Origin of the sequence: Candidatus Chlorobium masyuteum, from assembly GCF_011601315.1 — a bacterium.
In the GTDB taxonomy this organism is placed as follows: Bacteria; Bacteroidota; Chlorobiia; order Chlorobiales; family Chlorobiaceae; genus Chlorobium; species Chlorobium masyuteum.
This window is the reverse complement of record NZ_JAAORA010000001.1, coordinates 287,527-500,000: the sequence shown is the minus strand read 5'-3', so window position 1 is coordinate 500,000 and position 212,474 is coordinate 287,527. Positions and strand designations below refer to the sequence as shown.

Here is a 212,474-nt window from a genome sequence, read left to right as displayed (position 1 = left end):
GATGAGGTGAATATGCTCTATACCGGAGTGGAAAATGTTGACCTGCTTACCACAACTTCGAAGCGTTATGCCGAAGAGATTGTGCATGATGGTGTGCAGACCTACGGGCTCGGCCGGGTACTTGAGGAGCATCAGGACAATTTTCACGGAATTGTCAACGGTATAGATACCCGCCAGTGGAATCCCTCGACCGACAAGCTGATCAAAAAACGTTTCGGTCTGGAGAATATGGAGGGCAAGCTGGACAATAAAAAAACGCTGCTCGAAGAGGCCGGACTACCCTATCGTGAAGGCGTGCCGGTCGTTGGTGTTATCGCTAACTTTGACGAGTTCCAGGGCGCCGAGCTCCTCCAGGCAAGTCTTGAACAGCTTGTTGCGCTTGATATTCAGCTGGTGATCTACGGTTCGGGTGACAAGAAATATGAAAAAGTATTTCAGGATTTTGCGGCGGAGCATCCCGAACAGGTGAGTGTTCAGACGGAGTACTCCGACACCTTCTTCCATCTTGCGATTGCCGGACTCGACATCCTGCTTATGCCCGGAATGATTGAGGCGTGCGGAATGATCCAGATGTTTGCCATGAACTATGGAACAATTCCCGTTGTCTATGCAGGAGGCGGTATTGTTGAAACAATTGATGAACTTTCAGGCAGCAACGGTTCCGGATTTATTTTTCATGAGTATACCCCAGAGGCTCTGACCCTGAAGCTTCAGGAGGCCATTGAGTGCTATCAGAACGGGGAGTTCTGGCAGCAGATTGTCAGTGAAGCTATGAACCGTGATTTTGCCTGGAAAAACTCGGCTGAAGAGTATGGCGAGTTGTATCGCAAACTTCTTGAAAAGCCGTAAAAGATGTCGGAGACCATAAAGGTTCTTTTTCTTGACCGGGATGGAACCATCAATCGCGATACCGGTTCATACGTTTATCTGAAAGAGCAGCTGATTCTGATTGAGCGCGCCGATGAGGCTATTGCTCTGGCAAAGGCGGCCGGTTTCAGGATCGTTATTATCAGCAACCAGGCGGGTATTGCCCGGGGGATTGCGACGGTTGAACAGGTTGAAGAGGTGAACCGGTATCTCAATGAGCTGCTCTCCCGGCGGAGTGCAGCGTTCGATCGATGCTACTACTGCCCCTCCCATCCGGACTACCCCCATCCACTCTACGACCGTTACAGCGCGTGCCGGAAACCGGAAACAGGAATGGTTGAGCATGCCATACGGGACTATCAGGCAGAAGGACTTGTAGTCGACAGGAGTGCCTCTTTTTTTGTCGGAGATAAAACCATTGATGTCGAGTGCGGCCAGCGGGCCGGACTGAGGCCTGTGCTTGTGCGTACCGGTCATAATGAGGAAGATCTCTGCTTGAAGAAAAATATCATTCCTGAATTTGTTGCTGATGATCTCTATCAGGCCGTTACGGAGTATATCCTTGCCCCTGTCTGAAGCTCCCGCTGAACAGCCCGACGGCTCTTCTTCTTCCATGCTTACACTTTATGTCCATATTCCATTCTGCCGGAGCCGGTGCAGCTATTGTGATTTTTATCTTGTAACCGCAACAAAACATATTGAAGCGTTTTTCAGGGCTCTCGCTCTTGAGACGGCTTTTCGTGCCCCGATGCTGCAAGGCCGAACCATCAGCGCGATTCATTTCGGGGGAGGTACGCCATCCATGGTACCGGTACACTACCTTGCCGGATGGCTTGAGCAGGTTGCCTCCCTGTGCACGTTTTCTCCCGATATCGAAATAGCTCTTGAGGCAAATCCGGAAGATCTTGCGGCAGGGGCAATGGAGGAGATTCGTGCGGCAGGGATAACAAGGCTGAGTATCGGCCTTCAATCCTTTACCAATGAAAAGCTTCGTGCACTTGGTCGTGCCCATACAGCCCTTGAGTCGATGCAGGTAACAGAAAGGGCTCTGAAGCAGTTTGATTCGGTCAGTGTTGATCTCATCTGTGGAGTTCCGGGTGAGCAGATGCCGCTCTGGAAGGCCGATATGGAGCAGGCGGTTATGCTGCGGCCTCAGCACATCTCAGTCTATATGCTCTCTGTGGAGCCGAAGACCCTGCTTCACCGCAATCTGATGAACGGATCGATTACTGTTCCGGATGAGAGCGTGCAGGCTGACCTCTATGAATATGCAGGGCGGAAACTGGGTGAGGAGGGGTACCATCATTACGAGGTTTCCAACTTCTGTTTCGGTAATCATCACTCCCGCTATAATCTGGCAAGCTGGAAACGTCAGCCATACATCGGTTTCGGTCCCTCGGCACACAGTTTTTATTGCTCAGGGGGACGTGAAATCCGCACGGCAAATGTTTCAGCTTTGAGCCGCTATATCGCGAACCCGGAGGCAGTGGACTCTTTTCGTGAGGAGCTGACGGATGAGGAGATCTTTACCGAAAAGGTTTTTCTTGCGCTGAGAATAAACAGTGGTCTATGTGTTGAGTTTTTGAGAAAAGACAATAAATTAGGGCTTCGCCTTTCAGAACGCATTGAACGATTCGAAGCGAAAGGGTGGATACGACTTGCAGAGGAGAGGCTCTATCTGACAGAAAAAGGTTTTTTGTTTGCCGATCTCATTGCCGGGGATCTTATTTTCGGACAGGCTTATTGACAACGTTTCAGATCTATGACACACCGGACGATTAATCGTACTCTTGCGGCAGTTCTCTTTATTGCAGCGGAAATTTTATACCTCGCCACCATGGCTCCCACCTTCTCGTTCTGGGATTGCGGGGAATTTATCGCTACAGCCTATACCCTCGGTATTCCGCACCCTCCGGGATCACCGCTTTTTCTTCTGCTCGGGCGCCTCTTTACCATGATTCCCCTGTTCACTGATATCGGAGCCAGAGTCAACCTGATCAGTACGCTGGCAAGCGCAGCATCCGTCAGTCTGACCTATCTCATCATTGTCCGGCTTATTATGCTCTATCGAAAGAGCGATCCGGCTGGCTGGAGCATGGCTGAAAAGGTATCGGCTTATGGCAGTGCCGTTATCGGAGCGCTGGCCCTTGCCTTTTCCGACAGTTTCTGGTTCAATGCCGTTGAAGCCGAAGTCTATGCCGCCTCATCGTTGTTTACTGCCCTTATTGTCTGGATTATCCTCCGCTGGTATGATGAAGAGCCCAGGCCGGGCAATGAACGGTGGCTGCTGCTGGTCATGTATATGATCGGTCTCTCTATCGGTGTTCACCTGCTCAGTCTGCTGGCGGTTTTCCCTGTTGCCCTTCTCTACTATTTCAAAAAACATAAGGTTACGGTTAAATCGTTTGCTTTGCTCTGCCTGGCCTCATCGGGGCTTTTTTTCCTGATCTATATCGGTATTATCAAAGGGCTGCCCATAATTTTTCAGCTTACCTCGTGGCCCGGTTTTTTCCTCTTTCTCGCGCTGCTCATCTATGGCACCTGGTATAGCCATAAACACCGGATGCCGCTTTTGAACACGCTTCTGGTGTCGCTCTTTCTTATTATTATCGGATACACCTCCTACGCGCTGATCTTTGTGCGGGCACAGGCCGGTCCGCCGATCAATGAAAATAACCCGTCGACTCCGACAGTCTTTTTCTCCTACCTGAACCGTGACCAGTATGGAGATATGCCCCTCTGGCCGCGGAGGTGGTCACCCGAGCCGGTGCATCAGTATTTCTACGAGCAGTACTCGAGCGATCTCGACTATTTTCTCACCTATCAGATGCAGAAGATGTACTTCCGCTATTTCGGCTGGCAGTTTATCGGTCGTGAGCATGATATGGAGGGAGCCGGAGTTGACTGGTCGGTGCTGTGGGGCATTCCATTTCTTGTCGGGCTTGTCGGTGCAGTCACTCATTTCAGGCGTCAGTGGAAGATGGGGCTTGTCGTTACGGCGCTCTTTGTCTTTACCGGCGCAGCTCTTGTTATCTATCTCAACCAGACTGAACCTCAGCCGCGCGAGCGGGATTACAGTTATGTCGGCAGCTTTTTTGCTTTTGCCCTCTGGATAGGCATCGGGGTGGAGAGCATCTGGCAGATGGCCAGCGATCGGCTGAAAGGAAAAGGCAGAAACACGCAGTTGATTCTCGCCTCGCTGACGGTTACCGCAGCGTTTCTTTTGATCAACGGCCGGATGCTGCAGGCAAACTACCGGGTGCATGACCGCTCCGGCAACTATGTGCCATGGGACTGGGCCTGGAATATGCTGCAGAGCTGTGAAAAGGATGCCATTCTTTTTACCAATGGCGACAATGACACCTTTCCTCTCTGGTACCTTCAGGAGGTCGAGGGAATCCGTACCGATGTGCGGGTGGTCAATCTCAGTCTGGCCAATACCGGCTGGTACCTCGATCAGTTGAAAAACAGCCGTCCAAGAGGAGCCAAGCCGGTTGCATTGAGTCTGAGTGATGGGGAGATTGCCGATATCACCTACGTTCCGATTGATTCGGTGGATGCTGTTCTTCCTTCGTTTCCGGCCCGCCAGCAGCTTGTCCGTGACATCTCTCAACGCGGGGTTTCGCTGCCCGCAGAACCGCAGGATACCATGACCTGGCTGCTGAAACCCGGACTGACCTATGACGGTCAGGGTTATCTCCGGCCCCAGGATATAGCGGTCTATGAGATTCTGATGAACAACTTCTCCACCCGGCCAATCTATTTTGCTCTGACGGTAGATACTGAAAGCATGATTGGCATAGAAAACTATCTCCGTCTTGACGGACTTGCCTACAGGGTGGTTCCGGTTAAAAGCGCTGACCCGATGAGCTTTGTTGATCCGGTGCTGCTCTACCGCAATCTTGTTGGTGTTTACCGCTATCGGAATCTTAATAACCCTAAGGTATTTCTTGAAGAGACCGCAAGACGGCTTTGCGGCAACTACACCCCGCTCTTTGTACGGCTTGCCCTTGAGCTCGCTGCAGATCCTGCGGGAGAGATCACCATCCATGAAGCAAACGGTTCCATGCGCACGCTGCGCAGGGGTGCACTTGCCCTTGAGGTTCTGGACAAATCGTCCCAGCTTCTGCCGCTCGCCCAGTACCCGTTAAATCCTGAACTTGCCGGTTCGGTCATTGCGCTCTATGTTCGTCTTGGTGAAAAGCAGAAAGCCTCTTCGTATATTAAATATCTTGAAAAACTGCGCAGCCAGTCATCTCTGGAGTCCGATCCCCGACTTTTTTATGTGCTTGCACGGGCATATCGCGATTTCGGAAGGGAGGATGAAGCCAATCGCATCATCGCCCGGCTTGCTACCGAGCTTCGTCAGCCGGGACTTATGGAGAAATTTAAAACAATGAAGCAATAAGCCTATGCAGAGCACTGTTCATGCAACTGCCGTGATCGGCCAGAATGTCGTTCTCGGAGAAGGGGTCACCATTGGGCCCTACACTGTTATTGATGATGATGTTGAAATCGGTGACGGTACCACGATAGCGCCACACGTTTACATTGCATCCGGCGCACGCATTGGCCGTGATTGCCGCATCCATTCCGGTGCAGTGCTTGCTACCGCTCCCCAGGACCTCAAGTTTGCCGGAGAGCAGACCTATCTCTATATCGGCGACCGGACGGTTATCAGGGAGTGTGTGACCCTTAACCGCGGGACAAAGGCGAGCGGTAAAACCGTTGTCGGCTCTGATAATCTTATCATGGCCTATGTGCATGCCGGTCACGACTGTGTGATTGGCAACAACGTTGTTATCGCAAACTCTGTTCAGTTCGGCGGTCATTGTGAAGTTGGCGACTATGCGGTGATCGGAGGCCTTGCCGGAGTTCACCAGTTTGTACGTATTGGCCGCTTCGCCATGGTAGGCGGTATCGCAAGAGCTTCGCTTGATGTTCCCCCTTTTGTGATGGCAGGCGGGCATGACTCTTTTCGCTATGAGGGTCTGAACGCTATCGGTCTGAAACGGCGGGGTTTTACGCCGGAGAAGATAACGCTGGTTAAAAATGCATACCGGATTCTTTTTCAGTCGGGGCTTCTTCTGGGTAACGCCCTTGAAAAGGTGAAGAGTGAACTGCCTCAGGAGCCGGAGATCAGAGAGATTCTTGACTTTTTTGCCTCGGGGCAATACGGCCGGAAATTCATCAGGCCATACAACAACTAATTTTGAGGGTGCTGCATTATGTCCCGTTGGGCAATCGGTATTGACCTTGGAGGTACGGCGATCAAGGCTGCGGTCGTCATGGAGGAGCGTGGAATCCTCACCGAGAGGAGTATTCCAACTGAAACCGCATCCGGTCCTGCGGGGGTTGTGGTACAGCTTGCATCCATTATTTCTGATCTCTACCGGAGTGCACTGCTGACTCTTGATCCCGAACGGTTTGCCGGTACCGGACTTGGCGCACCGGGTGCGGTTGATGCTGAAAAAGGGGTGTTGAGCTATCCTCCGAATCTGCCGGGCTGGACCATCTTCGCGTTGCGGGATGAATTGCAGAACTGCCTGAAGAGAGAGGAAAATCTTGAGATGCCGGTGATTCTGGAAAATGATGCCAATGCGGCGGCATTGGGGGAGGCAGTGTTTGGCGCCGGCCACAGCTTCCGGGATTTTCTGCTGGTTACACTCGGTACCGGTGTTGGCGGAGGGATAATTTTGAACAGGAAACTCTATCGCGGCCCGAATGGGACCGCCGGCGAACTCGGGTTCATGATTATCGATTTCGAAGGGGAAGCCGTTCATGCCGGGATTCGGGGCACCATTGAAGGACTCATCGGCAAAGAGCAGATTGTGGCACTTGCACGCCGGATGATTGAAGCGAGCGCCACCGGCTCCTCGGTCGGCCTGCTCTGTAATCATGACTATACCAGGCTTTCGCCCCGCCATCTTGAAAAAGCAGCACTTGAAGGTGACGAACTCTCCCTTGCAGTCTGGAACCGGGTAGGCTCAATTCTTGGTGTGGGGCTTGCCAGTGTCGTGGCGCTTATGGATATCCGGAAATTTGTCATCGGCGGAGGTATTTCGGCTGCCGGAAACCTTGTGTTTACTCCTGCCCTTGAGCAGATCAGGCGCTCCACGCTTCCTCCCATGCATGAGGGGCTTGAGCTGGTTCCAGCCCGTCTTGGCAACAAGGCAGGAGTGTATGGTGCCGCAGCGCTCTGCTTCGGCGGAACATAACCGGTGAGATCATGCTTGAAGAGCTGCTTCATCTTCTCTGCCCCAATGTCTGCATTGTCTGCAGAAAAGGACTTGTTCCCGGCGAAAAGTATTGCTGCAGCTCCTGCATGGAGGAGTTCGACTCGTTTTCAACGCCATCGTCATCAGAAGCGATGCTTCGTCATACCATAGCTTCGCGTTTTGGCGGAAAATTCCCCTTTGAAAAGGGGTGGTGCCGTTACCTCTTTCACAAAGAGAGTTCGCTGCAGCAGGCGCTTCATGCCATGAAATATGAAGGGCTCTTCAATCTCGCAAACAGTTTTGGCCGGCAGTTGGGAGAGTGGATGCTTGAGGGGTGTAACACCCCTGATATTGACTGTATTGTTCCGGTTCCGCTTCATTCGCTGAAAAAAATCGAACGCTCCTATAACCAGTCCGATAAAATTGCAGAAGGGATCGCCGCGGTATTGCACAAGCCTGTTCGCCGGGATCTGCTGAAGAGAAAACGCAATACACGCTCTCAGACCGGACTTTCGGCAGCGGCACGGAAAAAGAATGTAGATGGAGCGTTTCAGACTTTACCGGCCCTCACCGTGCGCCACCTGCTTCTTGTCGATGATGTGGTCACAACAGGGGCGACCATGGCTGCCGCCGCCGCCGCACTCCGTGACGGCGGTGCCGAACGTATTTCAATTGCTGCAGTTGCTTTGGCTGCAAAGGAGTAAAGAGGCTATGGAACTGTTTTATACAACACGTGAGCATATCGATATTGATGCCGGGCGCATCGTGATTGACAGCGATGAGTTTCATCATCTTGCGCGTGTTTTGAGAAAACAGAAGGGAGAGTTGATTCTTGTAACCGATGGCAACGGCATTCGCTGTGAGGCCAGGATTTCAGAGGTCGGCAAATCGTCGCTTGAAGCGGAGATTCTTGACCATCGTCTTGTCGGTGAGCCGAAAACCGGCGTTACAGTCGCGCTCTCCATGCTCAAGAATCCGCAGCGGTTCGAGTGGTTTCTCGAAAAGTCTACCGAACTCGGCGTCTCGTCCATCATTCCCATGATCACGGCGCGCACACTCGCCCAGCCATCAAAAGAGAGGGTCCAGGGGCGGCTTAAACGGTGGAAAACCATTGTGCTCTCAGCGGCACGTCAGTCAAAACGCTGCTATCTGCCCGCGCTCAGTGAGCCGCTCACCTTTGCCCAGGTCTCAGCGCTTCAGGGCTATGATCTCAAGCTGATTCCCTACGAAGCCTCGGAGGAGGCCCCGAAAGTAGAGTGTGCCGGCAAAAAGACGCTTTTCATGATCGGCGGTGAAGGCGGATTTACAGATATTGAAGTGGAGAAAGCCAAAACCGCCGGTTTTTGTGAGATTTCGCTGGGAAGAACCATTCTCAGGGCTGAAACCGCCGGCATATTTGCGGTTGCACTGGTTCGAACCCGGTTGCTTGGGGAGGAGCGCTCCGAGTGGTTTTAGGGTTCGGGGTGGTCAGCAGAGAGAGAATGAAATCAAACAACCATAATTATGAACAGCATCAAAGCCAATCAGGTCATACTTCTTCTTGTATTACTGTTCATGTCGGCCCTGTTTTTTGCCATGATCCGCTATTTTCTCATGGCTATTTTTCTTGCGGCCATCTTTTCTGCGCTTGCCATGCCGCTTTTCAACCGCTACAAGAGATGGTTCAGAGGGCGCCAGAGTCTTAGTGCGGCCATGACCATTGTCACGCTTCTTCTTGTTGTTTTTCTCCCTCTCGCGGCGCTCCTTGGTGTTGTCGCTTCCCAGGCAGTCCGCTTGAGCAGTATCGCGCTGCCCCTGATACAGCAGCAGATCAAGGAACCTGCAGCTTTTGATCAGCAGCTGCGTACGCTGCCCTTTTATGATGAACTTGCGCTCTATCGTGAGGAGATTCTCAAAAAAGCAGGGGAGCTCGCTTCACAGGCAGGGTCACTGCTTTTCAGCTCGATCTCCTCATTTACCGTTTCCGCGGTCAATGACCTGTTTCTGCTCTTTATCTTTCTCTACACCATGTTCTTCTTTTTAAAGGACGGGCAGCTTTTTCTGGACAGGATTCTCGCCTGTCTTCCCCTTACCAAGAGCGATGAATTCAGGCTTCTTGACCGCTTTCTTTCGGTGACGAGGGCTACGCTCAAAGGGACTCTCGTCGTGGGAGTTGTCCAGGGCTCTCTTGCCGGCCTTGCGCTGCATTTTGCCGGAATCGAGAGTGCCATTTTCTGGGGAACCGTAATGTCGGTCATTTCGGTTGTGCCGGTTCTCGGTCCTCCGATCGTATGGGTTCCTGCCGTCATCTATCTTGCCGCAACCGGGCAGTATCCTCAAGCTATAGGCGTTGCGCTCTTTTGCAGCATTGTTGTCGGTCAGATTGACAATATCATCCGTCCTATCCTGATCGGGCGCGATACACGGATGCATGAACTGATGATATTTTTCAGCACGCTTGGTGGCATCGGGCTTTTCGGACTTTTCGGTTTTATTCTCGGTCCCATTATCGCAGCGCTATTTGTTACGCTGTGGGAGATGTATGCCGAGAGCTTCAGCGAATTTCTTACAGAGATTAAAGGCGAAAAGCCAGCCGGGGAGTGATGAACGGCTATGAGCAAAAGAGCGGAGCTGTAAACACAGCAACAAAAAAAGCGACCCGGTGGTCGCTTTTTTGTTGTATTTGCAGGTGATGCGCTCAGTTGCTTCTGACAACCTCTTCGGCTGCGAAGAAGAACGATGCCTCGATAGCGGCGTTTTCGACAGAGTCAGAACCGTGGATGATGTTCTCACCCTTGCTGTCGGCATAGAGCTTGCGGATCGTGCCTTCATCAGCCTGGGCTGGATCGGTTGCACCGATTACGGTACGGAAATCAGCGACGGCATTTGCTTTCTCAAGAATCATCGGTACGCAGGGGCCTGACGACATGAACTCAACCAGTTCGCCGTAAAAAGGGCGTTCACGGTGTACGGCATAAAATTCTCCGGCGGTCTCTTTGGTGAGTCTGGTCTTTTTCATGGCTACAACCCGGAAGCCTGCGCGTTCAATTTTGTCGATAACTGCACCGATAAGCTGCTTGCGGACACAGTCCGGCTTGAGGATGGTAAGCGTTCTTTCCATGGTGTGTGTATGCGTTTGCGTTACTGAAGAAAAAAGTTTGAGCGAAGATACATAAACTTGCAGGATTATTGAAAAGTATGTGCGGATTTCCCGCTCTTGAGTCGCTGAAACGCTCGGGGAGCACCACACTCAGGCAAGTGGTAAAATTTGATGATCATGAATTTTACCTTTATCTTTAAGAAACCTCTTCAGGCAGTTTTTTCTGCCGGGGATTCCTTTTCTGTAATGACAAGGTCATCTTTATTAACCCCCAATGAAATCCATCATGAAATTCATTGCACCAAAACAGATCGTCCGTCTCTGGATCGTGTTACTGCTTAGTGGACTGAGTATGGTTACGTTTTCTACGCTATCGAATGCGGCAGCTCTCGGTGATGCGACAGGTGGAGGTATTGTCTTTTTTGTCGATAAAACAGGTGAGCATGGCCTGATTGCCGCCAGGCAGGATCTGCCGGGTCACTCAGCCGGTATTAACTATGACGGCTTTTTTACCTGGAAAGATGCCAAAAAAGGTTGTGAAAATCTTGAACTGAACGGCTTCAGCGACTGGTTCCTGCCAAACAAGGAGCAGTTGAACCAGCTCTTTGCCGCCCGGGTTCTGGTCGGTGGTTTTGGCGGAAGCGACTACTGGAGCTCCACCGAGAATGGATCAAAAGCAGCCTGGGGTCAGTACTTCCTGAGCGGCGTTCAGTACTCCGGCACCAAAACCCACGTTGACCGTGTCCGGGCAATCCGGTCGTTCTGATTCACCTGCTATTTATTGTGTAGAGGGCGGGCCACCGCCCTCTGACAATTTCACGGTTCCCCTTTTTCTGTAAAAAGAACCAAAAGGAGTTCAGGGAGAGCAAAGACCAGGAGCAATCCCAGGGCACTTTTTTCTCAACATTCATTTTTCTTCAATACTGTCCCCGGCGTCCACTTAAGTCCACCATTTCTTTGTCCACTTGAGTCCACTTCTCTTTTCCTGTAACTCTTGTGCATCATCATGAGCTCTCAGCGTATCAAAACATTTCTTGAAGCTCTCTGTATTCATGGAGAGGAACGCTACGACCTTGTGCAGGCATTGCGCGAAGTTGTGCTTGCTCTGGACGACTCGATCACCGAGGAGATTAAATATGGCGGGCTCCTCTTCTCTGCAGGTAAACCATTCTGCGGTATTTTCTCCTACGCAAAGCACGTTTCGCTTGAGTTCAGCGAAGGCGCGGTTCTACCTGACCCGCACAGGGTGCTTGAAGGTGAAGGGAAATTCCGCCGTCATATCAAGCTTCTTTCTCAGGAAGAGATCCATTCAAAGCACATCCCTGAATATCTTGCGCTGGCGTTCAAAGCTGCCGGGACGAATTGATTACCACTAACTGATGGAGCGAGTAAAAAAATGGAAATAGAGCCGATTGGAATTATACATACGCCCTTCGAGTCAAAGAAGGAGTGCCCAATGCAAACGGTTTATGCATCGGATTCGCCTGGTCGCATCGAGATATTCATGAACTTTGAAGCCGGCCTGAAGGATATCGAGACCTTCTCTCATATTTATCTACTCTATCTCTTTGACCGGGCCGGAAGCATGGAGCTGGTACGTCCGACATTTCTTGATGATGAGCCGCACGGCATCTACGCGTCAAGACATCCATGCCGCCCAAATAGCATAGGGCTCTCTGTCGTAAAGTTACTACGCCGGGAAAACAATATTCTGTTCGTTGAGGGTGTTGATATCCTGAACAAGACACCGCTATTGGACATTAAACCATACATACCAAAGTTCGACGCTGTTGTTTCAGCATCAGAAGGGTGGACTGCCGGAAAGCCATGGCGTCCAAAACCGGAAGGCAGAGAGTGATATCCGTATTGTTTGTCTACCAATATCGCGCTCCTCTGGCGCTTGGAGATGTAATCTTGCGATTTTTTGTTTTTTTTCAAATCCCGTAGGGATGACATATTGGTAAAAGAGGAGATGTTGATGGCTTATTAATCAATCATTGGTGATTCGGATGGCAAACAGCTATACGCAGATTCACATTCAGGCGGTATTTGCTGTAAAACGTCGTGAGCATTTATTGCATGATGTTTTAAGAGATGAACTGTGCCGATATCTGACTGGAATTATTCAGCAAAATGGTCACAAGGTGCTTGCCATCAATGGCATGCCCGATCATCTGCATGTTTTGTTTGGAATGAGACCAAATCAGTCTCTTTCTGAGCTGATGAAAGAGGTTAAAGCACATTCAGCAAAATGGATCAATGAAAATCAGAAAGTTCACGGCCATTTTGAGTGGCAGGAAGGGTATGGTGCTTTTTCGTATGAAAGATCAGCGTTGCCGAATGTCATTTCATACATCATGAATCAGAAAGATCATCATAACGTTAAAACCTTTATGGAGGAGTACCGGGAGCTGCTGAAGGATTTTGAGGTGTCGTTTGATGAGAAATACCTGTTTCATGTTCCGCAATAATCCCTGAAGGGTGCGGTGGGGATATGATTTATGGGTCGCCGCATTTTCGCTCTCTACCAATATTTCGCTCCTCCGGAGCTTGAAGATGGAATAACGATTTTCGTTTTTTTTAAATCCCGTAGGGATGACATATTGGTAGAAGATGAGCTATTGGTAGAGAAGATGGACGGATAAACCCACCTTTTATTTCCCCCCCTCCGCGAAATGGTGAGATGTTCGGTGTGGTGCGCTGCTTCGCTTTCTACCAATATTGCGCTCCTCCGGAGCTTGAAGATGGAATCACGAATTTCGTTTTTTTTTAAATCCCGTAGGGATGACATATTGGTAGAAGATGAGATATTGGTAGAGAAGATGAATGGATAAACCCACCCCTTTTTTCCCCCCTTCCGGGAAATGGTGACATGTTCGGGATGGGTCGCCGCTTCGCTTTCTACCAATATTGCGCTCCTCCGGAGCTTAAGGAGGGAATAAAGCGGATCGTTTTTTCTTCAAATCCCGTAGGGATGAGATATTGGTAGAAGATGAGATATTGGTAGAGAAGATGAATGGATAAACCCACCCCTTTTTTCCCCCCTTCCGGGAAATGGTGAGATGTTCGGGATGGGTCGCCGCATTTTCGCTTTCTACCAATATTTCGCTCCTCCGGAGCTTGAAGATGGAATAACGATTTTCGTTTTTTTTTTAAATCCCGTAGGGATGACATATTGGTAGAAGATGAGATATTGGTGGAGAAGAAGGCCGGATAAACCCACCCCTTGTTTTCTCCCCTTCCGGGAAATGGTGAGATGTTCGGGATGGGGCGCTGCTTCGCTGTCTACCAATATTGCGCTCCTCCGGAGCTTGAAGATGGAATAACGTGATTCGTTCTTTTCTTCAAATCCCGTGGGGATGAGATATTGGTAGAGAAGATGGACGGATAAACCCACCTTTTGTTTCCCCCCCTCCGCGAAATGGTGAGATGTTCGGTGTGGGGCGCTGCTTCGCTTTCTACCAATATTGCGCTCCTCCGGAGCTTAAGGAGGGAATAAAGCGGATCGTTTTTTCTTCAAATCCCGTAGGGATGAGATATTGGTAGAAGATGAGATATTGGTAGAGAAGATGAATGGATAAACCCACCCCTTTTTTCCCCCCTTCCGGGAAATGGTGAGATGTTCGGGATGGGTCGCCGCATTTTCGCTTTCTACCAATATTGCGCTCCTCCGGAGCTTGAAGATGGAATAACGTGATTCGTTCTTTTCTTCAAATCCCGTGGGGATGAGATATTGGTAGAGAAGATGGACGGATAAACCAACCTTTTGTTTCCCCCCCTCCGCGAAATGGTGACATGTTCGGTGTGGTGCGCTGCTTCGCTGTCTACCAATATTGCGCTCCTCCGGAGCTTGGAGACGGAATATCACAGTTCTGTCTTTTCTTCAAATCCCGTAGGGATGAGATATTGGTAGAAGATGAGATATTGGTAGAGAAGATGGACGGATAAACCCACCCCTTTTTTCCCCCCTTCCGGGAAATGGTGAGCTGTTCGGTGTTGGGCGCTGCTTCGCTTTCTACCAATATTGCGCTCCTCCGGAGCTTGGAGGCGGAATAACGCGGATCGTTTTCTTCAAATCCCGTAGGGATGTAATATTGGTAGAAGATGAGATATTGGTAGAGAAGATGGACGGATAAACCCACCCCTTTTTTCCCCCCTTCCGGGAAATGGTGAGATGTTCGGTGTTGGGCGCTGCTTCGCTTTCTACCAATATTGCGCTCCTCCGGAGCTTGAAGATGGAATATCACAGTTCTGTCTTTTCTTCAAATCCCGTAGGGATGACATATTGGTAGAAGATGAGATATTGGTAGAGAAGAAGGCCGGATAAACCCACCCCTTGTTTTCTCCCCTTCCGGGAAATGGTGAGATGTTCGGGATGGGGCGCTGCTTCGCTGTCTACCAATATTGCGCTCCTCCGGAGCTTGGAGACGGAATATCACAGTTCTGTCTTTTCTTCAAATCCCGTAGGGATGACATATTGGTAGAAGATGAGATATTGGTAGAGAAGATGAATGGATAAACCCACCCCTTTTTTCCCCCCTTCCGGGAAATGGTGACATGTTCGGGATGGGTCGCCGCATTTTCGCTTTCTACCAATATTGCGCTCCTCTGGAGCTTGGAGGCGGAATATCACAGTTCTGTCTTTTCTTCAAATCCCGTAGGGATGAGATATTGGTAGAAGATGAGATATTGGTAGAGAAGATGAATGGATAAACCCACCCCTTTTTTCCCCCCTTCCGGGAAATGGTGAGATGTTCGGTGTGGTGCGCTGCTTCGCTTTCTACCAATATTGCGCTTCTCCTGAGCTCGAAGATGGAATAACGCGATTCGTTCTTTTCTTTAAATCCCGTAGGGATGTAATATTGGTAGAAGATGAAACCGGCGATCCCCCTTTTTTTTCTGATTTTACAATCTGTCGGGACAACGCAGTAATCAAACTGCGTAACAGATTTTTAGCGGCGCCCCTATGCGGCGTCTATTTTCGCTAACAGATCCCTCATCGGCTGATAGGTAATCGGCAAGAGATCGCTGTAGGAGAGTACTACCTCTCCGAGTTCGTCAATAAGCACATAGGCGCGCTGCGACATGCCGAGGAATCCGAGGGCGTCGTAGGCTTTTGCGGTTGATTTTTTCGTGTCGCTGAGCAGGGTGAAGGGGAGCTGATGTTTCTCTCCGAACTTCTTATGTGACTCTACACTGTCAGAGCTGATGCCGAGCACGACAATGCCCCGTTTGGTGAACTCCGTCACGTTGTTCCGGTAATCGCACAACTGGGCGGTACAGACCGGTGTGTCATCACCCGGATAGAAGATAAGCAGCACTTTTTTGCCGATGAACTCCGACAGTGAAACCATTTTTCCGTCACTGTCCGGTAGGGTGAAAGCCGGTGCTTTTGTGTTTTCAGCTATCATGGTGGTGTATGGTTTAACTATTTATGTCTGGAGCGAGATAATAGAACACTTCTTACAACACGGGAGTTGCAGGTTTCAGATATAAAGGTATTTTTTCCTCCATTGCAGTAAAATAAGCAGTTCTGTATTTCACCCGTCCCGTTTGATTTGTCATTGCAAGGAACGGTTCAACACCGTTACGGTGTTACGTCAGAGTGAAGTAACAATACAGGAGAGCAATTATTATAGTCAGATTTCAAAATGCGTTACCGGTTACACAACTACATTGGTTTTTTTTATGGGAGCCGGAGGCTCCGTGGTATGCATATTCGCCTCTTGCCGATCTTCTCGGGACTTCTTCTTCTCGGGTTTTCTTTTTTTTCTCTCTCATGCAGTTCGGGCAACAGTGCAGAGGAAAACCCGACCAAACTATACGAGCAGGCATCGGCATATAAAAACAAGGGGGAGTATCTCAAAGCGATCGACTGTTACAATAAAGGGATCGCTCTTGACAGTCTGAACATTACCTCGCCGAAAGTTGTTGCTGCATTGCATGAGAAGAGAGCGCTTGAGGGAGTGACCGGTTCCTACTACGACGCACTGAGAACAACACTGCGTCTTGAGCAGCTTCCTGAAGGAGTGCTCTCCGATTCACTTCGTAACGCAATGCTTGCGGAGAAGGCGGCCTGGCTTCGGGAGCTTGGAAGTTTTCGGGGGGCAGCTGCGGCACTTGAAAAACTCTCTTCTCCGACACCGCAAAACCGTTTCGAGCTGGCATCGCTCTACCGGGAGATTGGTGAGTGCCGAAAGGCGGCGGAGATCTATAGTGAGTTTACCGGTATGGAGCGTGACCCGGTCATTCGGATAACGGCCTTGGCCGGGCTGCTTCAGTGCAAGGTTGCTGAGCCGGAGCTCAATATCGATAGTGCTGATGCCATTGCCGGAAAGATTGCTGCGGAGTCCGGACGGGTGTTTGGCATGCAGGAGGCCTTGATTGAAAGGATTCAGGCGCTCCGTACCGCATCAAAAAGTTTGCAGCTCCTTCCGAACCATAAGCGTAATGCCAGCTACCTTCTCTTCAGGGCGCTTACGCTTGCCGAAGAGTCCAAAAATCAGCTGCTCGTGCAGATTCTCCGCTTTGAATCCAATGCGGTTATCGTGCGCAAGCCTGACTCTTTTCGTGAGGCCGCCGAATATTTTCGGTTGAAAAACTTGCCCTATGCCCGCTCAGCAGCACTCTTTATGCTGGCTGAAAGCGACGGGATTGATGATGCAGAGAGAGTCTCATCCCTGCAGCAGGGCTTTTCTGTCAGCCGTAACAGTGCCCCCCCCTGGCCCGGAGAGGCCTTTCTTCAGCTTGAAAAAAATGCCGGGAAACGGCTTGTCGGCCTTCTGCTTGAAAAATCAAGGATTTTTGAGCTCTTTGATGCTTCCGAACAGACCGGTTTTCTTGCACTTCAGCGATCAATACAGCAGGATCGGCGAAGTTTACTGCCGGGGAAAGAGCATGCGGCACTTAATGCCGAGATATGCCGGTTACAACACGAGCTTTCAGGATTGCTGCAGCGCAAAGCCGATATTTTTTTCCGTGGTGAAGGTTATGAAAAAAACAGAGCTGCCGATCAGGCAATAAATATAAAGAGAGGCCGCTTGCTGGAGCTCGTTTCGAGGGTGCGCAGTATAAATCCGCGTGCGGCTGAAATCATGCGGTTTTCCCCTGAAGCACTTCAATCTGTTCAGGGAAGGCTTAAGGATGATCAGGCGATCATAAAGCCATTGATTTCCGACTCACTATGCGGAGTTATGCTTATCGGGAAGCGACAGTTGCAGATTGCCGTAAGCAGCAGCTTTGATTCTCTGCATACCGCCGATTCATCCATACGTGCGTTCAGGCGTGAATTGGCTCACGGAAATATACACCAGACAGTCGAAAAGGAGTGGTTTAGAAAAGCGTTCAGTGAATCACTCCAGGGCTCAATTGAGGGTTATCGGCATCTGGTTATCATTTCCGCGGATCTATTTCCATTCCATATTTTGGCAGAAGGGAATCATTCCATGGATGAAAAAAGGTATTCATATCTGCAATCCATAACAGAGTTTTCTCTGTTATCACAGCCGTTGAAGCCGGAGATCGGGGCTTCAAAAATATATTTTTATCCGGTTGATAATGTTTCAGGAGCAAGGATACATAAACTTTTTGCCCCCCGGGACAGGATTTTTCTGCTCTGGAAAGCGTACCGGAATTCAGAGCTTGATGCACTTCGCCAACAGATAGCCCTTGCAATGCAGGGTACCGTATCTGCTTCTGAAGCAATGGTTTCTATTGCTGAAACATCTGCAGGAGGTCGTGAAATATGGCGATATGTTTCTTTATACGGTGATGATTAAGCCAAAGGGATTGTTATATGCTCTCTATAGTGTTTTTTTAAGCTTTTGTTAATGCTTCTTATGGATTGCGATATATACTTTGTGGATAAAAACAGGTAAAACAATTTTTATAAAGGGAATAAATACTATTTGTTTATTGAAAGGCGTTCAGGTTTTTTTTAAATTTACAAATATTATTGTTTGTACTTATTCTTATGTTACTCGTAATCCGGACTCATCTCTATGACGGACAAGGTATCAAGCAGTAGTGCGCTGGAGCTTATGGCAAGGGAGCTGAAGAGAGCCAGAATGGAGAGTAATCTCCCCCTTGAGGATATCAGCCGACAGATCACCATTCAGAAAAGCTATCTCGAAAATATAGAGGAGGGGGATTTCACTTTCCTCTCCAGAGCCTATATTTTTGCCTATATCAAGTCCTATGCCAGGTTTTTAGGTGTCGGCAATGATGAGATACTTGAGCAGTGCAGAAAAGATCTGCAGGTCTCCGGAGCAACTACTCGAGCTGCGACGGATGAAGGCGCTTCAGCAGAGAAACAGAGAAGAATCACTGACGAATATCCTTCGGAAGTCCGGATTCAGAAATCATTGGTTTCATGGAAAACGCTTACGGCATTGATTGTTCTCATTGCTGTGGCTGTTCTTGCCGCTCTTTATTTCTCCGGTAATTTCCAGTTGTCCGTAACTCCGGCTCCGACTCCGGTTGCTATGCCATCGCCAGCGGTGGAGGATACCGTTGCGGTTGCCGAGCAGATCGTTGATTCTCTTGCGGTCAAAAGTGACGATAAATCAAACCCCTCTGTGGATCGCGAGCATCCTGCTCCTCCGGAAATCCAGACTCCGCCGGCTACGCCTGCATCTCCGGAACGTCCGGCTCCTCCGCAGCCTCCCGCCCGTCGGGAAGCCCCTGCTGCCGAGGAACCCGCTGTTTCCCGTTAGACTGTCAGGGAATAGTGAAGCCAGTGGACATTAGTGGTCAATGTAATGGTGGACAGTAGTGGACAGGGAAAATTGAACCTTGTTCATCGCCTCTTTTTTCTTTTATAAGTCCCATTTGTCCTGTACCTCCTATTCCCCTCTCCCTGAACTCCTTTTGGTCTTTTTTTGTGGACAAAAACCCCGTTTTTTCCACTCCTCCTGTTTTTTCTCCCGGCAGCTATTCCTGCTCTTTTTTGAAATAAGATAAAAAAAGTCTAATTATTGGAATTAATAGTACCGATTTACCATTTCTTAATGCATATTCATGACTGGGCATAAAATAGTAATGCAGGATGCAGTGCTCAGGGGTATAATGTAATGGATGGCGGGCGGTAGTGTGATCTTGTGCTTATTTTCTGTGCCGCTCGATGTTGTGCTTTTCATGATGAGATTTTTCGCCTTTGCCGGTTGCACTCCTTGTTGTAATAAAGAGCGTATATTGGCTATTATTAGCATCAATCAACCACGGCCAAGGCCGTAACCACGAATATTGAAGTATTATGGCAGACATGAAGGTTTATTTTGATCACAATGCCACCACTCCACTGCATCCGGAGGTGAAAAAAGAGATGATTGCGGCCATGGAGATGTTCGGCAACCCTTCGAGCATGCACGCATACGGACGTGAAGCACGTGCAAATGTTGAGGCGTCACGCAGGAAAGTAGCTGAATTTATCGGGGCGCACGATGAGGAGATTATTTTTGTCGGCAGCGGGTCCGAGGCAAACAATACCGTGCTATCACTCTTTGTCTGTGCGACGAATCAGTGTGTCGGCGGTTGCGGGATGCGCAGTACGATTATTACCACGAGAATCGAACACCCCTGTGTGCTTGAAACGGCTGAATGTCTTGCACACCGCGGGGCAAATGTCAAATATCTTGATGTTGACCGTTACGGCAAAATCGATCTCGATCAGCTTCAGGGTATGCTTGGTGATGATGTCGGTCTGGTTTCGGTTATGATGGCAAACAATGAGATCGGTACCCTTCAGGATATTGAAGCCATTACAAAAATGGTTCATGCAAGCGGTGCCTATATGCATACTGACGCCGTTCAGGCAGTAGGGAAAGTGCCTGTTGATGTCCGCAGGCTCGGTGTGGATTTTCTGACTATTTCAGGTCACAAGATATATGGTCCTAAAGGTGTCGGTGCTCTTTTTGTGAAAAAAGGAGTCTCCTACTGCCCGCTGATCCGGGGCGGTCACCAGGAGAGGGGACGGAGGGCCGGAACGGAAAATACGCTCGGCATTCTCGGCCTCGGCCGTGCTGTAGAGATGAGAGCGCTTGAAATGCCTGAGGAGCACAATCGGATGGTTCAGCTTAAAACGGCCCTTAAAGAGGGGATAGAAGCGCGTATTGACGATATCTCTATCAATGGTCACCCGACAGACTCTCTTGCTGGAACGCTTAATGTCTCTTTTGAAGGCGTGGAGGGCGAAGCAGTTCTGCTCTATCTGGATCTGGAAGGCATAGCCGTCTCAACAGGATCAGCCTGTGCATCGGGTTCTCTTGACCCTTCCCATGTTCTTCTTGCTACCGGTGTGGATGCCGAGCGTGCGCACGGCTCAATACGGTTCAGTATGGGACGGGAGAGTACAATGCAGGAGGTGGATTATCTTCTTGACGTATTACCAAGAACAATTAACAAAATAAGAAACATGTCAACGGCATATATAAAAGGAGGAGTACATGCTGCAAGCAGGTGAGTGGGCATATAGCGATACGCTGAAGGAACATTTCATGAACCCTAAGAATATTCTGCAGGGTGAGAATACCGATGATTTCGATGGAGTAGGTATGGAAGGCAACCTGCAGTGCGGGGATCAGATGATGGTGGTCATAAAGGTAGACCGCGAAAAAGATGTGATCACCGACTGTCAGTGGAAAACATACGGTTGTGCAAGTGCAATTGCCAGCACTTCGGTTCTTTCCGAGATGGTCAAGGGTCGGACGCTTGACCAGGCATTCAATATCTCCCCGAAAGAGGTTGCCCTGGAGCTTGGAGGTCTTCCGGATAACAAGATTCACTGCTCGGTGCTTGGTGACAAGGCTCTGCGGGCAGCCATCAACGACTACTATACCCGTAACGGCATGACCGACAAGGTCAAGAAAGCGGATGTTAAGGTGATATGCCAGTGCATGAATGTTACCGATCACGATATTGAGGATGCTGTGCTTGAAGGTGCCCGTACCTATCTGGAGCTGCAGGAACACACCAAACTTGGAACGGTATGCGGCCAGTGCAAGGATGAAGCTGAAGTGCTGCTTGAAAAGTTCAAGCATATCCATTTTGGTGTCTGAATGAAAGGAGCGTATCTTCCGCAAAGATTGAGCTGGAGAACAAGAGGTAAAAACAGGGAAGCAAAGTGCCATCTCCTGTTTTTGCCTCTCTTCGCTTGTATTGCCAGGCCATTCCATGATGATACCGGAACAGAGAAGCCATGACGCAACGATGGAGAAAAACGCTCTCATTTTCCGCAGCCCTCCCGTTAACAGCATTTCTTCTCAATTTCTGCTGGGAGTCCCTGCACGGACTGCTGTTTGAGGCACACCCCGGAATGCCGGCAGACGAGTATGTTCCGATGATGCTCTTTATGGCGTTGATGGATACACTCGGCATCGTCGCACTCTATCTGTTTACCGCTCTTATTGTCCGTCGATGGAGCTGGGTGTGCAGTTGGCGCAACAACTCCATTTTTTTTCTTTCCGCTCTTGCTGCGGCATTCACTATTGAGTATATCAGTATCAATGTGCTGCATCTCTGGCATTACCGAACGGCAATGCCTGTGGTGTTCGGGGTTGGTTTGCTGCCCCTTGTTCAGCTTGCCCTTACCGGACTCTTGTCTGTTTTTGTTGCCGGACGGTTTGCATCAAACAGCTGAGGGCCTTTTCCGGATGGCGAGAAGGGCATGTTGTTGTTCTGACAGAACATTTATCAATGAGAAATACGAATCATGAGCACTGAACGGAGTAACCGTTTCTATATCCACACTTTCGGGTGTCAAATGAATCAGGCTGACTCTGCAATCATGGCTGCGCTGCTGGTGGAGGATGGCTACGTTCCGGCAGAGAGCGAGGGTGAGGCGGGGATTATACTGCTCAATACCTGTGCGGTTCGGGAAAATGCGGTCGAGCGTATTGAGCACTATCTCCAGCATCTTCTGGGAATGAAACGAAAACAGAAGGATCTCATTCTCGGTGTTGCCGGATGTATTCCCCAGTATCAGCGTGAGGAGATGTTTTCAATGTCTCCGGCGATTGATTTTCTTGCCGGTCCGGATACCTATCGTTCACTCCCCCTGCTTATCAGTCAGGCTCGATCGGGAAAGAGAGCTTCATCGCTGGAGTTCAACCCGGCTGAGACCTATGAGGGTATTGATCCGCGCAGGCAGGGATTGATTACGGCCTTTGTGCCGGTAATGAGAGGATGCAATAACATGTGTGCTTACTGCGTTGTACCCTTTACCCGTGGCCGTGAACGCAGTCACACCATGAGTTCGGTTCTCGATGAGGTACGCAAGGTTGCTGCTTCAGGATACCGGGAGATCACGCTGCTCGGGCAGAATGTCAACTCCTACTCTGCCCCTGACAGGGATATGGATTTTGCGGGATTACTTGAGGCCGTCAGTCGCCAGGCCCCTGAGCTCAGGATTCGCTTTACCACCTCCCATCCGAAAGATATCTCCGAATCGCTTGTTCGCATCATAGCCCGGCGACCGAACATATGCAATCACATCCATCTGCCGGTTCAGTCCGGTTCGTCAAGGGTTCTGGGTCTTATGAACCGGGGGCACACCATAGAACAGTACCGCGAAAAAATAGCCCTTATCCGTTCGGTCATTCCCGATGTTTCCCTTTCAACAGATCTCATTGCAGGATTCTGCGGTGAAGATGAGGCCGATCACCAGTTGACACTCAAACTGCTTTCAGATATACGGTTTGATGCGGCCTATATGTTTTTCTATTCCACACGGCCCGGCACCCTCGCCGCCCGCACTTTGGAGGACGATGTTCCCGAAGCGGTCAAAAAGCGGAGGTTGCAGGAGATCATTGATCTGCAGAACGATATTTCCGGTGAACTGCTTCAGCAATCCATCGGTTCGGTGGTTGAAGTCCTTGCCGAATCTGAAAGCCGGCGCTCTGCGGCGCAGCTTATGGGCCGGACGGATACAAACCGGGCGGTTGTTTTTGATCGAAAAGGCTATCAGCCGGGTGATCTTGTCAGCGTGCTGATCACGTCGGCCACATCAGCAACAATGACCGGGACTCCCGCCGCTGAGAGGGGGTAGGAGTCAGGAGGATTGAAGAGATTATGGATTTTGGATGTTGAATTCCGGATTGAAAGCCGAGGACAAGATAGAAGAAAGTGGACGGAGTGGACGAAGAGATGGTGGACAGAAGTGGACTCAGTGGACAGGAGAGAAGCGATTATGGTTTCCGGATTGAAGCCTTGTAGGGGCGGAATGTTGGTAGGCCCCGACGGGAGTCGGGGTTTCCGTCGGAATAGGGCTTTTTTATCTTGAGCCGTATTTGTAAATTGTCCCTTTGATCTCAATCATTTAACAGTCCCCCGTCGGGGCTCCGGAGAGAAGTATAGTATGCCAGTTCCCGCAAGACTCGGTTTTACCGATAAAGTTAGAGCACACCTTGAACTCCTTGATCCTGTTACCTGGATCAGTGTATTTCCCTGTCTTGCTGCAGGTGTCATGGCTTCAGGAGCCATGAAGCCGACTCTTCACGACTATCTTCTCCTTTTTGCCATCTTTCTCATGTTCGGTCCTCTTGGTACCGGTTTCAGTCAGTCGGTCAACGACTGTTTTGATCTTGAGCTTGACAGGGTCAATGAACCAACGCGCCCGATTCCCTCTGGCCGTTTAAGTGAAAAAGAGGGGTTGTGGAACAGCATTATTGCTCTTCTCTCAGCCATCGGTCTTGGCTTGTTTCTCGGTCTGCATATTGGCGGGGTTCGTGGTATCGTGATTATCGCGTCCATTTTATCGGCACTTTTTGTAGCCTATATCTATTCAGCCCCTCCGCTTAAGCTGAAAAAAAATATTCTTACCTCAGCACCCGCCGTCGGTTTTTCCTATGGCTTTGTCTCTTTTTTATCGGCAAATGCCCTCTTCGGTGATATCCGTCCTGAAGCTGTTCTGCTCGCCAGCCTGAACTTTTTTATGGCAGTAGCATTGATTATTCTCAACGACTTCAAGTCGGCCGAAGGAGATAAGGATGGCGGTCTCAAGTCGCTTACGGTCATGATTGGTGCAAAAAAAACCTTTCTGGTCTCCTTTATCATTATTGATCTTGTCTTCTCTGTCCTTGCCTACTTCTCTTTTTCAGAGGGGTTTATGATCCCTACGGTTTTTGTTTTTATCGGTCTTGTGCTCAATCTCTATCTTCAGGTGCAGCTTCTGCGTGATCCCAAGGGAGGAATCTCATTCCTGCAGGGGGCTGTTGATGACGGTTTCGGTAATGCAATCGGCAAGAGTGATGTTCAGGAACACAATGCGTTTCTCCGCTTTCAGGTGGCAAACAACATTCTGTTTTTAATCAATAATCTTCTTGTTGCCGGTATGGTCGGCATGAAATACCTGTAAGGTTGGATTGTGTTTTTTACAAAGCGTGCAGGATACTCTTCAGTGATGATCGGGCTGTCTGTTTTCAATAGTAATAGTTAAAAATAATAGTGCTATGGATACTCTTCAGTCTACTTTTTTTTCGCTGCCGGTGGTATGGCACAATGCACTGGTTACCCTTATGACCTTTGTCTATGTATTCAGTGTTCCGCCGCTGATGGACTATTTCGTAACCAACCACGCTCTTCCGCGCGATATCAGCCGAAAAATCACCCACATCTGTGCCGGATCAGTTATTGTGTTTCTTCCCCTTTTTATTGACACGGACTGGTCACACTATCTGAATATTACCGTTTTTGCTGTCTGGACCCTGCTTTTGATCCAGAAAGGGCTCTTTGCTGCCGATGATGACCAGGCGGTAAAAACCATGACACGAACCGGTGACAAGCGTGAGCTGCTCAAGGGAACGCTCTATTTTGTGGTTGTTGCCATGATCTGCGGAACGGTTTACTACAAACAGCCGGCCGGGGTTCTTGCCATGGCCGTTCTCGGTTGGGGAGATGGTCTCGCTCCGATTATCGGCACCCGCTTCGGCAGGTTGAAATATCGGGTACTCAGCGATAAAAGTGTTGAAGGGAGTCTTGCTTTTCTTGTAGGAAGTATTGCCGCAGGCCTTTTCTTTGTGCAGCTTATCGTGCCAGGATCCATAGCAACGGACAAAATTATACTGATTGCAGTTATCGCAACTATTGTTGAAGGTGTCAGTCCCAAAGAGGTCGATAACCTGACTATTCCGGTTGCAGTTATTGCTGCTGCCCGTTTTTTGTAAAAGCAGGATTAACGCATGACGACAGGACCGGCGAGCTATTTTATCAGCGACTTTCATGCCGGGCTGCAGGATGAAAAAACCGAGCAGCTCAAGCTTGACAACCTCGAACGACTTTTTGCCATCATCAAGGCAGAAGGTCGTTCGCTTTATATGCTTGGCGATATTTTTGATTACTGGCTGGAGTTCCGCCATGTCATTCCAAAGGGATTTACCAGATTATTTTGTTTATTGTCTGATCTTGTTCGCAGCAACATAGAGGTCGTTTATGTTGCCGGCAATCACGACTTTTTTCTCGGGCGGTACTTTGATGATGAGCTTGGCATCCGGACGCTCTATGGTATGCATGAGCTTCAGATTGACGGGAGCAGATTTGTTATAGCCCATGGTGACGGACTGGGAAAAGGGGATCTCGGTTACAAACTGTTTGCCCGTCTTGTCAGGAACCGCTTCAATCTTGCGCTGCTTTCCGGTTTTCAGCCCGATCTGGCAATCGGTCTGATGAAAAGGCTCTCACAGCTCAGCCGGAAGCATAAGCCTGATAACCGTGTTTTTGAAAATGACCGGTTACTGAACTTTGCCGAACTGCTGGCCACTGAAAAAGAGTTTGACTACTTTTTATGCGGTCACAACCATGTAAAGGGGATTACGGAACTGGCCGGAGGCCGGAAAATATATGTCAATCTCGGATCGTGGATTGAGGGCGGTACTCCCTATGGAGTTTTCATGGATGGTGTATTTCATCTTAAAGAGTTACAGAACATTAACAGTTAATATCATAGACAGTATCTACCATGAGTAATACAGACAAGGTGCTCAAGCTTGGTTTGCCGAAGGGAAGTCTCCAGGATTCGACAATCGATCTTTTTGCACATGCAGGGTTTCATTTTTCAGTCCAAAGCCGATCCTATTTCCCCTCTATAGATGATGATGAGCTGGAAGCCATTCTTATAAGGGCGCAGGAGATGGCCCACTATGTTGAACTCGGCGCCTTTGATGTAGGGCTTACCGGCAGGGACTGGATCATTGAAACGGATGCCGATGTTGTTGAGGTGGCAGATCTTGTCTATTCAAAAGCCTCCATGCGTCCGGTCCGCTGGGTGCTTGCTGTGCCTGAAAACTCGCCGATCAAGTCGGTCAAAGACCTTGAAGGCAAGCATATCGCTACTGAAGTGGTCAATATCACCAAAAAATATCTTGCAAGTAACGGTGTCACGGCCTCGGTGGAGTTCAGCTGGGGAGCTACCGAAGTCAAGCCTCCCGATCTTGCCGATGCTATTGTTGAAGTGACCGAAACAGGCTCTTCACTCAGGGCCAACAAGCTGAGGATTGTCGACACGATTCTTGAATCCAATACCAAACTGATCGCCAACAAGAGCTCATGGAACGATCCGTGGAAGCGCGAAAAGATTGAGAGTATGGCGCTGATGCTTCAGGGAGCAATTAATGCACAGGGCAAGGTCGGCCTGAAAATGAATGCGCCGAAATCAGCGCTCGACAAGATTATAGCCATTATTCCTGCCCTGCGCCAGCCGACTGTATCGCATCTTGCTGAAGAGCAGTGGGTTGCACTTGAAGTTATTGTAACTGATAAAATCGTCCGCAAGCTTATTCCTGAGCTGAAAAGAGCCGGTGCCGAGGGTATTTTTGAGTACAATATCAATAAACTGATCGATTGAAAGGCTTTGAACGCATCATGAACTTTCAGGCTGCCCGTAAGGGCGGCCTTTTTTAACGCCCATGCTCATCTATCAGATTGCAGTACTCTTGTCACTGCTGGCTTTTTTTTCGATCCTGCTGAGGAACCTGATCGATCTCCGGGCAATGCCCGCAAATCCCTCTTGTAAAGGCCCGCTTGTCTCGGTACTTGTGCCGGCAAGGAATGAGGCACTTAATATAGAACGCTGTGTGCGCTCCCTGTTGATGCAGGACTACGCTGCCTTTGAAATTCTGGTGCTCGATGACAGTTCAACTGATGCGACTCCTCAACTGTTGCAAACGCTTCTCGATGAGTCCGGCGGACGGCTGAGGGTGCTGAAAGGTGAGCTGCTTCCGGATGGATGGCATGGCAAAGCCTGGGCCTGCCTTCAGCTCAGCCGTCAGGCAAAAGGTGAACTGCTGCTCTTTACCGATGCCGATACAAAGCATGAACCGGATGCTCTCCGCCGCTCGGTTGCAGCATTGAACTCGGCAAAGGGTGATATGCTCTCTCTTACACCCTGCCAGGAGCTCGGCTCGTTCTGGGAAGAGCTTGTTGTGCCTCTGGTTTATGTCATTCTCCTGTGTTATCTGCCGCTTCGCCTTGTCCGGACCAGCAGGAATCCCGCTTTTTGTTTTGCAAACGGCCAGTTTATTCTTGTCCGCAGGGAGTTCTATGAAAGGATCAACGGTCATACCGCTGTCCGGCAGGCTCTGGCAGAAGATATCGGGCTCTGCCGGGAGGTGAAGAGAGCAGGCGGCAGGGTTGTGGCATTCAATGGTTTCGATGCGGTAAGCTGCAGGATGTACCGTTCATTCGGGGATATCTGGGAAGGTTTTTCAAAAAACCTCTATGCATCGCTCGGTTACAGTACCCCCGGGCTGTTTCTGCTTATGACGCTGACTGCGGCATTCTACATTGCACCCTATCTGTTTTTCTTTTATGCACTGATTACCGGAAAGTTCACGGCGCTTTTGTTCTGGCTGCCTCTGACACAGATTGTTGTCGCCCTTCTCTCCCGGGTTATCATTGCAAGGCTGTTCGGTCAGTCAATAGCCATGGTTTTTCTTAACCTCTTATCGCAGCTTATCCTTATTGCTATAGCCTGGAACTCTTTCTGGATCATACAATCCGGCAGAGGAGCCAGATGGAAGGGGCGGAACTACAATTTTTCATGAGGGCTTGCAAGATTTCGGTGAAGGCGATTAATTTTTGTAAATTGCACGATTAATGTAATATGGCAATCCCTTATTCCGGGGAGAGTCTTTCAATTCAAACGAGAGCAGTACTATGGGTTTCTTATCGAAGATATTCGGAAAAAAAGAGGTTGAACTGAAACTTCCCGGTATTAAAGAGGACATCAATGTCATAAAGACTATGGAAGGTCATCTCGACCGGGTTCTGGGTGTCAAGTTCAGCACGGATGGTAAAAAGCTTGTCAGTGGAAGCTTCGATGAGAGCGTAATGCTGTGGGATGTAGAGTCAGGAAAATCGCTTTTCACCATGAAAGGCCATGAAACATGGGTTGAGTGCATTGACTACAGCCGTGACGGAAAACGTCTGGCGAGTGGCAGTACTGACAGTACGGCAAGAATATGGGATGCCGCAACCGGCAAGTGTCTCCATGTCTGCAAAGGTCATGATACGGCAGTCCGTATGGTGGCATTCAGCCCCGACAGCAAGGTTCTTGCAAGCTGTTCACGTGATACGACCATCCGGCTCTGGGATGTTGAAACAGGTAATGAGCTCTCCGTGTGGCGGGGTCATAAATCGTATATCGAATCGCTTGCCTACAGCCATGACGGCAAGAAAATAGTCAGTTGCGGAGAGGAGCCGGTACTTAAAATCTGGGATGTGGAGAGCGGAAGAAATATCGCTAACTACCGAACCAATGATACACTTTCGCACGCGGTTGTTTTCAGTCCTGACGACAAATTGATCGCTTTTTGCGGTCGTGATGCCAAAGTCAAGATTGTTGATGCAGCAACAGGAGAGATTCTCAAGGTACTTGAAGGTCATGAAGACGCGGTGCGCAGTGTCTGTTTCAATCCGGAGGGAACGAAGGTCGCAAGTGCGGCAAATGACGAGTCGATTCGCTTGTGGGATGTAGCGACAGGCAAACAGCTGCACTCCTATCGTGGTCATACGCTCGAAGTACAGTCAGTAGATATCTCGCCTGACGGAAAAATCATCGCAAGCGGAAGTGATGATCGCAGAATAAAGCTCTGGGCTGTAGTATAATTGAGCGGTTTCTTCGGTGTTTTTGCAAGGGGGTGCTCTTCAGCAGGGCATCAGGGATTTTTTTTGATTGATTCTAAAAAAGTGGGTTAAACTGCACAACTTTCTTTTTGAATTAGCTTAAAGTGAGTAAATTAATTTTCACGAAAAATAAATTCGTTTTTGAGCGCTTCATGTAGAAGTTCGCTCATTGTAACGCCAAGTTTAACTGGCAAAAATAAAAAAGAGGTAGATATGGGTACTCAGGTTGAAGGAACTGTCAAATGGTTCAACGAAGAAAAAGGTTACGGTTTTATTGAGCAGAAGGGTGGAAAAGACGTTTTTGTGCATCACAGTGCAATCAACGGCACCGGACGCAAAACGCTTGTTGAAGGTCAGAAAGTTTTGATGGAAGTCACACAGGGCGCAAAAGGCCTCCAGGCTGAAAATGTAACCCCTCTCTAAAGTAGTTCTGAATCACAGGGCGGTTCTTCACATCATTTTGTTCGGGCGGTTTCGACGGTTGGTCATTTATCGGCACTCTTTGCTTGTTTTATGATGGCGGTTGTTATGCTTAACCGCATCCGGTTTTTTTACTGAAACCGGAGCTCCCGGGTTTTTGATTAAAAACACAGGGCGTAATTTATGCGCCTTGTGTTTTTTTTGTTTCCGGCACATCGGGTTCATCAATTACCCTGAAATCAAGTCAAGGATAAAAAAGAGTTCAGGGACGGCAACGACGAAGAGAACCATTTGCCAAAGGGCGATCACGCAGGATCGCTTTTACAGCAATTCAACACCCGGAATATTTGCACTTCGCTTTTAACCTGAACGCTTATGAGTACTATTTTACTTGATATCGGCAATGTTCTTGTTTCGGTTGATTTTCTCTCTTTCTGCCGGGGAGTTCTTCCCGACGGGAGCGCTGACGAGCAGTCAATCTGTCAAAAATATTGTCAGGGAGAGCTTAAAAGCCGGTTTGATCGCGGAATGATTGCCCCTTATGACTACATGGCAATGATTGAAGCTGATCCGGCGACAAAGAGCAGCAGCAGCCTTGAGATTCGTGTGAAGTGGCAGAATATCTTTACCCCCATGCTCGGAGCGGAGTATGGCGTTGAGATTCTCGGAAGAGAGCACCGGCTCTGGATTATGAGTGATACCGATCCGCTCCACTTTCTCTTTCTTTTGAATAACTTTCCTCTTTTGAAAGGACGGGAACGCTACTATCTCTCTTATGAGCACGGAGTTCTTAAAAACTCCCCCGAGGCATTCCGCAATCTGCTTTCCGATTCAGGAGTTCCGGCAGAGGAGTTTCTGCTTATTGACGACAGGCCTGAAAACTGCAAAGCGGCTTCGGAAGCCGGTATACGAAGCATCCGGTTTACATCCTGGCCGGAAACCCTTGCGGCAATTACTTGAATACGGCATTGCAATATGATATTGGATGAGGAGAACCGTTATGCAGAAGATTACAGTCAGGGAAGAGGAGCTTGAACTGCACTCCATGCGTTCACAGGGCGCCGGTGGTCAGAATGTCAACAAGGTCGAGAGTGCAGTTCATCTCCGTTTTGATATCAGGGCATCATCGCTCTCTGATGAGCTCAAGGAGCGCCTGCTTGCCCTGAAGGACCGGCGTATTTCAAAAGAGGGTATCCTTGTTATTAAAGCGCAGCGTTATCGGACAAAGGAAAAAAATCGTGAAGATGCGCTCCAGCGGTTGCAGTCCATTCTTGAGAGTGCAGCGGTTATACAGAAAAAGCGCAGGGAGACCAAACCAACCGGCAGTTCACGGCAAAAAAGACTTGAAAGCAAGGAGAAACGCTCGGCAGTCAAGCTGCTGCGAGGGCGAATCGACTGGTAGGGTAATAAAAAAGCAGGGCTCCGGAACTGGAGCCCTGCTTTTTTATATATACTCCCGATCCTGTCAGTTGAAGCGGGAGGTACTACGATGGGGTATGTCAGATAGTCTGTGCGGTAATCGTGAACGATCCTGCATGGGCACCGGACTCTGTCGTGTTCGAGAAGTTGAGAGTCATCTTGACATCTCCAACGGTCTGGGTCTGGCCGGTAACACCGCGAAGCAGTGTTGTAACCGTTGCGCCTGTAACCGCGCCGCTTACACCATTGGTTGAAGCAAGTCCGTATCCGGTTACACCGATCTTGGAGGTTGAGCCGACCCTCGTTGCCGAGAAATCAGTTCCGGTAATCGATACGGTTGCGGTTCCGCTGCTTGACAGACCGGCAATCGCCCAGGCATTCTTCAGCGTGATGTTGGCGGATGTCGGGCCGACCTCTGATGCCGATGCAGCAAGAGTTGTTGAGGTATCACCGAGGGTTGTCCAGGTTGCCGATAACGGTGAACCGGTCTGCGATGCGCTTGACGAGGTGGCCGAGAAGTTCAGGGCAACCGCGCTGTAGTAGTGCAGAACAAGGTACTCAGGCATCGTAACGGTCGTGGTGGTCGTTCCTGACTGGGAGACCGGTGCTGCCATAACGGATGACGGCATAACCGAAAGACCGAGAAGTGCTGCTCCGAGAGCAAGGGTGCGAAGAGATTTGTTGTTTTTCATGATCGTATCCTGTTTGGTCGTAGTTGATAATTTCGTGTTTCTGATTCTGTATGTAATGCATCAACTACCGTGCCAAATGGCTGAAAATGGTTCATAACCGGTTCGCATGAACGTTCTTTCATTGACGATATCTCTTAATATTGTATGGTTTTGCGGATAAATATGCTCCTGTTTGCAGGTGAGACATAGACCCGGCGAAAACGAGCCTGCTATAACGGTATTCGGAGGTGATACGTCTCGTTTTTGATGCTGATACCCGTTTAACGAGACATATTGTGAGACGATTTGTGGTTCCCGTGAGGTGTTGATACGCTTTGCCCGGGCAGTAAAATCTGTCGGGATATACTTGTTACTCCGTAACGCTGCTGTAATGGATGACTGCTTGAAAGGAGTCGATAAAGAGCTTTGCAACCGCTCGTTTGATTGGAGGGTTTCGGGTTTTTTGTATTTTCCTGAACCCCTGTTTTACTTTCAGGCACTCTTTCCAACTGACGGAATCTTCTGTTTGATCGCTCAGTAATAGTATGCATGACTAAACTGTATGACCATGGCCGGTGAAGCTGACCTGATTCCGGATATTTTTAGTTATTGTGACCGCTGGTGTGAGCGTTGTGCATTTACCGCTCGCTGTCTTCAGTTTCAGGTTGAATCCGGGGAGCAGCAGAGCGGCAGCGCTCTGCAGGAGTTTGATGCACTCAATGCCGGGTTTTGGCAGGAGATGGGTGAAGCTCTTGTCAATGCTATGCGTTACATTCGGGAAATGGCCACCAGGCAGGGTCTCGGTGTTGATGATCTGCAAAAAGAGACCGTGCTCTCAGAACCGCCAGACAGTAAGTATCGTAATGCCCGTGAACATCCCTGCTCTGCAGCAGCTCTTCTCTATGCCGGTATGGTCAATGAATGGTTTGCTGTGGTTGATGATGTTTTCGAGCAGGAGTCTCTGCTCATGAACCCTGATCAGCCCTCTTTCAGCGAACCGGTTGAGATTATAAAGCACTATCAGTATTTTATTTATCCGAAAATTGTCCGTGCTGTTGAAGGCAGAATGAACGATATCGCTTCCGGGATCAATGAACCGGATAATGATGCCAACGGCACGGCCAAAATTGCTCTTATTACTATTGATCGCTCACTTGCCGCATGGAGTCTGCTTTATACCGGATTACCCTCACAGGCGGATAGTACGCTCTCTCTTCTTGTTCATCTTGATCGGCTTCGCCGTTCCGTTGAAGTTGTTTTTCCTGCAGCAAGGTCATTTATACGACCGGGACTTGATGCATAACTGTATGTGCCTAATAACCATTATCAAGAAGTCATGCTTAAAACAAACGAACCGCATTTAGTGGAGTTTTTACTGCAGTGTCAGCCGGGGCAGCCGAGAACCAGAGGTAACTGGGAGGTTGACCACCACGGCACGCCGTTCATTCTTCCTTCAATCGGAGGTATTACCCTGAATGTTCAGGCGGGAGATCCGGCATTCGGATGGCAGGGGGATCATATAGAGCCGGGAGTAAGCTGTACTGCCGATACCCAGAAACCTTTCGAGCATCCCAACGTAGGCGTGCAGATCTACTCCTGTGCAGGCAATGTTGCCACCGTTGTCACCGGTGAGGCCAAAGGAGCTGAAGGTCGTGTTCTCGGCCATCATGGAGGGTCAGAGCATGTGATTGTCGATTTCACGCGTGAAGTAAAGGAGAAGCTGCTTTACAGCGATACCATTATTATCCGGGGGAAAGGTCAGGGGCTTAAGCTCACGGATTATCCGGCTGTTACCCTGTTCAATCTTGATCCCGACCTGCTTCAGGCCCTGAAGATCCGTGAACTTGAGGGTGGTGTGCTTGAAGTTCCGGTTACCACCGTTGTTCCTGCTGTCTGTATGGGTTCAGGTATCGGTTCCGCACACGTTGCAAAAGGTGATTATGATATTATGACGAGTGACGGTGAAACGGTCAGGGAGTATGGTATTGACAAAATCCGTTTCGGTGATTTTGTTGCGTTGCTGGATCATGATAATCGTTATGGAAGAGCATACCGCAAGGGCGCAATCTCTATCGGTATTGTCGTACACAGCGACTGCATGGAAGCCGGTCATGGACCGGGGGTTACTACGCTCATGACCTGTGCTTCGCCGCTTATCAGGCCGTTTATCGATCCTGAAGCCAATATTGCCGACCGACTTGGCTTTGGAACCACCCTGAAAAAGCTTGCCTGAGGATTACTCTGAAACGTAAGGGCGGATGCTTTTACGATGTTTGATGCATCAGGCATCCCGCCCTGTGACACGACGTTCAGAGATTTGAAGAGTGCTGTGACGGAGCTCTCTGCCGGTCGAAAGAAGCAATGATTATCGCCTGCCCTTTCCTCTTTTTATAAGCGAAATTTAAGTATTTCTTAAGAGCGGTTTAATGATGCAATGGTTATCATAAAATCGTTGTAGTTGTTAACTTAAACGATAAAAAGAGATGAGCGAAAAATATCTTGCGGCAACGGACCAGAATTTCACAACCGAGATTCTTGAGTCGGATAAAGTGGCTCTGGTTGATTTCTGGGCAACATGGTGCGGTCCTTGCATGATGCTTGGTCCGGTTATTGAAGAACTTGCCGGAGAGTATGCCGGCAGAGCAGTAGTAGCAAAAGTCAATGTTGATGAGAATCCTGCCACAGCAGCCCGGTATGGCATCCGAAGTATACCGAGCCTGCTTATTTTCAAGAACGGCCAGGTCGTAGATCAGTTGCTCGGCGCCATACCGAAAAACCAGATTTCGAGGAAAATGGATCTGCATATCGCATGATTATGCAGAAGCAGGCAAGTGGGTAAAGAGTTTTATTAATTACATCATCATGATCAATATGGAAAGAGAAGTGCGTGATATCGTTATCATGGGCACCGGGCCTGCGGGATATACGGCGGCAATCTACACCGGAAGATCCAATCTCAAGCCGCTTATTATTGAAGGTATGCAGCCGGGCGGTCAGCTCATGATCACCACCGAAATCGAGAATTTCCCCGGTTTTCCCGAAGGGATCCGCGGACCTGAACTGATGTCGAAAATGCGTGAGCAGGCAGCAAAGTTCGGCGCGGAATTTCTTGCAGGGAGCGTGACCGAGGTTGATCTTTCCAGAAGCCCCTTCTCTCTTCAGCTTGAAGACGGTCGTGAACTCTTTACCCACGCACTCATTGTTGCAACCGGGGCCTGTGCCAAATGGCTCGGTATCGAGTCGGAAGACCGCTATCGCGGCAAGGGTGTTTCTGCCTGCGCAACCTGTGACGGATTTTTTTTCCGTGACAGCAAGGTTTTTGTGATCGGTGGCGGTGATACGGCCATGGAAGAGGCGCTCTACCTTACAAAATTTGCCTCGGAAGTCGTGCTTGTTCATCGTCGGGAAGAGTTCCGGTCATCAAAAATCATGAGTCTGAGAGTTCAAAAGAATCCAAAAATCAGGATGCTGCTCAATGAGGTCGTTGATGAAATTCTCGGAGATGGCATGCAGGTAACCGGGATCCGTCTGAAAAACGTCAAGACCGGCGAACTTGTTGAGCACTCATGTGACGGGGTGTTTCTGGCTATCGGTCACTCTCCGAATACCGCTTTGTTCAAGGGGCAGCTTGATCTTGATGACTACGGATATATCATGACCAAAAAATCATCATCGGAAACCAGTGTGGCCGGTGTTTTTGCCTGCGGTGATGTTCAGGACTTTAACTACCGCCAGGCTGTTACAGCCGTAGGAACCGGCTGCATGGCAGCGGTTGATACCGAGCGCTTTCTTGAAACCATACGCTGAGCCGCAAAGAAGGTGGGCAATGATGTCATTCCGGACATCCCCATTGTCATCCCGAACTGAAAGGAGGGATCTATCTTTTGTTCAGGGAGATCTCTCTCTGCGTTCGAGATGACAGATGACAAGGTCTTCGGTGCTATCTCTTATGCCTCACCCCTGACACCTGACATCTTCTTCCTCATCCGCCGGGAATTTTTTTCATGGTGGATGTGTTCTTGTTCTTCCTGTTGTGATAGATTCAAATTCGACTTTTAAAACCTTTAAAAGATGGAGATGCAGTCATGTCACTCAAACTGTATGGACGGGATCCGCTGAGAATGTTTGAGGATGTTTTCAACGACAAGGTGTCACCTTTTTTCTCTTCTATGGTTGCCCCCTCCTTCAAGGTTGATATCAGTGAGGATGAGAATGCCATCAATATTGAGGCTGATCTTCCGGGTGTGAAAAAAGAGGATGTAAAGGTCTCAATGGATGATGATGTGCTTTGCATCACTGCTGAAAGAACCCAGAATGAAGAGGAGAAGAAAAAGGGATATCATCGCATTGAACGTTCGTGGGGAAGCCTGAGCAGGAGTTTTACCGTAGGAGAGAACATCAATGCTGACAAAATCGAGGCATCCTATGATAATGGTGTGCTGAAGATCGTTCTCCCCAAGTCGGAACCGAAGCCCAAAACCGGCAAGGAGATTTCCATCAAATAGGAAACAGCATGTGTAACAAAAAAACCCTCCGGAGTGGAGGGTTTTTTTGTTGTAACCGGTCAGGAATGAATCAGCAGTTGCGCACGGTTGATGAGGTGCGGTCCTTGATGGTGGTTTCATCGAACTCATCCCAGTTATGCTCGTCATGCTCACGCTGATAGCCAGCCTCCTTGAGACCGAAGCTCATGTCGGCAACCATCTCCGGACGCAGTTCCTTGAGGTTTTTGACCTCATTCTGTGTCAGGATTCTTGACTTGTCAAATCCAAGATCGATTTCAATCTTGTTGTTCTTGGTCTTGACGCGGTCGATATCGTAGAAACGCTTGGTAATGGTGGTTTGCGCAAAAGCCTTCAGGCATCCGAGCATGTACTTGCGCACATAGGGGTCCTTGATCCAGGGGTAGCTGAAGAAGGTTTTGCGGGCATAGAACCGTGCATACGATTTCAGAACGCCCTTGAGCACATCTTCACGCTCCATGTTATCCGGCTTGATGATCGGCGTAACGAAGTTATACTTGGAGTAGTCGCGAACCTCAACCCTGTCGCCAAGTTCCTTGAACAGATCGGAGAATGGCCATGGAGTGTAGATGGTCCAGTTTGCCATATCGGGATCCCAGTCCTTGCAGAGCTGGTAGGTCTCCTCAATGGTCTCGGGAGTTTCATGCTCAAGTCCCATCACAAACTGCGCTTCGGCTACAATACCGTTTTTCTGAAGCAGTTTGATGGCATACTTGTTCTCCTCAATGGTTGTCTCTTTACGGAACCGGTTCAGGTTCATCTGGCTTGCAGCCTCGGTTCCAAGCGAGACGTGCACAAGGCCCGCCTTGCGGAAGAAGGGAAGCAGGTCGGCATCACGCATGATGTCGGTCACGCGGGTGTTGATACCCCAGGAGACGTTGAGTTTGCGGTCGATCAACTCCTGACAGAGTGAAACGAACTTCTGCTTGTTGATGGTCGGCTCTTCGTCGGCAAGGATAAAAAATCCAACGTTATATTTTTTGACCAGCACCTCGATTTCGTCAACAAAAAGTTTCGGGCTGCGTGCACGGTACCGGCGCCAGAACTGCCACTGTGAGCAGAAGGTACAGGTAAAGGGACATCCTCTTGCGAAGTTCGGTACAGCAAGACGGCAGTTGAGCGGGGTGTAGATATATTTATCCCAGTCGTAGAGACTCCAGTCGGGGGTAAGGGTATCGAGGTCCTCGATTACCGGATGTGCTGCGGTTGCAAACACCTTGCCCTCGTCATCAAGATAGGCGATACCGGTGATGTTTGCACGGTTCTCTCTGTCGGTACCGGCGGCAATCTCTCTGATGAGGTTGACGGTTACCTCTTCGCCTTCACCTCGTACCACGTAGTCGGTTTCCGGTGCCTCGCTCAGTACCTGCGGGTACATGAAGGTGGAATGAATACCACCCATGATGGTTCTGATCTTCGGGTCGACCTTTTTGGCGACCTTCATGATATCCTGTGCCTTGAAGATAGATGGGGTAATATTGGTGGCCATCACAACATCAGGCTTGTTTTTTCTGATGATCTCTTCAATCTGATCGTCTTCAAGATTGTCGGCCATGGCGTCAACGAAGCGCACCTGGTCAAATCCTGCCTGTTTCAGGGCGCCGCCGATATAGGCGACCCAGCTTGGCGTCCAGTTACCTGCAATTTCAGCTCCACCTGAATGATAATTTGGCTGAACCATCAGTATTTTCATCAGTCTTCACCCTCCAGATATGTTTTTTACAAAATAGGAATCTCTTTACGCGGTAACGGGAACGCCGATCTGCCAGAAAAAAATCCCTTGACTTTTAATTTACAATTTATTTGGAAAAATCTCTTATGGTTTTAACATAAACCTCTTCTACTTGTGAGATGCATTCATCAGCATGGTGTGATAAAAACCAAAACTGATCTTTTCGCGACTTTTCACCTGCATGCCGGCTTTTTCCATTGCCCGTTGCATCTCCTCATCGCGGATCATCTGGATGGTTGTTCTCCTTTCCTTTTTTGGGAAGTAGCCTCCGATCCAGTGCTGGAAAGCAAGAATATTGTTATAGGGAGCGTAGGTGAAAATAACCGACCCTTTTGTCAGGCTGCTCAGATTCCGGAAGGCCTCGGCAAATCCTTCTGCAGGGTAATGGATCAGCACGTCAAAACAGACCACAGCATCATAGGTGCCGCTGACCGATTCAATGGTATTGACTTCAAACTCGATGTTTCTGTCGACACCCTGCTTTATGGCCTCCTCTTTTGCCTTTCCTACCATCTGCGAGGCTATATCTACCGACTTTACCTTATAACCGGCTTTTGCAAGTCTGATGCTGAAAAGTCCTGTACCGCATCCTGCATCAAGCACGGTTGCTCCTTTCGGCAGTCCAAGTTTCTGCAACCAGTCAAATGCCTTGTCCATCATGACCGCATGCCCCTGACGGACGGTATTGCGTACGGAGGAGAGTTTGTCATCTCCGTATATGGAGGCCCAGCGCTGGAAGCCCTGCCCATTGAAATACGAACGGAGCATTTTTTTGTGCTCTTCAGCATTGAAAGAGGAACTGCTCATGGTAAAAGTTTTGATGTTTCGTGATGTAGTTAATAAAAGTTGCAGGCACTCACTGATGAGCCCCTTCGATTCTTGTTTCAAGGTCTGCATAGAGCTCCTGCAGCTCCTCGATCGTTCCCTCGTCTGCTTCCCAGAATCCACGAGAGTGCGCCTCAAGCAGCCTCCGGGTCATCGATATGGTGGCATGCGGATTAAGAGCTGTAAGGCGTTCCAGCATGGCTTTATCCTGGAGGAATGTTTCACTGAACTGATCGTAAGTCCAGTTTTTTACTGCTGACGCCGTAGCACTCCATCCATAGGTGTTGCTGAGATGGGACTCAATCTCACGAACTCCCTCATAACCGTGTTCCAGCATGGCATCGTACCATTTCGGGTTGAGCAGCTTGGTGCGGGCTTCAAGCGAGACCATTTTTTCAAGCGAACAGATTCTCTGCTTTTTACCCGTACCGTTGATATCGCCCACCATCACCTTCGGTTTTGCCTTACTCAGCTGCTCCACGGTTTTTGAAACTCCGCCAAGATACTCATAATAATGATCAATATCAGAAATACCGATTTCATAGCTGTCAATATTCTGGAAAGTGAGGGTCACATGTTTCAGTGCGGCGCGAAGGGCCTGAGGGCACTCCTGCCACTCTCCGGCCGGGGTTACGGCAAAACTTTTGCGACTGACGAAGGCATCGGCAAGCTGGTTCTCCTCCTCCCAGCTGCTGCTCTCCACCAGGTGATTGACATTTGCACCGTAGCTTCCGGGAGCGTTCGAATAGACCCTGTTCGAGGCCTCCTCAAAGGAGCATGCACTCTCCTGCATCTCCGCCAGCACATGCTTGCGTATGAAGTTCATCTCTTCCGGCTCATCTGCTGCCGCGGCCATCCGTGCCGCCCTGTCGAGCAATCGAACCTGCAAGGAGAGCAGATCGCGGAAAATACCGCTGATGGTTATGACGACATCAATGCGCGGGCGACCAAGTTCGCTGAGGGGAATGAGTTCGACATCGCTGATCTTGCCCAGTTCATCGGTTTTGGTTTTTACTCCCATGAGTGAGAGTGCCTGGGCAATACCCTCGCCATCACTTTTGAGGTTATCCGTTCCCCAGAGGATCAGGGCGATGGATTCCGGCAGCTCGCCACTCTCCTCCCGGTAGTGAAGAAGGAGTTCTTCAGCAAGCCGTTTCCCGCTCTGCTGTGCAAACGAGGAGGGGATCGTGTATGGGTCGAGACTGTGAATGTTACGGCCTGTCGGAACGATCTCCGGATTGCGAACCAGATCATTGCCGGGAGATGGAGGGGTGAATTTTCCCTCAAGGGCGTGCAGCACAGCCTTGAGTTCCCGGTTGTCGGCAAGATGTATCAGTACTGTGTTCAGGAAGTGCCACAGGCGATGGAGTTCTGCGGGCTTGATACCGGTTTCACGACGAAGATAGTTATCAGCGTCCGTGATTCTGACAGCAAGGCTTCCTTCAAGCAGCCTTGCTATAGGCAGATCGGGGTGGTTTTCAGGATCAAGATGTCCTATAAAGAGCCTGACTGCTTCACGGGCGATTGCTGATACTTCCTGCCATTTTACCTGTGCATCCCGGTCACTTCCCATAAGATCCTGCAGTTGATGGAAGTCATAGTGCAGGTGACGGCAGATCAGTTCGTTGAGTGAAATCCCGTCAAGTTCGGGGCGGCTGTGTGCCGAGAGAAGCGTGAGATGATCAATGAGGCTGTTTGGTGCCTGCGCTTCACCCATGATGTGCAATCCGAGCGGAATCATCCGTTCCTCTATGGTGTAGAGTTCACTTTGCAGCCGCGTGATATACTCCCCGGTCTCTGACTCATTCACGGCGGTGTCGAGCTCAAGAGCGGCAGCCAGCTCCCTGATCTCAAGAAGCAGCTCATCGGAAGATGCCGTGCGGAAAGCAGCAGCCAGATCCTTCAGCTTTCGCAAATCCTTGTAGAGACCGGCATGTTCAAGCGGAGGGGAGAGGTAACTCAATAGGGTGGCAAATCCCCGGCGTTTGGCAATTGCACCTTCGCTTGGATTATTGACAGAGTAGCAGTAGAAGTTCGGCAGAGAGCCGATCAGTTGTTTTGGCCAGCATGCGGCTGAAAGACCGGTCTGCTTGCCGGGCATGAACTCAAGAGCTCCATGGGTACCGAAGTGAAGAACCGCATCAGCATTGAAAACGTGTTCAAGCCAGGTGTAGAAGGCGGAAAAGGCATGGTTCGGAGCTGCGTCTTTGGCCATGAGAAGACGCATCGGGTCGCGTTCGTAACCGAAACTTGGCTGCTGACCGATAAAGATATTGCCGAGTGAGCAGCCGAGAATATGGAAACGGACTTTGTCGTTAAGAATTTCGCCCGGAGCGTCGCCCCAGAAGGGCTCAATACGCTCATAGGCCGGAAAGAGCCTTCGGTACTCTTCCAGGGGGAGATGGGCTTCCACATTTCCGTCAGTGCCGTAGATGAGCCGGTTCCCCTCAAGCAGCAGATCTTTAAGCGCTTCAGCGCTTTCCGGTACCTCTACGGTATATCCTGCCGCGTTCATTTCGAGGAGCAGGCGGTGCAGGCTTTCGAAAACATTGAGATAGGCAGCCGTTCCTGCATTGCCGAGATTTGGCGGAAAATTGAAGAGAACGACAGCAATTTTTTTGTCGGCCAGCGGTGACTGCTGAAGTTTAAGCAGTCGCTGGACTCTGCGGGAAATGATCTCTATCTCCTGCACAAGCGGAACGGTCTGCTCACTTCCGGTTTCTGTACCGGCATAGACCTGTGGCTCTATGGTGCCGTCCAGTTCAGGCACAGCTACACTCAGTGCGGTCTGCAGTGGGGTCAGGCCAAGCATGCTTTCACGCCACTGCTCGATGGGCTGAAAAGAGAGCGGTATGAGATTGAAGCAGGGGATATCAAGTTTTTTCAGCACGGCAACCGCCTCAGCAGCCTTTGTTTCAGCAGGCCCCCCTACAAGAGAAAATCCTGTGGCGTTTACCAGCAGTGAGGGTTTCAGTGAACCGGGTGTTTCAGGATTGAAAAACTGTTCGAGTGCCGGGCGAAAATCCAGCCCGCCGCTGTAGGCGATAAAGCTGTTGATCCCTTTCCTCTCAAACGATCGAACCAGAGCATCGAGGTGCGCCGTGTTTTTACTCAGTACGGTTGATCGCATGGCAAGGATTGCTACAGGACCGAGCTTGAGCTCCGGTCTCTTTTTTTGCTGCCAGTCGAGAAATTTGGAAGCCGTAAAAAATGGTTCGGGCGCTTCGGGATGGCAGATGGCAGCATCGGGATAAAAGAGCGGATCCTCCTGCGGCAGTTTCCCTTTCCATCCGGGAGCATACCGGTCAACCAGAAGAGAGAGAAAGCGTTCCAGATTCTCCTGTGAACCATTCAGCCAGAACTGATGTGCAGCAATAAAGGTATGGATATCACGAGCCTTCCCAGGGATGTGCTTCATGATTTTGCTCACGCTTCTTACGAGTGCCAGCTGGCGCTGGCTCTCACCGTGGCTCTGTTTTGGTTTCAGCTTAGCCGCCCATTGCTGGAATATCCCGGTTTCCTTCGACTCATCCTTTTTTTGTTTGCGAAGCGAAAAACGACCGAGCCTGGTCTGGGAAACCAGGGCGGGATTGCTTGTTATCATGCACACCGGGCATGAGAGTGTGTTCAGCATCTTTTCGAGGGGTCGAACAATATCCTCGCTGAAGAGCATTGAACCAAACACGAAATCGGCATTTGGCAAGGCTGTTTCAAGCGTTTCCCAGAGTTTAACGCTGTTATGGAGTCCGAGACTGAAGACTGAAACCTCCAGATCGAGTTGGAACTTCCTGTTAAGCTCACCGGCAGCCGCTTTGAGGGTGCTGTTATTGGTGGCTTCCATGGTCAGAAATACAAAACGCATAGGGTAAACCTCTTTATAGAACGTGATTGCCAAACGCTTCCACCCTCTTTTGAGGTGTCCGGCATCGTGAAGCGTTACTCTTTTCAGATAGCTGCAATGGCAGCTGAAGAGCTGGGAGCGTAAAGAGGTATCAGATCAGCAGGATTCGATTCTGCTGGAAGAGGTTGGAGGGTTTACCGAGATATGAAGGTGTTGAAACTATCCGGTTATTCAGGATATGGATGCAGCTCTGAAGGGTATGATAAGGGATATGCAGTATGGAAGTGAATCCGGGAAACGAAGGATGGGATCTCTCTGAACCGAGAGAAACGTTTAATAACCCGCTCAGACGATCAATTCCAAAACCAGGGGGCAGTGAAATACCGGGAAGTGAACGATCTCCGGAAGCTACAATACCCTCAGAGAGAGAGTTCGTTTTTGACTTGGAGTTTAGTGACGAAGTCTTGACAAGCAGGTTAAAGCCGACAACGGAGACTACGAAGAAGAGGAACACCTCAATTGAACGCCAGATGTTGCGTGCTATATTGCAGTGCCTTTTGTTCATAGGGGTTGTTTTAGAAGTAATATACCAAAAGGCCTGATAATAAAGAAACAGGCTTTCTCAGGAGTGCCGGGTGCTGAGAAGATTTGTCTAAAAAGACAAGGATTGTAAAGGACAGCAGTGACTTCAACGACGAAGAGAATTATCAGTGCAACCAATCAATTCAAGCTAAACCTTCTTTCAGGATCTTCAATCTCCCATAAGTCCTGTAAGTCATAGAGGTGCTGTAATTCCCGGCCTCCGCCGCTATGCAAAATCTTTTTACTCTTGTCCACTCTGTCCATTAGAGTCTACCATTTCTTCGTCCACTTCTCTTTCATTAAAACAAAAAAGCACGGGGTAAACCGTGCTTTTTTGTTTTAATGATCTTTGTGTAATGCGGCTTACACCTCGATACCTTCCAGACGGTCTTCGAGATCGGAGTAGATCTCCTGAAGTTTTTCGATCATCTCCGGATCGGCACTCCACATTCCTCGGCCGCTTGCTTCAAGCATACGGCCAACAATGTTCTTGAAGGCTTTTGGATTGACCTTCATCAGGCGTTCACGCATTTTCGGGTCCATTGCGTAGGTTTCAGCAGCCTCCTTGTAGACCCAGTCGTCTACGCCCTTGGTGACGGCGTCCCACCCCAGCATGTAGGTAAACCGGTTGCTGATTTCGGTAGCTCCGCTGTGTCCCTGCTCCAGCATCGTCTCAAACCATTTCGGGTTGAGCAGCTTGCTGCGGAACTCCACCTTGAGCGCCTTGTCGGCATCGTCGATTTTAACATCGGCCGTAAAGGTCTCTACGTAGTTCAGTTTCACATTGTCGCCTTTCGGGTTGCGGCGTCGGGCAGAGAGCTGAAGTGCTCCCGATGAGGAGAAGTAGCGGTCAATATCGGTAATGCCGAACTCTGCCGAGTCAACCTGCTGGACAACCCGGTCAACCGTACTGAGCAGACCTTTGAGAATATCGGTCTGCTGGTCACCGTAACGGTTGCCGCCGTAGGCAAAACCGGTGCGCTTGATGAACATATTGTCAAGATCCTCTTCGGACTCCCATGCGGAATCTTCAACAAGCTCCTCAACCTGTGAACCGTAAGCTCCGGGTGCCTGGGTGAAGAGACGCGAGGTTGCACTCTCGAAATCACTTCCCGCTTTGAGTGCTGCATCCACATGCTTTTTGATATGGTTCATCTCATGCGGCTCTATGGCTTTTGCGGCATCCTTTACCAGTTTGTCGAGGTGATCGACAAGGACTCCGAAGGTGTCGCGGAAGATTGAGCTGATCTGGATCAGGACATCGATTCTCGGACGGCCGAGCTTTTCGAGAGGCACGAGGCTGTAGTGGCTGATTTTGCCCTGTGCATCGTATGCCGGTTCAGCTCCCATGAGATGAATGATGACGGCTACAGCTTCACCCTTGCTCTTTATGGTGTCAAGTCCCCAGAGCACCTGTGCAATAGTTTCCGGGTACTCGCCGTTGTTCTCTTCGACGTGGCGGTTGATAATGGAGTCGGCAATCTGCCTTCCGCGCTTGAATGCCAGTTCCGAAGGAATGCGCCAGGGGTCAATGGCGTGGATGTTGCGTCCGGTCGGCAGAATCCCTGCTCCATCACGCACCAGATCACCACCTGAGCCCGACGGGATATACTGGCCGCAAAGGGCGCGGAGGAATCCCTTCATCTCATTGCTGTTGTCCTCCAGCGCGCGCTTGAGAGCAACTCCTTCCTGGAGTGCGGTTTTTATGGCTTCACCCATCTCCTGCGAAATTTTTGCTCCGCCGGTAAGCACGTTAAAGACAGTTGCCGGATTGCTCTGGCCGAAAATGGTCTGCTGGATAAACTCGCGTGTATGATCGTCCACCTGTTCACGGGCCTTCATGGCCTGCGGTTCTCCCTTGCGGGCGCGGGTTGCGAGCGAGGCATAATCGCCAAAGAGTTTGTCTTCACCGATAGCCTGCATGATGATGGATGGCAGCGATTTTTCATTGCCGCGTACTTTCAGGTATTCGGTAATCGTTGTTACCTGGGTTTCAAGCTTCGGTGTTTCGCCAAAGACGTGCAGCGAGTTGGAGATCAGGCGTCCTTCAAGCTCCATCATGTAGGTGTAGAGACGGCTGATATAGTCCTGGAAGCTTTCGCCCTCGATGCGCGGGCAGTCATCAGTCAGATTGAGCTGCTGCGCCTTGGTGAGAATGACCTCTTCGGTTTCGACATCCACAATCTTTTCAAGTCCGCGCTCGCGGTAGTCATTGAGCATCTCTTTGAAAGCAGGCAACTCCTTGTAGAGGCCGGCTCTGGCAAGCGGAGGAATGTTGTGCGAAATCATGGTGGCATAGCCGCGACGCTTGGCGATGTTGGCTTCGCTCGGGTTATTGATCGGGTAGATATAGAAGTGCGGTACCTCACCGAGCAGGGCGTCAGACCAGCAGTCACCGGTTACACCGAGCTGAAGGCCGGGCATCCACTCAGCCGTGCCGTGCATGCCGATATGCACCATGGCACTGGCGCCGAAGACGCGGCTGATCCAGCGATAGAAGGCTATATACTGATGGTGCGGCGTGTTCTCCTTGTCGAAGAGCAGGCGCATGGGGTCACCCTGGATACCAAGGCGCGGCTGAACACCGATAAAGATGTTACCGAGCGTGAGTCCGCCGATAAAGAGTTTGTCGGGCTTGATCGGTCCGATCTCTCCGGGGAAACCGCTCCAGCGTCCTTCAATGCGTTCGCGCTCTCTTGAGCTGGTGATGCTGTTGAAGGTATCTCGGTCAATAGCAAAGCAATCCTGCTCATGTGCCTGAATTTCGTAATCGGTTGCTTTGTCGAGCATCGCAAGCAGAGCTTCCGGTGATTCCGGCAGTTCGCCGACATTGTACCCTTCAGCACGTAGCGTCAACAGAATATTGTAGATACTTTTCGGTACATCAAGCAGTGCAGCGCTGGCCTTTTTACCCATGCCGGGCGGATAGTCGTAGACTACAAGAGCAACTTTTTTCGCCTTGTTTGGAAGTTGACGCAGTTCGGAAAACTTTTTGGCGATTCCTGCAAGCCGTTCAAGGCGGTCAGGAACAGTCTGAAGACGGCCATCCTTGATGGCGCCGAGCACAACCGGGCATACGGCACCGTCCATTTCCGGCAGTGAGTAGGTCATGGCTGACTGAAGCGGTACAACACCCTGCGATTTCCATGAAGCCACATCCTGTATGAAGAGCGGCTGTGAAACAACGTATGGCGCATTGATTTTACCCAGAATTTCGTCACGTGCGGCTGATGATGCGCCAGGTGTTGTTGCGCCTGCCGGGCCACCCACAAAGCCGAAACCCATCATGTTGACGAGCATGTCGATGTTGTTGTGGGTAAACCACTCCCTTGCGGCAACGTGACCCTCAACACCCATAACAAAGACCGGCAGGGGGTTGAGCCCTTTTGCTTCAATAGCCCGGATTGTATTGTCGATATACTCCTTCTCCTGCAACAGATGCTTGCGGAAAAAAAGGAGGCCGATGTTTCTGTTTTTGTCAGAACCTTTCTTATGCTTGTGCAGCCATTTTTCGTAGTGGTGGAGATCCTTCTGGTATTCCGGTGCATCCGGGTGATAGAAGCCCATTGTTGGTACTTCAACCACCTTTTCAACCTTGACTCCCGCCTCAAAGTACTCTGCCATGATGTAGTTGAACATCGATGCCAGATTATCAGTGGTCGGGTTCATCCAGTAGGTGTAAACCTGCATCCAGTTCTTGAAATCCTTTGCCTTTTTCGGGATGAGGGGCAGCATGGTGCGCATGATTTTCAGCAGCTTCATGTAGCCGTAAAGTGCATCCTCATCGCGTCCCTTTACCAGCATCTTGGCAACCTTCTTGACGATATCGGGCATGCCGCTTCCGTCTCCGGAGACGACATAACTGCCTATTTTTGTCATCTGCATCACTTCAGGCATAGACTCATAGGCAAAGATGGTTTTCACCTTTGACTGTTCGATCTGCTCCTGAAGCCAGTCAGCCTGTCCCTTGAACTGTATCAGTGTGGTGAAAATGCAGTCGGCATTGCGGATGGCTTCAGCTGTTTCAGGATTCTGATGCTCAAGGTCCTGATCGGTCCATTGGGTCAATTCGGCATGTGCGGAAATTTTAGCCGTGACCTCGCGCCATACCCGCTGATTGCATTGCTCCATCCCGACAATAGCGGCAATTCTGATTTTATCGTGCATAGAATTACAAAAGATGTGCGTTTGATGTGGTTGTAACAGGATTGAAAATGTAATAAAATCCCTTGATGAATGCTAACGATTAAAAAAGCCAGCCCCTCTCGGGGAGGGGCTGGCGTCACAAGTGATAGCTAAAGTGCCTGCGGATCTCTCAGAAGGTGAAATCTACACCGGCAACATAACTGCGTCCCGGAGCACGGAACCATTCGGCCTCTTCGTACTGTGTGTTGTTGATGTTTTTGCAAAGCAGGCTCACCGAAGCGGCTTCGCCAGCCTGATACTTCAGACCGGTATTGAATATCACAAAATCACCAGGATAGTTGGCTCTGGTCGAGTTTGGATGTGAACTGACTGATTTGTACTGCGAGACATAGCGACCGTTCACATTAAGCGAAAGCTTGCCGGTTGGTTTCCATGTTGCTCCGGCTGAAGCGGTATGCTCAGGCCGGTAGGGGAGCCAGAATGGATCAGGATTGAGATGCTGCATATCATTCAGGTTTGTAACATAGGAACGGTTTTTGGCAACCATGTAGGTGTATGCAACGTTAAATGCCCAGTCACTTGCCGGTCTGTAGTTCAGGCCGGTTTCGATTCCATAGATACGTGCTTTTGTGATGTTCTGGTATTCAAACTTGTTACCGGGTGATATGACAGACTCGATAAGGTTATCATAGTTGTTCAGGAATCCGGCTATATCCAGAGAGAGCTGGTCTCCGAACTCTTTGAACATGCCAACCTCATAAGCGGTCATGGTCTCCTTGTCCAGCGCGGCATTCGGGGAGCCGGTGTAAGGCCCGGCACTGCGAACAAAACGTTCGTAGAGGGATGGAGCACGGAAGCTCTTGCCCCAGGAAGCGCGCAGGGACATATCATCCATTGCCTTGAAGTTGAGTGCGACACGGGGACTGAACGCATCGACCGACTTGTGCTGAATGGCAACCCATGGACCTGTAGCTGAAGTCACTTGTGCAATATCTGCATTGATGCCGCTCCAGTCATAACGGAGTGAGAGCAGCGATGTCAGTTTCTCTGTCAGTTTCAACTCATCCTGAACAAAGAGAGCACGGTTATTCTCCTTGATATTGCCGAAAGTATTGGCTGTTGGCCACTGGGCGAGAAGCTGTGTTGTCGTTACATCTACCACACTCCCCTCAGCTCCGAAAAGCACACGGTTGTTGTCGTTTGCTCTCCAGTCGAGTTTTGCTCCAACACCGATACGATCGGAATAGGTTTCGTTAAAGTCGCCCGCTGCCTTGTTGTAATAGGGAATTGGCACAGAGAGCTGTCTTGCACTTGTTGTATTGTATTCGTAACGGGTTGCGTTATGAGTATAGAATACTTTGGTATCAAGACTGAGATTGTCACCGAGTAGGTTGACATAGTTCAGGCCGACCAGCGCATTCTTGCGCTTGATCATGTCATCGTAATAGTATGAGCTGTTATTGATATCATAAGCGCGTTCAGGATGGGCGGTGAATACCGTGAAGCTGTCTCCGGTATACCACTCATAGGCGTAGCCGCCTTTCGTCTGATTGTAAAAGGCACTGAGCAGAAGATACTGGCTGGCATCGATGTCGTAACGCGCTTTCAGTTTTATATCATCCAGCAGCGTATTGGCATTCTGGCGGTAGCCGTCATCAGTGCTGCTTGTGTAGAGGATGTTGTAGTTCAGTTTTCCGCTCTTGTTGCCGAAACCGACATAGGTGTTCCAGAACCACGGGGTATGCTTGTCATTGTAAAACACACTCTGGTCGGTTGACGGGGGCTGAGCGTAGAAGCCGCCATTCAAACCGGCTTTTACTTCGAGTTTGTCCGGAAGATGACCGAAAACGTTTACAACACCACCCATGGCACTTGAACCGTACAGGGTAGCTGCGGCACCTTTAAGAATTTCGACCTTGTCGGCGGCATTCATGTTGACCGAAGACCATGCGACTTCACCGGATTCCGGTGCATTGATGGGGAAGCCATCGTAGAGTGCGCTTACACGGGTGCCGATACCGCCACCCTGATAGGTGTTTGAGCCGCGGACCTGAACGCCGGAGGAGGTCTGTCCGCCTGCGCGTGTTACCACAACACCCGGAACATCCTCAATTATTCTGTCAAGAGTCGGGTTGGCCTGCTGCTTGATCTTTTCCTGTGAGACCACGTTGGCGGTTACCGGAACATCAAGGCGGTTCTGCTTGTAAAGTGAAGCGCCGACCACGACTTCGGAAGCCATAATGGTGGTCTGACCGATCTGCAGGTTGATCTGGTAGGTCTGGCCGTTAGCAACGGTAACAACCTGGCTTGCCGGAGCGTAACCTACAATGGAGATGGAGATTTTCTGCTGTTTTGCGGGAACACTGGAAAGTGTAAAGTTGCCGTTCATGTCAGTAGTGGTGCCTATAGAGGTGCCGGCAATACTGACCGAAGCTCCGTAAACGCCTTCACCGTCTGCTTTGTCGGTGATTTTACCTTTTACTATGCCGTAGTCAGCTCCGAGGGCAGGGAGCGGCATCAGTGTAGCCGTCAGGCAAAATGCCGACAGAACAAAACGGGCAACGCGATACTTCTGCGCATGTTTTGTTTTCATGGTTGTGTGTTGTCTGGTTGCAATGATACGAACGAAAAAAAACAGGATAAAACTTTGTTAATCTTTGTCAGCTTTGCAATAATCATCAACACGCTATATCGGCAATCACTACTGATACAATAACCTGAACATCATTCGTCATATGGCCATAGTACTTCCAATTTATTAAAAAAAAAGGGAATTGTGCAAAAGTGCAGGTGAAAGTGTCGTAAATCAGGGTGAGGGGAGGAAAAAAGAATCCCCGGTTTTGGCCGGGGATAATTCAAATAAACCATGTAATTGCAGCTCAGATGACCCCGAGTTCTTTGCCTATGGTGGAGAATTCGGTGATAACCTTGTCGAGGTGCTCCTTGCGGTGGGTTGCCATAAAGCTTGTGCGCAGCGCTTCGTGACCGGGCATAACCCCGGGGCGGATAAAGGCATTGACATAAACTCCGGCATCAAACAGCTTTTTCCAGAAAAGCAATGTTTTCATCTGGTCACTGATCAGAACGGTCACAATGGCTGTCCGTGAGGGCATGAGCGTGAAGCCGGCTTTAAGCAGCCCCTGGCGAACGTAATCGGTATTCGCTATCAGTCGCTCGGTGAGCTCGGGCTCATTGCGGATTATTTCAAGTGTTGCCAATACGGCAGCTACGCTTGCCGGTGTGGGCGAAGCGCTGAAGATCAGCGATGATGCGTTGTGTTTGATATAGTTGATGACGGAGCGGTCGCCTGCGACATATCCTCCGAGTGAGCCAAAGGTTTTTGAGAAGGTGCCCATGATGAGATCAACCTCGTTTACCAGGCCGAACTCCGATGGAGTGCCCCGGCCACCTTTGCCGATAACTCCCACAGCATGGGCGTCATCAATAAGAATGCGGGCGTTGTATTTTTTCGCCAAAGCTACAAGTTCGGGAAGATCTACAATTTCACCGGATACCGAAAAGACGCCATCGGAGACAATCAGCCGTCCGGCAGTTTCAGGGATTTTCTGAAGCACCCGCTCCAGATCCTCCATATTATTATGGTTGTATCGGACAAGGTTTGCTCCTGCACCCTGCGCCATGATGGAGGCAGCGACAAGGCTTGCATGGTTGTCGCGGTCGGAAACAATATATTCGCCACGCTGCACGAGGGTAGGGATGATGCCCTGGCCTGTCTGGTAACCGGTACTGAAGAGCAGGCAGCGCTCCTTCTCGAAAAAGTCGGCAAGCTTCTCTTCAAGTTCAATGTGAAGATTGACGGTTCCGGTCATGTATCGTGATCCGCTGCAGCTTGTTCCGTATTTGTTGATCGCCTTGATTGATGCCGCTTTGACCCTGGGGTCTGCAGTCAGGCCGAGATAGTTGTTGGAGCCCGCCATAACGAGCTTTCGTCCTGCAAAGGATACTACCGGCCCTTCATTTTCGTCTATCGGATGAAAAAATGGATATACACCCTGAGCCTTAACTTCATCGGCAAGGGTAAACTCAATACATTTTTTAAATAAATCTTTTGTTTTATCCACAGGAATGCAAATTTATCTCAGCTTTACAAAAAAAGCTGGAATTTCTTGTTCTTACGGTCGTACTGTTTTGTTTTTCTGTCGGTGACCGGGTTTCATCAGGGCGCTTTTAGCCTTGAACCGAAATGTATCAAATTTTTTATTTTTTTTGTCAAAACACGATCCGGTTTTTTTCCTTTCAGACCGGAAAGAGCCGTGTAATGGGCGTAACTGTTTTATAAAAATGAACAAAAGCGAATATGGGTGAAACAATATTAGTGACGGGTTCAACGGGCTTTATTGGTTCGAGGCTGTTGAGTCTGCTTGAAAAGGAAGGGGTAGAGATAAAAGTTTTTCTTCGTCCCGAAAGTGCCGGAGCACCCGTATCCGGGAAGATCGAGATTATCCGGGGCAGTTTCACTGATGATGAAGCGCTTGCCGGTGCAGTGAGGGGTGCTGACCGGATTGTACATCTTGCCGGGGTTACCAAAGCAGCAGATGAAGCTGGTTTTGAAGCCGGTAATGTTATGCCGGTCCGGAAACTGCTTACGGCAGTAAGGAGGCATAATCCCGGGCTCAAGCGCTTTCTGCTTGTATCCTCCCTTACGGCTGCCGGCCCTGCCTCGGATGGGCTTTCAGGTGTCAGGGAGTCAGAGCAATGCCACCCTGTGAGTGCCTACGGGCGAAGCAAGTTAAGGGCGGAAAAGCTCTGTATGGAGTATGCAAACGATATTCCTGTTACCATTATTCGTCCTCCCGCTGTATACGGACCGGGTGATCGTGATATTCTGCAGGTATTCCAGATGCTTGCAAAAGGGGTGCTCATATCAGCAGGCAGAACCGGGAGGCAGCGTTTCAGCATGATCTATGTTGACGATCTTCTTGAAGGTATTTTGCTGGCAGCCCGCGCTGAAAAAGCTGTTGGAGAGCTCTATTATCTTACCTCTCCCTGTTCGTTCAGCTGGGATGATGTTATTGCTGCTGCCCGACCGGTTCTTGGTTTCAGCAGGCTTTATAACGTCTCCCTTCCGGTTCCTCTTGTTTTTCTTGCCGGAACCCTTTTTGGTGCTGCCGGAGCATTGACCGGCAAATCGCCACTTATCAATCGCGATAAGGCCAATGAACTTGTCCAGGACTACTGGGTCTGCTCACCGGAAAAGGCTGAACGCGATCTTGGTTTTATTGCCGGTACCCCCCTTGACAAAGGCGTTGCCATAACCATTGACTGGTACCGGAGAAAGGGCTGGATGTAATGCAGGGCAAAGCTATTCTGCTTCTTTTATAAGTCCTGTAGGACTTATGGAAGATATAAGAGCAGAAAGAGGGTGCAGCGGGAGTTGAAAAGGTTGCCATTCACCCCAGCAGTTTCTGCATGAGCTTCAGGAGGAGGAATTTTTCATCCGGGAAGGGGAGCAGTCCTTTGAGTGCGGCATCGGTTTCCTTCAGGGCGGCTATTGCCCGCTCGGTATCGGAGAGTGAAAACGACCTGGTGTAGGTCAGGTAGTTTTTTACGAAGTACTCCTGCTTGCCGTACATGCCGAGAATTTTGGCGATTTCAGCCTGGGGCAACTGTCGGACTTCGGGCAGAGAGAGTTTCCAGAGACGAATATAAAACGTGGCGAGATACCGGACGATGTTTCCGAGTCCCTCCTTCTGCCCCTCCTGATCCATAATCATCAGAGAGATACCGCTGCATAGCCTGAGATTGCGTGCTGCAAGAGCTTTTTCCAGTTCAAAGACATTGTAGGTACGTGATATGCCCACGCAGTCAAGCACATCGGCAGCGGTGATAAGCTTCAGGCCGGTTCGTGCGGAAGCATACATAATGATTTTATCAATCTCATGGCAGATCTCCCGAGCGGAGGGCTGGATATAGGCCGTGAAGGCCTTGAGCGCATCAGGTTCGAACTCCCAACCGGAGGATTTGGCCCTGTCGGAAGCAAAGAGATCCGGATTTTTAATGACCGGAAACTCTTTGCGGTACATTTTCAGCGTGCTGAACGGTGGTTTTTCCTGCTCCTTTTTCTCGATCTGGTCGGCATCGATAACAAGCACAGTGAAATCTGCCGGATTCTGCATGTACCGGCTGAATTTCTCTTCATGCTGTTTTTGCAGCTCTTTTGTCGGGGGCTTTTTGATTTTTTCAAACTGCCGGATAATAATAAGCTGTTTTTGGGTGAACATCGGGTACTCGGATGCTTTCGATACAAGCTCTCCCGGAGTGAGGTCCGGGCCGTAAAGGATATGCGTATTGGCAGCAGCATCGCTCTCCGAAGGAAAGAGAGCCGTTTTTATCATCTCCGCAACCTCTTCCTTCAGGTAGCTTTCCGGGCCGTAAAGGAAATAAACCGGAGCGATCGTTCCGGCCCGAATACTCTTTTTCAGTGCATCCATTTATTTAAAGATGAGATTATGGATTTTGAATTCTGAATTTTTGATTGGAAAGAGGTTTGTCCCTGGATTACAAGAATTACGACCGGATCGGGGAGGCCTTGCTCTTTCTCTTCGTCGTTGCTCTCCCTGAACTCCTTCTTGTCACTTTACTCGATTTTAGGGGTGCCCTGTTGGGAGGTGTTGAGCACCGGGCGCAGAGAACCCGGTACTCAGCACTTTCTCTTTAAAACGGAAGGTCATCCTTGTCGTTCTCAAGCAGGGGTGCAGATGGAGGAGCAGATGGGGAAGGATAGTCAGAGTCGCTCTGCGAATAATCGCGTTGCGGAGTTTTGTCTGGCTGACGTTCGTAATTCGATGCACCGCCTTCATTGTATCCGCCCATACCGGCACCCTGATCCCTCTGTCCGCCGAGCATCTGCATATCAGTGCAGATAATGTCGGTAGCATATTTCTTTTCGCCGCTTTTCGGGTCATCCCAGCTTCGTGTCTGCAGTTTCCCCTCGATATAGACTTCGCGTCCTTTCGTCAGGTATTGCTGGCATACCTCCCCAAGTCGTCCCCATACGGCAATGTTGTGCCACTCGGTCCGTTCCTGTTTCGAGCCCTGGGCATCCTTGAATGTTTCGCTTGTGGCTATGGTGAAGTTGCATACGGTGTTGCTGCCAGCCTGACGGCTAACCGGATCTTTGCCAAGGCGGCCTATGAGCATTACTTTATTGAGTCCTCTTGCCATGGTGTTTCAGGGTTCATTGAAAAAAGCTTTCGGGAATGCCTTTCCCATGTTTTTTGAAGATATATCTCTGTGTTCTATAGTACAAAAAGTTCAGCATCGATGACGGGGCCTTCTTTGCAGAGCAGGAGAGTGCGTGTGCTTCCGTCAGGAGTATTGATTTCAACACTGCAGCCGTAGCAGATGCCGATGCCGCAGCCCATAACCGATTCAAGAGAAAGTTCGCAGGGGATATGATGCTGCCGGCAGCATCCTGCAAGTGCTTTCAGCATCGGATTGGGCCCGCAGGCAAACACTTTGAGTCCTCCTTTTGTTTCAAGAGTGGGCAGTACACGCTCAAGCAGCTCAACCACATTTCCGCGGAAGCCGGCTGAACCGTCATCTGTCGCGAACATCAGGTTGGTAAGTCCGGGGGCTATCAGATCCTCTTTTGTTCGACCTCCTACCAGATTGATTACCGTTTTTTGGTCAAGGGCAAGTGCTCTCTCCAGAAAGAGCATCGGTGCAGTGCCTACTCCTCCCGACAGCAGGATAGCGGTATCAAAGTTCTGACCGGAAGTATTGAAGCTGTTTCCGAGCGGTCCGAGTACCATCATGGAAGTTCCCGCAACGCAGTTGCTGAAGATGGCGGTACCGCTCCCGATTGATTTGACCATGATATCAATTGAGCTGCCCCTCACATTGTGGATGGAGAAGGGTCTTCTGAGCAGTGGCTGTGTGCTGTCACTGACCTTGATATTGACAAAGTTTCCCGGTTTTGCCGTGGCGGCAATTTCCGGGCACTCCAGCGTAATGATGCTGATATCGCTGCTGATTCGCCGGTTTTCTGTGATTGTTGCGCGGATATCGGCAATGGCGTTCGTTTCGATCATAACGGGACTCATTTCATAAGATGGTGAAAAGAGGATAGACGTTGAGAGATCAATAAAGAGAGTTGCCCTGTCATTTGCAAGCTGTTTGCCAACCCCTTCTCTTTTTCATAATGCACCATAAGTACTCTGTACCAGCAGACCTCGATAAAACGGGTATAAAACAGTCGGAATAATATTTTTTAAACATCGATTGAACTGTGTATGTTTGATCTTTTGCAGAATAAGCTCAGAGTTATATCTTGAACTCTCTGCCCGTATTCTTTAAATATTCCAAACTTCGGTTCATGCGTATTTTAACATTTACAGGTAAAGGCGGGGTAGGAAAAACCAGTGTATCTGCAGCTACGGCGGTCCGTTTGTCAGACATGGGTTATCGAACCCTGATTCTTTCGACCGATCCGGCGCACAGTCTGTCGGACTCCTTCAACCTTCCTCTTGGACCTGAACCGACAAAGATCCGGGAGAACCTTCATGCCATCGAGGTCAACCCCTATGTGGATCTCAAGCAGAACTGGCAGTCTGTTCAGAAGTACTATGCAAAGGTATTTATGGCCCAGGGTGTTTCAGGGGTGATGACCGATGAGATGACCATTCTTCCGGGTATGGAAGAGCTTTTTTCCCTTTTGAGAATAAAGCGCTATAAAGCTTCCGGCCTTTATGATGTACTGGTGCTCGATACGGCTCCAACCGGAGAGACTCTCCGGCTGCTCTCATTGCCTGATACCCTTGCATGGGGAATGAAAGCTATCAAAAATGTCAATAAATATATAATCCGCCCGCTCAGCAAGCCGCTTTCAAAAATGTCTGACAAGATTGCGCATTTTGTGCCTCCTGAAGATGCCATAGAGTCGGTTGACCAGGTTTTTGATGAACTTGAGGATATTCGCGACATCCTTACCGATAATGTGAAATCAACGGTGCGTCTGGTCATGAATGCGGAGAAGATGTCCATCAAGGAGACCATGAGGGCTCTGACCTATCTGAATCTTTACGGATTCAAGGTTGATATGGTGCTTGTCAACAGGTTGCTTGACACCGAGGAGGATAGCGGCTATCTTGAAAAGTGGAAAACTATTCAGCAGAAGTATCTTGGCGAGATTGAGGAGGGTTTTGCTCCGCTACCGGTTAAAAAACTCAGGATGTATGAGCGGGAAATTGTCGGTCTGGAGGCGCTCGACCGTTTTGCCAAGGATATGTATGGTGATACTGATCCTTCTGACATGATGTATGATGAACCGCCGATCAAGTTTGTCAGAATCAAGGATGTCTATGAGGTGCAGCTGAAGCTGATGTTTGCCAATCCTGTTGATATTGATGTCTGGGTTACCGGTGATGAGCTCTATGTCCAGATCGGTAATCAGCGGAAAATCATCACGCTTCCAATCAGTCTTACCGGGCTTGAACCGGGCAATGCTGTTTTCAAGGATAAATGGCTCCATATTCCTTTTGATCTTGACCGGAATGAGCAGAGCCGTCTGCAAAATGAGTCTAAAAGTCATCACAATCAGCGAGCTTGACGGGGTAGTGCGAGAGTGCTTGCTTCGGATGATTTTTATGTTTAACTTGTTTTCATATAATCTTGTTAGCTATATATCATAACAGGGGCTCAGCTTTGCGGCCTCATTTCCAAGGAGGGAAATATGTCGGAATCGTACCAGAAACTGCGTAAGGATTTCAAGGAACTTGAATTTACTGATCGCCTGACTTTTCTTGCCGAAAGTGTTCTCTTGACCGGACAGAGCGCAGTGGTGGGGGGATTGAATCTTGCCGGAAGCCTTTTTGACACCGTAACCGGTACCGTTGGTGCTGTTATTGATGCTTCGGGAATTGGTAATCTGCTTGGCAACACCGGTGGAGTTGTCGGGGAGACTATTGACCGTGTGGCAATTACCGTCAAGGATGCCTCAAGAACAGCCAATGAGCTTTACGCTAACGCCGTTGAAACGGTGGAGAATGCTACGAGCAATGCAGCAACTGCAGTTGGTGATGTAGGGGTTTCAGCCTCGACTGCTGTCAAGAATTTTACCGGCTCATTTCAGAAAGGACCGGTAAGAAAATAGAATCGTTTGATTGCTGATCAGTTGATTGTGTTTTGGTCCCTGTAATTTTTTTTGTGTTTTTTCGTTTATTACTGTAAATTGATTACAGAATACTGTTTTAAATATCTGATAACTTTCCAATAATTTAATTCCAAGGAGGAATTATGAGTGGTGGTGGCGTTTTTACTGATATCCTGGCTGCAGCCGGCCGCATTTTTGAAGTAATGGTTGAAGGCCATTGGGAAACTGTTGGTATGCTGTTTGATTCACTGGGCAAAGGCACCATGAGAATCAACCGCAATGCATATGGCAGCATGGGCGGAGGCACAAGCCTTCGTGGCGGATCACCTGAGGTTACAGGTTATGCTGTTCCTTCAAAAGAAGTTGCTTCAAAGTTTGCGAAGTAAGCAGATAGAGATCCTCTTTCTTCAAGGCAGTGAAAAGTTTAATGTTTCACTGCCTTTTTTTATTTGTGTCAAGCCGTAGCAGAAGCTGAAAGCAAAGTCAGCTCGTTCCATGAGTGTTTTCCTGGCAGCTTTCCGGCCGTAAATCTCTTTTGAGTTCCATTACTGATCACGAGGGCTTACAGGCTCTGTGGATCAGTAATTTCTGTTTATTCTAAAATTTTAATAGATTTCGCTTCAACGTCCCATTAAGAGTTAAGTGAACGGGTAGAGGGGTTAATGGCTAATATATCTTTGTATGTTTCAGGGCAGACCGAGCAGAGTGATATAACCGAGTTTTTTCAGAAAGGCCTTATGAATGCAGGGGAGAATCCCATAGCATTTTTTGACGGGGTCTTTTATGAATCACATCAGGAACGTGTCGGCAATATTGCATTTCAGGACTACCTGATCTATACCGACAAGGCGGTTTATCTTTGGGCACGGGGTTCTGCAAAAGACTTCCTCGACAGATTTGATCTTGGTACGGTTTCAGTCAACAGCCGCAATAAAGATCATGATTTTGCAACGCTCAATCTGAAAATCCGCAGGGAGGACAAAGATCCTGTCTATGTGATTTTTGACATGGTTGAACTGCGTGAAGCCGAACAGATTTCAAGACTGCATACCGTGATCGAGTCGATCATAGAAGAGCATCTCGGCCTTAATTTCCGTAAAAACCTGCCGGACGAAGTTGCTGATGAAGTCCTCAGAGCAGCTCGCAGTGTTTGTATTCCCCAGATTATTACGCTTCGATTAGCAGCACCGGATCCGGCCCAGCAGGAGAGTCATATTGGCTATGGTCAGGATCTGCTTGAACAGTACAAGGCAAATATGGGTTATCCGCCTTCCGAGCGCGCTCAGCAGCCAGGAATGCCCCCTTCAGGTGCTTCGCATGGACAGGAGCATGGGCAGGGTGGATTTTCTCCGGCTGACGCACTCAAGGGGCTCGAAAACATTCTTCCCACCGATCCGGCTTCATTGAAAAGAGTTGTTGAATCGCTGAAGGATCTGGTTGGAGATGCACCCTTCAAACTTCGTGATCAGCTGCGCAGTGACCTGCAGCATGTGCCGGGAATGCTTTCGGCTATCACTGAACTGCTTACCAGTATATCGGATAATCCCCAGGCCGAGCGTTTCATCATGAATATCGTCAAGACGGCTGTCCGCAATGACGGCATGATTGGTTCGGTAAGCAAGCTTATGAAGCTCTCTTCCAGTTTTGGCGGTTCACCGAAAAAAAATTCTCAAAAGAGCAGTTCCAATTCAGGATCTTCCAGAGACTCTTCACGCTCAGATCGTCGCGATCCTTTTGATGATGATGAGGCGACCGGTCAAAGAAAGAAGATCAAGATCAGCAGTGAAGATGGTGCTACCCGGAATGATGACTGTTTCGGTCGTGAAGCTTCATCGGGAAAAGTTACCACCGTTTCATCCGCATCCGGCATGAAGAGCGCCCGCTCTTTTGCCGATCTCGATGATGATGATGATATGCCGAAACGCAAGAGCATATCCATTCAAACTCTTGACGAAAACCAGCCGGCTATTGTCAAGCATATGCTGCATACCGATGACTCTGTTCAGGAAAACGCCGCGCCTGATCGTGTTGCTCCAAAGCTTTCAGGAGAGAATGGTGCCGGTACGGCAAGAAAAAAAATCAGTATTGTTCCCGAGGAGGGGAAAAAAGAGGGGAAATCTCCGGAACAACCAGGCGCGAAAGATATGCCGGATCCTGATGAGATAGCTGCAGCTTTTGCTGCCATTCGCCTCCCTGATGAGGATGACGGGTAAGAAGGGTCTGAACATCGATAACAAGCATTCAATCAAGATCAACTCCACTCAATAGTTTTATTACCAACATGAGAATTATTCTTTACTTGGGTAAAGGAGGGGTAGGGAAAACCACCGTTTCAGCCTCAACTGCAACTGCAATTGCCCGAAGAGGACAACGGGTTTTGATTATGAGCACCGATGTTGCTCACAGCCTTGCCGATGCTTTCAGTGTTGAGCTCTCCTCTACACCATTGGAAGTTGAAAAGAACCTCTTTGCCATGGAGGTTAATGTTCTTGCCGAAATCAGGGAGAACTGGAATGAACTCTACTCTTATTTCTCTTCTATTTTAATGCATGACGGCGCCAATGAGGTGGTCGCTGAAGAGCTTGCTATCATGCCGGGAATGGAGGAGATGATCAGTCTTCGTTATATCTGGAAGGCGGCCAAGTCAGGAGATTATGATGTTGTTGTTGTTGATGCTGCGCCGACAGGCGAGACCATGAGACTGCTTGGCATGCCGGAATCCTATGGCTGGTATTCCGACAAGATCGGCGGCTGGCACTCGAAGGCGATTGGTTTTGCGGCACCGCTTCTGAGCAAGTTCATGCCGAAGAAAAATATCTTCAAACTCATGCCTGAGGTAAACGAGCACATGAAAGAGCTTCATGCCATGCTTCAGGATAAGTCCATAACCACTTTCCGGGTTGTGCTTAATCCTGAAAATATGGTTATCAAGGAGGCCTTGCGTGTACAGACATACCTCAATCTTTTCGGTTACAAGCTTGATGCTGCTGTAGTCAACAAGATTCTTCCGTCAAGCTCCACAGACTCATACCTTCAGAGCCTGATTGACATCCAGACCAAATATCTCGGTGTGATCGATAACTGTTTCTATCCGGTCCCGATTTTCAAGGTGAAACAGTCTACGGCCGAAATCATCAATACCGACCGTCTTCATGTGCTGAGTCAGGAGATGTTCGGTGATAAAAATCCGGCGGATATTCTCTACTCCAATGAGAGAACCCAGGTTCTGGAGAAAGTCAATGGTAAATATGTGCTGAGTCTCTATCTGCCCAACGTGGAGGTAACGAAGCTCAATGTCAATATCAAGGGCGATGAGCTGCTGGTCGATATCAACAACTTCCGCAAGAGCATTATTCTTCCGAATGTTCTGGTCGGGCGCAAGACCGAAGGCGCTGATTTTGCAGAAGGTAACCTCAACATCACCTTTGCCAACTGAGAGCAGTTTCAACTCTGTTCTCTGAAAAAGAGCGTTCTATAAGGACGGACGGCTTCTCGGCGGTCCGTCCTTTTTTTTACACTCTGATGGACTCTCTTACCCTTATCAGAACCGACCGGTCGCTGCATCGGTCGAGAAGCTGCAGGGCGCACTCACCGGTTGCCGGATAGAGGGGATTGGCGATATCGAGCATAGGCAGAAGTACGAACTTCCTGCAATGCAGTTCGGGGTGAGGAATGGTTAGTGCAGGTGTGCTGATCACCAGATCATCATAGAGCAGAATATCAAGGTCTATAACCCTTGGGCTCCAGCGTGGATAGGTTTCAGGCCGGCCGAGTTCCTGCTCGATAATTTTGCACTGCCGGCGAAGCTCTTCAGGTGCAAGTGAGGTGTCAAGAAGAACAACCCCGTTGTAAAACCGTTTCTGGCCGGCCTCTCCTACCGGTTCAGTCATATATACATGCGAGACTCGCACCACGGCTGTTTTCTCAAGAAGGCTCAACCGGTCAACTGCTTCCTGAAGATGGTGGAGACGATCTCCGATATTGGATCCGATTCCGATAAATACCTTGTGCGGCGTCATAGTATCAGTGACGGGATGTCGTGTAATCAGCCTCGGCATAGTCGCAGATACCGTCAACAGGCGGGTTCCTCTTGCGTACCCTTATGGAGAGACGTTCAATCACCGGAAAGTCGAGCAGGAGCTCGTGAGCGATCTCATAGGCTACCGCCTCGATGAGAAAGAATTTTCTGAGGGTCAGCGCTGCCCTGATTTTGCGGTAGACCGCACCGTAATCGATGGTTTTGGTGATATCGTCGTGTTTGGCTGCATCGGTATAGTCAAAAAAGAGTTCCGCATCGACTTCATATTTCGCACCGACCGTATGCTCTTCCCTGAGGACTCCGTGGTGAGCATAGAAGACCATGTTTACCAGCCGGACGCATGAGAGGGAGTGCTGTGTCATAAATAAGGTTCAGATGATCAATGTCATGCAAGCTAATAATGTTAATGACAAAACCCGTAAATCAAAACCTGAAAAAGTAAATTCTCCGCTCTTCCTCTCCGGAGTGTAAAGGGCGGGAAAATACCGGACGGAGATGACCGGAGTGCGGGTGAGAGGGTCGTGGGCTCTCTGGTAAAAAAGTGTTACCTTTAAATCGCCCGGAGAGTCAGCCGGGGAGAGAACAATTATTTAATAATGTATCAAGTGCGGCAATTATGATGAAGGCGCGGAACGATTTTTATGAGGGGTGCCGCTCAAGGGCCATTATGCTTGCCCTTGAGGAAGATCGCTATACCGGTGATATTACAACGCTTGCCACCATTGAGCCCGGCCAGGTGGGTAGTGCACAGATAAAAGCGAAAGAGGATGGTATTATAGGTGGTGTTGACGTTGCCCAGCAGGTTTTTAACGCCTGTGATCCGGAACTGTCGGTTGTGCTGCATCGAAATGATGGTGAAGAGGTTCACCGTGGTGATCTGATATTTGAAATCAATGGGAAGGTTGCGCCATTGATGGTCGGTGAACGGACCGCGCTTAATTTTATGCAGCGCATGTCGGGTATTGCGACCAGAACGAGAGCCTATGTTGACCGGATCAGCCATACTGCCGCCAGGATTCTCGACACACGAAAAACGGTGCCGGGTTTGCGCTATTTTGACAAGGAGGCGGTAAGGATCGGTGGCGGAGTTAACCACCGTTTCGGCCTTTTTGACATGATTCTTATCAAGGATAACCATATTGATGCTTCAGGAGGGATTGCCCAGGCAATTCGCCGGGCCCAGAAATACCGTGAAAAACAGAACCTTGAGGTAAAGATCGAAACCGAAGTGCGTAGCATGGATGAGTTGAGCCGGGCGCTGGTCTGTATGCCGGATATTATCCTGCTTGATAACTTTACTGCGGATCTTATGAAAGAGGCGGTTGATTATGTCAGGAGCGCATGCAGCACGGTTCAGCTTGAAGCATCGGGCAATATCGGTATGCTCAATGTTCTCGAGGTTGCCGAAACAGGTGTTGATTATATCTCTATCGGTGAACTGACCCACAGCGTGAGGGCTCTTGATCTTTCAATGACGATCAATCTGGCTTGAATGGAAGGGAACATGGAGATTGGAGTGGACATTGTCGATCTTGAGCGGATCGAAAAGGTATACAGCCGGTATGGTATGAAGTTTCTCAGAAAGTTTCTTTCCGAAGAGGAGATCAATCTTTGCCTCCATAAACCGCAGGTCATTGCAAGCCTTGCCGGAAGATTTGCAGCTAAAGAGGCTGTTGTCAAAGCACTTGGTACAGGATTTTCAGGAAAAGTGCACTGGAAGAGCTTTGAAATTCTCAATGACAGTCGCGGCCGTCCATTTGTGCGGCCTCTTCGTGCCGATATTTTTCCTGCCGGGTGTTCAATCAAAATCTCAATTGCGCATGATCGTCATGCTGCGGTAGCTACGGCGCTGCTGGAGCTCGCATAAGGGTTGTTCGGCGCCAGAGGTGAAGAAAAACAGTGAACGGAGAGCAGAAACAGAAAAAGGCAGGAGTTCCGGGAGGGACTCCTGCCTTTTTTAACTGTAGTTGGTGCTGATCAGGCGTGGTGAACCGGAATTGGTGTTACTTCCTCGGTAATCGTTATTTTCGACTTGATGATCTCATAGATCTTCTCTTTGAGAATGGTGTCGGTGATGTAATCCCTGAACTCTGCCGAGAGGTAGGTGCTCAGAAGATCTTCAGCATTCATCGATGCATTTTTGCCTGCCTCTTTTTCTGCATAGGCCTTTATGTCATCGTCCGTCACGGTAAGCTTATCAAGTTCGGCGATTTTCTGGCTGATAAGAAGCCATTGGGCATGTTTTTCTGCATTCGGCTTCATGGCCAGACGGAACTGGGCATCATCAAAGGATTTCGGGAAGTTTCCGCCCATCTGTCGTTTGGCGTTTTCAACCAGCATATTTGAAAACGATTCGACCATAGATTTGGGTGCAGGTACCGGATTCTCCTCAATCAGCTTTGCCGAGATTGATTCAAGCAGCTCCTCTTCGGATTTTGCTTCAAAGTGCTGCGTGAGCTGTATGCGGACATCGCTGGTAAAGTCGGTAACTGACTCAAACCGTCCGCCGGTGATCTCTTTGACCAGTTCATCGGTCAGTTCAGGAAGTTCGAGGCGCTTGATTTCACTGATGGTTACCCGGAACCTGGTTGGCTCTATATCGGCATCCTTCTGATCGGCAGTAACCTCAATGACATCACCTGCCTTTTTCCCTGTCAGCTCTTTGCGGAAGGGGTTATCCTCGGGTAGATACTCAAGGTTGAAGTGATGGTTGTCGGTTTTCTGCTCTTCGTCGGGTTCGCCTGCTGCGTTGATATGGATGACATCACCGATTACGGTGTCAGTCGCAGCTGCGGGTTTATCCACGGTGATCATGGTGCCGTGACCCTTGAGAATGAGATTTATTTCACGCTGTACATCCTCATCGGTAATCGAGTAGCTTTTCCGGGTGAAGGGGTAGGCGCTGTAATCCTTGAGCTCAAATTCAGGATGGATATCATAGGAGAGCCGGATGGTCAGAAGATCAGGCGTAAAGGTGAAATCAATCAGCTGGGCGCGGCTTGCCGGCTTGATGTTTTCGGCTTCGACAATCTCACCGAAATGTTTTGAAGCCAGTTTTTCAGCTATGTTTGCCTCAATCGACGGACCTGCGAGTTTTTTGATCAGGCTTGCAGGAGCATGTCCTTTTCTGAATCCCTTGATCTGGATGGTTCTTTTAGCTTCTTCCAGTTCCTGGTTATAATCGGCACCGAACTCTTCTGCGGAAAGGATTATTTCCACTTCCTGTTCGGTTTCGCTGACGTTCTTGATATTCTTTTGCAAGGCTCTCTGTGGTTAATTGGAATTGTGCAAAATGTAAAGTTCAGAAGATACGAATTATTCCTCTTTAATAAAAGACAACCGCCGGTAGAGGCCTGCTTACCGTTTCGGTTTATAGACCAGTGTCGACAAGGGCGGTCCAAGCAGTATTGCCGAGGCGGCATTTGCTATATCGTCAGCGGTTACCGCCTTGATCGATGCGGTTTTTTCTTCCGGACCAATAAATCGGCCAAAATAGGCAATGTCTGAAGATGTTTGCGACATTCTTCGTGTCATCTTTTCCTGCCCCATGATATGGGCGCCAAGCAGTTTTGTTTTTGCCGCATCGACCTCTTCCGGGTCAGGATGCTTCAGCGCATCGCTTTGGAGCAGCTCCCTGATGAGCTCAATGGTGAGTTTTGTTTTGTTGCTCTCAGTACCGGCATAGATGTTCAGAGCGGTCAGATCATCAAAAAAAGTCAGGGATGAGTAGACATTGTAGGCCAACCCCCGTTTTTCACGAAGCTCCAGGTTGAGCAGGGAGCTCATGCCATTACCAAGCATGGAGTTAAGCACCATAAGGCTGTGAAAGATCGGGTCGTGTCGGGCGATGGCTGTGCCAAGTACGATCTGTGACTGGAACAGCTGTTTTTTAAGGGTCACCTCAAACGGAGTATAGTGCTCGGCAAGAAAGGGCTGGCGACGGTACGGCTCGCCCTTTCTCTCTTCAAGCTTGCCGAGAAAGCGTTCGGAGAGTCTGACGACTTCGTTATGCGGCACGTTGCCGGTTGCGGTGATCATCATATTTCCGGGGACATAGTGCTGGCGCATGAACTGCTTCAGGTCACTATCCGAAAATTCACTGACGCTTTTTTCGCTGCCGAGAATTGGTCTGCCGAGCGGATGCAGGGGAAAGGAGCGCAAATCAAACTCTTCGAAAATCAGCTCTTCCGGTGTATCGTTGACACTGCTTATCTCCTCAATGACCACCTCTTTTTCCTTCTCTATCTCTTCGGGTGGGAAGGTAGGGTCACAGACCAGATCGGCAAGCAGTTCAAAGGAGGGTTCAAGGTGTTCGCACAGGCATCGCAGGTAGAGGCAGGTCTGTTCCTTTGTCGTATAAGCATCAAGGTAACCGCCATGCTTTTCAATATTTCTTGCGATATCAAGATAGCTTCGCTTTTTTGTTCCCTTGAAGAGTGCATGTTCAATGAAGTGGGCCAGACCGGGAGCACTCTCCGGGTCATCGCGCGAGCCTGCATTGATCTGTATGCCGAGTGTAATGCTTTCAACGTGGGAAACTGAATCAGTAACAACCCGTAATCCGTTCGTCAGAAGCTCCTGCTGAACCGGTGCTGTCTGATACAGCCTGTTTTCTTTTGTCATTACCGAAATTTTTTCTGATGCTTATGAGCGGAATTGAATGCAATGTAGTTTTAATTCTTATTTTTATAAACAGTGAAGCTTTGCTGTCAAACTTACCCTGCCGGTCTGGGCGCATTTCTCAGGCAGTGAAAATCGAGCAGATCGGACATTTTGCCCCGCTATCAGTAAAGAGGGTTGTTCCCGGAGTTTCACCGGGGGTGGGTAAGGGAGCAGAAAGAGGGAAATATTCAGCATTTCATGCCCAACTCATCAATTGTCATAACCGGGGCTACCGGCTATATCGGCTCCCAGATTCTTCTTGCGCTTCTCTCCCGGTTCTCCGGGCAGTTCAGCATCAGGGTGATAGCCCGCCAAAGCTCGGACTGCTCCTTTCTTGAATCACTTCCGGTTGACGTTGTCCGGGCGGATATTCTTGATCCTCTCGCGCTCAATGAAGCGTTCAGGGGTGCTGACACCGTTTTTCACTGCGCCGGACTGATCTCCTACACCGGTAATTTCCGTAACGCGCTTTATGAAAACAATGTCGTAGGAACCAGAAACGTCGTTAATGCCTGCATTTTGAACAATGTCCGGAGGCTTGTACTGACCAGCTCCATCGCTGCTGTCGGTTCCACAGAGGACGGTTCGCCTGCCAGCGAGTTGACAACGTTTCAGGAGTGGCAGCGCAGGAATGGTTACATGGAGGCAAAGCATCTGGCAGAGCTTGAGGGACTTCGCGGTGTGGCCGAAGGGCTTGATGTTGTGCTGGTCAATCCCGGAGTTGTTATTGGTGTTGATCATAACAATTCGGCTTCTCTCAGCTCTTCCAACGACGTGCTTCGTCTGATATACCAGGGCCGGTTGCCGCTCTGTCCTTCAGGAGGTACCGGTTTTGTTGACGTTCGCGATGTGGCTGAAGCGCATATTGCTGCATGGCAGAAAGGACGGACAGGTGAGCGATATCTGGTTGTCGGTCATAACCTGCTCTTCCGGGAGCTTTTCGATCGCATCGGCAGCCTTGCCGGTAGCAGTATGGGCCCGGTTTTCATGGTTCCCGACACCTTCGGGTTTCTGGCCGGTCTCGGAGGGGAGATCTGGTCGATTGTTACCAATTCGCCCTCATTTATCAGTCTGGAAAGCATACGTATTTCATCACGACCGCTCTCATACAGCAACAGCCGTTCAGTGCAGGAGTTGAACCTGCGTTACCGGGAACTTTCGGAAACGCTTATGACTATTGTAATCTGAAGGAGCCGCTCTTCTCCAATTTTCTAACACTTGTACCATGGATACCCAAAAAATAGAACAGAGTGTGCCGCCGGTTGTCGATCCGGCAAAACTCAAACAACTCAATCTCGCTGTTGATGCTCTTGAAAAACAGTTCGGCAAGGGCTCTATCATGCGCCTTGGTGACAGTTCGGCGGTTATGCAGGTACTCTCCATTTCAACCGGATCGATGACCCTTGATTTTGCTCTCGGTGTCGGAGGCCTTCCCCGCGGCAGGGTTACAGAAATATATGGTCCTGAATCTTCAGGAAAAACCACCCTTGCCCTTCATGTGATTGCCGAGGCCCAGAAAGAGGGTGGCATTGCCGCACTTGTTGATGCTGAACATGCGTTTGATCCCACCTATGCCCGCCGGCTTGGTGTTGATATCAACTCCATGCTCATCAGTCAGCCGGAGTCCGGTGAACAGGCCCTCTCCATTGTGGAGACACTCGTCAGAAGCGGTGCGGTTGATGTTGTCGTCGTTGATTCCGTTGCAGCGCTTGTTCCCCAGGCTGAACTTGAAGGCGAGATGGGTGACAGTGTTGTAGGTCTTCAGGCCCGGCTTATGAGCCAGGCCCTGCGCAAGCTGACCGGTGCCATTTCGAAATCAAGCTGTGTCTGTATCTTCATCAACCAGCTTCGGGATAAAATCGGTGTCATGTACGGCAGTCCGGAGACAACGACCGGCGGCAAGGCGCTGAAATTCTATTCCTCCATTCGTCTCGATATCCGCCGCATTGCCCAGCTCAAGGATGGCGATGAGATTATCGGCAACCGGACCAAGGTCAAGGTGGTTAAAAACAAGGTCGCTCCTCCCTTCAGGACGGCAGAGTTCGATATTCTTTACGGAGAGGGTATCTCGGTCATCGGTGAACTGATCGATCTGGCTGTTGAGTTCGGTGTGGTTAAAAAATCCGGATCATGGTTCAGTTATGGTCCTGACAAGCTCGGCCAGGGACGTGAAACCGTCAAGAAAGCGCTTCGTGAAGATCCGGTGCTGTTCAAAAAAATTCATGCACAGGTAAAAGAGTTGATGAAGGTGCCTGCGGAGATCGTCAAAGATAAAGAGTAGGCATGAAGATCGGACCGATAGATATTGACCGTCCTGTTATTCTTGCACCGATGGAAGATGTTACCGACAGGGCATTCAGGCAGCTCTGCAAGCAGCATGGGGCGGACATTGTCTATACGGAGTTTATCAGCGCCGAAGCCCTGCGCAGGGGTGCGGAAAAGACCGTAAGAAAACTCAGGGCCGATACTGTTGAACGGCCGCTTGCCGTGCAGATTTTCGGCAGTTCCGTCGAGTCGATGATTGAGGCTGCCGTTATTGCTGAAGAATTCAGGCCGGACTATCTCGACATCAATTTCGGATGTCCGACCAAAAAGGTTGCCGGCAAGGGAGCCGGTGCGGCCCTGCTCAGGGAGCCGGAAAAGATGACCCTCATTGCCGAAGCGGTGGTGAAAGCCGTACATATTCCGGTGACAGCCAAAACAAGGATCGGCTGGGACCGTGAGTCAATCAATATTATTGATGTCCTTCACCGTCTTGAAGGTGCAGGCATTCAGGCTCTGGCTGTGCATGGCCGAACCCGGAGCGAGATGTATAAAGGCAGAGCGGACTGGAACTGGATTCGTGAAGTCAAAGAGCATGCCCGCATACCGATCATAGCCAACGGAGATATCTGGTCGGCTGAGGATGCTGTTCGTATGTTTGCCGAAACCGGTGCCGACGGGGTGATGATCGGCCGCGGTTCCATCGGCAACCCCTTTATCTTTGCTGCAGCAAAACAGCTGCTGCAAACCGGAATCCCGCTTCCTCCGCCGGACTTTCGCCAGAGGATCAATGCCGCTGTGGAGCACCTGAAACTATCCGTTGAGTTCAAGGGTGAAAAGTATGGCGTGCTTGAGATGCGCCGTCACTACTCAACCTACCTCAAAGGGTTGCCGATGGTTTCACAGGTGCGCAACAAACTGGTTCGTGAGGATAACTGGGAGCTGGTTATTGATATGCTCTGCTCCTACAGCATGGAGTGTGAAGGGTATGCAAGGGAGGGAAAGATTCGTGACCATGCGGAGTACCTCAACGATCATTCAAAAAAATTGATATTAAATTATTAAACTAACAATAGAAAACAAGATATGAGTAGTTCGGATTCCCGCTGCAGGGTCGCGGTACTGGGTGCAACCGGCCTTGTCGGCCGCACCATGATTCAGGTTCTCGAAGAGCGGAATTTTCCTGCAACCGAAATAATTCCACTTGCTTCACCCCGTAGTGCCGGTCAGCCAGTCAAGTTTCAGGGTAAGGAGTTCATTACACAGGTGCCCTCAAGAGAGGTCTTCAAGGGTGTTGATATCGCACTCTTTTCCGCCGGAGCCACCGCCAGCAAGGAGTGGGCTAAAGTAGCTGCCGAAGAGGGCGCTATAGTCATCGACAACTCTTCGGCGTTCCGTATGGACCCGGATGTGCCTCTTGTTGTGCCCGAGGTCAACCCCGAAGCTATTTTCAGGGCTGATGGCACCCCTGAACTCATTATAGCCAACCCCAACTGTTCCACCATTCAGATGGTTGTGGTGCTCAAGCCGCTTCATGACCGGTTCGGCCTGAAACGGGTTGTGGTATCAACCTATCAGTCGGTTACCGGAAAAGGAAAGGCAGGGCGCGACGCCCTTGAGAGCGAGCTGGCCGGAGAGAAGCAGGAGAAGTTTACCCATTTTCACCAGATAGCCTTCAATGCCGTGCCGCAGATCGATGTTTTTACCGATAACGGCTATACCAAGGAGGAGATGAAGATGGTTAACGAAACCCGCAAGATCATGGGTGACGACACCATAAGTGTCTCTCCGACTACCGTACGCATTCCGGTTTATGGTGGTCATGGTGAGTCGCTCAATATCGAGCTTGATCGTGACTTTGAGATCGATGAGGTGCGTGAGCTTCTTCGTACTGCACCCGGTATTATTTTGCAGGACGATCCTTCGGCGAGCCTCTACCCGATGCCGCTCACCTCATACGAGCGTGACGAGGTCTTTGTAGGACGGCTCCGCCGCGACTACTGGCATCCCCGGACCCTCAACATGTGGATTGTGGCCGACAACCTGCGCAAAGGCGCGGCCACCAATGCCGTGCAGATTGCTGAAGTGGTTATCGCCAAAAAAGGGTAGGTCATCTCTTGCCATCCAGAGTCATCAGCGCCGTGCTGATGGCTTTAACGGCAGAAGCGGAAGAGAAGCGGCATTTATCAGGATTACTGATGGAGATTGACGATGGAATGCCGAGCGGCTTCATACTGACTGAGCTCTCTTTGCGGATCAACTTTATCATGCTCCTGTCGGCCAGTTTCCCTGTAACCTGAACCTCGGTTTCGCGGCAGACCGGGTTATCGACCAGCTCCTTCATCGAGAAGTATCTTGATTCCTCAAGGTTTTTCACCCTCCGGTACGAAAATCTTTCCATTTGTCCACTCTTCGCGATGGCAAAGAGTATATGGTTCTCTTCAAGCTCAAGGATAACCTGCGTTTTGCCGGTAAGCTTTGAGAGGTAGAGGAGCGGGGGTTGTGTCGAACCGCTGAAGTTGATCGGGTGATTTGGTGTAAAATATCCGGTTACTTTGCGTAAGGGTTCTGCAGGGTAAAAGAGCAGCAGCTGTTTTGCAAGCGTTGTGTTGGTAACGTTTCCGTCAGCATAACCCGTAATGTCACAGAGATACTCTTCGGGGCGGGTTAAAAAGTACGCCGCCTCAATCCGGCAATACGCTCTTGCAGCTTCAGGGGTTGCTTCAAGAGGAAAGCTGGCGGGAAGAGGGAGATAGGCTCGGGGCTCAACCGAGAGCGCGAGATCTTCACCCGGCCACCTGGCCGCCTCTTCCGAGAGCTTTTTCCAGAGCCGCTCGCTTTTCGGTGAAGCAAGCGTGTTACTGCCAAACGGAAAGGTTTTACACCCGCTGAGGCAGTATCCGTCACTGCCGGAGGTTTTCACTCTTACTATGGAGCACTCTTCCGGATCAATAGAACAGGCTATCTGACTCTTGCTCATTATTCGAGGGTAAAATGTTTTTTCAGAACTTCCAGTTTTTTTTTGCCTATCCCTTTGACATCGAGAAAATCCTGAAATTGCGTTACTTTTCCCCCTTTTGAAGCTCTGAAGGCAATCAGGCGTCCGGCCATGACCGGGCCTATTCCGGAGATTTTCTGCAACTCTGCTTTGCCGGCTTTATTGAAGGCGATCGTGCCACTGAAGGTTTTTTTCCCTGCAGAGCGGTGCGCGGCAGGCTTTTCAGAAGACTCTTCAGGCTCTGCCGCCGCAACATCCTGAAGTACATCCTCCCTGACGGTTGTCTGATCGATTGCTGCAAGCCGGATAAGGCTGTCAACTTCAGCTTCACGCAGTCGGGCCGTTTCAGCTTTTTTGACAAGCTGATCGGTCTCCTCCATTGACCGGAAATTTTTCAGGATCCCACCCAGCACCAGAAACCCGAGAAGCATCGAGATCAGCGAAATCTCTGCTTTCGTCAGGCTGAGCTTTCGAGCAAGATTTTCCAGATGCTTCATGACAGGTGTTTGACTATTATTGATCCCTCTTTATATGAAAATACGCTTTACCCTCGACGAAACCGAACAGAGCGTTTCATAGCTTATGGTGCCGGCAATCTCTGAAAGCTCTTCAGCCGAAGGGCCATCCCAACCGAACAGGGTTGCCCTGTCTCCTTTTTTGACATTATGTTCAGTGCCGAGATCAACCATAATCTGATCCATGGTGACCGTTCCGACCTGGGGGTAGGGTTTGCCGTTGATCATTACCGTTGTCTTGCCGGAGAGTACTCTTGCATAACCGTCAGCATACCCCGCAGCTATGGTGGCGATAGAGCGGGGAGTCGGAGCACTCCATGTCCGGTTGTAGCTGATAGTGGTTCCTTCCTCTACGGTTTTAATGAAAATGACTTTTGCCTCAACCTGCATGACCGGTTTCACTTCAAGTCGCAGGGGGGTGTGCTTCGCTGGGTGGTAACCATAGAGCAGAATTCCCGGGCGTACCATGTCGAGCCAGGAACCGGGTGCGGTAAGGATAGCTCCGCTGTTGGCTGCGTGTTTGCAGAAAGTATGCGATACAGCATGTTCGTATTCAGAGGTGAGCCGTTTGAACTCCGCAAGCTGCTGTGCGGTAAACCCTCCGGGTGAAGAGCTGTCGGCAAAGTGCGTATAGATGCCCCTGAGCTGCAGGTGCTCTGCCTGCTCAATACGACGGAGCAACTCCATGGCCATTGAGGGGTGAGTGCCGAGCCGTCCCATCCCCGTATCGACCTTGAGCTGAACGGACAGGGTTTTGTTGTGTGCCGCCGCGATCTCCTCCGCAGCTTGCAGGGTTTCGCTGTCACAGAGTGTCATGTCGATATCGTGTTGCAGGAAACACTTGATATGAGAGGTGAGCGGTGATGAAAAAGCGAGAATGGAGGCCGGATTTTTCAGCGCACCTCCGGTTTTCAGTTCAATGGCTTCATGGATGTTGGCTACACCGAAATCCGTTATGCCAATTGTTTCAAGAGCTGCCGAGACCTTGTGGACGTTATGACCGTAAGCATTTGCCTTGACGATACCCATGATACGGGGAGTTTCGCCGACCTGTTTGCGGATCAGGCGGGTATTCCACAACAAGTGGTCGATACAAACAAGGGCCTCCGTCATGTTTTCCGGTGGAGTGCTTCCTGTACCGGAGTCCGGCTCTTTTTCAGTCATATCGGGAGAAGAATTTGAAGTTATAAGGTCGCAACCTTAACGCACCGCATAAATCCTGACGAATCGGGACATTGCGCAACAAATAAACGGGTATCCTTCTGTTAAAGAACATATTTTACACCTGATTATCAAACCATCGATCGCTCATATTCAGCCGGTATCGTGAATTGTACAATTAATGTATATTTTCCCTTGAACAGGTGATCAGACCAACTTGCCACGTTAAACCATTTCAGCCATTATGATGCCGAACAACGATATATTCGGGCTTGCAGCAGAGACGCCGCTTATTCTGATCAAGCAAATGGCGCGCCATATCAGACCGAAAGTTATGGCTAAACTCGAATATATGAACCCGGCCTGTTCCCACTACTACAGGGTGGCATCAGCGATTGTAAGTGATGCTGAAAAGCGCGACCTGATTCATCCGGGAATGACCCTTGTAGACTGGACATATGGCAACAGCGGCATTGCCCTTGCCATGGCCGGTGTCAGTCGCGGTTACAAGCTGCTGCTTGCCGCGCCTGATAAAATATCGCGGGAGAAGCGCGATATGCTCAAGGCTATCGGTGCTGAACTGGTTATTACTCCTTCAGATGCCCTTCCGGGTGCTCCACGCAGTTGCAAGAATGTGGCCGAGAGTCTGGTTAACAATATGCCCAATGCATTTTTTGCAGGGATGTATGAGAATCCTGTCAGTCTCAAGGTTCACGTTGAAGCAACCGGCAGCGAGATTTACCGCCAAACGGAGGGAAGGGTAACCCATGTTTTTGTGCCCATGATTTCCGGTGCGATGGTTTTCGGCCTTGGCCGTTACCTGAAAGCGAAGAACCCGGCAATTAACGTGATCGGTGTGGAGCCGCAGGGCTCAATCTATGCCGCTCTTTTCAGGAACGGAAACCCTGGAGCACCTCTGTTTTCGGAGCTTGAGGAGATCGGTTCCCAGCACCCGTCAGCCTATTGGGACCCAACGGTAATCGATGATATAATACAGGTAAGCGATTATGCTGCGTTCAACTGCGGCAGGGAACTCCTGCGGATGGAGGCCGTTTTTGCCGGGGGAGCATCGGGAGCGGTTATGTCGGCTGCACTGCAGAGCGGTGCGGGCTACACGGAGAGTGACTGCATTGTTGTCATGATGAATGATTTCGGTGGTTACTATCTCAGCAAGATGTACCGCGATGAGTGGATGCGTAAAAGGGGATTTTACCGCAAACAGAAATCAGCACTTGATCAGATTACCGCCGAGGATATTTTGCAGCTCAAAGCCCGCAGGGATCTTATTTTCGCCTACCCCGAAAATACCCTGGCCGAAGTGTTCGAGATGATGAAACAGAATGATGTGTCGCAGTTGCCGATTGTCTCCTACAACGCGCCGATCGGCAGTATCAGTGAAAACAAGATTCTTTCCATACTGATTGAAAACGATGAGGCGATGAATTCCAAGGTTGTCGGGTTCATGGAACAGCCGTTTCCGGTCTGCCCGCCGGATGCGGCAATCTCCGAACTATCCGAAAAGTTGCAGCAAAGCGCCTCCGGGGTATTGATCAGCCTCTCCGATGGAAGGCTTCAACTGCTTACTAAATCTGATCTTATTGATGCATTGACCCACAAGTGAGTGGCCTCGAAATTATCCGGTTGTTTTTTTGGGTGGATTTTCTTAACTAAGCACTCTTGAAACATTCCTCTTTTTTTTTAAGTGCAGTAGACTATATTGCGCTTGCAGCAGGAAAAAATATCGGGAATCCACCTCAGAGGACCGTTACATTCAATTGGATAACAGAGTGAAGATCCCGACGGCTGATGAGCGGGTGAAAAACCAGCAATATACTATGAAGGTAGAGTCCAGAAAAAGGCAGTTCATTTTGGAAGGTAAGATCAAGGCTTGCTTCTGTGAAGGATGCGGCCAGACTACCGACAAGGTGTTTGTGGGTGAGTGGATGCCGAGCAACAAGCCGAAGGACGAAGAGTTTTTATCGACTGCTCCTGTTAAAAAAGGGAAGGAGAACAAGAATGGTGCGGCAGCTCTCTCTCCGGCTGCTGAAAATCAGTACTGGATTCGCTGTGCAGCATGCAATCAGGTTCATCTGCTCAAGGAGTGGCAGATACAGATTGACCGGGATATCAGTCCTGATGAACTGAATCCGGAAGAGTGTCAGGTATACTCACCGCACGGTATTTATGCCAAGGGTGATGCACTCTATCATCAGGCGCTTGGTGAGGTTGGAGTTGTCAGGGAGAAGCAGTCGACCGGTAGCGGTGCTTATGTTATTATTGTCGAGTTTTGTAAGAGTGGCAGAAAACAGCTTCTCGAAAATGTGCGCGTTACTCCTGCAAAGGAGAAGAGCGCCGAGAGCATTACGGATATTATTAAACTAAAACTAAGACGTTGATCTTTTAAAAGGGGGTGAATTTCATTGGTTAGTGTGCAGATAAATGATAACGAATCAATCGATAAAATGCTGAAGCGCTTCAAAAAGAAGTACGAACGTGCAGGTATTTTAAAGGAGTTTCGAAAAAACGCATACTTCGTTAAACCTTCGATTGATGGTCGCTTGAAACGTTCCAGAAGCAGGCGCAGAGCGCAAAGGGCAAACGAAGAACGCAATTCATGATCATCGTGATCAGAGTAGTTATGCAAAGCAGCTCCTTTACGGGAGTTGCTTTTTTTTTGTGAATACCAATCCACTGACTCATGAGAGTTTTCAAAGGGGAAGTTACCGCGTTACCGCCAGACAAGTCCATCTCTCACCGTGCAGCCCTTATCGGTGCCCTTTCAGAAGGGACAACGGAGATCACAAATTTTTCAGGAGGTTTTGACAACCAGTCAACCCTCAGCGTGCTTCAACGAGCAGGCATAGCACTTAGCCAGGAAGAGATCGTTCAGCTCAATGGCCGTACGCAGCGCAGGGTGGTTATCAAGTCCAGGGGATTATGGAGTTTTCAGCTCCCGGCGGAACCCTTGATGTGTAATAACTCCGGCAGTACCATGCGCATGTTTGCAGGTATTTTAGCCGCACAGCCATTTAAGAGCGAGTTGATCGGCGACAGTTCTCTGATGAAGCGTCCAATGAAAAGGGTCGCCGACCCTTTGCGTTTGATGGGTGCCGATATTGAACTCTCTTCGTCCGGAACAGCACCGATAGTTATCAACGGCACCAAAGAGCTGAAGCCGATAGCGTACCGCCTGCCGGTTCCTTCGGCGCAGGTGAAGTCACTGGTGGCGTTGGCTGCGCTGCATGCTGACGGTGAATCAAGAATTATTGAACAGGTTCGTTCCCGTGACCATACCGAAGTGATGCTCGGTCTTGAGAGTTTTGAGCAGAATGGTGAACGGGTTATTGTGGTGCCGGGCCGAAAACAAATTGAGGCCAAGCCCTTCTATATTCCGGCAGACCCATCCGCAGCCTGTTTTATTGTTGCGCTTGGCCTGCTTGCCCGCGGATCGGAAATCATGATCAGGGATGTCTGTCTCAACCCGACAAGGGCAGCTTTTCTCGATATTCTGATGGCAGCAGGGGCGGGTTTACGCATTGAAAACCTGAGAGTGATCGGAGGAGAGAGCATCGGTGATATTCTTGTCAGCACTACTTCCGAGATAGAGCCGCTCTGTATCAGTGATCCGCAGCTTATCGCCATAGCCATTGATGAAATTCCCATGCTTGCCGTGTTATCGGCTTTTGCAACCGGTCGTTTCGAGCTGCACAACGCCGCAGAGCTCAGGACCAAGGAGAGCGACCGGATTGATGCTCTTGTGGTTAATCTTGAGCGTCTCGGATTTGTTTGTGAGCAGTACCCTGACGGTTTTGTCGTTACCGGTCGTAACCAAGCACCTTCAGGGTCGGTGGTGCTCGACAGTTTTGATGATCACCGCATAGCCATGAGCTTTGCCATTGCCGGTCGTGCGACAGGCGGCGCTTTCGATATTACCGATATTGACGTGGTTGGAGTTTCGTTTCCGAACTTTTTCGAACTGCTGGATTCCCTCGAAGTCTGAAGAGATTTTGGATTCTGAATTCTGGATTGCGGTAGGGGCGATCCTGCGTGATCGCCCCTGCTATTTTCTTCGTCGTTGTTGTCCTTGAAGTCCTTGTGGTCCTTGTATTATTCAGAAGGGATTTACAGCGATGCCATGAGATTTTCAATATGCCCGAGCAACGCATGGGTGAACTCTGCGGGCTGTTCAAGGTTTGAGAGGTGTCCGGCATCCGGAAGCACCAGGAGACGGGAGCCTGTAATTCGGTCATTTATTGCAGCGGCAGTTGCTTTGGGGGTGACCTTGTCATCAGAACCGACAACCACAAGCACCGGGCAGCGGATTGCTGCAAGCATCGGAGTTGCGTCATTGCGCGTCATGATGGCCCGCATTGCAGCATTGATCACCGGCACCGACTGCTTTTCAATCATGGAACGCGTATCGATGACCAGTTGCGGTTTTGCCGTGTAGGTAGATGGGGAAAAAAAGTTCGGTATCATCCGTTCTGCAGCTTCATGTGCTCCTTTCTGTTCTACAGCCCGGATAAACTCTTCGCGTCCTGCTCTTGCCTCAGGGGTATCGTTTTCAGCTCTCGTGTCGCATAGTACCAGAGAGGTGATTTTATCGGGGTAGAGCCTGTAGAATTCAAAAGCCTGATAGCCTCCCATTGAAAGCCCTGCAACAGTTACCCGTTCAATACCAAGCGAATCCAGAAGTGCGGCAAGTTCATGGGCGTAATCGGTAAAGTTCCACGCCTCCTTCTCTTCCGACCCCTCTATACCATAGGCGTTGGGTGCGACTACAGTAAAGCCGGTTTCGCCGAGCGCCTCAATCTGGGGCTGCCACATGGCGGCAGAGAGCGGAAACGCGTGCAGCAGAAGCAATGCGTGTCTGCTTCTGCTGCCTTCAGCAGTGTTTACACTGCGCCAGGTCAGCATTACTTAGTTTTCCTGGGTTTTTGGATACCCCTTGATTTCGCGGATAATGCTGTTTGCCTCATTGAGGATGATTTTTGCTTCGTCCCTTGCCGTGTCAATGATCTCCTGTGAGCGTTTTTTTGCATCGTTATTGTAGGCAGCGTCATGCTCACTGCTTTCGTACAACTCGGAAGCCTTGTCAATAGCATGCTTTACCTTACCGGAAATAATCTGCTGCGTTTCGGTTCCCTTGTGCGGAGCGAAGAGCAGTCCCATAATTGTTCCGGCAGCAGCGCCAAGCACGGCGCCGAAGAAAAGGCCTTTATAAAACTTGTCCTGCTGTTCCATAGTGCGGTTAGGTTTTGTTGTATAGTTACCATAAAGATAAAGTACAGCGTGGTGTTTTCCTCTCATTATTTATTCATCTTCCCGCAGCCGCCCGCGAGCACCACTCTGGATTGCCGGAAGTTCCAGACTTTCGGGAGAACACATCAAGAGCAGTGCTGCATTTTTAAGCAACGTTTAAGGGGCTCTTCATACTCTCTTAAGATTCGCGGGTGTACCTTATTCACTGTAGATCGAAAAGATCGGCACCCTACGTGCAAACCGTTAACACTTATATTCGATACGATGAATACTAACACCAGATTTTCTGCAAGCCCTTTTGCAATCGGGGCATTTATCCTTTCGGCAATTACCGCTCTTCTCTTTGTCCTGACGGTTGTCACCGGAATGTTCCAGTCTGCGCAGTTGTGGCTGAGTGCTCTGCTCGTCATTGCCGTTGTGTTGCATACCGCAATCAACTGGAAGCAGTTTACCTGATCCGCTGTTACGTTGACCGGTTTTCATGCTGGGAAGTCGCAACGCGAAAAACCGTTACTGTGGATTTATTTTTTTAGTGAGAGAGGCTGCCTGAACGAAACAGGTCAAGATCGTTGGCCATCAGACACATAATCTCTTCACGGAATGCCGCAATATGATCCCTCAGATCAGGGCGGCAGAGGAGCCTGAATTTTTTGGTATACCGCTCAAAAGAGAGAATAAAGTCCGATTGGAACACTGATTCATTCAGGTCGTCAAATCGAACATACTCCGAATCAAGTTGCAGGGAGTAGTGGATGTGTTCCGATCGGGTCGGCAGTACTCTCAGCTCTTTCAGGTCGGCATAGTCGAAAATATCCTTTTTCGATGGGGGATCGATCAGCACCTCGTGGCCATGCAGGCCGAGATGGAGGCGTTTGTTTAAAAAATTGCAGATCTCCAGCTCCTTTTCTCGACGCATTTTGTTGTCGCTGTTATAGATAAACCATCGCTCATCCTCCTTTGAAGAGTTATTTATGTAAGGTTGAACGGTGATTGCCCTCTTGTATACCCTGCGCATGAGAATATCATCCAGCAACGCGCTGATCGGGTGCGTTTTATCGGGCATCAACTGTTTTAGTTCATGCAGCACCCGGTCGTCAGCATTGCCATAGAAAAGCTCTCGCAGGGCACTGCCTGAGAGCATTCCTTCCCCGGCAATATCCTGCAAAAGCCTGCGCAGCATTGCCGATAGTGCTCTGCTTGTATGGTGCCAATAGACATTGCGCATCATCATGTATTTTGCGAACAGCAGGCTTTCAAGCGGCGCAATTCCTTTTTCGGTTATGGCAAACCGCTCACGCTGCGGGTCAGGCACAAACGACTCGATCAATCGTTCAATATCGATGCTTCCGTAAGGAATGTTGCAGTGGTGTGCATCGCGCATCAGGTAGTCCATCTTGTCCGGATCAAGCGTTCCGCTGATCAGTTTCCCGAATCGTGTGCCGCTTCCGCCCTTGATAAGCGTTATCACCTCCTCGGGATTGACCTGCCACTCCTCTTGCAGGATTTCAGCTATTGGGGGAATTCCCGGATGCTTCTCGTAAATGAAATGGCTGCAAAGATCCTCGTGGTGCGAAAATACCGGCTCACCTCCGCACACAGGAATCTGCTCTTCTATGATATGGGCATGCGGAAAGTGGCCGATATCATGCAGCAGGCTTGCCGAGAGCAGTACCCGGCAGTTGTGATCATCGAATATGAACTCACCATCCTGAAGGCTGAGCGCGAGCTTGCTTGTCAGCATCCGCTGCAGAATAAGCTTCATGAGATGATAGACCCCGATGGAGTGCTCAAACCGTGTATGCGTAGCTCCGGGATAGACCTGCTGCGAGAAGGAGAGCTGGCGGATTCCCTTAAGCCGCAGGAATGAAGGGTGGGAGAGAATCTTTTTCAGCGGTCCGCTGAGCGGAATATGGCCCCAGATCGGAATGCGGATAAAGCCGCCATCAGACTGGAAAAGCAGGTGTTCAGCTGTCATGAAGTTTCTTCTGTTGGAGGCGTAAAGAGTTATCAGTCAAGATACGCAACTAAGTGTGGTCCTCAAACTGAGCGATTAACGGGATAGTTTTCGGTTCAGTTTACGGGAAAAAGAATGGCAGAGAAGGTGAGAGGCAAAAAAAAAGCTGCTGTTTCGCAACAGCAGCTTTTAGTATCCGTAGTGGTAAGGCTTAATACCTTGAGCGGGAAGCTGGACGCTCTTCACGGGGCTTTGCCTCGTTAACCTTGATGGTTCTGCCGTTCAGGTCACTGTCGTTGAGGTCAGCGATTGCAGAAGCAGCTTCTGCATCATTTGCCATCTCAACAAAGCCAAAACCCTTTGAACGGCCGGTGAATTTGTCGTTGATGACACTTGCGCTTGAAACTTCGCCGAATTCGCCGAAAGTCTCACGAAGATCAGCTTCAGTTACGCTGTAATCAAGATTGCCAATGTAAATATTCATAATTTCATATAGGAGTTCGTGCTTTGATCAAAAAGAGACACTGTCAAATAACCAAAAGCACAAATCACTTGAAAGTTTTCAGGCCAACCGTTGGCCATGCTTCATAGAGTACGCTTTATTTTTCCAAGAAGCAAGGGAAATTAAAAATATTATATAGATGCACTCTATACATGCCGTTCATGAACTTTTATCCAGCGCTTCTTCGCACCTCTTTCAGATGCAGCTGGCACACCTTTCGAAAATGGTGGCCGTAAATGGCCAGCGTTACTGCCAGCGGCAGGGAGTGCTGGCGATTGAAAAATGTCCAGATCAGCATCTTCCAGTACTGGAACCGTTCCCGACCGACAACACCAAGCAGCACGGTTGAGCGGGCAAAGGCCAGCATGTCGTCAAAGCGGACCCTTCTTTTTAACCGGGGTGCCCGGTATTCGCTCAGAAGTGTCCGGATCCGCCGGTAGTAATATTTTGGAGCATAGAGCTGGTTCATCATGTCGGTATACCCTTTTCGAAGCAGGTCAAGGTCCATTACCGGCACAAAGTTGGTATTGCTGTCGGCATTATCGCCGCTTGAGTTATGCAGCAGTCGTCCCTCCTTCTGCATGCGGTCGTAGAGTCTGGTTCCGGGGAGAGCCTGGAGGATGCCGACCATGGCCGTAACGATGCCGCTCTTCTGGATGAATTCGATCTGTTTCTGGAAAATAGAGGGGGTGTCACTGTCAAAACCGACAATAAAACCACCCTGTACCTCCATGCCGGACTGCTGAATCTTTCTGATGTTGGAGAGCATGTCCCTTGATGTGTTGTGCTGCTTGCCGCAGGCGTGCAGTGCGGCATCATCGGGGGTTTCAATGCCGATAAAGACCATCCCGAATCCTGCCTCAACCATGAGCGACATCAGCTCCTGATCATCAGCCAGGTTGATCGAACACTCCGTGTAAAACCGGATGGTTCTGCTGTAGCCTTTCTGCCACGCTATCAACCGTGGAAGCAGCTCTTTTTTCAGGTATGTTTTGTGGGCAATGAAGTTGTCATCGACAAAAAAGACACTGTCCTGCCATCCGAGCCGGCGAAGATCGTCAAGTTCCGTAATGATCTGGTCGCTGGTTTTTGTGCGGATTTTATGGCCGAGAAGCGCTGTGACATTGCAGAAGTCGCATTTGTAGGGGCACCCCCTGGAAAATTGCAAAGCCATCGATGCATATTTATTCATGTCGAGCAGTTTCCAACGGGGGGTTGGGGTCCGGGTGATGTCCGCATAGAGATCAGTCGAGTAGAGCCTTTTCGGAGTACCGTTCAGAAGGTCATCAAGAAAGGGTTGAAGGGTCAGCTCGGCTTCGTTCAGCACAAAATGGTCAACCGACGGAAAATCTTCATGTTCGGAAGTAAAGAGAGGGCCTCCGGCAACGATGGTTAATCCGGCGGTGTTGCAGAGCTCGATGACCTTTCGGGCTGATTCCTGCTGGACAGCCATTGCGCTGATAAATGCCATGTCGGCCCAGGCAATATCGTCAGCCCGGAGAAGAGCGGTATTGAGGTCAACCAGTTTTTTCTTCCAGCTTTCAGGCAGCATTGCGGCTACCGTCAGGAGACCGAGGGGAGGAAGCGATGCTTTTTTATTGACAAATTTCAGGGCATGTTTGAAACTCCAGAAGGTATCAGGGAATTCGGGATAGATCAAAAGAATATTCATCGTGCACTTGCCTCCGGTTAATCGGTTTAGATGTTTTCGATCAAATCAGGGAGAGTAGCTATGGTTAAGACTGCAATGCAATATAAGAACACCAGCTTTATCTATTAAAGTTTCATGAGGTGCGGAGAAATTGATTTCGGCCTGCTTCTCACGTGCTTCGGAACACGTTATCAGTCACCATGTGCATATATATGAAGGTGCTGACCGTACTGTTCAGTAGCCATGCAGGCGGATATACTGTTTCTGTGCTGGTTGTATTGATGGCAGGTAGAGCATGAAAGGTTTGTGCATGCTCCTTTTACGTAGCGCTTACAGTGGGATGGCTCAGTATCGGTCGAGGCTGAATTTTTCGCCAAGGTACATTTTTCTGACCTCCGGGTTGTCGGCGATCTCTTCAGGAGTTCCCTGCATAAAGATGCTTCCGTCAAAGAGCAGGTAGGCATGGCTGGTTATGGAGAGGGTTTCATGCACATTATGATCGGTGATGAGGACGCCGATGTCGCGCCGGACAAGCCCTTCAACAATCTGCTGGATATCCTCTACGGCAATAGGGTCCACTCCGGCAAACGGTTCATCAAGCAGAATGAATTTCGGGTCAAGAGCCAGTGCCCTTGCAATCTCTGTTCGACGGCGTTCGCCACCGGACAGGGTGTAGCCCATGTTTTTGCGTATCGCCGTGATGTTCAGATCCTCAAGCATCAGGTCGGTTTTTTCCTGCCGTTCCGGTTTTGAAAGGGAGGTGAATTCGAGTACGCTCAGGATATTCTCTTCAACGGTAAGGTTGCGGAATACGGAGGCTTCCTGGGGGAGATAACCGATACCGAGACGGGCCCGCTTGTACATCGGTATGCGGGTAATGTTCAGCGAATCAAGAAAAACATCTCCGCTGTCCGGCCGGACAAGCCCGACAATCATATAGAACGTTGTTGTTTTACCGGCTCCATTCGGCCCGAGCAGGCCCACAATCTGCCCCTGCTTCACCTCAATGGATGAGCTTTTGACAACTTCCCGTTTGTTGTAGATCTTTTTTAACCTGCTGCAGCTGAGTGTTGCTTTCATGCCCGTACAGAAATAGTGATATCCGATTGCTTACGCACGCCTGTCGCTCTAATGTACAATTTATATGAAACGAGCGGGAGAAAGAGGGGGAAATAAAAAACGGAGCCTAAGCTCCGTCTTTTCAATATTGTGCAGGTCTCCGCAAAATCTTAATCAAACCGTTTTGCGATTTCCTTGCAGGGTTTTGCATAACCGGCTTTTACCGGTGATGATCCTCTCAACCCTGATGAAGCTGAACCGCCATAAAGATGCGGATAAGCATTGGCTCCAAGTCTTTTGGTGGTTTTACCTACATTTTCGAGGGCATCACCTACAACCCACCAGTGACCATCAATAAAGACCTCCAGAAACCGTCCATAAGTTTCAGCTGCGTTTGTAAATGCTCCTGATATGTTGCTCATGTCCGCTTTTTTTTGATGTTAGCCACTACTATTAGTAGGAATTTAAGAAATAGACGGATGATTAAAAAATTATTTTCTACCCGATAACAAGGCGCAACTTTTTCAACCATAACTTTTTGTGTTCAACCCGGCCCCTCTTAATGCGGGATGTTCGGGTAAAAAAGATGATTGAAATCAGTGAAGAAAATTCGGGCAAGCTCCGGCTCTGCTACCTTGAGGCGCGAATAGACCTCCATGCTTTTACTTTGATGGCCATGCTCAAGATAATCATGGCCGAGGTTGAACAGGGCGATATTATTTTCCGGATTGATGCGCAGAGCCTCCTGATAGGCTGACAGCTCTTCGGTTTCGTTGAATGCCGTTCCATGGGCAACGCCAAGGCAGACCCATGCATTTGAATTTTGGGGATTGATGCGTACAGCCTGCTGATAGGACTCAAGAGCCTTTGTGAACTGACTCATATCCCGATAGGAAAAACCCAGTTTGAGCCAGCCGTCAGAGTTTTCAGGATTGATGCGCACAGCTTGCTTGAACGCCTCAATTGCCTTGGCGAACTGACCTGTTTTTTGATAGGCTGATCCCAGATTGAGCCACGCATTGCTATAATCAGGATTGATCCGTACAGCTTTCTGGAATGACTCAATCTGTTTATCCTGCCTCCCAATCCGGCCATAGATAATACCCAGTTGAGTCCATGACCCGGCATTATCCGGAGATATTCGAAGCGCCTGTTGATAAGCATTCAGGGACTTTTCACTGTTTCCGGTATCGTTATATGCTATACCAAGATTGATCCAGCTGTTTTCCAGATCAGGATCAAGAGAGACTGCCTGCAGATAGGCTTCGATTTTTTTGGTTTGCTGACCAGCACGTCCATAGGCCGCTCCCAGATCAGACCAATAATGAGCATTGGCGGGATTGATCCGTACAGCTTCCTGATAGGCAGGAATCGCCTTTGACAAGTCTCCATTCTGGATATAGGCATACCCCAGGTATCTCCAGGATGAGCAGTTTTGTGGCTGTGCAGTTGACCAGCGCTGGCAGATATTAAGCAGAGAGATCCAATCCTGCTGCTCCACTTCGGCATTTACTTTATTCACCCATTCGGTTGCAAGTTCATTTGTTTTGGTTTGAGCCGCATGGCGGTTGGGCAGATCAATAATCCACTCGACAGGCAGTGCGAAATTCAGCTGCTGACCCTGATTGAGAAAATAGGTGGGTAAACCGATCAGACGACCATTTTCATCAAACAGCCCGCCTCCGCTCGATCCAAGTGAAATAGGAGCAGTTGTCTGGATATAATACCCTTTTTCAACTTCACGCAAGCGGGAGACAAGTCCGTCAGAAAAGGTGAGTTCCAGTCCCTTTGGAGAGCCTATGGCATAGACTTTTGCTCCAACGCTGAGCGTTTTGGTATTGCCCAATCTGACGTGTAAAGCTTGAAGGCCGGGCGTGTCAAGTGAGCATAGATCCCTGAAGCGGTCAATATATCTCGGTTTTGCCGGATACTCTTTTCCCTGATAGATCACCGTTATCCTGCCGGCTTTTTCTATTACATGATAATTGGTCGCCACATCCCCTGATGGCAGCACAATACCGCTACCCAGACTTTGCAGGTTGCCGTTGTCACCATAATTGTAGATAGCTACGACGCTTTTTGATGCTTGCCGGAACACGTCAACAGCATTTTGCGGCTCTGATTGATATCTTGATCTTGTGCGGAGATGGTGCCTTGAGCTGACGTGTTTTCCATGTCTTGATTTCGCCTTTGCATCATATGGTGATGCCGGTGAAACAACAAGAGCGCAGAGCGCAGTAAGGCAGAGTTGCCGGAGATAGACGTGCAACCGGTATCTTTCTGCAGGAGCAGAACAATGGGCGCACGATATGCATGAGTTACCGTTTTTTTTCATCATGGCGCGCACTGCGGTTCAAATGGAGTTAAACTGATTGCAATAATTTAATATTCATCAAACTTTTTAATATTACCAAGAGTCAACGTGTGACATTAATGTTAAAAGATCTTTATTAAATTCGTTTGTTTTTCGGCGTACTATCCTGGTTTTTCGTTGGGTTTTCCCTGCGCATTGCAGGTAATGGCTCTGCTTTTATATATTTATAAGCAAAGGTTATGCCCGGTTTTAGCAGAAAATAAGGGGCTGAAAATCGGTTGATAGTTTCGGCTGCAATTTTTTTTTCAGGGTTATTTCTCTGGCATCTGTTTTTTATAGTGGTGAAGTTTTTTTAAGTCAATTCTTTTTGTGTAGATGGGAAAAGTAATGCCTTACAAGGGTGTATGGCCGATGTTACATGAGACGGTTTTTATGACCGAAGGCTCATTTGTTATCGGTGATGTTGAGATCGGTGCGCTTTCAAGTATCTGGTTCAATGCTGTAGTGCGGGGCGATGTCTGCCCGATCCGTATCGGCGAGAAAACCAGTGTGCAGGATAATGCAACCCTTCATGTGACCCATGATACCGGTCCGCTGAACATAGGAAACTGTGTGACGATAGGTCACGGTGCGGTACTGCATGCCTGTACGGTCAGGGATTATGTGCTGATCGGTATGGGTGCGGTTCTGCTTGATGACTGTGTTGTTGAGCCCTGGTCTATTGTTGCCGCAGGTTCGCTTGTCCGGCAGGGCTTTACGGTGCCATCCGGAATGCTGGTTGCCGGTGTTCCGGCAAAGGTTATGAGGCCGATAACAGAAGCGGAGCGGCGAAATATCGAGGAGTCGCCGGAGAACTATGTGCGTTATTCGCAGAACTATCGTGATGATGAACAGCAGGCGTGAGGGTAACAGAATCCGGTCAGGATCTGTTTTTTGCCTCCTCTGCTGCCGGGACATGGTCAATGCTCAATTTTTTCAGCGGTGATCTTCACTGTTTTCGCTAAATTGCTACCGAAAATGTTGTATAGTTAGTGGCGAGAGGCGGGGATTCTTTTTTATCCGGCCGCTCCTGTTTTGTTAACCCCTTTACCCTGAAATACTTTGGCATTTATGATGCAAAACGATGTCGTTGTTGTCGGCGGCGGAATCAGTGGTCTGAGCCTTGCCTACTATTGCGTGAAGGCCGGTCTGAAAACGACGCTGCTCGAAAAAAACGACACTACCGGAGGTTCTTTCGCTTCCCACCAGTACCATGCAAACGGGAAGAAATTCTGGCTGGAACTTGGAGCCCACACCTGTTACAGCTCTTACCAGAATCTGCTTGATATTGTTGAAGAGAGCGGAATCATGAATACGATCATTCCGCGCGAAAAGGTTCCTTTCTCCCTCTATATTGACGGCAAAGTCAAATCGATTGTCTCCCAGATCAATATTCCGGAACTGCTTTTTGCGGCTCCAAATCTCTTCAAGCTGAAGAAAACCGGCCAGAGTGTCAGGTCCTACTATTCAAAAATTGTAGGGGAGAAGAACTATAATGAGGTGATCAGCCACTTTTTTAATGCGGTTCCCTCCCAGCCAACCGACGATTTCCCTGCTGACATGATGTTCAAAAGCAGGGAGAAACGCAAGGATGTGCTTAAAAACTATACCTTTACTCATGGACTCCAGAGCGTAGCAAAGGTGATTGCTGCAACCAACGGCCTGAACATCTTTACAAGCCGCGAGGTGAGTTCGATCGAGTATGTTGATGGCCGCTATATTATCAGGGGCGGCGATGATGGTGGTGCATATTCTGCCAAAACAGTTGTTCTTGCTACTCCTTCCGCAGTCTCTGCATCACTGTTGCGGGATATTAACCCTGATATAGCAAGCCATCTCGGTCAGCTCAAAGCTGCTGAGGTTGATTCTGTCGGTGTTATCGTACAAAAGGCAAATATCTCACTCAAACCGGTCGCTGCGCTTATCTCTCCGAATGATATCTTCTATTCGGTCGTGTCACGTGATACGGTGGCTGATGAGAATTTTCGTGGTTTTACCTTTCATTTCAAGCCTGGCCTTGACGACAAGACCAAAAGAGCGCGTATTACCGAGGTGCTCGGTGTCAGCATGTCGAAAATCGAGCACACGGAGGCAAAAATCAACACCGTACCGACGCTCCGTCTCGGCCACCACCAGTGGCTCGACAGGATGGAGAGCATGCTTTCCGCCAAAAAGAATCTGCTTTTGACCGGCAACTATTTCGGCGGTATGGCTATTGAGGATTGTGTGAGCCGCTCGAAGAGTGAATTTGCACGGCTTAAGGGTTAAGCAAACAGCATATCCGGGCTGCCAGGCCCGGAATCAGCCAATAGTTTTGTGCCTATGGAGAGTGTAGCGGAATTTTTGAGTTTGTTACAGAGCCCATACCTCATTCCTGCAGTTATTTTACTGCTTGCCACTCTTTTTTATCTGGCAGCGAACACGCTTTTCAGGAAAGTCATTGCCGCTGTCCGCCTCTCACTCAAGGGGATCACGGTTCCCTATGAGCTGATGGCATGGCCGTTCAGGATGCTCGTCACCCTCATTGCTCTCTCCGCACTGCTGCACTCCATTGCACTCCCCGCGGAGCTGCATGAAATTCTGCGCCACGCTTTGCTCATCGTCGCCGTTATTGCCGTCGCATGGTTCATGATGCGCCTCTTCAGGGTCTTTGAACACATTGTTTTGCTGCACTATTCCTCCAGAGTCCGGGAAAATGAGGCGGCCAGGAAAATCTCCACCCATGTCAGCCTTGCGCGCAAGATTCTCAATGTGCTGATTGTTCTTCTCGGTGTTTCGTCGGTGCTGATGACCTTTGATACGGTTCGTCAGGTAGGGCTGAGCATTCTTGCTTCGGCAGGTATTGCCGGTGTCATCCTCGGTTTTGCCGCCCAGAAGAGTCTTGCGACCCTCGTGGCGGGGATCCAGATTGCCATAACCCAGCCAATCAGCATCGGTGATGTTGTGGTCGTTGAAAATGAGTGGGGTCGCATTGATGAGATAACCCTTACCTATGTGGTTGTGCAGCTCTGGGATCAGCGCCGCCTGATTGTCCCCATCACCTGGTTTATCGACCGTCCCTTTCAGAACTGGACCCGCACTTCTCCTGAGTTGCTCGGTACGGTTCTCTTTTCCATGGACTACCTCATCCCGCCTGACACAATACGAACAGAGCTTGAGCGCATTGTTGCTTTGACGCCGCTCTGGGACAGGCGGGTTGTCAAGCTGCATGTGACCAATACTACGGAGCGATCGGTTCAGATGCGGGCGCTTGTCAGTGCGGCCAACTCTTCGGATCTCTGGGAGCTGCGCTGCTTTGTGCGCGAAGCGCTTATCGAGTTTCTAAGGGCCAACTTCCCTGAAGGTTTGCCGAAACTGAGGATGGAGATGGAGCGGAATATGCCGCCGGGTGAAGCATAGGCATCCGCAATAAATCTATTCCGCGATTCGATTGCTTCGTTTGGCGGTGCTCGAAATCCTCAAGTACAACGTGTACATTTCTGTTTCTGCGCTCCGTCCGCCTCGCACTCAAATCGCACATTACAATTTATAGCGGTGCCAGTAGTGGTGCTATAAAAAAATGTGGATTTTTTGTTTTTTTCCCTTAGCTTCGCAGACTATTCTGATCGTTGCCTGCGCCGGGCCATCCCTTTCTCCTCAGCGGGAAAGGTGATAGCCTGCCGGCAGAGGTCCGGGTTGCATAAGGTAAATGTTTCGATCAGTTTAAAAAGGAGGACGCATGGCTAAAGCCAAAGAGGGAGATATTGTAAAAGTACACTATACCGGAACGCTGGATGACGGCACCATGTTCGACACATCGGCTGATCGCGAGCCGCTTGAGTTTACCATTGGTGGAGGACAGGTTATACGCGGTTTCGACATCGCCGTGATGGATATGGCTCCCGGAGAGATCAGGGTCTCGGTTATCGCTCCCGAGGATGCCTACGGAGTACACAGCAAGGAGCTGGTTACCGACGTTGACCGCGAACGCTTTCCTGCCGATATGGAGCTTGAAATCGGTCAGCAGCTACAGGTCGGGCTTACCGACGGCCAGCAGGCTATCGTAATGGTGGTCGATCTCAGCGACACCTCGGTTACACTTGATGCCAACCACCCACTTGCCGGTCAGACCCTCACCTTCGAAATCGAACTGGTTGAGATTGTCTGATTTATCAGATCGGTCGGATCGGACAGATCTGACAGATCTTGATGTTCTGTGTTGTTGGAAAGACGCAGCAGGTTTTGATTGTTTGAGAATATGACGTATATTTCTTGTATAAATGTACCGGTTTTGCTGTCGACTTTTCCTGGATCAGACAGATCGGACAGATCACTTTGATTGTGATCAAATCGCGGAACAAATTCATAGAGTTGCCCTAAAGAAATTCTCATTTTCTCAGCATAATCCCTATGAAAAAGCTGCGACCGAGCGGCGGTTATCGTAAGACCGCCGGTTTTCAGACGGCTACCCTGATCTACGATGCTACCTACTGGTTTTGTGAGAAGTTCATTGATTCGAGATCGCGGACGCTGGACCAGATGATCCAGGCGGCACGTTCAGGACGACAGAACATTGCTGAAGGAAGCCGTGCTGCGGCAACCTCCTCACAGACAGAACTCCGGCTGATCAATGTTGCTCGGGCCAGCCTTGAGGAGCTTTTGCTTGATTTTGAGGACTATCTGCGTCACCGGCATCTGAAGCAATGGTCGCCTTCGAGCCAGGAAGCGAATGCCGTTCGCGATCTGCCGAAACGGTTCAGGCAAAGCCGTCCTGATCACTCTGGTCTGACTGAGCTCGGCGATCAGGAACGGTGGGCGCTGTATGCGTCGTGGCTGGAGCATGACGCTCCTGAAGTTCGGGCCAATGCGATTATCTGCCTTATCCATCAGGCGAATTACCTGCTCGACCGGCAGATTGCCGCGCTGGAGGCGGCCTTTGTTGAAGAAGGAGGCTACAGTGAGCAACTTGCTGCAGCCCGTCTGGTCGAGCGGGCTCGCAAGCGGGAGGAACTTCCACGGCAGCCGGAATCCGGCGATTCCATACCCTCGTGTCCGCAATGTCTTAAGCCCATGGTGTTGCGAAAGGCCAAGGCAGGAATAAACGAGGGCAAACAATTTTGGGGCTGCACCGGTTTTCCCGAGTGCAAAGGGGTTGTAAAGATTTGATTGATCAGTCGGATCGGTCAGATTGGACGGATCCGACCGATCAGGAAGTTTAGTGCACCGAGCACGATATGCAGGGGTCGTATGAGCGTACCACCATCTCGCAGAGCTTTTCGATCTCCCGGTCATTTTTTCCCTTTTCAAGCGCCCACTCCGCTATAGCCTTCAGATCAAGGTCGATATTGGCATTGTTCTGCGTGGTGGGAATGATGCAGTCCGCTTTGACCACCCGGCCTTCTGAATCGGTCTCCATATGGTGGTAGAGTATCCCTCGCGGCGCTTCCACGGCGCCGGTGGCGGAACCAGCCTGCGCTTTCCACGGGGTTTTGATTGCCGACAGCTCCGAGTCGAGGAGTGAATCAATCAGCATCTCAGCATCCTCAAGAATATGCACGCACTCGACAAGCTGCGCAATGTTGTTCATGAAGGGGTTGTGGCATACCGGCCTGAGACCGAAGCTTTCAGCCGCCTTCAGCGCTTCAGGGTGCAGAAATGCGCTGCTGTTGTTGAAGCGGGCAAGTGCCCCTGCAGCAGAGGTTTCGCGGCTTAGCCGGGTGAATTTCGAGGTTGAAAAATCTTTTGTGTACTCGTTGGTCATCAACAGGTACTCATTCTCGTCCCGCTTTATGCCGTCGCTTGAAACGAGATCTCCTCCGATCGAAGGGTAGCTGGTGCTGTTGGAGAGGGAAATGAACTCGGTTTCCCGGCTGAACTCCGGAATGGCAAGTGTCCTGAAAAAAGCACAGGCGGTTTCAAGCAGCGGTTTTCTCTCCCGGATCATCTTCTGCAGAGCGGTAAGTTTTGCTTTGTCCGGAGCCTTGCTGAGCCCTCCCACTACAAGGCTGACCGGATGGGTGCAGCGGCCGGTAGTGACCGTACTGATCTCGTTGCCGAGTTCCTTGAGCTGGAGTCCCGCCCTGACGATGTCGGGGTGCGACTCCATGAGCGGCAGAATACTTGCGGTACCGGCAAAGTCAGGCACGGCAAGAAAGAAGAGGTGGAGGGCGTGGCTCTGCAAGGTTTCGCCGTGCATGGCCAGCAGTCGTGTTTTTTCCGCCACTGCCGGAGGCATAATATGCATGGCCCTTTCAAGCGCCCTGATGCTTGCAAGAGCGTGACTGATCGAGCAGATTCCGCAGATCCTTGAGGTCAGAAACGGTACCCGTTCGGCACTCATCCCTTTGAGCATCACTTCAAAAAACCTTGGTGTTTCAACAACAGCCCATCGGGCCTCAATCAGTTGGCCCTCCCTGACGGTGATGGTGATGTTGGCATGCCCTTCAACTCTCGTGAGGTGATGGATGGCAATGGTATAGTCCCGCTTCATGGGGTGAATGCGTCAAAGGCGTTGTAAAAAGCAAGTTTTTCCTGCAGGTCGCTCCGGCTGAGTCCCCGCTCTCCGACCAGATGGAGGAATGCCTCCATGTTGATCTCCTCTGCCGGGCCACGGCAACCAAGGCACGGAGTTTTGCCGGTTGTGCATACCGCATGGCATCCGGCACGGGTGATGGGGCCGAGGCAGATTTCGCCAAGCTCAAAAAGGCAGGTGTTAAGCGCGGCCTTGCACTCAACGCAGACCGGATATTTCGGGAGTGTCACCAGTGAGCCGGTCACCAGACTTATGATAATGCGTTCCACCTCCTCTTTTGCAACCGGGCAACCGGGGATGGAGAGATCAACCTTGACTACCTCGCTGATTCTGCGCACCGGCAGCGTTTCGACCTCCATATCCCCATAGACTTCGCTGACGGCAGCTTCCCCGGAAACCCGGTTTTTCAGGCTGTTGACCCCTCCGAAACAGGCGCAGGTGCCGAAAGCCACCAGTACTGTTGCCTGGCGGCGGATTGCCAGAAGGCGCTCAACCTCGTCGCTTCGACTGATGCTCCCCTCGACAAGGGCGATATCGTAATCCTCATGGCGCTCGGAGGAGATCTCCCTGAAGTTTCTGATGTCAAGCAGCCGGAGAAAGTCGGCAAGCGATGACTCCCTGTTTGCAAGCTGCAGCTGGCACCCTTCACAGCAGGTGAAGTCGAAAGAGGCTATTTTCAGCTTTTCAAAGCGTAATCCCTGTTGATTCATGCGCTACAGTGCTAAATGGCTTCCTTGAGATTCATGACCGACCAGTAGTCAAACACCGGCCCGTCAATACAGGTAAAGGTGGATCCGACCATGCAGCGGCAGCATTTGCCCATGCCGCAGTGCATTCGCCGTTCAAGAGACACAAACATCCGGTTCATCGGTATGCCGAGCCGGTCAAGATAGCCGCAGACAAACTTGAACATAACCGGCGGCCCGCAGACAATGGCGTAGGTTGTTGCCGGATCAATGGCAATATCATTGAAGAGTTCGGTGATCATGCCGGTTTTGCCTGTCCACTCTTCCGTCCCTTGCTCGACAATGGTGTGCAGTCCGATATGGCTGATCATATCCCACTCGTTGAACTGCCAGGTGAAGAGCAGTTGAGAGGGATCTTTTGCCCCGTAGAGCAGACTGACATCAAGAAAGCGGTTGCGGTGCTCGTTGATCCAGAAGAGCGGCGCGCGAAGCGGCGCAATGCCGAGTCCTCCGGCAATCAGCAGGACGTTATGCCCGGCCATCTCATCCATGGGAAACGATGATCCGAAGGGGCCCCGTATGGCTACACGGGTGCCTTCACCGGCATTGAAGAGTGCTGAGGTCACACTGCCGGCCTTACGGATACAGAGTTCGAGAAACTCATGGTTGCTGCTTGAGCTGGATATGGAGATCGGTACCTCTCCGTAACCGGGGAGTTCCAGCATCAGAAACTGGCCCGGCCGGAACCTGAAGAGAGCCCTCTCCACAGGGTCGATAATGCGGATCTGGAAGAGTTTTTCCTGCCGGGTGAGCCGGACAATATTGGTGACGGTGCATTTGTAGCCCATGTCGGTATTCATCACCTCCGAGCGGCGGTTGAAGTCCGGCACCGATGATGCAAAATCCTCCCGGTTCAGCTCCTGGCGGGGGATGACGAAACGCTGGTCGTGCATGTATCCTTCTCCAGTCTTAGGTCGTTGATGACATCCTTCGGGTTGATCCCAGCAAGACATGCTTTCCCGCACCGGTTGCATCCAACGCAGATCTGCTGGTTGGCATTTTCGGCAAACCCCCGGTGCTGATGGTAGTAGCGGTATTTGAGCCGGTCGCCGTTCTTTGGACGGAAGTTGTGTCCGCCTGCGACAGCGGCAAAGTCAACAAGGTTGCAGGAGTAAAGTCTTTTCTGGCGAGAGGAGCTTTGCAGGTCGGGCTCGAATGACTCCTCAACCGAGTAGCAGTAGCAGGTCGGGCAGACCATGGCGCAGGTTCCGCAGCTCAGGCATTTGTCGCCCCATTTTTTCCAGACAGGGGAGTCAAACTCGATGTCGAGAATTGCCGGTAGCCCGGTGACATCAATCTCGGTTCGAAAACTGCTGCTGATGAGCTTGCGGCGTTCAGCCAGACGACAGTTTTCATCGTATTGAGGATCACGGGTTTCGAACTCCCTGAGGAAATTGAAGGCTTTGGAGGAGTTGATGGCCAGATAGTACTCATCCCCGATATCGGAACAGAAGAGGTTGAATCCGGTCGGAACGGTGTGATGATTCATCGACTTGCAGAAGCAGTCGGGAAGCGGCAGGTGATCCATGCCGATCACAAAGGTGTTCTTGCGTTTTGCAAGATAGTAGGCTGAGGGGAAGTGGCCGTTGAGCAGAACATCATCAAGAATATTCAGTGCGCTGATGTCGCACGCTCTGAGGCCGAAAAGCACCACGGGATCGGCTTCATAGGATACCTTCTGATCCCAGTCGTCATCATGAAAGTGAAAGCGCGACAGCTCCTGGCGAAAGGGGAGAAAAAAATGCTTGGCAGAGGAGGCTGTTCGGGTGTAGTCGAATGCTATCTCGTCAACCGAAGAGACCGGCTGAAACTGGTAGACCGCCTCCCCCCGGCTGTCGGTATCGACCATGCGCGGGCCGAATGAGCTGTTGCTCCTGACCAGTGCATCAATAAAGCGTTTGAACTCGGCTTTGGATATGATTTTGTAGATCATCGTCCTGCTCTCCTTGCCTTGTGCAGTCCTGAATGAGAATGCTTGTGAACTATACTGAAAGGTACACAAAAGCTTTCACGAGGAGAAGAGGCTCTTTTTTGAGCAACGGGGGAAAAGAAGAAAAAGGACTTCAAGGTCTGCCAGGACAAATAACAAATCAGCGCCTTTTTTCAAGCAGATAGACCTTGTCGTTTTTACGAACCTTTGCACACTTGAGGGTGACGTTGTCCCCTTTATGGGCATCGTTATCGGGCAGGTCGTTGGTGAGAAAGGAGTCGGCCATCAGGATGACCACTCCGGTTTTCGGCCCCTGGATGGAGAGCTTTTCACCCTGTTTGAGGCCGCGGGCGAGAATGATGATCTCTGCCACTCCGGCTTTCGGGTAGTATTTTTTGATATCACCGATAAAGGTTTTTTTCTCCTTCGCGAGTGAACCGTACTCCTGGACCCAGGCATCAAGCGGTTTGCCGAAATAAAACCCTTTTGAAAATCCCCGGTTGTAGACGGTGGCAAGATCCTCCTTCAGCTTTGTCGTCAGTTCACTGTACTCCTCTCTGAACTGTGGATCGTTGCGACGGTTTATACAGAAGTCGATTGCCGTGCGGTAGGCAGCTGTTGCCGTATGCACATATTCAGGGCTTCGGCTGCGCCCCTCAATCTTGAAGGCGCTGATGCCTGCGTCAATCAGCACATCAATAAACTCAATGGTGCAGAGATCCTGGGGACTCATGACATAATCGGTGCCAAGCGCAAGCTCCTTGTTCTCCTCCGGATCGGTAATGATGTACTCCCTGCGGCATGGCTGAACGCACTGGCCGCGGTTGGCCGAACGTCCGAAAATATCCTGCGACATAAAACAGCGCCCCGACACGGCAACGCACATGGCGCCATGCACAAAGCACTCAATCTTCACGCCGAGCCCGTCATCCTTTATTTTGTCGGTAATATGGCATACCTGTTCAATGGTCAGCTCTCTGGCCAGCACAATCATCTTTGCCCCGAGAGAGGCATAGAATTTTACCGCGCTGTAGCTGCTGACCGATGCCTGTGTCGAGATATGAAACGCCATATCGGCGTTCCGGCACGCTTCAATAACGGCCATGTCCGAGCAGATTATGGCATCGAATCCTGCTTTTTTTGCTGCGGTTACGGTCTGCTTCATCCTTTTTAGCTCACCGTCATAGACAATGGTGTTCAGCGCCAGGTACCCCTTGGCATGGTACTCCTGGCAGAGGGCCTTGATTGCCGGAAAGTCCGCAGGGGTGAAGTTGCTGCTTCCGGCCCGCATATTGTAGCCTTCAGCGCCAAAATAGACCGCATCAGCCCCGGCCTTCAGCGCAGTGAGCAGCCCGGTCATGTCGCCCGCAGGCGCAATCAGTTCAACAGAGTGTGCAGGAATCTTTGTCACAGGCATGGGGTTCAATTATCCGCTACCCTTTAGAATAACAATATGGCGGCAAATATGAACAGCAAAGGTGGGATTTTTTTTGTCGGTGTTTGAAAGGGGGGGATGTTTTATAAAAAAGGACCACAAGGACTTCAAGGACAGCAACGACAAGGAGAAATATTTGGTCAATCCTTAAATAGGGCGATCACGCAGGGTCGCCCCAACACATTTTCGAGTGATTTCGTCTGTTTCGTGGCCCCAAATTTTCCTCTTTATCTTGTCCATTATCGTCCATCATCTCTTCGTCCACTCAGTCCATTTTTTTCACTCCGGCAGCGTCAGAGCGCCGGTGGGGCAGCTTTTGGTCATGATTGTGAGGTCGATAGTGGTGCCGTGAAGCTGTTCGATCATGCGTACACAGATGCCGCAATCGACGCACTTTTCCCGTTCCATGCTGATTTCGGCACTTTCTGCCTTGTAGAAGCCGGGATGGTCGTTTTGCAGGGTTATTTGGGAGGGGAGGTAGCGGGAGGCGAGTTCCCGCAGGCGGCAATCAGCAATGGCGTTGCAGCGGCACTGGAGGCAGCGCGCTGCCTCTTCCCGGGCAGATTCAGCGGTGTAGCCGGTTACAACTTCATCAAAACATTTTGTGCGCACTTCGGGGGTCAGCTCCGGAACCGGCACTCTCCCGGCAGGAGATTTCCGCTGGTAGAAGGCCTCGGGAGCTTCATCGCGCGCTCCGAAGGAGGAGTTGAAAGCGGGTTTCTCCGCCACAACAGGTTTACCGCTGAGGAAGAGATCAATGGAGTGAGCAGCCCGTTTTCCCTGGGCTACGGCCTGGATTGCAAGGTCAGCTCCGCTCACGCAGTCACCACCGGCAAAAATCCAGGGGGTTTCACTCTGAAATGTTCCGGGGTCAACCAGCAGTTCGCCGCCGCTTCCGCTCTCTATTGCTGCCGCTTCGGCGGCGGAGGCATCAATCTTCTGGCCGATGGCAGAGATGATGGTGTCAGCCTTAACGGTGAATTCCGAGCCAGGAACCGGCACCGGTCTTCTCCGGCCGCTCTCATCGGGCTCTCCCGGTTCCATTTTGATGGCGGTTATTTCAAGCATGTCGTTGAGTGAGCGGATGAGAGTCGGCGCGACCCGTTCGACAATGGTGACTCCTTCGGCAAGAGCCTCCTCTATTTCGGCACGGTTGGCCGGCATATCCTTGATGGTTCGACGGTAGAGTATCGTGACGCTGGATGCACCGAGCCGTATTGCCGTTCTTGCCGCGTCAATGGCCGTATTGCCGCCACCGGTCACTACCACGCGTGCTCCGGGTTGCATTTGAGGAGCAAAAGCAGATTTACGCAAAAAAGAGATACCGCTCACAACTCCTGGAATATCTTCACCGGGGATGTTCATGGTGGCAGCTTTCTGTGCGCCGATGGCAAGAAAGAGGGCATCAAACTCACTCTTTACGGCGTTCAGTGTGACCGCTGTGCCGAACTCGGAGTTAAAACGGAACTCGATACCCATATCCCGGAGGGTCGCAAGGTCACTTTCGATGACCGATTCGGGCAGCCGGAAGCGGGGGATACCGTAGCGCATCATTCCTCCGGCCTCTGTTCCGGATTCAAGTACGGTTACAGCGTGGCCCATGCGGCGAAGAAAGAACGCAGCGGTAAGACCGGCCGGTCCGCTGCCGACTATGGCAACCTTTTTGCTGCTGTCTTCAGGCAGTTCAGGCAGATATCGCTCACTCGCCTCTGCATCACAGTCAGCGGCATAGCGCTTCAGCGCGCAGATCGAGACGGGGTTGTCTATGCCGTGGCGACGGCACTCATCCTCGCAGGGTGCCGGGCAGACACGTCCGAGAATTCCGGCAAGGGGGATACTCTCCTTGATGATTTTTATGGCCTCCCGCTCATCATGGCGGGCAATGGCATCAATAAAGTCGGGGATATCGCAGCCGGCAGGACAGGTCAGCTCGCAGGGTCCCATGCAGTCTCCGCTGTGCTGTTCAATAATGCGTTCAATCGACTGCCGCCTCATTGAGCTGAGTGCCTCGTTTTCAGTTTCAACCACCATTCCCTCCATCACCAGTGTGTCGCAGGCAGGGACAAAACGGTTTTTTCCCTTGAGTTCAACAATGCACATCCAGCATGAACCGGTTGCATCAAGCGACTTGTTGAAACAGAGTGTGGGGATTTCGATTCCTGCAGCCGTGGCGGCGTCAAGAATTGTTGAGCCGGGAGCCACCGTAACAGGCCGTCCGTTGATGGTCAGAGAGAGTTGATTCATGTCGGTATCTTCAGGAGAAGTTGCTTTCGATATAGTTTGCCACCTTTTCAAGGAGCCACATCGGTGTTGAGGTTGCTCCGCAGATACCGGCACTGGCAACACCGCTGCCGTTAAGAGAGACGAGCCACTCCGGCTGAATCTCCTCGACATCCTCGATGAAGTAGCTCCGGGGATTTGCATCCCTGCAGATATTATAGAGCACCTGGCCGTTTGAACTTTTTTTACCGGCAACAAAGATGATCACCTCATTGGCAAGTGCAAAATCATGCAGCTTCCGGTTGCGGCTTGATACCTGGCGGCAGATGGTGTCCTTGAAGATATGGCGGGGCATGGAGCGAACACCGGTCACTTCGGCCGTAATATCAATATCACGGATAGCCATCCAGGGCGTTGGAGGGGTGGAAGCAACCGGAGCAAATCGTGCTTCAAGATTGGCCTTAAGTTCATAAAATCCGGGGACATCCATGGTGGTCTGGCTGATGAGCGCGGTTTTTTTTGCTGCGTCAAGAGCCTTTGTCTCTTCAGGGTCGCTGAGGTCGGCATGCTTGATGATAATGGCGCTGTTTGCACACTGACCGTTAATGCCGATAACTTCAGGATGGGTCGGTTTGCCGTAGATGATGATCTGGTAGCCCAGTTCATGCAGCGCTCGGGTTGTCCGCTGAAGTCTGGAGACGACAGGGCAGGTTGTATCGGTTATCTCAAGATTGTTCTCTTCAGCGGCGCTGTATGTCGCCGGAGGTTCCCCGTGGGCTCTGATGAGTACGCGGGCATTTTTAAGGTTCCGGAAGGTGGGTTCATCGATAGTGACAAGACCGAGAGCTTCCAGCCGTTTTACCTCGGCCTCATTGTGGACGACATCGCCGAGCGAGAATAATCCCTGGGGGTCCCGGAGTTTTTCTTCAGCGACATGGATGGTGCCCTGCACGCCTATGCAGAAACCTGATGAAGTACGGTCGAGGTTTACTTTCACACTGTAGAGATTAAGGTCAATAGGAAAAGTCAAAAGTAACAACTGTGACGGCAAAAGGCAAAGAGGAAAAGCCGTGCAGCAGGAACACCGCGGTTATACCTCAACCAGTTCGACATCCGGCAGCTCCGAGCCCATAAAGAGCTGGTAGAGCTGACTGAATTTCTGAGGCAGATCGCTCACAAGCAGGTGAGGAACTGACGGGGTTGCAGCAGGGTTGAGCAGAGCGGACTCGGTGAGAAGCTCTTTTGTTTTGATGGCAACCGCTTCCGCCGAGTCGATTATGCGGATGCCGGGCCCGACGATTTCTGCAATTACCCGCTTAAGGATAGGGTAGTGCGTACAGCCGAGTACCAGGGTGTCGATATCGTGTTTGCTGATCTCGGCAAGATACTCTCCGGCAATGAGTTTTGTAGCAGGGTGGTCAATAAAACCCTCTTCGGCGAGCGGAACAAACAGCGGACAGGCTTTTGATATAACCCCTGCATCCTCATTCAGCAGATTGATCTCCCGGGCGTAGGCGTTCGAGCAGACCGTGGCCTGGGTTCCTATAACCCCGATGCGGTTGTTTCCGGTCACCTGCACAGCCAGTTCGGCACCGGCTTTCAGGACGCCGATAACCGGGATGCCGCTGCACGATTTTTCTACCACGTCAAGAGCAAGGGCGGAAACGGTGTTGCATGCAACAATAATCAGTTTGGGCTGATAGCGCATGAGTATGGCGGTGTCGTCAGCGGCATACTTGCGGATGGTAATCTGGGATTTCGGTCCATAGGGAACACGAGCCGTATCGCCGAAGTAGATCAGCCGCTCGGCGGGGAGTGCCGCCCGGATCGCCTTGACCACGGTCAGCCCTCCAATACCGGAGTCAAAGATGCCTATCGGACTTTCTGGGGTGACTTTATGGTGCATAGCTGTTCAGAATAGTATAAGTGAACATCTTGCAGCCTTTGGCGGCTGCATCTATTTCAATGCAGCTCTATAAATTGTCGTGAGCGGTATGAGGACGAGGCAGTGCAGAAACCGGAGTGTACTCGAAGTACATGAGGATTTCGAGCACCGCCCAACGAAGTAGTCATATCGCGCAACAAATTTATAGAGTTGCTAAACATTGAATCGGAAGACTATAACATCCCCATCCTTAACAATATACTCCTTTCCTTCTGAACGGAGCTTGCCGGCTTCCTTGACCTTCTGCTCCGAGCCGAGTTCAATCAGGTCATGGTAGGACATCACTTCGGCACGGATGAACCCCTTTTCAAAATCCGAATGAATGGCCGCAGCAGCTTCCGGCGCGGCGGCGCCTTTACGGATGGTCCAGGCATGAACCTCCTTGACACCTGCGGTAAAATAGGTTTGCAGGCCGAGCAGGTCATAGGCGGTCTGGATCAGGCGGTCGAGACCCGACATCTTCAGTCCAAGGCTTTCAAGAAATTCCGGGCGATCCTCTTCGGGGAGTTCGGCAATATCGGCTTCTGTTTTTGCGCTGATAATGAGCATCTTCGAGCCTGATGCCGCGGCGATCTCTGCAACTTTCTTTGTATAGGCGTTTCCGTCAACAATATCATTTTCGGCTACATTGGCGGCAAAAAGGATCGGTTTGGTCGAGAGCAGGAAGAACTGTTTGGCCATCTCCTTCTCTTCATCCGTTTCAATCAGCTTGCGGGCAGGAATGCCTTCACTGAGGCCGCTGATGATCTTTTCAGCCAGGTCAACCTGCAGGAGCAGCTCCTTCTCCTTTTTGGCATTTTTTCGCAGCCGCTCAATTCTGCGTTCCATACTGTCAAGATCAGCCAGCATCAGTTCCGTTTCAATGGTGATGATGTCATCTGCCGGGTCAATCCTGCCTTCAACATGGATAATGTTCTCGTCATCAAAACAGCGTACGACATGCACAATGGCATCAACCTCCCTGATATGGGAGAGGAACTGGTTGCCGAGTCCCTCGCCTTTGCTTGCACCTTTTACCAGTCCGGCAATGTCGACGATTTCAAGCGTGGTCGGTACCAGTGTCGGGGTTTTAACAACATTGGCGATCAACTGCATCCGTTCGTCCGGAACCAGGACCGTTCCTACATTGGGCTCAATGGTACAGAACGGGTAGTTGGCGGCTTCAGCCTGTTTGGCCGTGATGGCGTTGAAAAGCGTAGACTTTCCGACATTTGGCAGTCCTACAATGCCGCAGCGAAGTGACATAACAGAATAAGTTTATTGAATAGAGAGACCATCGCATTATGCGCATGGCTTTAACATGTAACCATTATGTTTGGAAAAAGCAAATATATTTTATAAAATGACAGGCCAAATTGGAATTTTACAGTGAAACAGGAAATCGGGAAAAAACGTATCATTATCGCCATAGACGGGCCGGCTGCATCCGGAAAAAGTACGACAGCCAGAAAGGTAGCAGAGAAGCTCGGATACACCTATATCGATACCGGTGCAATGTACCGGGCAGTAACCTTCAAGGCACTCAGAGAGGGCGTTCTTGAGGGATTGCGACGCTCTCCCGGGAGCGTTTCCGGTTTGCTTGATACGATTTCCATAGAGTTCAAGGGCGACCGTGTCATTCTTGACGGCAGTGATGTTACTGCCGAGATCCGCGATAACAGGGTGAGCCGTGAGGTGAGTTTTATCAGTTCACTCAAACCTGTTCGTGACCGGCTCCGCCGGATGCAGCAGGATCTTGGCCGACAGCGCGCAGTGGTCATGGATGGTCGCGACATCGGAACGGTTGTGTTTCCCGATGCTGAACTGAAGATATTTCTTGTTGCTGATGCCCGCGAACGGGCGAAGCGGCGGTATGCCGAGCTGCTTCTGAAGTCTCCGGAAGGCGCTGAACTGCCGGATCTTGATCTGCTTGAGGATGAAATAAAGCAGCGTGATGAGGAAGATACCCTTCGGGAGCACGCTCCGCTGAAAAAACATCCTGATGCTGTTGAAATTGATACATCGGATTTAACTATTGAGAGTCAGGTAGAGAGAGTATACACGCTTGCTCTCGCTGCCGGGACGAAGTGACGTTATTTTTCATCAACCATAAAACCACATGCTGTAATCTCTCGCGGCAAGCTGGCTAATTCAAAGAGAGGAAGGAAAAAATTAATGGCAGAAGCATTTACATCACAGGACAAAAAGGTCAAGGAAAGACCCGCAAGGAAAAAGATCAAGGTTTTTGCAAACTACGAAGCCGCTGAACTTGCACAGATGGAGCAGCTCTATTCGAGCACGCTGAATGAAATCACCGAAGACGAGATTGTAAAGGGAAGAATCGTTTCGATATCCAACAAGGATGTCACGATTGATGTCGGCTTCAAGTCGGAAGGCATCGTCTCCCTGCTTGAGTTCCGCGATGACGATGAGGTAAAGGTAGGCGATGATGTCGAAGTGTACCTTGAGAACATCGAAGACAAGATGGGACAGCTCATTCTCTCAAAGAAGAAAGCTGACGTCCTGAGAATCTGGGACAAGATCTATGATTCAATTGAAAATGATACCATCATCAACGGAAAGATCATCAACCGCGTCAAGGGCGGTATGACCGTCTCTCTCTCCGGTGTTGAAGCCTTCCTTCCCGGTTCGCAGATCGATGTCAAGCCGGTTCGTGACTTTGATGCGCTTGTCGGTCAGACCATGGACTTCAGGGTTGTCAAGATCAATCCGGTTACACAGAATATTGTTGTCAGTCATAAAGTTATCCTCGAAGAGGAGTACGCTGCACGTCGTGAAGAGATGCTTGCCAATATCAAGGTGGGTATGGTGCTTGAGGGTACGGTCAAGAACATTACCGATTTCGGTATCTTCGTCGATCTCGGCGGTCTTGACGGTCTGGTGCACATCACCGATATCACCTGGGGCAGAATCAATCATCCTTCAGAGGTTGTTGATCTTGATCAGCCGATCAAGGTTGTTGTTGTCGGCTTTGACGAGAACACCAAGAGAGTCTCTCTCGGTATGAAGCAGCTTGAGTCACATCCGTGGGAAAATATCGAGCTCAAGTATCCTGTCGGCTCCAAAGCACAGGGTCGTGTTGTCTCCATTACCGATTACGGCGCTTTTGTCGAAATCGAGAAGGGTATTGAAGGTCTTGTTCACATCTCCGAGATGAGCTGGACACAGCACATCAAGCATCCAGGTCAGTTCGTAACCCTCGGTCAGGAAGTGGAGTGTGTGATCCTCAATATCGACAAGGATCATACCAAGCTTTCGCTCTCCATGAAGCGTGTAAACGAGGATCCATGGATAGCGCTTTCAGAGAAGTATATCGAGAACTCCCTGCATAAGGGAACCGTAAGCAATATCACCGATTTCGGTGTCTTTGTTGAGCTTGAGCCCGGAGTTGACGGTCTGGTTCACATTTCCGACCTCTCCTGGACAAAGAAAATCCGCCATCCAAGCGAGCTGGTCAAGAAGAACCAGGAGCTTGAGGTCAAGGTGCTCAAGTTTGACGTGCATGCACGCCGTATTGCTCTTGGTCACAAGCAGATCAATCAGGATCCGTGGGACGAATTCGAACAGAAGTATGCTGTCGGAGCCGAAACCCCCGGTGAGATTTCACAGATCATTGAGAAGGGCGTTATCGTCATTCTCCCTGGTGATGTGGACGGATTTGTTCCGGTGTCACACCTTCTTCAGGGCGGCGTGAAGGATATTCACTCTTCCTTCAAGATCGGAGACGGGCTGCCGCTTCGTGTCATTGAATTTGACAAGGAGAACAAGCGCATCATTCTTTCAGCTCTTGAGTATTTCAAGGACAAGAGCAAGGAAGAGATCGAGGCCTACCTGCTGGCTCATCCGAATGAGAAAAAGGAGATTGAGGCGGCAACTGCCGAACTTGAGCCTCCGGTAAAATCGGCTGACAAAAAAGCCTCAGAACCAAAACCGGCAGAGAACTAAGCTTCACTGCTGATTACACCGTACAATGAGAAAAGCCCCGCAAGTCGGGGCTTTTCTCATTCAGGCACCACTATTAATTTATTCCGCGATTGGATTGCTTCGTTGGGCGGTGCTCGAAATCCTCATGTACTTTCGTGTACACTCCGGTTTCTGCGCTCCGTCCGCCTTGCACTCAAACCGCTCATGACAATTAATAGTGGTGCCTTTTTATTTTTTTAGTATCCGTAGCTTTTCAGGTAGTTCTGATTCTTTCTCCAGTCCGGGCGGACCTTGATGAAGAGTTCAAGGAAGACCGGTCTTCCGAGCAGCTCCTCGATATCCTTTCTCGCGGTCTGACCGAGTTTTTTCAGGGCAGCCCCCTTGCTGCCGATCAGGATCTGTTTCTGGGTCTCACGCTCAACAATCACCGAACAGCGGATCAGATCCTTTCTTTTCGGATCATCTTCATGCTGCTCGCGGAACTCATCAATAACCACCTCGGTGGAGTAGGGAACCTCACGGCCATAGAGCAGAAATATCTTTTCACGGATGATTTCGCTTACAAAAAACCGTTCCGGAGCAGTACTGAGTGTATCTTCCGGATAGAGCGGGTAGTTGAGCGGGAGATATGGCTGAATAGTCTCAATCAGGATGGGGAGGTTACTCCCTTTCAGGGCTGAAACCGAGAGGACGGCAGCAGGGTTCCAGGTTTTCCGGACAAACTCTTCAGCTTCACGCTGACGCTCCTCGGTCACCAGGTCACTTTTATTGAGTACAGCAATAATCTTTTTTCCTGCAGGCTTCAGCCAGCTGCTGAAGAGCTCTTCAGCGAACTCCCGGTCAAAAAACTCCTTTTTGCCGGAGTAGGGAAGAAGGGCGATCACGATGTCGGCATCTTTGAGGGTTTCGCGGATGATGCCGAGCATGGACTCGTGCAGTTTCTGCTGCGGCTTCATGATTCCCGGTGTATCAAGAAAGATAATCTGGCACTTGTCGTTGTGATAGATACCGGTGATTTTTTTTCTTGTTGTTTGCGGCTTGGGTGTTACAATAGAGAGTTTATAGTCGAGCAATTCGTTGAGCAGGGTTGATTTGCCGGCATTGGGCGGACCGATGATAATGGCGAAACCGCAGGAAAACTTTGTGGCAGTCATGTTTTTTTTATGAAGTGTTCAATCGCTTTACACAATACTATACTAAATTATAGTCTCTGAAGATAATGCAAACAGGGCAATACAACTGATCAATGCAAAAACAAAGCGAGCTTGATAAATGGCTTTTGCTTCCCATGGCCGGACTGATTGTTCTCGGCTTGATGGCGGTTTTCAGTGCAACACATGGAAGCGGTGATCCGACACTCTTTTACCGGCAGTTTGTATGGGGCATTATCGGTGTTGCTGCGTTGGCGTTTGTCTACTATAATGATGTGCGTGTTATAAGGGATAACGCCTATCTTTTTTACATGATCGGCATTCTCCTTCTGGTGGTGGTGCTGATTTTCGGAAAAAAAATTGCCGGTCAGACCAGTTGGGTGAGAATCGGATTTTTCAGCTTTCAGCCCTCTGAAATAGCAAAAATGGCCACTATTCTTGCCTTGTCACGATTTCTTTCCGATGATGATACCGATATTCTCTCCATACCCCATCTCATGATTGCACTCGGCATTCCGCTCCTTCCTGCCCTGCTTATCATGATGCAGCCCGATATGGGGACTACGCTTACCTGCCTCTCTTTTATTGCACCGATGATTATTATGGCCGGCTTTGATATCTATATTCTTATGCTGCTTGTTTTTCCTGTTATACTCATGCTGACCGGTTTTATCAATATCTATGCCGTTATTGTTCTTTTTCTTTTGCTCTTTGCTCTGCTGGTTTATGTCAGGAAGAAATATCAGATGCATCAGTTGTTTGTTCTTCTGTCAGGTCTTGTTGCCGGAATATTTACCAACCGGTTTGCAGCCGAAATACTGAAGCCGCATCAGATGAAAAGGATTCAGACTTTTCTTGATCCCATGTCTGATCCCCAGGGAGCCGGATACAATGTTCTTCAGGCAAAAATAGCAATAAGTTCAGGCGGGCTTTTAGGTAAAGGCTTTCTGCATGGAACACAGACACAGCTCCGTTTTATTCCGGCCCAATGGACAGATTTTATTTTTTGTGTTATTGCTGAAGAGCTGGGATTTCTTGGCGCAGCGATTTTGATTGCCTGTTATCTTGTATTGATTCTCAGATTGATCTGGGCAATCTTCTCAATTAAAAACAGGTTTGTCGAACTGACTCTTGCCGGTTTTGTTTCATTGTTGTTTATCCATGTTGTCATCAATATCGGCATGACCATCGGTCTTATACCGGTCATCGGCGTTCCTCTGCCTTTTGTCTCCTACGGAGGTTCTTCGCTTGTGGGCAATATGATTATGGTAGGACTTGCCCTGAATTTTTTCAGGAACAAAAGAAATCTGGGGTATTAAACGAAGAGATTATAACAGAAAACGCACCGGGGTGCGTTTTCTGTTTCTGGCTTCTGCGGGTGGTGGTGTGTGTTACTTTATCTTGTAAACAAATCGTTTCCCATCCTTTCCGGCAGGTACCCGGTCGATTTCAGGGTCGTTTACTCCATATTTGTTGAACCAGAGACTGACCGTTGTGCCTTTGGTATTAAGGCCTTCGGCTATCTCTCGAGGTTTAAAGGTTTTTTGAGGATTGGCGCGGAGCAGATCCTTGATTGACGTGCCCAGCTGACCCCGGCTGAATTTTGCCGTGCCCGCCGGTTGCGGTACCCCCCCTTCAAGTTTTGACAGATTTGCCTCAAGCTTCTTTATAATACCGGCAAGTTCCTCTTCCAGTGGCCTTATTTTTTCCTGATATTCCTGTTGAATAAAGGTGATTTTAGCCTGAAGATTCTTTTTTTCTTCAACGAGTGACTGGAAGTGGTCTATTCTTCGAATGAAAATATCATATTTATCAGGTGACCCTGAATCCTTTTTGAGGGTGCTCATCGTACTATATAGTTATGTTTGAAAGAGTAGTATTAGAGATCGGTTTTATCAATTCATAAAAATATAGAATAATATATTTTTGCCTGCAAGATGTGCTCATTGTGATTTGTATTTTTATGCCTGTTATATTTTTTCGGCCAATATGCGTTTTTTGACCTCATATTGATGCATGAGTTATATGAGTGATTATCCTATGAAAAGAGTTGCCGCTGTTACCCTTGGATGCAAGCTGAACTATGCTGAAACATCATCCATACTTGAGAGCTTATGCAGTCAGGGTTGGACGCAATCATCAATCGAAGAGGGTGCTGAACTTATTATTATTCACACTTGTGCAGTCACGGCACAGGCTGAAAAGAAATGCCGTCAGAAAATCAGAGGGATCATACGGAATAATCCTGACAGCAGAATAGCCGTTATAGGATGTTATTCCCAGTTGAATCCGGATGCGCTTTCAGCAATAAAAGGGATTGATGCAATTCTTGGAAGCAAAGAGAAGTTTGCTATAAAATGGTATGACGATATTATAGCCGGTGCCCTATCGCTTCCATTGGTAAAGGTGTCACAACATGGGTTGAAAGACGCTGTCTATCCCGGTTACTCTTCAACCTCTGTAGAGGGGCATGACAGAACAAGAGCATTTCTGAAAATACAGGATGGATGTGATTATGGTTGTTCCTACTGTACCATTCCACTGATCAGGGGGCGATCAAGATCGCTTCCGCCGGAAGAGATCGTTGCCCGGGCCATGATACTTGCTTCGTCCGGATACCGTGAGATTGTGCTGACCGGTGTTAATATCGGTGATTACCTGGAGAACGGAATCGGGCTCCCGGAGCTGTTACGCAACCTTGAAAAGGTTCCTGTCAGCCGTATTCGCATCAGTTCCATAGAGCCTGATGTTGTGGACAGCGAGTTCATAGAACTGGTTGCGAATTCGAAAACCATTGTTCCGCATCTGCATATTCCTCTTCAGAGCGGTTCTGATCGCATTCTCAAAGCTATGCGTCGCCGCTATGATACAGCGCTGTACCGGGAGAGAATAAGAGAGGTCGCATCGCATATCTCCGATTGTTCGATCGGAGCGGATGTGATGGTTGGCTTTCCCGGTGAGAGCAAGGAGGATTTTCTTCAGATCTGCCGGTTTATTGAAGAACTTCCACTTGCCTATCTGCACGTTTTCAGTTGTTCCATACGACCCGGAACCGCTCTTGCCCGCCAGACAGCGAGCCGTGAGCTTATTGCGGTTGCTCCGGCAGAAATTGCCCGTCGCAGCAGGGTGCTGAATGATCTTGGACGCCGCAAGGAGGCGGCTTTCAAGGAGCGCTATATCGGTGCGACGTGTATGGTGCTTTTTGAAGCGTGCCGGCAGGAGATCAATGGCATCCCGCAATCCTGCGGATACAGTCGTAACTATCTTCGGGTGCTGGTCGACAGAGCCGGCAGAGGAGAGGAGTACTCGCTGTGCGGAAGAGAGCTGCCGGTGCTGATTGAGCGGCTGGATGAGGATTTGAATTTACAGGGGAGACTGTTATCTTGATTTTTAATTTTTTTTACTGGTTTCAACAAGCTGTCATCAACAATTAAATCCTGCAATCCATGCCTATTAAATCCCGTATCCGTTCGATTCCCGATTATCCGAAAAAAGGGATTCTCTTTCGTGATATTACCACCCTCATCAAGGACCCGGTGGGTTTCAGGCTGGTTATCGATAATCTGACACAGCACTATCTTCTGAACGGTGTTGATTTTGATGTGATTGTTGGCATTGAGGCACGGGGTTTTATTATCGGCGGAGCACTCTCCTATACGCTCGGCAAGGGGTTTGTTCCGGTCAGAAAGCCGGGTAAGCTTCCTGCAGATGTTGTCTCCCAGGAGTATGAACTTGAATATGGTACCGACAAGATTGAAATTCATGTGGACGCTCTCAAGCCAGGCCAGAAGGTTCTGCTCGTAGATGATCTGCTTGCTACCGGTGGAACAGCTCTTGCTGCGGCAGCTCTGGTTGAAAAGGTCGGAGGTGTTGTTGCTGAAATGGCTTTTATCGTTAACCTTCCCGATATCGGAGGGGAGAGGAAAATTCTTGAAAAAGGATACAGCGTATACTCGCTTACCGATTTTGAGGGAGAGTAACGATTGCGGTGAGTAGTAAGGCGAGTGCAACTACTCCTGCTTTCCGGTCAATAATGGGTTATTTTCGCCTCATTGATCACGGGAACCGGGCAGAGCACTTTTTTGAATCTGAACATCATGAAACGGCAGTTACGGCTGCCGTTCATTTTTTATACCTGTCGGGTAAACGGCTGCCTGTGTTGTTTGCCGGATTACCTGGCAGCTTATCGTCTTGTTTTGGTCAAGAAGAGTGCTGATCAGAAATAAAAAACCCTAAGCCCTGTTTTGAGCCCGAAGTGCTGTATGGTTAATACGGAGCAGTTTCTCCCTTGAAGCTATTCGCCACCGGATTTCAGACTCTCGCTTACAGCATGCTTGAACTCTTTTGAAATTTTGAACGTCGGTACGTTTTTGGGATCAACCGTCACTTTTTCACCCGTTCTCGGATTGCGTGCCTGACGCAAATTCTTGTACCTGATGTTGAAAGAGCCGAATCCCCTGATTTCAATCCGTTTTCCGGATTTCAGTGAGTCAATGATGCTTTCAAACAGGCAGTCAACGACAGATTCTGTTTCGTTTTTCGTCAGACCTGTTCTGTGGGCAATAACATTGACCAGATCAGCTTTTGTGGTTGTGTTTCCCATAGTGATAGTTGGCTTAGGTTATTGTTATGTATCAGCTTATTTAAACCACATTTGAAGAGCAACAATTCCCATAAAAATTGCAAAGGCTTTCCGGAGTATATCACCGGGCATCTGTGCGGCTATTTTTGCACCGAAAAAAGCGCCCGCAAAAAGACCGGCAGCAACAATCAGCCCTATCCAGATGTTCTCCGCTGAAATTTTCCCGGCACGATAATACTCTATGACGCCGAGCACTCCGACCGGGAGCAGCAGTGCAATCAGTGAAGTTCCGACAGCACTCTGCTGCGTCATACCGAAGAGCAGCACCATTGCCGGTACTATGATCACGCCACCGCCTACTCCGAACATTCCGGAGAGCAGTCCTGCAAAAGTTCCGATAGCAAGCAGAGCAACAAGCTGCATACGTTTCTCTTCTCCCGGTTTTCCTTTTGGTGGCTTATGATGTTGCCAGGCCCACAGCACGCTCTGTATGGCCTATAATTTCCGCGATCTCTTTCGCATTGAGCGACTCCTTTTCAATGAGGAGACCGGCAAGCCGATGGAGAATATCCCGGTTTTCACTGAGAATCTTTTTGGCATTTTCCATGCACGACATAATGATGTTACGGACTTCCACATCAATCTGGAGTGCGGTCTCTTCACTGTATTCGCGTATGTGGGAGTAATCCTTACCCAGAAAAACCTCCTTGTGACTGTCGCCATAGTTAATCGGACCGAGCTTGTCGCTCATTCCCCACTGGCGCACCATTCTGCGGGCGATATCGGTAGCTTTCTCAATATCGTTTGCCGCACCGGTGCTACTCTCCTGAAACACAAGCTCCTCCGCCACTCTTCCTCCAAGGGCATAGGTGATCATGGCTTGCAGGTACTCACGGTTATGGGTGTAGCGGTCTTCAAGAGGCAGATAAGCCGTCAGACCGAGACTGCGGCCTCTTGGAATGATCGTTACTTTGTGAATGGGATCTGATCCCCTGGTATAGCTTGCAACCAGAACATGACCGGCTTCATGATATGCGGTAAGTTTTTTCTGCTCGTCAGAAATAATCATGCTTTTTCTTTCCGGTCCCATAAGAATCTTGTCGCGTGCCTGCTCGAAATTATCAGCGGAAATAAGATCCTGTCCGTTGCGTGCGGCCAGCAGTGCAGCTTCATTAACAAGATTTGCCAGGTCGGCTCCTGAAAATCCCGGAGTGCTTTTAGCCTGGACGCTGATATCTACAGTGTCACCAAGAGGTGTATTTCGGGTATGGATTTTCAGGATGGCTTCACGCCCCCGTATATCGGGTTTGTCTATGGTGATCTGGCGGTCAAAGCGTCCCGGTCGAAGCAGGGCAGTGTCGAGCACATCAGGGCGGTTTGTTGCGGCAATGAGGATCACATTCTCGCTTGTGGTAAATCCGTCCATCTCAACAAGGAGCTGGTTCAGAGTCTGCTCCCGCTCATCATGACCTCCTCCGAGACCCGCGCCACGGCTTCTGCCAACAGCATCAATTTCATCAATAAAAATAATGCAGGGCGAATTTTTCTTTGCCTGTTCAAACAGGTCACGGACTCTTGCTGCGCCAACGCCAACAAACATTTCCACAAAATCAGCTCCGGAGATCGAGAAAAACGGAACCTTTGCCTCTCCGGCAATGGCTTTGGCCAGAAGCGTTTTTCCTGTGCCGGGAGGACCGAGCAGGAGTACACCTTTTGGTATTTTCCCGCCGATTTTCTGAAATTTTTCAGGATTTGTCAGAAACTCAACCGTCTCCTGCAGCTCTTCAACCGCTTCGTCAACCCCGGCAACATCCTTGAAGGTGGTTTTTACATCAAATTCGCTTACAAGTTTTGCCCGGCTCTTGCTGAAGCTGAAAATGTTTTTGGCCTGGGCGCCGTTCTGACTGTTCATGCGCCTCATGAGGAGAAAATAGATCACACCAAAGATGATCCAGGGGGCAAAGAGGACAAGAAAGGTATTCAGGCTGCCGGAACCGTTCTCTACATTGAGTCTGATGCCCTGGTCCGTGAGGAGGTCAGCCTGTTCGGTAGTGAAAGAGGGAACCCTTACGGAAAAACGGTCACTTTGCAGTACTGTTCTGTTGGCCAGCGTCAGTTGGATTGAGTTTTTCAGCTTTACATTCAGCAGTGCCGATTTATCCTCCATGGTCTTGACGGTCACCTCGCTTACCAGGGTTCTTGACAGAACCGAACGGTATTCGTTATAGGTGATTTCCGGGCCTTCGCTGCCTGAGAAAAATCGCTGGAACACAAAGAGCATAATCAGCGCAACCATCATAAAGAGGAGAAAACGGGGAAACTTCCCCTGCGGGCTTTCGCCTTTTCCCTGAAACCATCCGGGATTGCGATCTTCATCGTTCACCGGCTTGAATCTGTTTCGGGAATCATCTTTTCCTGACTTCTTCACAGGATTTTCAGCCATAAAGTGGTGGAGTTATGATATAAAATCTAACTTACTACAGTTAAAGTAATTAAAAGTAGAACTGCAATGGAAAACAAAAAGTTTATTTAAACACCCATTCCGGTGATCGATTTGCCGCTCATCACTCTGATTCAGGAGTTTCGGGTTAATCTTTTATCATTCAGTCTGAAAAAAGCAGCTACTTTTTCTTAAATTCATTGCTCTTGCGATAGTTCACTGTCAATTCAACAATAACAGTACGACGCTCATTATGGTTGGAAAAAGGGTCAGGACCAGGTTTGCACCTTCTCCCACAGGATATCTACATGTAGGCGGACTCAGAACCGCACTCTACAACTACCTGTTTGCAAAAAAAATGGATGGGGACTTCATTATCAGAATTGAAGATACCGATCAAACCAGAAAGGTGGAGGGAGCAGAGAAGAATCTTATCAGGATGCTTGAATGGGCAGGTATTATTGCTGATGAAAGCCCTGAACGCGGCGGAAATTATGGCCCCTACGTCCAGTCCGAGCGGCTTGACATCTATAAGCGTTATTGCGACCAGTTACTTGAAGACAACCATGCCTACTACTGTTTTGCAACGTCTGAAGAGCTTGAAGAGAACCGGCAGCTCCAACTGAAGCAGGGTCTTCAGCCTAAATACAACAGGAAATGGCTTCCTGAAGAGCTTGGAGGTTCAGTACCGGCAAGTGAAATCCGGAAGAAACTGGACGCAGGTGATCCCTATGTCATCAGGATGAAAGTGCCTGATTATGTCTCTGTATGGTTTGAAGATATTATCCGCGGTCCGATAGAATTCGATTCAGCTACGATTGATGACCAGGTACTGATGAAGTCGGACGGATTTCCGACCTATCACTTTGCCAGTGTCATTGATGATCATCTGATGGAGTTTACCCACATCATCAGGGGAGAGGAGTGGCTTCCTTCCATGCCGAAGCATCTTCTTCTCTATGAGTTTTTCGGTTGGGAGCCTCCGAAGGTTGCCCATCTGCCCCTCCTGCTCAACCCCGACCGATCCAAGCTCAGCAAGCGACAGGGTGATGTTGCTGTAGAGGACTATGTCCGCAAGGGTTACAGCAGTGATGCGATTATCAATTTTGTGGCCATGCTCGGATGGAACGAGGGAGAGGGAAGTGAGCAGGAAGTATACAGTATGCAGGATCTTATTGAGAAGTTTTCACTTGAGCGGGTCGGCAAAGCCGGTGCCGTATTTAATGTTGACAAGCTCAACTGGCTTGAAAAGCAGTATATCAAGCAGCGTCCTGCAGAGAAGATTCTCGGAGTTATCAAGCCTATTCTGGAGGCGGAACTTGAACAGAAAGTTTCGCTGATGCCGCTGGAGGTCATCACCGGTGATGAGTATCTGAATAAAGTAATCGAGCTGATGCGTGAGCGGGTTGGATTTGAGCATGAATTCGTGACCTTCTCTCCCTACTTCTTTTTTGAACCGGACTCCTATGATGAAGAGGCGGTCAAAAAAAGGTGGACGGCGGATACCAATGAGCTGTTGCGGGAATTTACCGATATGCTCTATGCTCTTGAATCGTTCAGTGCAGAGAATATCGAGGTAAAGCTCAAGGAGTTCGTTGCTCCGAAAGGGCTGAAAGCTGCGGCACTGATCCATCCGTTGAGAATTCTTGCCTCCGGAGTCAGTTTCGGTCCGAGCCTCTATCATATGCTTGAAGTGCTTGGCAAGGAGACGGTACTTCGCCGTATTCTGAAAGGGATTGAACTGATTACGTTTTCAGAATTGCCCCTGGAGTAACCGTGCTGGCTGAGGCGGCTTCCGGGTTTTTGTTTTTTCTTTTGGTGAAAAAAAAATTATTTCTATATTTTGCCTCTTGTTGGATGGACAGGTAGCTCAGTTGGTAGAGCAAAGGACTGAAAATCCTTGTGTCGGGGGTTCGATTCCCTCTCTGTCCACATCGGTTAACCGTTGTTTCACTGATACTGCTCCGCTGCGACTATTCAATGTCCTCTTCTTTCTCCCTGCTTTGTCCAATACCATGTCGTGCCGTGTCACGCAAGGCATTCTGCAATGTATCATGGTCTGAACACTATCAGCATGCAGTATGAACATTACCACTGAATCAAGTCAGGAACTCTGGCATGACATGCAGGAGCCGGGGGCTTATGAGTGGTGGTATTTTGATGCTGAAGACAGAGAGAGCGGCCTCTCCTTTGTGCTTATCTGGTTTTCCGGTTTCCCCTTTTCCCCTTACTATACCACTCATTACGAAAACTGGAAAAATCGTTTAACCACCGAACTTCCCCTGGCGTCCGACTATGCCGGTTTCAGTTTCCAGTTATATGAACATGGCGTGGAGACCCTGAATTTTATCAGGGAAGGGCGTGCCGGTCTGTTTGAGAGCAGCCGGTCGGATATCGGTGTCCGGTTCGAAAAGAACCGGTTTTCCTTTAATCCCCTGACTGATGAGTACCTGCTTGATATCGATTTCGTCTTTCCCGCCCGCAGAAAAGCAGTGAAAGCCTCACTGCTCTTCAAAGCATGCCGAAGAGTTGTCTATGAAAAAAAAGACAGCAACAATCACGGAAAAGTACCGCTCCACCAATGGCTTTTAAGTGTGCCGAAGGCTGACGTTCAGGGTTCAATCGCCATGACGGAACAGCAAAGCGGAAAGCTTCGCACGATCCCGGTCAGAGCAACCGGATATCATGATCATAACTTCGGTGCCGTTCCGATGCAAGAGTATATTTCCCGATGGTACTGGGGCCGGGCCTTTTCCGATGCCTTTGACCTCATCTATTATGCTATCTATTTCAGGAACAATGAGTATCAGCCTCTTACCCTGCTGCTTCTGCATGATAACGAACGTGAAACGGCAACTATTTATGACACAGTTAAAATCTGTGAAAGCAATTTCAGAAAAGGCTTTTTTTCACCGCGTCACAGTATGAATCTTGCGCTGAAGGATGAGCAGGTTTTTCTGAACATCCATAACGACAGGGTTCTGGACGCCGGACCGTTTTACCTGAGGTTCTCTTCGAAGCTATCGCTGCAGATTGACGGACGGATAATTGATGGAATAAGCGGAATATCGGAGTTTCTTGACCCGGTTCGTCTTCAGTCTAAATTTATGCGTTTTTTCACCAGAAGCCGGATATGGAGGGATGGGGAGCATTCGGTGATGTACAAGACCTATAATGGTTTTAAACGGTTTATTGATTGGAATAATAAGTGAAAAAATTATAAATTCACACTTCATTCAGGCCCGCAGAGTCAGGTCTGAACTCTGCTTTTTTGTTGTATAGCGTCATACTGGCAGGCAGAGAGAGAGCCGGATATTAATGAAACCGCCGGGCGGTTTTTACCTTTTTGATTTTATAACAATACTCTTAATAAGGAGATAGATCGTAATGGCACAACAAGGTAATTTCAAGAGTCCGTCAAGAATGGGCACACTTGGAGATGGTGCTCCAGCCTCTTCATCCGGGTTGATTTCCGCCGGCAAACCGCGGGAAGAGGGATTGAAAGGGGTTGACTTCGAACGACGCAGTTTTCTCGGAAAAGTGGTCGGGGGTATTGGTGCCGCCGTAGCGGTTTCGACACTCTACCCTGTGGTAAAGTTCCTCATTCCTCCCGTATCTACTGCTACAAGCAAGAATGAAATTGTTGTTGGAAAAGCATCCGATGTGCCGGTAAACAGCGGTAAAATCTATCAGTTCAACAAGGACAAGGTTCTTGTTGTCAACAATAACGGAAACCTGACGGCAACCAGTGCGGTGTGCACACATCTCGGCTGTCTTGTGCATTGGGACACTGCTGCCAATATTATTGCCTGCCCCTGTCATGGAGCAAAATACAAAGAGTCCGGTGAAATCATTTCCGGCCCGCAGCCTCTGCCACTGCCACGGTTCAAGGTCAGGGTTGAGGGTGAAGATCTGATTGTCACGAAAGCGTAACTTTTTAATTATTGAAAACCAACGGAGTCAGGAAATATGGCTGAAAACAATGAGAACGCTTTGGCAGGAAATGCTCCGGCCAAACCGAAACCCGCTGCTCCGGGTGCCGCAAAGCCGGCAGTTCCAGGCGCAGCCAAACCCGCTGCTCCGGTCGCCGCAAAGCCGGAAGCCCCGAAAGGCGGAGTCTACAAACCACCGGTAGAACGTCCGGACCCAAACCCATACAAGGATTCACGCTGCTGCTCTTTCAATGCATGGTTTGCCGAGCGATTCCAGGTTCTTGTACCGGTTATTGATTACCTGAAGAAAAAAGAGGTTCCCAAGCACCGTCACTCGTTCTGGTACTATTTCGGCGGCCTTACTCTTTTCTTCTTCCTTATCCAGATCATTACCGGTCTGCTGCTCTTGCAGTACTACAAGCCGACTGAAGCGGAAGCCTATGCTTCATTTGTCTTTATCCAGAAAGAGGTCTCCTATGGCTGGCTCATCCGCCAGATTCATGCCTGGTCGGCCAATCTTATGATTCTGTCGGTATTTATACACATGTTCAGTACCTTCTTCCTCAAGTCCTATCGTAAACCCCGTGAGCTGATGTGGCTGAGCGGTTCTGTTCTCTTTGTACTCTGCCTCGGTTTCGGATTTACCGGGTATCTGCTTCCATGGAATGAGATCGCCTATTTTGCCACACAGGTTGGTACGGAAGTACCCAAAGTGGTTCCCGGCGGTGCGTTTTTTGTCGACATTCTTCGTGGCGGCGAGCAGGTTACCGGTGAAACCCTTACCCGTATGTTCTCGCTGCACGTTGTGCTGCTTCCGGGTCTTTTACTGCTTCTGCTTTCAGCCCATCTGCTTCTTGTTCAGGTGCTTGGTACCTCAGCTCCGATCGGTTACAAGGAGTCCGGACGTATTAAAGGCTATGAGAAGTTTTTCCCGACCTTTCTTGCCAAGGATGCAATCGGCTGGATTCTCGGTTTTGTTCTGATTATCTATCTTGCCGTGGTTTTCCCGGGAGAGGTTGGCCTGAAAGCCGATCCGCTTTCACCGGCACCTCTTGGTATCAAGCCTGAGTGGTATTTCTGGGCTCAGTTCCTGCTCCTGAAAGATTTCAGCTTTGAGAACGGAGAGTTCTATGCCATTATCTTCTTCACGGTAGGAGCTATTTTCTGGGCACTTGTTCCCTTTATGGACAAGCGCGCATCACGCGAAGAGAAAAGCCCGGTCTTTACCATTATCGGTATTCTCTACCTTGCAGCTCTGCTTATCAACACCTATCGTGTGTTTGCCGAGTATAACCTGTAAGTGACACAATCCTCTATTACAAAAGCGAAAAGCCCGGTCCATCCGGGCTTTTCGCTTTTTGCCAACTATCTATCGAGAAGCGTGTGAGGGAGAGAGGCTCAATGCTCAGGGGTTCTCCCGCAGCAGTTCCCCCATCTCATATCCTGCAAGGAAGGCCTGCATCTCAAGACGCTCTTCTGCTTCTACCCACACGGTAATCGAACCGGCGACAAGCTCTTCCCGTGCTGCTTCAGCCGGGAGATCCGGTTCCTGCAGCAGTGTCAGCAGAGCGAACCATGCGGTGAGCACACTGAAGCGGTGTTCACGGAACCACTGCTTTCCATGCCGCTCGTCAAACTGGAGCATCCGGCCAAAATGGCTGTTGTCAGTTGAGGCAAGTTTTTTCAGCATGATAAAGAAGCATGCCTCAGGATCTTGCAGGTCAAGCTCGGGCAGCGGTGTGAGCAGGCAGCAGAGCAGGTCGGGCAGGTTATTACCGGGAATCCCGATAACTCCTTTTTCAGGATAGAGTGCAGCAAGGGCATCGCTTATCAGGAGGTCGTCGATAATGTTCGCCCGCAATACTCCGGCCGATTGCAGCATCTCCTGCAGAGCATTGAGCAGAATCCAGTGACGGATTACCGTGTAGTATCCTGATGCATGCTCTTCAATCAGGGCAAGTGCTGTCCGGATTTTCCTCGACTCTGCCTGCTGCGGTAACCGGGTTGCAAGGTCCAGTGCTTTGCGGTAGAGAGCGGTTGCTTTTGCAGCAAGCACTCCGGGATCGGCGATGACGGGTATTTCCATCAGCTCGCTGAACTGTACCGAAACGGTTGTAAGCAGTGCTGTGAGGTTTTTTTCAAACACCGCAATCGTCTCCTCAGAGAGTTGTGCTTCGTTCCGGGGGATAAACTGTTCATCGGCAAGATCTGCTGTTATGATCCTGTGCAGAGGAGTGAGGCTCATGGTGAGTGCCGCACGATCAATTGATTCCACTCCCGCTCCGTTCAGTTCAAGCGCCACTCTGTCGTAGGGCATCAGTTTTGACGAACGGACCTCCCTGAAGTCGACGAATACATTGTATTTGTATCCGCTCAGTGCAACCAGAAGGCCCTGCTCGGCAATCTCCCTGTTTGAACGGATGAACTCCATGCTACTGGCATGATCCCTGAAAATCACAAAGGTGCCATCCTCCAAACTGAGGGCAAGCCCTTCTGCAAGTGAGCTTTGGCGGATCTCATCATGCTGGCGGTAGCCGACCGATCTGTTGACCCACCCTGTAGCCTGTTCAAAGCAGTTGTTGAATATCACCAGCGCTTTTTCACTGCCAAGGCGATTGGAATAGGCAAAAATATTTTCATTGACCGCTCCTTCAGGCGAGTAGACATCATAAAGGAAAAAGTTTCGCACCTCGGCAAAAAGCGGACGCTTTTTCATGATGGGAAATATCTCCCTGTAGTGACGGCTGACAAGGTTTTCATCCGGCTGTTCATCATAATAGGCCCTGGCGTACTCCATCCCGTATTTTTCGGTAAAACCCTCTACCTGACCGTGACCGAACATGGGCAGACCGGGCATGGTCAGCATCATGACGCATACTCCGAAATATTTATCACCCCGGCCGAACTGCGCAATTGCGGTATCTTCGTCAGGATTATTCATGAAGTTGACATACCGCTTGAGGATCTCTGCGTCAAACTCGAGCGTATTCTTGATCAGATAACGGTAACTGGCATTATCCTCCTTTTTCAGCATGTGCATGAAGGCGCTGTTATAGACCCGGTGCATGCCGAGCGTACGGACAAAATAGCCTTCAAGCATCCAGAACGCCTCTGCAAGCAGAAGGGTGTCGGGTACTTCACGCTGGATGCGGTCAACTACTTCGCGCCAGAACTCTTCGGGTATGGCGGCATCAAACTCAGCCATGCTCATGGAGTTGGAGGAGCGCGATGGAACACCGGCACTGTGACCGTGAAGGGGAAACCAGAGACGCTGGATGTGCCGTTTTGCCAGCACCATGGCTGCATCAAAACGGATGATGGGAAACATCCTTGCCACGTGGAGGATCTGCTGAATGACACCTTCACGAACCTCCGGGCTGAGAAAGTTAAGCTGGGCAGTATCATTCCATGGCATATTGGTACCGTCATTGCCGTGGTAAATATATCGGGTATCGCCGCTCAGATAATCAACACGCTTGAAGGTTACAGCTGCATCGGTTCGGTTCCAGTAGCCATCTTCAAGGTAGATGCCGTAACGGGAGTCGCTGCTCAGGTTAGGCCCGTTGTAGGAGTAGTTGTAGTAGGGAGGTGTATCGGCCGAAAGAAACCAGTCCGGCGAGTTGCGCACCAGTTCGGAATCCATTCCCGTATGATTGGGAACCATGTCGCTGGCCAGACGAATGCCGCGGCTGCGGGCTCTGTTCCGGAGATTCAGATACCCTTCATAGCCACCGATATCGTCGGAAATATCATATTTTTCAAGAGCATAGGCTGATGCTTTCGCTTCCGGGTTGCCATGCAGCTGCTTGATTTTCTGTGAAGCATGGCTTCGCTGCCAGAGGCCGATAAGCCAGAGTGCGGTAAATCCTCTGTCAGCCATCGCATCAAGTTCGGCATCCGGAATATCCTGAAGGCGCGAGATCGGCTGGCGGTAGATTTTGCTGAGCTGGTCGAGCCAGACATAGGTGCTTTTTGCAAGCATCACCACCTCCGGCATCCAGGATGAGTCAGCGGAATAATTTGCCGGTGCATCATCAAGAGAGCTGTAGCTTGGAATGTGTGCCTCTTTTTCAAACGAGTACTCCTCTCTTCCTGCTTCACGCTCTTTGGCTATCTGTTCAAAAAAGAGGTACTTGTCCTCATCCTCGATAAAATCTATGGCACCGTCAAGCAACTCCCAGAAGGGGGAGTCTCCAAGAAGCTCGCTCCAGTTGAGCCTTATATAGCGGAGCTGTTCAAGGATAGAGGCCGGAGAATGCCGTATCGGCTGGGTGAGCAGTTCAGCAAGGTCCATATTGCCAGTGCCTACCGGCCCCATGGCTTTCATTGAACTCTGCATGGTCACGATCAACCTCCGGTAGGCCTGTTCGCTCATCAGCGCACGGTCGGTCAACAGCTCGGAAAACTGGTCAAGGGCAGGATTCTGGTTATTGAGCCAGACAAGGAAGGACTCTTCAAGCACCCCGGCCTTGTTTCCGGGGCGGTTCAGCCACTCCGAGGGTGTTTCGAATGCACTGTATATCTCCCGGGTAGGAAACGCGCTGACAAAGCGGGTCAGGTACTCTTCCGATTGTGTTTTGGAGAGTTCCGCCTCAAGGTTGTTGTAGACCTTTTCCAGAAGGTCCGGCTGTCGGGCAGCCATTGCTCTTGTCATAACATAGTGAAACAGCTCGTGCAGCAGTTTCATGCCATGAAGCTGGGCGGGCAGAACAGGTTTTAGACCATCACCACTCTTTTTTTTTAGGAAATCATTGATGATTGCCGCCTGTTTCTCGGCTTTGATAAAACTCTCCCTGCCGCCTGCAGGCAGCGAGAGAAACTCGGGATCGATCAGATGAAAAAGTTCTCTGGCATTCCGGTTGACATAAAAGTGCTCTTTATTCTGAAACAAGGGAGGATTCTGCTTGATTGTCATAGTTGGAACGCAATGCCAAAGCATTAAGCCTGGTTAAGAGATAGCGCAGCTTTGTGGTTTTGAAAAGCCGGTACGGCAATACAGAAGGTACGGAATTTCTGAAATAAAAGTCATGTTCTCATGCTGAAGCTCTGCAAGGCAGAGCTTCAGCATGAGAAGAGATCTCGCCGGAGAGGTGAGCCTGGAGAGAAAAGCCATTGCTGATGAGGCTATCTGATTTTTTTGTCGATGTATCGCTGCAGGTAGGTAAATCCAAGATCCTTCGCGGAGCGAAGAATGTCCAGCCCTATGGCGGCCAGAGCGCTGCTATTTTGCGATGAAGATGACTCCTGTGCAATACAGGAGTCGGCCGGCAGCGTTTTCCGGGAGTTTCTCGGGCCCTTTAGAGCTCTTGTAACCAGAAAACCTGCAACAAAGGTGGTAGCGGCAGCCTTGAAGGGATAGCGTCGGACCAGCTCAACTGGTGAAAGCTCGGCTTCCAGATCATCCTTGAACTGACGGCCTCTCTCTTTTATCTTTGCTTCCTTTTCAGTAATCGTGTTCTGCAGCTCCTCTATGCGTGCCTGAATGCCGGAGAGATGTTCATTTTTTGTAGTCATGGACCGATAGGAGAATATTCTGGATCATGTTTCTTAAAAGCAGAGGCTTGATTTTTGCAAAAAACAGAAAGCATGAAAGGAAAATAAGGCTTACCAGCAGATAGCCCAGCCAGGTATGCCCGAGTAGTTCGCCTGCCAGGAGAGCCAGGGTTGTGATCAGATAGGCAAGGCCGATCAGCAGCACGACGCTGAGAATGACAACAGCGGAGAGCAGCGAAATTTTATCGGTCAGTTCAATCTTGACCAGTTCAATTTTTGCCTCGACAATATCAATGACATCTTCATACGTCGACACTGCCGTCTCATTCAGGAGCTTATGTATTCCGGTGTTTTTGCGCGTCACCTGCGTGCTCTCTTTATGCTTTCCTCCCTCATGGTTCATCATATCCCTTCAGTTCAATGTCCTGTTAGCGCTTTTTTCTGATGAGGAGCCCGAAAAAGGCACCGGCTCCCAATGTATAGAGCATCGCTTTTGCCGGATATTTTCTGACATACTCCTTTGCTGTCTCAACACCCTCAAGAAGTTTGTCGTAGGATTCACTCTCCCTGAGTCGGGCAAATATTTCAGACAGGGTTTCACCGATCTCTTTTACCTGATCCGGAATACTTGTCTCCTGCTGCGATGTTTTTACCGGTTCTTTCGGTTCACCGCTGTGTATAGTCACCGGGACTTCCTGTTCCATAATTGTGTACAATCAGTTGATGAATTCCATTACAACGATTCTAAAGCAATATATAAAAACTCTGCAGTCTTTGCACGGCACTCTATCGTTCAGGAGGAGCGGGCTCTGCAGGCTACTGCAAAAGGCGCCCCCCGTCAACCGTGATGGTCTGGCCGGTGATATAGTCGTTTTCCAAAAGAAAGATGATGGTTTTGACAATCTCAAGCGGATCACCGAGCCGCTTGAGCGGTATTTTTCTGATCATCTCCTCAGGGGAGTCCATATCCCTGTCGGGGTTTATGGTTACCGTCCCTGGTGCTATAGCGTTGACCAGAATACCGGGAGCAAATGTTTTTGCAAAGATTCTCGTCAGATGGCGGATTCCGGCTTTTGATACCGTATAGGGGGCGAAATTTTTCCAGACCAGTTCGGCCGAGATATCGGTCATGGCTATGATGCGCGAAACAAAAGGCTGTTTCTGCATAATCCTTACAGCCTCCTGCATGGTAAAGAACGTCCCCTTCAGATTGGTATCGACCAGACTGTCCCACTCTGCTTCGGTCACTTCAGGCAGCGGGGTACTGAAAAAATTTGAAGCACTGGTAATGAGCAGATCAAGCCGGTCGAACTGCTCTCGGAACATTTTAAAAGCACGGGTGATCTCTCCGGTTTTTGCCATATCACACTGCACCATAGCCGATTCCGGACTTATCCAGCGGATCTTTTCAAGCAGCGCGGCAGCGGCCGCTTCAGAGGAGTGCCAGGTAAAGAAAACAGTGTAACCCTGTCCGGCGACCGAGAGCGCAATTTCACTGCCGAGTCGTCCGGATGCTCCGGTCATAAAGCATACTTTTCTGCCTGAGGTTGCCATTTTTATTCTGTTTAATCGCTATTTCCGTAACACGCTCTTTCAGAGAGAAGTGTGGACAGGCTTTCTCCGATTTTTGTTTACCATACTATAAATGTCGCAAAAATAGCGGCCATTTTTTTCAGGTTTTTTACATGATTCTGCATGGGAGAGCAAGTGGACTTGAGTGGACGGAAAAATGGTGGACAGGAGTGGATACTGGTGGACAAGATGAGGAGATTATGAATTTTGAATCCAGGGGTGGAAAGGGTGCCTGCAACTTCGTCGTTGCACTTCCTCAACTCCCATTGCTCCTTTTCTTTAATAGTGCAGCCTGTTTCGGAGGCTTTTTTGTTATTATATTATTCTTTGTATATCTGCTGAGTTGCATGGTTGCAACAGCTCGACCGGTAATCCAGAACAATGAAGGTGGCATCTGATGGCTGAAACCATACTCCGGCTTGAAAACATCCGCCGGGAACTCGAACTCTCCAAAGATATTCGCCAGACCATCATTCCAAACCTTTCGCTTGAGATTCTGAAGGGAGAGTTTATCGCTATCACCGGTCCATCGGGTTCCGGCAAATCGACACTGCTCTACATGATGGGCGGGCTTGACAAACCGACATTCGGTACAGTCTGGCTTGACGGAGAGGAGATTACCCAAAAGAGTGAATCGGAGATGACCCGGATCCGGAATGAAAAAATAGGGTTTATCTACCAGTTTCATTTTCTGTTGCCCGAGTTCAATGCCGTTGAAAATGTGAGTCTTCCGATGATGATCAATGGCCGTCGCAGCCGAAAGGAGATCAGGGAGCGGGCAATGCAGCTTCTTGATATGGTGGAGCTCCAGAACAAATATACCAACAAGCCAAGCCAGCTATCCGGCGGTCAGCAGCAGCGTGTTGCCATTGCAAGGGCTCTGGCCAACGAACCAAAAGTGCTTCTTGGTGATGAACCGACCGGTAACCTTGATTCCCGATCAGCAGACAATGTCTACCAGCTTTTTGACCGGTTGAACCGGGAGTTAAGTCAGACCATTATTGTTGTGACCCACGATGAGGAGTTTGCCAACCGTGCAGGGCGGCGCATCCATCTTGTTGACGGAAACATCGAAAGTGACCGTCTGCTCAGAGCGTCAGCCGGGAAGCCGATTCAGGTGTGATCAATCAGACCCTTTTACAAACGTATGCTATGCCGTTGTCACTCGATCAAATAAAGCTTACCCATCCCCATCTCCACAGGGCATTTTCATTGCTTGAGGATGGTGAGCAGCATCTTCAGCGGATCAGTGAACTCGACCGGTACTGGTCGCTTGTGAAGCATCCTGTCAGAGAGGTGATTTTGCCTGCAGAGCGACTTCCCGCCGATGCCCGTATAAGCGGTGAATATGATCTGATCTACGCAGGCGGGACACTTGGTCTCCTGCATGCTGCCGTGATGGCAGGAACCTATGGCCGGAAGGTTATGGTTTTTGATCGCCGTCTGCCGGCAAAATCGACACGGGACTGGAATATTTCACGCCAGGAGTTGCTTAATCTCTCCGCAATTGGCCTTTTTACCGAACAGGAGGTTGATTCCGTCATTGTCCGGAGCTACAAAACCGGTTGGGTAGGGTTTTACAAGCCCGACGGCAGTCAGAAGCGGCTCTATATGGAAAATGTGCTTGATTGTGCGGTTGATGCCGACCGGCTGCTCGGCATGGCTGAGGCCAAAGTTCAGGCTTTTCCGGGATGCAGGGTGGTTGCGGAGCGAATGTTTACCGGTTGCTACCGGTTTGATGATCATATTGTTGTCGAGGTTCAGGATAACCAGGGAAAGAGCCTTTTCTACAAGGCGAAGGTGCTGGTTGATGTGATGGGCATTCTCTCTCCCGTTGCCATGCAGTTGAACGAGGGGATGCCCCAGACCCATGTATGCCCGACAGTCGGCACCATTGCAAGCGGTTTTGAAAATGCGGATTTCGATACCGGTGAAATTCTTGTCAGTACCGCGCCGGCCGATACCACTTCGGGAACCGGACGGCAGCTTATCTGGGAAGGGTTCCCTGCCGAAGCAAGGCAGTATATCACCTATCTTTTTTTCTATGATGAGGTTGACTCCCCGAATGATAAATCACTTCTCGGGCTCTTTGAAACCTACTTCCGTACACTGCCGGAGTATAAAAAGCCCGGAAAGGATTTTGCGGTTCACCGCCCGGTTTACGGTATCATTCCCGCCTACTATCATGATGGCTTCAACCGGACCAGAGAGATTGCCGATGACCGGATTATTCTCTTCGGGGATGCCGCTTCACTCGGCTCACCGCTCACCTTCTGCGGCTTTGGATCCATGGTGCGCAACCTTTCGCATCTGACCGCCGACCTTGACCGGGCTCTCAGTGACAACAATCTCTCAAAAAGGCATCTCGAAAAGATCAGCGCCTATGAGCCGAATGTTGCTTCGATGGCCAATCTTATGAAATATATGTGTTTTAACTCCGCCACCGATGAGCCGAACTTTGTCAATGATATGATGAACGAGGTTATGATTGTGCTTGATGAACTGCCCCAGCACTATCGTCAGGCGATGTTTCGTGATGAAATGAAGATCGAGGAGCTCATTCATGTCATGCTTCGTGTGGCCTGGCGATACCCCAGGGTACTGACGGCAACCTGGGAGAAACTCGGTATTCAGGGCTCGCTTGGTTTTCTGAAAAATCTGGCCGGATGGGCCTGGTCTCCAGTCCGATAACCACTTGTCATCAATGACCGATATCATCAGTGCCAGTGAGGAGATTCTGCGGCTTCGCAGAGAGATTGAACGCCACAACCGACTCTATTACCAGGAGGCAAAACCCGAAATCTCCGATTACGATTTTGACCTGCTTCTTGAGCAGCTGGTTGCGTTTGAGCAGCAGTACCCCGATCTTGTAACTCCCGACAGCCCCTCGCAGCGGGTTGGCGGTACCATTACGAAGGAGTTCACGGCTGTCCGGCACCGGGAGCCGATGCTGAGCCTCTCCAACACCTACTCGCTTGAGGAGGTTGAGGAGTTCTGCAACCGGCTGAGAAAGCTTCTTCTGCTTGAAGGGGTGCAGGAGCAGGAGATGGTAGCCGAGTTGAAGTTTGACGGTGTTGCCGTCACGCTTCTCTATCGGGACGCTCTTCTTGTTCAGGGGGCGACACGCGGTGACGGAGTTCAGGGTGACAATATTACGGTCAATCTCAAAACTATCGCCACAATCCCCCTGCGGCTTGAGGGTTCCCTTGCCGGTGATCTTCAGGGGGAGGAGAGGGAGATTGAGGTGCGGGGAGAGGTCTATATGCCGAAGGAGGATTTTGAACGCCTCAACGAAACCCGCCCCGAAGAGGACCGCTTTGCCAACCCCCGCAACGCCACCGCCGGGACTCTCAAGCTTCAGGACTCTGCTGAAGTAGCCCGACGCAGGCTCTCTTTTGTTGCATACTATCTCAAAGGTCTCGGTGATGAAACCGCTTCGCATTTCTCAAGACTGAAGATGCTCGAACGTCTGGGATTTCATACCGGCGGTCACTACCTGCTTTGCAGGGATCAGAGCGACATCAACCGCTTTATTGAAGAGTGGACCGAGAGGCGCTGGAAACTGCCATACGAGACTGATGGTGTGGTGCTGAAGCTCAATGATGTCCGGCTCTGGGATAGGATAGGGGCGACAGCCAAAAGCCCCCGCTGGGCAATTGCCTTCAAGTATCCTGCTCAGCAGGCGGTAACGGAACTGCTTGATGTGCTCTTCCAGGTGGGCCGGCTGGGAACCATCACTCCGGTAGCAGAACTCAAGCCGGTTTTGCTTGCCGGTTCAACCGTATCCCGCTCCACCCTGCATAACTTCGATGAGATTGAACGGCTCGGTCTTATGGTGCATGACCGTGTGGTTATCGAGAAAGCCGGAGAGGTGATACCAAAGGTGATCAGTGTCGTTCTTGCGGAGCGCCCGGTAGAGGCGGAGCCGATTGCCGTTCCTGTTGTCTGTCCGGAGTGCAATACCCCTCTTGAAAAGCCTGAGAACGAGGTGAGCTGGTACTGCCCCAATGAAGCGGAGTGTCCGGCTCAAATCAGGGGAAGGCTGCTTCACTTTGCTTCGCGCAACGCCATGGATATCAAGACACTCGGCAAGGCGCTGGTCGATCAGCTGGTCGGTATGAAGCTTGTCCGCGATGTGGGTGATCTCTATCTGCTCCAGGAGCCGCAACTTGAAAATCTGGAGCGCATGGGCCGCAAGTCCGCGCAGAATCTGGTTCGGGCTCTTGCAGAGAGCCGTGAAAAAAGCTATGAGAGGCTGCTCTACGCACTCGGTATCCGTCATGTCGGTCGTGCAACCGCCCGTGAGCTATCGGGTGCATACCCTTCGCTTGATCTCCTTCGGCAGGCCGGTGAGGAGGAGCTTGCAACGGTGCCCGATGTCGGTCCGATTGTGGCACGCAGCATCGTTGACTTTTTTGCAAAGCCTTCATCGGCTGCCCTCTTTGAAACGCTGCGTGATGCGGGAGTTCAGGTAAGTGCGGCAGGAAAGCACGAGCAGGTCAACCGGAATTTTGAGGGCATCAGCGTTATTTTTACCGGCGGGCTTGAGCGTTATGACCGTCAGAAAGCCTCCGAACTGGTGATTGAGCGGGGTGGCCGGGTGGTCGGTTCGGTCAGTAAAAAAACCGGCCTTGTTGTTGCGGGCCATGATCCCGGCAGCAAGCTTGAAAAGGCTTTGAAGCTCGGGGTGAGGGTGGTTACAGAGGATGAATTTGATGCGATGTTATAAATCTGATCCAGTATGGCAATGACACCACATTACCGGGTGGCGATCTTCGGGTCTGCAAGACTTCATGAGGGAGAGCGGGATTATCAGGATGTTTTTTCGATAGCCAGAGGGCTGGCTGAAGAGGGGTTTGATATTGTTACCGGGGGTGGACCCGGGCTGATGCAGGCGGCAAATGCAGGTTCCCGAAGCGCCCGGTCAGAGAGCCGCTCAATAGGGCTGAACATCCGGCTTCCGCGTGAGCAGGAGCCGAATCCGTTTCTCGACATCAAGCAGGAGTTTCCCCTTTTCAGCAGCCGGCTTGACAACTTTATGGCGCTCTCAGATGCTGTAGTGGTTGCCCCCGGTGGAATCGGTACACTGCTTGAGCTCTTTTACGCATGGCAGCTTGTCCAGGTGGAACGAATCTGCGAAACGCCTATCATTCTTTATGGTGCGATCTGGACTAACCTTCTGAGCTGGCTGAAGCTTGAGGTGATGGAGCGCGGGCTTTTCAGCAAGGGCGATATGCACATGATTTTTCATGTGATGGAGCCGGAGCAGGTGGTAGAGCTGATTAAAAAAATCCATAGAGATCGCTTCAAGCAGGAGCATGCATGCAGGAACTTCTCGAAATATCGCAATGAGCTTAAGGCAGAAAATCAGTAACCATGCCGTTCCGTGATGCAATCTAAGCGCGGAATAAATTATTTGGAAGTGCCCTGATATGAAAGAGAAAAAACGGTATATGATGCTCCTCTCCCGGCTGATGCTGACCGCTGCGGTGGCACTTATAAGCTTGCAGGCAACGGTTCGGAGCGGAGTGAACCTGCATGTCGAAAACGGTGACAAGCTGCTTCATTTTCTGGCCTTTGCTGTGCTTGCCGTGCTTGTGGATTTTGCTTTTCCGAAGAGCCGCTTCGGGGTGTTCAAGATCATACCGCTCATTCTTTATGGCCTTGCCATTGAGTATGTGCAGTCATTTCTGCCCTACCGATCGGCCTCTCTGGCCGATCTGCTTGTCGATATTGTCGGTATAGGCAGTTACCTTGTTTCCATTCCGATGCTTCAGCGTCTCCCTCTGCTTCAGGCTCGATGGGCGGTGTGATTTAAAATCTCTTATTTCCGCGCAACGTAGAGAATCGAGGTTTCAAAGGTCATGGGGAAATAGTCCGCCTTGCTGAATCCTGCTTTGCACAGGATTGCAGTGAATGCTTCAGCCTGTGGAAACTTTTCAACCGAGTGGGGCAGGTAGTCATAGGCAAAGGTGGATTTGCTGAACAGACCCGCGATTTTCGGCAGTACCTTCTTGAAGTAGATGAGATAAAGCTTTTTCATCACGTCGTTTCTCGGTATCATCGGCTCAATAATGAGGGTGTGGCCCCCCGGTTTGAGCACCCGGTGGAACTCCTGCATTCCCTTTTCAAGGTCTTCAAAGTTTCTTACGCCGAACCCTGCGCTGACTATATCGAAACTTGCATCATTGAAGGGCAGTTTTTCTGCATACCCCTCAAGAAACGTTATCTCCGGGTATTTTTTTCTTGCGAGCACCAGCATTTCAGGTGAAAGATCAAGTGCCGTAACTTTTGCCCCCGCTATTTTTGCCATGGAGGCAGCCAGGTCACCGGTTCCGGTGGCAACATCAAGAATTCGAGGCAGAGGAGTGTTCTGCAACAGTTTTTTTGCCCTGCCGGTGGCGTTTGCCCTCCAGTAATTGTCTATTCCGAGGCTCAAGAGGTGATTTAAAAAATCATAGGTCGGAGCAACCTCATCAAACATCTGCTGAATCGAGGCTCTCGATTTGGTCCGGTTCAGGGATTTGGCGTTCTCTTTGGATTGATTTGCCATTGGTTCAGCTTTTTTTACCATAAACCTCTTCCGGATTGAACATCAGCGTATCGCAGATATCCATGGTCATATCACGGTTTGCCTTGCGATAAAAGCATGAGTGGTAGCCAACGTGGCAGGCACCACCTGTCTGGGATACTTTCAGGAGCAGGGTATCGCCATCGCAGTCGATAAGAATATCATGAACATCCTGCATGTTGCCGGATGATTCCCCTTTCAGCCAGAGCTCCTTGCGGCTTCGGCTCCAGTAGCAGGCTTTCTTTCTGTCGAAGGTCATTTGAAGGCTTTCGCGGTTCATCCATGCCATCATGAGAACCTTGCCGGTTTCATGATCCTGGACAATTGCCGGTACCAGTCCTTTTTCATCGAACTTTACGGTGTCAAGAAAGCTTTTCCTGTTATCTTGATTATCGCCCATTGATACTGTAGATTAAGTGTTTTTTATACCCCGGCCCCTTTTTTGGCGGCAGGAATCGAAAATGTTTTTAAAGATTGATAAAATTATGGAAAAACCAAGGTCGGAATGGAGAAATAGTGCAAAACATGTAACTTCCCAAAGCTGAATTATCCAGATATGTATCCATGAAGACCTTACAGAAAGTTTTTCCGAAATATTCCATAGCCCTTGGTGTTCTGTTTGTTATTACGGTGTTTTTTTTGATTACAAGGGGAAATACCGTTGATATTGAGGCCGGAGAGGTGACCAATGCTGAACTTGTCCAGGCGATCTATGCTACAGGGTTTGTGGAGGCGGAGTCGATAGCCAACCTCAATACAGAGTTTTCCGGAACCGTCAGTTATATTGGCGCAAAGGAGGGCGAGCCGGTCAAAAGAGGCCAGAACATCATCTCCTTCAGCAGTCCACAGCCCCAGTTTGCCGTCAGTGAAGCGCGTTCATCAGTTGCCGAGCAGGATGCCCAGGCACGGGAGAGCAGAGCGCAACTGAAGAGAAAGAAAAATCTCTACCATGAAGGGGCGATCTCCCGCCAGGATCTTGATGAAGCCGAAAAGAAGAGCGTTCAGGCTGATGAGCTGCTTCAGCAGAAGGCATTACAGTTGAAGATGCGCCAGGATGATCTCAACAAGCTCTCAGTGAAGGCTCCTTTCGACGGGGTACTGACCTTGCAGAACGTCAAAGAGGGTGATTACATCCCCGTTGGTACGCTTGTGGCCAGGGTGGTTGATCCTGCGGGCTATCTGATCAATGTGGAGGTCGATGAACTTGATATCCCCCGTATCCGCAATGGTCAGAAGGCCACGGTTGTCTTTGATGCCTACCCTGATCAGCGGCTTTCAGCAGTTGTTTCGCGCATTGTGCCGCAGACGGACAAAATTACGAAAACCTCAAAGATCTATCTGACCATTGACAAGCCGGCGGGTACTATTCAGTCCGGTATGACTGCGACAGCAAACATCATCTACAACGTAAAGCAAAATGCCCTGCTGGTCAGAAAAAGTTCGGTTTTTGAAGAAAACCATCAGAACTACGTCTGGAAAATCGAAAAGGGACGCCTGAAAAAGCAGCCGATTCGCCAGGGAGCCAGTGACCTGACCTTTGTTGAAGTTCTGCTGGGGCTTAAAAAAGGGGATAAAGTGGTTCTTGTTCCCGACAAGGGACTTCATGAAGGGATGGATGTCAGAATTGTTCGAGCCGGGAAATCCTGAGATACTGATTGTCACCGAATGCCGTCAAAAGAGAAAATAGCCGTTATTCTTGCCGCTCATGGTGAGGCAGAGACCAACCTTTTCAAGGAAAACTATCGCGTAACCCGTCAAACACTTGCTCACGCATCTCTTGTGATGCCGATTCCAGCTCTTTTGCAACGCACGATAGCCGTATCCTCTTCGCTTAAAAAAATTATTCGTGCCCGTACCGATCCCCGCTCTTCTCCCCAAAACCGGATTACCCGAGAGCAGGCCGCAGCCCTGCAGCACTATCTGGATGCATCTGCATTTCAGGATCTTCCGGATTTTGAGGTGCATGCTGCTTTTTCAGCCTCACCGCCCTATGCAGAGAGCGTCATTGAAGAGACACGTGACTGTTCCGGGCAGATAATTATCTCAATGGCACCTGTTGACTCAAGCCTTTCCTGCGGTCTGCTCTGTTCCTGGTTGAAATCTTCGCGCAGCCCGGGGGAGCTCGGAAACGTCAGAGTGTTAAGCAGGTTCTGGGCGGATGAGCAGCTGCACAGGCTTTATCTTGATCACCTGTTTCAATCCGGCGGTGACAAGCCGAAAGATCAACCGGTTCTGAGGGATGAAGGGCGGCTTCTGCTGCTTCTTTTTCACGGTACACTGGTTAGTAACGAAAACGGTGAAGTTCCTCCGTTTCGGACCGGCCTTGAAGGTACCCTCGGTTTTGCCGAACGGCTCGGAAATCTGATTCCCGGTGACAGCCGCAATCCATACGGCAGGATCATGACGGTATACCTCAATCATGATGTTGGCGGAACCTGGACCACCCCCTCTTTTTCTGAAATCTGTGCGCAGCTTCAAAAAGAGAGCTCTTTACGTGTTGATCTTTTTGCCTGCGGATATTTTTCCGACGGAAATGAGACCATTCGCCGTGCTGATGAGCTCAGATCCTCAACGTCGGTACAAGATGCTGTACTTATTCCCTGCCTCAACACTGCCCCCGAGTTTATAGCATATCTTGGTGATCGCGTGATCCGGGCGGCAAGGCAGATAACCCGGTTACGCTAACCCTCTCCGGCTTTCAGCACCGGGCGCTCTTGACCAATGGTGCCTTTACTTGCACTTCTTCCAAAGATCGGACTGAATGGTTAACACCCCGCAGTTGTTTCAATAGTTGGAGCGGATGCATATTGATGCTGAAAAAATGAAGAGGAGCTGACATTATGGGTCGAGCAGCTGTTTTTATTGACGGCGCAAATCTGTTTTATACGCAGCGCCATCTCGGTTGGCAGATAGATTTTTCCCGGCTGATGGCTTTTTTTATGACAGGATATGCTTCGGTAGAAGCCAATTACTATGTACCGGCATCCGAGCCGGTATCGGAAGAAAATGCGGCATTTACAAGGGTACTGACTGCCCATGGTTTCCGGATCATCTCCAAACCGGTCAAAAAAATTGTCAACAAGGAGACCGGAGAGGTTATCATGAAGGGCAATCTTGATGTCGAGCTTGTTGTCGATGCTTTAATCGGCAGTGAACGCTATGATACCTTTATGCTTTTCAGTGGCGACAGTGATTTTCTTCCTCTGCTCAGAGCCCTGAAAGAGAAGGGAAAAGAGGTTATTGTTTACTCCACCCAGGGACTCAGTGCAAGGGAGCTGCTTGCAGAACCAAATGTGACCTATTTTGACCTTTCACTGCTCAGAGATCGTATCGGGCACCTGCGCAGCGGAGATACTCCTCGTGCTGATTCCGCTTCAACCCTTGCTCATGCCGGGTTTCCGGCTCGACTGCCCGATGTCGGGGAGCATTTTACCGGCACAGTCCTGAAGGTGAAGCCCTACGGAGTTTTTTTGAGCAACCCCTACCATGTCAAATGTCTTCTCCCGCTGAGTTTTCTCGGGGTTAGCCACTATATCAGGGATTTAACGGCGATTGTGCGGATGAGTGATGTTTTTGAGGTGACGGTTTTCCATGTGAATAAAGCAAAGGAGATTCCTGAAATCACCGTCAAGCTCATCGATAACGTGATGGTTGAAGAACTCTCTTCGCGCATTGCGGGTTGAAGAGGAAGAGAGTGGAGATCAGTGGACGAAGAAAAGGGTGGACAGAAGTGGACACGGTGGACAAGATTAAGAGATTTTGGATTGAAGCTGTTGGGGCAACCCTGTGTGTTTGCCCTGCTCTTCGTCGTTGCTCTCCCTGATCGCCTTTATATCCTTTTCTTAATAAAAAAACGGAGCATACTATGAGTGATATTTTCAGTGATGCAATCGGGGCGGTAACCGCTCAGCTCTCCGGGTTATGGCCGCAGCCCGAGGTGAGCCCTCAGCTTGTGAATGGAAAGCTCAGGCCTTGCCCCCCGACACCAAACTGTGTAAGCAGTGAGAGCAGCGACCTGGTTCACCGTATCGACCCGCTGCCATTTTCGGGGTCACCTGAAGAGGCTATGGCGCGCTTGAAAAAAGTGGTTAAGGAAAAAGGCGGAACCGTGCAGCACGAAGAGCATTGGTATATCTGGTCGATATTTACGGTACCGGTGTTCGGCTTTATCGATGATGTCGAGTTCAGGCTGAGCCCGGAAGAGCGTGTTATTCATCTACGCTCTTCGTCAAGGCTCGGATTTTCCGATCTCGGTGTAAATCGCGCAAGGGTCGAAGAGCTGAGGAAAGCCTTTCAGAGATGATTTTGAATCTTAGATTATGAATTTTGCATTGGCAATCCAAAATCAAACATTCAAAATTCATAATCCCTGCAAGCGCAGCGGAAGCTCGAGATTGTTGGCTTCAAGCAGCGTTCTGTTGGAGAGAATTTCTCTCGTCGGACCGTCGGCAGCAATGCATCCGTTGTTCATGATGCATACCCGTTCGCAGGTGTCCCAGATAAAATCGAGGTCATGTGATACCGTGATTTTTGTTATTCCAAGCGAATTTACCAGGTTGATCAGTTTTCTCCGGTTTTTTGGATCAAGATCCGACGTCGGTTCATCCATGACAATCACATCCGGCTTCATGACCAGTACGGTGGCAAAGGAGGCAAAGCGCTTTTGACCCTGCGAGAGGTGTGCCGGAGGTTTATCGCGCAGCTCCCAGAGATTCAGTTCCCGGAGCACCTCTTCAGCCAGGATGGCGATATCCCTGCGATTCATGCCGAGATTCTCCGGTCCGAAGGCCACATCATCGTAAAGCCTTGCCGTAAAGAGCTGGTCATCGGGATTCTGAAAAAGCAGGCCAACCATTTTATGGATCCGGTCAAGATTTTTCCTGCTCACCCTGACGCCTCCAATTGAAATGGAACCCTCCATGGGCATGTAGTAACCGTTCAGGTGATTGACCAGTGTCGATTTTCCGGCTCCGTTTGCTCCCACAATACCGACAGCGCTCCCTTCGGTTATGGCAAGGTTGACGTTGTCAATTGCTTTTGTTCCGTCAGGCCAGGAGAAAGAGAGCCTTTCAATGAAGATCATTTTGCTGATAATTAAAAGATCAGGCGCAGCGCAAGGAAGCAGAGCGTCCAGAGTCCAACTGTTTTCCACTCTCCAGGGCTCATGTTTTCAGCCGAACGGTTTACCAGTCGTCCATCGAAACCCCTTGCACTCATGCTGCGGTAAAGCCTTTCGGCACGGTTTGTCGTTCTTAACAGCAATGATCCAAGGAGAGGAGCTGTTCGAAAGAGTCCTTTTCCTCTCCTGCCGAACGAGCGGATATCCCTTGCCTTCTGCATAGCCTGAGCCTCTTCATGCAACACGGAGCGGTAACGGTCGAGCAGTATCAGCTGTGTTATCAGGACATCGGGAACTTGAAGCGCTTCAAGGGCGCGGCAGATCCGGTAAAACGGAATGCAGAGGGTAACGGAAAGCAATCCTGCTACAGAAATAATGGTTTTTGCTACGATCACTGTTCCGGAAATCATCCCTCCGCTGATGGGTATTTTCCCGATCAGCATGACGGGGTTTCGGTCCAGAAAGAGGTTTCCGGCAGCCATAAAAAGTACGAAGGGCGAGATGAAAAGCAGCCGTTTCACTATCGCTCCAGCCTGAAGCTTTGCTGCGCTTATGAGAAAAAGCGGAAAGGTCCCGAATGCAATGACTCCCGTGATGTTGAATTTTGGAACCGAAAGCAGAGAGAGAACAAAGAGAGCGGTCACCAGAAGAGCAGAGCGGTCACTACCGAGGAATGGAGAGAGCGGAGTTGCTGTTTTACGCTCAGCAGGAGCAATGGAAGGGAGCCGGGAGTGCATCACAGGTGTTCCGCTTCCGTTCGTTTTCTGCCCAGTATAAGACCAGCGGTACCGGCAGCAGCAAGGGCAGAGAGAGAGCCGACGATCCCGGAGAGAGTGGAGCCTGGATTGACGGGTGATTCTTTGCCCGTGAGGGATTCCGGGGCGGATTTGAAGTCGTAATCAGGCAGAAATGCGATCTTTTCTTGAAAAGCAGCCAGAGCTTGATGCAGAGGTTCGCCTTCCGGTCTTAGCTCTTTGGAGCCCGATACTTTCGCTATTGACCATTCAAGACCGTCGGGTTGCGGTGAGGCAAACCAGGAGAGTACCCCTCCGACGAGGAGCGCAAGAACGGCAAAGAGTGCCAAAGCAGCACGGGGATGAATGGCTGTTTTTGCGGAAATAAGCAGTGCCGGTTCGGTGCGCGCAATGAAAACGAGTACTCCCCAGGTTACCAGACCTTCGACCATACCGATAGCCAGATGGATCGGCAGCATGAAGAGGGCAAATGTGCGGAACGGCAGTTCTGTTATGCCTGAAAGGAGTGTTTGCAGCACAACAAAGAGTGCTCCCGTCAAAAGAGCCGCGGTGGCGGCCGTCATGCTGGCGGCAGCAAGTTTACCCGGAGATGCAGCGCCTTTTGCTATGACTCGATAAATAAAAGGAAAGGCAATAAAAGCAGGAACAAAGGCCAGGTTGAAAATATTGGAGCCCAGAGCCAAAAGACCGCCGTCAGCAAAAAAGAGGCACTGAATGATGAGTACCGAGGTAAGTGTTATAAATGCCCGGTATGGACCGAGCAATACGGCAAGAAGCAGGCCTCCGCCAAGGTGTCCGCTGGAACCAGTGCCCGGAATGGTGAAGTTGATCATCTGTGCTGCAAAAACAAATGCGCCGAGTACTCCCATGAGCGCTGTTTTGCCGTTGTCGTTCTCTTCTTTGATTTTTTTTGCCGAATAGCCGATGAGCGCCCCGCTTGCCATCCAGAATGTGCCGCCGACAACAGGAGAGAGGAGTGCGTCAGACATGTGCATGTAGATATCTCATCTGGTTTGTTAAGCTTCGTGCCATGAAATTAATACTTGTGTCACCAAAATGCAATCCGGTGGTATTGCTTACCCTCTGATTTCCGTCAGTCAAAACCGGGATGCAAGCCCTACAAGAAAAGTCCTGTCGGTTTCCGCCTTATTGAGCGCGCATTTCAGGCCAAGGTCAAGATCAAGATTTTCTGAAACAGCGTAAATCACTCCTCCAAGAAGGAATGCCGGATGTGTTGCTGATCCCTTCTCTTCATTCGTTTCAATGCCGGTGTTCAGAACGGCCCGAAGATCTCCCATGACATTGATTTCGGTTGCGACCGATGCATGCCAGATATTGTTTCTTGTGTTGTCGTCATCGGTTTCATTGCGGCTGTAGCCAAGATTGCAGTGCAGGGCTCCGAGCCGGCCTTCACGGGTTGCCATCAGTGTCAGGCTCTCACTGCGCGCTCCGCTTCCAAGCCCTTTCTCTGCATTGCCGGTCGGAAGCGAAAAGCCCGGTTTCAATGCAAGGCGTAAGCCGGTTGTCTCATCTTCAAGAAAACGCCATTTCATTTCGATTGTCATATCCCCGATGCCGCGTTCATCCTGTGCTGTACTACCATTCACGCTAATCAAAAGCCACTTTTGGGGCAGAGCTGCGATCAGATCAATATTGTCGGCAACTCCGAAGGAGAGAGCGGTATTTGCATCGGTGCTCTGTTCTTTTTCTGTGCCGCCGTTCCGGTTGTCGGCAGCGAAACCCGTGTTGATTTCAATCTGGAATTTCCCTCTGCCCTGGGTATCGGTATCATCGGTGATGAGCGGATGCGCGGCGTAGGCATTTGCGGAAAGCAGCAGCAGGAGAAAAAAAGAAACGGTTATTTTCAGCATGATTGTCGGAGGATGGAATGTTGATCTCCATTGCAGCGTCGGCCATAGCACTAAAATAATAATCGTGTTACGGTTTTCCAAAAAAAACCTTTACGCTTCACTATCGTATAGTCAGTCAGTCGATGAAGAGATGCTCAGGCTGAGATGCTTTACTCCGACCTGTACCTTGAGTGTTGTGGCAAGTTTTTCAACATCCGCAGCCCTACCTTTTACCGCAATAATTTCAAGGCAGTGATGATGATCAAGGTGAACGTGCTGGGTAGAGATGATGGTCTCCTGAAAGTCATGCTGGATGTCAAGCAGAAGATTGACCAGTTCACGTTTGTGATGGTCATAGGTCATGACAATGGCGCCGGCAACCGTGCCTCCTTCGGTCCACTGTTTTCTTATGAGCTCTTCACGGATAAGATCTCTGAGTGCTTCAGAGCGGCTTTTATAGTGCTGTGCCTCAATATGGCGGTCGAACGTGTCGATCAGTGCTTTTTCAAGGGAGACACCGAATCTGTAGAGTTCGCTCATTGGGGATTGGTGTGTTGGTGGACAAAATGGAGCGGAGGCTTCTCCGCTCCCCTTTGCGTGTTTATCGGGTCAGCTTTTCGTGAATTGCTTTGGCGGCAGTCCGTCCTGCACCCATGGCAAGGATGACGGTTGCTCCCCCGGTTACAATGTCTCCGCCGGCGTAGACACTCTCCTTGGAGGTTGCCATCGTGTTGATATCGACCACAATGGTATCGCGCTTGCTGACCGCTATATCCGGTGTTGTCTGGTTGATCAGCGGATTGGAACCATTGCCGATCGAGATAATTGCCATATCAATCGGGAGAATAAACTCGGAATCCTTTATCGGCACCGGTTTACGACGTCCGGATTCGTCCGGCTCTCCCAGTTCCATTTTCAGGCATTTTGCACCGGTAAGCCACTGCGCCTCATTGCCGATAAATTCAAGAGGATTCATGAGAAGCAGGAACTCTATGCCCTCTTCGCGTGCATGATGAATCTCCTCCTTTCGGGCGGGCATTTCTGCTTCCGAGCGGCGGTAGACGATATAGGCATGCTCAGCCCCGAGACGTTTGGCTGTGCGTACGGCATCCATGGCGGTATTTCCGCCTCCGAACACGGCAACATTTTTCCCTTTGCAGTTGAATACCGGGGTGTCATTGTCGGGGAACTGATAGGACTTCATCAGGTTGACCCTGGTGAGGAACTCATTGGCGGAATAGACCCCGAGCAGATTTTCACCGGGAATACCCATAAACCAGGGGAGACCTGCACCGACGCCGATAAATATTGCATCAAAGTCCTCCTCTTTGAGGAGCTCGTCAATGGTAACGGTCCGGCCTGCAACGGTATTGGTTACAAAATTGACACCGAGTTTTTTCAGCCCTTCAAGTTCACCCTGAACGATGGTTTTGGGAAGGCGGAATTCAGGAATGCCATACATCAGAACACCGCCAAGTTCATGCAGCGCTTCAAAAACCGTCACGGCATGGCCCAGCTGTATAAGGTCATTGGCACAGCTCAGGCCGGCAGGTCCGCTTCCGATAACGGCTACTTTTTTTCCGGTTGATGGTTGTACTTTCGGCAGCTCCACACTTCCGCTCTCACGCTCGTAATCGGCCGCGAAGCGTTCAAGGTTGCCGATGGCGACAGGTTTGTTTTTTCTGCCGACCACGCACTCTTTTTCACACTGGTCCTCCTGGGGGCAGACTCTGCCGCAGATAGCCGGCAGGACATTGTCCTCCTTGATCTTTCGGGCTGCGCCGGTGAAATCACCCTCGGCGATCAGTTTGATGAACTGATCAATCTTGATGTTGACGGGGCACCCCTTGATGCAGGGGGCATCCTTGCACTGAATACATCGAAGCGCCTCCTCTTGAGCCAGTTCAGCGGTATAGCCAAGATTGACCTCCATGAAGTTCTTGTTGCGAACGTCAGGATTCTGCGCCGGCATCTCCTGACGGGGGATTGCCATGCGTTCTTTTTTTGTGATATGCTGTGCGTCCATAGTAATCCTTTTGAAAAAAAAAGAGTTTGTTGATACTGCTATAGCTCTCCCTTCATGACAAGGGGAGTTACTTTTCAGGCCAATAAAACGGGATGAACGGTTTGAAGTCAGCCCAGCTTGTTGAGATTGCACTGGTGGGCAAAGGTCTCGGCCGACTGCTTCTCTTCCGGCAGGTAGAGTTTGTTGCGGTCAGTAAGATTTTTAAAATCAACCTGATGTGCGTCGAATTCGGGGCCGTCAACACAGGCAAATTTGATCTCGTTGCCCACGGTAACCCTGCAGCCGCCGCACATGCCGGTGCCGTCAACCATAATAGGGTTAAGGCTCACCATGGTCTTGATGTTGTAGGGGCGGGTCACTTCAGCAATCGCCCGCATCATCGGAATCGGGCCTATAGCAAGTACGTAATCAATTTTTTTACCCGAGTCAATAAGCTGCTGGAGTTTCTGGGTGACAAAGCCGTGAAAGCCGTATGAGCCGTCATCGGTTGTAATGTATGCTTCATCACTGACCGCATTCATCTCATCTTCAAGGATAACCAGATCTTTTGATCGTGCACCGTTGATGGTGATGACATAATTGCCGCCCTCCTTGAGTGCTACAGCCGTCGGATAGGCAATGGCGGTGCCTACACCTCCGCCGATGCTGACGGCAGTACCGAATTTCTCGATATGCGACGGTGTGCCGAGTGGTCCGACGATATCACTGATGGTATCTCCAGCCTCTTTGCTGTTCAGCTCTTTTGTGGATTTACCCATTCCCTGGACAATGATGGTAATGGTTCCTTTTTCAGGATCAGATCCCGCAATGGTAAGAGGCACTCTTTCACCGGTCTGGCCGACCCTGATCATGACGAACTGGCCGGCTTTTCTTTTTTTGGCGATCCGAGGGGCCTCAATTTCAATTTTTTTGATATTTTCCGCTAAAAAAACTGAGGAGATGATTTTATACATTGGCTCTTCGATTTCGTATGATAGTGGAGACTTTTCGGTAAGGTGCAAAAGTTTTTATTATAAGAATTAAATACACAATAAAAAAATCATGCAGAAGGGGGAAGCCGTGCAGTTGCGGCTGTTTGTCTGCATATTGCGAGTAATCTTAACGTTTTTTTCATGCTCTTTATTGCTGATTATGGTGCAGGTAACCTTCGTTCTGTCCAGAAGGCATTTGATTTTCTCGGAGTCAGGGCCATGGTCAGCAGCGATCCGCGGAAGCTCGCCGGCTGCAGCAAGGTTGTTCTGCCCGGTGTCGGTGCGTTTGGCCAGGCGATAGAGACGCTCAACAGGAGCGGTTTCAGTGAGGCAATTCTGGAGCATGTCGACAAAGGGGGTCAGCTTCTCGGCATCTGCCTGGGTATGCAGCTTCTTCTTTCAGACAGTGAGGAGATGGGGGCCTACAGGGGATTGAACCTTGTGCCCGGAAACGTGCTGCATTTCAGGAGCGAAACCGATAAAATTCCCCAGATTGGATGGAACTCTGTTGATCAGCAGAAGGAGAGTGTGCTGTTCCGGGGAGTTGCGGACCACACCTTTTTCTACTTTGTCCACTCGTTCTACTGCCAGCCGGAAGATGGTGATTCAATTGCCGCGACGACCTGGTTTGCAGGAAAAAATTTTTGTTCGGCGATTGAAAAAAATGGTATTTTTGCAGTTCAGTTTCATCCGGAAAAAAGTTCCGATGCAGGCTTGCAGGTGCTGAAAAACTTTGCCGAATGCTAACACAGTTTTTTGATTCTTTCCTGGGCACATCTATCCCTGGTCGTGAGTCCCGACCCGGACGGGATGCGAGGCGGATGGAGCCCCGATTCCGATGAAATCGCGGAACAAATTAATAGAGGTGCATGTATGTTGATCATTCCAGCCATAGATATCAAAGAGGGCAAGTGTGTCCGGCTTACCCGAGGTGACTTTAACCAGAAAAAAATCTATCTCGACAATCCCCGCGACATGGCGATTATCTGGCGCAAGCAGAATGCCAAGATGCTCCATATCGTCGATCTTGATGCCGCCCTTACCGGTGAGATGACCAATTTCGAAAAGATCCGCGAAATTGTTACCGATCTTGACATTCCTGTTCAGGTTGGCGGAGGTATCCGTTCTGTCGATGCTGTAAAGCGTTACCTTGATATCGGCGTCAGCCGGGTGGTTATCGGTTCAGCAGCAGTTACCGACCCTAAACTGGTTGAGAGGCTGATGAAGATATACCGGCCATCCCAGATAGTTGTCGGCATTGATGCTGAAAACGGCATCCCGAAAATCAAGGGCTGGACGGAGAGCAGCGGCCTTAAAGATTTTGATCTCGCTCTTCGGATGAAGTCGATGGGCATTGAGCGGGTGATCTATACCGACATCTCCCGTGACGGCATGATGCAGGGATTCGGATATGAAAGTACCAAAAGGTTTGCCGAGCGGGCAGGAATGAAAATTACTGCTTCCGGAGGTGTAACCAATGCCGAAGATATGAAGCGGCTTATTGAGTTGCAGCCATACGGCGTTGATTCGGTTATTATCGGCAAGGCGCTCTACGAATGCAATTTCCCCTGCCAGGAGTTGTGGTATGCCTTTGAAGAGGGCATTACTCTGGATCACAATTTTTCGACAGCCCGGAAAAAATAGTTCCGTTTTTTTTGAGGAGCTCCCCATCCTCTTTTCCAACAGGGATAACAGAAAAACGTGCATAATCCGGACCAACAGTTTCAGCAGCAGATCGAGGCACTCATTTTTGCCTCTGAAGAGGCCGTTACCATTCAGACCATTCGGCAGATTACCGGCAGGGAGTTTGATTCGGCAGGGTTGCAGATAATTATTGATCAGCTCAACTCCGAGTACGAGTTTACAGGAAGGACATTTCGCATTCACCGGATTGCCGGTGGTTATCGATTTCTTTCAACTCCCGAGTTTGCTGATACGATAAAAAAACTGCTTGCCCCGAAAATTCAGAGACGGCTTTCCCGATCAATTCTTGAAGTTCTTGCCGTTATTGCCTATAATCAGCCGGTGACCCGAGCAGAGATTCAGCAGATCAGAGGGGTGAGTCCGGAATATGCACTGGATCGGCTGCTGCATCGGGGATTCATTGAGGTTCGCGGCAGGGCGGACACTCCGGGCAAACCGCTGCAATACGGAACAACCAAAGATTTTCTGGATCTCTTTCACCTCTCATCATTAAAGGATCTGCCGAAGCTGCGCGAGATCCGTGAAATTCTTCAGGAGAACGAGGAGCAGGAGTATCTTGCCCGGCCTGACGGGCAGGAAAACGTTTTATCCGATTAAAGGGGATACGATTATACCAATATGAAAAACAGTACGAAAAGTGAAGAGGTCAGAATTAACCGCTTTCTGGCTTTATGCGGAATCGCATCCAGAAGGGCTGCCGACCAGCTTGTTCTGGAGGGGCGCGTTATGGTAAATGGTACCGTGATTACCCAGCCCGGCACAAAGGTTAACCCCGACAAGGATGAGGTTATTGTGGATGGCCAGAAGTATGCACAGCCCGAGAGCAGAAAGGTCTATATCCTTTTCAATAAGCCCCGGAACGTCATCTCCACAAGCAGTGATGAGAAGAGCCGGGAGATGGTTCTTGATTACATTGATGTCAAGGAGCGGGTTTTTCCGGTAGGTCGTCTTGACCGAAAGACTACCGGTCTGATTCTTTTGACCAACGACGGAATGCTGGCCAATAAACTCATGCACCCTTCGTCAAACGTAAAAAAAGAGTATATTGCGGTATTGGGAGAGAAATTCCCGGCAAGCATGCTGCCTCAGCTGACCGGAGGCATGCGCCTGAAGGATACCGGTGAAAAGGTCCGCCCGTGCAGGGCGAAACTGCTTGAAGAGGGCCTGCAGGTACTTTTGAGTATTCACGAGGGGAAAAATCATCAGGTCAGGAGAATGTTCGAGACCCTCGGTTATGAAGTTAAAAGGCTTGAACGGGTGGCTTATGCAGGGTTGACTATCGGCGAACTTCGCAGGGGAGAGTGGCGCTATCTGAGTCGCAATGAGGTACGGGAGCTCTATAAACTTGCGGAAAGCCCCTGAGCCGGTTTTATCAATGAATAAAACCTCATGGTCATGAAATTTCAGATACCTCTTCAGAAACATCATGCCATGAGGGTTATGATGTTTATTCCCCTTTTTCTTCTTCACACTGTTTTCTCCCGCCCCGGTTTCAGTTCCGGCAATGATCTTCAGGAGCTCATCGACAAGGCCGAATCCGAAGGCAATATCGAGCGCCTGATTGAGGTGATTGAAGAGCTGAAAAAAAACCGAATCTCTCTTAATGATGCCGACGCGAGTGAACTTCGTCAGTTGCCATGGTTGACGGCGTCCGACGTCAATGCTATTCTTGCCCGTCGCCGACAGAAAGGAGCGTTTCTTCTTGCTGAGGAGCTTGAGCCTGTTATCGGACAAGAGAAAACCGCTGCTATTGCGCCCTATATTTTTGTAAAAGCAGTACGTTCGAGGCGTAAAATCGAACAGAGAGAGGGATTTAAAGGAACACTGTACAGTCGTTTTTTTCAGGAGACAACCGAGAGGGCAGGAGTTAGTAACGGTAATTACCGTGGAGGGAACAGCAAACTCTACAACCGGATGCAACTCTCAGTCCCCCGTGTCAACGCCAGTATCGTTCAGGAAAAAGATATAGGAGAAGCGGACCTTGCTGATTATACCTCAGTAAGTATCAATCTGCACGATGCCGGGATTATTAAGAGTGCTGTTCTCGGCAACTATACACTCAATGTCGGCCAGGGGCTGCTCATCGGCCAGGGGCGGTATTTTTCAAAAGGGTCCGATCCTGCAGGAAGTGTCAGGCTGTCGTCAAAAATTTTGCAGCCCTATGCTTCGAGTTCAGAATACGGTTTCTTTCAGGGGGGCGCGGCGACCCTGAAGCTTGATCCATTGGAGATAACCCAGTTTTACTCGATAAACCGGGTTGATGCACGTATCAACAGCTCCGGCCTTATCTCCAGTTTTGATGAAGCGGGCTATCATCGTACCGAACTTGAGGAGAGCCGCAAGGATAATGTCACTGAAACCGCTGTTGGAGCAAACCTGCGCTATCACTTTAATACAGGGAGTTTTCGTGGTCTTATAGGAGGCAGCATGCTCTACTACAGCTACTCCGAACCGATTGCACAGCTTGATCCTGATGGAACGGGCTCAAGGATCTCCTCGTCGAGCATCTACAGTCTTGAAACTGATTGCTCACTGGGAAAGGTATCTCTTTTTGGAGAGACAGCTTTTTCTGAACGTCCTGCAGATCTCTCCTGGACGGCGGGTCTGGAGTATGAGTTGCTCCGGGGAGTCACTACGGTGGCAGCGTTGCGGCGCTATGGTGAGCATTACTTTTCTCCTTTTGCCGGTGCATTCGCTGAAAGGGGCAGCGGTGCTTCAAACGAGGATGGATACTATTTTGGAATCAGTGCCGAGCTCAGCAAGCGGGTTACTCTCGGAGCCTGTTATGATCGCTTTACCTTTCCATCTCTGAGTGGTGATTCGGATTATCCCTTCTCTTCCACCGGACATGACCTGAGAGGGTTTGCTTCATGGAAGGCTTTTTCGCCCGTAACCCTGAACCTGCAGCTTCAGGAGAAGTATAAGGAGGAGGCTCGTCTCCAGAGTCCGCAAGGATCATCCGGTGTCTGGACAGCACTTCCTGTCAAAACAAGCCGGGCACGGCTTGATTGTGAAATCAGCCCCTCTCGACGCATCAGGTTCAGGAGCCGGGGAGAGGTTAAAAAAATAGTGAACAGGTTTCTTGCCGGAGATGAAACATTTTATGGATGGCTGGTTTATCAACAGATGCATGTTGAAACCGGCCGTTTGGTCTTCAAGGGGCGGTTTACTCTTTTTAATACTCAAGATTATGATGCGGCACTCTATGCAGCCGAAGATGATCTTCCGCTGACCTCCAGCCTCGGGGTTTATGACGGGCGGGGAAAATCCCTCTATTTAGTAGCGCTGTGGCAGGTTATGAAACAGATGAAGCTGGGGGCAAGATTCGAGAAGAGCTGGTATTCAGACCGTACGGTTTACAGCAGCGGGTACGACCTTCGTGCGACCAGTGCTCCGGGGTCAATCCACCTTGGATGCATGCTCTCATTTTGAGCGGAGGCACTCTTACTTTTTCCTACCCTGATTCCTTGCCGGCAGCTCTGGTAAGCCGGTCCCTGATTGCCCGGCCCAGGCCTTCCGGCGAAGGGAGTTCACAGTAGATCACCCTGATTCCTTCGGCATCACACAACCGGAAAAAACGGAACAGTTCCCTGCCATACTCTTCCGGACTGATGCAGTGCCTGGCAACCCTTACTCCTTCGGGTGGAGGTGCTATGCCTATATAGGCTGAATCCGGTGCGGCAGTTATCGGGTCAAGCGGAGTGCAAAGTACTATTGATGCTTTTGGCGCATAGTGCAGATATTTCAATCCGGGGCTTTTTGGGCGGCTCTCTTTTCCGGTTCCGGTATTCAGAGTGATGCCTGGAACAACCTTCTGCAACGCTTCAAACGTTATAGCTCCGGCCCGTAGCAGGACAGGGGAGGGTCCCGAACAGTCAACAATGGTCGATTCCAGTCCGATGGGGCTCTCTTCTCCCTTCAGGATGCATGAAATCCTTCCGTCAAGATCATTGAAAACGGACTGCCAGCTTGTAGAACTTGGGAGACCGGAGATGTTTGCTGAAGGAGCGGCTACAGGGCCGCAGGCGAGTCGAAGAAACTCCCTTGCAACCGGATTAGCCGGGCAGCGCACCCCTACGGTATCGAGACCTGCTGTGACGATGTCGGGGACGGATTGCTTTTTTTTAAGTACGAGAGTCAGTGGACCGGGAAAAAAACGTTCAATAAGTTTTTCGGCGCTTTCATTGATCTCTGAGGCTACATCATAAAGCTGTTTGAGGTTGTATATATGCACGATCAGGGGGTTGTCACCCGGCCGGCCCTTGGCCTGAAAGATTTTTCCAATCGCTTCCGGATGGCAGATACAGGCGCCAAGACCGTAAACGGTTTCCGTCGGAAAGGCCACTACACATCCCGAATTCAGAATGCGGGCGGCTTCTTCAGTTGAGTCAGTGAGGATGGTCTGCATGGTATTCTGCAATGAGAGCTAAAGGCCGATGGAAAAAAATGCCAACGTTCCCGGCAGAAAGAGCATATAGCAGAGCGTTCCGAATGTTGCGCTGACAAGAGGTATGGAAAGGTTATCATCAATTCTGAAACTGCCAATCCGCAGAACAAAAGACTCTGTTACCGTTGCCACTAAAGCCATGGCAAATCCGATACCGGGATTGATCTCGGGAATGAGCTTCATGATCATAAGAGCAGAGAGAAAAAAAGCCATACTTCCTTCAATGCTTTTCTGGCCGAACCGGTGTTTTCCGAAAGCTTTTCCGATAATGGCCGCAAGGGTATCGGAGACGGCAACCATTGAAAATGCGGCTATGGCTATGATTTTTGGAAAAAAAAGAACCAGAAGCAGTGCCGACATGGTAATGCAGGTTGCCCCGTTCAGATGGTTTTTTTCTCCCTTGATCTCATGCGTTCTCAGCATGGAGTCAAACGTTTTGTGATACCATTTCGATACCGGTGGTACAAAATTTTTCAGGAGATCGACCAGAAAGAAGCCGGCAAAAAGCGGCAGAAGCAAAAGAAGTGCAAGCTCCCTGGTGATAAAATAGTAGATCACCGGTATGGAGAGGGAGGAGAGGTGAATAGCTTTGCGTGCGACTTCATAACGAAGTTCAAGCCGGTCGATTTCTTCCTTGTTAACAGGTGCCATGTAAAAGTCTTGAAATAGTAATAATTAACCGGTACACTGGACGTTATCCGGCACAGGCAGGAATATACACCGAAATCTTCAAACCATTTTCAACGCAAAAGCGAGTACCTCCTGCGGAAGTTTTATTTTGCCGTTTTTCAACAACAAGAGAAGGACCAAAAGGAGTTCAGGGAGAGCAGGGACAAAGAGAAATAGTACGAATAAACATATACGCGTTGAATTGGCAATCTTTTTATTGTTGTACACTGTTGTCCGCTTCTGTCCACCATTTCTTCGTCAACCGTGTCCACTTTCCCACTCTTCAACTCCGAAATTGCTCTAATTCTTGTATTTTGTTAGCGCTTCAATAAATCGTGACAAGGCCAACGGTATGACGAATGAAAAAATCAGGGTAGCCGCTATTGATCTCGGCACCAACTCTTTCCACATGATTATTGTTGAAGAGAGCAAGGGGAAGGGAATTGTTGAGATTGACCGGGTCAAGGATATGCTCTGTATTGGAAAAGGCAGTATCTCAACGAAAATGCTCGATGAAGAGGCTATGCTTTCGGGTATTGCTACTCTCAGGAAGTTTCTTGTACTGGCCACTCATCATGGCGTTGCATCCGAGAACGTTATTGCCTTTGCTACCAGTGCCATTCGGGAAGCTAAAAATCAGGGTGATTTTCTCCGGCGTATCAGGGAGGAAACGGGTATAAAGGTTAAAGTCATCTCCGGCAGGGAAGAGGCTGAATTTATCTATTACGGGGTACGTAACGCCGTGAAGATTGGTGAAACTCCGGATCTTCTCTTTGATATTGGTGGCGGTTCCGTTGAATTTGTCATTGCTGATCAGCAGGGTGTACGGCTGCTTGAGAGCCGTAAAATAGGCGTTGCCAGAATGCGTGAGCGGTTTGTTCTCTCAGACCCGATTGATTCCGGCGATATCAAACTGCTTGAACAGTTTTTTGCAGCAGAGATGGTCTCTGCCGTCAACAGAGCGGCTGAACTGAATGTATCCAGAGCCATTGCATCCTCGGGAACAGCCCAGAATATTGCCCGCATGATCCGCTCGGTGAACGGTCTTGAGAGCGAAGTATCACTGAACAACAGCGCCTTTACCAGGGAGGAGTTTCTTGGACTCTACCACAGAGTGCTGCCGCTCAACGCCGTCAAAAGGCGAAAAATGACCGGCCTTGATGAAAAGAGGGTTGATCTGATTGTGCCGGGTCTGATTCTTGTTGATATGATTTTCAGACTGTTCAATATTGAAGAGATTGTCATATCCGATTATGCTCTTCGTGAGGGGATGGTTCTGCACTATCTCAGGCATCGCCTGGAGAGCGAAATTCATGAGGGTATGATTCCGGGACAGGATATCAGAAGGGAGAGCGTTTATGAACTCGGCTTCCGATGTGACTGGAACCAGGGGCATGCCGAGCAGGTGGCAGGACTCTCTTTGCAACTGTTTGATACGCTTGCCGCTCAGCACCAGCTTGAGGCGCCATACCGTGAACTTCTGGAGTACGCATCGCTGCTTCATAATATCGGGACCTTTATCTCCATCTCTTCGCATCACAAGCACAGCCAGTATATCATCATGAACGGGGAGTTGCGCGGGTTTTCCCCTTCGGAAATCGAGATTATCGGCCATGTTGCCCGTTTCCATCGCAAATCCCCTCCTTCCGAAAAGAACATGGCTTACAGTATGCTCAAGCCGAAACACAAGCGTGCCGTTGATGTGCTTTCAGGTATTCTCCGTCTTGCCAATGGACTTGAGCGGGGGCATCGCCAGAATGTAGAGTCGATTGAAGCAGAAGAGAAGGGCAAGGGGATTACGCTCTACCTGAAAACCCGTGTTGAGCCCGAAATTGAAATCTGGGCCGCCGACCAGCTCAAACCATGGCTGGAAAATGTTTTACAAAAAAAAATCACTATTGCTGTGCTCTGACGGCAAAGGGATTGCCACTCTCGAGCAACTTGCCGCTCTGTTGTCAAGGGATGGTTCGATCTGGCTGGAATCCGCTTTCTGTAATGGAGATGAGGGCGGGGCGCGGCTTTTTTACGATCCGCTGGAGATTGTAGAACTCAACTCACTTTCGGATATCAAACCCTTTTTCAGAAGGCTCGAAAAAAAACTTGATGAAGGTTTTTTTGTCGCAGGCTTGATGAGTTATGAGGCTGGGTACGGGTTTGAACCGGCAATTTTTCCCGACCGGGAAGCAAACCTCCCCCCATCCCCATTGGCCTGGTTCGGTGTCTACCGGGAGCCCTGTCGTCTATCTGCCGAACAGGTAGCGCAGCTCTTTTCTGAATCTGCCGGGCCGGGTGAGGCTGCCGCCCTTTCTGATCTCACCTTCAATCTTTCAGGGGAGCAGTATACCACCACAATCCGCAATATCCGGGAGGAGATAGCCGCAGGAAATCTCTATCAGGTGAACTTTACCGGACGTTATCGATTCTCTTTCGATGGGGAGGTTCCGCTGCTTTTTTCCCGTTTGCGATCCTTGCAGCCCTCATCATATACCGCATGGCTCAATTATCGGGAGCGCATCACTCTCTCTTTTTCACCCGAGCTGTTTTTCAGGCGGAGCGGCCCGGTTATTGAAACCATGCCGATGAAGGGTACCGCTCCGAGGGGCAGCTCCGGGGAGGAGGACAAAACCCTCAGAGAGCGGCTTGCACTTTGTCCGAAAAACAGGGCGGAGAATCTCATGATTGTTGATCTCCTGCGCAACGATCTCGGACGGATATGCCGGCCGGGTTCGGTTGAGACCGGTGGACTCTTTGTGACCGAAACATGGCCGACCCTTCATCAGATGGTTTCAACTATTCGTGGTGAAGAGCGAGAGGATGTCGGGTTGTATGAGCTTTTCAGGGCACTCTACCCTTCAGGATCAATAACCGGAGCGCCCAAAATCAAGGCGATGAAAGTGATCCAATCCCTTGAGCCGGATCCAAGGGGAGTCTACACCGGAACGATCGGTTATATCACTCCGGAGCGGGATATGCTTTTTAATGTGGCGATCCGTACGCTTGAACTTTCCGGAACAGAAGGCGTATATGGTTCCGGCAGCGGAATTGTCTGGGATTCCGATCCGGAAGAGGAGTACCGCGAGTGCAGGCTAAAGGCGAAAATTCTTCAGGCCTCCATGAACAGGGATATGCTGCTGTTTGAAAGCCTGTTATGGGCCGGACGCTATCTCTGGCTTGATGAGCACCTTGATCGAATGGAAGCATCGGCAAGTGCGCTCGGGTTTCTTTTTGACCGGAGATCGGCACGTACATTGCTCGGCAGGCTTGAAGCGGAGTTATCCCTATCCGGCAACCGCTTCAAGGTACGGCTCAATCTATGCGCCGAAGGAGTGTTCAGCGCCGTTCATGAGCCGGTTGCACAGCATACTCTGGCGGGGCCGGTACGTCTCGCTCTTGCCGCACACCCCGCAGACTCCTCAGAGCCTCTGCGCTACCATAAAACCACGGAAAGAGAGCTCTATGACGGCTATTTTGCTCTTGCCCGGAAAAAGGGCTTTGATGAAGTACTCTTTCTTAATGAGCGAAAAGAGGTCACTGAAGGAGCAATCAGCACTATTTTTATCCGAAAAGGAAAGCAGTTCTTTACTCCTCCGATTCAATCAGGGATTTTGAACGGTATTTTTCGCAGCTACTTTCTCACTACCCGACCATGTTCCGGTGAAAAAGTACTCACGCTCAAGGATCTGAGGGATGCTGATATGGTCTATATCGCAAATTCAGTTCGCGGTTTGAGACCTGCGGTTTTCAATGGCGATGAAATTCTCTTGCAGACGAAGGGTTGATGCTGCCGTTAAAGAGCTGTATATTACTGTATGCTAATACTATAAAAAGGGAGAACTCTTTGTTTTCGTGAGCTCCACCCGCGATGGAAGAACACATAAATTCGCTATTCCCGAAACATTTTACCGATTCCCACAATGCGTGACCACACTCCTGACTTTACCATGCATGAGCTCTCCGGTGAAAACAAGGCGCTCATCCGGAACACCGTTCAGCAGCTCTTCGAAAAGCTTTCCGGTGACGGCAAGCTGACCGGCGATACCCTGCTTGAGTTCTGGGTGGAAGTTCCGGGCCAGAAACGACCACGGGGCACATTCAGCGGTGGTTTTCTGATGCCGGACAGTTATATTTATATCAGCGACTACTTTCAGCCGGATGCAACCTCACTCAAGCCGGGAGGAGACTATAAGGTGAAAGGGGTGGATCTTGACAAGGTATGGGATGATCTGCTTGATGAACTTTTCTATCAGGTTGAGATCTTTACCTCACCGGTCTTTCCGGCAAAAGGTGTAACGCTTGAACTCTGGGCAGGCAATCGGCAGCGCCCGGAAGGCGAGTGGGTTTACGCTGTTGACCGGAAGATAGAGCTGCACTGAAGAGATTCTTGATTTTGAATTCCGGATTTTGGATTGAACTGTAGGGGCAAACCTGTGTGTTTGCCCTGCTATTCGTCCTTGCAGTCCCTGTAGTCGTTTTGGTCCTTTCCTCGATTTTTCAATTCAGAATCAAGAATTTTCAATTCAAAATCATTTAGCTCTGCAACCGGGCATAATCGCAAACAAAGGAGAGCGGGCAGCTTGGGCATTCGGGTTTTTTTGCCTTGCAGGTGTAGCGTCCGTGCAGCAGCAGATAGTGATGAAAGTCAATAACCCAGGCTTCGGGGATGATTTTCATCAGTTCAGTTTCGGTCTCCTCCACTTTCCCGGTCTTTACCAGTCCGATCCTGTTTGAAACGCGGTGAACATGGGTATCGACCGGCATGACTGCCTGATGAAATGCATTACTCAGCACAACATTGGCTGTTTTTCTTCCTACTCCGGGAAGGCTTTCAAGCGCAGCTCTTCTATCAGGAACTCTGCCTTCGTATTCGTTGACCAGAATCCTGCTGACTTCAAGGATGTTTTTTGCCTTGTTGTTGTAATAGTTGATGGAGCGTACGAGGTTTTTGACCCCGTCAAGCTCCATGCGGCTCAGCGATTTGGCATCCGGAGCTACCCTGAACAGTTCACGGGTAATGACGTTGACCTGCCGGTCGGTTGACTGGGCGGCAAGAATGGTTGCTATCAGCAACTGAAACGGGTTCTCAAAGTTGAGCTCGCTTTTCGGGTTCGGGTATCTGCTTCCAAGCACCTCTTTCAGCAGGACGATTTTTTCTTTCGGGGTCATACGCGCCAACTCTCAAAAACAAAATCTTTCATAAGTGCAGTAAATCATGAACGTCCCCCTTCTTCTTTCCCGTCACCCCTCAATCTCCGGTTTCTGAACTTTAGCAGTTGAGTGGTCAATAAGTCCGCGGCCGTTTTTATGGACTTTTCCTTCAGCTTTCAGTTCATTGAAAATTGCGTCAAGAATCCCGTTGACAAACTTGCTGCTCTTGTCGGTGCTGGTGAATTTTTTTGCGATTTCGATCGCTTCATTGATCGAAACCTTGGGGGGAATATCCTCGCAGTAGAGGATTTCAGCAAGAGCCATGCGGAGAATGTTCTTGTCGATGATAGCAATACGGCTCATATCCCAGTTAAAAGTATGCTTGGCGATATAGCGGTCAATCTCCTCGCGGTTCTCCTTGATGCTTTTCAGGAGCAGATTGAAAAATTTCATGGCGTTGGCATCATCAAGGATCTCCTGCGTTAAAAGCCATCCGGCAGCAGAGTCTATATCGGTCTCTCTGATTTCTATGGTATAGAGTGCCTGTAAAATCTTTTCACGGATTTGTCGACGGTAGGTCTTCATAAAAGAGCAATTAGTTGATTTTTGTTCGGAGTATCTCACTGATAACAAGATCGGTCTGGCATAAGTTTTCCAGTACCACATCCGGTTTGTGTTTTTTCAGTTCACCTGCTGAATAGGTTCCGGTGGCTACGGCAATTGACTTCGCATTGTGCGCTCTGGCGCAGGCAATGTCATGTTCCGTATCGCCGATAATGATGACATCATCATCTGAAAACCTCCGTCCTGTAATCCGGTATGCTTTTTCAACAGCGACCGGAGGCAGGGCGTTACGGCTCTTTGCGTCATCGGCAAATGCTCCGAACGGAAAATAGTGGTCTATATAGGGGAGGCGCAGTTTGTGGCGTCCCGATTCCTCAAAATTTCCTGTCAGAAGACCGAGCATCAGTTCTGATCGGACCGAAAGCTCATCGAGCAGTTCCCGGACACCCTCCATCAGGGTGACATCTTCAGGTTTGGCCAGATCCCTGAACATCTCGATATAGGTTGCCTTTGCCAGCTCAAACTTCCCTGTAATATCATCTTCGCTCAGTCCGGCACTCTGCAGCACTTCATACATAATGACACTGTCCATCTTGCCTGCAAAGTTATGTGTACCGGTACTTCCTTCAGTGCCGTATACCTCTTTAAGCGCATCACCAAGCACACTCCGGTTGATCCTGCCTACCGATAGCAGCGTTCCGTCAATGTCAAATAACACCAGTTTCTTGAGCATCTCCTTTTCCCTTGGCTTCTTCAGTTTCTGATATTTTCCAGCCGGACGGGAATCAGTTTTGATACCCCTTCCTCTTCCATGGTGACCCCGTAAAGAGCCTGGCATGAAGCCATGGTTTTTTTGTTGTGCGTAACAATAATAAATTGGGTGTTATTCTCAAATTTTTTCAGGAGTTTAATGAACCTTCCGACATTTGCATCATCCAGCGGAGCATCCACTTCGTCAAGAATGCAGAACGGACTCGGTTTTACCAGGTAGATGGCAAAAAGGAGCGAAAGGGCGGTCAAGGCTTTCTCTCCTCCGCTGAGCTGCTCGATTGAGAGCGGTTTTTTGCCTCTCGGTTTGGCCACAATTTCGATATGAGCTTCAAGAGGGTCTTCACCGGCATGAATGATCAGATCCACTTCATCTTCGGGATCAAAGAGCTCATGAAAAATCGTGATAAAGTTTTTCCGCACTTCCCTCCAGGTTGCTTCGAATTTCTCAAGGGCGGTCTTGTTGATCTCATCGATGGTTGTGCGAAGCTGTGTTTCAGCGCTGAGCAGATCCTCCTTCTGCTCTGTCAGGAAGTCAAACCGCTCTTTCTCTGTTTCATACTCTTCAAGCGCAAGCTCATTGACGGCTCCGAACTGTTCCCGTTGTCTCAGCAGCTGTTCAAGTTTTTCTGCCGCTTTTTTACGGTCAAAAGCGTTGTCAACGGCAGGTGGACTCATGAGGGCCAGATCACAATCATGTTTCAGCTGCACGGCAGTGAAGAGGTGGTCAAGTGATTGATCGAGCTGTGAGCGCTCCTGTAAAAGTGCCGAGAGGAGCTGCATGCCTACATCATGTTTCCGGCGAAGATCCCTCAGCTGGCCAAGGGTCTCATGATGCTGTGCCTGGCGTTCCCTGTATGCCGATTCAAGCTCGTTAAGTTTTTTCTGTTCTCCGGCAGCGAGAATGCGAAGCGAGTCGAGCTGTTTGCTCAGTTGATCGGAAGCACCACTGCCCAGGCTTATCTCTTTTTCTGAACTCTCCTTTTCGGCCCTCATCTTGCTGATCTCGTCATGCAGCGTCGTAAGTCTCTGGTCGGCAGCGGCTATGTTCAGCTTGAGCTTTTCAAGTTCGAGCAGCCCATCCTTATACCGGCTCTGGCGGGTCTGGACCTCCCTGCCAAGTTCATGGTAGCGGTTTTCAAACGAAGTAAGGCTCTCCTGCAGTTTCCGGATAGTATCTCTGATAAGCCGCCCTTTCGCTTCACTATCGGTGATTGATGGCAGCAGCTTTTGCAGTTCAGTGTCGCAACTGTTTTTCTGCTGGATAAGTGACTCGATTTCACGCCCGGTCAGCTCTGACTCCTGTTTCATTCCGTTTTTTTCAGCATCCAGCCGTGCAGCACTTTTTTCAAGAGCACCGAGCTCTGACTCAAGCCGCTCAATGTCGCGGCGCTGTTCCGCCGTTTTTATTGAGCCGAGTTCCTCGCGCAGAATCCGGAGACTCTCCTCCTCCTTCTGAATGGTTTTCTCAATTGCGGTAACCTCTTTTTGCAGTCGTTCACGTTCCGATTTTTTACCTAATCGCAACCCTTCGCTGTTTTTTGAGCTTCCGCCGAAGAGGACCCCGCTGCCGCTGAATTTTTCCCCCTCAAGCGTGACAAATGAGCAGTCAGGATACTGCAGTGCAAGGGTTTCGGCCTCCTGGAGGCTCTCGGTGATGTAGCTTTTGCCCAGTGCAAGGCAGAGGGCGGCTTGCAGCTCCGCCGGACAGTCGATAACGTCGAGCGTTTTTTCTGCGCCGCTGAGTGCTTTGTACTCACCGGCGGCCGATCCGCCAACAAGATCAAGGACCAGAAAATGAACTTTACCCTTGTCCGATTTTGCAAGGTTTGCAATTCCCTCCCTGGCCTCACTGAGCGAGCGGCAGACATAGTAGTTTATGCTTTCTCCCAGCGCTGCATTGACTGCTTTGCGGTAACGGTCGTCAAGAGAGAGAAGATCGGAGATGCAACCAAGGCCGGCTTTACCGTTTTTCTGCTTTTCAAGGAAAGCGAGCCCTTCAGGCATCCCTTCAAAGTTATCCAGCACGGAATTGGCAAGCAGAATACGGTTATGCAGTTTGTCGCGTCCGTCCCGGCGGAGCAGAAGGGCCTCTCTTTTTTCTTCGATCCGTGCATTTATGCTCTCGCGGTGCTCCAGAAGCCGGCTCTCCCGTGTTTTTGCTTCGCCAAGTTCGTTCTGTTTGCGGTTAATCTCTTCTGAAAGCCGGTGGTCACTTTCGGCCGCTTCTGCCAGTTTTTGCAGAATGGTCACTTTTTTTGTTTCAAGCCGCTCAACCGAGGTGCGCAGATGCTCTTTTTTTGATTCGAGACTTCGTTTCGTCAGGGCAAGCTGATTGTCGGCACTCTGCTGTTCTGCACTTCTTCTTCGTTCTCTCGAAAGTTCATCCCTCTCCCGGCGCAGTGTCCCGTCAAGCCGGTCGTGTTCATCAGCCAGGCTTGTAAATGCATCGTAGAGTTCGGAACAGCTCTCTTCACAGGGGACTCTCTGCTGCAGCAGCTCGTTTTTGAGCCGTTCCTGTTCACTGATATTCTGCTCTTTTTCAGCGATGATTACCGCTGATCGTGCTATGATCGATACCAGATTTTTTTGATGCTCTTCATGCTGGAGGAGCTGTTTTTCAAGCAGGTGAATCTGCTGATTCAGCTCGTTGAGTGATTTTTGTGTTTCAGAGAGCGTAGTCTCTTCCTGAAGCAGACCCAGTTCACGCTCCTGGGTAACGCTGTCCTCTGTGGCGATTTTTGCTGCACACTCGTGATTCCGCAGCTCCTCCTCCCTGATTCTTTGCCGCATGGGCTCAAGCTTTTCGCGTAACTCCTCCATGGAAAGCCATGAGAGTGCCAGATCAAGCTCGCGGATCTCCTTTTTCAGCTCCCGCAGTTTCTCTGCTTTCCTTACCTGGAGTTTCAGGCTCCGTACCTTTTTTTCAACTTCAGCCAGCACATCATCCACCCTTGACAGGTCACGAGATGCGCTTTCAAGCAGTTTGAATGTCTGTTTTCTGCGCTGTTTGTAACGGGTAATACCGGCGGCCTCTTCAAAAAGCTTGAGCCGCTCCTCGCTTTTATTGCTGATGATCTCTTCAATCATCTTCAGCTCGATAACCGAATAGGCATCGCTGCCCATGCCGGTATCGGTAAAAAGATCGAGAATATCCTTGAGGCGGCAGGGGACCTGGTTTAACAGGAACTCACTCTCTCCGCTCCGGTAAATACGGCGGGTGACGGTCACTTCGGTATACTCGATCGGGAGCACATTTTTTGTGTTCTCAACAGTGATCGAAACTTCGGTGAGACTGAGCGGCTTGAGGTTTTTCGATCCGTTGAAAATAATGTTCTCCATTTTTGCGGATCGGAGAAGGGATGATTTCTGCTCGCCGAGAACCCAGCGCATTGCATCAACAACATTGGTCTTGCCGCATCCATTGGGGCCGACAATTGCTGTAAGTCCCTTGTCAAAGCTTATTCTGACCTTGTGAGCAAAGCTTTTGAAGCCGAAGAGTTCAATTTTGGAAAGGTACATCTGAACAGTGAGGGTTTGGCAATCTCGATTCAGGCACAGATAACAAAAGTAAGAAAAAAAACGGTATACCAGTGAATTCGAAGGATTCCGCGGCAATAGGACCAATAGGACCAATAGGACAGATGGGACAATGAAGCATATCAATGCGCTCTCTTTTTTTTGTCATCCCGAATCGCGACGAAGTCGGGTGAGGGAGCTGATTGTCGTGAGTGAGATTCCTCCTTTCAGTTCGGGATGAAATGGGTGACTACCAATATCGCGCTCCTCTGGAGTTTGAAGAAATTCTCTTTTCGTCGAATTCAAAATCTCTTCATCGCGTCCAGCACACGAAGGCTTTGGGCGGCTTCTTCAACATCATGAACCCTGAGGATGCTCGCCCCGTTGATAAGCGCGATGGTATCTGCCGTTATCGTGGCTGTCAGTCTTTCGGAGGGGGGGAGTATCTCTTCTCCGTTCGGGGTGACGGCATAGCCGAGAAATGATTTTCTTGAGAGTCCGGCAAGGATAGGCCGCCTGAGTCTTTTGAGTGAGCTGAGGCTGTCAAGCAGGCGGAAGTTCTCCTCCACACTTTTTCCGAATCCGAATCCGGGATCGATGATAATGTCATGAATCGAATTGCTTTCAGCAACAGCAATTGACTGCTCCAGAAAGCAGCTTACCCTTGCAAGGATATCGCCCTTTTCGGAACCGGTATCGGTGCTCCAGAGCATGGATTGGGGTTTCATGGGAGTGTGCATCAGAATTACCGCAGCGCTGTAGTGGCGGCAAACCGCCGGAAGAGCGGTATCAAAGGTGAAACCGGAAATATCATTGATCATATGAGCACCGGCCTGAAGCGCTTTTCCGGCAACCTCGGCCTTGTAGGTGTCAATAGAGATCAGCACATCGGTTTTTCTCTGCAAAAGCTCGATAAGCGGAATGGTTCGCTTGATCTCCTCCCTGGCGGAAATCTTTTCGGCTCCGGGGCGTGAAGATTCACCGCCGATATCGATAATTGAAGCGCCCTCTCGGATCATCTCAAGCGTGTGATCCACTGCCCGGTCAAGATCAATGCCTCCGCTTTTTTTGTGTAATGATCCGCCGTCAAAAAAGGAGTCAGGCGTGGTATTCAGGATACCCATGATTTTGGGGCCGGAGGAGAGGTCCAGCAATCTTCCCCTGCAGTTGATCTGAAATGCTGTTGATGCATCTTCTCCGCTCTTCATGACATAGTGCTTCTTGTGTTTCAGTTGATACCGAACGGTACCGGGGTAAAGGTCAAAAGAAAGATGGCAATTGCAACCCAGCCGATCACGTTTCGTGAAAATGAAAGAGGCTCATCGTGTTCTGTTGGCGGGTGATTCATTCCGATGAGCCGTGACAGAATAATGGCCCAGAGGATCCAGCCCGACCAGGACCAGTGGCGAAGCAGCTCCGGTATGAGAGAGACAGCTTCGGGTTTAAGCAGGGAGAGCAGTAGCTCAAGCAGCGAGGGAAAGCCGAGAATGGTGATAAAAATGAGGAATCCCCTTGCTGCCGTTGCATGACCTTTTCTTCCGAACATTGCGTAGATGACGTGACCGCCATCAAGCTGACCGACGGGAAGAAGGTTGAGCGCGGTTACAAGCGAGCCGAGCCATCCGGTGAAGAGATAGGGATAGTGATACATCTCGGTCATGGGAGGGAGCTCTTTCGGGGCTATCGTTTTTTCAAGCAGAATCCAGAGCAGGTTTTTGCCAAGCGTGAGGCTCCCCTGCGGGTCCGGGGCGTGCACGGTTAGGGATTTCTTGAGCTCGGGGTGAATGGTATAGATGAAATCAGCCGGAGGAAGAGTCAGAAAACCGTAGAGCAGAAGTCCGAAACAGACAATAAAACCGCTTAACGGGCCGGTTATTCCGATATCGAAGAGGGCTTTTGTTCCCGGCATTCGCTCCCTGATTTTTATGACTGCGCCCATGGTTCCGAGGCTGAGCATAAACGGCAGGGGAGGAAGGGGAATGTAGTAGGGGAGTGTGGCCATAACCCGATGACGCTGAGCTGCGATAAAATGGCCGAACTCATGCACACTTAAAAAAAGAAGCAGGGAGAGTGAGTATTGCGTTCCGGAAGAGAGATTGTCAAGGAAAGGAACGGTGCTCTTGAAGGTAACCGGATGGCCGCTCCAGAATGCCCCTGCCCAAAGTGTGGTAAGCACCGTCAGGAGAAACAGAAGGAGATGAAGAGGGTAGTTCTGGTAGTAGCCTGCACCGGCTTTTTGGGGATTCATCTGAAAATGTCTGAAACATTGGCAAGGCCGCACTTATTCATATAGGCACCACGATCAATTGTCGTGAGCGATTAGTTTTTTAAGCCCCGGAGGGGCGAAATATTGGTAGCACAGCCCCGAATCAATCTGTTTCACTCATATAACTTTTAAAATTGTAGCCCAGTGAAAGTCCGATCACATTGGCCTTGAACGCTCCGTTCATGGCCTGCATCCGGCCTGCACTCATCATCGCCGACAGCGCGGGGCTGATATCATAGCCAACACCGAGGTTTCCCTGCCAAACCAGCCCTGAACCGATCGCCAGACCACCACCGCCCGCAGCTCCGGCCAACCCTTCGGCATTCAGGAAGAGATTTCCTGCAACCGTTTTTCGGGCTCCCGTACCGACAAGGCCGGTCATATAGGCCCCGGCTCCGCCGCCGTATGCCGCAAGGCCCTGGCCTGTAAGATACCAGCCGCGGTCGAGGAAGTAATCAATCTGAACACCAAGGTTATCAACATTCTGATCGGCGTGATGGCTGCGCCAGTTATCGGCAGCCTTGAAATAGGTCTGACTGACTGCGCGGATTTGCATGCATGCAGGCACAAAAATGTGGTTATCAGCAGCATCTGTTTTTTGCCTGCTCCTGTTTCCTGTCTGGTATCCGATCTTGAAGGCCAGGGTTTTGGCTTCAAAGGTGCCGGTATTGGACTTCAGGTATCCCGCCGAAATATCCGCAAAGAGACTACGGGTAAGAAAATATTGCATGTCCGCAGAGGCATTAAACAGAAGCCCGCCACCCGAATCGATCCCTCCTCCACCTCCGCCGCCGAGGGAGAGGTCGGAACTTGCATAGAGATTTGCGCCAAGCGGTACTCTGTAACCTCCGCCAGCCAGAATCTGCATGTATCCGGCGCTGTTGCCTCCTGCTGCGCCCTCGGTTTCCAGCCGGGCAAACCAGTTATCATCAAGATAGGTACGCCACTCAATACCGACGAGTGAGAGGTTTCCCTGAGGAGAACCAGTATCGGTCAGGGTTGTGCTGGCAACATGCAGATCACGCTTCATCACAGCCAGAGCATGTCTTTTTGGCGATAATTGCAGGTACTGATCGCTCTTCAGTGTACGATTGCCGGTATTGTTCCGGCTTTTTTCAACAAAGGAATAAAAGGGAAGGGTATAGGAGACAAAAGGCTGGGTTGAGGTAATCGTGCCGCCATCAGGAAAGTCCACATGACTTACCCCTGCTCCTAACCTGCCCCATGATCCAAGATCATAGGTCAGAGCCGCATGCGAGCGAAGCATAAGCCCGCCGCCACTGAGCGTGTAGCCGCCGCGGCCTCCGCCTCCGCCGATAAAGAGGCCGGTGTCAACTCCGATTCTCTCGGTGAGCGGGAGGGAGAGTCCGCCATCAATACCGAGGGTGATAAACCCCCCCCGTTCGCCTTTTACCGCCATCCATGAGCCTACGCCGGCATGGAAATTTTTTGTGAAATCATGGCTTATCCCAAGCGCGGTCATACCCATCTTTTCATTTCCGGGCAGCGTGAACTCCTCATAGGAGATTTTCAGAGCTCCGGTTGAGAGGGGTGATGCTTCACCCTTCTCTGTTCCGTAAGCCGCTGAACTGCTGAGAAGTGTACCAAGGAGAAGAGCTCCTCCCAGGATGCGGTTACCACTTATGGGTGTCGGTATTTGTAGTTTCATCGCGATGATTTAACCGTTTAACACGCTTGAAAAAGTTCCGGCACCGTGTTTAATCCTTGTCGTTATCCTTATCCTTCGGTTTGGCTGCTCCCTTCGCATCCTTTTTCTCGTTCTTCTCATCTCCGAATGTTGCCACGAGTCCTTTGACCAGCTCCTCCTTCTCCTGTGCATTCAGCTTGGCTTCCGGATGAGCAGGCAGGTAGATAACCATGGGCATTTTACCTTCCCTTACTTCTTCGGCAGCTTTTTCACCCTCATTTTCTTCAGGTCGGCCCCATTCGGATACATTGAATGCCTCGCGTCCCATGGAGACATCGAGCTGGGTTAACCAGGAAGCGGGAGCAACCGAGCTGTACCATGGCCATACGGTATTATTGGAATGGCAGTCTTTGCAGGCGCGATTGAAAAGCTCCTGAGTTCTCGGGGAGTCCCATTTAGGCTCACCGGTTACCGGCGGATTTGTGTGATCACGTCCGTAAGGAACAAGCTGAATGGCTGCAAGTGCAATAGCGGCACCTCCTAAAAATTTCACAAAATTCATTGGTTCGGTCTCCTGTTTAGATTAAGGATAGTGAAAAAGATTCGTTAAAAAGTGTTTGTCAGAACCGGACGGTCATGACGCTTAATGGCCATGAACAGCTCACCCGTTGAACCTTTTTGCCGGAAGCGATCTCTGCAATCATATCCAGTTCCAGTTCTGTATAGAATTTTCTTGCGGATGTCAGTCCGTCAAGGGTGAAAGACGCTATTCCCTGCATGGCGGCAACAAAAGGTACTCCGCAGGCAAGAAGCAGACTTCTGTATCCATCAATGCCGACGAACGCTGTTGCAGCATTTTCTGAAGCAAGGGCTATCATGACCGCAAGCTGGCCCGGAGTGAAATGGTGCAGGCTTTGCGAGATTACGACAAGATCAAACGCTCCTTTGCCCGCCGACGTCAAATCAAAGGCGTCGAGATAGCGGAAGCTTGCCGGAACACCAAGCTCTGCAGCACGTGTGTTACCTGCCTCGATATATGCCGGAACAATGTCTGACCCGGTAACCGATGCATGCAGTTTTTTTTGCCGCACGGCTTCGGCGAGCGCCAGAGTCAGTCCCCCGGCTCCACTTGCCAGTTCCAGCACCCGTACTTCCCGTTTTTTTGTTTCAGAAATCTCCCGGATGAAGGGTATCAGCAAATCAACATAACGCGGGTAGAGCTGCATCATGGCATTTTGCCGGTCCAGAGCCCTTACCAGTTTCAGCTTTTCGCTCACAGGCAGATTCCGGTCATCCATAAGCTCGTTATCCCGTGTGCGCAGTGCTTTATCAATCAGCGCTGAGATAAGAAAACCGCCACCAAGCTCCTGTGATACCCTGAAGCGTTCATCCAGAAACTGCGATAAAACAGAGTCCGACACCTGTTCAAGCTCCTCCATGTTCTGCCATTGAGGGGGAAAGAGCTCCTTTTTGCGAAGATTGTCAAGAGCTTTGAAACCCGCAGTTTTCAGTTGGAGCATAGCATCGTTTAGCCGGTTGGGGGTTTCCTCTTCTCGTATTTCAATATACACAGCGTAACGCTTTTATGAAAAACCTGAGTACTCTCTTTGCTCTCTTCCGTTTGTAAGGAACTGTCGCTAATTGTTCCGATGAAAGCCCCATTTTTTATAAAAAAATTGCAGACCAGGAAATTATTCGTAAAAAAAGATTTTGCTTTTCTCTAATCTGATACTAAATTGGTATCAATTAAAATTTAACTATGAAAGTACTGACAAAAAATACGGATTACGCCATTCGGGCACTGCTGGCTCTTGCCGCTGAAAAAGGGAGTTACCTCTCCGCAAAGGCTATTGCTTCAGGGCAGGATATTCCCTACCAGTTTCTTCGCCGGCTGTTGCAGGAGATGATCCGCCACAATCTCATTGTTTCAAAGGAGGGGGCTCGTGGTGGTTTTATGCTCGAAAAGGATCCGGATGCCATCACGGTGACGCAGTTGATCGAGATTTTTCAGGGAAAGGTTCAGGTCTCGGAGTGCATGTTCCGCAAGCAGATCTGTGGCAACCGTTCGCGGTGTGTGCTGCGTCACGAGATCATGCGCATCGAGCAGGTGGTGCAGAGCGAATTTGAAAAAGTCACCATCGGCAAGCTACTCCGTGACCTTGAAGCGGCAAACAGAAAGTGACAGGCATTAATAACAACCTAACTCATAAAATATGCACCATTAAAAATCGTCGTGAGTGGTTTGAGTACAAGGCGGACGGAGCGGAGGAACCGGAGTGTACACGAGAGTACATGAGGATTCCGAGCACCGACCAACGCAGTAATCGAAACACGTAACAGATTATTAGTGGTGCATGAAAGGGAAAAAACCATGAAACGTCAGATCATCACCATAGATGAAACAAAATGTACCGGATGTGGAGAGTGTATTCCCGGATGCCCTGAAGGCGCACTGCAGGTCATTGACGGCAAGGTGCGCCTTGTCAGTGATCTCTTCTGCGATGGTCTCGGTGCCTGTATCGGGCATTGCCCGACCGGAGCAATGAAAATAGAGAGTCGTGAAGCTGAGCCCTACGATGAAAAACGGGTTATGCATGAGAGCATCGCAAAGGGAGGCCCGAATGTGATCGCGGCGCATCTCAGCCATCTGATTGAGCACAATGAGCAGGTTTATCTGCAACAGGCATTGGAGTACCTCAAGGAGCAGGGAATAGCCAATCCTCTGCCCTCCTCTTCCGCTCATGCGCCACATAACCATGGTGCGCATGGCGGGGGATGCCCCGGCAGTAAAATGATGGATTTCCGTGACAGCGGTTCCTCTTCAGGCGCAGCGCCAGCTCATCCTGCTTCCTTGCAGGTGAGTGCACTACGCCAGTGGCCGATCCAGCTCCATCTTGTTTCACCGCAGGCACCATATTTTCAGGGTTCCGATCTTTTGCTTGCTGCCGACTGCGCAGCATTTGCTGTTGGCGATTTTCACGCAAAGTTCATGACCGGCAAAAGCCTCGGGATAGCATGTCCGAAACTGGATTCGGACATGGATATCTACGTGGACAAACTGGCAGCCATGATTGACCATTCAAACATCAACACCATCACCGTTGTAATTATGGAGGTTCCCTGCTGCGGCGGCCTGATGTCGATTGTTGCCGAAGCGTTGAAGAGGGCCTCGCGCAAGGTTCCGGTCAAAAAAGTGGTTATCAGCCTGAAAGGCGAGACCCTGTCAGAAGAGTGGGTGTGAATGTCTGGTGAGGAGGGGACGTTCGTGATTTACTGTATTTACGAGAAAGAAGATGAAGATATTTGCCCACGAATTACACGAAAAAGAGAGCGGTGTATGTAGGGTTAATCCCTTGTGGTTGCCCGGAAAATTTCACTTCGTCCCTGCAGTCCTTTGATTGTCCAATGAAAAAGCTGAAGAAGTATGCTGAAAGATGCGATGGGGGGCTACAGAGGCACAGCCGTAGAGATCAGCCGTGTAATTCTGGCTGAACCGGACAATGCGGATGCATACTGTAACAGGGCAAATGCATTGAGCAGCACAGGGGATTATGAAAGTGCAATCGGGGATTATACAACTGCCTTGAAGATCGGATTGCGGTTTCGTGAAGCGATAACGGCATACGGCAACCGGGGGATTGCAAGGCTCAACGTTGGTGACATCTATGGAGCCCTGGAAGACTTCAGTGAGATTATTGAAAGAAAGCCCGGCAATCGCCGCTTGCTCTATGCCGCATACCACAGCAGAGCTTCAGTCAAAGAAAAAATCGGAGATAAGGAGGGTGCGGCAGAAGATATAAAGGAGGCTTCAATGCTGTTACCGAATGTACTCTAACAACAACAATAAACCGGACATCTCTTTACATCGCAGAAAAGATTAATAAGAGGTATCCATTACTAACAATAAACATAAAGGCACAACGTATTAATTGTCGTGAGAAGCCCGAGAACAAGGCGGACGGAGCGCAGAAACCGGAGTGTACACGTAGTACATGAGGATTTCGAGCACCGGCCAACGCAGTAATCGGGTTTCGGAACAAATTAATAGATGTGCCCATAAATGGAGAACACAATGAGTATGTACTGTGATCAGTGTCAGGAGAGTGTCCATGGCAGTGGATGTACGGTGAGAGGAGTATGCGGAAAGGATGATATGACCGCGAAGTTGCAGGATGTGCTTGTCTATGCAGCCGAGGGTCTTGCGCTCGCAGCCGAAAAACAGCCGGGAAGTGTGTCGCGAAATGTCGGTCAGCTGATCAGCGAATCGCTTTTTGTAACCGTTACCAATACCAATTTCGATGAGGATGCTATTGTTGCGCAGATCCGCAAGACCCTTGCCCTTCGTGATGAACTGAAGGCAACTCTTGCCGTTCACCCGGAGCATGATGCCGCCCGATGGAGTGGCAGCACAAAGGATGAGTTTCTGGCAAAAGCCGAAGCGGCAGGCATCGAAAGCCTGAGCGAAAACGAAGACTTTCAGTCACTCAAAAGCCTTGTGCTCTATGGCATCAAGGGTCTTGCCGCCTATACCGACCATGCGGCGGTGCTCGGTTATCATGACGACGATATCTATCTGTTTTACGTGAAGGGTCTTGCCGCTCTGACCAAAGCGCTTTCAGCTGATGAACTGACCGCGCTGGTGCTCGAAACCGGCGGAATTGCCGTCAAGGCGATGGCACTGCTCGACAAGGCCAACACCGAGTCCTACGGTCAGCCGGAAATCACCACGGTTAAAACCGGTGTCGGCAAAAACCCCGGCATCCTCATTTCAGGTCACGACCTGCGTGATATGGAAGATCTGCTGAAGCAGACCGAAGGAACCGGAGTCGATGTCTATACGCATTGCGAAATGCTTCCGGCCCACTACTATCCGGCATTCAAAAAGTACACACACTTTGTCGGCAATTATGGTGGTTCATGGTGGGCGCAGGACCGGGAGTTCGACTCCTTCAACGGGCCGATTCTCATGACGACCAACTGCATTGTGCCGGTTCGCGAATCCTACCGCAACCGGATGTTTACCACCGGCATGGCAGGTTATCCCGGACTGAAGCATCTTCCGGCACGCACTGAAGGCGGTCAGAAAGACTTTTCAGCCCTTGTTGCGCTGGCAAAAACCTGCCCGGCGCCAAAAGAGCTTGAAAACGGCCAGATTGTCGGCGGATTTGCCCATAACCAGGTGATTGCCCTTGCCGACAAGGTGGTTGCTGCCGTCAAGAGCGGAGCTATCAAGCGCTTTGTGGTGATGGCCGGCTGTGACGGACGCCATAACTCCCGTCAGTACTATACCGATGTAGCCGCTGCGCTGCCCGACAATACCGTCATCCTGACGGCAGGGTGTGCCAAGTATCGCTACAACAAGCTGGAGCTTGGTGACATTGGCGGCATTCCGCGTGTGCTTGATGCAGGCCAGTGCAACGACTCCTACTCACTTGCGGTCATTGCCCTGAAGCTAAAGGAGGTATTCGGTCTTGATGATATCAACGATCTGCCGATCTCCTTTGATATCGCATGGTACGAGCAGAAAGCCGTAACGGTGCTGCTTGCACTGCTCTATCTCGGAGTCAAAGGTATCCGTCTCGGACCGACACTTCCCGAATTTCTCACCCCCAATGTAGCTGCAGTGCTGGTGGAGAAGTTCGGTATCAAGCCGATCGGAACAGTTGATGCCGATGTGGAAGCCATGATGGTTGGCGCATAACGGAGACCCTTTTAAACAAACAGTAAAGCCCCGCTTCGGTCGGGGCTTTCTGTTATATTATAGATAATCCGTATAATAAAGGAGAGAACGTACTGTAAAAAAAGAAGTATCAGTTTAATGTTGTGACTCCCGATGTACAGGGCTGCGAAGCTCCGGAGGAGCGGCATATTGGTAGATGTGCCTCAAGCAGTAACCAATAAAATTTAGTCCCAATGGCATATTTCAAACATCTCTGTCTTGTCGAAGCTCCTCAGACTATCATTACTCCCTTTCCCCGTTTCATTACTGACTGTATCGGTGTCTGTTATCTGGCTGCAGCTGTGAAAGATGATGTCGAATCCCTTGTTATGCCCGATAACTATTACAATGACGGGATTTTTGACAGTATGCGGGAACTTATGAAAAAGGGTCCGATTGATCTTGTTGCTATTTCATCCATGACCGGAGCGTTCAACCAGGCTGAACGGCTTGCCCGAATTGCCAAAGATTCCGGTGCATTTGTGGTGATGGGAGGCTTTCACCCGACAGCGCTGCCGGATGAGGTGCTCAAGCTCGACTGTGTTGATGCTGTTGTGATCGGAGAGGGCGAGGTGACCTTCAGGGAGCTGGTACTGCATGGACCTTCACGGGATGTGAAAGGCCTTGGATACAAGGAAGGTGGAGAGATTGTCTACACGGGAGTACGGGAAAACATCGCCGATATCAACTCGATCAGGTTTCCGCTGCGCAGTCTCAGGCCCGAGCGTTATGGAGAAAAAGGAGATGCCTACTCTATAGACACCATCTATACTTCGAGGGGGTGTCCCTGGTCATGTTCGTTCTGCGCCAATGATCAGATGCATAAGGGGTGGAGAGGCAGAAGTGCCGAAAATGTGGTTGAGGAGATTGCCCTCCTGCATGATCCTGACAATAAAAAGCTCATCAAAATCTGGGATGCCAATTTCCTTACCAACATTCCGCGTGCCGAAAAAATCTGTGATCTGTTGATCGAAAGGGGATTGACCAATTTCCGGATTATGACGGAGAGCAGGGCAAAGGATATTGTTCGTGCCGAACGTATTCTCGGCAAACTGCAGAAGATAGGATTGAGCAAAGTCGGGCTCGGCATTGAGAGCCCGAATGCAAACACGCTTGAACTGATGAACAAAAAGAACACCCTTGACGATGTAGCCAAAGCTATAGCCCTTTGCAGGCAGTACAGTATTGGCGCGGAAGGCTATTTCATTATCGGTCACTACACCGAAAATGAGCAGGATACCATGGTCTATCCCGAGTTTGCCAAATCGCTCGGTCTGCGCCATGCACTCTTTATGATCATGACCCCCTATCCGGGTACCGGAATTTTTACCGAGTACAAAAACGAGGGGAAAATCCGCTCTTTTGACTGGGATCTTTACAATAATTACTGCCCGGTTATTGAAACCCGTACGATGGATCGCCAGAAGCTTGTTTCCATGCTTGCCTACTGTAATGCGGCATTCAATGGCTACCGGTCGGTTATGAAGCGAAATACCTCAAACGAGCTGCTGCTCAACTTCATGATAGACCTGTTTCAGTTCTGCTTTTTGTTGCGGGTGAACAAAAATCTCTCCCATGAAGAGATAGGGAATGTTTTATACAAAGCGCTCGTGCAGTTTCTGGATCATACGAATGGAGAAGTTTCAATCCCGGCTCCCTCCTCCACCAGAAGATTGGCGAAACCCCTTACTCTCAGGCTCCGGCAGTCAAAAGAGCGTTGTATTGACTATAGTCTCGATGAGCGTGATGGCAACCGGGTACTTTCCATGACCAGGCACGATGGTCGTCGCACACCTTCTGTTGGAGGCCCGGAGGTTCGCCTTGACAAGCTGATAGATTGTGCCTGCGCCATGTCGATGGACAAGCTCATGAGTGTGCTCTACCGAAACGAGTGGATGCGCAACAATCCCGGAAAAATGACCGGCCAGCTTCTCACCATTCTTGGTGACCCGGAAGTATTGCGGGTTGCCGCCAGGATTATTGCACTCTACATGGGTACACGGTGGAAGAAGTTCTGATATCGGTCCGGCCCTGAATGTCATCCCTATTTTTTTTTGTCATCCCGAACGCAGAGAGGGATCTCTCTTTTATGGCAATCAGATCTCTCACATGCGTTCGAGATGACACCGGGGAAGGCAATCCAAAATCCAGCATCCAAAATCCAGAATCTCTTAATTCGCGATCAATAATCTCCTTATTTTCTTTTAAATTAGCGCAAATATCGACCCGAAATCCCCCTCATCAATCCAAAATTCAGAATCCAAAATCCGGAATTTCATCAACTCTCCCGAAACTGACGCATTACTTTTCGATACCTTGCGAAAGGTGTTCGGGTTTCGTGAATTCAGGCCCAATCAGGAGAAGATTGTCAGGGCAATTCTGGACAAACGGGATGTATTTGCCGTGATGCCGACCGGCGGAGGCAAATCGCTCTGCTATCAACTCCCTGCGGTGTTGCTTTCCGGTACCTGTATGGTTATCAGTCCGCTTATTGCATTGATGAAAGACCAGGTGGACGGAGCAAGGGCTAACGGTATCAGGGCCGCATTTCTCAACAGCTCACAGCTGCACGAAGAGCGGGAGAGTGTCATGCGTGAATTGCTCTCGAACTCGCTGGACCTGCTCTATGTTGCGCCTGAGCGGTTCACCTTCGATCACTTCAGGGAGCTGCTTGGCCGGGTAAACATCAGCATGGCGGTGATTGATGAGGCGCACTGTGTCTCGGAATGGGGGCATGACTTCCGGCCTGACTATTTGTCGCTCTCCGCTCTCGTATCGCTTTTTCCCGATCTGCCGGTTTCAGCTTTTACCGCTACAGCTACCCACCGGGTTCAGCAGGATATTCTCGACCGGATTGCCCTGCGCGATCCGTTGATTGTCAGGGCATCGTTTGACCGCCCGAACCTTTTCTACGATGTCCGCTTCAAGGAGAAGCCTGACGCCCAGATTGTGGCGATCCTGAAAACCAATCAGGGCAAGGCAGGCATAATCTATCGAACCAGCCGTAAAAGTGTTAACGATACTGCGGCCATGCTGCAGACGAAGGGGTTTCGTGCGCTGCCCTACCATGCAGGGCTCAGTGATGAGGAGCGCAAGCGTAACCAGGAGGCCTTCATCCGCGATGAGGTTGAGGTGATTGTTGCCACAATCGCTTTCGGCATGGGGATTGACAAGTCTAACATCCGCTTTGTTATCCATGCCGATCTGCCAAAGAGCATCGAAAACTACTACCAGGAGACCGGCCGGGCGGGCAGGGACGGTGAACCGGCACACTGCACCCTTCTCTTTGCCCAGGGTGATATACCCAAAGTGCGTTTCTTTATCGACACGATGCTCGATGAAACTGAACGAGCCCGTGCGCTTGACGCCCTGACGAGAGTGACCTCATTCGCATCCACATCGGTCTGCCGGCGTATCACCCTGCTCAACTATTTTGGCGAAACCTACCCGCACGAGAATTGCGGATACTGTGATATCTGTACAGGATCCCGTGAAGTGGTTGACTGCACCAGGGAGGCGCAGATGCTGCTTTCAGCTATTGTGCGCACTGAAGAGCGGTTCGGTGCAACGCATATCATCGATATCGTTATGGGCAGTGCCAATCAGAAGATTCGTGACATGGGTCATGACCAGCTTAGAACATACGGTGTGGGTAAAGGGCATACCAAAAAATACTGGAGGCAGCTTGCTGACGAACTGTTTGCCCAAAAAGTTGTAGCAAAAGCTGAAGGTCTTTACCCCACGCTCTACCTCTTGCCGAAGGCAGTGCGGATACTAAAGGGGGAAGAGCAGATTGAGATCGTTCGGGTTCTTGAAAAAAAGGCAGCCAGAGCAGTTCAGGGGGATGAAGGAGCGCCGTTCGACCAGGAGCTGTTCGAGCTGCTCAGAACCCTGCGCAAGCAGATTGCTGACGAGCAGGGGATTCCGCCCTACCTTGTTTTCTCGGATCGCTCGCTACACGATATGGCCGCCATTTTTCCCCGGACAGCAGAGGCAATGCTCACGGTATCCGGAGTCGGTGAGGTCAAACTCGAACGCTACGGCCGTCAGTTTCTCCGCCTCATCGACCGTTTCATCAGCGACCATCCACACTGCAATTTGTGATTTGTGTTATATATCTTCTCTTATCGTTTACGTCAATTCAAAATCGAACATTCAACATTCAAAATTGCTTAACTGTATATAGGAGATATGTATATAAGGTTGGGTTGTGGTCTGGTTTTGTGGTGATCTGTTTGTGTAGAGTTATGGTGGTAAAATAACGTGATTTTATTCTTGAAACAGACTGATTTTTGTTTTATGAACTTAAATACTTATAAAACACAGTCATACTTATTTCTTATGGCTATTTATCACATATAAATGAGCATCTGGTAACAAAATTTTTACCGAATTTGTTAAATTGGCAACAGTTTTAAGTGTTTTGATATGCCAGTTCCAAGGTCTTTGCCAAGGGAAACCCATATAGTAAATTGTTCATGGATTTCTATATTGTGCCACTTGGATTCTTGTCGTCATTCGCTTTATGGACAGTGGAGTAGATTTTGTTGATTTGGCGCTATTTTTTCGTGTTTTTATACATTCGCTGCTAAATGATTAATTTATAACCATTTGGCGCTTGCTGTCTTCAGATGTGACTGAAGAATGCGGAGCGTTTATTTTTTAAGAGCGGACAAAAAAATTCCATATCGCTTAAATCAAGTTGAATGCCTTTTTTTCTTTCTTGATCCCAACGGGTCGGGATTTATAGATAAATTTAATACTCTATTGAATCCGGAATTCAAAATTCAGAATCTAAAACCGTTTTAAATGCGCATCCTCTACATCCTGCTTTTTGCGTTTATTGTTTTTGCCGCTCCACAGCGTGGAATGGCTTTAGAAGGTTCTGATTCGGAATTAACATCTTCTGGCGAGGCTGCATCTTCGACTGAGGCTTATTCCGGAACATCCGCCGGAGCATATCAGGACTTTTCGGGTACTTCAAACACCTCCGCGACCAATCTTAATTCCAATATTCAGAGGACAACTTCAGGTCAGGTAAAAAAAACTATCCAGACGAACGATAATGCGGTTACTGACTCGACGCTTATTCGTCTGATGAAAAAGAAGAGCATCTTCCAAACCTATGTTGAAACATCAACCGGCAGGGAGCTTGAGGTTTTTGGCCGTAATCTTTTCCGTGGAGTTCCGAGCACATTTGCTCCGCTATCAGAAGTTCAGGTAAATCCTGACTATGTGATTGGTCCAGGTGATGATCTGCAAATCAGGGCGTGGGGAATGGTCACTATTGATTTCGATGCAACAGTGAGTCGGAGTGGTGAAATTTATATCCCTAAAGTCGGCTCGGTAAGGGTTTCAGGAGTAAGGTACAGGGACCTTCAGGGCTATCTGAAAACAGCGATCGGCAGGATTTTCAGGAATTTCGAGCTGAGTGCGAGTGTCGCACAAACAAGGAGTGTTCAAATTTATGTTGTAGGCAATGCCTTTCGCCCTGGAGCCTACACACTTAGCGCTATGAGTACCATTCTTAATGCACTCTTCGTATCGGGAGGTCCTTCAACTACAGGCAGTTTACGCAATATCAAGCTAAAAAGGGGTAGTGAGCCGATTGTATCGTTCGACCTTTACGACCTTTTGCTTTTTGGCGATAAAAGCTCTGATGTTGCTCTCAAGGATGGTGATGTGCTCTATATCCCGCCCGTCGGGCCACAGGTTGCTCTGTTTGGAGATGTCAAAACACCTGCGATTTACGAATTGAAGCAGAAAACATCAGTTGCTGATCTTGTAGGATGGGCTGGCGGATTCGAGTCGACGGCAGATCTTAAAAATGTGATTATTGATAAAAACATTGACGGTAATTACCAGACCCAGGCCGAATTACAGTCTGACTGGATGTCGATTCAATCCAGGCTTGCCAAACTGCAGGTGATGCCGACAGACATCTTTCGTATCATATCACCCGGTTCATACCCTCTCGAAGTGAAGGTCAAACGTTCATTTGTTCGGATTGACGGAGAGGTGACGCAAACCGGCGTTTATGAACTTCAGCAGGGCGAGACCCTGAAGGGACTGATTACCCGTGTGGGTGGAGTGACGGAAAAGGGATATCTTTACGGTACAAAGCTTACACGAGAAAGTGTAAGACGTGAACAGCAGAAGAAGATAAGTGAGTCAATTGATCGATATGAGAAGGATATTGAAACAAGCGCCAAGCAACGGATTGCCGGAGCTACTGATCCTTCAAAGGTATCATCGGTATCAAGTGAACTGGAGGCACAGCGAAGAATTGTGCAAAAACTTCGCTCGGTCAGGTCGGAGGGAAGGATAATTCTCAACCTTAAAAATTCGCAAGTTCAGCTGGCAGATATACCGGATTTCCCATTAAGAGATGGCGACCGAATTTATATTCCCGAAAGGCCAACGACGGTTGACGTTATTGGAGCGGTTTATAATCAGTCTACATTTATCTATAATCAAAGTTACAGCGTGAGTGGTTACCTTGAAGTTGCCGGAGGGGTAACACCGACCGGCCATAAATCCGAGCTGTATCGTGTTTGTGCTGACGGCAGTGTCAAAAAAAAGCAGGGTGATCAAGTCAATCCTGGTGATGCTATTGTAGTTCCTGAGAGGCTGACCCCGAAATTCAATCTTGTGCGGTCACTTACAGAATGGTCAACCGTACTCTATCAGCTTGGAGTTGGTGTGGCAACAATTAAAACGCTTACAAATTGACTCGACCCTACTTAATGAAGGAAACAAACAAGATGGTTTTTTAAATGCTGAAATCAGGTACATCTGACGATAAACTAAGCACTGGCAAGGAGCTGGAAATAAACCTGCTCGATGTTGTTATTGTTCTCGCCAAATATAAAAAGTTCATTATTGTTGCTCCGCTTATAGCTGCGATAATTGCAACTATTGTGACTTTGCAACGTCCGGATATCTATACAGCCGACACGACTTTTATGCCACCGAAACAGGCTGCGAGTGTATCGTCGATGATCTCTTCGCTCGGTTCTCTGGGTAGTATTCCCGGTATGTTGGGAGGTGGAGGTGGGGTCGGTGCCCCGGGTGTTAATGACGTATATGTTGTTTTTCTGAAAAGCCGAACCATGCAGGACAACATGATCCGGCATTTCAAGCTTCATAATGTTTATAAAACAAAATCGCAAGAAGCTGCACGTAATGCTTTAGCATCCCAAACTACTGTCAGTATCGGGAAAGATGGGCTCATCCGTCTCCAGGTACAGGACACGAATCCAAATCGAGCAGCAATGCTTGCTAATGGGTATGTTGATGTATTATTGCAAAACAATAATGAGCTTGCGGTTTCTGATGCGTCGCGACGTCGTCTTGTTGCCGAGAGAGAGCTTTTGAAAGCGAAAAACGATTTGAGTGAGGCTGAAGCCAATATTAAGCAGTTACAGGAAAAGACAGGGCTGATAACTGTTGGTTCTGATATTGCAGTTCTGCAAAAGATGATTAATACAACTGAACGTCAGCTTGCTGATATGAGCCTGTCTGTAACCCCTAAAAACCCTGATTACATTAAATTACGCGAGAAACTAAATTTATTGCAGGCAGAAATTGGCAAGGCACAGGCAGGAGCTGGTTATATCAGCAAAGCACCGGAAAGAATACTGGACTTTACGCATAAAACCAGAGATATGAAATACGCAGAAGCAATCTACCAAATGGCATTGCAGCAATTAACGCTTGCTAAAGTCGATGAAGCTAAGGCCGGCTCTTCCATTCAGGTTATTGATCGCGCTGTAGTACCTGAACAGAAATCAGGCCCTTTTCGAAGCAGGACAATTATGTTTACAGCAATCGCAGCTATTTTTGTTTCCATGATCATGGTGTTTTTTCTTGAAGCGTATCAGAGAGTCAGGCACAATGCCGTAAGTCAGGCTCAATTTCAAACGATCTCTCGTTATCTTAAGACCTGGAAATAGAACCTTGTGAGTTTCACGACAGTAGGTTAGGCTTCCGATTTCATAAAAATGCAGTATATAGAACACGAAGTAATATGTCTTTAGACGAAGTTTTCGATATAAGTTATATATATCCCGCTTTCGCTACGGTAATTATCTCAATACTACTCATCCTGACTAAGGAGTGGCATGGGAAGCACTCTTGCGATACGACAGTCGGGATACAAAAATTTCATACACATCAGGTTCCGAGAGTTGGTGGCGTAGCCATTTATTTTGGATTTATTGCGGCCTGGTTTGTTGCCTCCGCTTCAATTTCATCGCTTATCGGTTCTTTGCTTATTGCAAGTCTTCCCGCATTTGTTGCGGGGCTTACTGAAGATCTTACCAAGCGGGTTGGGGTTCGTACAAGACTGATTGCAACACTAATTAGTGGTGTTTTAGCCTGGTGGCTTACAGGTTACAGTATAAACCATATTGATATTCCTGGAATTGACGATTTATTTACTTACAAGCCATTAGCTATTGCTTTCACTGCATTCGCAATTGCAGGTATTGCAAATGCTACTAATATCATTGACGGTTTTAATGGACTTGCAGCAGGAACAATGGTTGTTTGCTATACAGCAATATGCTTTATAGCTCTACAGGTTGGCGATATTGAGATTGTACAACTTTGTTTATTCCTTATAGTTGTTACCAGTGGTTTTCTTGTTGTTAATTTTCCGTTTGGGAAAATATTTATGGGAGATGGCGGAGCATATCTGCTTGGCTTCATGCTTGCATGGGTATCAGTTATGCTTCCCATGCGAAACCCCTCTGTGTCAGTATGGGCTCCTTTTCTTGTTTGCAGCTACCCTATTATAGAGACAATATTCAGTATGGGGCGGCGGTACATCAATCAAGAAAATCCGGGACATCCTGATATAGCTCACATGCATAGTCTTATCAAACTTAGAATAGTAAACCGTTACTTTCCGAATCTTTCTCAATCCATTCGCAACGGCATGGTTTCGCCATTCTGCTGGGCTTATGCCTTAATCCCTTCCAGCCTTTCAGTTTTATTTTATAAACAACAAGCTCTGCTTATAGTGAGCTGTGTTGTGAGCTTTATAATCTATACAGTCATCTATAAATTTCTCATAAATCGTGAACAAAAAATAGATCACCCTGCACAGCAAACAGATAAGGATTACATTTGCCATGTAATTACGAAGACAAACCTGGATCCTTGAATAAGAATAGCATAGAATAATGAATGCTAATCGTAGGTGTCAAGTATATGATGGCATCATTAATCAATCTGTAATTAAAAAATAGTGTATCAGACCACTCAACCTCTTCGAACTCTTTTAAGACGTATTTGGATACATATAGGCCCAAGACGTCGCGGTCAGTTTGCAATTCTATTAATACTGATGATCTTATCTGCATTCGCTGAAATCATTAGTATTGGTAGTATACTGCCATTTCTGGCAGTGTTGACAGCTCCTGATCGTATATTTAATCTCCCAGCGGCACAACCAGTGATCAAAGCATTGGGGATTACCGCCGTAAATCAACTGCTCCTGCCTCTTACCATCGGTTTTGGCATGGCGGCCCTTCTGGCAGGAGGTATGCGTTTGCTTTTACTCTGGTTTAGTACTCGCCTCTCCTATGCGACAGGAGCTGACCTCAGTATCAGCATATATCGCCGAACCCTTTATCAGCCTTATTCGGTTCATGTTTCACGCAACAGTAGTGAAATTATTACAGGTATTTCAAGCAAAACCGGCAGTGTGATATCCTCATTGTCGAGCATACTGAATTTTATAAGTTCCTGTTTGATTCTTGCGGCAATTCTGATTACTCTTTTTGCATTTGATCCTGTAATTGCCCTTGCTGCCTTCAGTGGTTTCAGTTTGATATATGGAATAATCATAAGGGCATCAAGTAAAACTCTTACCATCAATAGTCAGCGTATAGCTCATGAATCGACACATGTAGTCAAATCACTGCAGGAGGGTCTGGGTGGTATTCGTGATGTACTGATTGATGGTACTCAGGCGACTTATTGTGAGATATATCGCAACGCGGACCATCGCCTGCGCCACGCTCAGGGAAACAACGCTTTTATAGCAATGAGTCCACGCTATGCATTGGAATCCTTGGGTATGATGCTTATCGCAGGTTTGGCTTATGCAATGGCTACAGGACCGGATGGCATCGCCAAAGCTATACCGGTTCTTGGTGCTTTCGCTCTCGGTGCGCAACGATTATTGCCTGTCCTGCAACAGGCATACATTTCATGGGCAAATATCCAGGGTGTTCAAGCCTCTTTTGAGGATGCCCTGAAACTGCTCGAACAGCCTTTACCGGTTGATGTTGATGAACCGCTTCGTGATCCGATACCGTTTTGTAAACAGATCACTCTCCAAGAGCTTTCATTTCGCTATAATGCACAAGCACCCTGGGTACTTGACAATCTTAATTTAAACATTGAAAAAGGTTGTCGAATCGGGTTTATAGGTGTGACAGGGAGCGGAAAGAGCACTCTTCTTGATATCGTAATGGGTTTGCTGGAAGCGAATAAAGGATGGCTTAAGGTTGATGATCAGCGAATTACAGCAAGCAATAACCGTGCTTGGCAGGCACATATAGCACATGTGCCACAATCTATCTATCTTGCAGATAGTACTATTGAAGAGAATATTGCCTTTGGCATCCCTAAAGGTAATATCGATCATGAGCGAGTCAAGCGCGCAGCAGTTCAAGCTCAGATTTCAGATATTATCGAAACCTGGCCTGAAAAGTATAAAACCTATGTTGGGGAACGTGGAATTCGACTTTCAGGCGGGCAGCGTCAGCGTATAGGCATCGCACGAGCGCTCTATAAACAAGCCGATGTTATTATCTTTGATGAAGCTACGAGTGCATTGGATAATAAAACAGAAGATTCGGTTATGAAAGCAATTGAGTCTCTCGGGGAAAATCTTACGATTTTTATAATTGCTCATCGTCTCTCTACTTTAAAAAACTGCACACAAATCGTTGAGTTAGCAGATGGTAAAATTAAACGTATAGGTAATTACCAGGATATTATAATACAGTCTGATAAAAAATTATAAATAAAATTTAAAACTAATTATTATCAATGCTTACGAATTCATCAATACTTATTACTGGCGGGACAGGGTCGTTTGGTAATACATTTGTTCCTATGACTCTTGCCAAATATAACCCTAAACGCCTTGTTATTTATTCACGTGATGAGATGAAGCAGTGGGATATGGCTCAGAAATACAAAGATGATCCTCGAATTAATTTTATTATTGGTGATGTTCGGGATAAAGACAGACTTGGTCGATCACTTGATGGTATTGATTATGTTGTTCACGCTGCTGCAACAAAAATTGTCCCGACAGCAGAATATAATCCTTTTGAATGTGTTAAGACGAATATAATGGGAGCCATGAATCTTATTGATGCATGTATTGATCATGGAATCAAGCGAGTAGTGGCTCTTTCAACGGACAAAGCAAGCAATCCAATTAATTTATATGGCGCAACCAAATTAGCGTCAGACAAATTGTTTGTTGCCGGGAATGCATATTCCGGAACTCACAATACTCGATTTGCTGTGGTAAGATATGGTAATGTTATGGGCTCAAGGGGTTCTGTTATACCGTTTTTTATGTCTCAAGCCGGTCAGGGTAGTCTTCCTATTACAGATATTCGAATGACTCGTTTTATGATAACTCTTGAGCAAGGGGTTGAACTTGTCTGGCATGCTTTGGATGATATGGAAGGCGGTGAAATATATGTCAAGAAGATTCCTTCTATGAAAGTAATTGATATTGCGAATGCAGTGTCGCCTTCAGCAAAACATAAAATAATCGGGATAAGGCCCGGAGAGAAGATTCATGAACAAATGATAGGCGTAGAAGACGCATTATACACGTATGAATATAATAATTATTATAAAATATTACCTGCTATTCATAACTGGTCTGTTGACCCGTCAAGAATAAATGACGGTGTCAAAGTGAATGAAGGTTTCACGTATACATCAGAAAATAATAATCAATGGATGCCTATATCAGAATTAGAAAAATGGATTGAGTTGAATAGTAAGAAAATTGGGGCTATTTGATCGGTAATGAGTATGAATATACTTATAACCGGCGGTTCAGGATTGCTTGCTGTTAACTGGGCATTAACCATCAGGGATCGATATTTTGTGACATTAGGTATGCACCGTCGCAATATATCTTTAGAAGGTGTCCAAACTCAATTTATTGATCTTGAGTCTGTCAATGAGATTGTTAAAAGATTAGACCTTCTTAAGCCTAAAGTGGTTATTCATACCGTAGGTCTAACTGATATTGAGGAGTGTGAGGCTAATCCGGATTATGCAAGGCATGTTAATGTTGATCTTGCTAAGAATGTTGCAATCGCATGTAAAACTATTGGAATACCGCTTATACATATTTCAACTGACCATTTGTTTTATGGTAACATGCAATTGGTTGATGAAACATACCCTGTTAGTCCGAGAAATGTATATGCCAGAACTAAAGCTGATGCTGAATATGTAGTGCAAAATGCAAATCCATTGTCTATAGTAGTTCGTACTAATTTCTATGGATGGGGACCTTATTACAGACGTTCGTTTAGTGACAGGATTATTGACGCATTGCGAGCTAATAAAAAAATAATATTATTTGAAGATGTATATTATACTCCTTTATTAATAGAGTTTTTAGTCGATACTGCTCATGAATTGTTGGATAAAAAAATATATGGTGTTTTCAATATTGTGGGTGATGAACGTGTTTCGAAATATCAGTTTGGAATGAAAATAGCTAAAATATTCAACCTCGATTCAACTCTTATTCAATCAGGATTATCTTCAGATATGTCATCGCGTGTTCAGAGGCCAAGCGATATGAGCCTATCAAATAAATATATAACTACAATACTTGATAGACAACTTGGCGGTCTTGATGAGCAGCTTACTAAGCTTTTTCAACAAGAAAAAAGTGGTTTTATAAGGGAGATATTAAAATGATACCCTACGGACGACAAGATATTAGTGAAGATGATATTCAGGCAGTCGCCAATGTGCTGCGTTCTGATTATTTAACACAGGGTCCCGTTGTACCGGCATTTGAAAAATCAGTTAAGGATTATTGCGGTGCAAAGTTTGCAGTAGCCGTGAATAGTGCAACGAGTGCTTTACATATCTCATGTCTTGCACTTGGTGTTGGTCCTGGAGATATCGTATGGACTACTCCTATTTCTTTTGTTGCAAGTGCAAATTGTGCCCTCTACTGCGGTGCAAGAATCGACTTTGTCGATATAGATCCTCTGACGTATAATATGAGCATGGATTGCTTGTCAGTTAAGCTTGAATTTGCTGAAAAAGAGGGTAAATTACCAAAAGTTATCATTCCTGTTCATCTCGCTGGCCAACCTTGTAATATGGCAGCTATTCATTCAATGAGTGAACGTTATGGGTTTAAAATTATTGAAGATGCTTCTCATGCTATCGGTGGAAGATATCTTGACGCGCCAATAGGGAACGGCAGGTATAGTGATATTACGGTATTTAGTTTTCACCCGGTTAAGATTATTACAACGGGTGAGGGCGGAATGGCATTGACAAATGATCCGGAAATTGCAAATAAACTTGTAAGACTTCGTAGCCATGGCATAACTCGTGTACAGGAAGAGATGACTCATATAACTGATGGGCCATGGTATTATCAGCAGCTTGAGTTGGGTTTCAATTACCGAATGACCGATATCCAGGCGGCGTTAGGTCTAAGTCAGATAAAACGGTTGGATGAATTTGTAAAGAAAAGAAGAAAGATTGCTGATCGATACAATAAGTATTTCGCTGATCTATGGGTTACAACTCCTTTCGAAGCACCTGATTCATATTCGGCGACACATTTATATATAGTTCGCCTAAAGCTTAATGAAATTAAGTTTTCCCAGAAAGATATATTTGAATGGTTGAGAAGTTGTGGTATTCAAGTTAATCTCCATTATATACCGATTTATAGACACCCATATTATGAAAAGATGGGATATATAAAAAAAGATTATCCTCAGGCCGAAGCATATTATGCACAAGCTATGAGCCTGCCTGTGTATCCAGCTCTCTCTGACTTGCAGCAGGAAGAGGTTGTTCAGCGAATGAATACACCAATCGGGTTCCAGACATTATTTTAGTTGTTACCTATCTGGTTGAAATATGCTTTTGTTTCGATATGCTGTATCGGTATTAAATCAGATATCAATACAATTAAACGATACATAAGAAGTTAAAACGTTTGAGTTATTAGTCTTATAAAACATGTCCAATATACTTTCTCGCATTGCTATCGGATCCGCTCAATTTGGTATGAGATATGGTATCGCTAACGATGGAGGACAAATATCGCGAGAGGTGGGACAGGGAATATTAAGGCTTGCTGCTTATAATGGTATCAATACAATAGATACTGCGATAGCTTATGGTGACAGTGAGAAGCGACTCGGCGAGATTGGGGTTTCAGATTGGCGAATTGTTTCAAAACTGCCTCACCTACCTGATGATTGTACTGATATAGTGCAATGGGTAACTGCATCTGTTAGCGGGTCAATGCGAAGGTTGAACGTCAGCACTCTTGATGGACTTCTGCTTCATCGTCCACAGCAGTTAGTTGAAAAACATGGGGAAAGCCTTTTCAGCATTCTGCAATCTCTCAAGCATGACGGAGTGGTTGGAAAGATAGGAATTTCGATCTATGATCCTTCCGAGCTTGATATGCTTTGTTCCCGATTTCAATTTGATCTTGTTCAGGCACCATTTAATATTTTAGATCGACGCCTGATTGAAACAGGCTGGTTGGACCGTTTAGGTGAGCTTGGTACAGAACTGCATGTGCGTTCCGTATTTCTTCAGGGTTTGCTTTTGATGTCATCAGCTCATCGACCCGAGAAATTCAAATCATGGGGGCCGCTCTGGTCTGATTGGGATAGATGGCTATATCTTAATGGCATTACACCATTGCAGGCCTGTCTTCGTTATGTGCTGTCATTTCCACAAATCTCCAAAGTGATAGTGGGTGTTGATAGCCCACAGCAATTACGTGAAATTCTTTCGGCTTCATCAGGTGATTTCCCCGAATTATCAGATACCCTTAAAACAAGTGATCTTCGCTTGATCAATCCTGCAAACTGGGATGTGTTAACATGACACTCTTTGCTCTCCGGAAATTAAAAATGTTAATAACAACACCCTCATAACAATGACCATTGAAATTATAGCCGAACTGGCACAGGGTTTCGAAGGGAGGTCAGAGCAAGCTCGTTTACTTATGAAAGCAGCAGCTTCAGCTGGTTCGGATGCTGTAAAATATCAGCTTGTTTATGCCGATGAACTGGCCACTCCAGACTATAAATACTATGAGCTGTTCCGATCACTTGAAATGGCAGACGAAGTCTGGGAAGGATTGTCGAACTATGCGGCTGAACTGGGAATTCAGTTACACGTTGATATTTTTGGGTTACGCAGTCTTGAACTGGCTGCGCGTATTCGGGTTGCAGCGGTAAAGATACACGGTACCGATATTGCCAACATTGCGCTCTTAACTGCGGTTGCCAAAAGTTCTGTAAAAAAAATTATACTTGGTGCCGGAGGAGCTTATTCTTCTGAATTGCAGCAAGCCCTTGATATACTTAAAGAGAAGGACGTGATCGTTTTGCTTGGCTTTCAGGGTTACCCTACCCCTAATGAGAGTAACCAGATAGCTCGTGTCAGCATGCTTGCAGCACGATTTGCACGACATTCTCCCAATGTTTCAATCGGATTTTCTGATCATGCATCGCCTGACAATCCTTTACGTTATGCTTTGGCCGCAACAGCTGTTGGTGCGGGCGCAAAAGTGATTGAAAAGCATATGACTCTTGGCAAGGTCATGGAATTGGAGGACCATGAATCGGCATTAAATCCTGATGAATTTGCGGAGTTTACCCGGACTATTCGAGATTGTTTCGAAGCCCTTGGTAGAGAAGAAGATATTGAGGATTTCGGGATGGCTGAAGCGGAGCAGGCTTATCGCAAAATGATCAGGCGCCACGTAGTAGCGAGCAGAGACCTTAATCAGGGTGCAACAATCGTTCCTGCTGATCTGGTGTTAAAGCGAACATCATCTGAACAGGTTGTAACAGATTTGACATCAGTATATCAGAAAACTCTTAACCGCGATATTTGCATTAACTCTCCTATTTTGCCTGCAGATATCTTTTAGATTATTTGAGGATGAAAAGACGACTTGTTGCTGCTATTGCCTGCCGGAATCAAGGATCCCGCCTTTACGGCAAACCGCTCCAGAACCTTGATGTTGAGCAGGGCATTCGCATACTTGATAATATCATCGCATGTTTGCGCACAATTGATTCTGTAGATGAGATTGTGCTGGGTATCTCTGCCGGAGTTGAAAATGAAGTTTTTAAGACCATAGCAGAAGAGAAGGGAATCAGATATGTCGTTGGCGATGAGATTGATGTACTCTCCCGCCTTGTCAAATGCGGCCAGATCTCAGGGGCAACGGACATCTTTCGGGTGACAAGTGAATCACCCTTTCTCTATTTTGACCCTGTTGATGATTTTTGGCGGCAGCATCAGGAGGAAAATGCTGATGCCACTTTTCTGGATGATGTCATTGACGGATGCGGGTTTGAAATCATCTCACTTAAGGCGCTCGAAGAGTCGCATGAAAAAGGGGATAAAAAACATCGTTCTGAGCTTTGTACGCTCTACATCCGGGAGCACAATCAAAATTTCATAATACTCAGACCCCATCCCCCAGCAGAAATGGTACGGAAAGATCTTCGACTGACAGTTGATAATCCGGAAGATCTTGCTGTATGCCGGGTCGTATTCAACACGCTTAAAAGTTTTGCTCCAAGAATCCCTGTTCCGGAAATTGTGAAGTTTTTGGATGCGCATCCCGAGTTGATAAAATTAATTGCACCGTTCACTGAAACGGGTTATGCCACTATGTATAACTGGAGTTGAACGGCAGAAGGGTTCAAATAACATATTTATGGCTATTATGATTGATAAAATAAGTAATTACGAAAAATCGAAAGAGTTTTCCTCCAGAGTGCACAATTTGATACCTGGAGGAGCTCATACCTACTCTAAAGGTGACGATCAGTTTCCTTTAAATGCGCCAGCTGCTATTACCCACGGCAAAGGAGCCCGTTTGTGGGATCTTGACGGCAATGAATTTATTGATTGCAGTATGGGATTGACATCAGTTTGTATAGGTCATGGATATGAGCCTGTTGCCAAGGCCGTATGTGAGGCTGCCTTTCAGGGTACCAACTTCCAGCGTCCTGCAGCTATTGAGCTTGAGGCGGCAAAAATATTTCTTGACACAGTGCAGTCCGGTGACATGGTGAAATTTGCCAAAAACGGTTCTACGGTGACAACTGCAGCAGTCAAGCTTGCTCGCGCTTATACAGGACGAAATCGGGTTGCACTTGCCCGGGAACATAACTTTTTCAGCTACGACGACTGGTTCATTGTTACGACGCCTTGTGATCGGGGAATTCCTGCAAAAGTCCGTGAAATGACGGCTACGTTCAGCTATAACAATTATGAATCTGTTGAAGCTCTGCTTGCCGGTAATGATCATGACATTGCCTGCCTTATCATGGAGCCGGTTAAATTCGATCCACCAAAAAATGATTTTCTGCACAAGGTGGCGGCTCTTTGCAAGGAGCGAGGTGTGCTTTTGATTCTTGATGAAATGATTTCCGGTTTCAAATGGGATTTGAAAGGGGCTCAGCACTTTTATGGTGTCAAGCCCGATATGGCGACCTGGGGCAAAGGCATAGCCAATGGATTTTCTGCCTGCGCATTGACCGGTCGAGCGGATATTATGGAAATTGGAGGTATAAGGCGTGAAGGCGATGACAAACTGTTCCTGATTTCAACCACTCATGGAGCGGAGACAACAGGTCTGGCGGCAATGATTGCCACCATTAAAGAGTTCAAGCATCACAACATGATCGAGAGCAATTGGCAGAGAGGGGAAGCTCTCAAGCAGCGGCTTGAGCAGATCGTGCTCAAGCATGGTCTTGGCAGTTTTCTTGAACTTCCAGGTTACCCTTGTCTTTTCGTTCTGGTTTGCCGAAACGCTGAAGGTGTACCCGATGATACCTATCGTACCTTGATGATGCAGGAAATGATTGCCCGCGGCGTATTGTTTCAGGGCATGTTCTATCCGACATGGTCTCATCAGCAGCCGGAGATGGATCATATTGCAATGGCATTCGATGAATCATGTGCCATCTATCGTAAAGCTGTTGATTCAGGGTCCACCGAGAGTCTGCTGATTGGGCGCCCGGCAAAACCGGTTTTCCGCAAGATAATCTGATCTGGTATAATCTAATCAGGGATATAAAGATTGAAAGTTGCACTGATTTCTCTTGATCAGAAGTGGGAAGACAAGCCCTATAACCTGAACCGTTGTGTTGAGCTGACCGTTCGGGCAGTTACTTATGGCGCTGAGCTGGTGATTTTTCCGGAAATGACCCTTACCGGTTTTTCAATGAATATCTGGCAAATTGCCGAGATTTCCGCTACATCATCATCTATCCATGCATTCGGGGAAATAGCAAAAAAGTATGGGATTTGGCTTGTTGCCGGAGTTGTTTTGCAGGAAGAGGAGAAGGCTGCCAACACGCAAATTGTTTTTTCTCCAGAAGGTATTGAGCAAGCCCGATATGTTAAAATTCATCCATTTTCTTTTGCAGGTGAAGACCGTGTTTTCCTGCCGGGGCGTATGCTTGCCAAAGTGAAACTGCCGGAATTCAGGTTAGGATTATCTATCTGTTATGATTTACGTTTTCCGGAGCTTTACAGTGCTTTAGCCAAAGATTGTGATGTGCTCGTCAATATTGCTAACTGGCCTAAACGTCGGGTTGATCACTGGATGGCTCTACTTCGGGCAAGAGCTATTGAAAATCAGGTATACGTCATCGGGGTTAATCGAACCGGTATAGATGGCAATGGATTTGAGTACGAACGTAGTTCGGTTATAATTGATGCAAACGGGGATTATCTGGAACCGTTGATTACAGAAGGTGAAATTGATATTTTTCAGGTGAATCGTCAGTTGTTGGATAGTTTCAGACTTGGATTTTCTACCCGTCAGGATAGGGTCCCCGATCTTTATCGCGACATTATTTAATTGAAAAGCACATGGGTTGTTTATGAATGTGCTGATTCGTGCCGATGCCTCATTAGTAATTGGCAGTGGTCATGTCATGCGTTGCCTGACACTTGCTGATCAATTACGTTCCAAAGGAATGAATGTTGCATTTGTATGTCGCAATGTACCAGGTAAAATGTTCGAACTATTGACTGCTCGTGGTTATCAGACGGTTGCCATCGAAGGTAATTGGTCACAGCAGTTTGATGCTGAAGAGACGATTCATATTGCTGGACGGCTATTTCCAGATGGCCTTGATTGGATTGTTGTTGATAATTATGAGCTTGATATAGCTTGGGAGAGCAGGCTTCGAGCACATACCCGCAAATTTATGGTTATTGATGACCTGGCGAATCGCCATCATGGTTGTGATTTACTTCTTGATCAGAACTATTACCGTGATCTTGACCAGCGCTATAAAGGATTGGTGCCAGAACAATGCATCACTTTACTTGGACCGTCATATCTGTTGTTGCGTCCAGAGTTTGTTGCCGAGAGGCAACGGCTCAGAAATAGAGATGGTGTTGTGCGTCGCATTATGATTTTCTTCGGCGGGAGTGACTCAACAAATCAGACAAAAAAAGCAATTGAAGCATTGCGGTTGCTGAATCGCTCGGACATTCATGTCGATATTGTTATCGGGAGTGCAAATCCTTTTCGAAATGAGATTGAGCGCTTATGCTCAACTACGTCTAACCTGATATTCCATTGTCAGGTTAGCAACATGGCTGAGTTGATATCGTCAGTAGATCTTGCCATTGGTGCTGGCGGGTCATCAATGTGGGAGCGTTGCTTCCTCGGGCTTCCGTCATTGACAGTTGTTTTTGCTGCTAATCAGGAACAGACGACAGAGGATGTTGCTGAGACGGGAGCGATTAAATATCTTGGTTGGGCAGACAAACTTACACCCGTTGATTATGCATTTGCAATTAACGAAATGATCGCAAATCCACAAGAAGTGCAAAATATTTCGTGTGCAGCCCATAAGCTTATTGGGGAAAATCGGGTATCAGTATCGGATGCGATGTTTTCAATGACAAGAGATAATTAGTTCATTAATTTATCCTGTAGGCCGATATTCTAAGGCAAGCGGGTTTCAACAAACATTATGGATAGACTCAAAAAGCACCCGCTTGGATTCTGGGAGATAGCTGATAAGCCAACACCCGCTGAATTGCAACGTTACTACGCTGAAAAGTACTATCAGGAAGCAAAAGGTAGCTATGAAGTAGAGTATAGTAAGGCTGAACTGGCGTATTTTCGGGCAAAAATTGAGCAGAGATATGCTGTTGTATATCGGTATAGATCTATTTCCGATGGAGATGTCGGAACTATGCTTGATGTTGGTTGCGGGGAGGGGTATGCATTGGCATTTTTTCGTGAACATGGCTGGCGAGTAAAAGGTTTTGATTTTAGTTCAGCAGGAGTTGAATCTAAAAACCCTGATTGTTTGGATGCCCTGGTGACCGGTGATGTATTTGGGCTACTACAAGCTGAAATAAGTGACGGTAAAGTGTATGATGTGGTGTGGTTGCAAAATGTGCTTGAACATGTGATTGATCCGATTAAACTGCTTGAGTCTCTGAGATCTTTACTTGCTCCAAGAGGGATAGCCATCATAACTGTTCCTAATGACTGCTCACTCACCCAACAGTGTGCATTGGAGTCTCAGCATATAGACCGGGCATTCTGGATTGCACCGCCTGATCATTTATCATATTTTGATTACTATAGCCTGGCCAACACTGCAAGAGCAACTGGTTATGACTGTCTTGACATACTCGGTGATTTTCCGGTTGAATGGTTCCTTTTTCATCCGGGATCAAACTATGTTGCAAACAAGTCTGTTGGTAAAGCTGCCCATAAGGCGCGAGTAGAGATTGAAAATCTTTTGCATAAACAGAAAACCGAAGATGTTATCAGGTTTTGGTCTGCGGCAGCAAAGCTGGGGATTGGCAGAGACATTACTGCATTTCTAAGATCATCAGAAAAACACTGAATGGATCACAAGAAGAGGGTGCTTGTGACCGGTGCAAATGGCTTTGTCGGTCGCGAAACGGTGAAACGCTTGCGCATTGGTGGATGGACCGTTATTCCTGCAATGCGGAGTCCAGTCGGGGAGGGTGCGATCAAGCTCGATCTTGAAGATGCAGCTTTTTCTGAAACACTGAAGCGATTACCAAAAATTGATGCCATAGTTCACCTGGCTACAATGGTTGGATTTGGCGATCTATCTTTGGGAGATATTTTTGCCGCAAATGTTGCAGCAACAGCTTCACTCCTGCTTTTGGCAAAGCAGTGGGATGCTGTTTTTGTTTTTGCATCAGCAGCACTTGTTTCCGGTATTAACACGACACAAATCGATGCTGATACACCCGATAGACCAGATACTGCCTATATGAAAAGCAAATGGCTCGCAGAGCAGCTTATTCAGGCTTCCGGAGTGCGTTATTCCATTCTCAGAATTGGAGGTGTTTTTGGTCTTGATGGTCCGACTCATCTTGGCTTGAATCGCGCAATCAAGTGTGTCTCAAGCGGTCAACCTCCAGCAATGATAGGCAGAGGAAGTGCAAAACGTAACTATATTTATGTAAAAGATGTTGCTGGAATAATAAGCTGTGTGCTTGATCATAACATTGAAGGAACTCATCTTGTTGCAGGGAATGAAGTCCATTCAGTAGCTGATATGTTGCAAATATTGTGTGATGTTTTTCTTCCTGGCCAATCACCGGAGAGACATGAAGGGTTGGAAGCAATGGATCAAATCATTATTCCTTCAAAAGAGTTTGCTCTTTCTGGAAGTTTCCGCGATTCTGTGATTAATATGTATTCTTCTGGCGATCGATGAAAATCGGTTTGATGGGAGATATACATGCCAATCATGTTGCCTTAAAAGCAGTCTTGCAATCTGCAGCATTATCAGGAGTAGAAACACTTCTTGTTACAGGTGATCTTGTTGGTTATTATTTTTTTCCTTCTGAAGTTCTGGAATTACTGCGACCATGGAAGCGGTTCATTGTGAGAGGGAACCATGAGGAGATGCTTCATACAGCCAGAAGCGATGAGGATTTTCTCTTCCGGATGACTTGTCGTTATGGATCCGGATTGCGCACTGCAATTGATCAGCTTGACGAGCAGTCACTCAATGAACTGTGTTCACTTCCGCATCCGATGCAACTGGAGATTGAGGGCTGCAATATTCTTTTGTGTCATGGATCACCATGGGATATCAACCGGTATGTATACCCTGATTCCGGGACTTTCGAATTGGAGCGCTGTGCTGTTGGGGAATTTGATTTGGTTGTACAAGGGCATACGCACTACCCTATGCATTTGCAATTTGACAAGACGCTTCTTGTTAATCCCGGCTCAGTCGGTCAACCCCGTAATCGACAGCCCGGAGCTCACTGGGCGCTTTTTGATACACAATTGCGCGAACTGACAATGCACTGTGAAGCCTATGATGCCGAACCCCTTATTCGTGAATCGCGTCGAAGACATCCGGATATTCCATATTTATCAGAGGTATTGTCACGTCTATGAAAACTGTTTTGATCACTGGTATCGGTGGAGACATAGCTCAGGCCGCAGCCACCATCATAAGGGAGGCTCGCCCGGATATCAGGCTTATCGGGGTTGATATGCATGAGCAGCATGGGGGTATGCTTTTCGTTGATGAATTTATAAGAATTCCAGCCGCCACATCGCCTGACTATCTGGATTCCATTCGACATATAATCGCCTCCAAAGCGGTCGATATAATGATTCCCATGTCTGAGCCTGAATTGGGCGTGACAGGGCCATTACTTATGGAACTCGGTGAAAATCGATGTATTACCGCAGGGACAGAAGTTATCCAAGCCGGTCTTGATAAATTTGCAACAATTAATGCATTGACGGGTTTTGGATTGCCGGTGCCGTGGACTTTTCCTTCGAATCAAAGCGTGCCGTCTGAATATCCATGTATCCTGAAAAACCGTTATGGCTCAGGTTCTCGAGCAGTTTTCAGAGTGCACGATATGCAAGAGGCGCAATATCTTGCCAACAAATATCCCGATGCAATATTTCAGGAAATGCTTGAACCTGCAGATCGAGAGATTACCTGTGCAGTATATCGGCGACGCGATGGAGCAGTTGCAACATTACAGATGCTTCGTCGGCTTGCAGGGGGATTTACTGGCTGGGCCAAGGTAATAAAGGACGAGGAGACCGCAAGCATGTGTGAGGTTATAGCCAAGGGTCTCAATTTGCGCGGAAGCATGAATATTCAGCTCCGCATCACAGACAGGGGCCCCCGTGTTTTCGAAATCAATCCGCGTTTTTCTTCAACAGTTCTCATGAGGCATCTCATAGGTTTCAGCGATTTGTTATGGGCTCTTGAAGAAGCGGAAGGAAAATCGGTAAACTTCCCTGTATTTCCGGAGAATCAGATTATGGTGCGTATTCAGGGTGCACTGATCATTAATAATATTGTTACAGGCAAGAAAGAATGATTACTATCGGTAGCAGTAAAATCGGAATCGGTGCAGCACCATTTATTATAGCTGAAATGTCCGGCAATCATAACCAGTCCCTTGAACGTGCTCTGGCTATCGTAGAGGCTGCTGCACTTTCGGGTGCTCATGCGCTGAAAATTCAGACATACACTCCCGATACCATGACGATTGATCTTGATGAGCGGGAGTTCCATATCAGCGATCCCAACAGTTTATGGGCTGGTACTTCGCTCTACAAGCTATACAGTGAAGCCTACACTCCCTGGGAGTGGCACAAACCGATTTTTGATCGTGCCCGTGAACTTGGTCTGATTGCTTTCAGCACACCATTCGATGCTACGTCAGTAGATTTTCTGGAAACACTCAATGTTCCCTGTTACAAGATTGCCTCTTTCGAGAATACGGATCTTCCGTTGATTCAGCGTGTAGCTGCCACAGGCAAGCCATTGATTGTTTCTACAGGTATGGCCATTGTCGCCGAACTGGATGAAACTGTCAGGGCAGCACGCAACGCAGGCTGCAAAGATCTGATTTTGCTCAAATGCACCAGCACTTATCCATCGACTCCTGAGAATACCAATCTTGTAACTATTCCGCATCTGCGTGAGTTGTTTGATTGTGAAGTGGGACTTTCAGACCATACAATGGGGGTTGGTGTTTCTGTTGCCAGTGTGTCGCTTGGTGCCACAGTCATAGAAAAACATTTCACACTTTATCGTGCCGATGGCGGTGTGGACAGCGCTTTTTCAATGGAGCCGGCGGAAATGGCTCAACTGGTTGTTGAAACTCAACGGGCTTGGCAGGCGTTAGGTCAGGTCAGCTATGGCCCTACTGAGGGAGAGAAGAAATCCCTCCAGTATCGTCGATCTCTTTATATTATTCAGGACATGAAAAAGGGTGATGTTTTGACTTGCGACAATGTGCGCGCTATTCGTCCCGGGCTTGGTTTACCCCCTAAATATCTTGATCTTGTATTGGGCCGGTCAGTGAGGCAGGATGTGGATAGAGGTACAGCATTGCGAATTGATCTAATTTGATAGATGAATGTCTGATTATCCTCTTGAGGTTCATACTGAGCGGTTCTTGCTCAGAACACTTACCGTTGATGATGTTAACGAGCGTTATGCCGGATGGTTAAGGGATTCACTGACAAGCGAATACATAACAGCAAAACTTGATCTTGCTGATCTTAAAGCGTATGTTTTAGAGCTTAGCAGAAGAAGAGATGTGATCTTTTTAGGTGTTTTTGATAAGAATACCGGATTACATATAGGTAATATTAAATACGAACCGGTTGATCCTGAACAGGGTTATGCCATCATGGGCATTCTTATCGGAGAATGTGATTGGCGAGGAAAAGGTGTAGCTGCTGAGGTACTTAATGCAACTGCGGATTGGCTACAAAAGTATCATAACATCAAACAAATTATTCTGGGTGTGAGCAGATCGCATACTGCAGCGATAACTGCCTATCAAAAAGTTGGTTTTGTAGAAGAATCAACACCCTTTATTCCCATAGTTTTACCTGAAAATATGGTGATGGTTTGGCATTTGAACCCATACATATAGATAATAAGTATTTGTGCAAATTGGTCAGGTGTGTTATAATCTTTATTCTTTAAAAAGGCTAACTGTTTAAATATGATTATAATCATAAATTTTATGATAAATTTCTGATTGTAATATACTGAAGAATGCAGATTTACTTAAAAATACTTGCCCATTGAATTTATTTCTATTTAAATAAATTAAAATAATCTCATAATGAAAATAAGAATTATTCGGAAAAAAGAAAAAAATACCCAAAATGCTAATATAGGTAATCTGCCTGAAATATATGAAAAAGGGGGATTGCTTATTGCGGGAACGGGTATGCTGCATAAATGGATTAACAAAGCGACAAATGATGAATATATTATATTTGGTCATATTGTTGGAATAAGAAGAGCTGATGGGACGATATCGCCATCATCTTCTTATAGAATAGAGACAGATATTTTAGAGGATTTTCAGAGGGTTTCAGAAATAGAAGGACGATTTGTTATTATAAAAATATTTGAAAATGGCTCATGTCAAGTATGGGCCGATCAATTTGGAAGGGTAGATATATATATTCAGGAACTCATAGATTCAGTCGTTTTATCTACCGGTATCGATTTACTTCCTCTTGCATCGGACCCCAAAAAGCCAATGCTTGATTTTGTAGGTTTAGCTCATTCTTTGACTGTTTATGGTTCACGTCCTGCTAAACAACATACCCTATATCAATCAGTTTCACGTTTAGGTGTCAATCAATCTATTCAGATTACACAAACAGAAATAATTCTGCATACTCGAAAAACCAAATTATCCAGTACTGTTCCTAACTATACTGAGCAGGATTTAAATCGATATTCCAATAGGTTTATTGAGGCAATACGGGCGAGAGCATCAAATAATGGTAATGTAGTGTATTTATCATCCGGATGGGATTCGACTTCAATTCTGGCAACATTAGTACATCTTTTTGGTAATAAAAAAGTCAGAGCTGTTATCGGCAGAATGCGTTATTCTGATAGGAGTGGGGTGATTAATCAATATGAACTTGATCGAGCTCATGCTATTGCTGATTATTATGGAGTTCGCCTTGATGTAATTGAGCTTGATTATAGAAATAATGCTGCAAATATATTAGAAAAATTGCATGGACTGTTCAAGTCGCAACAGTTTTCAAATCTTACTGGCTTCAATCACTGGTTATTGGCAGAAGGAACTGCGAAAACATCTGATGGTGATGAAGTTGTCTTTGCTGGAGAAATAAGTGATGGTGCACATAATCTTGGCTTTAGTCAATTTGTGTCAATATTTCATCCTGCTTCTTTTGATTTTAGAGAGTATAGCGATAAAATGGCATCATATCTTTTTGGCCCAACCTTTATGGAGCAAATTGAAAATGGTAAACATGAAGCCGATCCTGTATGGAGCCTTTTCAAAGAGCGTAACAATGGAGCTATTTTTGAATCAGTAGCTCAAGGTAAGCTAAATATAAGGAAGCAGCTACTTACCAGTTTCTTTTTAAGAAATGGCCGTATTCCTCTTTATTCGCTTGAAAATACTAAAATATTGACACCGGCTGGACGTAGTCAATATGATTCTACATCACAAGCTGTATACTTGAATGAAATAGCATCACAAGTTGATTCTGATAATCTTTATGCTGCATATCTTCATTTATATAACTCATTTCATTGGCAAGGGTCCACAGTTTCAACATTGGAGCATACGGCTGAAGCGCATGGCTTGAAATGTGCAATCCCTTTTCATGATAGTAGCGTTATAGAATTTCTTTCTGCAATGCCGGAAAGCTGGGGAAGAGGACTTGATCTTAAATCTACAAAGTATCCATTAAAATGGATGCTAAAAAACAGAATTGATTATCCATACCATTTGCAGGTAGGCCCTCATTCATACCTTTATGATGTTAATCCGGCATTCACTCATGCAGGAGAAATACTTTATGCTTCTTCATTTGTTGATATTTTTAAAACCAGCTTGAAAAGTAAAAGATTTATTAATCAATTAGATGCGAAAATGTTTGATTGTGATTATATTAACTCGTTAATCAATCGCTATCTGAACGGGGAAGAGTTAATAGGAAAAGATCAATCTGATCTTATGACACTGTCCGTGCATTCCTTAATTGGTACTTATGGTGAATAAATACAGATAGTTATTATATGATTTATGTAGATAATTTATCTATTGTTGTTTGTTTAAAGTTCCTTCTAAAAAATAAGCCTTTAAAAGTTGTAATTCTAAATGAAATAAAATTAAAAGATAAGATATGCAAGGCAATACTTGAGCGTTTTGGTATTAATGTTTCAATTGCAAATTATTTTGTCGGACATTTGAGGACCGGTGACGGTGAGCATGTATGGACTGCATCCCGTCGTAATGCAGGATTAATAGCTCTTAATGCATCAAAGGAAATCGTCCAAAATAAACAAATATTGCGATTTAATCGGGACCTTGGAAATAATACCGTTCGTCTTGTTATTGCTAAAAGATTATTTACATATATTGAATACTGGACAACTCGTGTATTAGTCAGCGGTGCTTTAGCGCAAAACGAAGTGATGGAAGTATGGTTAAAAAAACCATTATTATTTAATGAAAACCATCTTCGATACGCATTCCCGTCAACTCAAATAAACTTATATTCCGGTTTATTAATATTTAAATATATAAAAAACACGCTATCAGTTATAGCGCTGGTAATTCGTTCATTTGCTTCGATGATTAAGTGGAATTATGGATTCAAAAAATCGCCTAAAATAAGCGAATATAGTTACGAAGATCCCGCAGTATTATCTTTACAGGAGGATTCTATCAGAATAGACTCCACTCTAAGAAGTCAATTGTATTGGTATTCAGGAAATAATCAAAAAAATATATTCAACTATTATATAATAAAATCTACAGGTTCTATATATGATGAAGTCCCTGTCGAAAAAGACCTTTCATCCATAGGGGTTAGGTTATTTACTTATTCCATAATTGGAACAGCTCTACAAAAGACACGAAAGGATCCACGGCTTGCACCGATTAAAAAATATATAAAATATGCATATCGATCGATTGTATTGTCACTAAATGACCTTTCTCTAAGCTATTTTGCTATAATAATTACTAATCTCCTCTCAGAGTCACTGCGCCTTGGAGCACTTGCTCTGTATACAAATACAAAAATATTTCTAATAAAAGAGGCTTATTACTCATCCGCGGATGCGATACAGCTTGTGTCCCGCGATATTGGCATTACTACAATTGCTTGTCAATATTCTAATCTTGGAGGAATATCTCCACTTATGATGTCTACTGCAGATAAGATGTTGTTATTTTCTGATATGTATAAATATCTTTATGTATATGATGGGATAAGACCCGGTGAATTATTGAGCACTGGATATTTATATGATTTTATTGGGGAAAAAGTTGCTGTGCGTTCCAAAAATAATAGGGCTAAATTAAAAGCAGAAGGTGCAAAATTTATTGTCACCTACTTTGACGAAAGCGTTTCTCATGATAGAGGGGGAATGATCAGCAAAAGTGATCATTTAACAGAGCTTCATCTTCTTGCAAAAACAGTATTAGAGGATAAAACGTTCGGTGTAGTAATTAAATCACAGTTTATGAAGAATTCGCCGAGTCAACTGTATCCAGATGATTTACTTATTAAAGATGCAAAAAATACCGGTAGATTCATGGAGCTGATGGAGGGATTCCATAGAAATGATATTTATCCAGCAGAGGCGGCATTAATATCCGATCTATGTATAGGTCATAAGGTAGGCGCAACGGCAGCAATAGAGGCAGCCTGCTTTGGCGTTAGAACAGTGTTACTTGATTCCAGCAGTATAAATTGTTTTTGGGATTATTGGACAAAGGCAAATGATATTGAATATAATAAACTTGATGAGTTAATGACTGCGATTTATGAGTACCGTAATTCTGACGATAAGCATCGAGCATTAGGTGATTGGTCATCAATTATCAGTCAGTTCATTTCTTTTTATGATGGAAAAGCTGCTGACAGACTGGTCGCGTGTATTAATGAATCTATTTTAAAATAATCCATTCTATTTATCACAGAAAGAAGAAAAATACTTTTAATGGCCATAAAAAATGAAATTGCTTCTTGGCTTGAAACTGCTCTTGCTTATATGCCGGGAAATATAGGCATATATTTTAGGAGTATATGGTATAAAAAACGTTTTAAATCATGCGGTGATATACAAATCGGTTTTGGATCTCAATTTATATCACCAAATAATATATATTTTAGAGGAACAGTTTCTATAGGGGCCCATTCATTGTTTGCTGCAGATGGTGGAGAAATAATCGTTGGAAGTAATACATATTTTAATCAGAATCAACATATCAATGCATCAGTATCAGGGGTCATAAATATTGGTAGTAATTGTTTGATAGGCCCGAATGTGGTTATGCGAACAGCAAATCATAAATTTAGTAATCCAGGCATTTTAATAAGATTGCAGGGGCATTCTTCAGGTGATATTGTAATAGAAGACAACGTCTGGATTGGTGCAAACGCCGTGATACTTGGTGGTATACGTATTAAAACCGGTTCAATTATCGCTGCAGGAGCAGTAGTGACACGCGATGTACCTTCAATGGTTATTGTTGCAGGTGTTCCGGCAAAAATTATAAAATATAGATTAGAGTAATGAGACAAGTTATAAATAGTTTATGTCCTGTTTGTGAAAGTAATGATCATGACTACCTGATTGACTATCGTGGTAAGAATAAATTATTTATAAATCTTAAGTTAGTGCGTTGTAAAGTTTGTAATTTAGTTCATGTAGCCCCTATGCCATCTGTTTCAAATCTGGAAGAATACAATATTACTTATTTTCTGAATGCTCATGGTGGGAGACCTGTAGATCCTTTTATAAATGCATTTTTTATTGGTATTGCACGTTTACGTATTGATTACATTAATAAATATCTTAAAGATAAAGCTATCTCGGATTTAACTGTTATGGAATATGGACCAGCATTTGGATATTTCGCACACGAATGGCTTTCTATGTATCCAAAAACTACATATTTCGGTTGTGAAACTGATGAATCTTGTCATTCTGCTTTATCTGAAACAGGAGTACAACTCATAAGTCATTCTTTAATCAACAACACAAATACACATTACGATCTGATTGTGATGTCACACGTGCTTGAACATATTGCGAATCCCTATGAATTTCTTGAATCAACATCCAAGAAGTTATCTACTGGAGGAGTTATATTTATAGAGGTTCCCTGTAGAGATTGGGAATACAAATCTAATATCGAGCCCCACTTATTATTTTTTGATAAGTTATCTATTACTTATCTCTTAAAAAAGATAGGACTCGATAATATTCAGGTTACTTACCATGGCGAAGAAATAGAAAGTATAAAATCGCAAAAATTTCTCCATACTAAAGTGATGCAATTACGAGATAAGCTTATTCGTCATGGAGTAACTACTCCATTTGCACGTAAAAAAGAAGGTATGGAAATGCTTAATAATCCAATTGAAAGAGCTATGATTGCTCCTTTTAAGGCGCATTGTGAATCAGAGAAACCTTCAAGGTGGTTGAGAGCTATTGCTACAAAGTATTAAAAAATAGCACGAGATAAGAAATCATCTTTAAATACATTACTTTTAGTTATAAATATGCAGACAATAGATACAATTTCCTGTTTAACCTTATCAAGAGGTCTTTGATTGATTCGAAAAAAGTTGATTATTCCTTACAAAAAAATGAGAGATAATATTAAAAATATGATGACATATGAATAAAATCACTGCAAAAATATTTTATCTTTTTGGATTAGCAAATAAATTACGTTATTCGAGGAATATAAAAACCGCAATATCTTCACTTCCTTATATGTCAGGACTGACATTAATAGATATAGGCGCAGCGGGAGATATAGAGCCAAGATGGAAAGTTATCCAAGAACATTTAAACTATATTGGTTTTGAGCCCGACAATAGATCTCGAGTAAATCTTCTTAATAAAGAGAATTATTGTAAAACTTATACATTATATCCCTATGCGGTGTCTGATAAAGTAGGCTCGTTTGATTTAAATTTGTGCAGAAACCCACAAGTATCATCATCTTATACTCCGAACAATCAATTCACAGAATTGTTTCCTGATCCAAGACGATGGGATGTGCTTTCCATTGAAGAACTTGAATCCACTACCCTCGATACACTTGATCTAAAGAAATCAGATTTTATTAAGCTTGATATTCAGGGAAATGAATTAAATGCGCTTCGAGGCGGAGAAATAATGCTTAAAGATGTATTAGGTTTAGAAATCGAGATAGAATTCTTACCTATATATCATAATCAACCCCTCTTCGGAGACGTCTCTGCGTATCTTGCAAAGTACGATTTTGAGTTTATTGATTTTGTTAATCTGTGCAGGTGGGAGCGAGACAAGCATAATGGATTTGGTCATTGTGTATTCGGAGACGGACTGTTTCTGAAATCACCAGAATACGTTTTAAGTCATAACTTATCAGCTGATAAAATATCTTCTTATTTGGCGATTCTTCTTTTATATAATAGATTTGATCTTATTCAGAAAACACTTGTAGCTCTCCCTGATCATCTTAATGCGGATTATGAGAAATTTAAAAAAGCCATTGAGCCGATTAAGAAGCATCATATACAGGCAAGAGGTTTAAATATGCTTATTAACGATATCAGAAGCTTGCTTGGCTTGCGCTATCGCCTTCATTTAATTTATTGAGCATTTGTACTAAAATCAAAAAAATGTTGGTAGTATTTAGATTGCAATTACGATTTTGTATAATAATATTAAGATGAAATAATGAATAAATATCTAGCATCATTATTTGATATTGATGGTAAGGTTGTTTTACTCACAGGATCAGGTGGGTATCTCGTAGGCGAAATGTCCCGTGCATCAGGAAGGGCTGGAATGAAGGTAGTGTGTTGTGATGTTCGTCTTGAAGATGCACAGAGGACGGCAGAAGATATTAATGCTTCAGGAGGTACCGCTATTGCATGTCAGCTCGATGTTCGTGAAAAGTGTGATTTTGAAAAAGCTCTTGATGTTACAATTAATACGTTTGGCAGACTGGACTGCGTGTTGAACGGAGCCGGAGCCAATGCACCAACACCTTTTTTTGAAATACCAGTTGAGGAATGGAACAACATTCTGTCGGTGCAATTGACAGGTACCATGTTAAGCTGTCAGGTATTCGGCAAGTATCTTGTCGAGCAAAGAAAAGGTTCCATAGTTAATATAAGTTCTGCTTCTGCTGGGCCGCCACTATCAAAAGCTTTTACTTACTCTGTTGCAAAAGCAGGTGTGAAAAATTTAACACAAAATCTTGCCAGAGAGTGGGGTACAGATGGCGTAAGGGTAAACGCCTTGCGTCCTGGATTTTTTCCGACAGAGTGGTCGATGAAGAATTTTATCACACAAGAGCGCGAAGCAGCTATTCTTGGCCATACTCCTATGCGGCGTTATGGACGTCCTGATGAGCTGGTTGGTGCTGTTTTATGGCTATTTTCTGATGCAGCGAGTTTTGTGACAGGCGCTGAAATAGCTGTTGATGGGGGATTTACAGCTATGACGATATAGCGCTTAATAAAAATGCAAGGATTATTCATCCCATCATCACTCACACTTTCTATAGAATAATGACAAAAAGGACGGTTATCATCACTGGTGGTTCTCGCGGTATTGGTGCAGCTATTTCTGAGGCATTTTACGATGAAGGAAATTATGTTATCATTGCGGGTCGGACAGATAATGGCCTTGCTGATAAACTCGGTTCTCGTGCACGTTTTATTTCGACTGATGTGCGTCATCCTCAGGCATTAATATCTCTTGTAAATCAGGCCATTGAGTGGACGGGAAGGCTTGATGTGCTTGTCAATAATGCGGGAGTTTCTGGATGGCGTCCATTGGTGCAAATTGACGAAACTTTTTGGCAGGATATGCTGGACACTAATCTTAAAAGTGTTTTATTTTCCTGCCAGGCTGCGGTTCCTTATCTGTCGCCAGGGAGTGTCATCATAAATATTTCCAGTCTGGCAGGAAAACGTGGAAGTGCCAATAACGCAGTCTATTGTGCTGCAAAATTCGGAGTGAACGGGATTACACAGTCTTTAGCCAAAGAGCTTGGGCCTCTCGGTATACGTGTTAATGCACTCTGTCCTGTATATGTTGCTACAGCCGGCCTGGAGGAAGCGCTCGGTGATGTTTATGCACCGACTGGTGGTAAAGATATACCAGCTTACCTTACCTCATTTGCTGCAACTCAAAGTGCTCTTGGAGTTCTACCGACAGCTGCACAAGTGGCTGACGCATGTCTGTTTTTGTCCTCTTCTAAAGCCGGAGCTATTACCGGTCAGTGTATAAACGTAGATTGTGGTGTTCTGCCACAATGATATTGCCATAGTTGTCAAGATTATTAACTTGTCAAATTTAATCAAGTGATCGATAAATAACGTTCAATCTATGATTACAGTTATTATTCCAGCCAGGATGGCGTCATCACGATATCCTGGCAAACCTCTTGAGCGGATTATGGGTCTTCCCATGGTTGAACATGTCAGACGGCGTGCTCTTATGGCCATGGGGGTTGATATGGTTGCAGTTGCCACCTGTGATGCATCTATAAAAGATGTCGTTGAAGCTTATGGCGGCATTGCTGTTATGACCAGAGATACTCATGAACGTTGTACAGACCGGGTTGAAGAGGCAATGCAGCGGCTTCCGGGAGATATTGTTGCCATGGTCCAGGGGGATGAACCTTTGCTTATTCCGGATGCTATTACGCAAGTCATTCAACCTCTGCTTGATGATTCCGGTCTGGATGTAGTAAATATGTTATCTCCTCTTGAATCTATTGAAGATTACGCTAATCCTGACATTGTTAAAGCCGTTTGTGACAGACGGGGAAACGTGATATATCTGACTCGTGCTCCGGTTCCGTATTTCAGAAAGCAGGAAGTTGTTCCTGTTTATCGTCAAACAGGAATAATGGCATTTCGGGCAAAATTTCTTCCTCAATTTAGTGCTTTGCCGGAAACGGCTCTGGAAAATGCAGAATCAATCGATATGTTAAGATTAATTGAACATGGTATTTGTATCCGGGGGGTTGTCGTAGAATATACCACAATAGGGGTTGATCGGCCCGGTGATGTAACTGTAGTTGAATCATTACTGGTGAATAATCCTGTTCAGCGGGACCTGTTCGAGCGTTCTTTGAAGATGGCGGAGGGGGTACTATGAATAAACCACTTCGCGCTGGTATAGTCGGATATGGTTATATGGGTCAGATTAGACGCAGGAATATTGCGGATCATCCCGATCTTGAACTTGGAGGTATTTGTGATCCCGGTTGTTCAGAGCAGATCAATGCCTTAAATGTGCCTGTTTATGAAAACTGGGAAAATCTTGTAGATGACGGTCTTGACCTGGTGTTTGTCTGTACACCGAACTATCTGATACCGGAGGTTGCCATAAGGGCAATTCAAAAAGGTGCTCATGTTTTCTGTGAAAAACCACCTGGGCGTTGTCTTGCAGATATTCAGAGAATTCACGCTGCAGAGCAGGAATATCCGGAAAGCAGGCTTTTATTCGGTTTTAATCATCGGCATCATCCCGGGATTATTGACGGTAAAGCAATTATCGATTCAGGAGCGCTTGGAAATATTCTTACCTTGAGAGGAGTTTACGGGAAGGGAGGTGGTTATGATTACCATACTTCGTGGAGAAACAATCCTGCGATTGGCGGGGGGGGAATTCTTTTGGATCAAGGTATTCATATGCTTGATCTTTTTCGTCTTTTTGTTGGTGATTTCAGTGAGGTAATCGGGATGAGGGGGATAACTTCCTTTGATGTTCCTGTTGAGGATAATGCTTTTGTATTATTGCGGACTCCCATCGGTCAGATGGCACAACTGCATTCCTCTGCGACTTCATGGAAGCATATGTTTCGACTGGAAATAGGTTGTGAAAAGGGGTATATCGTAGTAAGTGGTCTATTGTCAAAAACCGGTAGTTACGGCAGGGAAACATTGGTCATAGGGCGAAGGCCGGCCCCCGGTGAGCGAATGGCGGTAGGTAATCCTCGAGAGGAGACTGTTTATTATGATACTGATTTATCCTGGGACATTGAAGTAGCTCATCTGGTCGAATGTATTCGTCAGAACAAACCTGTCGAGCAGGGGACATCTCTGGATGCATTGCGAGTTATGGAAATTGTCGATCAAGTCTATCGTCAACCACTTATGAAATCAATTTCATGTTAATAGGTCGATTATGAAAACTATTGTCTCCGTACAAGAAATTTTTGAATATGATATCAAACCACCGGCGGCGTTGAAACAGTGGCGTGATATGCTTGAGGTTGAGATCAAGAAGCAGTGGGCGGATCGTTCTGGCTGGATAAAAATCGATTGGCCGACTGGTAATCCTGATGACGCTATTCCTGCGTTTGAGCATTACGGAATTGAATATGTTGAAAGTTCCTCTTGCGGTTCTGTCTATGCCAGGTATCGCCCATGTGAAGAGGAGTTATGGCGTTGGTACCGTGAGTCAAAACCTGCTTGTTTCTGGCGGGAGCAGATACTTCCTGCCTGTGAAGAAGCTCGTCGTGAAAAAATAATCCGTCCACGTGCTGACTGGGTATTGGATGGTATTGCGGAGTATGTCCCTTATGCAGAAAGATTGATTGATGTATCTTCAAATGGTCGCGGGTTACTTGAAATACTGTCGGATGCAAGCCCGAAATTGACAAGTATTACTGCCGCCGGGATGACTGCAGATTTGGAGGGAGTATCAACTACCCGAATTCATGTCCAGCCCTCAAAAACAGCTGAATTGCAGACTATAGGAAAGGCTGATGTTATTGTGGCCATAGATACTTTGGACCGTGCAGCCGATATTGGCGCATTGATCAGTTCTTTTGAAAAACTGCTTGCGCCAGGTGGAGTGATTTTTGTAACAGCATCTGTTGCAAGTGGATTTGAGGTTCAGACTCTTTGGGAGGAGTCGAAGACGATTATTCCCCCTGACAAGCTGAACCTTCCAACGGTGGCTGGTTTACAGATGCTTTTTAGTGCACCTGACTGGGAAATACTGGAATTGAGTACACCGGGTATGTTTGATGTTGAAATTGTCCGTAAAGCAATAGAGGCGAACCCTGATAGACCATGGCCTCGAGCGATTCGGGCACTTGTCGACCGTACAGATGAGTCTGGTCGTATGGCATTGGTCGAACTATTACAATCAAGACGTCTGGCTTCTTTTGCCCGACTTGTTGCAAGGAGAAATAATTGATGCTTGCTCGGAAAATTAAAGATAAAATGCGCCGTGGAGAGCCTTCTATCGGAACCTGGATGTCAATGGCTCATCCTTCAATTGCAGAGATTCTTGCGATGGCGGGATATGACTGGGTAGTAGTTGAAACTGAACATACAGGCATTGATGTTTCTGAAGTTTTGAGGCTTCTGATTGCTATAGAGCAGAGAGGTTCCATCCCGTTAGTCCGACTTGCATGGAATGATCCTATTCAGGCCAAGGCTGTTCTTGATTCTGGTGCAGCAGGCGTGCTTGTTCCGATGATTAATACCAGAGCAGAAGCAGAACTTGCAGTACAGATGACGAAATATCCTCCGCTTGGGTATCGTGGTGTCGGCCTGGCCCGGGCCCAGGGATATGGAGAGCATTTCAATGAATATGTCGAACATGCAAATGATGACACCCTGCTGATGGTTCAGATTGAGCACAAGGATGCCGTTGCTAACATTGATGAAATTCTTTCGGTTCCGGGAATTGATGGCACATTTATAGGTCCTTATGATCTCTCTATGTCAATGGGTATACCCGGTCAGATTACCCATCCGGATCTGTTGGCAGCTAAACGGAAGGTGCTGGATGCCACGTTAGCCCATGGTCTTATTGCGGGGGTTCACTTTGTACAGCCGCGAACTGCTTTGGAAGATTGCCAAAAGGCGGTAGCAGAAGGTTACCGATTTATAGCCTTGGGAACAGACATTTTGTTTCTTGGTGATAGTGCTCGTACCCTGCAAAAACAAACGAGCGGCTTTAAATGACAAATCCTTTATTCAGAAGTAGATGCCGGGTTTTGATACTTGATTTTGATGGAGTTGTAATTGAATCAAATGATATAAAAACGGAAGCTTTTCGGAAGGTTTTCGGATGTTATCCGGATCATTTTGATGAGATGATGGCTTTTCATCACAATAATGTTTCTCTCAGTCGTTTCGCCAAGTTTCAGCATTTGCAGTGTTTGCTTGGAGACACAGATAATGATGATTTTTTGGTGGATATTGCAGCTGATTTCTCCTCTTATGTACTTGATTGCATGGAAGCTGTTCCACTTGTTCCAGGTGCCGAGTCTTTTTTAAAAAAAGCAACCCGGAAATTGCCGGTCTATCTGGCATCAGTAACACCTGCCGAAGAACTTGGTTTGATTTTGGAAAGACTTAACTTGTTGCACTGGTTTCGTGACGTCTATGGTTGTCCGCCATGGACCAAGCCTGATGCAATCCGGGAAATACTCAGGAAAGAAGATATTAATCCTCATGAGGCCCTTCTTATCGGAGATTCCGCTGGAGATCAGCGTGCCGCTCAGGTTTCAGGAGTTCATTTTCTTGCCCGAAACAGCGGCCTGGATTTTGATGCTCCTCAACCAGTCATATTCTCTGATTTGCATCAAATATCTAACTATCTCGAGGAACTGTTGTCATGAATGATCTTATTTTTGTTGCACTATCTACCTTTGCTGCTGAAGACAGACGACCACTTGAACTATTAGAGTCGTCTGGTTTTCCCTTTCGAATTCATGAAACAGGAAAACGAATTACAAGGGAAGAGCTTGTTCGCGATGGAAAAGATGCAAAAGTAATTATCGCAGGAGTTGAACCCTACGATTCGTTGACCCTTGGACAACTGCCATCTTTGAGATGTATATCCCGTTGTGGTGTGGGAGTGGATGCAATAGACTTGCCTGAAGCTCGCAGGCATGGAATTGCGGTTACCAATACACCTGGTATTCCAACTGAGGCAGTGGCTGAGCTGGCTTTATCCATGATACTTGCCCTGAGTCGGGATCTTCTCCGGCAAACCAATTTGATGAGAGCCCGGAAGTGGGAACGGATTACCGGACATTTATTGGAAGGACGGTCAGTTGGTATAGTCGGGTTGGGTAGTATTGGAAAACGCGTTGCCCAGCTTTGCCAGGCATTCAATGCACATATTTTTGTATACGATCCTTTGGTTTCCAATTCTACAGCGCAATCTCTGGGTGTTACGCTTGTTGATATGAAGGAGTTGTTACATGAAGCCGATATAGTCTCATTGCATGCATCAAAAAATTCGGAACAACCGCTGAAATTAGGCCCGATTGAATTTGCTTCCATGAAGCGCGGGGCTATTGTTATTAATCTTGCAAGAGGGGAAATGATTGATGACTTGGCTCTGGTTGACGCTTTGAAATCCGGCCACATTGCAGGAGCAGGCCTTGATGTTTTCTCTGAAGAGCCTTACACTGGACCTTTATGCGATTTTGAACAGGTAATCCTGACACCTCATTCAGCTACACTTACTGTTGAAACCAGGGCAAGTATGGAATTACAGTGTGTTGAAAATGCTATACGTTTTCTTGAGGGAAAATTGACTATTGCAGATGAAAAAAGGGTTATTTAATCCCCTTCATAAGTTTATATAGACATTATAATTATTTCAAATACTCTATTAACTCTAAGAATGTTCTGACGTATGAGTACAAACACAACAGAATTATTTGCGTGCCAGTACCTTAATGAGGCAAAAAGAATTATCGATCAACTGGATCATGCTGCAATTGAGGCAATGACACTTCAGCTTGTCAAATTGCGTGAGAGGGGCGGACGTCTCTTTCTTGTTGGAGTGGGCGGTGGTGCCGGTCATGCCGGCCATGCTGTCAACGACTTCAGAAAACTTGCAGGTATCGAATCATACTCCCCGAGTGATAATATCAGCGAGTTGACTGCACGCACCAATGATGAAGGATGGGATACTACCTATTCAGCATGGATGAAGGTAAGCCGTTTAAGTGATAAAGATATGCTTTTTGTCTTTTCTGTTGGTGGTGGTGATTTGGAACGAAACATAAGCCCGAATATTGTTCGTGCGGTTCAATACGCGAAAGAGGTTGGTGCATCAGTCATAGGTGTTCTTGGCCGAAATGGAGGATATGCAGCATCTGTTGCTGATGCATGTGTTATCATTCCTACAGTTAATGCAGATATGGTAACGCCGCATACGGAATCTTTTCAGGCTTTGATTTGGCATCTTCTGGTTTCCGACCCTCGTCTACAGGTAATGTCAAATAAATGGGAATCAAACAAGCCTTGAAATATTCAGTACATAACGAATAACGTAATTTTATAATAACAAAGAATCATCGCTATGAATGATATCGCTAAGTTTAAGGTAAAAATATTTGCTGATGGAGCAGATAAAGCGGGAATGGTCGAAATGGCTGCTAAACCATACATTCAGGGTTTGACAACAAATCCTACTTTAATGCGGAAAGCAGGTATCACTGATTATAAAGCTTTTGCGCAGGATATATTAAAAGTAATTACCGATAAGCCGATATCATTTGAAGTATTTTCAGATGATTTTAACGAAATGGAAAAACAGGCAGTTCAGATCGCAAGCTGGGCTGACAATGTATATGTTAAAATTCCTGTTACCAACACGAAGAGGGAACCGGCCTACTCGCTGGTTAACAGATTGTCCAAAAAAGGGATAAAGCTTAATGTGACAGCCATTATGTCCCTTGATCAGGTTCGTGATGTAGCAGCAAATCTTGACCCGGCAGTGCCCAGCTATATATCTGTTTTTGCTGGTCGAATAGCTGATACGGGAGTTGATCCAATTCCGCATATGACAGAATCTTTAAACCTAATGAAGAATCTTCCTAAAGCTGAGCTTATTTGGGCAAGTCCCCGGGAGCTCCTGAATATTTTTCAAGCTGATTCTATTGGTTGTCATATTATTACCGTTACCAATGATGTTCTGAAAAAGCTCGAACTGGTAGGCAAGAACCTCGACGATTATTCACTTGATACAGTTAAAATGTTTTACAATGATGCGATGTCGGCAGGTTATTCTATTTGACAGCGTCATGTAATCAAATAATACTACCTTTTATCTTGTTTTTTAAATAACTGCTTAGTTGTTATTCAATTTGAATGAAAAACAATATTTAAGGTTATCCGATATTTGTGATCGAATCCTTCTCGCGAAGGATTCTACGATTGAGCGTGTTGCAATCGGGTGGTTACATATAATTCGAGAACATCCCGTTTTTTTATCTCGATATCATGAAGTATTCAAAAATGATATCGAGATAAAAAATAAGGCAATTAAATGGATCCGAAAAACCAAATACGAATATCTTTGGTTTCGCAATCTTATAAGAGTAATTCGCGACGACAAAAAGATTTCGTACATATCTCAGGAAATTCCATCCAGGATTGATGTTTTATTTGTCTCTCATCTTATCAATCCAGCTCTTGCAAGTCAACCTGACGATTTCTATTTCGGAAGTGTGCCAAGCGAAATGCTTCAATGCAAGAGATCAGTAGTTGTTGCACTGATCAACCACACAAAAAAGTCTTGTTCGGATTATAGCGACATTTCATCAGTTTGTTCGTATCCGCGGGTGATTCTTTCAGGATCACTTCGTTTTCTGGATGAAATCGTTTTGCACAGCCGCTTGAAAAATCAGGCTAAAGTGCTTGACAAGCGAGGCAAGCATACTGATACTCCTTTTGAACGGCGTATTCTTGCAAAGGCGTCCATAGAGGCCTTGACTGAAGGACCACACCGAAATATGCGAATAGCCGCACAGATAGGGAATCTTGTTGCTAAGCTAAGACCGAAAGCGATCATTATCACCTATGAAGGTCATGCATGGGAACGCCTGGTTTTTGCGGTAGCGCGTCAAGCAGTTCCGGGCATAAAGTGTATCGGGTACCAACATGCCGCTCTATTCCGTCTTCAGCATGCAATCCGGCGTAATCTTGCCCCGGAATATAATCCTGATCTTATTCTCACGGCTGGATATATCGGAAAAGCTGAGCTTGAAGCAGCATGCGGATTGAATGGGATACCTGTATCGGTATTAGGATCAAATCGTAGTATCAAGAACAGTATTGATGAAAATCGAAATGATCTATTGGTTGACACTTCTGAATCCCCCTATTATACAACCTGTTTGGTTATTCCTGAAGGCATAGCCAGTGAATGTAATCTTTTATTTGAATTCTCCCTCTCCTGCGCGAAAGCGTTTCCGAATATTCTGTTTATATGGCGATTACATCCAATTGTGTCTTTTGAGTCGTTAATTAAATCTAATCCCAAGTTACAAACCCTCCCTGAGAATATTTTGTTGTCTACGATGTCGCTCGAAAATGATTTCGCACGATCTATATGGGCACTCTATCGGGGAACTACTGCCATTGTTCAGGCCGTTGCGTCAGGATTGAGGCCTATTTATCTTCAGTTGCCTGACGAAATGTCTATTGACCCATTATTTGGCATGAATTACATACGTAACAATGTTACAGCGGTAAATGAGTTTATGGCGGTTATAAATACTCCGGTTGAAATGAGTAAGTTGAAATCAGATATGTTAGATGCGGCAAATTATTGTAAGAATATATTTGTTCCATTCGATGTGGAAATGCTTGATAAATCTATTGAGAAATAAGCACTTTGTTGCTTGATAGTTGAATATTCATTATTGATATATTTGTAAGATATGTACAATTCGAAAGATTTAGCAGTAATTATTCCTACCAAAGACCGGCCTGTGCAGGTTAAAAGACATCTTCAAAGTCTGGTTGATCAATCTTGTCGTCCGGGTAGAGTTATTGTGGTGGCATCAGGACAAGATATTAAAGATATGGTGCTGAGCTTTGTCAATGAATTGCCTGTAGAGTATTACAGGAGCGGCATTGGACAGATTAGACAGAGGAATTTCGGCATTTCGTTACTCGACAACCGTACAAAGCTTGTTGCTACAATGGATGACGATGTGGTCTATGAGAGAGACGCATTACATAATATGATATTATTCTGGAATTTAACTCCTGGTGTTACTGCAGGAGTTGGGTTTAATGTTATAAATCGTCCAAAACATAAATCTTCCATAATAAGCAGAATGCTGTACGGAGCTCGAAATGAAGAACCCGGAAAAATAATGAGCTCCGGAGTTGCAACATCTTTGACTAATGTGGATAATGATATCAATACAGAGTGGCTTAATGGCGGAGGTACAGTCTGGCGTCAGGATATTCTTACTGAAACAACGCGCCAGGAAATAAAGTCGAGTTGGGCTGTTTATGAAGATGTTATTTTTAGTTATCCAATAGGGAAAAAAAATAAACTATATATTTGTGCTGCTTCTAAAATAAATATTGAAGATATACCTCAAAAAGGCAGAAATTACAAGGGATCTTATTTTATAGGAAAATCAATAGCATTGTGGCGATTGTACTTTGTTATTCAAAATCATGAGTTGTCTGTATACAGTTATTATATGGCTGTATTATTCGAATCAATGGTATGCGCAATTAAAGCAATAATCCGGATTGATTTGATTCTATTTATGCGTTTTGCCGGGACGATGGCGGGGCTTTTTAATGCTCTGACTGTACGTAATCAGGAAAATAAAGTCTTGTCTTTAATAGAAAAAATTTAATCTTTATACGGGATTGAAAAAAATATCTATACTTGTTCCTGATCTTCGAGGCGGCGGCGCGGAATTAGTGGCTGTAAACCTTGCAAATAGTTTCTATGATGGAGGTTATGAAGTTCACGTGGTTTTATTGGTGGCTCGCGGAGAATTTCTGAGTGATTTGCAGCAAGGAATTACTGTAATTGATTTAGAGGTTAACAAGATTCGTTTCTCTTTATTTCCATTGATTCGATATCTTCGACATGCTCAGCCAACTGTACTATTGGCTTTTATGTGGCCTCTCACTATTATAGCTATTCTTGCACGGATATTGACTGGATCAAAAACACGTATAATTGTCTCAGAGCATACGACATGGTCCTTATCTCAAATTACAAGTACCCCGTTTGGTAGATGGAAAGTCGCCAATACCATGCGTTTAGCATTTCCTTTTGCAGACGATGTTGTCACCGTTTCTCAAGGTTCTGCAGATGACTTATCCAGATTTGCTCACCTTGAAAGAACATCTATAACCGTCATTTACAATCCCGTTATAAAAACTATAGACCCGTTACAGAAGATACCATCAGAGCCCAGTGGCTGGTGTGTGGGATCACATCGGAGAATACTTGCTGTTGGGGCACTAAAAGAGGTCAAAGATTATACAACACTATTGAATGCCTTTGCTCGGCTATCTTTACAAGTTGACGCTCGTCTTCTCATTTTGGGGGAGGGTGATTGCCGTACATTATTGCAGGATCAGGCAATTCGATTAGGTATAAACAACTCTGTTTTTATGCCGGGCTTCACAAAAGATACCAGACCTTATTACCAGCTTGCAGATCTGCATGTTCTGACTTCAACAGCTGAAGGGTTTGGTAATGTCATTGTTGAGGCGCTATCCGCTGGTACTCCGGTTGTGAGTACAGATTGTTTTTCCGGACCGAGAGAGATTCTGAAAGGCGGTTATTATGGCCGATTGGTTTCGGTTGGTGATGCACAGGCACTTTCAGAAGCCATGGCTTCAAGTTTACAGGAAATGCATGATCGTGATGCACTAAAACAACGTGCCCTTGATTTTTCTGTTCAGAAGATATCGGATCAATATCTCGCTCTTATGTTTCCTGAATATTCACGTTCCAGAAAGGGGAACATAAGTACATCATGAGTGTTTTATATATTTCATACGATGGTATACTGGAGCCCTTGGGTCAGTCACAGGTATTAGCTTACCTTAATTTTCTTTCGAAACACCGCCGAATCTATCTTATAAGTTTTGAAAAGCCTGAAGATTGGGATAATGCATCAGAACGCAATCGAATAACTGCTTCCGTTGCAGCATCAGGAATTTTGTGGTATCCGTTGCGCTACCATAAAAAGCCTTCTTCGTTAGCTACACTATGGGATATAGTTTGCGGTTTTGCCACGGGTTTATTTCTTGTTTTGCGTTATAGATTACGTATAGTGCATGCTCGCAGCTATGTATCATCAGTCATCGCCCTGTTACTCAAGCGATTTACAGGAGTGAAATATGTTTTTGATATGCGGGGATTTTGGGCAGATGAGCGTGTGGATGGTGGGTTATGGCCTAAAGGGGGCAGTTTATATCGTGCAGCAAAATGGTTTGAGCGGCATTTTCTACTCAATGCTGATTTGGTGGTATCTCTGACTCACGCGGCAGTGACTGAGATCAATACATTTTCTTATCTGCAGGGGAAGATAATACCCTTTGAAGTTATCACCACTTGTGCTGATCTTAATCTGTTTCATCCCAGGCAGATGGATTCCTTATCGCACCCTTCTGATCGTCCCTTCACTCTTGGTTATGTCGGTTCTGTTGGCGTCTGGTATCTTTTCGATGAAACCTTGCGTTGTTTTAAGTTGCTGCGCAAGCAAG

196 protein-coding genes and 1 tRNA gene (2 of these 197 only partly in view) are annotated in these 212,474 nt (G+C 48.3%); 128 read left to right on the top strand and 69 right to left on the bottom strand.

Annotated elements, in window-relative coordinates:
• The 9 genes in view from G9409_RS02215 to G9409_RS02175 are tightly spaced (at most 48 nt apart) and all read left to right on the top strand, a layout consistent with a single transcriptional unit that may run on beyond the window.
• Positions 1 to 849: the 3' portion of a starch synthase gene (locus G9409_RS02215; protein ID WP_166807232.1), read on the top strand. 624 nt of this gene lie to the left of the window's left edge; only the last 849 of its 1,473 coding nucleotides appear in the window; its start codon lies beyond the left edge, outside the window; the stop codon is at positions 847 to 849.
• A 3-nt stretch (positions 850 to 852) separates the two neighbouring features.
• Entirely contained in the window at positions 853 to 1,443 is a 591-nt protein-coding gene (locus G9409_RS02210; RefSeq protein WP_076791690.1) for a D-glycero-alpha-D-manno-heptose-1,7-bisphosphate 7-phosphatase, read from the top strand.
• 37 nt (positions 1,444 to 1,480) lie between these two features.
• Complete coding sequence (gene hemW, locus G9409_RS02205) at positions 1,481 to 2,614, top strand: radical SAM family heme chaperone HemW (protein WP_166807454.1); 1,134 nt, start codon at positions 1,481 to 1,483, stop codon at positions 2,612 to 2,614.
• A 15-nt stretch (positions 2,615 to 2,629) separates the two neighbouring features.
• Positions 2,630 to 5,275, top strand: a complete 2,646-nt coding sequence (locus G9409_RS02200) for a glycosyltransferase family 117 protein (protein ID WP_166807231.1) — start codon at positions 2,630 to 2,632, stop codon at positions 5,273 to 5,275.
• A 4-nt stretch (positions 5,276 to 5,279) separates the two neighbouring features.
• A complete protein-coding gene (gene lpxA, locus G9409_RS02195) occupies positions 5,280 to 6,077 on the top strand; it encodes an acyl-ACP--UDP-N-acetylglucosamine O-acyltransferase (protein ID WP_166807230.1) in 798 nt (265 codons plus the stop codon).
• Between the two features lie 18 nt (positions 6,078 to 6,095).
• Positions 6,096 to 7,085 (top strand): ROK family protein, encoded by a 990-nt coding sequence (locus G9409_RS02190; protein WP_166807229.1) that lies wholly within the window; start codon positions 6,096 to 6,098, stop codon positions 7,083 to 7,085.
• Positions 7,086 to 7,096: 11 nt separating this feature from the next.
• On the top strand, positions 7,097 to 7,789 hold the full coding sequence (locus G9409_RS02185) for a ComF family protein (RefSeq protein ID WP_166807228.1): 693 nt from the start codon (positions 7,097 to 7,099) through the stop codon (positions 7,787 to 7,789).
• Between the two features lie 7 nt (positions 7,790 to 7,796).
• Complete coding sequence (locus G9409_RS02180) at positions 7,797 to 8,540, top strand: 16S rRNA (uracil(1498)-N(3))-methyltransferase (RefSeq protein ID WP_166807227.1); 744 nt, start codon at positions 7,797 to 7,799, stop codon at positions 8,538 to 8,540.
• 48 nt (positions 8,541 to 8,588) lie between these two features.
• Positions 8,589 to 9,668: an AI-2E family transporter gene (locus G9409_RS02175; protein ID WP_166807226.1), complete on the top strand. Its 1,080-nt coding sequence runs from the start codon at positions 8,589 to 8,591 to the stop codon at positions 9,666 to 9,668.
• A gap of 94 nt (positions 9,669 to 9,762) precedes the next feature.
• On the opposite strand, the gene G9409_RS02170 is transcribed toward G9409_RS02175, so the two are convergent.
• Positions 9,763 to 10,185, bottom strand: coding sequence for a nucleoside-diphosphate kinase (locus tag G9409_RS02170; RefSeq protein WP_006366602.1), 423 nt, complete (start codon positions 10,183 to 10,185; stop codon positions 9,763 to 9,765).
• A 265-nt stretch (positions 10,186 to 10,450) separates the two neighbouring features.
• Here G9409_RS02170 and G9409_RS02165 point away from each other — a divergent pair, with 265 nt between their 5' ends.
• The 4 genes from G9409_RS02165 (at position 10,451) to tnpA (ending at position 12,635) form a co-directional block, all read left to right on the top strand.
• A complete protein-coding gene (locus G9409_RS02165) occupies positions 10,451 to 10,930 on the top strand; it encodes an Lcl domain-containing protein (protein WP_166807225.1) in 480 nt (159 codons plus the stop codon).
• A gap of 240 nt (positions 10,931 to 11,170) precedes the next feature.
• Positions 11,171 to 11,530 (top strand): DUF1801 domain-containing protein, encoded by a 360-nt coding sequence (locus G9409_RS02160; RefSeq protein WP_166807224.1) that lies wholly within the window; start codon positions 11,171 to 11,173, stop codon positions 11,528 to 11,530.
• Between the two features lie 30 nt (positions 11,531 to 11,560).
• Positions 11,561 to 12,022, top strand: coding sequence for a tRNA (N6-threonylcarbamoyladenosine(37)-N6)-methyltransferase TrmO (gene tsaA, locus G9409_RS02155; RefSeq protein WP_166807223.1), 462 nt, complete (start codon positions 11,561 to 11,563; stop codon positions 12,020 to 12,022).
• A gap of 151 nt (positions 12,023 to 12,173) precedes the next feature.
• Positions 12,174 to 12,635: an IS200/IS605 family transposase gene (gene tnpA, locus G9409_RS02150; RefSeq protein WP_166807222.1), complete on the top strand. Its 462-nt coding sequence runs from the start codon at positions 12,174 to 12,176 to the stop codon at positions 12,633 to 12,635.
• Between the two features lie 623 nt (positions 12,636 to 13,258).
• On the opposite strand, the gene G9409_RS02145 is transcribed toward tnpA, so the two are convergent.
• From G9409_RS02145 to G9409_RS02135, 3 genes are all read right to left on the bottom strand, one after another.
• On the bottom strand, positions 13,259 to 13,456 hold the full coding sequence (locus G9409_RS02145; RefSeq protein WP_166807221.1) for a hypothetical protein: 198 nt from the start codon (positions 13,454 to 13,456) through the stop codon (positions 13,259 to 13,261).
• Between the two features lie 951 nt (positions 13,457 to 14,407).
• On the bottom strand, positions 14,408 to 14,566 hold the full coding sequence (locus G9409_RS02140; protein WP_166807220.1) for a hypothetical protein: 159 nt from the start codon (positions 14,564 to 14,566) through the stop codon (positions 14,408 to 14,410).
• A gap of 562 nt (positions 14,567 to 15,128) precedes the next feature.
• Positions 15,129 to 15,575 (bottom strand): peroxiredoxin, encoded by a 447-nt coding sequence (locus tag G9409_RS02135; protein ID WP_166807219.1) that lies wholly within the window; start codon positions 15,573 to 15,575, stop codon positions 15,129 to 15,131.
• A 300-nt stretch (positions 15,576 to 15,875) separates the two neighbouring features.
• Between G9409_RS02135 and G9409_RS02130 the strand changes: the two genes are divergently transcribed.
• Both G9409_RS02130 and G9409_RS02125 read left to right on the top strand, forming a co-directional pair.
• Positions 15,876 to 17,942, top strand: coding sequence for a tetratricopeptide repeat protein (locus tag G9409_RS02130; protein WP_166807218.1), 2,067 nt, complete (start codon positions 15,876 to 15,878; stop codon positions 17,940 to 17,942).
• Positions 17,943 to 18,164: 222 nt separating this feature from the next.
• A complete protein-coding gene (locus tag G9409_RS02125) occupies positions 18,165 to 18,878 on the top strand; it encodes a helix-turn-helix domain-containing protein (RefSeq protein ID WP_166807217.1) in 714 nt (237 codons plus the stop codon).
• A 37-nt stretch (positions 18,879 to 18,915) separates the two neighbouring features.
• On the opposite strand, the gene G9409_RS02120 is transcribed toward G9409_RS02125, so the two are convergent.
• Entirely contained in the window at positions 18,916 to 19,071 is a 156-nt protein-coding gene (locus G9409_RS02120; RefSeq protein ID WP_166807216.1) for a hypothetical protein, read from the bottom strand.
• A 355-nt stretch (positions 19,072 to 19,426) separates the two neighbouring features.
• Here G9409_RS02120 and G9409_RS02115 point away from each other — a divergent pair, with 355 nt between their 5' ends.
• The 13 genes from G9409_RS02115 (at position 19,427) to arfB (ending at position 31,099) form a co-directional block, all read left to right on the top strand.
• Positions 19,427 to 20,623 (top strand): cysteine desulfurase family protein, encoded by a 1,197-nt coding sequence (locus tag G9409_RS02115; protein WP_166807453.1) that lies wholly within the window; start codon positions 19,427 to 19,429, stop codon positions 20,621 to 20,623.
• Positions 20,607 to 21,218 carry an iron-sulfur cluster assembly scaffold protein gene (locus G9409_RS02110; protein ID WP_166807215.1) on the top strand — a complete coding sequence of 204 codons (612 nt, stop codon included), beginning with the start codon at positions 20,607 to 20,609 and terminating at the stop codon, positions 21,216 to 21,218. The genes G9409_RS02115 and G9409_RS02110 overlap by 17 nt, the downstream gene beginning before the upstream one ends.
• 140 nt (positions 21,219 to 21,358) lie before the next feature.
• On the top strand, positions 21,359 to 21,799 hold the full coding sequence (locus G9409_RS02105; protein WP_166807214.1) for a hypothetical protein: 441 nt from the start codon (positions 21,359 to 21,361) through the stop codon (positions 21,797 to 21,799).
• A gap of 72 nt (positions 21,800 to 21,871) precedes the next feature.
• Positions 21,872 to 23,206: a tRNA (N6-isopentenyl adenosine(37)-C2)-methylthiotransferase MiaB gene (miaB, locus tag G9409_RS02100; protein ID WP_166807213.1), complete on the top strand. Its 1,335-nt coding sequence runs from the start codon at positions 21,872 to 21,874 to the stop codon at positions 23,204 to 23,206.
• 309 nt (positions 23,207 to 23,515) lie between these two features.
• Complete coding sequence (locus G9409_RS02095) at positions 23,516 to 24,514, top strand: UbiA family prenyltransferase (protein ID WP_166807212.1); 999 nt, start codon at positions 23,516 to 23,518, stop codon at positions 24,512 to 24,514.
• 94 nt (positions 24,515 to 24,608) lie between these two features.
• Entirely contained in the window at positions 24,609 to 25,322 is a 714-nt protein-coding gene (locus G9409_RS02090) for a diacylglycerol/polyprenol kinase family protein (RefSeq protein ID WP_166807211.1), read from the top strand.
• Between the two features lie 15 nt (positions 25,323 to 25,337).
• Positions 25,338 to 26,093, top strand: a complete 756-nt coding sequence (locus G9409_RS02085; protein ID WP_166807210.1) for a UDP-2,3-diacylglucosamine diphosphatase — start codon at positions 25,338 to 25,340, stop codon at positions 26,091 to 26,093.
• A 20-nt stretch (positions 26,094 to 26,113) separates the two neighbouring features.
• Positions 26,114 to 26,998, top strand: a complete 885-nt coding sequence (hisG, locus tag G9409_RS02080; RefSeq protein WP_166807209.1) for an ATP phosphoribosyltransferase — start codon at positions 26,114 to 26,116, stop codon at positions 26,996 to 26,998.
• Positions 26,999 to 27,059: 61 nt separating this feature from the next.
• On the top strand, positions 27,060 to 28,196 hold the full coding sequence (locus tag G9409_RS02075) for a glycosyltransferase (protein WP_166807208.1): 1,137 nt from the start codon (positions 27,060 to 27,062) through the stop codon (positions 28,194 to 28,196).
• Positions 28,197 to 28,308: 112 nt separating this feature from the next.
• Positions 28,309 to 29,259 (top strand): WD40 repeat domain-containing protein, encoded by a 951-nt coding sequence (locus tag G9409_RS02070; RefSeq protein WP_166807207.1) that lies wholly within the window; start codon positions 28,309 to 28,311, stop codon positions 29,257 to 29,259.
• A 231-nt stretch (positions 29,260 to 29,490) separates the two neighbouring features.
• Positions 29,491 to 29,700, top strand: a complete 210-nt coding sequence (locus G9409_RS02065) for a cold-shock protein (RefSeq protein WP_006366624.1) — start codon at positions 29,491 to 29,493, stop codon at positions 29,698 to 29,700.
• A gap of 372 nt (positions 29,701 to 30,072) precedes the next feature.
• Entirely contained in the window at positions 30,073 to 30,657 is a 585-nt protein-coding gene (locus G9409_RS02060) for an HAD-IA family hydrolase (protein WP_166807206.1), read from the top strand.
• A 40-nt stretch (positions 30,658 to 30,697) separates the two neighbouring features.
• The gene (gene arfB, locus G9409_RS02055; protein WP_208019642.1) at positions 30,698 to 31,099 is read left to right on the top strand and encodes an alternative ribosome rescue aminoacyl-tRNA hydrolase ArfB; all 402 of its coding nucleotides are present in this window, start codon (positions 30,698 to 30,700) and stop codon (positions 31,097 to 31,099) included.
• Between the two features lie 97 nt (positions 31,100 to 31,196).
• Here the strand turns inward: arfB and G9409_RS02050 are convergent, their stop codons facing one another.
• The gene (locus tag G9409_RS02050) at positions 31,197 to 31,808 is read right to left on the bottom strand and encodes a hypothetical protein (RefSeq protein WP_166807204.1); all 612 of its coding nucleotides are present in this window, start codon (positions 31,806 to 31,808) and stop codon (positions 31,197 to 31,199) included.
• 547 nt (positions 31,809 to 32,355) lie between these two features.
• On the opposite strand from G9409_RS02050, the gene G9409_RS02045 reads away from it, so the two are divergent.
• The 5 genes from G9409_RS02045 to G9409_RS02025 all read left to right on the top strand — a co-directional run bounded on the left by G9409_RS02045 (position 32,356) and on the right by G9409_RS02025 (position 36,292).
• Entirely contained in the window at positions 32,356 to 33,090 is a 735-nt protein-coding gene (locus G9409_RS02045; RefSeq protein WP_235923213.1) for a hypothetical protein, read from the top strand.
• 33 nt (positions 33,091 to 33,123) lie between these two features.
• Positions 33,124 to 34,020 (top strand): DUF4438 domain-containing protein, encoded by an 897-nt coding sequence (locus tag G9409_RS02040; protein WP_166807202.1) that lies wholly within the window; start codon positions 33,124 to 33,126, stop codon positions 34,018 to 34,020.
• A gap of 250 nt (positions 34,021 to 34,270) precedes the next feature.
• Complete coding sequence (trxA, locus tag G9409_RS02035) at positions 34,271 to 34,600, top strand: thioredoxin (RefSeq protein WP_076792067.1); 330 nt, start codon at positions 34,271 to 34,273, stop codon at positions 34,598 to 34,600.
• 58 nt (positions 34,601 to 34,658) lie between these two features.
• Positions 34,659 to 35,594: a thioredoxin-disulfide reductase gene (trxB, locus tag G9409_RS02030; protein ID WP_166807201.1), complete on the top strand. Its 936-nt coding sequence runs from the start codon at positions 34,659 to 34,661 to the stop codon at positions 35,592 to 35,594.
• Positions 35,595 to 35,872: 278 nt separating this feature from the next.
• A complete protein-coding gene (locus G9409_RS02025; RefSeq protein ID WP_166807200.1) occupies positions 35,873 to 36,292 on the top strand; it encodes an Hsp20/alpha crystallin family protein in 420 nt (139 codons plus the stop codon).
• A 70-nt stretch (positions 36,293 to 36,362) separates the two neighbouring features.
• Here the strand turns inward: G9409_RS02025 and bchE are convergent, their stop codons facing one another.
• The 3 genes from bchE to G9409_RS02010 form a co-directional block, all read right to left on the bottom strand.
• A complete protein-coding gene (gene bchE, locus G9409_RS02020) occupies positions 36,363 to 38,003 on the bottom strand; it encodes a magnesium-protoporphyrin IX monomethyl ester anaerobic oxidative cyclase (protein WP_006366721.1) in 1,641 nt (546 codons plus the stop codon).
• Positions 38,004 to 38,150: 147 nt separating this feature from the next.
• Positions 38,151 to 38,849 (bottom strand): magnesium protoporphyrin IX methyltransferase, encoded by a 699-nt coding sequence (bchM, locus tag G9409_RS02015; RefSeq protein WP_166807199.1) that lies wholly within the window; start codon positions 38,847 to 38,849, stop codon positions 38,151 to 38,153.
• Between the two features lie 49 nt (positions 38,850 to 38,898).
• Entirely contained in the window at positions 38,899 to 42,729 is a 3,831-nt protein-coding gene (locus tag G9409_RS02010) for a magnesium chelatase subunit H (RefSeq protein WP_166807198.1), read from the bottom strand.
• 257 nt (positions 42,730 to 42,986) lie between these two features.
• Between G9409_RS02010 and G9409_RS02005 the strand changes: the two genes are divergently transcribed.
• Entirely contained in the window at positions 42,987 to 43,310 is a 324-nt protein-coding gene (locus G9409_RS02005; protein WP_166807197.1) for a hypothetical protein, read from the top strand.
• A gap of 343 nt (positions 43,311 to 43,653) precedes the next feature.
• Here the strand turns inward: G9409_RS02005 and bchH are convergent, their stop codons facing one another.
• The 3 genes from bchH to G9409_RS01990 form a co-directional block, all read right to left on the bottom strand.
• Positions 43,654 to 47,457: a magnesium chelatase subunit H gene (bchH, locus tag G9409_RS02000; protein ID WP_166807196.1), complete on the bottom strand. Its 3,804-nt coding sequence runs from the start codon at positions 47,455 to 47,457 to the stop codon at positions 43,654 to 43,656.
• Positions 47,458 to 47,605: 148 nt separating this feature from the next.
• Positions 47,606 to 50,029: a TonB-dependent receptor gene (locus tag G9409_RS01995; RefSeq protein WP_166807195.1), complete on the bottom strand. Its 2,424-nt coding sequence runs from the start codon at positions 50,027 to 50,029 to the stop codon at positions 47,606 to 47,608.
• Positions 50,030 to 50,315: 286 nt separating this feature from the next.
• Entirely contained in the window at positions 50,316 to 51,518 is a 1,203-nt protein-coding gene (locus tag G9409_RS01990; RefSeq protein ID WP_166807194.1) for an aminotransferase class I/II-fold pyridoxal phosphate-dependent enzyme, read from the bottom strand.
• A gap of 236 nt (positions 51,519 to 51,754) precedes the next feature.
• On the opposite strand from G9409_RS01990, the gene G9409_RS01985 reads away from it, so the two are divergent.
• Entirely contained in the window at positions 51,755 to 52,747 is a 993-nt protein-coding gene (locus G9409_RS01985; protein WP_166807193.1) for an NAD-dependent epimerase/dehydratase family protein, read from the top strand.
• Between the two features lie 100 nt (positions 52,748 to 52,847).
• Here the strand turns inward: G9409_RS01985 and holA are convergent, their stop codons facing one another.
• The 3 genes from holA to G9409_RS01970 form a co-directional block, all read right to left on the bottom strand.
• Complete coding sequence (gene holA / locus G9409_RS01980; protein ID WP_166807192.1) at positions 52,848 to 53,888, bottom strand: DNA polymerase III subunit delta; 1,041 nt, start codon at positions 53,886 to 53,888, stop codon at positions 52,848 to 52,850.
• A 223-nt stretch (positions 53,889 to 54,111) separates the two neighbouring features.
• Entirely contained in the window at positions 54,112 to 54,621 is a 510-nt protein-coding gene (locus G9409_RS01975; RefSeq protein ID WP_166807191.1) for a single-stranded DNA-binding protein, read from the bottom strand.
• 74 nt (positions 54,622 to 54,695) lie between these two features.
• Positions 54,696 to 55,490 carry a dihydroorotate dehydrogenase electron transfer subunit gene (locus G9409_RS01970; RefSeq protein WP_235923212.1) on the bottom strand — a complete coding sequence of 265 codons (795 nt, stop codon included), beginning with the start codon at positions 55,488 to 55,490 and terminating at the stop codon, positions 54,696 to 54,698.
• Positions 55,491 to 55,774: 284 nt separating this feature from the next.
• Here G9409_RS01970 and G9409_RS01965 point away from each other — a divergent pair, with 284 nt between their 5' ends.
• The 5 genes from G9409_RS01965 (at position 55,775) to G9409_RS01945 (ending at position 60,986) form a co-directional block, all read left to right on the top strand.
• On the top strand, positions 55,775 to 57,007 hold the full coding sequence (locus G9409_RS01965; protein WP_166807189.1) for a TRC40/GET3/ArsA family transport-energizing ATPase: 1,233 nt from the start codon (positions 55,775 to 55,777) through the stop codon (positions 57,005 to 57,007).
• A 123-nt stretch (positions 57,008 to 57,130) separates the two neighbouring features.
• Positions 57,131 to 57,550 carry a chlorosome protein C gene (locus G9409_RS01960; RefSeq protein ID WP_166807188.1) on the top strand — a complete coding sequence of 140 codons (420 nt, stop codon included), beginning with the start codon at positions 57,131 to 57,133 and terminating at the stop codon, positions 57,548 to 57,550.
• Positions 57,551 to 57,693: 143 nt separating this feature from the next.
• Positions 57,694 to 57,936, top strand: a complete 243-nt coding sequence (locus tag G9409_RS01955) for a bacteriochlorophyll c-binding family protein (protein ID WP_006366302.1) — start codon at positions 57,694 to 57,696, stop codon at positions 57,934 to 57,936.
• 276 nt (positions 57,937 to 58,212) lie between these two features.
• Entirely contained in the window at positions 58,213 to 59,763 is a 1,551-nt protein-coding gene (locus G9409_RS01950) for a hypothetical protein (protein ID WP_166807187.1), read from the top strand.
• Between the two features lie 68 nt (positions 59,764 to 59,831).
• Complete coding sequence (locus G9409_RS01945) at positions 59,832 to 60,986, top strand: ArsA family ATPase (RefSeq protein ID WP_166807186.1); 1,155 nt, start codon at positions 59,832 to 59,834, stop codon at positions 60,984 to 60,986.
• Between the two features lie 76 nt (positions 60,987 to 61,062).
• Here the strand turns inward: G9409_RS01945 and folK are convergent, their stop codons facing one another.
• Together folK and folB are read right to left on the bottom strand one after the other, a co-directional pair.
• Positions 61,063 to 61,569, bottom strand: a complete 507-nt coding sequence (folK, locus tag G9409_RS01940; RefSeq protein WP_166807185.1) for a 2-amino-4-hydroxy-6-hydroxymethyldihydropteridine diphosphokinase — start codon at positions 61,567 to 61,569, stop codon at positions 61,063 to 61,065.
• Between the two features lie 4 nt (positions 61,570 to 61,573).
• Positions 61,574 to 61,951, bottom strand: coding sequence for a dihydroneopterin aldolase (gene folB / locus G9409_RS01935; RefSeq protein WP_076792095.1), 378 nt, complete (start codon positions 61,949 to 61,951; stop codon positions 61,574 to 61,576).
• Between the two features lie 254 nt (positions 61,952 to 62,205).
• Here folB and nadC point away from each other — a divergent pair, with 254 nt between their 5' ends.
• Together nadC and G9409_RS01925 are read left to right on the top strand one after the other, a co-directional pair.
• Positions 62,206 to 63,081, top strand: a complete 876-nt coding sequence (nadC, locus tag G9409_RS01930; protein WP_166807184.1) for a carboxylating nicotinate-nucleotide diphosphorylase — start codon at positions 62,206 to 62,208, stop codon at positions 63,079 to 63,081.
• Between the two features lie 12 nt (positions 63,082 to 63,093).
• Entirely contained in the window at positions 63,094 to 63,456 is a 363-nt protein-coding gene (locus G9409_RS01925; RefSeq protein ID WP_166807452.1) for a holo-[acyl-carrier-protein] synthase, read from the top strand.
• A gap of 110 nt (positions 63,457 to 63,566) precedes the next feature.
• Here the strand turns inward: G9409_RS01925 and tig are convergent, their stop codons facing one another.
• Both tig and G9409_RS01915 read right to left on the bottom strand, forming a co-directional pair.
• On the bottom strand, positions 63,567 to 64,850 hold the full coding sequence (tig, locus tag G9409_RS01920; protein ID WP_166807183.1) for a trigger factor: 1,284 nt from the start codon (positions 64,848 to 64,850) through the stop codon (positions 63,567 to 63,569).
• A gap of 96 nt (positions 64,851 to 64,946) precedes the next feature.
• A complete protein-coding gene (locus tag G9409_RS01915; protein WP_166807182.1) occupies positions 64,947 to 66,212 on the bottom strand; it encodes a M16 family metallopeptidase in 1,266 nt (421 codons plus the stop codon).
• A gap of 237 nt (positions 66,213 to 66,449) precedes the next feature.
• On the opposite strand from G9409_RS01915, the gene G9409_RS01910 reads away from it, so the two are divergent.
• The 4 genes from G9409_RS01910 to G9409_RS01895 are packed head-to-tail and all read left to right on the top strand — an operon-like array spanning position 66,450 to position 70,622.
• Complete coding sequence (locus tag G9409_RS01910) at positions 66,450 to 67,439, top strand: NAD-dependent epimerase/dehydratase family protein (protein ID WP_166807181.1); 990 nt, start codon at positions 66,450 to 66,452, stop codon at positions 67,437 to 67,439.
• 37 nt (positions 67,440 to 67,476) lie between these two features.
• Positions 67,477 to 68,532, top strand: a complete 1,056-nt coding sequence (gene recA / locus G9409_RS01905; RefSeq protein WP_166807180.1) for a recombinase RecA — start codon at positions 67,477 to 67,479, stop codon at positions 68,530 to 68,532.
• A 2-nt stretch (positions 68,533 to 68,534) separates the two neighbouring features.
• Positions 68,535 to 69,578 (top strand): tRNA dihydrouridine synthase DusB, encoded by a 1,044-nt coding sequence (gene dusB, locus G9409_RS01900; RefSeq protein ID WP_166807179.1) that lies wholly within the window; start codon positions 68,535 to 68,537, stop codon positions 69,576 to 69,578.
• A 21-nt stretch (positions 69,579 to 69,599) separates the two neighbouring features.
• Positions 69,600 to 70,622: an aspartate-semialdehyde dehydrogenase gene (locus G9409_RS01895; RefSeq protein WP_166807178.1), complete on the top strand. Its 1,023-nt coding sequence runs from the start codon at positions 69,600 to 69,602 to the stop codon at positions 70,620 to 70,622.
• 1 nt (position 70,623) lies between these two features.
• Here the strand turns inward: G9409_RS01895 and G9409_RS01890 are convergent, their stop codons facing one another.
• From G9409_RS01890 to alr, 3 genes are read right to left on the bottom strand one after another with little or no spacing between them, the layout of a single operon-like run.
• Positions 70,624 to 71,493, bottom strand: a complete 870-nt coding sequence (locus G9409_RS01890) for a hypothetical protein (protein WP_166807177.1) — start codon at positions 71,491 to 71,493, stop codon at positions 70,624 to 70,626.
• Positions 71,493 to 72,008 carry a ComEA family DNA-binding protein gene (locus tag G9409_RS01885; protein ID WP_166807176.1) on the bottom strand — a complete coding sequence of 172 codons (516 nt, stop codon included), beginning with the start codon at positions 72,006 to 72,008 and terminating at the stop codon, positions 71,493 to 71,495. The genes G9409_RS01890 and G9409_RS01885 overlap by 1 nt, the downstream gene beginning before the upstream one ends.
• A gap of 30 nt (positions 72,009 to 72,038) precedes the next feature.
• Entirely contained in the window at positions 72,039 to 73,190 is a 1,152-nt protein-coding gene (alr, locus tag G9409_RS01880; RefSeq protein ID WP_166807175.1) for an alanine racemase, read from the bottom strand.
• 244 nt (positions 73,191 to 73,434) lie between these two features.
• Here alr and G9409_RS01875 point away from each other — a divergent pair, with 244 nt between their 5' ends.
• From G9409_RS01875 to aroA, 4 genes are all read left to right on the top strand, one after another.
• Positions 73,435 to 74,808, top strand: coding sequence for a pyridoxal-phosphate dependent enzyme (locus tag G9409_RS01875; protein WP_166807451.1), 1,374 nt, complete (start codon positions 73,435 to 73,437; stop codon positions 74,806 to 74,808).
• Positions 74,809 to 75,022: 214 nt separating this feature from the next.
• A complete protein-coding gene (locus G9409_RS01870; RefSeq protein WP_166807174.1) occupies positions 75,023 to 75,583 on the top strand; it encodes a hypothetical protein in 561 nt (186 codons plus the stop codon).
• Positions 75,584 to 75,607: 24 nt separating this feature from the next.
• Positions 75,608 to 75,805, top strand: a complete 198-nt coding sequence (rpsU, locus tag G9409_RS01865) for a 30S ribosomal protein S21 (RefSeq protein WP_006366284.1) — start codon at positions 75,608 to 75,610, stop codon at positions 75,803 to 75,805.
• A gap of 80 nt (positions 75,806 to 75,885) precedes the next feature.
• Positions 75,886 to 77,187 (top strand): 3-phosphoshikimate 1-carboxyvinyltransferase, encoded by a 1,302-nt coding sequence (aroA, locus tag G9409_RS01860; protein ID WP_166807173.1) that lies wholly within the window; start codon positions 75,886 to 75,888, stop codon positions 77,185 to 77,187.
• 122 nt (positions 77,188 to 77,309) lie between these two features.
• Here the strand turns inward: aroA and G9409_RS01855 are convergent, their stop codons facing one another.
• Together G9409_RS01855 and G9409_RS01850 are read right to left on the bottom strand one after the other, a co-directional pair.
• Positions 77,310 to 78,104, bottom strand: coding sequence for an alpha/beta fold hydrolase (locus G9409_RS01855; RefSeq protein ID WP_166807172.1), 795 nt, complete (start codon positions 78,102 to 78,104; stop codon positions 77,310 to 77,312).
• Positions 78,105 to 78,107: 3 nt separating this feature from the next.
• Entirely contained in the window at positions 78,108 to 78,431 is a 324-nt protein-coding gene (locus tag G9409_RS01850; RefSeq protein ID WP_040433286.1) for a YtxH domain-containing protein, read from the bottom strand.
• Between the two features lie 282 nt (positions 78,432 to 78,713).
• On the opposite strand from G9409_RS01850, the gene G9409_RS01845 reads away from it, so the two are divergent.
• The gene (locus G9409_RS01845; RefSeq protein WP_166807171.1) at positions 78,714 to 78,905 is read left to right on the top strand and encodes a hypothetical protein; all 192 of its coding nucleotides are present in this window, start codon (positions 78,714 to 78,716) and stop codon (positions 78,903 to 78,905) included.
• Between the two features lie 73 nt (positions 78,906 to 78,978).
• Here G9409_RS01845 and G9409_RS01840 read toward each other — a convergent pair whose 3' ends face one another.
• From G9409_RS01840 to G9409_RS01815, 6 genes are all read right to left on the bottom strand, one after another.
• Positions 78,979 to 80,424, bottom strand: coding sequence for an HD domain-containing protein (locus tag G9409_RS01840; RefSeq protein WP_166807170.1), 1,446 nt, complete (start codon positions 80,422 to 80,424; stop codon positions 78,979 to 78,981).
• A gap of 190 nt (positions 80,425 to 80,614) precedes the next feature.
• Entirely contained in the window at positions 80,615 to 80,887 is a 273-nt protein-coding gene (locus G9409_RS01835; protein WP_006366279.1) for an RNA recognition motif domain-containing protein, read from the bottom strand.
• A 187-nt stretch (positions 80,888 to 81,074) separates the two neighbouring features.
• Positions 81,075 to 82,577: a B12-binding domain-containing radical SAM protein gene (locus G9409_RS01830; RefSeq protein ID WP_166807169.1), complete on the bottom strand. Its 1,503-nt coding sequence runs from the start codon at positions 82,575 to 82,577 to the stop codon at positions 81,075 to 81,077.
• Between the two features lie 324 nt (positions 82,578 to 82,901).
• Entirely contained in the window at positions 82,902 to 83,636 is a 735-nt protein-coding gene (lptB, locus tag G9409_RS01825; RefSeq protein ID WP_166807168.1) for an LPS export ABC transporter ATP-binding protein, read from the bottom strand.
• Between the two features lie 149 nt (positions 83,637 to 83,785).
• Positions 83,786 to 84,037 carry a bacteriochlorophyll c-binding family protein gene (locus tag G9409_RS01820; RefSeq protein WP_006366276.1) on the bottom strand — a complete coding sequence of 84 codons (252 nt, stop codon included), beginning with the start codon at positions 84,035 to 84,037 and terminating at the stop codon, positions 83,786 to 83,788.
• 137 nt (positions 84,038 to 84,174) lie between these two features.
• Positions 84,175 to 85,953, bottom strand: a complete 1,779-nt coding sequence (locus G9409_RS01815; protein ID WP_166807167.1) for a tetratricopeptide repeat protein — start codon at positions 85,951 to 85,953, stop codon at positions 84,175 to 84,177.
• 351 nt (positions 85,954 to 86,304) lie between these two features.
• Here G9409_RS01815 and G9409_RS01810 point away from each other — a divergent pair, with 351 nt between their 5' ends.
• The 5 genes from G9409_RS01810 to G9409_RS01790 all read left to right on the top strand — a co-directional run bounded on the left by G9409_RS01810 (position 86,305) and on the right by G9409_RS01790 (position 91,113).
• Positions 86,305 to 86,832, top strand: a complete 528-nt coding sequence (locus tag G9409_RS01810) for a gamma carbonic anhydrase family protein (protein ID WP_166807166.1) — start codon at positions 86,305 to 86,307, stop codon at positions 86,830 to 86,832.
• A gap of 207 nt (positions 86,833 to 87,039) precedes the next feature.
• Positions 87,040 to 88,236, top strand: coding sequence for a protoporphyrinogen/coproporphyrinogen oxidase (locus G9409_RS01805; RefSeq protein ID WP_166807165.1), 1,197 nt, complete (start codon positions 87,040 to 87,042; stop codon positions 88,234 to 88,236).
• 54 nt (positions 88,237 to 88,290) lie between these two features.
• Positions 88,291 to 89,367, top strand: a complete 1,077-nt coding sequence (locus G9409_RS01800) for a mechanosensitive ion channel family protein (protein ID WP_166807164.1) — start codon at positions 88,291 to 88,293, stop codon at positions 89,365 to 89,367.
• Between the two features lie 319 nt (positions 89,368 to 89,686).
• On the top strand, positions 89,687 to 90,115 hold the full coding sequence (locus tag G9409_RS01795) for an FKBP-type peptidyl-prolyl cis-trans isomerase (protein WP_166807163.1): 429 nt from the start codon (positions 89,687 to 89,689) through the stop codon (positions 90,113 to 90,115).
• A gap of 242 nt (positions 90,116 to 90,357) precedes the next feature.
• Positions 90,358 to 91,113 carry a four helix bundle suffix domain-containing protein gene (locus tag G9409_RS01790; protein WP_166807162.1) on the top strand — a complete coding sequence of 252 codons (756 nt, stop codon included), beginning with the start codon at positions 90,358 to 90,360 and terminating at the stop codon, positions 91,111 to 91,113.
• Between the two features lie 49 nt (positions 91,114 to 91,162).
• Here G9409_RS01790 and G9409_RS01785 read toward each other — a convergent pair whose 3' ends face one another.
• The 9 genes from G9409_RS01785 to ychF form a co-directional block, all read right to left on the bottom strand.
• Complete coding sequence (locus G9409_RS01785) at positions 91,163 to 92,437, bottom strand: Ni/Fe hydrogenase subunit alpha (protein ID WP_166807161.1); 1,275 nt, start codon at positions 92,435 to 92,437, stop codon at positions 91,163 to 91,165.
• A complete protein-coding gene (locus tag G9409_RS01780) occupies positions 92,434 to 93,189 on the bottom strand; it encodes an NADH-quinone oxidoreductase subunit B family protein (RefSeq protein WP_166807160.1) in 756 nt (251 codons plus the stop codon). The genes G9409_RS01785 and G9409_RS01780 overlap by 4 nt, the downstream gene beginning before the upstream one ends.
• 11 nt (positions 93,190 to 93,200) lie before the next feature.
• On the bottom strand, positions 93,201 to 94,025 hold the full coding sequence (locus G9409_RS01775) for an FAD/NAD(P)-binding protein (RefSeq protein WP_166807450.1): 825 nt from the start codon (positions 94,023 to 94,025) through the stop codon (positions 93,201 to 93,203).
• A gap of 53 nt (positions 94,026 to 94,078) precedes the next feature.
• On the bottom strand, positions 94,079 to 95,158 hold the full coding sequence (locus tag G9409_RS01770; RefSeq protein WP_166807159.1) for a 4Fe-4S dicluster domain-containing protein: 1,080 nt from the start codon (positions 95,156 to 95,158) through the stop codon (positions 94,079 to 94,081).
• 157 nt (positions 95,159 to 95,315) lie between these two features.
• The gene (locus tag G9409_RS01765; RefSeq protein ID WP_166807158.1) at positions 95,316 to 96,572 is read right to left on the bottom strand and encodes a peptidase U32 family protein; all 1,257 of its coding nucleotides are present in this window, start codon (positions 96,570 to 96,572) and stop codon (positions 95,316 to 95,318) included.
• A gap of 297 nt (positions 96,573 to 96,869) precedes the next feature.
• Positions 96,870 to 98,834 (bottom strand): FAD-dependent oxidoreductase, encoded by a 1,965-nt coding sequence (locus G9409_RS01760; RefSeq protein ID WP_166807157.1) that lies wholly within the window; start codon positions 98,832 to 98,834, stop codon positions 96,870 to 96,872.
• 10 nt (positions 98,835 to 98,844) lie between these two features.
• On the bottom strand, positions 98,845 to 99,807 hold the full coding sequence (locus G9409_RS01755; protein WP_166807449.1) for a 4-hydroxy-3-methylbut-2-enyl diphosphate reductase: 963 nt from the start codon (positions 99,805 to 99,807) through the stop codon (positions 98,845 to 98,847).
• A 93-nt stretch (positions 99,808 to 99,900) separates the two neighbouring features.
• The gene (gene murI, locus G9409_RS01750; protein ID WP_166807156.1) at positions 99,901 to 100,716 is read right to left on the bottom strand and encodes a glutamate racemase; all 816 of its coding nucleotides are present in this window, start codon (positions 100,714 to 100,716) and stop codon (positions 99,901 to 99,903) included.
• Positions 100,717 to 100,908: 192 nt separating this feature from the next.
• Positions 100,909 to 102,000: a redox-regulated ATPase YchF gene (ychF, locus tag G9409_RS01745; RefSeq protein WP_166807155.1), complete on the bottom strand. Its 1,092-nt coding sequence runs from the start codon at positions 101,998 to 102,000 to the stop codon at positions 100,909 to 100,911.
• Positions 102,001 to 102,123: 123 nt separating this feature from the next.
• Between ychF and cmk the strand changes: the two genes are divergently transcribed.
• Together cmk and rpsA are read left to right on the top strand one after the other, a co-directional pair.
• The gene (gene cmk / locus G9409_RS01740) at positions 102,124 to 102,825 is read left to right on the top strand and encodes a (d)CMP kinase (RefSeq protein WP_166807154.1); all 702 of its coding nucleotides are present in this window, start codon (positions 102,124 to 102,126) and stop codon (positions 102,823 to 102,825) included.
• A gap of 84 nt (positions 102,826 to 102,909) precedes the next feature.
• A complete protein-coding gene (rpsA, locus tag G9409_RS01735) occupies positions 102,910 to 104,700 on the top strand; it encodes a 30S ribosomal protein S1 (protein WP_166807153.1) in 1,791 nt (596 codons plus the stop codon).
• A gap of 215 nt (positions 104,701 to 104,915) precedes the next feature.
• On the opposite strand, the gene era is transcribed toward rpsA, so the two are convergent.
• Positions 104,916 to 105,833: a GTPase Era gene (gene era, locus G9409_RS01730; RefSeq protein WP_166807152.1), complete on the bottom strand. Its 918-nt coding sequence runs from the start codon at positions 105,831 to 105,833 to the stop codon at positions 104,916 to 104,918.
• A gap of 92 nt (positions 105,834 to 105,925) precedes the next feature.
• Between era and rodA the strand changes: the two genes are divergently transcribed.
• Positions 105,926 to 107,149, top strand: a complete 1,224-nt coding sequence (rodA, locus tag G9409_RS01725; RefSeq protein ID WP_166807151.1) for a rod shape-determining protein RodA — start codon at positions 105,926 to 105,928, stop codon at positions 107,147 to 107,149.
• Positions 107,150 to 107,221: 72 nt separating this feature from the next.
• Here rodA and G9409_RS01720 read toward each other — a convergent pair whose 3' ends face one another.
• Positions 107,222 to 107,677: a hypothetical protein gene (locus G9409_RS01720; protein ID WP_166807150.1), complete on the bottom strand. Its 456-nt coding sequence runs from the start codon at positions 107,675 to 107,677 to the stop codon at positions 107,222 to 107,224.
• Positions 107,678 to 107,855: 178 nt separating this feature from the next.
• Here G9409_RS01720 and mtaB point away from each other — a divergent pair, with 178 nt between their 5' ends.
• Positions 107,856 to 109,217, top strand: a complete 1,362-nt coding sequence (mtaB, locus tag G9409_RS01715) for a tRNA (N(6)-L-threonylcarbamoyladenosine(37)-C(2))-methylthiotransferase MtaB (RefSeq protein ID WP_235923210.1) — start codon at positions 107,856 to 107,858, stop codon at positions 109,215 to 109,217.
• A 59-nt stretch (positions 109,218 to 109,276) separates the two neighbouring features.
• Entirely contained in the window at positions 109,277 to 109,810 is a 534-nt protein-coding gene (locus tag G9409_RS01710; protein WP_006366253.1) for an adenine phosphoribosyltransferase, read from the top strand.
• 314 nt (positions 109,811 to 110,124) lie between these two features.
• Here the strand turns inward: G9409_RS01710 and G9409_RS01705 are convergent, their stop codons facing one another.
• The 3 genes from G9409_RS01705 to ftsH are packed head-to-tail and all read right to left on the bottom strand — an operon-like array spanning position 110,125 to position 112,855.
• The gene (locus tag G9409_RS01705) at positions 110,125 to 110,433 is read right to left on the bottom strand and encodes an HU family DNA-binding protein (RefSeq protein WP_076792050.1); all 309 of its coding nucleotides are present in this window, start codon (positions 110,431 to 110,433) and stop codon (positions 110,125 to 110,127) included.
• 36 nt (positions 110,434 to 110,469) lie between these two features.
• Positions 110,470 to 110,892 (bottom strand): sulfite exporter TauE/SafE family protein, encoded by a 423-nt coding sequence (locus G9409_RS01700; RefSeq protein WP_328700114.1) that lies wholly within the window; start codon positions 110,890 to 110,892, stop codon positions 110,470 to 110,472.
• A complete protein-coding gene (gene ftsH / locus G9409_RS01695; protein ID WP_166807149.1) occupies positions 110,870 to 112,855 on the bottom strand; it encodes an ATP-dependent zinc metalloprotease FtsH in 1,986 nt (661 codons plus the stop codon). Before ftsH ends, G9409_RS01700 begins: the two co-directional genes overlap by 23 nt.
• A gap of 250 nt (positions 112,856 to 113,105) precedes the next feature.
• Here ftsH and gltX point away from each other — a divergent pair, with 250 nt between their 5' ends.
• From gltX to G9409_RS01670, 5 genes are all read left to right on the top strand, one after another.
• Positions 113,106 to 114,626, top strand: coding sequence for a glutamate--tRNA ligase (gltX, locus tag G9409_RS01690; RefSeq protein WP_166807148.1), 1,521 nt, complete (start codon positions 113,106 to 113,108; stop codon positions 114,624 to 114,626).
• 85 nt (positions 114,627 to 114,711) lie between these two features.
• Positions 114,712 to 114,784, top strand: a tRNA-Phe gene (locus G9409_RS01685).
• Positions 114,785 to 114,933: 149 nt separating this feature from the next.
• Complete coding sequence (locus tag G9409_RS01680; protein WP_166807147.1) at positions 114,934 to 116,064, top strand: carotenoid 1,2-hydratase; 1,131 nt, start codon at positions 114,934 to 114,936, stop codon at positions 116,062 to 116,064.
• Between the two features lie 175 nt (positions 116,065 to 116,239).
• Complete coding sequence (locus tag G9409_RS01675; RefSeq protein WP_166807146.1) at positions 116,240 to 116,785, top strand: QcrA and Rieske domain-containing protein; 546 nt, start codon at positions 116,240 to 116,242, stop codon at positions 116,783 to 116,785.
• A gap of 36 nt (positions 116,786 to 116,821) precedes the next feature.
• The gene (locus G9409_RS01670) at positions 116,822 to 118,084 is read left to right on the top strand and encodes a cytochrome b (RefSeq protein ID WP_166807145.1); all 1,263 of its coding nucleotides are present in this window, start codon (positions 116,822 to 116,824) and stop codon (positions 118,082 to 118,084) included.
• 105 nt (positions 118,085 to 118,189) lie between these two features.
• On the opposite strand, the gene G9409_RS01665 is transcribed toward G9409_RS01670, so the two are convergent.
• From G9409_RS01665 to G9409_RS01645, 5 genes are all read right to left on the bottom strand, one after another.
• Positions 118,190 to 121,699, bottom strand: a complete 3,510-nt coding sequence (locus tag G9409_RS01665) for an alpha-amylase family glycosyl hydrolase (protein ID WP_235923209.1) — start codon at positions 121,697 to 121,699, stop codon at positions 118,190 to 118,192.
• A gap of 209 nt (positions 121,700 to 121,908) precedes the next feature.
• Positions 121,909 to 122,298, bottom strand: coding sequence for a hypothetical protein (locus G9409_RS01660; protein WP_166807143.1), 390 nt, complete (start codon positions 122,296 to 122,298; stop codon positions 121,909 to 121,911).
• Positions 122,282 to 122,683 carry a phage holin family protein gene (locus tag G9409_RS01655; protein ID WP_407926790.1) on the bottom strand — a complete coding sequence of 134 codons (402 nt, stop codon included), beginning with the start codon at positions 122,681 to 122,683 and terminating at the stop codon, positions 122,282 to 122,284. Before G9409_RS01655 ends, G9409_RS01660 begins: the two co-directional genes overlap by 17 nt.
• Positions 122,684 to 122,705: 22 nt before the next feature.
• Positions 122,706 to 122,981: a hypothetical protein gene (locus G9409_RS01650; RefSeq protein WP_166807142.1), complete on the bottom strand. Its 276-nt coding sequence runs from the start codon at positions 122,979 to 122,981 to the stop codon at positions 122,706 to 122,708.
• 112 nt (positions 122,982 to 123,093) lie between these two features.
• The gene (locus G9409_RS01645; protein ID WP_166807141.1) at positions 123,094 to 123,831 is read right to left on the bottom strand and encodes an SDR family NAD(P)-dependent oxidoreductase; all 738 of its coding nucleotides are present in this window, start codon (positions 123,829 to 123,831) and stop codon (positions 123,094 to 123,096) included.
• A 131-nt stretch (positions 123,832 to 123,962) separates the two neighbouring features.
• Between G9409_RS01645 and G9409_RS01640 the strand changes: the two genes are divergently transcribed.
• The 6 genes from G9409_RS01640 to G9409_RS01615 are packed head-to-tail and all read left to right on the top strand — an operon-like array spanning position 123,963 to position 129,662.
• Entirely contained in the window at positions 123,963 to 124,247 is a 285-nt protein-coding gene (locus G9409_RS01640) for a hypothetical protein (RefSeq protein WP_166807140.1), read from the top strand.
• Complete coding sequence (locus tag G9409_RS01635; RefSeq protein ID WP_166807139.1) at positions 124,247 to 124,972, top strand: ABC transporter ATP-binding protein; 726 nt, start codon at positions 124,247 to 124,249, stop codon at positions 124,970 to 124,972. The genes G9409_RS01640 and G9409_RS01635 overlap by 1 nt, the downstream gene beginning before the upstream one ends.
• A gap of 29 nt (positions 124,973 to 125,001) precedes the next feature.
• Entirely contained in the window at positions 125,002 to 126,540 is a 1,539-nt protein-coding gene (locus G9409_RS01630) for a hypothetical protein (RefSeq protein ID WP_166807138.1), read from the top strand.
• A 13-nt stretch (positions 126,541 to 126,553) separates the two neighbouring features.
• Complete coding sequence (ligA, locus tag G9409_RS01625; protein ID WP_166807137.1) at positions 126,554 to 128,578, top strand: NAD-dependent DNA ligase LigA; 2,025 nt, start codon at positions 126,554 to 126,556, stop codon at positions 128,576 to 128,578.
• A gap of 18 nt (positions 128,579 to 128,596) precedes the next feature.
• Positions 128,597 to 129,223, top strand: a complete 627-nt coding sequence (locus tag G9409_RS01620) for an LOG family protein (protein ID WP_166807446.1) — start codon at positions 128,597 to 128,599, stop codon at positions 129,221 to 129,223.
• A gap of 58 nt (positions 129,224 to 129,281) precedes the next feature.
• Complete coding sequence (locus tag G9409_RS01615; protein ID WP_235923208.1) at positions 129,282 to 129,662, top strand: VanZ family protein; 381 nt, start codon at positions 129,282 to 129,284, stop codon at positions 129,660 to 129,662.
• Between the two features lie 11 nt (positions 129,663 to 129,673).
• Here G9409_RS01615 and ubiE read toward each other — a convergent pair whose 3' ends face one another.
• Together ubiE and hisI are read right to left on the bottom strand one after the other, a co-directional pair.
• The gene (gene ubiE / locus G9409_RS01610; protein WP_166807136.1) at positions 129,674 to 130,423 is read right to left on the bottom strand and encodes a bifunctional demethylmenaquinone methyltransferase/2-methoxy-6-polyprenyl-1,4-benzoquinol methylase UbiE; all 750 of its coding nucleotides are present in this window, start codon (positions 130,421 to 130,423) and stop codon (positions 129,674 to 129,676) included.
• Positions 130,407 to 130,820 carry a phosphoribosyl-AMP cyclohydrolase gene (gene hisI / locus G9409_RS01605; protein ID WP_166807135.1) on the bottom strand — a complete coding sequence of 138 codons (414 nt, stop codon included), beginning with the start codon at positions 130,818 to 130,820 and terminating at the stop codon, positions 130,407 to 130,409. The genes ubiE and hisI overlap by 17 nt, the downstream gene beginning before the upstream one ends.
• A gap of 164 nt (positions 130,821 to 130,984) precedes the next feature.
• Here hisI and G9409_RS01600 point away from each other — a divergent pair, with 164 nt between their 5' ends.
• The 4 genes from G9409_RS01600 to G9409_RS01585 all read left to right on the top strand — a co-directional run bounded on the left by G9409_RS01600 (position 130,985) and on the right by G9409_RS01585 (position 134,723).
• Positions 130,985 to 132,067, top strand: a complete 1,083-nt coding sequence (locus tag G9409_RS01600; protein ID WP_166807134.1) for an efflux RND transporter periplasmic adaptor subunit — start codon at positions 130,985 to 130,987, stop codon at positions 132,065 to 132,067.
• Positions 132,068 to 132,085: 18 nt separating this feature from the next.
• Complete coding sequence (locus G9409_RS01595; RefSeq protein ID WP_166807133.1) at positions 132,086 to 133,105, top strand: ferrochelatase; 1,020 nt, start codon at positions 132,086 to 132,088, stop codon at positions 133,103 to 133,105.
• Positions 133,106 to 133,260: 155 nt separating this feature from the next.
• Positions 133,261 to 134,103, top strand: a complete 843-nt coding sequence (locus tag G9409_RS01590) for an NYN domain-containing protein (RefSeq protein WP_166807132.1) — start codon at positions 133,261 to 133,263, stop codon at positions 134,101 to 134,103.
• Between the two features lie 182 nt (positions 134,104 to 134,285).
• Entirely contained in the window at positions 134,286 to 134,723 is a 438-nt protein-coding gene (locus G9409_RS01585) for a DUF1499 domain-containing protein (RefSeq protein WP_166807131.1), read from the top strand.
• A gap of 57 nt (positions 134,724 to 134,780) precedes the next feature.
• On the opposite strand, the gene G9409_RS01580 is transcribed toward G9409_RS01585, so the two are convergent.
• The 7 genes from G9409_RS01580 to G9409_RS01550 all read right to left on the bottom strand — a co-directional run bounded on the left by G9409_RS01580 (position 134,781) and on the right by G9409_RS01550 (position 141,123).
• Positions 134,781 to 135,503: an energy-coupling factor ABC transporter ATP-binding protein gene (locus tag G9409_RS01580; protein ID WP_166807130.1), complete on the bottom strand. Its 723-nt coding sequence runs from the start codon at positions 135,501 to 135,503 to the stop codon at positions 134,781 to 134,783.
• Positions 135,504 to 135,514: 11 nt separating this feature from the next.
• Positions 135,515 to 136,276 (bottom strand): energy-coupling factor transporter transmembrane component T, encoded by a 762-nt coding sequence (locus G9409_RS01575; RefSeq protein WP_166807444.1) that lies wholly within the window; start codon positions 136,274 to 136,276, stop codon positions 135,515 to 135,517.
• Positions 136,276 to 137,289, bottom strand: coding sequence for an energy-coupling factor ABC transporter permease (locus G9409_RS01570; protein WP_166807129.1), 1,014 nt, complete (start codon positions 137,287 to 137,289; stop codon positions 136,276 to 136,278). Before G9409_RS01570 ends, G9409_RS01575 begins: the two co-directional genes overlap by 1 nt.
• A gap of 102 nt (positions 137,290 to 137,391) precedes the next feature.
• Complete coding sequence (locus G9409_RS01565; RefSeq protein WP_166807128.1) at positions 137,392 to 138,165, bottom strand: transporter; 774 nt, start codon at positions 138,163 to 138,165, stop codon at positions 137,392 to 137,394.
• 111 nt (positions 138,166 to 138,276) lie between these two features.
• A complete protein-coding gene (gene nikR / locus G9409_RS01560; RefSeq protein ID WP_166807127.1) occupies positions 138,277 to 138,684 on the bottom strand; it encodes a nickel-responsive transcriptional regulator NikR in 408 nt (135 codons plus the stop codon).
• 61 nt (positions 138,685 to 138,745) lie between these two features.
• Complete coding sequence (gene gltA / locus G9409_RS01555) at positions 138,746 to 140,170, bottom strand: NADPH-dependent glutamate synthase (RefSeq protein WP_166807126.1); 1,425 nt, start codon at positions 140,168 to 140,170, stop codon at positions 138,746 to 138,748.
• 107 nt (positions 140,171 to 140,277) lie between these two features.
• Positions 140,278 to 141,123, bottom strand: a complete 846-nt coding sequence (locus G9409_RS01550; protein WP_166807125.1) for a sulfide/dihydroorotate dehydrogenase-like FAD/NAD-binding protein — start codon at positions 141,121 to 141,123, stop codon at positions 140,278 to 140,280.
• A gap of 159 nt (positions 141,124 to 141,282) precedes the next feature.
• Between G9409_RS01550 and hisH the strand changes: the two genes are divergently transcribed.
• The 5 genes from hisH to G9409_RS01525 all read left to right on the top strand — a co-directional run bounded on the left by hisH (position 141,283) and on the right by G9409_RS01525 (position 146,277).
• Positions 141,283 to 141,888 carry an imidazole glycerol phosphate synthase subunit HisH gene (hisH, locus tag G9409_RS01545; RefSeq protein ID WP_166807124.1) on the top strand — a complete coding sequence of 202 codons (606 nt, stop codon included), beginning with the start codon at positions 141,283 to 141,285 and terminating at the stop codon, positions 141,886 to 141,888.
• A 126-nt stretch (positions 141,889 to 142,014) separates the two neighbouring features.
• Positions 142,015 to 142,785: a 1-(5-phosphoribosyl)-5-[(5-phosphoribosylamino)methylideneamino]imidazole-4-carboxamide isomerase gene (hisA, locus tag G9409_RS01540; RefSeq protein WP_166807123.1), complete on the top strand. Its 771-nt coding sequence runs from the start codon at positions 142,015 to 142,017 to the stop codon at positions 142,783 to 142,785.
• 57 nt (positions 142,786 to 142,842) lie between these two features.
• A complete protein-coding gene (gene scpB, locus G9409_RS01535; protein ID WP_166807122.1) occupies positions 142,843 to 143,442 on the top strand; it encodes an SMC-Scp complex subunit ScpB in 600 nt (199 codons plus the stop codon).
• Between the two features lie 21 nt (positions 143,443 to 143,463).
• On the top strand, positions 143,464 to 144,207 hold the full coding sequence (locus G9409_RS01530) for a pseudouridine synthase (RefSeq protein WP_166807121.1): 744 nt from the start codon (positions 143,464 to 143,466) through the stop codon (positions 144,205 to 144,207).
• A 33-nt stretch (positions 144,208 to 144,240) separates the two neighbouring features.
• Positions 144,241 to 146,277: a ComEA family DNA-binding protein gene (locus G9409_RS01525; protein WP_235923207.1), complete on the top strand. Its 2,037-nt coding sequence runs from the start codon at positions 144,241 to 144,243 to the stop codon at positions 146,275 to 146,277.
• Between the two features lie 22 nt (positions 146,278 to 146,299).
• Here G9409_RS01525 and G9409_RS01520 read toward each other — a convergent pair whose 3' ends face one another.
• Both G9409_RS01520 and G9409_RS01515 read right to left on the bottom strand, forming a co-directional pair.
• A complete protein-coding gene (locus tag G9409_RS01520; RefSeq protein ID WP_166807120.1) occupies positions 146,300 to 147,253 on the bottom strand; it encodes an L-threonylcarbamoyladenylate synthase in 954 nt (317 codons plus the stop codon).
• An 18-nt stretch (positions 147,254 to 147,271) separates the two neighbouring features.
• Positions 147,272 to 147,943, bottom strand: coding sequence for a diacylglycerol/polyprenol kinase family protein (locus G9409_RS01515; protein WP_166807119.1), 672 nt, complete (start codon positions 147,941 to 147,943; stop codon positions 147,272 to 147,274).
• Positions 147,944 to 148,313: 370 nt separating this feature from the next.
• On the opposite strand from G9409_RS01515, the gene G9409_RS01510 reads away from it, so the two are divergent.
• The 3 genes from G9409_RS01510 to G9409_RS01500 all read left to right on the top strand — a co-directional run bounded on the left by G9409_RS01510 (position 148,314) and on the right by G9409_RS01500 (position 152,334).
• Positions 148,314 to 149,873, top strand: coding sequence for a Ppx/GppA phosphatase family protein (locus G9409_RS01510; protein WP_166807118.1), 1,560 nt, complete (start codon positions 148,314 to 148,316; stop codon positions 149,871 to 149,873).
• Positions 149,836 to 151,740, top strand: a complete 1,905-nt coding sequence (gene pabB / locus G9409_RS01505; protein WP_166807117.1) for an aminodeoxychorismate synthase component I — start codon at positions 149,836 to 149,838, stop codon at positions 151,738 to 151,740. The genes G9409_RS01510 and pabB overlap by 38 nt, the downstream gene beginning before the upstream one ends.
• A 135-nt stretch (positions 151,741 to 151,875) precedes the next feature.
• The gene (locus tag G9409_RS01500) at positions 151,876 to 152,334 is read left to right on the top strand and encodes a hypothetical protein (RefSeq protein WP_166807116.1); all 459 of its coding nucleotides are present in this window, start codon (positions 151,876 to 151,878) and stop codon (positions 152,332 to 152,334) included.
• Positions 152,335 to 152,488: 154 nt separating this feature from the next.
• On the opposite strand, the gene nth is transcribed toward G9409_RS01500, so the two are convergent.
• From nth to G9409_RS01455, 9 genes are all read right to left on the bottom strand, one after another.
• Positions 152,489 to 153,124: an endonuclease III gene (gene nth, locus G9409_RS01495; RefSeq protein WP_166807115.1), complete on the bottom strand. Its 636-nt coding sequence runs from the start codon at positions 153,122 to 153,124 to the stop codon at positions 152,489 to 152,491.
• A 72-nt stretch (positions 153,125 to 153,196) separates the two neighbouring features.
• Positions 153,197 to 153,691 carry a transcription antitermination factor NusB gene (gene nusB / locus G9409_RS01490; protein WP_166807114.1) on the bottom strand — a complete coding sequence of 165 codons (495 nt, stop codon included), beginning with the start codon at positions 153,689 to 153,691 and terminating at the stop codon, positions 153,197 to 153,199.
• A 10-nt stretch (positions 153,692 to 153,701) separates the two neighbouring features.
• Positions 153,702 to 154,403 carry an HAD family hydrolase gene (locus G9409_RS01485; protein ID WP_166807113.1) on the bottom strand — a complete coding sequence of 234 codons (702 nt, stop codon included), beginning with the start codon at positions 154,401 to 154,403 and terminating at the stop codon, positions 153,702 to 153,704.
• A gap of 20 nt (positions 154,404 to 154,423) precedes the next feature.
• On the bottom strand, positions 154,424 to 157,960 hold the full coding sequence (gene smc, locus G9409_RS01480; protein WP_166807112.1) for a chromosome segregation protein SMC: 3,537 nt from the start codon (positions 157,958 to 157,960) through the stop codon (positions 154,424 to 154,426).
• A 299-nt stretch (positions 157,961 to 158,259) separates the two neighbouring features.
• A complete protein-coding gene (gene folP, locus G9409_RS01475) occupies positions 158,260 to 159,165 on the bottom strand; it encodes a dihydropteroate synthase (protein WP_166807111.1) in 906 nt (301 codons plus the stop codon).
• A 20-nt stretch (positions 159,166 to 159,185) separates the two neighbouring features.
• Positions 159,186 to 160,205 (bottom strand): site-2 protease family protein, encoded by a 1,020-nt coding sequence (locus G9409_RS01470; RefSeq protein WP_166807110.1) that lies wholly within the window; start codon positions 160,203 to 160,205, stop codon positions 159,186 to 159,188.
• 121 nt (positions 160,206 to 160,326) lie between these two features.
• On the bottom strand, positions 160,327 to 161,892 hold the full coding sequence (locus tag G9409_RS01465; protein ID WP_166807109.1) for a hypothetical protein: 1,566 nt from the start codon (positions 161,890 to 161,892) through the stop codon (positions 160,327 to 160,329).
• A 49-nt stretch (positions 161,893 to 161,941) separates the two neighbouring features.
• Positions 161,942 to 162,433 carry a heme-binding domain-containing protein gene (locus tag G9409_RS01460; RefSeq protein ID WP_166807108.1) on the bottom strand — a complete coding sequence of 164 codons (492 nt, stop codon included), beginning with the start codon at positions 162,431 to 162,433 and terminating at the stop codon, positions 161,942 to 161,944.
• 58 nt (positions 162,434 to 162,491) lie between these two features.
• Positions 162,492 to 163,391, bottom strand: a complete 900-nt coding sequence (locus tag G9409_RS01455; protein WP_166807107.1) for a class I SAM-dependent methyltransferase — start codon at positions 163,389 to 163,391, stop codon at positions 162,492 to 162,494.
• A 239-nt stretch (positions 163,392 to 163,630) separates the two neighbouring features.
• Between G9409_RS01455 and G9409_RS01450 the strand changes: the two genes are divergently transcribed.
• The 44 genes from G9409_RS01450 to G9409_RS01235 form a co-directional block, all read left to right on the top strand.
• Positions 163,631 to 164,053 carry an RrF2 family transcriptional regulator gene (locus G9409_RS01450; RefSeq protein ID WP_006365618.1) on the top strand — a complete coding sequence of 141 codons (423 nt, stop codon included), beginning with the start codon at positions 163,631 to 163,633 and terminating at the stop codon, positions 164,051 to 164,053.
• A 168-nt stretch (positions 164,054 to 164,221) separates the two neighbouring features.
• Complete coding sequence (locus G9409_RS01445) at positions 164,222 to 165,112, top strand: ATP-binding protein (protein WP_407926789.1); 891 nt, start codon at positions 164,222 to 164,224, stop codon at positions 165,110 to 165,112.
• 183 nt (positions 165,113 to 165,295) lie between these two features.
• Positions 165,296 to 165,706: a tetratricopeptide repeat protein gene (locus G9409_RS01440; protein WP_166807105.1), complete on the top strand. Its 411-nt coding sequence runs from the start codon at positions 165,296 to 165,298 to the stop codon at positions 165,704 to 165,706.
• Positions 165,707 to 165,943: 237 nt separating this feature from the next.
• The gene (gene hcp, locus G9409_RS01435) at positions 165,944 to 167,572 is read left to right on the top strand and encodes a hydroxylamine reductase (RefSeq protein WP_166807104.1); all 1,629 of its coding nucleotides are present in this window, start codon (positions 165,944 to 165,946) and stop codon (positions 167,570 to 167,572) included.
• A gap of 212 nt (positions 167,573 to 167,784) precedes the next feature.
• Complete coding sequence (locus tag G9409_RS01430) at positions 167,785 to 169,608, top strand: B12-binding domain-containing radical SAM protein (protein WP_166807103.1); 1,824 nt, start codon at positions 167,785 to 167,787, stop codon at positions 169,606 to 169,608.
• A gap of 298 nt (positions 169,609 to 169,906) precedes the next feature.
• The gene (recQ, locus tag G9409_RS01425) at positions 169,907 to 171,694 is read left to right on the top strand and encodes a DNA helicase RecQ (protein WP_208019640.1); all 1,788 of its coding nucleotides are present in this window, start codon (positions 169,907 to 169,909) and stop codon (positions 171,692 to 171,694) included.
• A gap of 705 nt (positions 171,695 to 172,399) precedes the next feature.
• Positions 172,400 to 174,322, top strand: coding sequence for an SLBB domain-containing protein (locus G9409_RS01420; protein WP_166807102.1), 1,923 nt, complete (start codon positions 172,400 to 172,402; stop codon positions 174,320 to 174,322).
• Positions 174,323 to 174,366: 44 nt separating this feature from the next.
• Positions 174,367 to 175,545 carry a GumC family protein gene (locus G9409_RS01415; RefSeq protein WP_166807101.1) on the top strand — a complete coding sequence of 393 codons (1,179 nt, stop codon included), beginning with the start codon at positions 174,367 to 174,369 and terminating at the stop codon, positions 175,543 to 175,545.
• A 74-nt stretch (positions 175,546 to 175,619) separates the two neighbouring features.
• Positions 175,620 to 176,759: an MraY family glycosyltransferase gene (locus G9409_RS01410; RefSeq protein WP_166807100.1), complete on the top strand. Its 1,140-nt coding sequence runs from the start codon at positions 175,620 to 175,622 to the stop codon at positions 176,757 to 176,759.
• Positions 176,760 to 176,942: 183 nt separating this feature from the next.
• Positions 176,943 to 178,631: an ABC transporter ATP-binding protein gene (locus G9409_RS01405; protein WP_166807099.1), complete on the top strand. Its 1,689-nt coding sequence runs from the start codon at positions 176,943 to 176,945 to the stop codon at positions 178,629 to 178,631.
• A gap of 26 nt (positions 178,632 to 178,657) precedes the next feature.
• On the top strand, positions 178,658 to 179,656 hold the full coding sequence (gene pseB / locus G9409_RS01400; RefSeq protein ID WP_166807098.1) for a UDP-N-acetylglucosamine 4,6-dehydratase (inverting): 999 nt from the start codon (positions 178,658 to 178,660) through the stop codon (positions 179,654 to 179,656).
• A gap of 12 nt (positions 179,657 to 179,668) precedes the next feature.
• A complete protein-coding gene (locus tag G9409_RS01395; protein WP_166807097.1) occupies positions 179,669 to 180,574 on the top strand; it encodes an SDR family oxidoreductase in 906 nt (301 codons plus the stop codon).
• Positions 180,565 to 181,743 carry a UDP-4-amino-4,6-dideoxy-N-acetyl-beta-L-altrosamine transaminase gene (pseC, locus tag G9409_RS01390; RefSeq protein ID WP_166807441.1) on the top strand — a complete coding sequence of 393 codons (1,179 nt, stop codon included), beginning with the start codon at positions 180,565 to 180,567 and terminating at the stop codon, positions 181,741 to 181,743. The genes G9409_RS01395 and pseC overlap by 10 nt, the downstream gene beginning before the upstream one ends.
• A 124-nt stretch (positions 181,744 to 181,867) precedes the next feature.
• On the top strand, positions 181,868 to 182,752 hold the full coding sequence (locus G9409_RS01385) for an aldo/keto reductase (protein WP_166807096.1): 885 nt from the start codon (positions 181,868 to 181,870) through the stop codon (positions 182,750 to 182,752).
• 52 nt (positions 182,753 to 182,804) lie between these two features.
• Positions 182,805 to 183,806 (top strand): N-acetylneuraminate synthase family protein, encoded by a 1,002-nt coding sequence (locus G9409_RS01380; RefSeq protein WP_166807095.1) that lies wholly within the window; start codon positions 182,805 to 182,807, stop codon positions 183,804 to 183,806.
• Between the two features lie 11 nt (positions 183,807 to 183,817).
• Positions 183,818 to 184,576 carry a glycosyltransferase family protein gene (locus tag G9409_RS01375; RefSeq protein WP_166807094.1) on the top strand — a complete coding sequence of 253 codons (759 nt, stop codon included), beginning with the start codon at positions 183,818 to 183,820 and terminating at the stop codon, positions 184,574 to 184,576.
• 40 nt (positions 184,577 to 184,616) lie between these two features.
• Positions 184,617 to 185,945: a glutamate-1-semialdehyde 2,1-aminomutase gene (locus tag G9409_RS01370; RefSeq protein WP_166807440.1), complete on the top strand. Its 1,329-nt coding sequence runs from the start codon at positions 184,617 to 184,619 to the stop codon at positions 185,943 to 185,945.
• 30 nt (positions 185,946 to 185,975) lie between these two features.
• Positions 185,976 to 186,761, top strand: coding sequence for a nitrilase-related carbon-nitrogen hydrolase (locus G9409_RS01365; protein ID WP_166807093.1), 786 nt, complete (start codon positions 185,976 to 185,978; stop codon positions 186,759 to 186,761).
• A 22-nt stretch (positions 186,762 to 186,783) separates the two neighbouring features.
• Positions 186,784 to 187,833 (top strand): UDP-2,4-diacetamido-2,4,6-trideoxy-beta-L-altropyranose hydrolase, encoded by a 1,050-nt coding sequence (gene pseG / locus G9409_RS01360; protein ID WP_166807092.1) that lies wholly within the window; start codon positions 186,784 to 186,786, stop codon positions 187,831 to 187,833.
• A 57-nt stretch (positions 187,834 to 187,890) separates the two neighbouring features.
• The gene (locus G9409_RS01355) at positions 187,891 to 188,781 is read left to right on the top strand and encodes a class I SAM-dependent methyltransferase (protein ID WP_166807091.1); all 891 of its coding nucleotides are present in this window, start codon (positions 187,891 to 187,893) and stop codon (positions 188,779 to 188,781) included.
• Positions 188,782 to 189,630: an NAD-dependent epimerase/dehydratase family protein gene (locus G9409_RS01350; RefSeq protein WP_166807090.1), complete on the top strand. Its 849-nt coding sequence runs from the start codon at positions 188,782 to 188,784 to the stop codon at positions 189,628 to 189,630.
• A complete protein-coding gene (locus G9409_RS01345) occupies positions 189,627 to 190,325 on the top strand; it encodes a metallophosphoesterase family protein (protein ID WP_166807089.1) in 699 nt (232 codons plus the stop codon). Before G9409_RS01350 ends, G9409_RS01345 begins: the two co-directional genes overlap by 4 nt.
• Positions 190,322 to 191,275 (top strand): ATP-grasp domain-containing protein, encoded by a 954-nt coding sequence (locus G9409_RS01340; protein WP_166807088.1) that lies wholly within the window; start codon positions 190,322 to 190,324, stop codon positions 191,273 to 191,275. The genes G9409_RS01345 and G9409_RS01340 overlap by 4 nt, the downstream gene beginning before the upstream one ends.
• Positions 191,272 to 192,315 (top strand): pseudaminic acid synthase, encoded by a 1,044-nt coding sequence (gene pseI / locus G9409_RS01335; protein ID WP_166807087.1) that lies wholly within the window; start codon positions 191,272 to 191,274, stop codon positions 192,313 to 192,315. Before G9409_RS01340 ends, pseI begins: the two co-directional genes overlap by 4 nt.
• Before the next feature lie 7 nt (positions 192,316 to 192,322).
• The gene (locus tag G9409_RS01330) at positions 192,323 to 192,847 is read left to right on the top strand and encodes a GNAT family N-acetyltransferase (protein WP_166807086.1); all 525 of its coding nucleotides are present in this window, start codon (positions 192,323 to 192,325) and stop codon (positions 192,845 to 192,847) included.
• Positions 192,848 to 193,042: 195 nt separating this feature from the next.
• Positions 193,043 to 194,977 carry an asparagine synthase-related protein gene (locus tag G9409_RS01325; protein WP_166807085.1) on the top strand — a complete coding sequence of 645 codons (1,935 nt, stop codon included), beginning with the start codon at positions 193,043 to 193,045 and terminating at the stop codon, positions 194,975 to 194,977.
• A 17-nt stretch (positions 194,978 to 194,994) separates the two neighbouring features.
• Positions 194,995 to 196,890 carry a hypothetical protein gene (locus G9409_RS01320; protein WP_166807084.1) on the top strand — a complete coding sequence of 632 codons (1,896 nt, stop codon included), beginning with the start codon at positions 194,995 to 194,997 and terminating at the stop codon, positions 196,888 to 196,890.
• A gap of 39 nt (positions 196,891 to 196,929) precedes the next feature.
• Positions 196,930 to 197,505: an acyltransferase gene (locus G9409_RS01315; protein ID WP_208019637.1), complete on the top strand. Its 576-nt coding sequence runs from the start codon at positions 196,930 to 196,932 to the stop codon at positions 197,503 to 197,505.
• A complete protein-coding gene (locus G9409_RS01310) occupies positions 197,505 to 198,443 on the top strand; it encodes a class I SAM-dependent methyltransferase (protein WP_166807083.1) in 939 nt (312 codons plus the stop codon). The genes G9409_RS01315 and G9409_RS01310 overlap by 1 nt, the downstream gene beginning before the upstream one ends.
• Positions 198,444 to 198,615: 172 nt before the next feature.
• Positions 198,616 to 199,587 (top strand): FkbM family methyltransferase, encoded by a 972-nt coding sequence (locus tag G9409_RS01305; protein ID WP_166807082.1) that lies wholly within the window; start codon positions 198,616 to 198,618, stop codon positions 199,585 to 199,587.
• An 81-nt stretch (positions 199,588 to 199,668) separates the two neighbouring features.
• Positions 199,669 to 200,448 carry an SDR family oxidoreductase gene (locus G9409_RS01300; protein ID WP_166807081.1) on the top strand — a complete coding sequence of 260 codons (780 nt, stop codon included), beginning with the start codon at positions 199,669 to 199,671 and terminating at the stop codon, positions 200,446 to 200,448.
• A gap of 59 nt (positions 200,449 to 200,507) precedes the next feature.
• On the top strand, positions 200,508 to 201,260 hold the full coding sequence (locus tag G9409_RS01295; RefSeq protein WP_166807080.1) for an SDR family NAD(P)-dependent oxidoreductase: 753 nt from the start codon (positions 200,508 to 200,510) through the stop codon (positions 201,258 to 201,260).
• A gap of 70 nt (positions 201,261 to 201,330) precedes the next feature.
• A complete protein-coding gene (locus tag G9409_RS01290) occupies positions 201,331 to 202,107 on the top strand; it encodes a 3-deoxy-manno-octulosonate cytidylyltransferase (RefSeq protein ID WP_166807079.1) in 777 nt (258 codons plus the stop codon).
• Positions 202,104 to 203,129 carry a Gfo/Idh/MocA family protein gene (locus G9409_RS01285; protein ID WP_166807078.1) on the top strand — a complete coding sequence of 342 codons (1,026 nt, stop codon included), beginning with the start codon at positions 202,104 to 202,106 and terminating at the stop codon, positions 203,127 to 203,129. The genes G9409_RS01290 and G9409_RS01285 overlap by 4 nt, the downstream gene beginning before the upstream one ends.
• Positions 203,130 to 203,139: 10 nt before the next feature.
• Entirely contained in the window at positions 203,140 to 204,159 is a 1,020-nt protein-coding gene (locus tag G9409_RS01280; RefSeq protein WP_166807077.1) for a class I SAM-dependent methyltransferase, read from the top strand.
• The gene (locus G9409_RS01275; RefSeq protein WP_166807076.1) at positions 204,159 to 204,935 is read left to right on the top strand and encodes an HpcH/HpaI aldolase family protein; all 777 of its coding nucleotides are present in this window, start codon (positions 204,159 to 204,161) and stop codon (positions 204,933 to 204,935) included. Before G9409_RS01280 ends, G9409_RS01275 begins: the two co-directional genes overlap by 1 nt.
• Positions 204,932 to 205,594 carry an HAD family hydrolase gene (locus tag G9409_RS01270; RefSeq protein WP_166807075.1) on the top strand — a complete coding sequence of 221 codons (663 nt, stop codon included), beginning with the start codon at positions 204,932 to 204,934 and terminating at the stop codon, positions 205,592 to 205,594. Before G9409_RS01275 ends, G9409_RS01270 begins: the two co-directional genes overlap by 4 nt.
• Positions 205,591 to 206,550 carry a phosphoglycerate dehydrogenase gene (locus G9409_RS01265; RefSeq protein WP_166807074.1) on the top strand — a complete coding sequence of 320 codons (960 nt, stop codon included), beginning with the start codon at positions 205,591 to 205,593 and terminating at the stop codon, positions 206,548 to 206,550. Before G9409_RS01270 ends, G9409_RS01265 begins: the two co-directional genes overlap by 4 nt.
• 72 nt (positions 206,551 to 206,622) lie before the next feature.
• Complete coding sequence (locus tag G9409_RS01260) at positions 206,623 to 207,240, top strand: SIS domain-containing protein (protein ID WP_166807073.1); 618 nt, start codon at positions 206,623 to 206,625, stop codon at positions 207,238 to 207,240.
• A 54-nt stretch (positions 207,241 to 207,294) separates the two neighbouring features.
• Complete coding sequence (locus G9409_RS01255) at positions 207,295 to 208,011, top strand: transaldolase (protein WP_166807072.1); 717 nt, start codon at positions 207,295 to 207,297, stop codon at positions 208,009 to 208,011.
• A 70-nt stretch (positions 208,012 to 208,081) separates the two neighbouring features.
• Positions 208,082 to 209,608 (top strand): hypothetical protein, encoded by a 1,527-nt coding sequence (locus G9409_RS01250; protein WP_166807071.1) that lies wholly within the window; start codon positions 208,082 to 208,084, stop codon positions 209,606 to 209,608.
• A 51-nt stretch (positions 209,609 to 209,659) separates the two neighbouring features.
• Positions 209,660 to 210,601 (top strand): glycosyltransferase family 2 protein, encoded by a 942-nt coding sequence (locus tag G9409_RS01245; RefSeq protein ID WP_166807070.1) that lies wholly within the window; start codon positions 209,660 to 209,662, stop codon positions 210,599 to 210,601.
• A 13-nt stretch (positions 210,602 to 210,614) separates the two neighbouring features.
• Positions 210,615 to 211,745 carry a glycosyltransferase gene (locus tag G9409_RS01240; protein ID WP_166807069.1) on the top strand — a complete coding sequence of 377 codons (1,131 nt, stop codon included), beginning with the start codon at positions 210,615 to 210,617 and terminating at the stop codon, positions 211,743 to 211,745.
• Positions 211,742 to 212,474, top strand: the 5' portion of a protein-coding gene (locus G9409_RS01235; protein WP_166807068.1) for a glycosyltransferase family 4 protein. The gene runs 464 nt beyond the window's last position; 733 of the gene's 1,197 nt are visible here — the first part of the coding sequence; it begins with the start codon at positions 211,742 to 211,744; its stop codon lies off the right edge, out of view. The genes G9409_RS01240 and G9409_RS01235 overlap by 4 nt, the downstream gene beginning before the upstream one ends.

Bases quoted from the DNA above. Each gene is read 5' to 3' on its own strand.
- pseG (WP_166807092.1), top strand. From the start codon at position 186,784: ATGAATGTGCTGATTCGTGCCGATGCCTCATTAGTAATTGGCAGTGGT.
- tsaA (WP_166807223.1), top strand. From the start codon at position 11,561: ATGGAAATAGAGCCGATTGGAATTATACATACGCCCTTCGAGTCAAAG.
- nth (WP_166807115.1), bottom strand. From the start codon at position 153,124: ATGACCCCGAAAGAAAAAATCGTCCTGCTGAAAGAGGTGCTTGGAAGC.
- G9409_RS01845 (WP_166807171.1), top strand. From the start codon at position 78,714: ATGAATACTAACACCAGATTTTCTGCAAGCCCTTTTGCAATCGGGGCA.
- G9409_RS01915 (WP_166807182.1), bottom strand. From the start codon at position 66,212: ATGACAAAAGAAAACAGGCTGTATCAGACAGCACCGGTTCAGCAGGAG.
- G9409_RS01525 (WP_235923207.1), top strand. From the start codon at position 144,241: ATGAAATTTCAGATACCTCTTCAGAAACATCATGCCATGAGGGTTATG.
- G9409_RS01530 (WP_166807121.1), top strand. From the start codon at position 143,464: ATGAAAAACAGTACGAAAAGTGAAGAGGTCAGAATTAACCGCTTTCTG.
- G9409_RS01345 (WP_166807089.1), top strand. From the start codon at position 189,627: ATGAAAATCGGTTTGATGGGAGATATACATGCCAATCATGTTGCCTTA.
- G9409_RS01465 (WP_166807109.1), bottom strand. From the start codon at position 161,892: ATGAAACTACAAATACCGACACCCATAAGTGGTAACCGCATCCTGGGA.
- trxB (WP_166807201.1), top strand. From the start codon at position 34,659: ATGGAAAGAGAAGTGCGTGATATCGTTATCATGGGCACCGGGCCTGCG.
- G9409_RS01270 (WP_166807075.1), top strand. From the start codon at position 204,932: ATGACAAATCCTTTATTCAGAAGTAGATGCCGGGTTTTGATACTTGAT.
- rodA (WP_166807151.1), top strand. From the start codon at position 105,926: ATGCAAAAACAAAGCGAGCTTGATAAATGGCTTTTGCTTCCCATGGCC.
- G9409_RS01575 (WP_166807444.1), bottom strand. From the start codon at position 136,276: ATGCACTCCCGGCTCCCTTCCATTGCTCCTGCTGAGCGTAAAACAGCA.
- G9409_RS01375 (WP_166807094.1), top strand. From the start codon at position 183,818: ATGAAAAGACGACTTGTTGCTGCTATTGCCTGCCGGAATCAAGGATCC.
- G9409_RS01840 (WP_166807170.1), bottom strand. From the start codon at position 80,424: ATGACAGCTGAACACCTGCTTTTCCAGTCTGATGGCGGCTTTATCCGC.
- G9409_RS01305 (WP_166807082.1), top strand. From the start codon at position 198,616: ATGAATAAAATCACTGCAAAAATATTTTATCTTTTTGGATTAGCAAAT.
- G9409_RS01455 (WP_166807107.1), bottom strand. From the start codon at position 163,391: ATGCTCCAACTGAAAACTGCGGGTTTCAAAGCTCTTGACAATCTTCGC.
- G9409_RS02135 (WP_166807219.1), bottom strand. From the start codon at position 15,575: ATGATAGCTGAAAACACAAAAGCACCGGCTTTCACCCTACCGGACAGT.
- ubiE (WP_166807136.1), bottom strand. From the start codon at position 130,423: ATGGTAAAAAAAGCTGAACCAATGGCAAATCAATCCAAAGAGAACGCC.
- G9409_RS01300 (WP_166807081.1), top strand. From the start codon at position 199,669: ATGAATAAATATCTAGCATCATTATTTGATATTGATGGTAAGGTTGTT.
- G9409_RS01895 (WP_166807178.1), top strand. From the start codon at position 69,600: ATGAGTAGTTCGGATTCCCGCTGCAGGGTCGCGGTACTGGGTGCAACC.
- G9409_RS01315 (WP_208019637.1), top strand. From the start codon at position 196,930: ATGGCCATAAAAAATGAAATTGCTTCTTGGCTTGAAACTGCTCTTGCT.
- lpxA (WP_166807230.1), top strand. From the start codon at position 5,280: ATGCAGAGCACTGTTCATGCAACTGCCGTGATCGGCCAGAATGTCGTT.
- G9409_RS01870 (WP_166807174.1), top strand. From the start codon at position 75,023: ATGAAGGTAGAGTCCAGAAAAAGGCAGTTCATTTTGGAAGGTAAGATC.
- G9409_RS01395 (WP_166807097.1), top strand. From the start codon at position 179,669: ATGAATATACTTATAACCGGCGGTTCAGGATTGCTTGCTGTTAACTGG.
- rpsA (WP_166807153.1), top strand. From the start codon at position 102,910: ATGGCAGAAGCATTTACATCACAGGACAAAAAGGTCAAGGAAAGACCC.
- murI (WP_166807156.1), bottom strand. From the start codon at position 100,716: ATGCACCATAAAGTCACCCCAGAAAGTCCGATAGGCATCTTTGACTCC.
- G9409_RS01340 (WP_166807088.1), top strand. From the start codon at position 190,322: ATGAAAACTGTTTTGATCACTGGTATCGGTGGAGACATAGCTCAGGCC.
- G9409_RS01550 (WP_166807125.1), bottom strand. From the start codon at position 141,123: ATGTATAAAATCATCTCCTCAGTTTTTTTAGCGGAAAATATCAAAAAA.
- gltA (WP_166807126.1), bottom strand. From the start codon at position 140,170: ATGGACGCACAGCATATCACAAAAAAAGAACGCATGGCAATCCCCCGT.
- G9409_RS01680 (WP_166807147.1), top strand. From the start codon at position 114,934: ATGAACATTACCACTGAATCAAGTCAGGAACTCTGGCATGACATGCAG.
- miaB (WP_166807213.1), top strand. From the start codon at position 21,872: ATGAGCACTGAACGGAGTAACCGTTTCTATATCCACACTTTCGGGTGT.
- alr (WP_166807175.1), bottom strand. From the start codon at position 73,190: ATGACTGAAAAAGAGCCGGACTCCGGTACAGGAAGCACTCCACCGGAA.
- pabB (WP_166807117.1), top strand. From the start codon at position 149,836: ATGTTTTACAAAAAAAAATCACTATTGCTGTGCTCTGACGGCAAAGGG.
- G9409_RS01645 (WP_166807141.1), bottom strand. From the start codon at position 123,831: ATGGCAACCTCAGGCAGAAAAGTATGCTTTATGACCGGAGCATCCGGA.
- G9409_RS01675 (WP_166807146.1), top strand. From the start codon at position 116,240: ATGGCACAACAAGGTAATTTCAAGAGTCCGTCAAGAATGGGCACACTT.
- G9409_RS01975 (WP_166807191.1), bottom strand. From the start codon at position 54,621: ATGGCAAGAGGACTCAATAAAGTAATGCTCATAGGCCGCCTTGGCAAA.
- G9409_RS01255 (WP_166807072.1), top strand. From the start codon at position 207,295: ATGAATGATATCGCTAAGTTTAAGGTAAAAATATTTGCTGATGGAGCA.
- G9409_RS01995 (WP_166807195.1), bottom strand. From the start codon at position 50,029: ATGAAAACAAAACATGCGCAGAAGTATCGCGTTGCCCGTTTTGTTCTG.
- G9409_RS01780 (WP_166807160.1), bottom strand. From the start codon at position 93,189: ATGAATCAACAGGGATTACGCTTTGAAAAGCTGAAAATAGCCTCTTTC.
- G9409_RS01385 (WP_166807096.1), top strand. From the start codon at position 181,868: ATGTCCAATATACTTTCTCGCATTGCTATCGGATCCGCTCAATTTGGT.
- G9409_RS01635 (WP_166807139.1), top strand. From the start codon at position 124,247: ATGGCTGAAACCATACTCCGGCTTGAAAACATCCGCCGGGAACTCGAA.
- G9409_RS02180 (WP_166807227.1), top strand. From the start codon at position 7,797: ATGGAACTGTTTTATACAACACGTGAGCATATCGATATTGATGCCGGG.
- G9409_RS01460 (WP_166807108.1), bottom strand. From the start codon at position 162,433: ATGAATTTTGTGAAATTTTTAGGAGGTGCCGCTATTGCACTTGCAGCC.
- mtaB (WP_235923210.1), top strand. From the start codon at position 107,856: ATGAGTGATTATCCTATGAAAAGAGTTGCCGCTGTTACCCTTGGATGC.
- lptB (WP_166807168.1), bottom strand. From the start codon at position 83,636: ATGAAAGCAACACTCAGCTGCAGCAGGTTAAAAAAGATCTACAACAAA.
- G9409_RS01910 (WP_166807181.1), top strand. From the start codon at position 66,450: ATGCCCAACTCATCAATTGTCATAACCGGGGCTACCGGCTATATCGGC.
- G9409_RS01285 (WP_166807078.1), top strand. From the start codon at position 202,104: ATGAATAAACCACTTCGCGCTGGTATAGTCGGATATGGTTATATGGGT.
- G9409_RS02200 (WP_166807231.1), top strand. From the start codon at position 2,630: ATGACACACCGGACGATTAATCGTACTCTTGCGGCAGTTCTCTTTATT.
- G9409_RS02130 (WP_166807218.1), top strand. From the start codon at position 15,876: ATGCATATTCGCCTCTTGCCGATCTTCTCGGGACTTCTTCTTCTCGGG.
- G9409_RS02065 (WP_006366624.1), top strand. From the start codon at position 29,491: ATGGGTACTCAGGTTGAAGGAACTGTCAAATGGTTCAACGAAGAAAAA.
- G9409_RS01615 (WP_235923208.1), top strand. From the start codon at position 129,282: ATGAAAGAGAAAAAACGGTATATGATGCTCCTCTCCCGGCTGATGCTG.
- G9409_RS01585 (WP_166807131.1), top strand. From the start codon at position 134,286: ATGAGTGATATTTTCAGTGATGCAATCGGGGCGGTAACCGCTCAGCTC.
- G9409_RS01760 (WP_166807157.1), bottom strand. From the start codon at position 98,834: ATGAATCAACTCTCTCTGACCATCAACGGACGGCCTGTTACGGTGGCT.
- G9409_RS01350 (WP_166807090.1), top strand. From the start codon at position 188,782: ATGGATCACAAGAAGAGGGTGCTTGTGACCGGTGCAAATGGCTTTGTC.
- G9409_RS02160 (WP_166807224.1), top strand. From the start codon at position 11,171: ATGAGCTCTCAGCGTATCAAAACATTTCTTGAAGCTCTCTGTATTCAT.
- G9409_RS02045 (WP_235923213.1), top strand. From the start codon at position 32,356: ATGGCCGGTGAAGCTGACCTGATTCCGGATATTTTTAGTTATTGTGAC.
- G9409_RS01515 (WP_166807119.1), bottom strand. From the start codon at position 147,943: ATGGCACCTGTTAACAAGGAAGAAATCGACCGGCTTGAACTTCGTTAT.
- G9409_RS02170 (WP_006366602.1), bottom strand. From the start codon at position 10,185: ATGGAAAGAACGCTTACCATCCTCAAGCCGGACTGTGTCCGCAAGCAG.
- G9409_RS02005 (WP_166807197.1), top strand. From the start codon at position 42,987: ATGGAAGTGAATCCGGGAAACGAAGGATGGGATCTCTCTGAACCGAGA.
- G9409_RS02025 (WP_166807200.1), top strand. From the start codon at position 35,873: ATGTCACTCAAACTGTATGGACGGGATCCGCTGAGAATGTTTGAGGAT.
- G9409_RS01960 (WP_166807188.1), top strand. From the start codon at position 57,131: ATGTCGGAATCGTACCAGAAACTGCGTAAGGATTTCAAGGAACTTGAA.
- G9409_RS01640 (WP_166807140.1), top strand. From the start codon at position 123,963: ATGATTCTGCATGGGAGAGCAAGTGGACTTGAGTGGACGGAAAAATGG.
- ftsH (WP_166807149.1), bottom strand. From the start codon at position 112,855: ATGGCTGAAAATCCTGTGAAGAAGTCAGGAAAAGATGATTCCCGAAAC.
- G9409_RS01330 (WP_166807086.1), top strand. From the start codon at position 192,323: ATGTCTGATTATCCTCTTGAGGTTCATACTGAGCGGTTCTTGCTCAGA.
- G9409_RS02040 (WP_166807202.1), top strand. From the start codon at position 33,124: ATGCTTAAAACAAACGAACCGCATTTAGTGGAGTTTTTACTGCAGTGT.
- G9409_RS01835 (WP_006366279.1), bottom strand. From the start codon at position 80,887: ATGAATATTTACATTGGCAATCTTGATTACAGCGTAACTGAAGCTGAT.
- G9409_RS01295 (WP_166807080.1), top strand. From the start codon at position 200,508: ATGACAAAAAGGACGGTTATCATCACTGGTGGTTCTCGCGGTATTGGT.
- G9409_RS01410 (WP_166807100.1), top strand. From the start codon at position 175,620: ATGTCTTTAGACGAAGTTTTCGATATAAGTTATATATATCCCGCTTTC.
- G9409_RS02105 (WP_166807214.1), top strand. From the start codon at position 21,359: ATGACGCAACGATGGAGAAAAACGCTCTCATTTTCCGCAGCCCTCCCG.
- trxA (WP_076792067.1), top strand. From the start codon at position 34,271: ATGAGCGAAAAATATCTTGCGGCAACGGACCAGAATTTCACAACCGAG.
- G9409_RS01765 (WP_166807158.1), bottom strand. From the start codon at position 96,572: ATGCCTGTGACAAAGATTCCTGCACACTCTGTTGAACTGATTGCGCCT.
- nikR (WP_166807127.1), bottom strand. From the start codon at position 138,684: ATGAGCGAACTCTACAGATTCGGTGTCTCCCTTGAAAAAGCACTGATC.
- hcp (WP_166807104.1), top strand. From the start codon at position 165,944: ATGAGTATGTACTGTGATCAGTGTCAGGAGAGTGTCCATGGCAGTGGA.
- G9409_RS01470 (WP_166807110.1), bottom strand. From the start codon at position 160,205: ATGAATCCCCAAAAAGCCGGTGCAGGCTACTACCAGAACTACCCTCTT.
- G9409_RS01325 (WP_166807085.1), top strand. From the start codon at position 193,043: ATGAAAATAAGAATTATTCGGAAAAAAGAAAAAAATACCCAAAATGCT.
- G9409_RS01795 (WP_166807163.1), top strand. From the start codon at position 89,687: ATGGCTAAAGCCAAAGAGGGAGATATTGTAAAAGTACACTATACCGGA.
- G9409_RS02085 (WP_166807210.1), top strand. From the start codon at position 25,338: ATGACGACAGGACCGGCGAGCTATTTTATCAGCGACTTTCATGCCGGG.
- arfB (WP_208019642.1), top strand. From the start codon at position 30,698: ATGCAGAAGATTACAGTCAGGGAAGAGGAGCTTGAACTGCACTCCATG.
- G9409_RS02110 (WP_166807215.1), top strand. From the start codon at position 20,607: ATGCTGCAAGCAGGTGAGTGGGCATATAGCGATACGCTGAAGGAACAT.
- G9409_RS01520 (WP_166807120.1), bottom strand. From the start codon at position 147,253: ATGCAGACCATCCTCACTGACTCAACTGAAGAAGCCGCCCGCATTCTG.
- G9409_RS01805 (WP_166807165.1), top strand. From the start codon at position 87,040: ATGATGCAAAACGATGTCGTTGTTGTCGGCGGCGGAATCAGTGGTCTG.
- G9409_RS01355 (WP_166807091.1), top strand. From the start codon at position 187,891: ATGGATAGACTCAAAAAGCACCCGCTTGGATTCTGGGAGATAGCTGAT.
- bchM (WP_166807199.1), bottom strand. From the start codon at position 38,849: ATGAGCAGTTCCTCTTTCAATGCTGAAGAGCACAAAAAAATGCTCCGT.
- G9409_RS01850 (WP_040433286.1), bottom strand. From the start codon at position 78,431: ATGGAACAGCAGGACAAGTTTTATAAAGGCCTTTTCTTCGGCGCCGTG.
- G9409_RS02185 (WP_166807228.1), top strand. From the start codon at position 7,097: ATGCTTGAAGAGCTGCTTCATCTTCTCTGCCCCAATGTCTGCATTGTC.
- ligA (WP_166807137.1), top strand. From the start codon at position 126,554: ATGACCGATATCATCAGTGCCAGTGAGGAGATTCTGCGGCTTCGCAGA.
- G9409_RS02190 (WP_166807229.1), top strand. From the start codon at position 6,096: ATGTCCCGTTGGGCAATCGGTATTGACCTTGGAGGTACGGCGATCAAG.
- G9409_RS01770 (WP_166807159.1), bottom strand. From the start codon at position 95,158: ATGATCTACAAAATCATATCCAAAGCCGAGTTCAAACGCTTTATTGAT.
- G9409_RS01590 (WP_166807132.1), top strand. From the start codon at position 133,261: ATGGGTCGAGCAGCTGTTTTTATTGACGGCGCAAATCTGTTTTATACG.
- G9409_RS01580 (WP_166807130.1), bottom strand. From the start codon at position 135,503: ATGATCTTCATTGAAAGGCTCTCTTTCTCCTGGCCTGACGGAACAAAA.
- G9409_RS01810 (WP_166807166.1), top strand. From the start codon at position 86,305: ATGGGAAAAGTAATGCCTTACAAGGGTGTATGGCCGATGTTACATGAG.
- G9409_RS02090 (WP_166807211.1), top strand. From the start codon at position 24,609: ATGGATACTCTTCAGTCTACTTTTTTTTCGCTGCCGGTGGTATGGCAC.
- G9409_RS01280 (WP_166807077.1), top strand. From the start codon at position 203,140: ATGAAAACTATTGTCTCCGTACAAGAAATTTTTGAATATGATATCAAA.
- era (WP_166807152.1), bottom strand. From the start codon at position 105,833: ATGACTGCCACAAAGTTTTCCTGCGGTTTCGCCATTATCATCGGTCCG.
- G9409_RS01955 (WP_006366302.1), top strand. From the start codon at position 57,694: ATGAGTGGTGGTGGCGTTTTTACTGATATCCTGGCTGCAGCCGGCCGC.
- folK (WP_166807185.1), bottom strand. From the start codon at position 61,569: ATGACGCCGCACAAGGTATTTATCGGAATCGGATCCAATATCGGAGAT.
- G9409_RS01705 (WP_076792050.1), bottom strand. From the start codon at position 110,433: ATGGGAAACACAACCACAAAAGCTGATCTGGTCAATGTTATTGCCCAC.
- G9409_RS01800 (WP_166807164.1), top strand. From the start codon at position 88,291: ATGGAGAGTGTAGCGGAATTTTTGAGTTTGTTACAGAGCCCATACCTC.
- G9409_RS01790 (WP_166807162.1), top strand. From the start codon at position 90,358: ATGAAAAAGCTGCGACCGAGCGGCGGTTATCGTAAGACCGCCGGTTTT.
- G9409_RS01485 (WP_166807113.1), bottom strand. From the start codon at position 154,403: ATGCTCAAGAAACTGGTGTTATTTGACATTGACGGAACGCTGCTATCG.
- G9409_RS01925 (WP_166807452.1), top strand. From the start codon at position 63,094: ATGGAGATTGGAGTGGACATTGTCGATCTTGAGCGGATCGAAAAGGTA.
- G9409_RS01620 (WP_166807446.1), top strand. From the start codon at position 128,597: ATGACACCACATTACCGGGTGGCGATCTTCGGGTCTGCAAGACTTCAT.
- pseB (WP_166807098.1), top strand. From the start codon at position 178,658: ATGCTTACGAATTCATCAATACTTATTACTGGCGGGACAGGGTCGTTT.
- folB (WP_076792095.1), bottom strand. From the start codon at position 61,951: ATGACACAGCACTCCCTCTCATGCGTCCGGCTGGTAAACATGGTCTTC.
- G9409_RS01830 (WP_166807169.1), bottom strand. From the start codon at position 82,577: ATGAATATTCTTTTGATCTATCCCGAATTCCCTGATACCTTCTGGAGT.
- G9409_RS01815 (WP_166807167.1), bottom strand. From the start codon at position 85,953: ATGATGAAAAAAAACGGTAACTCATGCATATCGTGCGCCCATTGTTCT.
- dusB (WP_166807179.1), top strand. From the start codon at position 68,535: ATGAAGATCGGACCGATAGATATTGACCGTCCTGTTATTCTTGCACCG.
- G9409_RS01785 (WP_166807161.1), bottom strand. From the start codon at position 92,437: ATGAAGCGGGACTATACCATTGCCATCCATCACCTCACGAGAGTTGAA.
- G9409_RS01260 (WP_166807073.1), top strand. From the start codon at position 206,623: ATGAGTACAAACACAACAGAATTATTTGCGTGCCAGTACCTTAATGAG.
- hisG (WP_166807209.1), top strand. From the start codon at position 26,114: ATGAGTAATACAGACAAGGTGCTCAAGCTTGGTTTGCCGAAGGGAAGT.
- G9409_RS01405 (WP_166807099.1), top strand. From the start codon at position 176,943: ATGATCTTATCTGCATTCGCTGAAATCATTAGTATTGGTAGTATACTG.
- G9409_RS01310 (WP_166807083.1), top strand. From the start codon at position 197,505: ATGAGACAAGTTATAAATAGTTTATGTCCTGTTTGTGAAAGTAATGAT.
- G9409_RS02060 (WP_166807206.1), top strand. From the start codon at position 30,073: ATGAGTACTATTTTACTTGATATCGGCAATGTTCTTGTTTCGGTTGAT.
- G9409_RS01890 (WP_166807177.1), bottom strand. From the start codon at position 71,493: ATGAGCAAGAGTCAGATAGCCTGTTCTATTGATCCGGAAGAGTGCTCC.
- G9409_RS01945 (WP_166807186.1), top strand. From the start codon at position 59,832: ATGAGAATTATTCTTTACTTGGGTAAAGGAGGGGTAGGGAAAACCACC.
- G9409_RS02050 (WP_166807204.1), bottom strand. From the start codon at position 31,808: ATGAAAAACAACAAATCTCTTCGCACCCTTGCTCTCGGAGCAGCACTT.
- G9409_RS01720 (WP_166807150.1), bottom strand. From the start codon at position 107,677: ATGAGCACCCTCAAAAAGGATTCAGGGTCACCTGATAAATATGATATT.
- ychF (WP_166807155.1), bottom strand. From the start codon at position 102,000: ATGTCACTTCGCTGCGGCATTGTAGGACTGCCAAATGTCGGAAAGTCT.
- G9409_RS01670 (WP_166807145.1), top strand. From the start codon at position 116,822: ATGGCTGAAAACAATGAGAACGCTTTGGCAGGAAATGCTCCGGCCAAA.
- recA (WP_166807180.1), top strand. From the start codon at position 67,477: ATGGATACCCAAAAAATAGAACAGAGTGTGCCGCCGGTTGTCGATCCG.
- G9409_RS01660 (WP_166807143.1), bottom strand. From the start codon at position 122,298: ATGACTACAAAAAATGAACATCTCTCCGGCATTCAGGCACGCATAGAG.
- G9409_RS01450 (WP_006365618.1), top strand. From the start codon at position 163,631: ATGAAAGTACTGACAAAAAATACGGATTACGCCATTCGGGCACTGCTG.
- gltX (WP_166807148.1), top strand. From the start codon at position 113,106: ATGGTTGGAAAAAGGGTCAGGACCAGGTTTGCACCTTCTCCCACAGGA.
- G9409_RS01950 (WP_166807187.1), top strand. From the start codon at position 58,213: ATGGCTAATATATCTTTGTATGTTTCAGGGCAGACCGAGCAGAGTGAT.
- G9409_RS02075 (WP_166807208.1), top strand. From the start codon at position 27,060: ATGCTCATCTATCAGATTGCAGTACTCTTGTCACTGCTGGCTTTTTTT.
- G9409_RS01600 (WP_166807134.1), top strand. From the start codon at position 130,985: ATGAAGACCTTACAGAAAGTTTTTCCGAAATATTCCATAGCCCTTGGT.
- bchE (WP_006366721.1), bottom strand. From the start codon at position 38,003: ATGAAAATACTGATGGTTCAGCCAAATTATCATTCAGGTGGAGCTGAA.
- G9409_RS01320 (WP_166807084.1), top strand. From the start codon at position 194,995: ATGATTTATGTAGATAATTTATCTATTGTTGTTTGTTTAAAGTTCCTT.
- folP (WP_166807111.1), bottom strand. From the start codon at position 159,165: ATGAAGAGCGGAGAAGATGCATCAACAGCATTTCAGATCAACTGCAGG.
- G9409_RS01885 (WP_166807176.1), bottom strand. From the start codon at position 72,008: ATGAAGCATCTGGAAAATCTTGCTCGAAAGCTCAGCCTGACGAAAGCA.
- aroA (WP_166807173.1), top strand. From the start codon at position 75,886: ATGAGAGTTTTCAAAGGGGAAGTTACCGCGTTACCGCCAGACAAGTCC.
- hisI (WP_166807135.1), bottom strand. From the start codon at position 130,820: ATGGGCGATAATCAAGATAACAGGAAAAGCTTTCTTGACACCGTAAAG.
- G9409_RS01655 (WP_407926790.1), bottom strand. From the start codon at position 122,683: ATGATGAACCATGAGGGAGGAAAGCATAAAGAGAGCACGCAGGTGACG.
- bchH (WP_166807196.1), bottom strand. From the start codon at position 47,457: ATGCACGATAAAATCAGAATTGCCGCTATTGTCGGGATGGAGCAATGC.
- pseI (WP_166807087.1), top strand. From the start codon at position 191,272: ATGATTACTATCGGTAGCAGTAAAATCGGAATCGGTGCAGCACCATTT.
- G9409_RS01440 (WP_166807105.1), top strand. From the start codon at position 165,296: ATGCTGAAAGATGCGATGGGGGGCTACAGAGGCACAGCCGTAGAGATC.
- G9409_RS01420 (WP_166807102.1), top strand. From the start codon at position 172,400: ATGCGCATCCTCTACATCCTGCTTTTTGCGTTTATTGTTTTTGCCGCT.
- G9409_RS01430 (WP_166807103.1), top strand. From the start codon at position 167,785: ATGGCATATTTCAAACATCTCTGTCTTGTCGAAGCTCCTCAGACTATC.
- G9409_RS02165 (WP_166807225.1), top strand. From the start codon at position 10,451: ATGAAATTCATTGCACCAAAACAGATCGTCCGTCTCTGGATCGTGTTA.
- holA (WP_166807192.1), bottom strand. From the start codon at position 53,888: ATGGATGCACTGAAAAAGAGTATTCGGGCCGGAACGATCGCTCCGGTT.
- G9409_RS01970 (WP_235923212.1), bottom strand. From the start codon at position 55,490: ATGATCGAAACGAACGCCATTGCCGATATCCGCGCAACAATCACAGAA.
- G9409_RS02115 (WP_166807453.1), top strand. From the start codon at position 19,427: ATGAAGGTTTATTTTGATCACAATGCCACCACTCCACTGCATCCGGAG.
- smc (WP_166807112.1), bottom strand. From the start codon at position 157,960: ATGTACCTTTCCAAAATTGAACTCTTCGGCTTCAAAAGCTTTGCTCAC.
- nusB (WP_166807114.1), bottom strand. From the start codon at position 153,691: ATGAAGACCTACCGTCGACAAATCCGTGAAAAGATTTTACAGGCACTC.
- G9409_RS01380 (WP_166807095.1), top strand. From the start codon at position 182,805: ATGACCATTGAAATTATAGCCGAACTGGCACAGGGTTTCGAAGGGAGG.
- G9409_RS01775 (WP_166807450.1), bottom strand. From the start codon at position 94,025: ATGAATACCGACATGGGCTACAAATGCACCGTCACCAATATTGTCCGG.
- G9409_RS01565 (WP_166807128.1), bottom strand. From the start codon at position 138,165: ATGCTGAAAATAACCGTTTCTTTTTTTCTCCTGCTGCTGCTTTCCGCA.
- nadC (WP_166807184.1), top strand. From the start codon at position 62,206: ATGATGAAGGCGCGGAACGATTTTTATGAGGGGTGCCGCTCAAGGGCC.
- G9409_RS01875 (WP_166807451.1), top strand. From the start codon at position 73,435: ATGCCGAACAACGATATATTCGGGCTTGCAGCAGAGACGCCGCTTATT.
- G9409_RS01855 (WP_166807172.1), bottom strand. From the start codon at position 78,104: ATGCTGACCTGGCGCAGTGTAAACACTGCTGAAGGCAGCAGAAGCAGA.
- G9409_RS02095 (WP_166807212.1), top strand. From the start codon at position 23,516: ATGCCAGTTCCCGCAAGACTCGGTTTTACCGATAAAGTTAGAGCACAC.
- G9409_RS02210 (WP_076791690.1), top strand. From the start codon at position 853: ATGTCGGAGACCATAAAGGTTCTTTTTCTTGACCGGGATGGAACCATC.
- G9409_RS01820 (WP_006366276.1), bottom strand. From the start codon at position 84,037: ATGAGCAACATATCAGGAGCATTTACAAACGCAGCTGAAACTTATGGA.
- G9409_RS01500 (WP_166807116.1), top strand. From the start codon at position 151,876: ATGCGTGACCACACTCCTGACTTTACCATGCATGAGCTCTCCGGTGAA.
- G9409_RS02125 (WP_166807217.1), top strand. From the start codon at position 18,165: ATGACGGACAAGGTATCAAGCAGTAGTGCGCTGGAGCTTATGGCAAGG.
- G9409_RS01630 (WP_166807138.1), top strand. From the start codon at position 125,002: ATGCCGTTGTCACTCGATCAAATAAAGCTTACCCATCCCCATCTCCAC.
- G9409_RS01710 (WP_006366253.1), top strand. From the start codon at position 109,277: ATGCCTATTAAATCCCGTATCCGTTCGATTCCCGATTATCCGAAAAAA.
- G9409_RS01415 (WP_166807101.1), top strand. From the start codon at position 174,367: ATGCTGAAATCAGGTACATCTGACGATAAACTAAGCACTGGCAAGGAG.
- G9409_RS01595 (WP_166807133.1), top strand. From the start codon at position 132,086: ATGCCGTCAAAAGAGAAAATAGCCGTTATTCTTGCCGCTCATGGTGAG.
- G9409_RS01570 (WP_166807129.1), bottom strand. From the start codon at position 137,289: ATGCACATGTCTGACGCACTCCTCTCTCCTGTTGTCGGCGGCACATTC.
- G9409_RS02070 (WP_166807207.1), top strand. From the start codon at position 28,309: ATGGGTTTCTTATCGAAGATATTCGGAAAAAAAGAGGTTGAACTGAAA.
- G9409_RS01665 (WP_235923209.1), bottom strand. From the start codon at position 121,699: ATGACAATCAAGCAGAATCCTCCCTTGTTTCAGAATAAAGAGCACTTT.
- tnpA (WP_166807222.1), top strand. From the start codon at position 12,174: ATGGCAAACAGCTATACGCAGATTCACATTCAGGCGGTATTTGCTGTA.
- G9409_RS01275 (WP_166807076.1), top strand. From the start codon at position 204,159: ATGCTTGCTCGGAAAATTAAAGATAAAATGCGCCGTGGAGAGCCTTCT.
- hemW (WP_166807454.1), top strand. From the start codon at position 1,481: ATGCTTACACTTTATGTCCATATTCCATTCTGCCGGAGCCGGTGCAGC.
- hisA (WP_166807123.1), top strand. From the start codon at position 142,015: ATGTTGATCATTCCAGCCATAGATATCAAAGAGGGCAAGTGTGTCCGG.
- G9409_RS01965 (WP_166807189.1), top strand. From the start codon at position 55,775: ATGCGTATTTTAACATTTACAGGTAAAGGCGGGGTAGGAAAAACCAGT.
- G9409_RS02010 (WP_166807198.1), bottom strand. From the start codon at position 42,729: ATGCGTTTTGTATTTCTGACCATGGAAGCCACCAATAACAGCACCCTC.
- G9409_RS01985 (WP_166807193.1), top strand. From the start codon at position 51,755: ATGGGTGAAACAATATTAGTGACGGGTTCAACGGGCTTTATTGGTTCG.
- G9409_RS01290 (WP_166807079.1), top strand. From the start codon at position 201,331: ATGATTACAGTTATTATTCCAGCCAGGATGGCGTCATCACGATATCCT.
- G9409_RS01510 (WP_166807118.1), top strand. From the start codon at position 148,314: ATGACGAATGAAAAAATCAGGGTAGCCGCTATTGATCTCGGCACCAAC.
- G9409_RS01245 (WP_166807070.1), top strand. From the start codon at position 209,660: ATGTACAATTCGAAAGATTTAGCAGTAATTATTCCTACCAAAGACCGG.
- hisH (WP_166807124.1), top strand. From the start codon at position 141,283: ATGCTCTTTATTGCTGATTATGGTGCAGGTAACCTTCGTTCTGTCCAG.
- G9409_RS02175 (WP_166807226.1), top strand. From the start codon at position 8,589: ATGAACAGCATCAAAGCCAATCAGGTCATACTTCTTCTTGTATTACTG.
- G9409_RS01265 (WP_166807074.1), top strand. From the start codon at position 205,591: ATGAATGATCTTATTTTTGTTGCACTATCTACCTTTGCTGCTGAAGAC.
- G9409_RS01650 (WP_166807142.1), bottom strand. From the start codon at position 122,981: ATGGAACAGGAAGTCCCGGTGACTATACACAGCGGTGAACCGAAAGAA.